The organism is Microbulbifer mixtoriginis (SeqCode) (assembly GCF_052466715.1).
Window position 1 is genome coordinate 290,858 of record NZ_CP174288.1, and the last position, 230,686, is coordinate 521,543.

Here is a 230,686-nt window from a genome sequence, read left to right on the forward strand (position 1 = left end):
AATGCTTCAGGTATAAACTTAATGCCGGTATTTTTAAGAGCTACTACTGTAGGGTCTACACACTTTCTAAACTCCTTTGGCTCTAACTCATAAAGATCATTAATTAAGATACATAAAATATATACAAAAGCAGCTTCTCGGATAAAGGACTCGTTGACTCCCAAGGAAAGACCCGGTGGATTGATAACTTCTACATTGAGCCAATCCCAACAAGTACCATCGTTAAACAACCAATATGCCGTTTGTCCACTAGTAAAACTTCCTTCATCCAGCAGTTGATAATAAAAGAAGGAAGCATGCATCATTGCGTTCAGTCCTCTTTCATAGTTAGAGCTATCAATTATCATATTTTTCCCTAATAGTATGTCGTATGGCAAGAGACGGTCGAGGCATGCTGTAGTCTTTCTGTCAAGTTGTGTATTTTCCCCACCTTAGTGAACTTGGCCGTATCGTTAGAAGAGCTATATCATATAGCCTAAGCCAATAATAATTTCACCTTCACGATAAATATGAGGAGAAACTTCCATATTTAATAGAGTTGGAGCGCCCATAAATACCCTGCCAGCAGTATCAAATTTACTACTGGCTGAGCTAAGAAGTGAATCGATAGTTTTACTTACATTGGTTTTTATGTATCACTCACTTTCTCGGCAGTTTCGACTTCCTCAAATTCACTAATAGTTTTATTATAAATCCCAATTAGGAAAACTTCTTGGCTTACTAGTTCTTCAAATTGATTTTTTACCAAGAAAAGTGCCTTTCTAGAATTTGGCTCATTAAATATTTTCTGTGAATTAAGGTTTGTGGATATATGTTTTAATGTTGTATTTACTCCCAATTTCTGTATTTTATATAATTTTGATAAAGCAAAGATTTTATTTATATCCAAGTTTGAGGAAACGCTTGACTGCTTTATAGTCTCCCAAGCAGAATCATCCAATACTTTCTGAGTTATTCCATTAGGCATTAGTTGATTTATCAGTGACCGTTGTTCATTATAGGACATAATAACGTCACCACCTTCAAGGGCTGTCTCATAATTTTTTAATACAGTTTTATGGTAGAAATGCAATTCATTTAATGTTTTTAGATTGTTTTTAAGTTCGATTTGTACCATTTGAAGTGCGCGCTCCTTCTCTTTTTCCTCTTTACTTGTTTCACGGTATTCATTGAGGAACAAGGCGAGTAGGACGCTAAATACAATTAAAAAAGAATCAAAAAATAACTTGCCAATTTTCGGCGATTTCAAAACCAAACTCCTTTTCTCTAAAAAAATATAGTGATTACAGCTAAAAAGAAACGTAGATCCAACACTGAAAGCTGGATCGGCTATAGGTGTCTTAACTTATGCAGCATGAGAATGTTAATATAAAATAAATTTTTGTCGATATAGAGTAAATTGGTGTTAATGTCAATTATGCCGCATAAAAACCAGTTTATCTCTATGTTATAGCTAATCCTGCTATTTAAGATCCGGCCAAATATGCATAGCGCACACCTAGTGATCAATAAGTGCCGGTTAGCTATAGCCCAATAAAAACTGAAAAATAGTAACAAGTAAATATACAATAAATCCACAGATTGTTGCGAGATTAGGTCTATCTATTATTTTTTCATATTCATGGTAAGTGGACTCTTTGAGAACTCTCCGCCAAAGCGTATCGAAGTGTAGACTAAGCTGCCTTTAGGAGGGGTTAGGTTCCGAGCCGGTTGACTGGTTTTGTTATGTTGCTTCACGTTCTTGACCTAACAACTGTTTTGTACGTTGCCGATAACCCTCTTCAAAGGCTACCAAGGCAGCCAACAATGCAGACAGAACCAGGCCCGCAGCGGGAATGCTAACAAGCCTAAGGAAGTCAATTGCTGAGTAGCCGAGAAATGGCCCGATGATGACCCCGACTATAATCCCAATAAAGCAAAGCACGGATAGTAGGAATATGGCTTGGGCACATGAAAGAACCGCAGAGAGATGTACACTTTCAATATTCTTGAATGGTATCAGATGTTTCATCAATTAAATCCTTTTACGGTTAGAAAACATAACGCGCGCCGTACAGGAGTGAGTCCATCCAGCGAAGGCGGCGATGTGTCGGTGATTATTATACACTTAATAAAGCAGTGACATCGCCCAACTCAAACCTAAGTTCATGAGTGAGAAAATACATTGTGCCGACGGTTAGCATGGAAAATAGAAGTCCTAGTAAGAAATAATGTCAATAACGTCGTCTGTATATTTTTCCCTTTTCGGTTAAATATTTTGGAAATACATTTTCCAGGCCAAAAAAAGTCAAATCAGCTGCTTATATGAGTTTGGCACTGATGTAATATTTGCGATAGTAGTCATCGTGATTACTGTCCCAATAATTCCTTAATACTCCAACATGAAGATTTGAAAAATTTATCTTCGATCTCGCTAGATCAAGATATAATAACCATAGTGAGATAAATCTCTAGGTCAATTTGGCCACATGCGTGAAAATATCCTGATTCAATCATGTGTTACATCAATGATTACTATAAAGCAGAATGGGGTGGCTTTGAAAAAGAGAGAATTGAAAACTTTGAGGACTGGCTATAAGTGATAGATTAGAAACCTATAGTGCTTGAGATTGTAACAAAATTTGTGGAAATAGGGCTGTAATTGCTTTGGATATCACAGGCTGATTTCAACCAGCTTATGTAATTTGATTTAAGTGCTGGGCTTCAAGCCCTACATTCTTACGAATTCATTTTAACCTAGTGGCTGTCACTAAAATTTAATTCTGTTGTTTTTTTGAACAACCCAATGCTTCTCATGTCACTAAGTTCAAATCCCTGCAGATAAAACTACTACGCCCCCCTGAAGGGGGATGTGTGCGTTAGTACCATTTCTTTACTCTGCAATAGGTCACACCCCAGAGAGAGTGGGCACTTGTGTCAGAGTTGCTAGGTTAGAAGCACTCTTTGAGTTAGGTATAACAACAATAACTAGGTTGATCTATTTCCTTGCCTGTCATTCTCTGGCAGTCATTTGCTCACACGGATACCAGCTTTTCGCTTGGATGTATCTGGCTGCTGAGCCTAGCCGTGATGCCTGGCAATTTGAACCTCATATTGACTGTTGTGCCCTTGGCTTCTTTTACCTTTGTTGGAAGAACCTTTCTCAGGTTAAGAGCTTGCTATTTCTCAACCGGTGACTTTGGTATTCAAATCCAGGAAATCTAGTCTCCTTGATTCGCTCATTTTGTGATTGAGGGCTCAGATACCTGGCTTTTAAAAAATAACAGCGAAAAGATGACTAAGAGAAAGCAATAATGAACAGTTCATTTCCCCTAAAAAGGCTACTGGCCAGTACAGGCCTTGTAGTTGGTACACTATCAAGTGCCCACGTTAATGCCGGTACCGCTTTTGTGCATTTATTCGAGTGGAGCTGGAATGATATTGCCAGTGAGTGCGAGAACTTTCTCGGGCCTAAGGGTTTTGATGCGGTGCAAATATCTCCACCCAATGAGCATATCAGCTTGTCCACTTGGTGGGCGCGCTACCAGCCAGTGACTTATACCAACTTAACCAGTCGCAGCGGTACTGAGCAGGAACTGCAAAGCATGATCAACCGTTGTCATGCAGCAGGTGTGAAAGTCTACGCCGATGCGGTAATTAACCATACGGCGGCCTGGAACGGCGGTGGCACGGGTTGGGGAGGCACTCAGTGGACCTTGCTGGACCATCCGGAGTTTTCTGATAACGACTATCACTCCGATTGCACCATTAATAACTACAATGATGCCAATCATGTGTGGAGCTGTCGGTTGAGTGGTTTGCCAGATTTGGATACTGGCTCCAGTTATGTGCAGGGAAAACTCGCTGGTTACCTGAGTAAATTAAAAGGCATGGGAGTTGATGGCTTCCGTATTGATGCCGTCAAGCACATGTCCCCCGGTGATTTACAGGCAATTGTGAATCAAGCTGGCAACCCCTGGGTCTTTTCAGAGGTTATTGGTGCTGCCGGTGAGGCCTCAGAAATCCAGCCTTACAATTATACCTTTCTAGGCCGGGTTACTGAATTTAAGTATGGCACCGATGTAGCCAGCAACTTTAACGGTCAGATTAAAAATCTTGCCACTATTGGTGAAAGCTGGGGACTGCTCTCCTCCAGTGATGCCGTTCATTTTATTGATAATCACGATCGCGAGCGGGGCCATGGTGGCGGTGGGAATCTGACTTATCACGATGGAGCCAAATACAATCTGGCCAATGTCTTTATGCTCGCTCACCCCTATGGCTACCCCAAGGTAATGTCCGGGTATAACTTTACTGATACCGACATTGGCCCTCCCAGCAGTGGCCCGAATAACTGTCAAAATGGTGCCTGGGTCTGCCAGCATCGCTGGGGCAATATCGCCAATATGGTAGGTTTCCGTAACTATACCAATGGCACCGCCATGAATAATTGGTGGGACAATGACAACAACCAGATTGCCTTTGGCCGTGGCGACAAAGGGTTTGTGGTGATCAATAATGAGGGAGGCTCTCTGAACCAGACGCTATACACCGGCATGCCTGCAGGGGATTATTGCAATGTGTTGGCGGGCGATAACGAGTGTAGTGGCGATGTGATTACTGTAGATAGTAGCGGCTATGCCACCTTTAATGTCGCTGCTAACTCTGCCGCGGCAATTCATGGTGGGCAATTGGCGACGCCTTGTGACGATTGTGCTGAACCTGGTTTCCCCAGCCTTTACTTTCGCGGTACCGCCAACAACTGGGGTAGTACGGCATTCGAACAAGTGAGTGATAATACCTGGCAATTAGTTGTGAACTTTGATGGTCAGGCGGACCAGCGTTTTAAGCTGGATATTTATGGTGATTGGACAGAGAACTACGGCGATGATGGTGCCGATGGTACTTTGGATAAGACCGGTGCAGATATTTATACCTCTGTGAGCGGTAATTACCGAATCGAAGTTAACGACCAGAGCCTGAGCTATAGCCTAACTGAAGTTTCCTCACAGCAGGCACCGGTTGCGGTTGTCACTCCCTCAGCAGTAACCGTTGCGGTGCATGAAAGTATCACGTTGGATGCCAGCGCTTCTAACGATACCGATGGCAGTGTGGTGTCTTATAGTTGGAGTAGTGGTGGCAGCAACGCTAGTACTTCCCTGAGTTTTGCCAACGCTGGAACCTATGTAGAAACCGTAACGGTAACGGATAACGATGGCCTGACTGACAGTGCCACTGCCGCCATTACTGTGACTGACCCCAACGGAGGTTATGCACAGAACTTCACGGCACTGCATTTTCGGGGAACGCCCAATAGCTGGGGCACCCAGGCCATGACTCTGATAGCAGATAATATCTGGCGTACTACAGTGGCATTTGATGGCAGTAGCAACCAGCGTTTTAAATTTGATGTAAGCACTAACTGGGATGAAAATTACGGGGACAACAATGCCGATGGTTCTCTGGAACAGGGTGGCGATGATATTTATACCAATGTTGCTGGTACTTATCTTGTTGAAGTGAATGATAAAACACTTAGTTATACCCTGACTTGTGTGGATTGCGGCAGCCATGCCTCTAATTTTGCCTCTCTACACTTTCGTGGAACGCCAAATAACTGGGGAGCTGAGGCTATGCAGTTAGTGGCGGACAACCTTTGGGAAATTTCAGTTAACTTCGATGGTCAATCCCAGCAGCGTTTTAAGTTTGATGTGAGTGGCGATTGGAGTGAAAACTATGGTGATAGTGACTCTGATGGAACTTTGGAGCAGGGTGGTTCTGATATTTACACCTCTGTTACAGGGAACTATAAGGTGCAGATGAATGATCAGACCTTGATTTATAGTCTGGTAGCCCAGTGAATATTATCTAGTATTGATACAGAAAACCCGGCTTTGAGCCGGGTTTTCTGTAATAAAAGTTTGTATTTGCTAGTCAATTGTCAAGCTTGAAGATATGGCCTTCAAAGGGGGGAAGATTAAGTGTTATTCGCCCCTGGCCATTTTGGATAACCAGCTGTTGCTTCGCATTGCTGATCTGCCCTTCTAATGCATAGCTGCCGTCTTTCAGTTTCCACTGTTTAAGTAGCTCATTGGGGATCAGCAGTTCGAATTTGCTGGCCTCTCGATCAAAATTTGCAACGATCAAGAGTTTTTCCGTTTTATTCCAACGCGCAAAAGAAAATTGTTTTTCCCCATAGCCTGAGTTTTGCTTGCGGTTGTAGCTGTGCAAGTCCAGGTAATCGCCAAGTAAGGTCGGGCTCTGTTTGGAGAAATTAAGCAGGCGCTGGTAGAAGCTGCGCAGCTCTTTTTCTTCTTTTGTCAGCAGTGCAGTGTCAAAAGCGCCCTCATTGTTCCAGCGGCGCACACTGGGTACTGACCAGTAGTCGAAAATGGTGGTGCGGCTGGCTTTGCCGAAGCCGGTATCTTTGTTGGCGGGTTCTCCTAACTCCTGGCCAAAGTAAACCAAGGTAGGGGCTGGAGAGAGCGTGGCAGACACCAGCATTGCAGGTTTGCCTGCCTCTGGGTTGCCAGAAAATTGTGGGCTGGCAATACGCTGCTCGTCGTGGTTCTCCATAAAGCGCAACATATGAGAGGAAATATCTACCAGGCTTGCCTGCACCTCTGCGATTTTATCTGTGCTGCCCTTGTTCTCCATGACCGCACGAATAGCATCGTAAGTGCCGACTTTATCGTAGAGGTAATCCATTTTGCCCAGATGCAGATAGTCCCGGTAGCGCTCTGGAGTATAGATTTCGGCAAGTAACAGTGCGTTGGGGTCGCGCATTTTGATGGAGGAATTCAGGTAGCTCCAGAATTCTACCGGCACCATACCGGCCATATCATAGCGGAATCCGTCCACGCCAAAGTCCAGCCAGTAGTGGGCGATATCGCGGAATTTTTCCCAGGTGTCTGGGACTTTCTTGTCTGCCCAAAACTGGGCGTGGGCCCGGTAGTCGCGCTCGGCATACTCCTGGGGTAGCTCAGAAAAGTTCTTGCTGTTATCGGGGCGAACGCCAAAATTAATTTTGACGGTTTCATACCAGTCGTGCATGGCAGGTTGTGCACTGCGCGCGCCATTACCGGTCCATTTAGCTGGACTCTCTACAAACTGCCCATCGACAAGATCATTGGCTTCGCCATTGAGTGGCTGATAACTGTCTTCTGCAACGGGCACGCGGAAGTCTTCGCCCACCACATAGTAGAAATTGTTGTTGCGGGCGTAGGTGACCTGGGTGTTGTCGCCAGCTCCAAAATCCTGCACGCCTTGGGGTTTATCGAGAGAATGATAGGCGCGGGCTACATGGTTGGGCACTATATCGATAATTACTTTCAGGCCGGCCGCGTGGCTGCGTTCCACCAGTGCGCGGAATTCCTGTAATCGCTCTGCTGGGTTATTGGCTAGGTCTGGGTTTACGCTGTAGTAATCCTTGATGGCATAGGGAGAGCCGGCGCGGCCTTTGACCACATCTGGATCATCGTTACTGATACCGTATTCCGTATAGTCGCCAACGAGCGCGTGGTGCAGGGCGCCGGTGTACCAGATATGGGTGGCGCCCAGCGCGTGGATTTCATTCAGTGCTTTTGGGGTAAAGTCGGAGAACTTGCCCACACCATTCTCTTCGAGTGTGCCCCAGGGTTTGTTGGTACTGTTAGTGTTGCCAAATAAGCGCGGTAGCACTTGGTAGATAACGGCTTTTTTCTCCGCAACTTTTTCAGCGGGCTGTATTTCTTCCGGGCTGCTCTCCTGGCTGCAGCCGGCAGTGCCGAATAGAGCAGCGCCCAGTAGGGAAGCCGAAAGGAGTTTGGCAATAAACAGGGAATGTAACTTCTTCATTGTTTCCTGATGACTTTAAATTTTTTTGTCAGTGAACAGCGGTTTGCTGAATTATTGATTTTTGAGCACTAAATCCAGCGGTTCTTTGTGCCAGTCAAATTTAACCAGCAGTTGCTGCTTGCGCTTGTTGTACCAGGCCCCACGGGGTGCCTGAGCAAAGTCTTTTTCACTGTCGAAAATAGGCAGGGATTCGCCGCTAATATCAAGCTGTGCAGGCACTTGTTGCCAGTTGTGGATCTTTAAATTGACCTTGCGGGATTCCGGCATACCGGTATAACCGTCTCCTTCACGCTTAAAGGCGAAGGTTAAACCCTGCTGTTTGTTTTCAGCTGAGAAATGCAGTTTCTCGTATTTGCCTTTTTCAAAAGCCTGAGCGGTAGCGCCATCATCTTCATAAACATAGCGCTCGGACTTTGCTGCTGATGGGTGCGCGTAGTAGTCCAGGGTCAGGTTTTTACTGGAGTAATCGCGGCTGCTGTGAATATCGTCAATGGTGGGAATAATGGCGCCGGCCCGCACCAGTACAGGAATAGTTTTCAGGTCCACTTCTACCTGGGCCTGATCGCCAGAATATTGTTCATCAGTCCAGTAATCGAACCAGGTGCCGCCGGGCAGCTTTACCGCGACCTCATCCACATCTTCTTCCACGACCGGGGCAACGAGGAAGTCCTGCCCCCACAGGTAGGCATCCTTGTAGTCCAGGAGAGATAGGTCACTTTCGTTTTCGAAAAACAGCGGGCGCATCAGTGGCATGCCGGTCTGGTTGTTTTCGAAGGCGAGGGTGTAGTTGTAGGGCAGCAGGCGATAGCGCAGTTTTACATATTCGCGCAGGATATCGCGGGTGCGGCGGTCGTGGAAAACCGGCTCGGAAGCAATATGCTCCTGGGCGTGCGGGCGGTAAACCGGTTGAAATACGCCGTACTGTAACCAGCGGATGTAGAGTTCGCGGTCAAATTTCTCACCGCCGGCAAAGCCGCCCAGGTCTGAATGGGTGTAGCCAAAGCCCTGCAAGCCCATACTCAGAGCCAATTCCACCTGGGGCTGTAAGCCACCCCATTCCCGAGCGACGTCGCCGGTCCAGGGGATCATTCCGTAGCGCTGGGAGCCGGCAAAACCGGAGCGCATCATAATAAAGGGGCGACGCTCAGGGTGCTTTGCCGTTTGGCGTTCGTGCAGTAATTGCGCCCAGGCGTGGCCGAAGGCGTTGTGGATTTCATCGGCCATACCGATTGCGTGAACGGTATCGGAGGGGTGAACTTCCGGTTCACCCAAGTCGCCCCACCAACCGGCTACGCCCTGTTCCAATAACCCGTCGTAAATATTCCAGAACCAGTCGCGGCCATCTTCGGAGAAGATATCGATCAGGCCGGTATTGCCGAAATAGAAATTAAAACGCTTGGGCTCTCCGGCCAGGTTTTTGGCCAGGGCATTATTCGCCACGGCTTCCTGCCAGCGCTCGGAGGTGGAGAGGACAAAAGGTTCGGTCACCAGGATGGTATTGATGCCGCGTTTTTTAAGGTCGGTCATCATCTTTTCTGGTTCGGGAAAGGCTTCCTTGTCCCAAGCCAGGTTGCCCATATGGCCTTTGATATCCGGGCCAAACCAGTAGAGGTCCAACACCAGGGCGTCCAGGGGGAAATCTTCTTCGGCAAACTTATCCACGGTTGCGCGGACTTCAGCTTCGCTGTGATAGCCAAAGCGCGAGGCGAAGTTACCCAGGGCCCAACGGGGTGGCAGGGGCTGTTTGCCGGTGGTGGATACATAATTTTCCAGCAACTGTGGATAAGTATCACCGGCTACCACGATGTAAGCGGTGCGCCCGGCTACAGCTTCAAATTGCAGGATATCTTCTTCGTTTGCGCCCAGATCCAGGGTGCCGGTGGCAGAGTTGTCGAACAGCAGAATGTATTTGTTGCTGGACAGTACTGCTGGCAGGGAAAAATACATCTGGTTGGATTCGGTGGTGTATCCGTAATGGGCACGGTTATACAGAGGCAGGCGTTGACCGCGACGGTCCATCCCCATAACCCGCTCTCCGCCACCCAGCAGTTTTTCCTCTGGCGACAGTGCGAAACGGAATCCGCGCATCGTCTCGGTGGCAAAGAAACCACTCTCTTCACTCAGGATTTGTTCGCTACCGCGCAAGTACTCGATTCGGAAGGGAGACTTGTGGATGACTGCAGTAAGCGAGCCAGTGCGGTAAACGAGCTTGTCCCCTTTTTGCTTCAGCGTAGCCTCGGGTCGGCCGGCAGAATCGCTGGCCAACGCAAATGAGGGCAACTGCTTCAGGCCTTCGCGGCGATAGTGCACCGATAGCGCTGACGGACCAACCGGGGTGAGGGTGACCTCGCCCTCACTCGTCTGTACAGTTAGTGAGTCTTCGCTCATGGTGTGATCGCGGTAGTTGCGCTGTTCAGCGGCCAGGGATTGAGCGCTCAGGCAGAGTGTAGCTGCGAGACACACCAGGCGCAGGAGTGGGAGTTTTAGGATCATCGCGCGGGACTTCAGTTGCTTGATTAGGATTCACAGTTTCGTGTTGGCCCGGCGTATACGCATGGGCCTGAGTTTATCCTAAAGCGAAGGATCTGGCCCGCATCCTCCCCTATGGGGGAGGATGGATGCTCCGGGAGTGCGTGTGAGAATGGCAGAATAAGCATAACTAGTGATGCGGTGACCTCTATGACCCAATCAGCAAGCAGCGCCGTTGCGCCGCAAGCCCAGCAACCGCGCTTGCCCTTTTGGCAGGTGTGGAATGTCAGTCTCGGTTTTCTCGGGGTGCAATTTGGCTTTTCTCTGCAAAATGCCAATGCCAGTAGAATCTTGTCTGATCTGGGGGCGGACCTTCACTCCCTGTCTCTATTCTGGATAGTGGCGCCGCTAATGGGACTGATCGTACAGCCGATCGTGGGTTCGGCCTCGGATCGAACCTGGAGTCGCTTCGGTCGCCGCAACCCCTTTATCCTTTTTGGTGCCATCGCCGCAGCCCTGGGGATGGCGTTTATGCCCAATGCCGGGATTGTGGTGGCGATAGTGGCCCCCATTATCTTTGGCGGCGTTATGTTGGCCCTGATGGACGCGGCCTTTAACGTGACCATGCAGCCTTTCCGCGCCCTGGTATCCGACATGGTGCCATCAGAGCAGCGCACCCTGGGTTACTCGATACAGTCTTTGCTGATTAACATTGGCGCCATCTTCGGCTCCATGTTGCCATTCATCCTGACTAATGTGATTGGTCTGGAAAATACTGCCCGTGCGGGAGAGGTGGCGCCCTCCGTTATATGGGCTTTCTATATCGGCGCCACAGTGCTGCTGGGCAGTGTGTTGTGGACTGTGCTGCGTACCAAGGAGTATCCGCCAGAGCAGTACAATGCCTATAAAGGTCTCGACTCCGCGCAACTTGAGCGGGAGAGACAGCAAAAAGCCCCACTGGCAAAGCGCTTGATCGGTTTTTTCCAGCTGCTAATTAAAATGCCGCGCACCATGCGCCAGCTGGCCCTGGTGCAATTCTTCTCCTGGTTTGCCCTGTTTATTATGTGGGTTTACACCACGCCTGCGATCACTCAGCATGTTTGGGGAGTGGAAGCCAAATGGTTTGATCCCGCCTATCTGGAAAGCGTCAAAGAAATTCCCGCACATATCGCTGCCGCTAAGGGTGCTGCCGGTGACTGGGTAGGAATTATTTTTGCTGCTTACTCCCTGTTTGCAGCGATCTTCTCTATTGTCCTGGCCCGTTTGTCTCAGGTGCTGGGGCGTAAGCTCACTTATTCCCTATCGCTGGCACTGGGCGGTTTGGGATACATCAGCTTCCTGTTCTTCCAGGGGGGCGATCCCACACAGGTGAATCTGCTGATTACAGAAGTTTCCGTACCCAGTGGCGCCCTGGGATTACTGTTACCGATGGTGGGTGTGGGCATTGCCTGGGCCGCTATTCTGGCGATGCCCTATGCGATCCTCTCCGACTCGCTGCCGGCGGATAAGACCGGTGTTTATATGGGGATTTTTAATTTCACTATCGCCGCACCACAAATTGTTTCTGCCCTGGTAGCTGGCTTGATATTGAAAACAGTTTTCGAAAACCAGGCAATTTACATCATTGTTTTGGCGGGGGTGTGTATGTTGCTTGGCGCTATATCGGTGGCGCTGGTGAGGGAGAGTTCAGAACCCGAGCCCGCATTAAAGGCAACTACTACAGCTTGATAAAAAGTTGTAAAAGATCGTTAGAAAAGCCCCTGTTTGGGGCTTTTTTATTGCTGGGATTCCAGGTTTCCCCAAATTTTTCGCATTTATGGGGCTGCAGAGTTTTATGGCGGCATTTTGACAGTCTGGTGTGAGCGTACCTAGACTGGGCGGATCTCACCGGAAATGAATTAAGTTATGTCGATATTCCCTGCTATTGATCAGGCATTAGAGGCTTTTGCCAGTTTTGTCTGGGGTCCCCCCTTATTGGTGCTACTCGTTGGTGGCGGCCTCGCGCTATTAATCTATTCTCGTGGCCGTCCCTACCGCCATCTTGGGCACAGTATTGGGCTTTTAAGTGGCCGATATGATGATCCCAATGACCCTGGCCAAGTGAATCACAGTCAAGCGCTATCCACAGCGCTTTCGGGAACCCTGGGACTTGGCAATATTTCTGGGGTTGCCATCGCAATTACGATTGGTGGGCCTGGGGCGATTTTCTGGATGTGGGTAACCGCCCTGGTGGGGGTGGCTACCAAGTTTTATACAGCGACGCTGGCGGTGATGTTTCGCGGTCGCGATGCCTCCGGGGAACTGCAAGGTGGCCCCATGTATGTTATTCGCGAGGGGTTGGGCCGACGCTGGATGCCGCTCGCGGTACTGTTTGCCGTGGCGGGACTCTGCGGTATGTTGCCAGTGTTTCAGTCCAATCAAACCACGCAGCTATTGCGAGAGTCTTTTGCTGAACCCTTGGGTTGGGTTGCGCCCGGAGGCTCACTCACTTTTGATTTTGTTATTGGCTTATTAATTGCTGTTGCATCGGCTTACGTTATAGCCGGTCGTATCCAGCGTATCGGTAAATTCTCTGCAAGAGTAGTGCCGGGCATGGTGCTATTTTATCTGGGCATGACCCTTGTGGTAATTGCCAGCTTCTGGGAGCAGGTACCGGCAGCATTTGCGTTAATTTTCTCCGATGCTTTCAGCGGTCAAGCTATTGCTGGAGGTACTCTGGGTTCGGTAATCACAGTAGGGGTAAGCCGGGGCGCATTTTCTAATGAGGCGGGTATAGGCACAGAGTCTTTGGCCCATGGTGCAGCGAAAACCCGTGAGCCCGTTCGAGAAGGCGTGGTTGCCATGCTGGGCCCCATTGTAGATACACTGGTTATCTGCACTTGCACTGCCCTGGTGATACTACTGACTGGCGCTTGGCAGCAGGAAGGGGATATTGCCGGCGTTACCCTGACTGCACAGGCATTTTCTCAGGTGTTTGGGCAGTTCGGCCCAATTTTGCTACTGCTAATGGTCCTTCCGCTGGCTTTCAGCACTATCGTTACCTGCTGGTATTACGGCATGAAATGCTATGTTTTTCTTTTCGGTGGCCGCTGGCAGGGTCTTTATACCGGGCTCTATATGATACTGATTGTATTGGGTGCGGTGGCTTCTCTGAGCGCGGTCAACAGCATTATTATTGGCATGTACGCCGTAATGGCTGTGCCCACTATGGTTTCCACATTACTGCTGGCACGGCATGTAAACCGTGCAGCGCATGCGTATTTCACCCGTATGGAAGTCGCAAAGCGGGAGGGGGCAGAGGCCTCTCAATAGCAGACGTTTTTCCAGGCAAAGAAAAAGGCGGACTTAATAGTCCGCCTTTTTTATGGTGCCTTTTCACAAGTGTCTAGATTTTACCTAAGGCACAACAGATACCTTTGTGCCGACTCTGGCGTGGCGGTAGAAAATCTTCGCCATATGCCAGGGGATGCGGATACAGCCATGGGAGGCCGGGTAACCGGGTACATAACCGGCATGCATGGTGACTGGGCCATTAATCCGCATCATGTAATCCATTGAGGCTCCTCGGAAGCGAGACCCGGCAGGCTTGCGATGGCGGCGTACATCCACATTACTGCGCAGTACTTGGCCACGAGAGCTTATATAGTGACCGTACAGGTTGGAGCGGTGGCTGTATTTCTTCTGTGAAATACGAAAGTTACCAGTAGGAGTTCGGTGGCCTGGTTTACCGGTAGAGACCGGGGACATACCGGCGAGACGTCCTCCCTTATAGAAGTAGGCCATCTGGTCACTTAAGTCGATCACAATACGCGGTGTACCTTGTACATGGCCTTTAAACCACATATGCCGACTATTTTGTGGTTGAGTTTGTTGGTATCTGCCGTATCGAGAATATGCCCTTTGGTTCCTGCTGTATCGAGAGTAGCCCCTTTGATTCCTATTGTATCGGGAGTGTCCCCTATACTCTCTCCGGTACCTGTAATCCCTGCTATATCTGGAGTGCCGGTCATAATGCCCTCCATGCCCCTGATGAGCGACATACCTTGAGCCCTGGCGGGAATAAGGATTGGAATAATCCGCAGCATAGGCCAGGGGGGCCAATATTGCCGATCCAACAACCATCAGCGCAGCGGCGAACGAAGCGTTTTTGCGTAGAGCTCCTTGTACCTTTTGTAGGGATGTTTTCTGTCGTGTAGGTATAATTTGATGGTTTTGCAGCGAAGGTCGGTTATGCATTACACACCTCTCTATTGCCAGTGGGCCGTGTAAACAACCATGGATTTAGAGCCTAACCATTGCCTGCCAGGGTGCGGTATCCTTAGCACCCAATCAGAAGCACGGCGCAGGTCAGAGATTTCCCCAAAGCAGCTCCCCGTATACTCGGCCTCAGCTGCGGGATGGGTTAGCACAGGTTTTCACCAATGCAGGTCCAAGGGATGGTAAGGTCCGTGCCTTGGGCCAGTCACATCAAAAAGGAATAAGTGAATTGCTGGTTATTAATCTCACAGACATTTGCAAGAATGGTTTGCGAAGGGATTGATAGGCGTTAGAGCTCCAATCTGAGGAATTATCTTAAAGAGATTTCTTTAGCTGGGTCTTTAGCCGATAAAGTATCAGCGGATTTGCGACATTAGTGAACTTTCATTAGCGGTATCAGGGGTTAATTTATGGAGCGTTTATTTTCCTACGGCACTCTTCAGCAAGAGAATGTACAACTGGAGACTTTTGTCCGTAAGTTACAAGGATCTGAGGATACTTTAATTGGTTACCAGCTTTCTGAAATAAGAATTATAGATCCACAGGTTGTGCAAACTAGCGGCAAGGAGTTTCACCCCATACTGAAGTACACAGGGCATTCCTCTGATACGGTTGAGGGTATGGTCTTTGAAATCTCTGCCGAAGAGCTTGCTCAGTCTGATGCCTATGAAGTGGATGCCTATCGGCGGGTTGCCGCCAAATTGAAATCTGGTATAGAAGCCTGGATTTATGCTGAGGCAAACTAAAGACGTCATTTCCTAAGGTAGTTAAGCTTTTATTAGAGGGCATAGGGAGGTGTTTCACAAGGGGGGATGGCCGAGGGGATGCGGATACTGCAGATTAGGCCAAATTTTTCTCTGCTTCTCTGTGAATCAATAGATATGAAACAATATTTCGATAAAGGCAAGAAGGGCCTGGTTGGCCTTTCCCGTAAAGTGCCAGCTGAAATCACCGGCAGTTTAAAAGTTTTTCAAGAAGTAGTCGCCGGACTGCCAATATTTTCTTCTGCGGAGCGCAGTGAAAATTTTGTGCAGAGATACGATGAAAAACATTACTTTGTGATTCCCTATAAGCTCTCACAAACTGGCTTTACTCTGCACACAATGCGTTGTTTACCTGATGATGCCCCAGAGGTAAATGATCTACCCAAACGCCGAATATTTCACTTTCCCAACTCCCATTATGAGGGGAGTTTACGTAAATTTATGGTGGAGAGCGCCGTAGAGTTATCCCTGGAAAGGGGAAATTCTGGAAAGAGTTCTCTCGAAAGACTGGCGGATGATATCGACAAACTCGATAGAAAATTGACGGTTGGTATGCTGTTAGTTGGGGGTGTTGCCGCAGTGTTTAATCCCTTGATCGGTGCCGGGCTGGCAGCCAAGGCGGTGCTGCCCGGTATGAGTGGCCTGGTCAATAAATTCGGCTTGCGCCCAGCCGGAGAAAAGCTATCGGAATTACAGAGCAAAAAAATGCTTCGTCAGGCAGAGGAAGATGTTGCCAAGCAGTTTTCCGAATCGAATACCCTCAAGGTGATCAATCCTATTCTGCAAGAATTGGAATTAGCGCTGAGAACCACTGAAGCCCAGCACAACCCATTGACCGATCCCAATTTAGCTGATGGCTCAATCCCTGAGCTAAATAGCGAACACTGGCGCGAGTTGACCGAGCGAGCGGTTTATCATGTATATAAGGATGTGTATCGAGATAAGAGACTGGCCAAAAAGGCTCAGCTGGGGCCGGAGGACTTGCGTTGGTTTGAGGTATTGTTTTCTGGGATAAAGTAGCTTTAGAATTTTTAAGAGAGAAATTCAGCAGCCGATTCGGCTGCTGAAAAAAGAAAGGGCAGTCTTTAGAAATTGTAAGTCAGTCCCAGGGAGGAGAGGCTGGGTTTCTGCTCGTCCATTTCGAAAATAGTGTGTTCCAGGCTTAGGCTCCAGTTGTTGTGGTTCCAGCCAATGAAAACTCCGTAGTAAAGATCACTACCATCATTCTCACCTTTATCTGAATCACTGATATTATCGGAAAAAGAGCTTACTACTCTTCCTTCAAAGTCGACGCGCTCATAATTCCAGATATAGTTTTCCTTTTCTTCATATTCAGTTTCCCACAAATGAGAGCCTACACGAACTCCTGTATAGAATCTTTTTGTAATATCGGATGTTAGGGATATGCCAAGCATCTTTGTCTTAGCGCCAATATTAATTTTGTAGTTGTAATCATAGTTGCCTGATGCGTACTCACTGTAAGTGATAGAATCACTTTCTCTAATTTTTCCCTCTGCATCACCAAAGTCGGCATACCCCCCCCTCAATAGCAAGAAAATTATTGAGGCGGTATCCTAAAGTTACTGTCCAACCTCTTGGGTTGGACAGATTTGTTTCAAAATACTCTTCACTTTCTTGAGTAGAGATATCTGTATCTACCTTTCCATAAGATGACTTAAGGTAGAAGCTGTTTTCCATTGCCATAGTATTGGATGCGGAAAGAGCGATAACGGAGCTGAGAATAAATCTTTTCAAAGGATATCCTTACATCAATATAAAAGACCACCTACCTGGATAAGTAGGCAGCGGTGAGTATTTTGTGGTGATGAATTGGCAGAGAGGTGAAGTATCAAATTCTGAAATGCATTCTTCAAAGTTTGGTAAATGCGTACCAGTTTTCAATTTTGGCGCATAGTGCAGCATTAGGTGCGCCTAGTCAATAATCATCCATTACGATCGATTACAGTCTCTTGAAAAGTCAATTTCTCTGTAAACCAAGGAGGCAATGGTTGCGTTAAACAATTGTATTCATAACAAACTGTGAGACCCCCAATGAGTAAATATATTAGGTTGGCTGTTTTTCCATCAGTATTCTTACTGTTTTTAACAGGTATTGTCCCTAAGATTTTTGCGCAGGAAGATGATGCTGTTCAATTAGTACTCAGCGCTCACCCAGAGAACCATCTAATGGTGAATGCCAGCGTGATTACTGCGGAAGCGGCGAGAGTGGCAATAAGGTTTAAATCTGCAGATACCAGCCGACGACGTACAGCTTATAGTGAGTCAGGCACAAACCACGAAGTAACTGTCGTCGGCCTGCGCGCTGATACTACCTATCGATTTACTGCGGTTGCACTTTTAGATAGTGGTGAGGTTGTTCACAGTGAAATCGTAGAGTTTAAAACAGGGTCGGTGCCTGAGGGGGTCCCCGCTGTTGAGCTTTTGAATAAAACGGTTAAGTCCGAGGGGGGCATCACTATCTTCGCGCCATCAGCGGAGAGGGATAGTACTTTCTGGGGATTTGATGAAGAGGGAGAGGTTGTTTGGTATCTGCACGGTGATGTTCCATTAACTGGTGCCCCAGTAGCGAGAAACCTACAGGATGGGCGTTTACTTTTATTACTCAGTGGGGAGGCCCGAGTAATCTCCTTCTCCGGAGAGGTGTTGTCCTCTTTCGAATTGCCGAGTTATCACCACGATGTCCATTTGCTGGAGAATGGCAATCTGTTGGTGTTAACCAACGAAACTGGCCAGTTTGGTGAGCATTTTTTACAAGGAGATGCCATTTTGGAAATCGATACTGAAGGGAACACAGTTTGGCGATGGTCAGCATTTGATCACTTGGATACCAGCCGTTTCCCCGGTGCTTTGGCCAGTAGGGTTTTGGATAACGGAGCCCTTGATTGGAGCCACTCTAATGCACTGCATTATGTTCCTCAGGATAATTCCATTTTACTTTCTAGCCGCTCTCAGAGCTGGGTGGTCAGTATTGATCATCAGTCTGGTGCGGTAAATTGGATAATGGGGAGGGATTCAGATATTGAGAGCGATTTGAAGGATAAATTCTTTACACTACATACTGGTTCCTGGATGGCTTCGCAGCATGCGCCAATGTTGACAAGCAATCATGAAATTCTGATTTACGACAACAGAAATGAAGCTGAGTTGATTGGCAATATCTACAATAGCCGCGCAGTAAAGTTTCTGCTCAATACATCGACAATGAGTGCTGAGCAAACCTGGGAATACATAGCGCCCAAGTATACTCAATCATTGGGTGATGTTGATGAGCTTGCCGGTGGAAATATATTACTATGTGCCGGTGGCCCATCGGATATCAGTACGGGGAGTGATCGCAATGCTTACTTGATAGAGGTAACATCGACTAGCCCAGCGGAAACTGCGTGGGAATTAAAAGTGTACGATAGCACGATTTACCGAGCAGAGCGTGTTAGTTGGTCGGAAATGTTGACCACCAATTCTGTTTTTAATTTTCCTGAGTAATGACACAAGCGTTTAGAGGGAGTGGTCCTTATAGTTTTTTAATTCAGGGTGAATAGATTTTTTTCACTGCTGATGAAGCTTATAAATGTACTGCCCTTTAATAATTCAGGTGTCTCTTGTTACTTTCTGAATATTCTCCTTGGCCCACACTAATTTTGTTGTGGGCCTATGATCATTTGCTCTGCTGGATAAGGTCGTTTGCTTTTAATCGGAAGTATGCTGATATTTTTCGATTCTTGGTTCTTTAGCTAAAATTGGTTCTAACTCTTTTAATGATTCTTTTAAGTGGGGCTCATCCCAGTGTTTTCTTTCACTTTCTTTTGAATCCCATACCTCTAACGTCATAAAGGTATCTGTTTCCTCACTCGAATATAAAATCTGATAACTCAAACATCCGCTCTCCTTTTCAGAGTTCGCTGCCAGTCTTGTCAGAATGTTCTTAGCTTTCTGTGTTTCTCCAAGTTTAGACTTCACTTTTGCCATTACATATAGATTGGGCATTGTCTGATCTCCAGATATATTTATGAATTGCGTTTTACCACTAGTAAGATGCCTGTAATCATTAGAATAAATCCAATGATTCGTTTGGGGTCCAGGCTGGTTTGTTGTGCGCCAAAGAGGCCAAAATGGTCGATGGTGGCCATAGCAAAGAGCTGGCCGAGTAACACAAAGGATATAGTATTGCCAACACCGTATTTTGGTGAAACCCAGGTGACGCTGAGTACGTAAAAAGCAACTAATATCCCGCCGAGATAAAGGTGCCAGGAGATATCTTTGTGAAAACCGGCTACTTGGAAACCTTCAGTTTTAAATAAGTAAATAATAGAGATGGTCAGTCCGACAAAAAACAAAATCGTCGTAGCGAGAGCCGAGCTGCCAAGCTTCACACCTAGACCGCTATTTAACGTGGCCATCACCGGGATGCCGATTCCGGCAATTAACATTAGCGACGGATAAAGAATTGAGCTAGGCACTGCTGGAACCTCACTGAAGGGGTTTTAGGGCTATAACTGCTCATGTAGATGAGTTGTGTTGGCCCACAATGGAAGCTGAAGGGTTATGGAAAGCTGGCGCAGGGACATCAGTTTGCGCCAGCATTATTGATGCGTTATTAACGGCTAGTTTATTAACTGTTTAACGATCGCTTTACCAACAGCATGTGCACTGGCTGGGTTTTGTCCAGTAATCACACGGCCATCCTCGATGACAAATTCCTGCCAGGGTTGCACTTTGTTAAATCGAGCAGATTTTCTGCTGATAGCTTCTTCAAGCAGAAAGGGGATATCTTCAATGGTGCCAAAATCGATTTCTTCTTCTCGGGTAAATGCAGTCACAGACTTAGTTGCCAGTAAGCTTTCACCATTGCTCAAAGTGATAGGCAGCAGGCCAGCTGGTCCGTGGCACACGGCAGCAAGTACGCCGCCATTTTCATAATGCTCTGCAGATAACTTGGCAAAGTCCTCATTGCTTGCTAAGTCGGAAAGTAGACCAAACCCACCTGGGTAGAACACCGCATCGTAACTAGCAGTATTCAACTGGTTTACTGGAATAGTGTTGTTGACACGGTTCTGGAAGTCTTCATCGGCCAATACCTGGCTGTTGACCTCATCTCCTTCAATATCTGTACCGTAGAGTGGTGCTTTGCCACCTTTAATAGAGGCAATATCGTAATCAATGCCATTTTCTTTAAGTACATGCACGACGTGAGTCAGCTCAGGGGAGTAGGTGCCATTAGCTTGGTCGGTTTCCCCAAGGGTTGCATGGTTGGTTACGGGAATAAGTACTTTCTTCATGAATCTGTCCTCTGTGTTAAGCATTCAGTGGGGAGCATTCTAGGTTGTCCCTGATAAGATGATAATATGAGATTTCTGTGAAATACTTTTGCTAAATAGCAATAATGGTGGGGTATGGATACATTTGACGGTGTAGTCGAATTTGTTGCTGTAGCTGAGTGCCAGGGTTTCTCTGCGGCCGCCAAGCAGCTGGGGTGCAGTACCAGCCATGTGAGCCGGCAGGTGGCTCGCTTGGAGGAGCGTCTGGGGAGTGCGCTTCTGGCTAGAACAACGCGCTTGGTCAGCCTGACTCAGGCTGGGGCTGTTTATTACCAGCGCTGTAAAGAGCTGGTTGTGGGTCTGCAACAGGCCAATGAACAGCTAAGCCTGCAGCAGTATGAGCTGAGTGGCACGTTGCGCGTGAGCTGCGCTGGTTTATTTGCTGAACAGTATGTGGCTCCAGCACTGATGAATTTCGCCTTACAACACCCTGACTTAAAGATCGACATCGATTTCAACAGCCGAATGGCCAATTTTGTAGAGGATGGTATCGACTTTGCGATCCGTTATGGCCGCCTTGAGGACTCTGGGCTGGTGGCTCGCAAGCTGGCTGGACGCCAGATGATGGCAGTTGCCAGCACTGAATATCTTGATCAATTCGGCAGGCCAATCCACCCACAGGATTTAAAGTCGCACAGTTGTATTGTTGCGAATAATGAGAACTGGATATTTGATATAGAAGGCACCGAGGAGTCTATTCGCGTTAATGGACGCTGGAGAAGTAATAATGCCCATACAGTGGTTAACGCATGTGAAAAAGGCCTAGGTATTGCCTATATGCCAAAAAGCAGTTTTAACCGCTCTATAGAGTCACAGCTATTAGAGCCCGTACTGGAGCCTTTTTGGGGGCGCGGAGCCAGCAGCTGGATTGTGTATCAGAATCGCCGCTTTTTACCAATACGAGCGAGAATGGCCATTGATTATCTAATGGATCACTTTTCTAGTTGGCAGGAGTAAATATGATAAATATTCTAGAAAACCTTCCGAAAAACACTGAGGTTGAGCACTTCCAGGACATCGTAAAAAGTGATGCTATACGAATTGAAAGAATTGTTTCATACGGCCAGTCTTCACCGGAGGAAGGTTGGTATGATCAGAGTGAACACGAATGGGTGCTTTTACTGAGTGGTTATGGTGTGGTGGAGTTTGACTGCGGGGAGATATGCCAGCTGAAGTCTGGTGATTGCTTATTGATAAAGGCTGGGAGAAAGCACCGGGTGATTGAGACATCCTCTGATGAGGCGACGGTATGGTTGGCAATATTTTATCGCGAATAAACTTAAAATGAAGTTCAAAAATAATTGAATTTTGCAGTTTAAATATATCTTCTGTTAACCAAATTTTTTGTAATTTGTAAGTTTAAATTCTTTAATTAACTTCTCTGCACCTAAGCTATGGGTTATTTCCCTTCGATACACCAAGCAGATTTCATCTTTGAAGCCTGGTTGGTCTTTACTAACCCATTGAAGCTGATTTCTTCCAATTGTTTGAGCAACTCGACCAGGAATAATACCGACCCCGACTCCCTCAAGTGTCATATTTGTGATCAGTTCGTGGCTAGAGGAAGTAATATATTGTTTATATTTGTTATTTTTTTCCATGTTTTTTAGTAGCCAGTCTGTTTGCATCAGCGCTGGGTCATAAATTAATACGTCCCTAGACTGTATTTTTTCAGGGTTATGCCAAAAACTCACCATATCATGACAGAGGTGCTTTATTATCAAATCAGGATGGGATACGGGATTTACCACAATGCCGATATCAATTTTCCAGCTGATCACTGATTCGACAATTTCCCGAGAAAGCGCGTGTTGGAAGCTTAATTCGATACCTGGATTTTGAGCAATGAATCCGGCTAGCCTTTCAGGTAGCATATGTAGTGAGATAGAGCTGTGACACCCGATAGTGAAGTGACCAACAGCTTCTTTGTTTTCGCGCAGCGCTGAGTACTTTACCTCATCCCAGTCATCAAGTAACTGTTGAGCACTTTTTAATAGTCTTAACCCTGCACGAGACAATTGCACACCAGTTTTTTCTCGTATGATTACTTCTGTACCAAGCTGTCTTTCCAGCCTCTTGATAGCCGCGCTTAAACTCGGCTGCCGAATCCCTAATCTCTCTGCAGCTCTTGAGATATTTTTTGTTTTAGCAACTTCAATAAAATAATTGAGTTCATCAGCGTGTGGAAACATAGGTATAACTTATTTAGCCACTTAAAAAGCCAGTGTGTTTAAGCTGAGTCTACATCGACATTTATTTTGTTGCCATAGATATTGCCTATGGCAACCAGCGACGACATCTATTTTTCAAGCTTCAACTCCCATGCTAATTTCTTCGCCTTCCTAGTATTCAAATTATTTCTGGAGTCAGGGTGTCTACATCATCTCTAAGCTATCCGGCGGTAGCGAATGGTAGTGCGGTAACTTATGAAACTAATTTCAATTCAGTTTTAACTTTTCCTCTACATGCTTGGTATGAGTGGGGATACTTACATAATCTAATTACTGCGAGTGACATAGACCTTTCTAGAGTTAAACACTCCTATGCATTACTACAGGAGCAGCTTGGAGATGATGGAAACCCTATCTACGGTTTGCACACAAGTTATGGAGAGAATGAACGCAATCGCTTAGATCCAAGTCAGTGGAAAGAGACACAAGTCAATCTTCTGGAGTACTTAAGAGTTGGTGTTGGTGCGCCATTACCGAAATCGGTAGTCAGGCGTGCATTAAAGTTACAGGCTCTAAAAACAGCGCACGGCTTATCTGGTATCCATCCTTCCACTTATCAAGCGCTTCTTAAGCTGGCCAACAGTGAAACGCTTCCGAGAGTACCTCGAAAAGGGAGCCTTGGAGCCAGTGGTGATTTGATTTCCATGGCCCATGCTATTTCACCACTGTTTGAACACGGGCCAAGAGGCCCCCGTGATGTCATTGGGCTTGTAAATACCAATGCTATGATGGCTTCCTGGGCTATTGAACATGATTATCAGCTAAGAAAGCTATTAAGAGATTGTTTCAAATCTGTGGCATTAACCTCCATGGCCATAGGGGCAGGAGATGAACACTTCTCCGAAGGGTTGAGCTACGGAGAGGTGCACGGTAGTTATGCTCGTGCTGGCCAATTACTTACCCATTTACGACGTGATTACCTGCGGTCCTCAAGAGTTATCGAGGGTGAAAAAAGCTTATTACAAGCCCGATATTCTGTTCGCTGTGCTCCCCAGATATTAGGCCACTGCCTTGATCTATTGGATTATTCAGAGGCAAAAATTCGTTCCGAAGCCACTGCTGTTGCAGATAACCCTCTAATTCTTGAATCAGGCCCATGGCATGGTGGATTGTTTTATGCGATTGGATTGGCAGCTTCTGCCGAATTTATGCAGGAAATTATCCATCGCTTAGCCGAAATGCTTGATCGACAAATATTGATTTTGATGGATCATCGCTTGAATGGAGGACTGCCGGATAATTTAAATGCTGAATCGTTTAACCACTGTAAAGGGATTCATCAGTTATCGTCGGCTCTGTTCCAGGAAATAAAAGCCAGATCGACACCTGTGCGTCAGATGAGTTTCTCGTGTGAAGGAAATAATCAGGACTTGGTTCCCTGCGGAATGACAGCTCTCAATAATGTCAGCGACCAACTTGATAGTTTAAGGGAAATCATTCGAGCAGCGACTTTTTGCTCAGCTAGGGCAGCAATAATGCGTTCAAGCGGCGATTTGCCAGAAGCATTAAAATTAGTGAATTGGCCGCAATATACAACATCTCAATTAGAGAGCATTCTATGAATTTTAACTATTTAACAGGAAATTTTGGTATTGAGATTTCCGCTAAAGAAATTTCTGAATTAGATCTGGACGCTGAGCAAGCTTTAAAAAATTTATGGCATGAACATGAGCTTTTAGTTATCCGAGATATGGACCTGGATACTCAGGCATTTGTTAAGTTCTGCAGCTTGTTTGGGGAGCTTCAGCAGAACTATTTCTTCTTTCAAGGTCATTCAGAGGGTTATCCACAAGTTGCTAAAATTATTAAAGAGCCTGGTGAAAAGAAAAATACAGGAGGAATATGGCATCACGATCAGGGCTATTACTCCAACCCGGTAAAAGGTATCGCATTGTACGGTATTGATATTCCTCCTAGGGGTGGTGATACCCTCTTTACAAGTTCAACGCTTGCTTATGAGAGTCTGTCAACTGTAATGCAACAGTTAGTCGGTTCACTCAATGTGATACACACGACAGAGTTGATGCTTAAAAAACAGCCGCTGAAGAAATCAGTAGAAGGTAAAGATGGAGATGATTCAAGTATAGAACGAGCACTAAAATTGATGCCACTAGAATCTGCTATACATCCAGCAGTCTGTAAAAATTCTGTAACCGGTAAGCCTTTTCTCTACCTAAACCGAACTACTACTTCGCAATTTGAGGGAATGACATGCGATGAGAGTATGGGGCTTTTGAGTTATTTATTTAATCATATAGAAAAACCAGAGTTCAATTGTCGAGTGCAATGGCGTCCTGGGACCTTGGTTATTTGGAATAATCACCAAGTCTTACACTATGCCGTCAATGATTACAATCAACGACGAGAATTACATCGTGTACATTTTTCTGCTGAAAAACCGATTAAGTACTATAAGTGATTAATTGGTGGATTTTATGAATTATTATGAGCTGCGAGCTGAATTTTTACATGTCAATAGTCAGCCTGAAATTGAAAGGCAGAGTTTAAAAGATGAACAGGTGAGGCAATTATTGCGAGAATCCTTTGAAAAATCTGATTATTATCGCAAGCTAATTATAAATAATAACATTGATATAGAGGAAATAAGAAGTTGTGAAGATTTATATAAGCTACCGATTATAAGTTCTGAAGTATTCTCAACTTCTATGTCAGAAGTTAGTATGAATTATGACAATATTGTTCGCTATTGTCATACTTCAGGCAGTACCGGTGCACCGAAGCGCGTGCCTTATACACGTAAAGATATTGAGCTGGCAATAATCTCTCAGGCTCGAAGCTATTTGCTTGCAGGTGTTGAACCATTCGATAAATGTTTATGTGCAATGACTTATGGTCCTTGGCCTAGTGGGATGATCTGTCATGCTGCCAGTGAAATTTTTGGTCTCACTATTCCTGCAGATTCTTTTCTAGGAATTGATCATCAGCTACAGAGCCTACAAAAAGATAAGCTGAATTATATGGTTTGCTTACCTTCATTGTTACCTAGGCTAGAGCGTTACTGTCTGGAAAAAAACGTATTGCCCGCGTCTTTGAGTATCAGGAAAATATTCGTAGTGGGTGAATTATTTTCAGAGACTTTTCGGAGTTACTATGAGGGGGTATTCAACGCCAAGTTAATTAACATGTATGCAAATACGGAATTTGGACTAATAGCGAGTGAATGCCAATATCATAACTTACATGTCTGGGAAGATTTTTTTCATGTAGAGGTTATTGATCCAGATACGGGTAAGTTATGTGAAGATGGCGTCACTGGGGAATTAGTAATAACAGCGCTGAAACGTGAAGCTCTTCCTTTGATTCGTTATAACACACACGATTTGGCTGAAATGTATAAGGAGCCATGTGAGTGTGGCCAAACTGGAGCCTATTTGGGCCCCATTAGTGGGCGTCGCGATAATATGTTCACAATCAATGGGGGAAATATATATCCAATTGTGTTGGAAAATATTGTTACAGCCATTCCTGGACTTAGCTCCTTTTACCATTGCATTATTGATAAGATTGATGGACACGATCAATTATTATTTAAAATTGAAGCTAAAGATAATGTTGATGATCAGGAGAAAGAGTATTTGGCGGGTGAGTTTTATAGAGAGTTGACTAGTTTGGATCTAACGCTTCGTATGATATTCCTTGGGCTTGAGTCTGCTTCAAGACTAAATATAGATATCCTTCAGCCTGGTATAATTAGTCAGAAATCAGGGAAGATTAAAAAAATTATAGATAGAAGATGATTTCTGCATCATCAATATCTTTTCAGTTTGTTGTTTTTGTGGTTAAGTGTTCCCCCGTATAGATGTAGTATATCGAGTAAGGTTGAGGCTGGCTTAAAGTTAAACATTGTTGGTTTGATAGGTGTGTATTTGGGTAAGCCTTACTTTTTTTTTAATAAGAATAAAGTTTCATATGGGGTGAGCTCATGTTCAGATGTTGGATTTTTGCGTATTTATTTTTGATGTCCTCTTTTTCTTTGGGGGTAGAGGTTGACAAGTCACCATTGGTAGTTGGCGATTCGATAAGCTTTTCATCCGCAATCTTAGATGAAAAGCGCATGTTGAATGTTTACCTACCAGCGAGTTATCAACGCGACACTAAAAGAAGTTACCCGGTAATCTATCTTTTAGATGGTTCTATGAATGAAGATTTTGTTCATATAGCTGGTTTATTGCAATTTGGATCCTTTTCCTGGATTAATATGCTACCGGAGTCGATTCTTGTTGGAGTCGTAAATGTAGACAGGAAACGGGATTTTACATTCCCCTCAGCTAAGAAGCTGGATAGGCAAGAGTTTCCAACCTCTGGTGGTTCGGATAATTTTATAGGTTTTCTTGATAGAGAAGTTCAGCCTCTAATTGAAAATAATTATCGTGTAAATGGAGATTCTACTTTGATTGGCCAGTCCCTTGGGGGGCTTTTGGCTACAGAAATTCTATTTAAACATGCAGATCTCTTCGATAATTACATCATTATTAGTCCAAGCTTGTGGTGGAGCGGAGAGTCTCTTTTGAAACAAGTTCCTAAAGATTGCTGTGATGATAAGTCGGTCTATGTAGGTGTGGGGAAAGAAGGGGAGGTCATGGAGCGGCTGGCAAGAACTTTATTCAATAAGTTAGATAGTAATAAAAATAATATACACTTCGGTTATTTTGAACAGCTGGATCATGGTGATACGCTGCATCTTGCTGTATATGATGCATTTGATAAAATTTTTAATGCTAAATATTTAGGTGATAAAAAGGATTAATTGTGTGCAAGTAGGCAGTAGTATTATGTCCTGATTTGTTGATCAAGTGGTTCTATATTTTAAGATCATTTGTTTTTTGAAGGGAGGGTATTTATTAGCCCTTCCTGTAGCTCTTTTTTGTCCAGCTGGTGATATTTCCTCTTGATTTCATTGATATCCACGCTGGGCTTGGGAAAAGTCATTTTTAAGGACTCCATTGCATCTGCCACTATGGAGGCAATCGCAAGATTCCTAAACCATTTGTGGTTTGCGGGAATAACAAACCATGGAGCATGAGAGTGGCTGCATTTTTTTAGGATATCCTCAAAAGCCTGGGTGTAGGCATCCCAGTAGCTTGCCTCCGTATAATCGCTCTCGCTGATTTTCCAGTGTTTGCTTGGGTCATCAATACGCTGTTTAAAGCGTTTCAGTTGTTCATCTGCATCAATATGCAGGAAAAATTTTAATACCAGGGTGTTGTGGTCGGCTAATAATTGTTCGAAGTGGTTGATATGATCGTAGCGCTTGGACCAGATGCTCTCTGGTACCATATTATGCACCCGTTGAATTAATACATCTTCATAGTGGGATCGGTTAAAAATCGCCACATGTCCCTGTGCGGGGGTGACTTTGTGACATCGCCATAGGAAATCATGGGCGGCTTCTTCTTTAGAAGGCTGCTTGAAGCTGGTCACTGTACAGCCTTGGGGATTCATTGCTCCAAGCACATGATTAATCGTGCCATCTTTCCCGGAGGCATCCCGACCCTGCAGGCAGATCAATAGAGAGCGCTTGTGCTCAGCATACATAAGATACTGCTGTGCGCGAATTCTTTCATCCAATTTATCAATGACCGGCTGAGCCTCTTCGCGATTGTTATAGCAATCTTTAAAACTGGCATCGATCTTATCTAACTGTATCTTGCTGCCAGGTTTCACCTGGAATGCTTCGAGGCAATTCATAGTTTTATTTCTTCATGATAAGTTAAATGATTTATCCATACAGAATGGATTAAATATCCTGCAGACGTTGGTAGAGTAGCTTCTTCACCAGATCCAGGATAAACATCCACAAAATCATATAGAGCCAAACGAGCCCGATAATACGCCAGGGAATAGCAGGTACCAGCCAACCAAATCCACACATTAAAACCGTGAGCGCCTGAGTGCCGACAATAGCGATAAATAACTTCATTGCGGGCAGTGGCTTTGCGAAGAAGGCAGAGCGGGAGCGCACGACAAAAAGTAGTAAGTGACCGCCGGCAACAATTTGTAAAAAAATAATCGTTTGGATCTGAGACTTATCCAGGGGTATCCAGGATTGCCACTGGCTATTTTGAAGCCATTCCATACCAATCAAGAGGAGCCCCATGGTTTGTGCGATAGAAAAAATGCCGATAATGGTCGAACCCAGTAATAAATCACGCATTTCCCAGTGCACTGGCTCTTTAGGCAGCAGGGTGTTGTCGTAGGCAATAGTCATAATGGGGATATCGTCGAGCAGTGCCACTAATACGATCATGACTGGGGTGAGGGGAGAAAAACCGAAGAGGATAGTGGCAAACACCACCACCACCATAATATCCAGGGTCATGGATACCCTAAAGAGCACATAATTAATAATGCGCTCAAAGATCTTGCGTGCTTCGTCGATAGCATCCACTACAGTGGAGAGGCCCGGAGCAGTGAGAATAATCGCCGCTGCGGCACGGGCCGCATCGGTGGCGCCACTAACAGCAATTCCGCAATCAGCTTGTTTTAGGGCAGGCGCATCGTTGACACCGTCGCCGGTCATTGCCACCTGGTGCCCTCTCTCTTGTAAGGCTTTTACGATTGCGTACTTATGCTCGGGGAAAACACGGCCAAAGCCATCGGCGCGTTCAACACAATCGACCACCTGCTTGGTTAAGTGGTCCATATTCTCCGAGTCGGTAAAAACATCGGCGGCGGCGTAAATATTCTGCCCAATCCCCACCTGAGCAGCGATTTCTTTGCCGATAGCGACGTCGTCGCCAGTAATCATTTTTACCTGCAGCCCGTGCTCCCTGGCCCGGCTGATGGTTTGTTTGGAATCATCCCGAGGCGGATCTTCCAAAGAGAGGATGCCAAGAAAGTTCCAGCTTTTCCCATCATTGGAACTCGCCACACCCAGGGAGCGTAAACCCCGTGCGGCGAGTTCCTGCACACAGTCTGAGGCTTTCTTTTCATTATCACCACTGAGCTTGCACAATTGCATCACCGCTTGGGGCGCACCTTTGCAATAAAACAAAGAATTTCCACTGTCATCGACTACTTGGGCCTGGGCACGCTTGATTACTGGGTCGAAAGGAGTGAACTCTTTAAGCTGGTAATTATTAAGTGCTTTCTTATCTTTGAGGCCGGCAAAAATTGCCTGATCGATCGGATCACTAGAACCTTTTTCCGAGGCGAGTGCCGAGGCGAGAATTAACTGTTCCGGGCTCTTGGCGACAAATAATTTGGGGTCGTGCAGGCTTAGTTGGTTCTTGGTGAGCGTTCCGGTTTTATCGGAGCAGAGAATATCGACCCCGGCAAGCTCCTCTATAGACTCCAGTCGCGAGACTATGGCTTTTTTTCGGGATAGCGCCAGGGCACCGAGTGCGTTAGTGACAGTGATTACGGAGGGCATTGCCACGGGAATCGAGGCAATTAATAGCACCAGGACTGTGCGTAAAATATTAATAATGTCCGACCAGTGCCAGCTGGGGGCCACTACGATATCCCGATAGAGCTGGGTACCTACCAGTAACAAAGCCAGCACCAGGCACAGCACTATCAGGAAATCGCCAATATGAGTAACGGCTCTTTGCGAGTGGGAGGCGCCCTGCCCGGCACCGGCTACCAGCTTTGCGGTACGGCCAAAAAAAGTATTACGCCCGGTGCCAATTGTAACGGCGGTCATTTCGCCGCGCTTGGCGATACTACTGGAATAACCGATGTCTCCTATTTTTTTACTGACCGGTAATGACTCACCCGTAAGAGCTGCCTGATCGATACTGATGGATTTGCCGTCGACAAAGCGCACATCTGCGGGCACCACTTGGCCGAGCTTGATTCGTACAATATCCCCGGGAACCACATCGGCGGCGTCAATGGTATGAAAACTACCATCGCGCAACACCTCTGCCTGCGGCGCCATGCTGGCCTTGAGCGCGGCCAGGGCATTGGAGGCCTTGTGCTCCTGCCAAAATCCCGCTACGGCGTTGTAAAGTAGTAGCGCCATAATAATGGCGAAGTCAGGCCAGTGACCGATAAGTGCCGATAGCAGGGCGGCGGCTTCGATCATCCAGGGAATGGGCCCCCAAAAAAAACGCAGAAACTTGAGTAGTGCGCTTTGTTCTTTCTCCTGGATGCTATTGGGGCCATAGCGTTGCAGACGTGTCTCGGCCTCAGCCTGGCTTAACCCCTGAGGTGAGGTGTTGAGTGCCTGGTAAATGGAGGGTAAATCGGCTTTCTGCAGGTCAACCTGGGAGCCTTTTAAGTCGGCTTTACTGGCGTTTCCGCTTTCGGATTTTGGCCCGGGTATTGGCACGGATCGATTCCGCCTGTTGAAAAAAATTTCCCGTCGAATGGTCCGCCTGTTAACGACAGTTGGGGTTAAATAAGGCTAATCATTATTGAATGATTGGGCGGTATATCCATATTAATTGAACATTATAGGCTGTGATCTGATGGACACCCGTAGCTAATAATTTTCACCTTGATCCGCTTAAAGACACCCTTTTTTAAAGGTGTCCAGGCTGAAGTCCCAAAAGGCTTTAACGCGTGCTGAATTGCGCATTTGAGGATGAGAAAGTAACCAGAAATGGCTTTGGAACTCTTTAAGCTCGAATACTCTCTTTAGTTTGTAAGGTTGCACCATTTTTTGGTCCCCTTCGGGCAAAATGGCAAAACCCAGTTTTGCATTGGCTGCACCTGCCGCCGCCATTACCGAATTACAGTAAATTACTTTGCGGCTATTCTTAAATATTTTTTCACTCCAGCGACCAATCGGCAAACTCAAACCGCGATAACCAATAATATTCTGCTGCTTAATCTCATCCAGTGTCATTGGACCGCTAACCAAGTCTGGATGGGCAAAAATATGCCAGTTGATATCAAAGAGCTTCTTGGCAATGAGGTTATCCGGAGCGCTAGGTGATCCACGAAAGGCAATGTCCGCCTCCCTCTTCTCCAGTGATAGGTGTTCCGCCGAGTCTATGAGTTCAAATTCAACTTTGGGGTGCTGTAAGCGAAAGGCGGCACAGAGTTTTGGGATCACCTCGTAAGAGTAAGAGCCGATTGAGGTAATACGGATAATGCCTTCCATTTCCAGGTTTTTAATGCCGGTATTCAAGGCAATGGCATTGATATTCTCGGCGGCTTTTCTGGCGTGTTCTAAAGCCGCATTCCCTTCGTCTGTGAGGAAATAGCCCTGCCTGTCTGCCACGAAAAGCTGGCAGCCAAGATCTTTTTCCAAGGTCTGTAGACGCCTCCAGGCGGTGGAATGGTTTACCCCCAAGGCTTTGGCTGCACTCTGTAGGGAGCCGTGATCTGCCACGGCTATCAGGTATCGAAGATCGTTCCAGTCCATCATTTTGCATTTATGCAATTGTAAATTGCATAAATTGATAATTTAGTTGCCAATTTGCAGAGATTATAGTCTCCGCATCATTGATGTTCACTAGCTGGAGAGACTATGAGTCACAAAATTCTTGCTGTTTATGCTTCTGCCTTAGGGGACCATTCGACTTCCAGGTCACTGGCTAAGCACTGGCTGTCACGACAGGCTGTCACTGAAGTCACCGAGTTGGATTTAAGTCTTAACCCGGTTCCGCATTTGAGCGGTGAAATGGTAAGTGCTTTCTTCACCCCTGAGGAACAGAAAAGTGCAGCCCACAAAGAGCTAACGGAGTATTCGAACAATCTTATTGAACAGGTCAAAAATGCAGATACGGTACTGATTGCAGCCCCCATGTATAACTTTGGTAGCCCATCTACTCTGAAAGCTTGGTTTGATCACTTAGCGCGGGCCGGAGTGACTTTTACGTACACAGAAAATGGACCAGAGGGTTTGATTAGAGATACCAAAGTGGTCTTGGTCACGACATCTGGGGGTTTCTATAAAGATTCTGTTATTGATTTTCATGTGCCCTACATCAAGCATTTTCTCTCATTTATTGGCATTGACGATGTCACGGTCATTTATGCCGAAGGGCTGAATATGGGGGATGACCACAAAGAGACTGCCTTAACTCAGGCTAAGGTAGCTCTGGAAGCAATCTGATCTATGAGGCGCAGAGCAAAGTAAAAAAAAGCCGGCTTTGGGCCGGCGGAGAAGCAGACGTCGAAAGGATAAATGACGTTGCAGAGAGACAGAAAAACCAACTTATAGCCCTGGGAGAGATACTGCAGTTTTTCTGAAATTGGCAGCCGGTGGTTGTTGCCACCAGCTGGTAAAATTTTTTGACGGGCTGTTAAAGCCTGAAATTAATTATTGTTTCGCAATACACCGGCGCCAGCGGCGGGCAAAACCAGCGTGTTTTCTCTCAGCTCCATTGCAAACAGGCCTGGAGTAATATCCTCGGCCCCAAAAAACTCTTGTGGCAGAGCGTAGCTTTCCTCAGTGGTGCCTAGATTCAGGGCGACCAGGTACACTTCCTTATCTGCGCGGCGCACGAACACCAATAAATCATTGCCGGTATCGAGCACTTCCTGTTGTGCGGTTGCCAGACTTTGGGGCAGTTGCCGGTGCCATTTAATCAATGCACGGAACTGGTTGAGCATAGAGTGCTGGCTGTCTTGCTGCAGATTCACGGCTAAGTTCCGGTGACTCTGGGAAATCGGTAACCAGGGTTTCCCGCTGGTGAAGCCGGCTTGATCAGCGCTATCGGTCCAGGGCATAGGCGTGCGGCAGCCATCGCGACCTTTGAATTCGGGCCAAAGGTTAATACCGTAGGGGTCCACCAGATCCTCAAAGGCGATATCCGCTTCCGCCAGACCCAGTTCTTCCCCCTGATACAGGCATACACTACCGCGCAGTACAAGTTGCATCAGTAGGAACAGCAGCGCGCGCTTTTGCGCTAGCTCCGGACTAAGGCCGCGGTTCCAACGGGTGATAGAGCGCGGAACATCGTGATTGCTAATGGACCAGCAGGGCCATCCTTTTTCAATTACCACGCGGTTCTTTTCCAGGCTTTCGCGCAGGAATTGCGCGCTGCAATCCTCGGTTAATAAATCGAAGGAATAGGCCATATGTAGGCGCTGTTCCGTGGTGTAGTCCGCCATGATCTTATGGGTATTATCGTCACCCACTTCGCCCACGGTAACGGTACCCGGGTATTGATCCATCAGCTTGCGCACACGCTGTAAAAACACCAGGTTTTCTGGCTGGGATTTGTCGTTCTTGTGCCATTGGTAATCGTAGTGATTGACCGGCGGCAGTCCTTTTTGATCCAGCTTAAGCGGGCGGGGAGGATTATCGCTGAGGGCCTGTTGATGGAAGATAAAATTCACCGCATCCAGGCGGAAACCATCCACACCGCGATCCAGCCAGAATTTCATATCCGCCAGTAACTGCGCCTGCACCTCGGGGTTGTGCACATTGAGATCCGGCTGCTCTTTGAGGAAGTTGGCCAGGTAGTATTGACGGCGGCGGGTACACCAACGCCAGGAGCCACCACCGAAAACAGATACCCAGTTATTGGGCGGGTTGCCATCGGCTTTAGGGTCCTGCCACACATACCAGTCGGCTTTGGGATTGTCGCGGCTGCAGCGGCTCTCCTCGAACCAGGGGTGCTGATCTGAGGTGTGACTCAGAATCTGATCGATAATAACTTTCAGGCCGCGGGCATGGGCGGCCTCAATTAAGCGGTCGAAATCCTGCAGATTGCCGAAAATCGGGTCCACATCGCGATAGTCTGCCACGTCATACCCAAAATCCACCATGGGGGATTTAAAGAATGGGGATATCCAAATAGCGTCCACACCAAGGGACTTCACGTAATCCAATTTCTGGGTGATACCTGGCAGGTCGCCGATACCATCGCCATTGGCGTCGCAGAAACTGCGGGGGTAAATCTGGTAAATAACGCTGTTGCGCCACCACTCGGTGCTGTTGCCGCTCATGGATTACTGCCTTGTCTCATTATTCGAAGGGTGGGCGGGCCCACTCAGGAAAGGATAGGGTGAGTATGGCGAAGGGCGGAGCCGCGTTCCTCCTCCCCATAGAGGGGGGGAGGGGCTGACCGGGGGGATTTAGAGCGGGAGTAACAAGTTTCGGGAACTGCTCAAATAGAGATGTGGAGAAATCCTGTAGTGGAGCTTTGCGCACATCCCTGTGCCCCGACTCGCAGTTATTCCTATGGGCGGTCCTGCACCGAGCGCAGCATTTGTTCGGCCAGGGTAATCGCTTCCTGGCGGTCTTTGACATCCAGCTTTTGGTAGAGGCTGCGGATGTGGGTTTTGATGGTACTCGGCGCCACTTTGAAATGCCTGGCGATACGCTCGTTCGAAAGGCCTGAATGAATAGCGTTTAAAACCTGCCACTCCCTTGGAGTGAGTGGTGAGTGACGCAGAAAATCCGGTACCGCGTCGCTGGCGAGAATCTCGCGAATAATAGTGTCGTCCAGCTCAATACGAATGCCACCGTCCAACTCCGGCTGTTGCTGGGCGAGTTTAATCAGTACTTGGGCCTTGTCGGTGGATGCCTCATCCAAGCCCCGTTCCAGCGCAGCCTTGAGAATCACAATCAGGGGTTTGCCAATTTGTAGAAAGCTGGCGCGAAATCCTCTACCTGCGGCCAGCAGTAGTGCCTCGCTAATGGCCTCCACGGCCTCACCGTACTGTTCGCGCAGCCACAACAGGTGGGATTCCAGCACACGGTTGCGCAGGCAATCGGTGATTAAATGACACTCTTCCGCGACCTGTTGTAGGCGGCTGAGCAGGCGATTGGCGTCGGACCAGCGGTGCAGTTCAATCAGTGCGCGCACATGGTTGCGGCCGTGGCACTGTTCAAAGTGATTACTGGGCCTGTCCGCAACTGGCGCAGCTTGCTCCAACCAGCTGGCAATGGCTTGTTGGTTGTCCAGGGCGCGCCAGGTGCGAATACGCGCGGCATCGGCATTGGCAACCCAATCGCGGTGGTAGCGCCCATCTGAGAGTAAGCGGTCGATGCGGGCCAGCCACTCCAGCGATTCCTCTTTTTCTCCGCGCGCCTGGGCGAGCTTCAGCAGCAGCGTGTATTCCGGCAGTAGCCAGTGTTCACCTACCTTGCGGTTGATCTGCATGCCCCGCCGGGCCGAGTGCTCGGCGCTCTCCAAATCCCCCTTTTCCCACTGCAGCTGTCCGAGCAGGCGGCAGACAAACTCGGCGATGGGCAGGGTGGAGAGGTGGTGTTTCTGCACCAGGTTGGACACCTTCTTCTGCAGTGAGGCAGATTTTTGTAGAAGCCCCTGGGCGAACGCGATCTCACTCTGTTGGCAGATAGCCCAGGCGGCGCTGGGAATATCTCCTTCAGCAATAGCCAGGGCCTCCACCTCCAACATATGGGTCGCGGCGGGCTCTAATGCGCCCAGGCAAAAACTGGTCTCACCGGTGACAAGCAGTGCCGAAATACGCTCGCCTAGTTGGTTGGGTTGTAAAAGTCCCAGGGCCTCTTCAGCGTACTCTTTGGCCTGCAGGGTCTGGCCGCGGGCGATGGCCACTTGGGCGCGCATGGTGGCGAAGGCCCCTTCAAACTGACGCCATTGCTGTGGGTCCTGCCGCTGCAGCCAGCTCTCGGCGGCGGCGAGCATTTTCTCGCACTGGCCGTATTCAAAATTCTCCCGCGCCATTTTTGCCGAGAGCAGGGTGAAGCGCGCACTCTGCTGCAACGCCTCACTGCCGAGCCACTCCAGGCAATCACGCAACAGGCGCGACTGCCCGCCGCGCAGCAGTATTTCTCCCTGGCTATCGAGCAACTGACACAGGCGCTCGCGGTCACTGCCAGCGAGGGCATGGCGCAGGGCTTCCACCGGCTGTTCCATTTCCTGCCAGGAATCACAAGCGAGAGCGTGTAGGTGCAACAGCTGCTCTCGATTAGTGAGCTGGCGCTGCAGGAAGCGGGCGAAGACTGGGTGGAAGCGGAACCACTGGCGGCTGGAGTCCTGTGCCTGCAGGAAGAGTCCGCGCCGCGCCGCCTCTTCCAGCAGTTGTTGGCCATCGTTGCGGCCACTCAGACGTTCCGCCAGCTGGGCATTGACACGGGTGAGGATCGAAGTGCGAGCGAGTAACTCGCGCAGCTCTGGCTCCAGCCTTTCCAGCACTTCTTCGGCCAGATAGTCGAGGATATGGCTGTGGCCCTGCTCCAGTTCCGTCAGGTAGCGGTCTACTTCTTGGCGATCGCGCACCGACAGGGCGAACAGTTGTACCGCCGGTGGCCAACCCTCGCTCAGGTGGTGCAGTTGAGCGGCGCGGTCGCCATCGAGATTAAATGGCAAGCGCTGCTTCAGCAGACGTGCGATCTCTTCGGTATTCAGGGCCAGTTGATCGCTGCCCAGCTCTAATAGGCGGCCTTGTACGCGCAGGGTGGCCAGTCCCAGGGGCGGCTGGCTGCGGCTGGTGAGAAGGACCCCGACGCCTGGTGGTGCGTGGCGCAACAGGAAGCGAGTGACGCTGTGCACCGCCTGGTTGTCGATATGGTGGTAGTCGTCGAGCACTATGCGCAGTTCGCTGGGCAAGCTGCGCAGTTCACCCAGCAGATGACTGATGACAGTTGTTGGATCCGGACTTTGTGGCGCCGCCAATAAGCGACAGGTTTGCGGTACGCCTTTGCCGGTAGCGCGATGCACGCTTTCTACCAGATAACGACAAAACTGGCTCGGTTCATTGTCGCTGGCATCAAGGGTATACCAGGCCATTGGATTTTCCTGCGCCGAGGCCCAGGAAGTGACCAGCGTGGTTTTACCGTAGCCCGCCGGTGCCGTCACAAGCAGCAGCTGGTCGCTGTCGCTGTCGTCGAGCAGTGCCAGTAAGCGCGGGCGCACCAGGGTATGCTCGGAGCAGTCCGGCAGGCTGTATTTGGAAGTTAAAAGCATCGCTGCGGGCAGGATTGTTTTAAATGTCTGATTTTTATACAGAGGTATTATGCACTAGCGGAGCGCTTTTGTGACAGATTTGCGCTGAGGATAGGACGACTTGCTGGATTCTCTTTGGCTAATACTAGAAGTGGCTTTGCTTATGGCGGTATATTGATTGGCGGATCCAATCAGTCTTACCGATCCAGCCCAAAGAGACAAAACAATCAGAAAGAGACCCTGCGGCCAGTTTTTGGCTTGCGGTGTCCGGTGTCAGGAACACATCCCTGTGTTCACCGAGACCGGCGTAGAGCTACCCGACAGCGTTATCTGCTTTCCCGGCTGACATTCATTGTCGTAATACACCAACGTTTGTACGCAGTGGGGGATTCTTGGATCACTGGATTATGAAAAAACAGAGTTATTTCCGAAAAAATTTGGTGAATAACTGATGCCGTCAGGGAGGTAGGTGCGGCTTCGACAGCAATAATAAAAAAGAGGGAGTTATGGCCGATATTGTGGTTTTGGCAGCGCCGGCTGTGGATGCCGCACACAGGAACTGTGTAAAGCACTTGTTTTCCATGCTCAGGGAAACCCTGGATGACGACTGGGCGCGCCTTCATTGCGATACTTTTCCTACTGTGGAAGCACTGCCAGGTAATACCCAGCGAGTATTTGAAGATATGCGCAAGTGCGAGGTGGATAGTCTGCGCGCGCGCAAATTCCTGCTCAACACCCTGGCTGAGAACTCGGCGCAATTGGGGGATATCCATAGCCGTAGTGGTCTCTACGAGAGGACCCAGACAGCCATTTATCAAACTCTACAAAAGGCTGCAGCCGCCGCTGGCGATTGCGCTCCGGTGTTGCTTATCAGTCATTCGGCCAGCTGTATTAGCTTGTCCAACTATTTGTGGGATGCCCAGCGGCCCAGCGTTAACCACGGTGTCTGGCGCGATGGCGGGCCAGCCGAGGTGCGCAAGGGCTCCGCGCGGGAGCGCTTTTTGCGCCTGAAAACGCTCAGCCATTGGTATACCCTCGGGGCCGGCACGCCGCTGTGGTTTGGGGCCAAGCAGCGCGATCAGATCCAGGCGGTGGCTACGGCCTCCCGCGGGTATCAATTCCGCTGGAAAAATTTCTATCATCCGAATGACCTGCTCGGCTGGCCTCTTAAGCCTCTCAGCCCCAGTTACAACCAAGCGGTATTTCGGGATTACGCGACAAGGCCACTGTCCGATCCAGATAATGCCCTGGCCGGTCCACAGCTACTGCCACCGGAGGATTACTGGCGCAATGAATTGGTGTGGGAGCAGCTCAGCAAGGACCTGAGCACTCTTCTGCAAAACACCAAGCCGAAGGCAGACGCATCCGCACAGCGATCTCGGCGGGCAGTCGCGGTATAATCGCGGCACTAGCTACTACTCCCGAATAAGGATGGGTTTTACCATGTCGCTGCAATTTCACTCGGTCCCGGTCACTCCTTTTCAGCAGAATTGCACCTTGCTCTGGTGCGAAGATAGCAAGCGTGCCGCAGTGGTGGATCCGGGTGGCGACCTGGACAAAATTCTGGCGGCGGCGCAAGAGCGCGGGCTCAAACTTGAGAAAATCCTACTTACCCACGGTCACCTGGATCACGTGGGTGGCACTGCGGCGCTCTCTAAACAATTGCAGTTGCCGATTGAGGGACCCCACGAGGGCGATGGTTTCTGGATCGAGCAGCTGCCGGTGCAGGCGCAGATGTTCGGTTTTCCCTCAGTGGAGGTGTTCACCCCGGATCGCTGGTTGCAGCAGGGCGATACCGTGACTGTCGGCGACCAGGAGTTGGAGGTGCATCACTGCCCTGGCCATACCCCGGGACATGTGATCTTTTTCCATCGTCCGAGCAAGTTGGCACTGGTGGGCGATGTGCTGTTTGCTGGTTCAATTGGCCGCACCGATTTCCCCCAGGGGGATCACGATACTTTGATTCGTTCGATCACCGAACGCCTGTGGCCACTGGGTGACGATGTACGCTTTGTCCCGGGTCACGGTCCTATGTCCACTTTTGGTCAGGAGCGTCAGACCAATCCGTTCGTCGCCGATAAACGTTTCGGCTGATAGGTGGTATCTGCAAAACAATAATCCATCGGGAGACCCTTCCCATGCCTGTAAAGCTAAGTGTTTTCCTGTTGATTCTGGCCACTGCTATTAGTGGTTGCGCTGTTATTTCCGAGGCGGATTGCCGCAGTGGGCTCTGGTATGAGCGCGGCCTACATGACGGCGCCCGCGGGCGCTCCCAGGCGCTGATGTACGATATCGCCAAGGAATGCCAAAGTTACGAAATCTATGTGGACAGTGAGGCTTGGTTGCGGGGCCACGAAGAGGGCGTGGAACAATTTTGTACCGCTGAAAATGGCTACGCTCAGGGACGTCAGGGGCGAAAATATGAGGGCGTATGCACTGGGCCCACCGCAGATATTTTTTTGCAGAATTACCAGCGTGGCCTGGCCGACTATCGCGTAGCGCAGGAGTATCGCGATTTATTGTGGCGTCGGGATAATTTAGAACGTGAGCTTTACTCCCTACATCGCGCCCTTAGGCACAGTGATAGCGACAACCAGAGGCGTGCGCTTTACTTCCAGCACAGCCGACTCGAATGGGAGTTGCGCATGTTGGATTTAGAACTGCACCGCTATGGCCTTTTCGGCCCAGACTATTTCACGCCGGGTTTTTATCCGCGCGGCTTTTTTTCATCCGGTTTTTTTTACTGGTGAAGTTAGTGGGCTGATATGGCTAGTCAATTCAGTCATTTCCCCCGATCCCAGTTTGGATTTTCAAGAGAGTTATTCCCATGGCTATTTGGCACGTTACTCCCACCCTGGAAGAGATTAACCGGGGCACCGCCCAGTGTATGCCCGGTTATCTGGGCCTGGAGATTACCGCAATCGGTGAGGATTACCTGGAGGGCAAGCTGCCGGTGGATCATCGCACTCGCCAGCCGTTCGGTATTCTGCATGGCGGTGCCAATGTGGTGTTGGCGGAAACCCTGGGATCTATCGGTGCCAATCTGCTGGTGGATACCAGTAAGTTTTACTGCGTTGGCCAGGAGATTAATGCCAATCATCTGCGTCCTGTGCCGGAGGGTGAAGTTACTGGCCGGGCCAAGCCGGTACATATCGGGCGCACCAGCCAGGTGTGGGAAATTCTGATTTACGCCCCCAATGGCAAACTGAGTTGTATCTCCCGAATTACCATGGCAGTTGTGGCTCATGCCGCTGGATAAACTTTACCGGGTTTTATTGAGGCGGTTTTTATGAGTGAAGTGCGGGAATGTTTTTTTGAAGATATTCCCTACCGCCTGGTGCGTTCGGCAAGGCGCAAGCGCCTGGGTCTGGTATTGGCTCAATCCGGCGTGGAAGTTCGTATTCCTCAGCGCTGCGCTGCCCGCCACGGCCATCAGTTTTTGCAGGAAAATATCCAGTGGGTACGCGCCCAATTGCTCGCTGCCAACCAGCGTGCGGCACAGGTGCCACAATATCGGTTTGAGTTTGGTGAGCACTTTCCTTGGCTGGGTAAAATGCGCCCCTTGGAGCGCGCGTCTAATCGAGGTGGTGCGGCAATCACCGAAGAGTCCATTCATCTCTATACCTTATCGCCAACCCCCACTACGCAGCAATTACAGGGGGCCCTACAGCGCCTCTACCAGCGCGAGGCGTTGGCCCTATTAACAGAAAAGTCCCAGCGCTTGGCCGAACAACTGGACTTGCAGTTTTCCACACTGCGAATTCGGCGCACCAAGAGTAAGTGGGGGCACTGCAGTATTCGTGGAGACCTGCAATACAACTGGTTGGTATGCCTGGCACCGGAACCGGTGGTGGATTATCTGGTGGCCCATGAGGTCAGCCATTTGCGTCACCATAATCACGGCCGCGATTTTTGGCTGCTGGTACAGAGTGTTTGCCCTCGCTATAAGGAGCTGCGCCGCTGGTTGCGCGATAATGGCCACCGCCTCACGGTATAGACTTTACCGACAGGTCCCATTGATTTCAGATGTTTTGAATATTCAGTAATTTCCTATGAGCAGAAAACCGCGTTTTATCACTCCGCGTAAGACGGTAAAAAAATCTTTGCCCACCCAGGCAGAAGCCTGCGTGGAAAAATTCAGCCACGATATGCGCGGTCTTGCCCGTGTGGGTAAAAAAACAGTATTTATCGATAATGCCCTGCCTGGTGAAGAAGTGCGTTTTCGTTATAGCACTCATCGGGCTCGCTTCGATGAAGGTGTTACCAGTGAGATAATTCAGGCTTCGCCACTGCGCTGTGAACCGCGCTGCCCCCATGTGTCCCTGTGCGGGGGCTGCTCCCTGCAACACCTGCAGGCCGATGCGCAAATTGTCGAAAAACAAAAAATCTTGTTGGATCAGCTGACCCGTTTTGGTGGTATTAAACCTGAGGAAATTTTGCCTCCACTACTAGCAGAACCTTACGGCTACCGGCGCAAGGCGCGTATCGGTATTCGCCTGGTGAAATCGGCAAAAGGTAAAAAACTCGTTTTTGGTTTTCGCAAAAAGCGCAGCAACGATTTGACCGATATCAATGAGTGCCATGTTTTGCACCCCTCCATCGCTCAACATATTCCCGCGTTGAAGCTACTGGTGGCGGAGAGCGAGGGGCGCGCGCACTTTTCCCAGTTGGAAGTGGCGGTCGGTGATGATGTGGCGGCCTTAGTGTTACGACACCTGCAGCCTTTATCGGAAGGGGATCGACAGCGCTGGCAAGACTTCGCTAAATCATCAGGTATACACATGTATATACAACCTGGTGATGCGGCTTCGATTCAGCCTCTGTGGCCAGAGAATGGCGAGAATTACCTCAGTTATCGTCTGCCAGAATTTGACCTGAGCCTGCACTTCCAGCCGATGGATTTCTTCCAGGTGAATTTCGAGGTCAACCGACAGATGGTGAGTCGTGCTGTGCAGTTATTGGACCCGCAACCCGGCGAGAGGGTGTTGGATCTTTTTTGCGGATTGGGAAATTTCACCCTGCCATTGGCACGCCGCGCCGGGGAGGTCATCGGTATCGAAGGCCTGGGTGCTCTCACTCAAAGGGGCAAGGATAATGCCGAACTTAATGGGCTGAACAATGTGCGCTTTCACACTGCCGACCTGAATGAGGAAATGGTGAAAAAGGCCTGGGCCAGTGACGGCTTCGATAAAATTTTGCTGGACCCACCGCGCGATGGCGCCCTGCAGGCGGTGCGTGGCATTGCCCGTTTCAAGGCGCAGAAAATTGTTTACGTGTCCTGTAACCCGGCGACTCTGGCGCGGGATGCGGGAGAATTGACCCAGCTGGGTTACCGTCTTAAGCAGGCCTGTGTTATGGATATGTTTCCGCAAACAGCCCATGTGGAATCCATGGCGGTATTTGAGCTGGATTCCTAAAGCCATTTATTCAATTTTTTTCCGTCTCTGTGTGTCATTTAAAAAGTCCTGAGGAGCGGAGGTAAAGCAGTTTTACCTGATGCCAGAGCAGTGGCCTGTGCGTTGGTGCGGGGGGCAAACTGGCGTAAACTGCTGGCAAACTTATCAAGCGAAGATGTTATGCAAAGCGAACCCTTAACTGATGATTTTGAAGAAAACTGCGCACGTTTTTTGCCAGAGGCAGCCGAACAGGGCTGCGTCTGGGCGCTGCAGGGGGAAGAGGGCTTTGCGTTGTGCGAATCCGAAAAGCGCCCACAGACTGAAGTGATGCCCTTTTGGTCCCAGCGGGAATTTGCCCAGGCACACTGTGAGGGCGATTGGGCGGAATACCAAGCGGTAGCTATCGACCTGGAAGAATTTATGGATGACTGGCTCACTGGTATGCACGAGGATGTACTGCTGGTGGGGCTGAACTGGAACAATGAGCTGGAAGGTGTGGAGCTGGAACCCATCGACCTGCTGGAGCAATTGGAGCAGGAGCTGCAATAAGCTGCGCCATAGTGCCCCACCCAGCGGATAAAAATTAAACAACGGGGTGTCTTAATGGAGCAGTTTCTCGGCCTGCGTACAGTAATTTACGGTGTAACAGATATTGCAGAGGCCCGTGCCTGGTATGCGCAGCTGCTGCAGAAAGAGCCCTATTTCGATAGCGATTGCTATGTGGGTTTTCATCTCGGCCATTGTGAACTGGGCCTGAATCCGGATGCGCGCAGCGCGATCAGCCGCGCGGATGGGGTGATCGCCTACTGGGCGGTTGCGGATATGGCCGCACAGGTCGAGCGTCTTGGAGCCATGGGTGCGCGACAACACAGCGATGTGGTGGATGTTGGCGAGGGCGTACTGATGGCGAGTTTTCTCGATCCTTACGGCAATATTATTGGCCTGATTGAGCAATCCCAGGCCGTGTCGGAGGATTCGAACCAGTAAACGGAGCAGTCCCCGTGAACAAACCACCAGTTTCCAGTTTTCGAAAATCTCCTGATAGCTTTGCCGCAGAGAGCCTTGCCCAAATTGGCCGGGGCTATGTGGCGCCAGACAGAGTCGCTCTGATTACGGGATGTTCCAGTGGTATTGGTCGCGAGCTGGCCCTGGCCTTGCATCGCCGCGGTACTATTGTTATCGCTACCGCGCGACGCCCGGAAAGCCTGCAGGAACTGGCGGACCTGGGCATCGCTACCGAAGCTTTGGATGTTAATAGCCAGGCAGATATTAACCGGGTGCTACACGCTCTCAAGGCCGCCTACGGTCGCCTGGATATATTGATCAACAACGCCGGTTACGGGCAGATGGGCCCGCTGATGGAGCTGGATACCCGCTCCCTGGAAAATCAATTTCGCACCAATGTATTTGCACCGCTGGCACTGGCGCGCGCTAGTGTGCCGTTGATGCGCTCGTGCAAGAGTGCTGTAATTTGTAATATCGGTTCCGTATCCGGTGTTTTGGCTACCCCTTTCTCTGGGGCCTACTGCGCTTCCAAAGCGGCCCTGCACACACTCTCGGAAGTCTTGCGTCTAGAACTGAAACCTTTTGGCATTCGCGTAATGACAGTGCAACCTGGGGCTATTGCCTCAGAGTTCGGTCGCCACGCGGAAGTATCACTGCGCGGTCTCTTGCCTCCGGATTCAATGTATAAGCGCCAGGAGGAGGTGGTGCGCGCCCGCGCTCAGGAGTCACAACAGAACGCCACTTTGGCTAGTTCCCTGGCGCGCAAGTTGGTACGTGAACTTCTACGCAAACGGCCGCGCACACTGGTGCGTATCGGCAATCGCAGCCGCCTGTTGCCCTGGCTTGCGCGCTGGTTACCGAATAAATTGCGGGACTGGATTTTATTGCGCCGTTTCAAGTTAAACCGTTTGGCGCACAAGGTATAAGTGAGGCTTAGGACTGCCTCCCCGGTGTTTTTCATTTGAGTGATTAATTACTTTTCTGCTCGATGCATTACTGGAAATTATCCACTTAAAATTTTTACGCATTAACTAACAGTCGCGCCTGTGATTCAGCCAGTCCTTCACTTCTGAAAAACTACCGCGAAATAGGATAGGGCTGTCACGCTTTTCCATCAGGTGGTTGTAACCACCATCGTAATATTCTCGCAATAAACACATCACCAGCGGAATATAGGCCTCACTGTTTCCACTCTGTTGTAATTCTCGATTTGCATCCATAAGTTGTGCATCCAATATTTGATGGCGTAATCCACCGAGGCGCTTGCGGATTTTACTCAGGTTGTTGCGCAGTTCTTCTCCCAATGTCGCTGCGGAGGAGTTGTCAGCAGTTTTAAAGCGCGGCAGGGCCTCGCACACATAATCTTGCACAATACGCCGGGCTCGTTGCTCCAGCGGCTCCTCCACCAGGACTCTGGGAGCGCTTTTCATGGCATTTTGTAATGCTGGGGGCAGGGCACAGCGGCCAATAAGCCGGCTTTCATCCTCGATAAAAACTGGTCCGGTAGCTTGCGACAGCTTGAGTAAATCGATACCCACTTGGTTTTCAAAATCGATTTGAGAAGGCTGATCACAACCCGTACGGCCAAAGCTGGAGCCGCGGTGCTTGGCAATCCCCTCCAGATCAAGTGCCCGTTCTGCACCTTGGATTAACTCTGTCTTCCCACTGCCGGTGTGACCGGCAATAACGATCAGCGGCAGCTCTTGACTCAGGCCTTCCAGCTGGCTGAGCAGATAGGTGCGCATAGCCTTGTAGCCACCATCAATCAGTGGATAATCAATTCCCACATCTCGCAATAATTGCTGTGTAGTGCGCGAGCGCAGGCCGCCACGAAAACAGTAAAGGTAACCCTGAGGGTGGCAATGAATAAATGTACTCCAAGCGTTGAGCCTATGCTCTACGATTTTATCCGTGGCTAGTTGCCATCCCAAATCAATAGCGGCCTGTTGCCCCTGCTGTTTGTACTCGGTACCAATTAACTCCCGTTGTTGGTCGTCTAATAACGGGTAGTTTTCTGCATGGGGAAATGCTCCGCGCTGAAACTCCACCGGTGCTCGTACATCCATCAGCGGAATATCGTGTAGGAATAGATCACGGTAATTCGTAGTATTTTTGCGCAAGGAGGGTCTCCAATATTGCTGTGGAGAGCTTCACTCATTAATGAGGGCTGACCACTCTGAGGCTCTTATAGAGTTAATCAAAGAAACTTTGGTCGATTGTAAGGCTTTTGCTTGTTTGTACGCCAATCCACTTTAGCGGTTAACCGAATAAAATGGCTCCAGGGTATATCACCACCAATAATTGAGGAGCTAGTAGAGCATTAGTCGCGAATACTTGTGGCTAATTAGCTGAAGGTGTATGTAACGCTTTGGGTTAATTTAGGACAGGGCCCTTTATGCTCAATTAATAAATAAGAAGAAAAGATATGGTTAGTAATAGGGTGAGAATTTCAATAGGGAGCAGTTATTAATAATTTGGTATCCGTTATGGTTTGGATATCATAATTTTGGGTGAAATTTGACGCCACTAAAATACCTGGGCAGAAAATATCTCCAGATATTCTAATATTTTTATCTAATTTTACACTTTGCCCTATTAGCATAAGTCCAATTAAAATTTCCCTTAATCGTAATAAGAAATATAGATTTCCTATTGGTCCATAAAACTATTGGAAGATTGCTCTCGACTTCCATTGAAACCGAGCCATTGAACTTGGTTGGCGCAAATTATGCCTCTAAACGATCAGTGAAGAGTGGTCTTCCGGCGCCTTTATTCCCGTCAATACCTTATCCTTGTATACCCTGAATGAGTTGCCCCGTGGAATTCTTCACGAGTGCTTCATTCAGGAAATACGTATTTATGACCCTAGATCAGTTGCTTATTCTAATCATTATCGCGATTACGATAGCGCTGTTTATCTGGGGGCCTTGGCGCCACGATATGGTGGCGCTCTCTTCCCTGCTCGCTTGTGTGTTTTTTGGATTAATTCCCCCTGAAAAAGCATTTACTGGATTTGGTCATCCGGCAGTGGTCACTGTGGCCTGCGTGCTGATCCTCAGTCGTGGCCTGCAGAATACCGGAGCTATGGGAGCCCTGGCCCAGCGGGTAGTGCCTCGAAGCGGCAATATCACAGTATCAATGTTACTTCTGACTGGGCTCGGTGCTCTTTTATCAGGGTTTATGAACAATGTGGGGGCTTTGGCGCTGTTGATGCCGGTAGCGGCGGATATGGCGGAAAAACAGGGCCTGGCCCCGGGTAAGGTGCTAATGCCCTTGTCTTTCGCCACGATACTCGGTGGCATGACTACCTTGATTGGCACGCCGCCAAACTTGGTGGTCTCCGGTTTCCGCGACAGCGCCGGGGCCGGCAGTTACGGCATGTTCGATTTCACCCCGGTGGGCTTGGCAGTGACCCTGGTTGGCCTGCTCTTTATCGGTCTGCTTGGCTGGCGTCTGGTGCCAGGTCGCGGCCAAGCGGGTGCGTCCAGTTTCGATACCGGAACCTACCTCACCGAGGCACTGGTTGGGGAAAAGAGCGCGGCAGTGGGTAAGAGTCTGGGTGAAATTGGCAAGGTATTGGGGGCTGAGGATGCACAGGTAGTCGGGTTGGTGCAAAGCGATGCTCGGGTAGCGGCAGTAGCGCCCTGGCAGCGGGTGCAAAGCGGGGACATTCTGGTAATCGAGGCAGAGCCCGCATCCTTAGCAGCGAGTCTTACCAGGCTTGGACTCACCATGGTTGGTGGGGCTGAGACAGAAAAAGACAAGAAAGTGGTTGTACAGCTGGGAGGGGCAAAGCCGCTGCAGGACGAGGATTCTCGGGATAAGAGTAAGGAGAAGAGCGTCCCCGCCGGTGAGGAAATGCAGTTGCGCGAACTGGTTGTAATGCCCAATTCTATTTTGGTGGGGCGCTCGACTCAGTTTTTACACCTTTCGACCAACTATCAGATTAATCTGCTGGCCCTCTCCCGGCGCGGGCGCCGATCGGTGAAGCGCCTGCGTTCTACGCCGTTACAGGCGGGCGATGCCCTGCTGATGATGGGGCCGGATAACCATCTCAATAGGTTTGCCCGGGAACAGGGCTGCGTGCCTCTGGCTCAGCGGGATATCGGCATGCCGAACAAAGAGAAGGCAGTCATTGCCCTGCTTGCTATGGCATTGGGAGTTGCGGGTGCAGCCTTTGGCCTGGTCCCCGCAGCGGTCTCATTTGCTACCTGTGTGCTGGCTTTTATGGCACTCAAGGTTGTGCCGCTGCGAAACATTTACGAGGCCTTGGATGGCTCTGTGATTGTTTTGTTGGGCACATTGATCGCAGTGGCCGAGGTGATGGAAAGTACAGGGGCGGCGGACTTGGTGGCACAGGTGTTGCTGGATAGTTTGGCTCAGGGTAGTTCGGTATTGGCTCTGGTGTTGATATTGATCGTTACCATGACACTGTCGGACTTTATGAACAATGTGGCCACTGCGGCGGTGATGTGTTCAATTGCCATTAGTACCGCTGAACAACTGGCGGTGAATCCGGACAGCTTTCTAATGGCTGTGGCCATCGGCTCATCCTGCGCTTTTCTAACCCCGGTGGGCCACCAGAACAATACCTTGATTCTGGGGCCGGGGGGGTTCGATTTTGGTGATTATTGGCGCATGGGGCTACCCCTGGAGATACTAGTGGTGCTTGTGAGTATCCCCATGTTGCTGTGGGTATGGCCGCTCTAAGCTCAGGCGATGGAGTCGTCCACAGGCTGCGCTAATTCCGCAAGATAGTTGCTACAAAAGCGCAGTATATCGGTCACTGTGACGATACCCACCAGTTCTCCTTCGCGCATGACCAGCACCGAGCCGATACCCGTATCGGCCATAGCCATTAGGATTTTATCCAACGGATCATGGATATCGGCAATAAAGGGCCGGCGTGCGCACAGGTCGTGGACATAGAGTTGTTGCTCTTCCAGTCGGTGTCCAGGGGCGTTGGCCCTTTCGATATCTCCCTTGGAGATGACCGTTTCCAGATCCCCGGCACGGGTTACTGGCAGATGGCGCACCTTGTGCTCTTCCATTAGCGAAAGGGCATCCTCAACGGTGGCATCAATATCGATGTGATAGGGAAACGGCGTCATCAGAGCCGCTAAAGTGGGCATGTGATGAATATTATGGGTATTGGACATAGCGAGCGTCAGGTATCCAATGGTTTTTGGCAATGAGCGCTATAACAAAAGTCAGCGCAATAATTTGCAATTGGCGACTGCGGTTACAATATAGCCAAAATAGGGATGTTTGAATATCCTTTTGTTCAGGCGAATATCCACGCCTTTGTTACATTTTGTTAGCAATAACCGTGAAGATTCCTATTATATTCAAATGATAGAGCGTAAACGGTTGATATTTGTTGGCGAAAGATTATTATTCGCGACCTCAGCCGAGAAATATAATCAGTGTTTCGGGTTCAATACCGGAAAAGGCTGAAGTCGGCTAGCTTTTAATAATGCATTTGCCGAATATATCTAGCGCTGGAGTCGACCGGTGCAAGGGTATCTCGTTTTTCATTCGGCTAATTCGTAATATGCCGAATATAACATCACTTAACCGCCAGTAATCGGCTAGTGGTGCTGTTAACAATTTTGATATTTCGAATAACCGGACTCGACTCTGTGTCGGCCTCCGCCACAGTGTTTTCTCTGTATTTTTAATAACCGTCGTTGAGGTTTATTGAATGTTCCAGGAATACGAACAACTCGAACAGCAAATTGCCGAGCATCAGGCAAGAATCGAAGAACTGCAGGAGCAAATGGCTCAGGCAGAACGCAAAAAAGATGGCGTTATCGCGTTTGATAAGGCACTGGTTAATCTGGCTGCCGAATATCAGATGGAAGAAGAGGAATTCTTCGTTGCACGTGGCCGCCAGGTCGTTGAGTGGCTGGTAGACCAGCTGAATGATGAAGACGCTCCTGACTACGTACAGACTCTTAAGTCTCGCGTTGCCCGTCACCTGAAAAAAGAGGGTGATAGCCCCCGTCGCGGCCGCCGTGCTGCAGCTACTGCGAGCAAGTCTGCAGAGCCCAAGCTGGAAACCGGTCACTACCGCAATCCGTATACCGGTGCCACTGTAGAGAAGAAAAAGCGCAACCCTAAAGCGCTGAGCCAGTGGATCGATGAATACGGTCTGGAAACCGTTAAAGAGTGGAAGATCTAATTCTGCTCAGGTTTCCTATCCAGCATCGGTAATACCGGTGCTGGATAATCTCCACCAGGGTATTCTTTACATTTCTTAAAAATTTAAACGCATTCTCCTGTATTTCATCGAATATGGGTTTACTGCCCCTATATCCTTTGCATAACCTCCAATCATTATTGGATTGAGAGCATCTTCTTGTGTTTACCCGAATTACCAGTCTGCTAATCATTGGCTTTATAAGTTCGCCTTGGGTCAACACTTGGGCGGAAAGCGCGACATCAAATACCAATAGCCAGGTTATTTATTTGGTGCGCCATGGGGAAAAAGAGCTGGGGCCTAATGCTGGCAAAGATCCACAACTAGCAAAAGCTGGCAAGGCCCGTGCCGAGCAGTTGGCGCGGATACTCAAAGGTGTGGAAATTGATGCGGTATACAGCACCGATTTTACTCGCACCAGGGAAACTGCCCGCCCATTGGCTGAACAGCGAGGTTTGCCGATACAAAGCTATGATTACCGTAAATTAAAAGAGTTTGCCGTGGATTTGGACCAGGCCGGCGATCGAATCTTGGTCGTTGGGCATAGTAATACTACGCCGGAAATGGTGGCCCTTCTCGGAGGTGAACAAGGTGCTCCAATTAGAGAATCCGATGAATACGATCGCCTCTATATTGTTATTCGTGACCGAGGCCAGGTAACCACTCTGTTACAACGCTACGGTAAGGACAGCAGACAACATCACGTAGCTGAACTTTCGCAAACTCAGTAGCCGATTAGTTGTGTATACGCTAGTCGAGCAGCTCGCGCACAAAATCTCTAACAATCGCCGAGGCCGGTCCGTAGCGGTGCTCGGTGAAAGCATCACCCACACTGCTGGGTTCTAAATTTAACTCCACACTGTGTGCTCCCGCCAGGTTGGCACACTCTACAAATCCGGCAGCCGGATAGACATTGCCGGAGGTGCCAATACTGATAAACAGGTCGCACTGGCTCAGGGCTTCGTAAATCGCCTCCATCTGCAGCGGCATTTCCCCAAACCACACCACATGGGGGCGCAAGGTACCTGATAGTCCACAACAGTTGCAGTGATCGCTAACCAACAAATCCTCCCGCAGGGAAAACAGCTGGCCGCTGCTGCTGCAGCGGGCTTTGAGCAGTTCGCCATGCATATGGATCAGATGATGGCTGCCGGCGCGCTCATGGAGGTCATCGATATTTTGGGTAACCAACAAAAATTCCCCGGTGAACTCTTTTTCCAGTTCGGCCAAAGCCTGATGAGCTGCGTTGGGTACTACATCTCCAGATATTAGATGTTGACGACGTTCGTTGTAAAAACGCTGTACCAGCTGAGGATTGTGCTCAAAAGCTTCGGGGGTAGCGACATCTTCGATACGTTGGTTTTCCCATAGGCCGTCGGCCCCGCGAAAAGTACGGATACCAGATTCTGCGGAGACACCGGCGCCGGTCAGCACCACGATACGTTGATATTGCATAGGAAATAATTTCGTCAAGCTGCTGTGATTAGGGCATAAAAATATATTGGACAGTTTACGGAGATCAATATTTTATCGAAAGCCTGAAAGCTTTAGTTATGTAGAGCAAGAAAAATATTACGGTTGATAGGCATAAATCAGATGGCCAAGTTAAAGCGGCCAAGATTGACCGCTTAATTTATTGAGGTAACTTTTTTGGTTTCCTCAGTGTAATTTAAGACGAGGGCTCACCGCGCGGTTGGCCTGTCCAATGAGATAAAGCAACATCGCCTTTGGCCAGCCGTGGATTGCCGCCAGGTGCATGCGATAGAGTGAGCGGTAGGCAAAACCTGCAATACGCCCTTCTACGGTGAGACTGCCTTTTACCAGGGTGCCCATCAAATTTCCTACCGCAGTGTATTTACTCAGTGAAACCAGGGAGCCTCGATCCCGATAGTAAAAATGTTCCAGGGGTTTGTTCTCAATCAAAGCGATCAAATTGGAGGCGGTGAGTTTGGCCATCTGTTGTGCTGCTTGAGCGCGCGGCGGTACCCGCTGATCGTCACCATCGACGCAACTGGCACAATCTCCCATGGCAAAAATACTTGGATCAGTTTGAGTTTGCAGTGTGGTTTTCACCTCTATTTGATTGAGGCGATTAGTGGCGAGCCCATCGAGACGGTTGAGAAAATCGGGAGCTTTGACCCCAGCGGCCCAGACGCGAATCGCTGCGGGAATTTCCATGCCGTCACCGGTGGTGAGACCCGTGGGATTGGCACTCGCGATACTGCAACCGGTGAGTACGCGCACTCCCATTTTACTCAGTTCGCGCTCGGCGTTATTGCCCAAGCGCGCCGGCAGGGCCGGCAACAGGTGCGGTCCGGCTTCGACTACGGTGATATCAATAGCGTCCGAGCTGATTCGCCCATAGTTGCCCATCTGCTTGCTTGCATCCACCAGCTCTGCCGACAACTCCACTCCGGTAGCGCCGCCACCAACTATAGCAATCTGCAAGCTGTTGTTAGTGTGGGTTTCCAGGCGCAAAAAATGATTGAGAAGCTGCTGGTGGAATTTCTGTGCCTGCTCACTGCTGTCGAGAAAGACGCAATGATCACGTACGCCGTGAGTGTGGAAATCGTTGCTCTTGCTGCCGATACAGAGAACTAAATAATCGTATTCCAGTTCGCGGGAAGCCACCAACTCATGGCCCTCGTCATCCAGCACCGCCCCCAAAGTGACAACTCGACGCTTTCTGTCGAGAGACTGTAGCGCGCCGAGCTGGAATTCATAGCCGTTAGCGCGGGCGTGTACTTGATAGTTAAGGGCGTCCATATTGGCGTCTAATGCGCCAGCGGCAACTTGATGGAGCAGGGGCTTCCAGATATGGGTACGATTCTTATCGACCAGAGTAATTTGTGCTGTGGGAGAGTTGCGTCTTTTTCCCATGAACGGGGTAAAACTGAAATAGTGCCCGAGCCGCGTGGCTAGATGTAGCCCACTAGCGCCGCCGCCGATGATCACAATTTTTTTCATGGTGGGTGGTCTTCCTGTCGATTACTAATAAGCCGACTCCCCAATCTGTGAAGACCTATCGCCGCAATACATGGTTAGCGGCGCTTGTTTTGCTGCCAGTATCCTCCGCATCGGCAGTGATATCAACAGGCCCGAACAAGTGATGATAAATAGAAATAAAAGTGGAATGATTACACTTGGCTGTGTTCCGCCTCGCTATTGTGAGTGATTAACTGCCGCCAGTGGCCATCCCGACGTAGATGTACCTTTGGCTGGGGGTTGCCACTAGTGTTGATCACTCCGATGATGGCGGCCTGGCTGCAGCCACTCTGTAGTAGGGCGCGAACGCAGGCTTCAGCCTTACTGGCAGGAACAGCGGCGAGCAGGCCACCACAGGTCTGTGGATCAGTGAGTAGCGCCCAGTGTGGTAGGGATTGCCACTCCCGGGGGTTTTCCACAAAGGAATAGGCACTGGCGTTCTGCGGTTGTAGGCTGGATAACCAGCCGCGCTCAATGCACTGACGGGCGCCGGGAATCAGTGGCAGCGGCTCGGCGATTAGAGTGGCACTGAGCCCATCGGGTTTCAGCATTTCCAATAAGTGGCCGAGTAAACCAAAGCCCGTGACATCAGTGAGAGCGTGGGCGCCGTGTTGGGCGAAAACCCCAGAAGCGGCGGCATTGCTGTGCAGCATGGTCTCCAATGCCTTTTGCAGCCAGCGGCCTTTGGCTTCCCCCATCCCTTCGGCGGCGAGAATGGTGCCGATGCCCAAGGGCTTACTCAATATCAGACAGTCTCCTGTGTGAGCCCCACATTTTTCCAGCAGTTGCTCGCGCTCAGCCAGGCCGTTCACAGTGAGGCCCAACTGCATCTCCGCTCCTTCGGCAGTGTGGCCACCGGAGAGTACGCAATGGTGGCGGTTGAGTTCGTAAATCGTACCGGCGAGCAGCTGTTGTAAGTCCCGTTGGGTGATTTCTTCTGCCGCGGTGGGCAAGGTGGCCAATACCTGTGCACTCACTGGGCGGGAATGCATAGCGAACAGGTCAGAGAGTGCGTGCAAAGCGGCAAGTCGCCCGAACAGCCAGGGGTCTGCAACCGGGGCGCGCAGTTGGTCGGAACTCTGCACCAATAATTGCGAGGCGGGCAGGTCCATCACGGCGGCATCATCTCCAAGTCCGCGCAGTAGGTACTCAGATTGCTGTATGGGAAGCTTGGCCAGAGCGCCGCATAGTACTTCAGGGCCTACCTTGGCACCGCAGCCATTGCAGCGCATGCTCGCCAGAGAGATGCCCTGGCGCTGGTTGAGTATCTCGCGAGGTTGGGCGCTCGGCATCTCTTCCATGCTGATGGGTAGATCGCTAAAGCGCTGCATAAAGTTGCGATCAATATGGTCTTTCCAGCGCCACAGGGGGGCTCCCACTGCGGCAAGTCCATTGCGCACCGCAACCGCGCGCTTGCCGCCACAGGCCAACAGGCTCAGAAAGCGCTTTTGCGGTCGGTAATTTTTCAATGGCTGTCCGGTGAGAGTGGCGCGCAGATTGTGAAACAGCACCGGCCCTTGCCGCACTGCGTAGACCCCCGCCTTGGGCAGCGGCCCGGCGGAAAAACTGGCTACGTCACCGGCGGCAAAGATTTCCTGATGTCCCTGGGCACGCAGTTTACGGTCTACTACTACGAAGCCTTTATCGTCCAGAGCTAGCTGGGAATCCGCCAGCCAGGGGGGAGCACAGGCGTTGGTTGAGAGCAGCACCTGATCCAGGTTGAGTAACTCGCCATTGTTGTTGCGTACGCCCTGCTCAGTAATTTCTGATACCGGCCAGTTGTGATGTATCTCTACGCCGAGGCTATCGAGCTCACGGGCCACTAATTTTCGCGCGAGGAAAGGGTAGCCTTGGGGGATTTCATCAGCTCCGTGTATCAGGTGTATTTGTACGCGCCCGGAATAGATCTGCTCCTCCAGGCTATAAGCCATTGCCATTGCTAGTTCGCAACCACCGGCACCGCCGCCGACAATACCCAGGCGCAGAGATGTGCGATTTTTCTGTACATGTCTCTGCAGTTTTTGCCAGAAGTTGTAAAAATGTCCGATAGGCTTGATGGGGATTGCCAACTCTGAGCCGGGCAGCTCACGCACCGGGGTGGCACCGACATCCAGGGACAAGAGGTCGTACTCTAGTGGTGGACGCCCGAGCAGGGATACCGTGTGCGCCTTTACGTCGATATGGTGGGCACAGGCCTGAATAAAACGAGCGCCTGCAGCGCGACACAGGCGCGCCAGATCGATATGGGTGTCATCCAGTGAATAGTGGCCCGCTACCATCCCCGGCAACATACCGGAATAGGCGGTTTGGATTTGTGGAGAAACCAATGTCAGGCGTACACCCGGCAGCGGGTTCATTGCCCACATTTGCAACACTATGGCATGGGTGTGGCCACCGCCGATCAGAACGATATCCTGGTAGTTAGGATGCTCCTGCATTTTTGCTCACTACTGATTTCTGCAACAGTTGCTGGGGTAAAGTCATTGCCCGCCAGCCAAATTCTCCCGCCGCGCAAATTCACTTCTGGATAAATTTTAGACAGCGTGAGTTGAGGTGAGACTGATCACACGACGTCAGCCTTCATTATCGCGAATCGCGACGCCAGGGTAAAAAAAACTGTGGGGCTGGTCTTTACTTTATGGGCTTGGCTGTCGTTGCAGCTTGCGTTCAACTCATTTCGCGGCGCGATTTTTCCAATGCCAACAGAGCCTGCCCGTCATAATGCCCGCTTTCATCACCTGCTGTGGTGGTTGATTGGCGGATTATTATTGCTGGAAGGCTTTTCATTCGTGCTTTCCGGTTTGGTACGCGATAAGGCCAGTACATGGATGGCCGAGCGCGGACTGGATTTTCAGGCGCAACACTTTCGAGTGTCTCTGCTGGATTTAAGCTTGTTGCTTGTGGATGCGCGCGCAATCAACCGCGAGGGGAGAGGGTTTTCCGCCCAGGAAATTCTGCTGGATTACAGTTGGTGGCAGTTGCTGCGTGGTCGCGCCAATCTGCCTCGAGTCTCTATTAGTGGCGCCTATATGGATCTGCAATCTGTGCCGGGAGAATGGCGCAGAGAATGGGAGGTGGGCGGCTGGGATTTGGCACAGGTTGAGCGCAAGGATAGGGATTTTAAGCTGGCAATCGAGCGAGCACGAATTCGTAATAGCGAACTCTGCTATTTACACAAGCCCATCTGGTCTACAGCCTCCTGCGTTTACATTGGCGATATAAGAGCGCGGGATTTCACCCTGGGGCTGTGGCGCAAAGGAAACGTTCCCCTAAAAGTTGATATTGCCGCTGCTGGGATTGAATTACACGAATTATTAGCCAGAGAGAGAAAGTCTGCGCGATATAACACTACTTTGGCGCATCTGCAGATGAAGTCAGGGGATTTTCGTTGGCCTAGTTTGCGCACCGAAGCGGATGCCTTCCACGCCGAATTTTTTTCCAGTTGCCCGCCACAACAGTGGGCCGATGCGATTCACGGATTACAGCGCCTGATCGGTCACTGCGCCGCAGCGCGCCGTTTGAAAGCCGCAGGGGATTTAAAGTTTGATTTTGGTCGTGTCGCTATGGCGCAGTGGCGTCGTGCCAGTGGCGAAGGTGTTTTATTGCGGCGCAGCGATCAGCGTTGGCAGGACTGGCGCGCAGAAACCATTACTATCCGCGATTTTGATTATGTTCGCCCGATTAAACGGTTGCGCTGGCGTCGTGCGGGCGCTACCGCCTTCGATTGGTGTCCACAGCACTTGCGCGATGCCAAACACCACTTTTGTGTGCGAGCCACCACCCTGAATCTCCCCGGTCCTACCAAGTTTGACTGGAATCAACCGCTCAAAATAGTTACCGGTCCCAGTCGCGCCCAACAGGTGCGCTATGTGGATGTCGCCCAGCCTCACAGGCAGCCTCTGACAGCATCCCAAGCTCGGTTGGGTCCACTGGAGTTTGATAAGGCCAGCCGAATTCTCTCAGTGGGCAGTTTATCGGTGGATAGTGCCAGCGGCTGTGTGCCCGGTGAATTGTGGGGTAAACCCGACCACTGCGTGCGCTTAGCTGGTTTACGTGGAGAGGAAAAAGTGGCGCTGCGTTTTGGTTCGCAGTCAAAGTCGATTCCATGGGGAGCTGCTAGTGGGCCAATGTATCTGGGACAGATGCAGCTAGAGGGATTGGCAGAAGAGAGGCTGCGACTGCGTCAATTAAAGTGGGAAGGTATCGACACTTTAGCATCGGATACACCTTACTCAATTCAGGATTTTTCCCTGGAATCCTTGTCTGGCTGCTTATCGCGTGGCTTGCTGCCTGAGGGCTTGGGGCCCTTGTGCGCCCAGCTCAGCAGTCTTAAGGGACGAGGTAATTTTGCCTGGCAGCCAGGTGAGGATGGGTATGCCATTTTTGGCAAATTGGGGGTGCAACGACTCATGTTGGGAGATAGTCCCAGCGGTAATAAAGGGCTTTTACTACAGAAAATGGCCAGCGGTAGCGGATATTTTCGCCGCGAAGCCGTTGAAGATCTCTGGGCTGCCAGCGCCATGGCATCAAGTATCGGCCCGATAGAGGCGGATTATGGTACGGAGAAGGGCAATCTAGAGGAGCAGGGGCCTCAAGCCAGTAACCAAATGGCCAGTGTGAATGCGCCAAACTTCAAACTGGAAAATGCCAGTTTGCAGCGCTTAGATGGTTGCTTACCAGATTCTTGGGCACGGTTAATTTACCGGGATTCCCTGCCGCTTGAGGAAATGCCCACTTGCTTTGACTTTCGTGACTTGCGCCAGCAACAGCCTCTTCGCATTGCTTGGCGCGGAGGCTTTGATATTGCCACTGCAGAATTTTCTCTCGAGCGTGCTCTGGCACACACGACACAAAATCGCTCCCTGCTAAATATTGAAGACCTAAATTTCCCATTAGTTAGAATCCGATATTTACCGTCTGCGGCGCTCAGCACTTATATCGCCTTGCCTGAAAGTGCACTGGAAATACTGGATATTTGCCTACCGGATATCGCGGTACTTTCTGATATTCACATTCGCTGTATAGACCTGCAGAAGTTGCATTTAGGCGAGGCCTTCCACTTGGAGTTTGGTCGACAGCAAGCATCGGCCAATTTGAATGACTCCAGCATTGCTCAGATTCAACTGCTGGAGATGGACGGAATAGCTGCACTGGATATTCAACAGCTTTCTCTGCCAGAATTAGAATTTCTCTGGTCCCGCAATGGTGCTGCCACTTCAGAAATAAAGTTTGACAAGCTGTCTGCAGAGTCCCTATTGGCTTGTCTCCCACAGCGACAGGGCATAATGGGAAAACTCCCCCATTGTATATACAGTCGGGACTTGCACTCTATCAATAGCAGTGGGGTGTCACTGGGAGTGACAGAATTTACCCATGCTGCCTCTGCCGAGCCCATTTGGCAGTTTGCAAAACTTGGCATTCCTCGGATTTATTTTTCCCCCGGCTCCATCGATCTCTACGATTTAACGATCGACAATATCTTAGTTTGTGGTTTACAGCGCCTGTTCCCTAGTGAAATCGATAGGGCAAACCTGGCTGACTGTATTGAAACACCACAGATAAAATTTACGGGTAACCCAATTAGTATCGGCTTTGAAAGTAGCATTGATCGGATTAGTTCTGGCGCTGTTTACACTGGTCCAATCGCTTTTTGGCAAAAAGGCAGAGATTTCCTGCAGGCAGGCCTGCAACAGTTGAGTTTGCGGGGAGTCAACTGGAATGGTGGGAAGGACTTTTCTGTTGCTGACTTAAAGATTCTCAATACCCGGGTGTGCCTGCCAGACTCCGGCAAGATTGTAACGATAGAAAGGCTTGAGCGATCCAGAGCTGGAGATACGCGGAGCTGTTATGGCGTCGATGAGCTGTATATGCCAGGTTTGCAGCGCGTATCCCTAAGTCGGCCTTTTACTCTTGAGGGCTCCTTACATTTAGCTGGTCTCTCTATTCCACGCAAAAATACTGAGCCAATTAAAATACCCAACTTTCAGCTGGATAATATCTCTTTTGAGGGGGAGGCTCTGGCACGGGTGCAGGATGCCAGTGGCTGTTTACCCGCCGGACTTTTGAAAGACAAAAATATTGCTCCTTGTTATCAGTTGAGCCAATTACGCTTGGGAGGTATGGAAAGTCTACAAGGGGCGACTGGAAGGATTTTTCTGCTCAGGGACATCAGTGTGGCGGAAATACAAATGCATGAGAAGGGCTTTACGCAAGCATTGTCTTTCCCGTTGTTGAAGACGCAGAGATTGCAAGTGGAGCAATTGCGTTTGGAGGGACGATCTCTAGGAGTACAGCAACTACGGCTTCTGAGTATCGCCAGCTGTATTCCCGCTGGTTATTTTGATCAAGGGATTCATTGCTTCAAACTCGGAGCCGTTGAGTTGGATGGTAACTTCAATGGCGTACACGGGCTAACTCTTCCACTGTTTAAGGTTGAGAATATTGATCTTTTTTCACCAAGAGGCGAATTATTAGTAGAGGGGGAAAGTATTGAGATTGCCCACTTTTCTATGAATTCAGAAGAATGGTACTTCGCCTGGGGGGAGGCCGTACATTTCCATTTCTTCAACCGGGATCCTGGGGTTCCCGAGTTTGAACGCCACAGTACCGTTGGGGACTTTAGGTTGTTGCATATTAAAGGCTTGAGTTTCCATAAGCGTATGGAGTTATTGACGATTGATTTTATCGATTTCCTGCGCCCACGTTTTATCTTGTTGAGGGATGAGCAGGGTCAGTTTCCGGTAACCTGGGAGATTGCCGAACTGCGAGGGATACCGATTAATCAATATCTGCATAGGAAGAAAAAACACCAGCCTCCACTCTTATACCATATTGGTGATATCCACCTACGCCATGGTACTTTTACCTGGGTGGATCGAAAACATGAGTTTCGCGCACGGCTGCCAGTACGCGATATCAATCTTAATCTCAGTGATATCAGCAATGTGGGGGAGCATCCTCCAGCTGTGATTGTCGCGAATGGCCGCCCCGGTGGATTTGGCGATATTCAATTAGGCGGGACAATAGACTACTTGGGGCAAAAAAAATGGAATGCGGATCTGACCGGTTATCTGGCTAATGTAAATCTGATACCGGCTACGCCTTATATGGCCAAGCTACTTGGTTTCAAGATACTGCAGGGGCAGATGGATGCGGTGGTGAATATCCATGTCTATGAAAATCAATTAAATGCCTTTGCCGATGTGGTCTTGGAAAAAATAAAGGTTCGGCGTGTACGAAAAGATGATCAATTATCAGTTAAGAAGAGGTTTATCCCCCTGAACCTTGCCCTTTGGCTGTTAAAAGACGGTAAGGGGAATGTGAAATTTGGTATGCCTGTAACCGGTAATATCCGCGATCCAAAATTTTCTATGGAGTATGTCTTCAGCGAGTTACTACATAAAGCCATTATGGATGCTTTGTTTAGTTACTTCACCCCCTATGGTATTTATCTTTTGGCTAAATTGGCCTGGGGGCGATTTATGGCGAAGTCCTTTGATTCCATTGATTTTGCTCCCGGCAGTGCGGAGTTAAGTGGTTTGGCGCTGGCACAACTTCAGCAAATTGTCGCAGTGTTACATAAACATCCGGATGCCCGTCCTGGTGTTTGTGGTATTGCCAATGCCAGGGATTGGAATGCAATGTACCCAAATTCAACAATTGGTCTACGCGGTAGTCGCAGATTTTTATCAAATTTCTACCGTAGGCCGCCGATTTTCTTGCGTGAAGAATTTGAGAAGCTAGCCTTAGAACGCAGTCGAAAAGTTGAGCGCTATTTGATTGATGCAGGTATCCCAGCTGCTGAGCTTATTCCTTGCGCACCGGATTACATGGGACGTGACTTTGGTGATCCAAGAGTTGAATTTTCTAATTAATATTAGTGACATATTTCTAAGGAAAGTTGATATTTGGTGGGGTGCCTTATTCTCTATGCTGGATATATATCATCCTCTTGGATGAGTGTTAAGTGGAAGTGTAAGTGGCTATATTTATCAGTGTGGTGATATGTTGTTATTAATAAATGAAATACTTCCTGTATTCTAGCTTGCTTTATTTATCAATAAAATCTGCAAGATATTTCTATGTTTTTTCAGTGAAGTTTGGGTTTTAAACGCCCAAAAGGTAAATTATATTACCATATCTTGAAGTGCCTCTCATTTTTGTGACATAGTTGGGGTGAGTATACCTCTCTTTGGGTAGTGCTATTTACTACTGATATTGCGACTATCTGTCAACTTATTTACTGCTATAAGTATTCAGGGATTGAATATGAGAATAATTATATTTTTCCTACTGCTGTTCTCAAGTTCTTCATTTGCTATTGAGCAGCAGCAACCTCTAAAAACCATGTCTACATGCCTGGTTATGAATAAGTGGAGCTCCTGGGGGATATGGGAATTCCAGGTTTATGCTATGGCCAGAGAAAAAATCTTAATTGGTAATAAAGAAAACCACTTTCTTATTACGGCAGACGAACCAGGTTTTCGTCATATCGTTGCGGGGGAAGTAGTGGCAAATTACCCAGAGGCAATCACCCTGAAAGCGCTTGGTAGCCAGTGTATGGAAAACTGCCCAGAGAATCACACTAAAAGAATTAACTGGTTCAAGCGCCGTTGTAAGTTTTATGAGTCTTAGATTGCCCTGTGGCAACAGTTAGTAAGTGTACGCTTCTATAGCTTTACAGAAGAGAGAGGAAAATATGAGTGATACTAATCCAGTACAGGGAAGCTGCCTGTGTGGTTCTGTGACCATCAAGGCCGAGCTGCCTTCTTCTGACCTTGGAGTCTGTCACTGTAGCATGTGTAAAAAGTGGAGCGGTGGTCCACTGTTGGCAGTGGACTGCCAGACCAGTGTGGAAATCTCTGGTGAGGAGCATATATCTGTATTTAACTCTTCGGACTGGGCTGAACGCGGTTTCTGTTCCAATTGTGGCTCCCATCTCTTCTACCGATTAAAGGAAACCCAGCAGTATTCAGTTCCTGCGGGTATCTTCGAACTTCCTCCAGAAGTGACAATGACTCATCAGATTTTTATTGATGAAAAGCCCACATACTATAGCTTTGCCAATGAGACCAGAAACATAACCGGCCTGGAGCTGGTCACTGAATTTTCCGGAGAGTAAGTGATCACACGCTCCTAATTACTTTTGGGGGGACCATTTGTCCCCCATTAAGGTTACTATTGGTCGCTAGCAGCGCTTTCGGTTTGAAAGCGGCTGTGCCCATAGCAAATTCGTGGGTAATTTGGGCTATCTGGAAGCAGCATTATCAAGTTGTGAAAAGGGCCTGAAAATTTGCAATGATCAAGTAGTAATAGGGAGTGGCAGAGTGCCATGACAGAAACACAGATAGTAGAAATTTTCCTGGCCAATCAGTGGTGGTCCATAATCGCCTTGGTAGTATGTGTCATAGGTGTGACCCTGTGCTGGTTTGGGGGCCTAATGGCTGCATTGACTGCTTTGGGTAATAAGCACTGGGTTTGGGGGATTGTAACTATATTTCTTGGCCCTATTACCGGGATTCCCTATGCGTTGCGTTATAAAGAAGCGGAGTATGCTCGCTCTTTGATGTTGCGGGGTGTTTGGATTCTATTAATCGGCTTAATTATCTCTGCACTTATTCTGTTTTTGGGACGCTGATCCAGTTTAAAAAGTGCTGGGCTATAGTTTCAGCACTTTTAATATGTTCTCTCCAACTCAAACTATTTTCTCTTCCTAAGCTTCATAATTTTACTTTTTAAGTGAATTAGTTGACCTCATCTGCTCAATTTTCATCGATTAATTTTTTATATTTTTACTTGATGGTTTTAAATGCAATGCTGAGATGTTTTTTCATATTTATTGAAGCAATTAATTATACATGGTAGAAAGCGTGCGTGGATTTTCCTGTCAGGATGGTTAGCCTTTCTTTGGGAGTAAGTCCGCCAGGTAGGAAAGGAATATGGTTATTATAAATCTAAGGAATGGTAAGTATGGAATTTGCTAATAAGCTAGCTAAGCCAGCTTTGGTCGCAGGTTTGGCATTTATTACTGGGGTGTCAGTTAATGTCTCGGCTTCAACTCAATTGATAAATGGTACTAATTTAGAAAAAAGTATCCATTTAGCTTCTGAAAAATTAAAAGACCTCAATTTGGTAGAGACTACTCAGTCAATGAATTTGCCAGCTGAGGTTTCTATTTTGGGGGAGGCTATTCGTAAGCAGCTTTATTTTAACGAAGCCGATCCTGTTACACCTGATGAAGAGGTCCCGGCAGAAGACACTTACTCACGTGATAGAGCCGCATTTCGTTATCTCGACTTAATGTATAGTCTTGATGATAATTCTGGCTCTGTAATCAATAAATATATTAGCGGTACATCACCAGCGGATTTTTCCAGCCTTTTTGATACTGCAGAGCGCAATCGAGTCTCGGATGTAGAGGCTCAGCTATATGAGCAGTTAAGACAATATCCTGCAAACGAAAGCCTACAGAATACCCTGCTGGATCTTTACTATGATCGTGCAGTAGCAGAAATCGTTCAGGCCAACATTGCTCTGGATAAAGCCTTGGCCAGCCGCTTAAATGATGAAGTAATAGCTGTAGAAATAGGTTATGTGAATGAAGCCTATGAGCTACTTAGTACTGCTTTTCAACAATATATAGCTCTACTTGAGAGTACTCCAGTCTATCTACAGCAGTGGGCGGGATCCCGTGGAGAGATAAGTCCGCGCTATTATGATCCAAGTACTGGTATGCTAAAGGATGTGGCACCGTCAACAAGCCTCTCTAGTGAGTACAAAGATATCGCTATGCTTTATCAGTTGATGGAGAAGCTGGCTTCAGTCAAGGTGCAACAAGTCCGCTTGGCGATTATGTCCGGAGTAGAGGGTTCCAGTTCATCTGCAGAGCTAATTGAGGAGGTTAATGCTCTTCACAGTAATTTAACATTTAGCGAGTCGGCTCTACGTGCTCTATTCCCAGAAATTGATTTCACCCAGCTTTCGCTGGATACAGGCCTTCCTCAGGCCGTTACTGTATTGCGGGCAAAACTCTTTGAGTTAGAGGTTTCTAAGTCTTGGTTTAAAAACGATAGTAACTTCTTAGGAGTCGCTTGGGGAGCTATACCGCAGGGATTTGGTAGAGATGCTGATACTTTTAATGCGCTAATTGAGAGTGTAGGTGGCGAAAATGGTAAAATTGTTAAAGCGCAGGAAAGTCATTTGTCTGCTAAGGCGGGTTTTGATGGCTATCAACATAGACCCAGCTTTCTTGCTCAGGAGCTTGTAGATCGTAATCAAGAGCTGAGGAAAAAATTAACTAGGACGTTGGGGGTAACTTTTCCAGTAGGATGTTATGAAGTTAGCTGCGGAAAAAGTTACAGTTTATCACGAGCCGATAATAATCTTTTCTCTTGGAGAAGGAATGCCAATAGTGTTCAGACTTCATTAAAGCGAAATTTAGATCGCTTGGGTGAAAATCTACACACCATAGAATCTGAAGTTAAGCTACTAGCACTGAATGCGGGGGTGAATGATGGGCTTACAAAAATCCGTCTTGATTACGGACCTCAACAAACTTCGCTAGCGCAGCGAATAGAAGAAATTCGAGTTGCAAACGAAGGGTTTAACTCTCGTATAGCATTATTTGGGTCCTTGGTCAGTGCTATTGATGATTACTATAAGGGCAGCTGGATTGATGTGGATAGTTTGTTGGTTCAGGTTAAAGAGGTTGAAAAGACTATCGGCTTACTTGGTGATTTCGAACAGCTCTCAATAATGAATGCCACTTTGGCTGCTGAACTTAGGGCGAATATGCTTGATAGTACTGGCAATATGCTAACTGATGGCGATCTGTCTCGTTTACAGAATTTGTGGTTAGAAATAAATTCTATTGCTTTTGAGGTTGCTCAAGCTGAGATGGCTCTGCTTGAAGAGTCTAAACGTTTACCAGTCATCCTGAATAAAGCTAAAGTTGCTATTGCTCAGTTTATAAATGAAAAGCCTGACTTGGCTTTTCGTCATTATCCAAACCTAGTTAATAGTCGTAGGTCGATCGCTGCTTTAATGGAGTATGAGAATGACTATAAAATTGCGCAGCAGTGGCTTTTCCATGCTGTGAGTGCACTGGAGAACAAGTGGCAGCATAAATCGTTTGAAAAAGCGAGTGGTATTAGTAAAGAGGCGGTTTTTCGTTTACGTAGCATTAATGATTTGTGGGCTTTCCATGAAAAAATGCTGAAATTGAAATCGAGAATTGTCATTCCAGAAACATATAAAGACACTTTTTCGATTAGAGAGGATGTTTTTGGTTATAAAGATTTCATTAATGGTGTTCAGCAAACATATTTGCATCCTGACCCCAATAAACAAAATGGTCTTCGTTTGAGTGCTATCGAGGCCTTTCGAGAGAAATTACGTCTTATATCTCAATCCCTTGGTGATGAAAAATATGTGACTATTGAGTTTAGTACAGTCAAGGAGAGGGCATCAGTTAACTTTTTTAATGGTCCAATTATTTCTGGCTGGGGAACTGACTCTGCGTGTATTGCAGTTGGGGGAAGCTATAGTGACAAAATTAAGACTGTCGAACTTAGTATCCCTGTATCTTATGATGTTAGTGGGGAGTTGGAAACCCCTGCCTATTTAACCTATGGCGGTGCTGGAGTATACCGTGAGGATACCCCAGGTACTGATATTGTGAATGATGCTGGGGATTTTGGTGTTGAGGGCGAGCTTAATTCTTATAGTGTGTCGTTTTGGGATATTACTGGAAATTCTTACGTAACACCATTTGGTACTGCTCAAAGTATATGGATGAAGGCGGGGTTAAGTTTATTTGGTAATGATCCAAGTTCTGGCAACACTGTAACCAATGTGTTTAATGGACAAAATGTCGCTGCAACAGGCTGGCGTTTATCTTTCTTGCTAGAGGATATTTATGGGAAAGTTGTAGATATTAATGCGATTAACGATGTGGAGTTAATCTTCGAGCACAATGCAAGATCGAGAAATTACTCAGATTGCACTGAGGATAGCCAAGGTGGGCCTCTTTAATCGCGGTGTCGGTACTTTGTAGTTACTGAAGTCATTGCTAGTTTGACGTTAATGCGGGAGTGGTTGCGGTAATACCGTAGCCACTTTCTATAATTTTTATTATCTATTTATATCGATGATTCTATTTAACAAATTAATGAATTTTTTGCTCTAATCTTGTAGACGGTTTATCTAAAGCTGATTTAATTGCGCTCGGCTAGTAGCCTATCGATACATAAGCGTTCGCGCTTATCAAACAATCGCTTCGTGCACAGTGCAACCGCCACAAAAGTACCAAATCCTGTACCCGTAGCAATCGTAAACATAATCAAAATCTGATATTTAACCGCGACGGTAGGCGCGGTACCGGCTAATATCTGCCCGGTCATCATACCTGGCAGAAAGACAATACCGGCTGCAGCCATCATATTGATCGTTGGCATCAACCCCGCGCGCATCGCATCCCGTTGAAATTCAATACTGGCTTGCCGCCAGGTTTCGCCCAGCATTAGGCGATTTTCAATAATATCTTGTGAGCGCCGCATACTTTCTGTTAGTCGATCCAGGCCCAGGGCAACGCCGGTCATGGTATTGCCCAGAAGCATCCCCAGTAGTGGAATAGAGTATTGCGGTTGGTACCAGGGCTGAGGACCGATTAGTACCACTAGACTCAGTATTGTGACGCTAAATGCGGAAACAAGCATGGATAAAGTGCCAATGACAAAACTCCAGCCTCCGCGCAGGCGATATTTTTGCCGCGAGATGACTTGTTGCCCGGCAAACAGTAACATCGCCAGCCCTAACAGGCTCACCCATAACAGGGTGCCTACGGCGAACAGGGCTTCCAGTATGACTCCGACAAGCGCCAGCTGTATCGCCGTGCGCACCGCCGCAATAATCAGCGGTTTACCGAGCTGTAATCGTGCAATATGGGTGCATATTGCCAGGGCAACTACTAGCGCCGCAGCCAGCGATAACTGCCACCAGGAAAGGTCGATCACACTCATTGTGATATCTCCCTCTCTATTAGGTTGCTCCCTTTAATTTCAATATGTCTGCTGGCCACTCGTTGGATTTGCTCTCTATTATGCGCCACCCAGATGACGGGATATTGGTACTTGCTGATTTCATCCATAAGCCATATTTCTACTTTACGCGTAGTATCGGCATCCAGGTTGGCAGTAGGCTCATCCAGTAAAAGTACCTGTGGAGCGTAGGAGAGGGCGCGAATTAGTGCCAGGCGCTGTTTCTCCCCGGAGGAGAGCCGGCTTACCTGCCACTCTGTTGCCTCCTCGGGAAACCCCAATATTTTTAACGCTTGCCCCATTGGCTGATTAAAGTGCTTGCCTACCGTCTCGTACCACCAGGCACTTTGTGCCGGTACCAACATAATCTGGCGGCGCCACTGGTGACCTGTCATTCCTTTCTGACTTTTGTCATCAAATGATATATCACCGTCATGGGGCTCAATATCTGCAATGGCTCTAAGTAGACGGCTTTTGCCTGAGCCAGAGGGGCCTGAGAGACAAATGATCTCTCCTGCCAATACCTTTAATTGCACTTTTTTTAGCGGGCCGATGCTCAGTGATTCGAGTTTTAGTTCAGGTTTAATCATGGTTACTTATTTCTATTCCCTTCACCTTAATAATTACTGAAGTGTTAAAACTCCGTGGGTATGGCTGGGGAGTCGAATTTTTATAATCAATTTAATTAACCTTAAGGTTCTAGTTGGCAGTCAAGCTGATATGATGCGCGCCTGTTAACGTGGGAGCTGTACACAAAACAGCCGTTAGCAGGTATTAAATTATATTGGGGGTAAGAATGTACAAAAAATTAGCGGCACTTTCTGTAGCTACATCTCTTTTTGCGGGTTGTGCGTCGGTTCCTATGGAGAGTGATGAGTTATCCAATAAAGCTAAAGAGTTCAATTCACCTACTGAGGGGAATGCTGGTCTCTACATCTATAGAGCCTCTGGTCCCGGTACTGCTCTGAAGAAAGATATCTGGGTTAATGATGAATGTGTTGGTCAATCTGCACCTAATGTCTTTTTCTACCAGGAGGTTATAGGGGATAAAGAACATAAGGTCTCAACTGAGTCGGAATTCTCCCCGAATGACCTGCTGGTTGATGTAAAAGCAGGTGAAAATTACTTTATCGAGCAATACATTAAGATGGGTGTATTCGTTGGTGGTGCAGACTTGAAGCTTGTTGCGTCTGAAGAAGGCAAAGCTGATATTACAAAACTAAAGCTTGCTAAAGCTGGCGAGTGCAGCCAGAAATAAAGTTGGCGCTGAGAGAGGCACACTGAGCAGGTGTGCCTCTCGTAATTTTGCCTGGGAGTCTTATTTCCTTAAGATTGCGTTAGGCTAGTTCGATACCCATCGAACTTTATGGATAAGCTATAAAGATTGTATTGAACTTACAATGAGCCTCTCCCCTTTCTTTCATTTGCTTGAAAGATGCTAATGACATTGAAGTTATTGCACTAAATTGATGAAAGTAAAGCGGTAGTAATTTCTATCCATATGTACTCCTTCAATTACCTAAGACAAATGCCCTTCCTTTTTCAGCTTCCCTTTGAACCTCCCGCCCCAGTCCGCCATAATCCGCTCCTTCCGAATCGAATAACGAGTGCTGTATGACCGACACCTCTGTCTATGAGGCCACAGAGCGCCTGCCGTTAAAGGAGTACACCGAAAAGGCGTACCTGGATTACTCCATGTATGTGATTCTGGATCGCGCCCTGCCGAATATTGGTGACGGCCTGAAACCGGTGCAGCGGCGTATTGTCTACGCCATGAGCGAGCTGGGCCTGAAGAATTCTGCCAAGTATAAGAAGTCTGCGCGCACGGTTGGCGATGTGATCGGTAAGTACCATCCCCATGGCGATAGTGCCGTGTATGAAGCGATGGTGTTAATGGCACAGCCGTTCAGCTACCGTTACCCGTTGATTGATGGCCAGGGCAACTGGGGCTCGCCGGATGATCCCAAGTCCTTCGCAGCCATGCGTTATACCGAGTCGCGCATGGGCAAATATTCGGAAGTGCTGCTGTCGGAACTGGGCCAGGGCACGGTGGATTGGCAGCCAAACTTTGATGGCACCATGGATGAGCCCTGTGTGTTGCCGGCGCGGGTGCCGAATATCCTGTTAAACGGTACCACCGGTATTGCCGTGGGTATGGCCACCGATATTCCGCCGCACAATTTGCGCGAAGTGGTCAACGCGACGGTGGCACTGCTGGAGAATCCCAAGGCCACAGTAGAAGAGCTGTGTGAGCATATTCTCGGTCCGGATATGCCCACCGAGGCGGAGATTATTACCCCGCGCGAAGACATTCGTAAGATTTACACCAGTGGTCGCGGCTCTATCAAAATGCGCGCCCTGTGGAGTAAGGAAGACGGCGATATTGTGATTACCGCGCTACCCCACCAGGTGAGTGGCGCCAAGGTGCTGGAGCAGATTGCTCAGCAGATGCAGGCGAAGAAGCTGCCGATGGTGAGCGACCTGCGCGATGAGTCGGATCACGAAAATCCCACCCGCCTGGTGATTGTGCCCAAGTCCAACCGGGTGGAGATGGAGTCGGTGATGAATCACCTGTTCGCTACCACCGACCTGGAGCGCAACTACCGGGTCAATATGAATATGATCGGTATCGATGGCCGCCCGCAGGTGAAGTCCCTCGATAAGATCCTGCGCGAGTGGTTAACCTTCCGCGCCACTACCACGCGCCGCCGCTTGCAGTTCCGCCTGGACAAAGTAGAGAAGCGCCTGCACCTGTTGGCCGGCTTGTTGGTAGCCTTCCTCGATATCGATGAAGTGATCGAGATTATCCGTACCAGCGACGAGCCCAAGCAGGAGCTGATGGATCGCTTCGAGCTGACGGATATCCAGGCGGATTACATCCTCGATACCAAGCTGCGCCAGTTGGCGCGACTGGAAGAGATGAAAATCCGCGGTGAGCAGGCAGAGCTTGAGAAAGAGCGCGATACCCTGACTAAGACCCTGGACAGCGAGCGCCGCCTCAAGACCCTGATCAAGAAAGAATTGCTGGCTGCGGCCAAGGAGTTCGGTGATGAGCGCCGTTCGCCCATTGTAGCCCGCGAGGAAGCCAAGGCATTTAGCGAATCGGAGCTGCTGTCTTCCGACCCCATCACCGTGGTGGTTTCTGAGAAAGGCTGGATTCGTGCCGCCAAGGGCCATGAGATCGATGCGGCGGCACTGAGTTATAAGGCCGGCGACAATCTCGGTTTTGCCGCGCGCGGCAAGAGTAACCAGCCTGCGTTGTTGCTCGACAGCACCGGGCGCAGTTATTCCATCGCCTCCCATACCTTGCCATCAGCGCGGGGCCAGGGCGAGCCATTGAGTGGTCGTATCAACCCGCCTTCCGGTGCCACATTTGAGGGGCTGCTCATGGGGTCGGACGACCAGCGGGTTCTGTTGGCCTCCGATGCGGGCTATGGTTTTATCGCCAAGCTCGCCGACTTGCAGTCGCGCAACAAGTCGGGCAAGGCCATGCTGACCCTGCCTAAAGGTGCCCAGGTTTTGCCGCCGCAGTTATTAGACAGTCCCGAAGAGGCACTGTTGGCGGCGGTAACCTCGGAGGGACGCATGTTGGTGTTCCCCGTTACAGAGCTGCCGGAATTATCGAAAGGCAAGGGCAATAAGATTATCAATATCACTGCCGCGCGGGCTGCCAACCGCGAGGAAGTGGTGGTGGGAATCGCCGTGTTGGAGGGTAAAAACCAGCTGGTCGTGCATGCCGGTAAGCGCCATACCAAGATCAAGATCTCGGAAATGGAGCACTACCGCGGTGAGCGTGGCCGACGGGGCAATAAGCTGCCACGGGGTTTTCAGAAGGTCGATAGCATCGAGGTGCTGGAAAAATAAGCCCTTACTGATGTGGCACGGTAAAAGCGGTCATTACGACCGCTTTTTTATTGCCAGTTTTTAGTATTGATAAGCCGCGCATTGATGAAATAATAAGCAGGCTTATAATGAGCGCCCTCAAAAAAAAGGGGTGAGACTATGTCAGGGATGGACGGGTCCGGAAAAGACAGCGCAACTGAGATGAGCTTTGCGCTGCACAGCGCGGCACGCCTGCTGCGGCGTAACTTTGACCGCCGCGCACGGGATCACGGCCTCAGCGATGCCCGCTGGCAGGTGCTCTGGCATCTCACGCGAGAGCAGGGACTGAAGCAAACTGCACTGGCGGGACGCCTGGAGATGGCACCGATCAGCCTGGCGCGCCTGCTCGACAAGTTGCAGGGCGAAGGGCTGGTGGAGCGACGGCCCGATCCACAGGATAGGCGCTGTTTTAGGATTTATCCGACCGACCGGGCACAGCCGGCTATGGCGCTGCTGGGAGACCTGGCGGAGGAGACCCGCAGTCACGCCTTGGATGGCTTTACTGCGGCGGAAATAGGACAACTGCAGACGCTGCTCGGGCGGCTGCGCAAGAATCTGGTAGGCGAAGAGATTGAATGTGACTGACAAGCTGCACCTGAAGCTAAAGCCGAGTGCGATGCGCAAGCTGGGGGCCGCCCTGGGATTGGCGTTTGTCGCCCTGGCGGCCGGCTGGAGCCTGTATGGCGGCGGCGATATCGTTGAGACGCAAAACGCCTATGTAAAGGCGGATAAAGTTTCCCTGGCACCAGAAGTTCATGGTGTGGTGACCAAGGTGTTGGTCAGTGCCAATGAGCCGGTTTTTAAGGGCCAGTTGTTGATTCAAATTGACCGCACGGCTTATGAGCTGGCGGTGACCGAAGCTGAGGCGCGCCTGGCTCAGGTGCGCAATGATCTGCTGGCGCGCCGCGCCGAATATGCCGAGGCGGATGCCGCCCTGCAGCAGGCGCGCAAAGATGCAGATTTCTACCGGCGCCAACTGGAACGCAATGAAAAACTGGGCAAGGTGGCCTTCTCTGAAGCGGAGTTGGATAGCGCCCGCCAGCAGCTGGAGCGGGCCCGCGCGCAGATCACCATCAATGCGGAAAAGCTCTCCAGTCTGCGTGCCGAGCTGGGCGGCGACCCCAGTGTGGCCCTGGAAGAGCAGGCCGACCTCAAGGTGGCCCAGGCGCAGTTGGACAAGGCCAATTATCAACTGTCGCGTACCCGTATTATTGCACCTATGGATGGCGTGATCGCCAATACCCTGCCACAAGTCGGAGAGATGGCCACCGTCGGCGAGAGCCTTCTGTTTATGGTGGGCACCAGCGGCCTGTGGGTGGAGGCCAACCTTAAAGAAACCGAGCTGGCGAGGGTGCGCACGGGCCAGCAGGCGGAGGTGACCCTCGATGCCTACCCGGACTTTGAATGGCAGGCCCAGGTGGACAGCATGAGTCCGGCCAGTGGTAGTGAGTTTTCACCTACTCCGCCGCAGAATGCCAGCGGCGAATGGCACAAGGTGGTACAGCGGGTACCGGTGCGCTTGCGCCTCTACCCCCTCAAGGATGCGCCGCCGCTCCGTGCGGGTATGAGCGCTAAAGTGCGTATCGATACCAGTGAGGATGCCAAGGTAGTATCCGCACGCGCCTCTACCGATGAGAGTGGCAGGGTGGTTCTCTAGAAGCACTTCAGTGGCTGGGATTTGCGCTGTGCGATGGAGCGGTCGATTTGGCTGTCAGAATCTGACTAACCAGTGGCAGCCGGCCAAAAAAAAAGGCCCGCAATGCGGGCCCTGTAATTTACTCTTCGACTCTGTGCCAGGTCTGGGTGCGGTAGAGAAAACCGAGGTACCCACGCACTTTTAGGGTGTTGTCGTTTTCCAACCAGAACTTGCAGTCGTACACCTTGCCTTTCACCGGGTCCATAATTTCCCCGCCTTCGTATTTCTTGCCTTTCTGCACCATATTGGTGATCACGTCCATTCCTACAAGAGGCTTGCCCTTTAGGTCACCTGGGCAGTTTTCACAAATGGTGTCATTGGGCTTCAGCAATAGCTGGACGATCTTGCCGAAGTACTTACCGTCCTTTTCATAAATTTCCACGATGGATCTGGGCTTGCCGGATTCGTCATCAATAGTGCGCCACTTGCCTACAACATCTGCGGCATTGGCCTGCAGGGCGAACAACAGGCCGAATGTGGCCAGGAGCAGGTTTCTGATCATCTGTAGGTTTTCCTCTATTCAGTGGGTGACCCAGATCTTACAGCAAGTCACTTGCAGCGACACCGCATAAGTCATCATCGGGTAAAAAAATAACCGCATACAGACGACATTTGACCGCAAATACCGGCAATTTGTTCGCAAGTTGTACCAATTTGGCCCTATTAAGAGCTACAGCTCAACGGGATACGCTTGCCGGATTCTGGGGGAGCGCTGGCCCAGACTTCGTGTTGAGGGTGCTCGTCAAATGGGCTCTGCAGTAGCTGGCGCAGGGTATGCAAGGGTTGGTAATCACCGGTTTCGGCGGTCTCAATAACCTTCTGTGCCAAGTAGTTGCGCAATAGGTATTTGGGGTTTGTCGCTAGCATGGCTCGGTTGCGGGCGCAGGAATCACTGTGCTCACGCGCCAGGCGTCGATCGTAGTGCCCCAGCCACTGCTCAAGGGCGCTGTGCTGAGCCTCGGCGAGACATTCCTGAAGTCCTTGGGCGGGACGCTCTCCGCGGTAGCGGGATAGGGCGCGGAAGAAGAGGGTATAGTCTGCCTCCCCCTGTTGTAACAACTGCAATAGATCTGCGCAGAGAGCCTGATCGCCCTCCTCCTCGGTGGTGAGCCCCAATTTGGCGCGCATCCTCGCAGCAAAGGCATCGGTCACCAGGGGTTGGAACTGCTCCAGGCAGTCTCGCAGTGCCTCCACACTGACAAAGCCGGAGAGAGCGTGAGCCAGGGCATTCAGGTTCCAAAGTACTACACCGGGCTGCTGCTCGAAGGCGTAGCGGCCGGTATGGTCTGAATGGTTGCAGATAAAAGTGGGATCGTAGTCATCGAGAAAGGCATAGGGGCCGTAGTCGAAGGTGTCGCCAATAATCGACATATTGTCGGTATTCAATACGCCGTGGGCGAAACCCACTGCCTGCCAGCCCGCTACCAGTTCGGCACTGCGTCTGGTGGTAAAGCGCAGCATGGCCTCGGCCTGTTCACCAATACTGAGTTCTTGGGAGTCGGGGAGAAAACGCCGGCAGATCTCGCCGATAAGCTGTTGTTGGGCCTGCAGCTGCTTGGTGTAAAACAGGTATTCGAAGTGACCGAAGCGTACATGGCTTTCGGCCACGCGGATCAACATAGCGCCCTTTTCAATTTGCTCGCGGGTTACCGGTTCGTCACTACCGACGATACTCAACGCGCGGGTAGAGCGGATGCCCAGGCCACTTAGGGCCTCGCCGGCGAGATATTCGCGAATGGTGGAGCGCAACACTGCGCGGCCGTCGCCAAAGCGGGAATAGGGGGTTTGGCCGGCGCCTTTCAGGTGTAATTCCCAGCTTTTGCCCTGGTGTTCAACTTCCCCGAGCAGCAGGGCGCGGCCGTCGCCCAGATCCGGGTTGTAGACGCCGAATTGATGGCCTGTGTACTTCATGGCAAAGGGTCGGCTGCCGTGAAACAACTTGGCGCCACAACCCAGTTGGGCCCAGTCGGGATTGTTCGCCTCAGCGGCATCGATACCCAGCAGCTGCAGCACAGGGGGATTGGTATCGATAAGCTGTGGATGCTTGAAGGGGGTGGGGTCGATGCGGCGGCCAAAGGCATCGCCCATATCGGCGTAGCGGTGGCTGAGGGTAACTTCGCTGAGTTTCATAGATTTTGGGTTTGGGCTAAAAATAAATGTTGCCAGGCATGTTACCGGCATTAATCGCTATTCGCAGGGACGCTTATACCGCAAGTAGGCGTAGAGGGCGTGTCTGTGATTGCCAGTGCTGCTCCTCCTGGTAAAGCAATTCCTCTATCGCCGGGCTGCTATCCAGCCATTCACGCTCAATTTGCAAGCGATAGGCATCTCCCTGGTCAGCCAAGTTGATTCCCCGCAAAGTGCGCTCTGTGCGGTCGCGGTGAATAATACTGGCAAGGCGCAGACACAGGAGTAAATCTGGGCTTGGGTGAAAACCGTAGTGCTCTTTTGGTGCTTTGATTGGACCGCGCTGGTTGCGCACTAGGTAGGCCAGGTGCTCTTGTTCGCCGTTGGAGAATCCAGCCATATCCGCATGCTTGATCATATAGGCACCGAGCTTGCGAAAGCTGCTGTGGGTGAGTGCCAGCCCCACTTCGTGTAGCTGGATGGCCCAGCGCAGTCGTTGCCTTCCCTCCAGCGGGTATTCGGGGCGCAATTGCTGCAATAGTTTGAGGGCGGTGTCGTTCACTCGGCGCACTTGGTTCTGGTCAATCTGCCAGTGCTGTACCACAGCGTCTACAGTACTGGCACGGCGATCGCCACCGTGCAGCCGCCCCGCCAGGTCATGCACTATGCCCTCGCGAATGGCATAGGGCGAAACCTCCATGCGCTGGATATCCAATTCACAGAAGATGGCGTGCAGGATTGCCAGGCCGGCGGCGAATACCGGGTGCCGCTCCTCGTCGAGATCGGGCAGCTCCAGTTCGGCGATATGCTCCACCTTGGCAACTTCTTTGGCGAGACGATCGATATCCTCGTGCACGATATCCGCCACCTCTCCTCCATTCAGTACCCGTGAAACCGCCTTCACGCTGCCAGAGCAGCCGATAACTTCCGCTTCGGCGGCAATGTGTTGTAACCCTTGCAACTCGGCGCGGGCGGCGCGCTGTGCGCGCTTAAAGTGGTTGACGGTATTTTCACTGATCAGGCCATCGGCAAAAAAGCGCCTACTGTAGGAAACGCAACCCATTTCCAGACTTTGTAACTGTTGGGGGGATTCGCTGCCGCGCACCAGTTCGGTGGAGCCACCGCCGATGTCGATAATGCAGCGAAGCCGTGGTGGGCCGTCGGCGGCGGCCATTACGCCACTGTAAATCAGGCGTGCCTCCTCAATACCGCTAATAATTTCCACGGGCACGCCGAGAATGGATTCGGCCTCTTCGAGAAAACCATCGGCATTAGCCGCGGCGGCGCGCAGGGTATTGGTACCGACGACGCGAATATGATCCACCGGTAGTTTTTGTAGTACAGGTTGAAAGCGAGTGAGAGCGGCCAGGGCGCGCTCCGATACCACGGGGTTTAGGTGGTGGTGGGCGTCCAGCCCCTCTGCCAGTCTCACCATGGCGCGGTCGGTATGCAGGCGTACCATGCGTTGATCGCGAAATTCCGCTAACAACAGGTGGAAGCTGTTGGAGCCGAGGTCGAGCGCAACGTAGCGCTCACTTGGTGATTGCATCGACATCCTTACACCCGTGTTAGTTAAGACGGCAAGCTACTCTACTATTAACTGTATAACCTTGTGCTCATGTTGATTATTTCAATCTGGCGGGGGCTTGCCCTGGTTGTGGCGAAAATGCGCGTAAATCTTCCTTTCGCGAGAATAGCTCGTTATAGGTTGATGCCTGTGCCCCTATAAGCTGTTCGATATGTACTTCCCCTAAATTGGCATCGAATTCTTGGGGCAGGGAAATTCACTCCGGTTGAATATGTTTTACAAACCTTCAATACCTAATGATATCCCTTTATACCCAAAAGAATTGAGCTGGTTATCGTTCAATGAGCGAGTGCTACAGGAAGTTGAAGACGAAACTGTACCCATTATTGATCGGGTGCGTTTCCTGGGAATTTTCTCTAACAATCTCGATGAATTTTTCCGCGTACGTGTAGCAGATGTGCGCCGTCTTGCCGCGTTCGCAGGGGCTGAACAGGAGAAAAGACATTTTGCCAAACTACTCGGGCAAATTAATGAGCGTGTACTGCGCCTGCAGCGACGTTACGCACGGGCTTACGCTAAAGCACTGGCAGATCTCGATAAACACAATATCCATGTAGTTCGGGAAACCACGCTAACTGAGCACCAACGCACCTTTGTCGAAGAATATTTCCATCGGGAAGTATTACCAGAACTGGAGCCTTTTTTTATTGATGACCTTGATACTATGCCGCTGCTTAATGAGGCGAGTATCTATTTTGCCATTTTTCTGCGTCTAAAAGATGGTATCCAGCGTTATGCGGCAATGGAAATTCCCACTAATACTTTATCGCGTTTTGTTGTGATTCCACCCCGTGAGGGAAAGCGTGAAAAAGTATATATCGTTCTCGACAATATTATACGGGCCTGCTTGGTGGAGGTGTTTCGCCAGGTTTTGCCGATTCGCTCAGCCAAAGCGTATATGTTCAAGATTAGTCGTGATGCTGAGCTTGAATTGGGTGAACAGATAACTCAAAACCTCGTGGACCGTATGGAGAAATCTCTCAAGAGGCGTAAGCGCGCCGATCCGGTGCGCCTTGCTTACGATGCAGAAATTCCTGAAGTGCTCCTAAATATGGTGAAGAAAAAATTAAAAATGGGGCGCTATGATACTTATACGCCCGGTGGGCGCTACCACAACTCCAAAGATTTGATGAAGTTCCCCGCAGATTCTGGGAGTTATATCTATAAGCCACTATTACCGCTGCCAACGTTACCTGGTAAGGGGGGCGCCTTTGCACATATTCGCAGTGCCGATCGGCTTTATTATTACCCTTATCATGATTTTCGCGTAATCACCAATTTGCTCGCATCCGCAGCAATTGATCCACAGGTGCGAGAAATTCGGATCAACCTCTACCGGGTTGCAAAGAATTCACGGGTGGTGGCTGCTTTGATCAATGCCGTGCGAAATAATAAAAAAGTCATTGCTGTTGTTGAGTTGCGCGCGCGATTCGATGAGTTGGCAAACATTCACTGGTCGAAGGAGCTTTCCGATGCGGGGGTAGAGGTTATTTATGGTGTTCCAGGATTGAAAGTTCACTGTAAATTAATTTCTATTCTTCGTCGAGAAGAGGGTAAGGATCAGCTTTACAGTCATTTGGGAACAGGAAATTTTAATGAGAGTACTGCGCGAATTTACTGTGATTTTAGTTTGTTAACCAATAATCAGGAGTTGGGCCTGGATGTCTACAATGTTTTTGAATTTATTCGACGTACTCGACGTCGTCCGGTATTTCAGCATATCGCAGTTTCACCTCTGACAAACCGTGCCGCGCTTTTGGGGGCAATAGATCGAGAAATTGAGGCGGCAGAAAGGGGCGATAGAGCTGAGTTGTTTTTTAAGTGTAATAACCTGGTGGACAGCCAGGTAGTGGAGCGGCTTTATAGTGCAAGTGCCGCAGGAGTAAAAGTAAGAATCATTGTACGAAGTATGTGCACCTTAGTGTGTGAGACAGCGGGTCTTTCTGACAATATTCAAGTTGTCAGTTTGGTAGATAAGTTTCTGGAGCATGCGCGTGTTTATATATTTTATAACGGTGGAGAGGAGATAATGTGGCTCTCTTCAGCAGATCTTATGACTCGTAATTTAGATCACCGGGTGGAAGTGACTTTTCCAATTATGAATACTGATCACCGTGAGACGATTCGAAAAATTTTGGAGCTGCAATGGAGTGATAATCAAAAAGCTCGGATTGTGGATGCGAGACAGAGTAATACTAAAATTGCCAACTCTGGCAAAAAAAACTGTCGTTCCCAGGATGCTATATACCGCTATTTGAAGAAGCAGTCTGACGCTTGAACTTAGTTGGTTTCGACAAGAACTGGTTTGCAAGCTTTAAAAGCACTCACAGTAATTTGGCTCACTTAGTCCCGGCTAAACCCCACCAACTTTCCTCGACTGAATGAAAAGCGATAGCGTTGTCCGATTTGCAGCCATTCATAGCAAGTCGACTGGATAATCATACGTGGAAACTGTGGGGTAACTACCCAGGTCTGGAAATCATTGCCAGGTCCTCGCCCGATCAGCCAATAGTAATCCCCTCTTTTGCAAAAGGCGCTGGGTGCGCAGGGTTCGCTACCCCAAACATAGGCCAGTACATCGTATTGCATTGGCACACTGGCCTTTTCCTGAAAAGGCTGGGGTTCACTGCCGGTGAAGGTGTAGAGGTTGTCGAATGGAATTGGGCGAAATCCCTGTGCTGGAGTTGCGCAGCTGACTACTTGGGGTTTTCCAGTGATACGGGCGTGAGGAGGCGGCGCCTTTTCCTTGCCGGGAATGGTCATTTCACTGGGCAGATAACCGCAGCCACTGGCCGTTAATAGAGCCAGGGCCGCTAGAGTTGCGGCCCATGCAAGTATGCGCACTGATCACCTATTCGAATTGTGGGTGCCTCCTACCAATATAGCCATAGATTGAGTGCTTATTTGTTGCGGGCGATGGCCGGAGCACGGCGATGGAAGCGCCACTTACGCCGGTAGGGGAAGGCGCTCTCCACATGCCCGGCGCGGATACGGTCTTGCAGGCGCCTCCAGTATCGATAATCGTAGAGGTCGCTGTGCAACCTCTCAAAAGCTGAGCGCGCGGTGGGATTACCGGAGAAGAACAGGCGGAACTCCTCGGGGAAGACGTCCGCTTCATCCACGGTGTACCAAGGTTTATCTGCCAGTTCCTGCTCGGGTGTTTGCGCTTCGGGAATCTTGCGGAAATTGCACTCCGTCAGCGGGCACAGCTCGTCGTAATCGTAGAAGACCACGCGGCCATGACGGGTCACACCAAAGTTCTTAAGAAGCATATCGCCGGGGAAGATATTGGCTGCCGCCAGTTGCTTGATAGCATTGCCATATTCCTCCATGGCTTCTCGAGTTTCCTCTTCGTTGGAGGTTTGTAAATAGAGGTTGAGGGGTTCCATGCGCCGTTCTACATAGAGGTGCCGGATAATTACCCACTTCTCATTAATGACTAGCTTGGAGGGCGCTACCTCCTGTAGCTCACGCAGTAGTTCCTCACTAAAGCGATTGCGATAGAAGATGAAGTTGGTGTATTCCTGGGTATCGGCCATACGCCCAACACGGTCTGAGCGGGATACAAATTTATATTTCTCCCGCACAATTTCTTCGGTGACGGTTTTGGGGCGATCGAAGCGATCCTTAATGACTTTGAACACCACTGGATAGGAGGGCAGGGTAAATACGCTCATTACCATGCCTTTGATGCCGGGTGCTATCACAAACTGATCGTTGCTCACCTTCATATGCGCAAGGATATGGCGGTAGAACTCGGTCTTGCCGTGCTTGTGGAAGCCGATGGAGTTGTACAGCTCCGACTTTTCCTTGAGCGGCATAATAGTGGAGAGAAAGCGTACGAACCGCGAGGGAATGGGCGCATCCACCATAAAATAGGAGCGGGTGAAGCTGAAGATAATACTAGCGGAATCATTGCTGTGCAGCAGGGTATCCACAAAAATACCACCACGACCGTTATTCAAGCAGGGCAGAATAATAGGTACCACTTCGCCATTAAAAATCATGCGACCCACTAAATAGGCGGCCTTGTTGCGGTAGAACACAGACTCCAGCATATCTACACGTAGCTGTTTTTCATTCTCCAGCTTGGCCAGCGGTGCCTCGCGTAAAAGCGCACAGATATTTTCGATATCCCGCTGCATATTTTCCCAGGGGGCGGAAAAGCTGAAGTCTTTGAGGATGTCCTCGATCATATATTCGAGTCCATCTCGCCCACTATAGCTGATATAAATGCTGTAATCCCGCAGCGGTTTGTCATCTGGTGCGCGAGAGGGTTTGACAAAAATATTTTTGTCGTGAATATCCGCGTGTCGGAATTGGCTGCAAAAGACCGAATTGAAGAAGGTTTCGGCAATCTCGTAGTTGCTGTGATTGGCGATTAGTTGTGCGTAGGTGGCGCGGGCATCCCGCCACAATTCCAGTTGGCTGGTATCTTTACTGGTAACTGAGTGCACTAGTTTGAGCACCTGGTTGACCTTGGTTTTGTACAGGTCGATGCGTTCCTTGTTGGCCTCATGTGCGGCCTGCCAGGAAGCGGTCTCAAAGCGCGCCTTGGCGCCCAGAGTGATGTTCTGATAGTCTGCGAAATACGCATCAAAACCATTCAGGATGGTCTTCGCGATGCGGCGGGCGGTCGGTGAGTGATTGGTCATGCACTAGACTTGGTTTTTGAGTTTCAGGTTAAGCATCTGCCTGGGGAGCATTTGGGGTGGCTGACGGGGTTAACCCGCGCCTTACCAGATTCCACCGCCCCGGCGCTTGCCGATCTCCCCGCGGCAGGGAATAAGCGGATAGTAGCACGGCACGCCGGAGTACCAGTTGAACGATTGGATCAGTAGTTTTGTCTTTTTCTTTGCGGTGATCGATCCGGTGGGCACTCTGCCGGTATTTATTGCGGTCACTTCCCGTCACGCCGAATGGCAAAAACGCAAAATCGCCTGGCTGGCCGTATTGGTAGCCGCTGGCATCTTGCTGTTCTTTTTATTGGTCGGTCAATTCCTGTTGGAAGCAATCGGTGTACCGCTGTCAGCTTTTCAAGTGGCGGGTGGCGTAGTGTTGTTCCTGTTTGCCCTCACCATGATATTTGGCGATAGTAAGCCAGAACAGGAGATGGAGATTGTCCGGGAGGGCCATGAGACCGCGATATTTCCGCTGGCGGTGCCTTCAATAGCCTCGCCGGGCGCCATGCTAGCAGCAGTGGTACTTACCGATAATCATCGCTTTGATATGATGCATCAACTCAACACTGCCACGGCGATGCTGGCGGTATTGGGGATTGTGATTGCACTATTACTAACCGCAAATTGGATCTATCGGTTTATAGGGGATGCTGGCGCCAGTATCGTCAGCCGGGTGATGGGTTTGATACTCGCCTCGGTAGCCACCACCAATGTATTGCTGGGTATACAGCAGTTCTTCTCGATCTAAGCTGCTCAGTCAGAATGAACAGGCACCTCGAATGTCAGTTAGGGTGTCTGTACAAGTTTTTCGTCGACTCGTTTCGATTACTCCGTAATTCGAATACCCCATGAAAGATGCTTTTTACTCAATAATGAGATGCTACTGATTAGTGTATTGTACTGAGGTGAAGCATGCCTCCTCTGTGACTTTATTGTGCCGGTACAGCCAAAATACGTCTGAGTAATATTTTATGGCTTATTATTTTGTTTTCTAAATATCATTAACAAATGGCCAAAAGAAGACTGTAGTCACAGTTACGCCCTTTGTTTGTTAGGCAATAGTCAGATAGTTGTTCACATCGCTAAACCTAACTATGATTAAGTGATGCATAATGATAAGTAATTGTTTTATGAGAAACGAATTGGCTAAGAGATAAGATATTCAAAAGACAATCCTTTATCATTTTCTTGATGTGTTTCCTTGCTCTTTTTTATTGCCGTTTTAGGAGCCTTGGAGGCATGTTGTGTTTCATTATAAGGACCTTTTACGGTAGTGAATCCTCTTTTATTTGTTCATGTTCCAAAAACAGCGGGAACAAGTTTTCGATTCGGCGCATCAGCTTATTTTGGTGATGGCAGTATTTGTCTTGATTATGGACCGGAGTCAATGGAGACCAGCGATGTTGTAAAAAAATGGATGGGGGAAATCCCAGATCCATGGTCCTTTTTCCAGGAGATGAAATACGAAAATAGAAAAATGCTCTCGGGTCATTTTAATGCAATACGTTATGTCCCGGTATTTGGCCTGGAAAATACAGTAACGATATTGAGAGATCCAATACAGAGAGTGGTATCAGAGTATAAACACTTTTCTCGTCACAATAGATATAAAGGTGCCTTCAGGTCCTTTTACAGTAAGCCATCATTTACTAATCGACAGCTAAAAATTTTTAGGGGCTTATCTTGGCCTGCTCTTGGGTTTGTCGGTTTGACAGAGAGATATGATGAGTCCCTACAGTTGCTCAATAAAAAATTTGGTTTGGAAATCCCGTATCTGGCAGAGAATCTAGGGCGTGAAAAGCTTGAGGAAAAATATGATATTCCCCAAGATGAGTTGGAAGAGTTGCGTATTCTGAATGCGGGTGAAATTACTCTGTATAAAAAAGCGGTGTCACAGTTTGAATGGAGGGTTTTACTTTCCCGGCGGGGGGAGAGGTTTGTGGCTGGTTCTATTTTTAGCCAATCCAATAAACGTATTAGAGGTTGCGCTATTCCCGAACAAAATAATGAGGCGGTTGTGCTTCGTGTGAAAGTTGATGGGGCCTATAAGGGCGAGGTTCTAGCGAATGAATATCGTGCTGATCTACGCGCAAATGGTGCAGGCCGTGGTGGTTTCGTCGGTTTTTCTATAGATATCTCTGGCTTTGCAATGGGCGCAACTCTGGAGTGTGAGGTGGCTGAGACGGGACAACCGCTAGTAAATTCTCCCTGGGTAATTCGCGGTGAAGATTAAGTCTATTGGAGCAAGTGACTTTTCTTCGTTATTCCTACCGATCTTTCTATGGTCTATATTGACTGACTCTTCGGGCTATCAATCGCCAGCAAACTTATTGCCTGCCTAGTAGAGGTATTATTGAGCTGCGGATAAGAGCATGATACTAATCCCAGCTTTACTAATCTTTGGGGCCCTCTCCTGGTATATCTGCACTCTCGCTGCCGGTGGTGGGGCCATGCTGATGATACCGCTGGTCGGCCTCTTGATAGGGCCACATTTGGTGGCTCCTACGATTACGATTGGCAGTGTTATTGCCGCACCTTCCCGTGTGTTGTTGTTTTGGCCATATATTAACTGGAGCGTTATTCGCTGGATGCTACCCGGTAGTATTCTGGGGGCGATGGTTGGTGCCTATATTTATAGTCAAATGCACCCAATATGGCTTCAGCTCTTTGTGGGCATCTTCTTGATGTCCACTTTGGTTCAATATCGGCTCGGTAGAAAACAATCTTCTTTTCCAATGCGTTTACCCTACTTTTTCTTACTTGGTGTAGTAGTCGCATTTCTTTCTGGGGTTATTGGTGCTATTGGTCCGGTGCAGAATCCCTTCTTTATCAATTACGGTGTTGATAAGGAAAATTTGATTGCAACCAAGGCGTTGAACACCATGGTCTTACAGGCCACCAAAATAATGACCTATCTTAGCTTTGGTGCTATCACCATGGATTTGGCAAGTTATGGCGTTGCTATTGGTATTGGAGGGATTATTGGAGTTTACCTTGCTAAGCATCGCATCTTGCGTATGAGTACACAGCGCTTTCATTACTATATGCTCGCTCTAATGTTCATTTGTGGAGTGTTTCTCGCATTACGATCTTTGACACAAATTGTTCAGTTAAGACCAGATATTTTTTCTGATATCACCTTACTCAGTTAGGTACTAGTCGCAAAACGAGCCTATACCGATAAGCATTGAGACAGTGGAGTAATCTCTGTGATTAAGGATTAGTAATGAATAGGGGAATTGCTGCAATGTTGTGTCTTTTATGTAAATTCGAACTTTAGTGGTTGCTAGTACCTATGGTGCTCCGATTGAGAGCCAAAAGATACGCAAAACTTCATTGAGGGGGCGGATTGATCACTGTGAAAGCGTTAGCTAGCCAGAATGTCTCGCGTTAAGTGAGAGGCTGTCATTTACTGCTTTGGAGGAAGGCATTATAAGGGGTAAGTGTTATCCCCGTGCGCCAAGACTATGAAAGACAGAATAATAAGACTGCGGTTATTGGATCTGTGGCGTTCTATGTTTAAATGTTGGTACATTCGTCCCTCTTTCTATGTTTTTTTACTTTTAACCTTCTATGTCCTCTTCCTGCCCAAGGTTCCGGTATGGGCGCATACTCCCCTGGACGTGAACACCAATGAGCAGGGGGAAAATTCCACTGGACTCCATGCGATATGGCACGACAAGGGTGGAGAGAGTGATATTTATAGTGCACGACAAGCTCATGAGTTGGGAGAGTTTCGCACTCTAGAAACAGCGGGTTCCACCGGTCTTAGCGCCGGTGTTTTCTGGTCTCACTTTACGTTGCGCAATCGCGACAGCCACCCGCTAACCCTAAATATTGAGTATGTCGATCACCAGCTGGTCGGTTTGCAAGCTTTTAGTCGGAAGGCGGGCAGTGGTGATCTCTTCCGCGAAGTGAGCAACCTTTCTATTTATGAGCCTTTTGCCCATCGGCAGGTGGCGCATAACCGTTTTGTTTTTCCAGTGACCATCGCACCGGGGACCACTCAGGAGCTAATGGTAAGGTTCGATTCTGGCGAATTGGGTGTGGTCTTTCCCAGTCTGCGTATCTGGAGCCCCCAGGCATTGCAACAAAACAGTAAGGGTGAGACGAGCCTGATCGCTTTTCTGTTTGGAGGCTACTTTTTAATGGCGGTCTTTGCCCTGGTGGGAGCGATCGCAATCAAAGAAAAGATTCTCTATATCTATTCTTTCTACTGCGCCAGCAAAATCCTGGTGTGGGCCACGGTGCTGGGATATACCCACCAATACCTGATGACCGGCAGCTTCCACTGGGGATACGGCTCTCTTAGTGGAGCTGTGGCAATTATGGCCGGGCTTGTCTTTGCACGGACATTTCTCAAAACCCGTCAGTTCACGCCAAAGTTGGACTTCCTCTTACAGCTGATGTTGCTCAACGGTGCTTTCCTGATTAGTTGCGTGTTTTTAGAGCTAAAGGCCCTTTCCCAAATATCCATGATCATCGCGTTGCTTTGTTATCCCCTGGTCGTGCCCATCGCGATGATTCGCTGGCGCCAGGGAGAGAATGCTGCAGGAGTGTTTGCCCTGGGGTGGGCCACCCTAGTGCTGGGGCTACTGGTGCAGGCAATGCGTGATCTCGGTTATGTGGTGCACAACCCGGTCAATTACTATTGGCCGCCGGTGGCCTCTTTTGTGGAGATGCTGGCGATTATGGCAGCGATCGGTTTAATGGTGCAGCGCCTGCGGTTGCAGAAGGATCGGGCGGAAAAAAAATACCTGCAACAGCTGGAAGTATCCAAGATTGATCTTGAGGAGTTGGTGCAGTCACGCACTCGGGAGCTGGAGACTGCCAAGGCCAGGGCGGAATTGGAGGCACGTACCGATCCACTTACCGGCATTCACAATCGCCGCAGTTTTTTTGAAGAGGCCAATCTTTTGCTCAAATTGGCTCAACGCAAGCAAATTCCCCTGGGTATATTGATGTTGGATATAGACCGCTTTAAATCAATCAATGATCGCCACGGCCATCTGATCGGTGATCAGGCCTTGTGTGCCACTGCCCGGGTAATAGCCCAGCATGTGCGTGAGGTGGATGTGTTTGGGCGTATAGGCGGTGAGGAATTTGCACTGCTGGTTAGTGCCGATGGCCCAGGAACGCTGGCTGTCGCGGAGCGTATCCATGAAGATATCGCCAAAATTATGATCAAGTCCGCTCTGGGGCCGGTGCAGTTTACCGCTAGCATCGGCGTGGCCCAGCTGCAGGGAGAGAGAGACGTGCTGGAATTATTGCAGCATGCCGACAGTGCTCTCTACCGGGCCAAAAGGACCGGTCGCAATCGTGTATTAGAGTATGCGGTGGCGGAGGGCTGAGCTACTGCACGTAGGTCACTGCGTTGAGCACCCTGATACGCACGTTTTCCGGTAGAGGTACCAGACCGATATTGCCGGCTTCCGATTGGGAATTTTGGCTCAACATAAAGACCAGCATCTGTCTTAGAGCCTGAGCAACATCATCTTTCTGATTGGCGTAGAGCAGCAACCAGGAAAAGCTGGTAATCGGGTAGGCACCTTTCCCTTTGGGGTCCCAGACCCAGGCGATCAAGTTGGGCGCGCCGCTCACAGGCAGTTTGCTATCGGGAAATTCCACCTCTTCTAAAGCAGCTACTCCGCTCTTGGCATTGGCTTCGATAAATTGGCCCGCACGGTTTTCCAGGATTGCTACAGGTAAATTGACGATGTTGGCAAAGCCGTGCTCCACATAACCGATAGCGCCGGGTATTTCTCGTACTTTGGCCGCTACACCCTGGTTACCTGGTGCGATTTTAAAGGTCGACAGCCGGGGCCAGTCGGGTGTGCGGTCCAGGCCAATATTCTCACGGAACTCTTCACTAACGGCGCTGAGGTGGCCGGAAAAAATATAGGAAGTTCCGGAGCTCTCAGAGCGGGTAACCACTGAAATATCTGTGCGTGGTAATTTAATATCTGGATTACTGGCGGCGATGATCGGGTCGTCCCAATGGCGGATCTTGCCCATAAAAATGCCGACATAGGCTTCCCGCGACAGCTTCAATTTATCGATACCCGGTAAATTAAACACTAACACTACTTGTCCAGCAGTGACGGGTAATACAACACCTCCCTCCTTGAGCTTCTTGAGTTCATCGATTTCTATGGCCGCATCTGAGGCGGCAAAATTAACAGTATGGCCGAGAAAATCGCGGATGCCGTCGCCGCTGCTGCTCATTTCGTAAAAAATAAAAATATTGTTTTCGCGGTGGGTAAACTGGCGAAACCACTCCACATAAATCGGATAGGGGAAACTGGCGCCACTGCCGCGCAGATTAACGGGGTTTTCCGGCACCTGGGCTTGCACTTGTAGGCCGAAGAGTGAAATGCCAGCGGTCACCGCCAGTATGGCTGCAAGGCGGCGTAGTACCGCGGTGTACCTCGATAACATGGGCTACCTCAACTAAAGGGTCACCGGTCTCTTATTGGAGACCAGCGACGAGCCGCCAAAAATAGGCTTCGATTAAAAAATTCTAGCAGGACCGGCGGCTTCGTGTGAAAGCGCGCCGTTCTGGGATGACTAGCTGCCCACTTCACCGCCATCGTCCCTATAGATGGCCAATACCGAGGGGCGCGGTGGCAGCTCCGGATTGTTATCCGGCCAGCGGTGCAAGGGGTGGTCGTAAGTAGAGTTGAGCGCGTCGGCAGGGTGTTGCACTGCGATAAACAGAGTTGTGCCATCGGGAGTAAACTCAGGGCCGCACACTTCAGCGCCCTGCGGGCATCCAAAGAAGTGTTTGGGCGCGGCACGCATTGGCCCCTCGGTGGCCATGGCCCAGAGGCCGTCGTGAAAGCCGAAGCGCTCGCAGCCGTCAGTGGCCACCCACATGTTGCCATGGGGATCGAAGGCGACATTGTCCGGGTTGGTAAACCAGCCGTGATTAGAAATATTGTAAGTGGATTGCTGCCCGTAAGCGCCGCGCTCCACAGGGTTCTCCGCATTGGGGTTGCCGCCAAGTAAAAACTGGTGCCAGCGGAATTGGTCGCTGATGTGATCTCGGCCGGTTTTTTTACCAGGCATGGCCGGGGGCACAATTTCCAAAATATGCCCGGCAGTATTTTGGTGACGGGGATTAGCCGCATCCACACCGTCTTCGGCGCGGCTTTTATTCTTGGTTAACATCACATAGGTGCAGTCGTTGTGGGGATTGGTCTCTACATCCTCCGGGCGGTCCATAGGAGTGGCGCCCAGCAGTGCAGCGGCCTGGCGTGCGTCAATCAAGACATCTGCTTGATTGTGAAAACCGTTGTTGCTGTTTAGAGGGCCCTGCCCAAAAACTAGTGGCAACCATTTCCCACTTCCATCCGCATCAAAGCGTGCCGCATAGAGGGTGCCTTCGGTCAGTAAATTGCGATTGTGGGTTGGATCTTTGGGCAGATAAGCCTCTTTGGAGACATAGCGGTAGACGAACTGATGTTCGTCGTCATCGCCGCCATAGGCCACCACCGGTTGGCCCGGCTTACAGACCAGGGTAAAGCCCTCGTGTTCAAAGCGGCCCAGGTTGGTCAGCTTGCGCGGTATAGATTGCGGGTCGTAGGGGTCGTATTCCACCATCCAACCAAAACGATTGGGTTCGTTGGGCTCTTGCTGTATATCGAAGCGCGGGTCGTAATCACCTAAGTTGCGATTGTGGGGCCTTACGCCGAAGTCACGATGATTGCGCGCCTCGCGAGTATCCTCGACTTTGTTGGGATCTCCTTGGAAGGCGCCACCAAATCCCTCCTCGGCCACCAATACCGTGCCCCAGGGAGTCTTGCCACCGGCGCAGTTGCCAATGGTACCGAGCACCTGGGTGCCAGAGGGATCTGCGGTTGTTTGCAAGCGTTTGTCTCCGGCGGCGGGGCCACTAATTTGCATCGGCGTGGTCGCGGTGATGCGGCGATTGTAGGGGCTCTCCAAAACCGGCTGCCAGCCTTTGTCGGTACGTGTAATTTCTATTACCGAGTGGCCACAGGCGGCTAGTTCTATGGCTACATGCTCGGCACTGACTCCCCGCGTGGCACTATACTCATCGTTGTAACCAGAGAACATCAGGTGTGGTTGGGTGTACTCGTGATTTACACATAGTAGGCCGCGATCGCTGTTACCACTCTGGCAGTGGATATCTCCGTGCCCGGCAGGGGTATTCTCCGCCAATGGCATAAAGGCGATAAAGTCGTTGTTATAGCCAAAGCGTTGAGATTGCCCCTTCGCCGTCAATTGTTTCGGCTCAAATTCTTTGAGGTTAGCGACAATGGGGTCGCCCCACCGTAGCAGGATATCGGCGCTGTAACCCTGCGGTAAATGATGTTTGAAGTCCAAGCTGTGGGGAACTTCCTGAAATGAGAGATTCTCCCGATGATGCTCCGATCCGCAGCCAGGCATAAAGCTGGTTGCGGCGCCCGCAGCCGTGGCACCACCAATGGCCTTCAATAGCTTTCTACGGTCAGGGTTTTTAGGAGAATCTTTCATTGCTGCTGCTCCGTTGCGGGGAACCTAATAAAATTAAATTAACCTGACCTAATTAAATCGATGACATATCTTTTACGCAATCGATTAATTAAAAGAGGTTAATAAAAAGCGATAAATAAATAAGAATATTTAATTTATCTGGGAATTTTTCCAGCTATTTCTGAAAGCTTGATGACAGCTTAAAAAAATCGTCATGTAAAGTTCATAGTCGCCTACTAGTCTGCGCCCCAATAAATACGCCGCCGGCACTAATTGGAGTGGGACGTCATGAAAAGCACAACCATCAATTTTCGAACGCTCAACACCCCCGTTACCGCGCTTTCCATAGCAGTTTTTTGTGCTAATAACGGCTTGAGTGCCAATGCTTATGCACAAGAGAGCCAGACCCGCACCATGGAAACGGTGACGGTTACCGCTCAGGCCAACAATGCGCGCAGCGACCTGGATCGCCAGCGTGACTCCAACAAGCTGGTGGCAGTACAAACTTCTGATGCCATTGGTGAGTTGCCGGATGCCAATGTAACAGAGGCCCTGCAGCGGATGGCTGGAGTTTTTATTGCCCGCGACCAGGGTGAGGGACGTTTTGTGGGGGTGCGCGGTATTGATCCCAACTTGAATGCCGCCAGCATCAATGGCGTCAGTCTGCCCGCACCAGAAATTGGCAGTCGCGCTGTGGCTCTGGATGTCATCCCCTCAGACCTACTTGCCAGCTTAGAAGTATTCAAAACCCTTACACCGGATATGAGTGCAGACTCCATCGGCGGGGCCATAGAAATCAAGAGTATTAACGCGCTGGACTACGATGGCAGTCGCTATAAATTCAGTGTTGAAAACAGTTATAGCGAACTGCAAGAGGAGCACAGTCCAAAATATGCAGCCACCATGACCAATGTTTTCGATCTTGATGGCAACAGGCGCTTTGGTGTCGCTCTGGCAGTCAGTCATCAGCAGCGAGATTTCGGTTCTGAAAATATTGAAACCGATGGTAGCTGGGAAGCGCTTGTGGCCGAGGACGGTAGTGCGGGGATTGGGGCAACTGAAATAGAACAGCGGGATTACACCATTACTCGTGAGCGCACCGGTATGGCCGCGAATTTCGACCTGAAATTGAGTAGTGGTGCACGAATCTATCTGCATAATCTCTATTCCGACTTCTCAGATCAGGAGATCCGTCAACGCAATTCCTGGAAACTGGATGCAGAGCGCGATGAGCCAGAGACGATCTCCAGACATAGCGCCATTTGGGAAGAGGCGGCACTGGAAAAATCCTTGAAAGATCGCCTGGAAGAACAGGAGATTATTTCAACAGTATTGGGTGGAGAGCATAATTTCGAACAATGGGGTCTTGCCTACGTGCTGGGTTATTCTTACGCGGAGGAATCTGAGCCACATCGCCGTGATACCGACTTTGTCCTTGAACTACTGCGCCTGGGTTATGTGGAAGCGGGTAAAACTCCGCGTATGGCAGTGGACAGTAGCGACGCTGAAAAAATATTAGATCCCGCCAATTATCAACTGGACGAGTTGGTTATTGAGGATAATTTCTCCGAGGATGAAGAGTTGAGTTTACGTCTGGATTTTACCAGGGAGATAAACTGGGGCACCTATGACTCAACGGTGCAATTTGGCCTGCACGAACGCCAGAGGGAAAAACGTGGTGATCTGAATGCCAGCGTTTATGATGGTTTTGCCGGTGACTATACCTTGGCAGATTTTGTTCGTAACGATATTGATTACCGTCTCGATACCTTCGGACCGGGAGTTAATCCAGGCAATCTCAATCTATTTATTAATCGCAATATTGCCAGTTTTGAGATGGATGAAACTGAAACCGCCCTCTCTTCTGCGCGTGATTACCAGATGCAGGAAGATATCAGTGCGCTTTACGTAATGAATACCATCGAACTTGATCGCGCTCAATGGGTCTTTGGAGTGCGCTATGAACGCACCGATTTCAGTGCCGAAGGAATGCGTGTGATTGAATCCGAAGAGCCAGTACCCGGTGCCGATTTCATTGCCGATGAGGTCTATGCAAGTGCGGTCAATTATCAGCGCGATTACGATCACTTCTTCCCCAGTGTAAACTTCAAGCTTGATTACAGCGATAATATTGTGCTGCGTGCGGCCTACACCGAGTCCCTGTCGCGCCCCTCGTTTGGCCATCTGAATCCCTCGCCGGCGCAAATTGAGTACGACGATGGTGAGCTGGAAGTGGAAGCCGGCAATCCAGCTCTGCAACCTTATGAAACTCGCAACCTGGATTTCTCCGCAGAATATTATGCGGATCATCTGGGTATGCTATCGCTGGGATTGTTTCACAAGTCTATCGATAATTTTATTGTGATGTCCGATGTTTCCAGTAGCGCGGACTTTACTCAGTATATCGGTAACCTGATAGTGGAAGAGGCCGAAATACTTCAGCCTATCAATGGTGACAGGGCACGGATTAACGGTGCGGAACTGGCTTGGACACAGGGCTTCGATAATGGTTTCCTACTGCGTGCTAACGCGACCTTCACAGACTCTGAAGCCAGTCTAGGACTGGGGCCGGATCGTCAACGTAGCGATGGAATATCTATGCCATCCCAAGCAGATCTGGTGGGGAATTTTATTGTCGGTTATGAGCGAGACGTTTTTAGCCTGCGCTTGTCTGCTGCTTTTCGCAGCGAGCGATTGCTGGAGGTAGATATGGAGGATGCATCCCGTGATCGTTATGAAGAGGATCACTTACAATTGGATCTCTCTGTGCGCTACCACTTGAACAACGGTTTACTGCTGACATTCACCGGAGTGAATTTGACCGATGAGCCTTATTATATGCATAACTCTGGTTTCAACGGTCAATATGAAGAGTACGGGCCGACTTATGCCCTGGGCCTGAGTTACAGCACTTTCTAGCGGGACAACATCTAAAGCATTTTTAATAAAATTACGGTGTTTATTCACTGCAAGGAGCCTCACGCAGGTGGGGTTCTTTCTCTGGAATTGAATGGCTCTCCATGAAACAACTGCATTTTATTATTGCGATCATGCTCGCCGCTGCGCTACTCGTAAGCTGTGGTCACGATGTGGATTCTGTTTTACGCATTAAAAAGGCCTTGCCGCAACGGGTAATTCCCTTGGGTGCGATAGACGCAGAACAGATTCTGCCGATACGGGTTGGGACTGAGCAATATTTATTGCTTGCCAGCGAGCGTCGCGGTTTGCTTGTAATAAATTCCTACGGAGAAATACTCGCCTCCCAAGAGGGAAGGGTGGAACGCCTAGCCGTGAAAGCTCTGCCTAATGAAAATTTACTGGTTGCCTCCTACGATGAGCGCCTGGCGGAAATAAATTTACATGAAATACGCCACAGTGATGCTTCAAAAAACGTAAATTTTAGGCTACTGGGTAGCCAGAAAATGCCAACTCCACAGAGTGCCCTGTGCTTTTCCCAACAAGAACAGCGCACTCATTTGTTTAGCATTGGTGAAGATGGCATAGGTCGTGAATATTTATTATTCCCAGCCCAACAACAGTGGCAGATGCAAGAAGTACGTCCACTCTATTTTGGTGAGCAAGTTAATGCTTGCGCAGTAAGCCCACGCTCCCAACGCCTGCTAGTATCTCAACCACCCATTGGAATCCTGAGCTTAAATACAAACGCGGAAAAGGATGAGCAGCGTAAATTATTCCTCAGTACTCAATGGCTTGGTGAAGACTTCGGCAATCTATGGTTTGATGCTCGTAGTGAAAGTCTGTGGCTGAGTGCAGGTGATCAGATACATCGCTACCGACTGCCTTTTTCCTCAGAGGAGCCAGAGTGGCACCTTCATATTAACGAGAACCACTCGGCAGTCTCCCCAGTATTCTTAAATGGTCAGCTCTGGGCCCTGGATGTTGGTCGGGATCAGCTGTTGGTTTTTGATGATGTGGAAAGTGATTACTTAGAAACTGATTCTACAGGATTTGATCCCGAGAGCGGTGATTCAATCGTCAGTGTATTTGCTCGCAATCAGACGGACCCGATAGAGTCATTTGGTGATGCTGCCGATGATCCTGCTATCTGGGCCAATAAATCCCAGCCACAAAATAGCCTGATTTTGGCAACGGACAAAAAAAGTGGCCTGAATATTTACAATTTATCGGGAAAGCTGCTCGAACATTTTGCTGTGGGACGTGTGAACAATGTGGATATCCGCAGTATTGAACATCCTCATTATAGTGCATTAGCGGCAGCATCTAACCGCTCGACCCCCGGGGTAAACCTCTTTGCCATCACGGCTGAAGGGCATGTCGAGCACCTGGGGCTACGCGCTATAAATTTGCAAGATCCTTATGGCCTATGTTTGCAGAAAACCAATAATCAGCTTTTTGCTTGGGTATCGGATAAAGATGCTGCCTTGCACCAGTTTGAAATTGATCTTGGCGAGAACCCCACAGAATTTTCGTTAAAAAAGCATACAGAAATAGTCGTAAATAGCCAGGTTGAAGGCTGTGTCGTCGATGATAAGTGGCAGAGGCTCTTTTTTGCCGAGGAGGATCGGGGGATTTGGTCACTGGGCCTTAAAAAGCAACAGAATAGTGAATACCAGGCTAAATTGGTTGCTGAAGTGGATGGTCAGACCCTGGTGGATGATGTAGAAGGGCTCGCCCTCTACCTAACAGAGGATAGTGGTTACCTGATCGCCTCTAGCCAGGGTAATGACAGTTATGCGTTATTCACACGTGATGGTAATGACTTTGTTGGTCATTTTAGGGTAACAATGAATATACGCTCAGGTATCGATGGAAGTTCTGAAACCGATGGTCTGGATGTTACCAGCCTGAACCTGGGACCGGAATATCCAATGGGTTTACTTGTTGTCCAAGATGGCAGGAATCGTCTGCCCAATGCCAAGCAGAATTTCAAATTGATTGATTGGTATACGGTGAGTGAGGCATTGGGTTTGTCGGTCTTTGTTAAAAATTAACCATTTATTTTTTTATGACAAAAACCTGATGAAATTTTCTATAGAGTTACTATGAAAAATATCGAGATTCGTCTTTGTTATAAACCTGATATACATAATAAAAATTGTTTTTGATATTTCCTGCTCCAAGCTATGATCTAGCGTTGTTGGTTATAGTGAATTTGATTAAATTTTCCACCTGAGTCAAAAAAATAAAAATTTGGTGAAAAGTTAAATCTAGGGGGTCTCTGAATAATTCCGCGATTCCTCTGGCCCTCAGAGTAGTTTACAATCAAAATGTTGATTTGAAGGAATGCCTAGAATTTCCAAGAAGTTGCAATACAGAATGTAAATCGCTCTGAAACCCTTGAGGGGCAGGCCATATCTGCCACGTTCCAGTTCTTACAGAGGGTTAGGACTATCTGCGGCTAACCTCTGCAACCCCTAAGACTCGTAGAGGCATTAAGGATTTATTTAGAGACTCCGCAGTATCCCCGATAATGATTTTTGACTCATTAATGGATTAATTGTTGGGGCAGGTTTTGTATAGGTGATATGTTTGCTTATTAACCAGCTCTTTAAAATCCCAGCTACTAACTGCCCCTGCTACTTTAAAGCTTAAATTCAGGAATATATTCAGCTGCAATTTTATCTACAAACTGGATTGGCAATCCGCCAATTAAATTTGTAAGAACAACTATGGATAGTTTATCCTCCGGATAGTGAATCATAGTTGCCGCATTTCCACCGCTCGCACTAACTGCACGGTGATGATCCCGATCGATAACTTGCCATCCAATAGCATAACCATTCTCTACACGATTAAACCCAGCAGTTTGGCCATTCTTTAAAGTGATCGGTGTCCAAAGTGAATGGAGGTTTTTGATCAGCTTTTTAGACTGCAAGGCGATAAGATATTGCGCAATTTCTGTTGCTGTTGAATTCATGCCAGCTGCACTTTGTAAAATGTAAGGGAATTCAACGTAGTTATTTTGTGCTGACCCTTATCGGAATCGTAGAGATATTGCCTTGCATGATTGCTAATAGGACGCGTCATGTGTTCAAAGCCGGCATCAGCTGTTAATTTCATATTGGCGATTTTAAGCTGATTATCGATAATGAATTTTGGGAAGCCACCTTGTACGTATTTATCGATTATTTTACCGATAATAACATAACCCGTCTGATTATAACTAAACTGTGTGTTTACTTCAGATTTTAAAGGTAACTCTTTTACTTTGTTCCATGCAGCATCTGGATTTCCACGAACAACCAAATCAGCAAGGTAACCACTGAAAATATTGGGCAGCCCAGAAGTGTGTGCCATTAAATGTTTTATCTTTATTGACTTCCAGTTGGCAGGTAAATCAGTAAGGTGTTTGCCAATCTCATCATCTAAGGAAAGGTGTCCTTGCTCTGCGAGCTGTACCAATGCAACACCCGTAAACGCCTTAGTCATTGAGTTAATTGGAAATACGGTGTTGGACCTTACCGGCACATTGTCTTGTAAATTAGATAATCCATAATTTCCCAGTTTGATTATTTCACCGTTTTTAACGATGGCCAATTGGAGACCAGGGATTTGGCGCTTATCCATGATGCTTTTGATCAGCTTATCCACAGAGTCTGCATATGCTGGAAAGCTGAAGGATATCATAACAACAGCTAGAATTGTTAAGCGTAGTCTAGTTAGTAATCGAGGCGTATAATTCATAAACAATATATCCTTATTGTTTTCCAATCTTGGGGGAGCTTTATAGCTGAATTGTCTTTTTTATAAAGAATATGATCAACGTTATAGCAAGACGGTTATCTTGCCATAGATTCTTGCAAGAAGGATGTTTTACTATAGAAATGTAATTATTTGTAATTACTATTTTTCATGGGTATTTATGCAGTCAATGTATTTACAGGTTAAATTATGTGCTGCTCAAATATACTCAAGATAAATACACACTTCTTTATGGCGAATATCTAAGGTAGCAAGTATTTATATATTAAATCTCCGTTGATCACTTTAAGTTAAGAGCGGTTAAATTTCCGGTTCCTGTTGGGTTGTACAATGTATACCTCCACCACCGGCTGCTATGCCATCAATATTGATTTGTATAATATCGCGATTAGGAAATGCTCTTTGTAATTTTCGCTTGGCTGAGGCATCTGCATAGTGATCGCCGAACTCAGGTGCTATGACCGCGCCATTGCAAACATAGAAGTTAATATATCCAGCGGCGAAATCCCTGTTGTCAAACCGCTCTCGAACTATTGAAGGTGCCTCTAATACAATAACTTCTAGTTCGCGGCCACTGGCATCCGTTACAGAGCGTAGAATCTCAAGATGCCGCTTTGTTACGGCGTGATCGAAAGAGTTGGGATCGGGATCATAGCCGGCAACAACTACACCTGGGTGTACGAAACGGGCATAAAAATCTGTATGTCCGTCAGTGATATCCATATCTTTAATGCCAGGTAACCAGATAATTTTCTCTAGACCAAGAAGCTGCTTTAATTCCCGTTCGCATTGTTGCTTACTAACACCTGGGTTACGGTTATCGTTGAGCACACAACTCTCAGTTATGATCGCGGTACCATACCCATCAACCTCTATCCCGCCGCCTTCGAGTATCAGGTTAGTTTGGATACTGGGCACACCGGCCGACTGAGCAGTGAATGCAGCAACCTCTGCATCATTATCAAAATCCTGCTTTTCTCCCCAACCATTGAAGTTGAAGTCAATAGCCGCTTTATCACCGTTTTCATTTACAATAAAAACGGGGCCTGTATCACGTATCCACAAGTCATCTAGAGGGCAAACAACTAGTTCGATCTTATCTCCCATTAGTCGCCGGGCAAGTGGGAGATCTGCTTGTCGAACCAGCATTGAAACGGGCTCGTACTCCGCAATCGTCAGCGCAATTGTTGCCAAATTCTGCTGGACTTCCCTAAGGAGTTTCCGTCCCCAAATTTTGCGGCTTGCACCAAAGGCCATCCAAGTACGCAGGTGAGGCTCACCCTCATCTGGCATGTACCAAGTACTTTTACTATTCATTACTGCAAATGACTCTTTGGTGCCACTCAGTAGAGAGGCTGTAGTAAAAGCACCTAGAACCTTAACGAAATTACGACGATTGGTCATAAAGTGACCTTCCTTTCTTGACACAAATGATGCTACTGAAGATGATAAGTTGTTTAAAAGGATATCAGGTTAACTAACCCATAGCAGTAACCCATGTATATTTGCCTCTTTTATGGCTACCAATAATTCACAATAAGTATAAAGTTCACAATCATCATAAAAAAGTGATTCATTGCTTCTTAAAATACGCAATTCAGAGTCATATGTGTTTGAAAGTGTTGGCCAGTAACGTCTTTTACCAAGTAACTCAATATCGTAACTTAATTGTGGGTGTGAACTAACCTTCAGAAATTTTGTGTTAAATATATTTAACTTCAACTATTGATACTTAATATCTAGTGGAATAAATGCCTCTGAATGCTCAATTTTCTTAGTTCTTCTTTTACCTTATATCGGTTTTAATAGATTATATAGTTTTCCTAAGTCATTCCATGAGCAATCATGTGAGCAGAAAAGTTCTTGCTGAGTATCATTAAATATTAGATTTAATCTCTTTTCTAATGTTTTTTTAAAGCTGATGTCAAAAGTATTATTGTAAATTGCCGTTGGAGTTCCTACCCAGAAGCAAAACATTCTATCGTTTTTTCTAAATTTCTTTAATATGCTCAACAATATTTTGCCTTGAGGCTTGAGGTAAAGAACTGTAGCCAATGGGTTGTGCAGGCTATGAAGTCAGTATTAGCAAGGCTTTTGAGGGGGCTAATCCCTACAAATTTTCTCCTGAATCAAACCAAACTATATATTTATCCATCATCCACACCTCTGTGGGCGCTGCCATGAGTTAATAAATAGATTGAGTCTCTTCAATGAAAAGCAGCTCTGTATCAACATTAACAAGCTTCAGTGAACTAATCTTTTTAGTTCCTTTCCTGGCGTTGACTCTACATAATGGACTAGCCAAGAATCATTCTTGCTTATTGTGTCGCACTTCAAAGTTGACACTAAGATTGCAATTCGGATAGATAATAAGTTATTCATTCACATAATCTTTATATGGAGATTAGCTAGATAATGAGTATCCAGTTCACCACTATGAGTTTAATTTAGCGTCAATTTCTCTAAAAAACATTGAATCAATTTTTTATCTAAATGGTTCGATCATGCATGTCAAGAGAGGTGATTATTTAAATCGAGCTCATATAGCGAATAGTTTCAAGATAATTTAAGTTCTTAAAGATGTTCTGCTTTTGAGTATGGCTCGATAAAAAACGATCGGCCTGGCCTGTAGATTCGGTTCTATTTTAGGAGAGTATGTGGGGAGAGTTTAGAGGAGGGCGCTCAGGGTATTCCTAAGCGCCGGACAAAGTAAATTTAAATACCTAATTCAGCCCGAAGGGCTGCCATCTTTTGCGCATTTTCTTCTTTGGAGAGTGGAGTACCGGGGTTTTCTTCCAGTTTTAACTGTTCCGGGGCACCGAGTTTTTCTCCTTCCAGTACGCGCGCACAAAGCTTGCGGTAGTGCTCTGCAAATACCGGGTAGGCGATAGATTCTGGGTTGTTGGAGAGAAAATACCAGTTGGATTCACGCCCAGCATGGTAAACCGCTGGGTGACTCCAATTGTGATTGGTTTTGGGGCTGGGCGCATTGCAGGCTTCGCGGTAGGCGGCGCGGGCTTCTGGTAGGCCGTTTTCGCCGGCGGCGCAGAGCTGCAGCATTTTGTGTACTGTGGGCAGGTATTCGCTCTGCAGTATCGCGCGCTTTGCGCCCTGCATAATATCCTGCGCTTCAAAAGCGGCCAGCGCTTCGAGCCACAGGCGTTTTGCGTGATGCAGGGTTTCGGTATCCGGAAATGCGGCACTGAACTGGTTATGGTAATTCAGTTTAAACAACGCGAATACTTCGTTAATCGCGCGTTTTTTTTCGTTCAGCAGTTCCTGATCTTGCGCATTACCAGTTTGTGTCTGTGAGTATGTCGCCGATTGAGCGGTCGCGGGTGCGCTGGTTTGCGCTGTTGTGGGCGTCTTGTGGATTGCCATAAGAGTTTCCTATTGCCAACTTGTTGCGCTCTGCCCATTGATGGCGAGCGTGACGCACAAATACGGCGTCCCAGCTTTTGCGCGCGGCGTTTTGGCCGCGCCAGTAAATAATAAATTCCGGCACCAGTGATAGGGCGAAGTCACGCTCTATCTCGCACTGGTTCACCAGGTGGCTCAGGCAGTCGCCGCCGGGCTGCCAGTTGCGCGCTATGGGTTTGGCTACCGGGTTTTTCTCAATACCCTGGCAGTAGTAGGCCCATTCCTCGCGAGCGTACTCAATAAACAGCTCGCCCCAGCGAGCGCTGTGGCCACCGCGCTCTGTCCACTTGTAAATAAATTCCGGCAGCAGTTCGGCGGCAAAGCGCGGGTTGATTGCCAGGCGCTGTAGCTGTTCCCAGGTATGTTCACTGGGTTGCCAGTCGCGCGTCATAGCAGTGGGTTTGCGCTTTTCAATAAATGGAGTTTCCTGTTTCTCCCAGTCTTCCATGATCCAGTCATTGAATTCCAGATCCCAAGAAATGGATTGCTTGCCGCTGGAACGGTGGTAGTCGAGGAAGCGCTGTAGGCCGCGGCTGACAAATGTACTGGGTACCCCCTCGTCGGCCAGTTTGCGCAGGGTGTCGTTGTTCGGTTGCCAGTTATCCGGCAGGGCCTGCTTGCGCTGGGCAGTAGCGCGAAAGGCTTCCCATTTGCTCTTTACCTGGCGCAGGAACAGTGAGCCAAAGGAGTGACGTGGCTCGGCCCGTTCGCGCCAGTAGGTGACAAACTCCGGTAACTGCTCCCGCACAAAGTGTTCCGGGATACCGAGCTGGCTGATGCGCGCCATAGTTTCGGTATCCGGCTGCCAGCTGGGGGCAATGGTGTTGGCACTGCGATTGGCTGGTGCCGGGGTGCGGCTCGGTTCCGGGGTTTGAGCCAGGGCTGTAGGGCGGCGGTGTTCACTGGGCAGGGTGAACTTGAGGACTTCACTGCTACCGAAAGGAGCTGCGCCCAGCATCAGGGCGCCCTGATTGCGCAGGCTGGTGGCTACCCGCTGGATATCTGCTGCCTGCCAGAACGGCAGAAGCAGATAAAGTTGCTCGCCGGTGGCGGTAAACCAGTCCCGCCCAGCGTAGGGCTCCGCGGGCAGGAAAGGTATCAGGTCGCCCAGGGCGGTGAGCAATACCGCTTCCTCCAGGCCAACAGTTGAGGCCAGAGTCGGGGAGATACTCAGGGGTCTTTCGGGGAGCAGGGGGTGTTTCATGGCGCGATAATAACACTCCGGCGTGGGGCTTGCGCGGCCTTTACAGTGGCTCTTTATGGCCTGCTTTTGCCAGAGCAAGGCGCGCCAGTCCAGCCGCTAAGCTGAATAATGGCGACCCGGAAATAGGGCAGGGAAAATTATGGCTGTAACCCGTTGCCTTACCCTTGGGGTAAGGTTGTAACTTTGTCGCCAGAAACGGTATTGCGGGAGAGCATTATGGCGAGAGAACAGCAAGCAGCGCAGACACTATTCCGCCTCAGTGGCGTGAGCTGTGCCGGCTGTGTGAATAAGATTGAAAGCGCCGTGCAGGGTGTTGCGGGGGTGCAGGATGCCCGCATAAACCTGGCCGATAAAACCCTTAAGGTGCAGGGCGCGGCGACGCCGCAAAGTTGCATCGAGGCGGTGCGCCAGGCGGGTTATGACGCCGAGGTGGCCAAGAGTAGCGAGCGCCAGCGGCGCGAAGAGCAGCGTGCCCAGGAAGAGCGCCACTATCACCAGTTGCTGTGGCGCTCCGCTATTGCCCTGGGTGTGGGCCTGCCGTTGATGGCCTGGGGCCTGATCACCGATAAGATGTCCGTTAACAGCTTCGCAGATCAGCTGGCTTGGGGCGCCATGGGGCTTATTACCCTGGCAATTCTGGTGTTCTGTGGTGGTCAATTTTTCAGTGGGGCCTGGAAAGCGCTACGCCACCACAGCGCTACTATGGATACCCTGGTGGCCCTGGGTACCGGTACGGCCTGGCTTTTTTCCATGTTGGTGGTGCTGGTGCCCCACCTGCTGCCGGAAGCGGCGCGCCATGTGTACTTTGAGGCCAGCGCTATGATTATCGGCCTGATCAGCCTGGGCCAGGCACTGGAAGTGCGCGCTCGCGGGCGCACCAGTGCGGCGGTGGAGAAACTGTTGGAGCTGCAGGACACCTCGGCGCGGGTTCTGCGCGACGGTAAAGAAGTGGATCTGCCGATTGAGCAGGTTCAGGCCGGTGACCAGTTGCGCGTGCGCCCCGGAGAAAAGATCCCGGTGGATGGCGTGGTGCTGGAGGGTGGTAGCCTGGTGGATGAATCCATGCTCACCGGCGAGCCGGTGCCGGTGAAGAAGGGTGAGGGGGACAATCTGGCTGCCGGCACCCTGAACAAGAACGGCAGCTTGCTGTTCCGGGCGGAAAAAGTGGGGGCGGACACCCGCCTGGCACAAATTATTGAGATGGTCAAAAACGCCCAGGGCTCACGGGTGCCCATTGCGCGCCTGGCAGACAAAATCTCGGCCGTTTTTGTGCCGGTGGTGATGATCATCGCTGTGGTGGCGGCACTGGTCTGGTTCAACCTGGGACCAGATCCGCGCGCCGCCCATATGCTGGTGGTGCTTACCTCGGTGCTGATTATTGCCTGCCCCTGCGCCCTGGGGCTGGCTACGCCCATGTCGGTGATGGTGGGCGTGGGTAAGGGTGCGGAGTACGGTGTGCTGGTGCGCAACGGCAAGGCGTTGCAGCAGTCCTGCAATCTGGATGTGCTGGTTGTGGATAAGACCGGCACGCTCACCGAGGGCTCACCACGCCTCACCGATATCGAGAGCGAAGGCGATAGCGATGAGTTACTGCGTTTGCTGGCGAGCCTGGAACAGGGCTCGGAGCATCCGCTGGCTGAGGCGGTTGTGACTGCGGCCCATGAGAAAAAGCTTGATCTACAAAAGCCTAGTGATTTCGAAGCCATTACCGCACATGGGGTGATGGGGGTTATTTCCGGTAAAAAGATACTGCTCGGTAACAGTAAGTTAATGCAGCGGGAAAATATTCCCCTGGGTGACTGGAAGGCCCGCGCCAATAATCTGGCGGAGGCAGGGCGTACGGTGATGTATGCGGCAGTGGATGGTGTACTGCAGGGAATTATCGCTGTGGCTGATCCAATTCGGGATGATGCCGCAGCGGCCATAGCCCGTTTGCGTAAGTTGGGCCTGCGCCTGGAGATGCTGACTGGTGATAACCAAGCCAGCGCCGAGGCCGTTGCCCGTCATCTTAAAATCGATAAAGTGCACGCTGAGTTATTGCCGGAAGACAAAGAGCACATAGTGGCGCAACTGCAGAAAGACGGTGCGCGTGTGGGCATGGTGGGAGATGGTATCAATGATGCCCCAGCACTGGCTCGCGCCGATGTGGGCTTTGCTATCGGCGCCGGTACCGATGTCGCTATCGAAAGTGCCGATGTCACCCTGATGCGTTCCTCCCTACATGGAGTCGCCAATGCGGTGGAATTATCGCGGGCGACTCTCGGCAATATCAAACAGAACCTTTTTGGAGCCTTTATTTATAACACCCTAGGTATACCCATCGCCGCAGGGGTGCTATTTCCGCTCACTGGCATGTTGCTGAGCCCGATCGTGGCCGGTGCCGCTATGGCACTCTCCTCGCTTACCGTGGTGAGCAATGCCAATCGTCTACGCTTCTTTAAGCCCTCGGAGGTGCACTAATGATTGCGACCCTGGTAAATACCATCGGAGTACTGCTAATTATTGCCATCATCTGGTGGTTCTGGCTGGGCCCAAGGCGCGGTGCGGCAAAGACAGTGGCGGTCAGTGAACAACTGCAAATAGTGGTCAAAGATGGCGTATATGAGCCGGATCATATTCGCCTGCCTTCGGGTCATGCCGCCACCCTGCATTTTTTACGGGAAGATCCCAGCCCCTGCTCCGAGTGGGTGATTTTCCCGGATCTCGAAATCAGTGCTGAGCTAGCGCTCAATAAAGAAACAGCGGTAGAAATCCCTGCGGCCAAACCGGGAAAATATCCCTTTAGCTGCCAGATGCAGATGTATCGTGGGACGCTTACCTTGGAATAAAGTGAACTCAACCGGAAGAGGTCAGTTTATTTTCTGCGAACAAGTCAATTAAGGTGTAATTTTTTCCAATCAGGACCGACAACATTAATAGGCCTTCAGGCACTTCCTTAACAGCTAACCCGACTTAGAACACTTAATGGGTCAAAGAAGCATAGGGAAGTGCCCGGAGGTGACAGAGGGGAGGCCACTAGGTTTTCCAGAAGTGCTATTTACGATTTGGTCCCTAAATAATGAACACCTTTTTGCAAAAAACTTCTAGGGCCCTGCTGGGCCTTTCATTTACATTGATTGCTGCTGCCTTGTTTCTTGGCCAGAATGGGGGCCTGGCCTCCATTTTCGGATTATATGGCGTTAATAGTGAGGCGGGCTTGCACATCGTAAGAATAGCCGTAGCACTACTCTTTGCGGTAGCTGCGGTTTTAGCCCTGCTATCACTGTTAAAACCACAATATATTCGCCCCCTGGCACTCCTGATTATATGTATATCCTTGGTCCCTTTGTTAAGTCTCTTCGGAAGTGTGCATTGGATCGATAGCCTCGGTGGGTTTCCCGCTATTGGCTCCGGGCAGGGCGTGATCAAGTACCTTGCCCTCACCGCGATTGGTCTGACACTTTTGAGCTGCAGTGCTTGTCAGTCAATGCGCTATATCTGGCTGAACTATTTACCAGTGGGGTTGGTTCTGTTGTGGATTGGCGGAATGAAGTTCACTGCAATAGAAGCCCAGGGTATTGAGGGCTTGGTGAGTAGTTCACCCTTGATGGCATGGCTCTATAGTTTCTTCAATGTACAACAGGCCTCCAATCTGATTGGCATCTATGACTTGATCGCTCTGATCATTTTGGCTTTGGGGTTAGTTATCCGGTCCCTGTTTTGGCCGGGAATACTGCTCTGTGGTGCGGTGTTTGTGACAACTCAGACTTTTCTGTTCAGCTATCCCGGAAGCTGGCAAAGCCCTGGAGTTTTGGCCTCTAGTGGCATATTTATTATTAAAGATCTTTGGTTTATCGCCAATCTGCTAATAATGATCGATATCCGTAAACATCTAAGTCACTCAGTTACCGGTAAGTAACAGGGTTGCGTCTAATCTTAGATATTGAGGCGTAAAGAATAGTATTTTTTATTTTGGAGCATAAATGACTACTTTGGCTGTTGGGCCTTGAGGGTTTCATTTCCTTCTGCCCCTGCCTCTCAGTAGACCTTTTATGGCGGCATAACATATGGATGATTTAATCTATTTGCCCTTTAGCCAGTTTTTAGAAGACTCGTCTACTGAGTGAATATGTCTAGGTAACACAGGGATGTGTAGCTTTATGACTACTAAATAAAAATGAGGTGTTTATTGGTCTTCTAGTCTTGATTATTTTTTTAAGAACAATTCCTAATTTTTAGTCATATATTCAGAGAGATTTTCTTGCTGTCTAGGTAGTTGCTTCCCGTTGCCTATATGTCTAGATCTTTCTAAATATTTATACGTGGTTTTATTTTTCTTTTGTCAAGACAGTAAGCTTAAATAGAAATTCCCTTGCATGAATAATTTATTCCTTTCTTAAAATGGCAGTATGGCTTTTGGTGACAATTTTTCACTATGTTTGCATAATTGCGAAATTATTTGGAACCGTATCTAAAGGTCAAAGTCCATTAACCTGACAATAACGCCTCACAAGTATTTTTTAAATAAAGCGATGTTTACTTGGTCGGGCAAAAATAAGGAAGTAAATAAACCCAGGAAGGAAATCGCACATGCATAAATAATGGCTGTTGATATGACTTTACGAATGAAAAAAGCGGTTTCGTCACTGAAGAAACCTGCATTAAACAAAACTCTATTGGCGATGATTCTGGTGGGGGTCAGCTCTAATACAATTGGCCATGGCTACGTGGAAGAATATGATGGAGGTGCGGCATCTGCGCGGGGTACTTTATGTAAATACCCTCTAGCCTCTACAGGTCAAAAAAACATAAATTGTGGAGCCGTTCAATGGGAGCCGCAAAGTGTTGAAGGGCCCGAAGGGTTTCCAGAGAGTGGCCCGGCTGATGGCATGATCGCTAGTGCCGGTAGTAATGTATGGTCACCATTAAATGAACAAACTGCTGACCGCTGGCTGAAAACTCCCATAACTGCTGGTAAACAAACTTTTAAGTGGCACTTTACCGCGAATCACGTAGCTCGTGACTGGAAATATTATATTACCAAACCGGATTGGAACCCCAATCAACCATTATCCCGAGCTTCATTTGATTTAAATCCATTCTGTACTATTGATGGAAATAATCAAAAGCCACCCATTGATATGTATCACGAATGCGTGGTTCCTGAGCGAAATGGGTACCAAGTTATCCTTGCTGTGTGGGATGTGGCTGATACAGCCGCGGCCTTTTACAATGTTATCGACGTAGAATTTGATGGCGATGGAGTGCCCGAATCAGAATGGAATCAAGGTGGAACAATTAATCCAACACAAAACTTAAAAGTTGGCGATAAAGTTTCCACACGTGTTTATAGTAGCAGTAATGAAGAGCCAGCTTATGCAACAGTGCTGGAAATTGCTACTGATGAGCAGGGTATGGCTAATAACTGGGTACATGATCTTGCAACCAAAATCAATCAAGAACAGACCAGTATTCGCGCAGGCCAGTTTAATGGCGAAGATCAATTTAGCCCTGTCTTTGGCTCAAATCCAATATATTTACAGGATGGCAGCGGTTTAGAGCGTGTTGAAATTAATTATGAAATCAACAGCCCAACACCAGATTATGATTTAAATGTGTCAGGACTTGAGGATATGTACACAATATCTGACGATCCACTCTCACTACAGCTTGCTCTCACCGCAAAAGGAAATATCAGGGCTGAGCTGAAAGTCTTGAACCATGCTCGTGAAACACTGGCTAATTATGAAGTCAATATGAGTGACGGTCAGAGATTAGATAGGACTTTGACACTTTCAAAGTCTGAACCTGGCCATCATATGCTCGTTATTGTGACAAAAGATATTGATGGAAATTTGATTGATCAAACTACACAAGATTTCCACTTGATGGAAGACGAAACTTCTCCACCGCCAGCAGGTGACTACGACTTTGTTTTCCCCGAAGGTCTAAAATCCTATACGGCCGGAACTAAAGTAATGGGCAGTGATGGGAATATTTATCAATGTAAGCCCTTCCCTAATTCTGGCTACTGTGTCCAGTGGAGCAGAAGTGCAAACCAGTATGAACCTGGCAGAGGTAGCTACTGGCAGATGGCCTGGGAAAAATTATAAATCCAACTAATCAAACAAGGCCCCACTAGGGGCCTTTTTGTATTTTACGATGTGCTTTACTTACGTTGAGCTACTCCAATAGGGCATTGGCTCTATTTAGTATGTGATTTGCAGTTTTCTATGGGTTTCATGAATTTCTTTAAAGCTGGGAATTCTAGGAGGTTTGGATAAGTAATTGTAGGCTGCTCGCATATGGCCAGCACAACGCCTAGCCGGTAAATTCCCAATGCCAGTGCCCAAGCCTGGGCAAACTATGGAGTTTATCTTCTTCATGGGGCCTGACTTATTGAATAGTTTTACTGAGTTTAAAATGGCCCTGAAAGCATAGTAGGCATTCATGGTATTTGATATGTCCTCAGGAATACGCATAGTGGGGGCAGAAATCATGTAAGGCCAATTGGCATTCGAGGTTGAAATCACTATTGCTGATCCAATGGGCAGCTCACCATGAAAATCAGATTTAATTCGCTTTTGTAACTGATCTTCCACCTCAAACCCTAATTCATTTCTAATCGGCAGGTCGAGGCCTCCATCCATAATTCCAAAACTGTTTGCTGGGCTTACCGATTGCATCGGCAGGTTTTGAGAAATAATCACCCTCAATAATTTCAAAAATCTCAATATCACTAAAAACCTGGTGCCATGCTTGAGTCAGCTCTTTTGATTTGTCGATTAAATATATCTTGTCAGGGAGCATTGTCTTTTACTTATATTTTGGGGGTAGGCACTTTATATCTTTGTGCTCATCAAGCACTCAATATGTCCCGTATGATTATCTACTTGCTCTTTTTGTGAGTGAAAGCCTTGAGATAGGTAAAACTGATAGCTATTAACATTCTCTTTGTAAACCGTTAGGTTTAACGGGTTTCTCTGTGATTTAGCATGTGCTATAAGCCGTTTCCCAATGCCCTGGCCTTGGAATTCTGGATCCACAAAAAGCGCGGCTAAAGTATTGTCAGCTAGAGAGTAAAAGCCATATATCTTTGAGTGTATATCATAGATATAGGTTTCTGAGTTTGGTATATAGATATCGCGCATATTATCTATTTGAGACTCCCAGAAGTCAGCTGCGATAAAATTATGTGCCCTAATGGAGGCTTTTAGCCAAATATTTAAGATGGGCTCTATGTCGTTTGGGTTGTAGCTTCTAATCATTTTTTTGATGTGCTTATTTATTGGATTTATATCAAAGTGGGTAGTCAGTCGTCATGGACCTATCAGTATATTTTGGCCGTCCCTGCTGATTTTCAGTTTTGGTGTAATAGTATATCTGGCTGAAAAAATTTGTGATTGGTACTTAGGGTAAATTCACAATGAGAAAGTAGATATTTTTCCAATAACAATTGATTACATTTGGGGTTGTTGCTATTGATTTTATATTAAAATTCTGAGCTCGTCAGGGCTGTGTGTTCCCGTACTGTGTTTGATAAGCTAACCTTCATGCTTAATATTGAGAGATGAATATGGATAACAAAGATATATGGATCGTTTCGACAAAGTCACGTCGAATGGATGGGTGCCAGTTAGATGATGATGGGTCTGATTTTTATTTTGTCGAGTGCCTAATTCCCTCAAATAGCTTTGAAGAGGCAAATGGTTCAATTGAACAATTATTGCGAGATAAACAGTTGGAATTGTGTGAGGTATTGAGGTGTGAAATTTATAATGCCGAGTCGTGGGTAGATACAGAGCATTTTAGCCAGATTGAGAGTGCGGCTGAAGCTGCCAGACAAAAAGGTGAGCCTAAGTTTTCTTTATTTATTTCTTCTGAATCTATGAGCTTTAATGAAAGTGAAGAAAGCGATAACGATGAAGTGGAGTGGGACTGACTTTAGCTAGTTAGTAGCAAATTTAATAAGGATGTTGTTGCAATGAATATAGATTCTTTTGCGATGTCTATGGCTGAGGGCAGTCCAAGCTTTAAAATGGATGTCTCTTTGGTATTTGGAAGCCCTAAAAATAGAGAGAAAATCTTACGTACCTGCTTTGATTCGATTGATATATGGTCATTAAAGTATTTTGGATCTATAAATAAATCTCCTTTTGAAAGGAGGTTTGACTCTATAACAAAAAATGCTGCCATTATCGATAATGAGGTGTGGGTATATGGTATAGATTCTACAGTGAGTAGCGATATTGTGGCTGCAGTAAAAATTGCAGCGGAATGGTATCAAACTACTCCTCAAGCATTTATAAGAAATATATATGTTAAAAATCTGAATGCTGAGGGTGAAAGAATCATGTCACCAAATGACTTGGTTCAGGAGAATAAAAAGCTGTATACAGGTGTGAGTAAAGCAATACGTGAGGCCGCACGAATACTTGACTATAGTGGAGGAATAGACTTTTGGGTTATGAGTAACAATGTAAACCCCAAAATACCTAAAAAGGAATTACACTAAGCCCTTAGAGATGGAGGCGCTAAAGCTACAGCAGTTGCAAAACGAAAATTCAAATATATAAGTGGGTCAAATGATGGAGAAGATGCTCAAATGTTAATAACTAATTTGCATTTGGGTAAGTTGCAAGTTTAATCACGGCGTAGGTATGGTTCAAAGGTGATTATATTAGTGGTTTTTATTTTTAGTTAAAAGTTAATAAATAACCCTCAGAAATCTTCTTAGAACAGTAGATTTCTTGCATACAATAATGTGTTGGTAGTTATCAGGACTATCTACCAACACATATAGATATTAAACCTGATAATGACTCAAAAACATCTCCGCAGTACGCTCCGCTAGTGCGGTTTGTTCGGTTGAGCTAGGCGGGCCGGAGAGTTGTAACATCTGTGGCCAAAAACAGCTTCCCTTAATTAAGTTGTGTATCTGCCCGCTGGCGATTTCTGGGTCCAGTGGCTTCAGTCGGCCATCGGCTGCGGCGGCTTTAATCCAGCGTTGTACGCCGGTTTCATGGGCTTTGTATTTTTCCATTTCCTGACGCAGGGCTTCCGGCTGGTGGAAGAAGTAGTCGAAGGCCATACGGTTTAGTTCAATATACTGCGGGTTACAGATAGTTTTAATTTCCAGCGCCAAAAGCGTGTGCAGTTGAGTATAAAGATCGCAATCCGGATTGTAGTCACAGCCTGGGGACTGGGTTGCCTGCTGCCAGAGCTCGCCAATCAAAAACATCACCAACGCTTCCTTGCTGGCAAAGTGGTTATATACCGTGCGCTTGGACACCTGGGCGCGGGCTGCCAGCTCATCCATACTGGTTCCCTGAACGCCCAGTTCCTGAAAGGCCTGTTTAGCGGCATCAATAATGGCCTGGCGCTTAATTTCGCTTCTGGTCGGCTTCTTTTCACTCATGTGACTCTCGGTATCTCTGCTTGCGTCAGGAAAGCTACCTGGCGGGGGAATTAATCTAAGTGATTAATTTTACACTAACTGGTTTACTTTTTCTTCTATCGACAATAAACTGCACTGTATAGTTTACTTGGTGGCATCTATGAAGAAGCGCTGGTGGTTATTACTAGGAGTGATAGGTATGTCCGTTGGTCTATTTAATAGCTGTGCTACACAGCCGCAAAAGTTTCAAAACACGGAGACCGTTTATAAAGCGGGGCTGGGTAAGATGGTGGACATCATTGCAGCCTATGCCCGTGCTGACAGGGTGGCACCGGTACCTAGAGTACCTCTTCCCCTACAGATGATCACAAAGGAAGTACTCACAACTAATGAGGGTCAGCCAACGATCTATCGCCTGGGGCACTCATCCGTTTTGATCCATCTTGATGGGGAGTTTGTGCTTACTGACCCGGTATTCAGCGAGAGGGCTTCACCAGTACAGTGGATGGGGCCGAAACGTTTCCATCCGCTACCTTTGTCTCTACAAGATCTGCCGGCGTTAAAAGCCGTAATAATCAGTCATGATCATTACGATCACCTGGATAAAACCAGCGTGCGCACCCTGGATAAGAAAGTTGAACGCTTTATTGTTCCTACAGGGGTAGGCGATTATTTACGGGGATGGGGAGTCGCTTCAGGCAAGATTATCGAACTGGCCTGGTGGCAGTCCTTTTCAATAGGGAGTCTGCAATTTACGGCCACTCCGGCGCAACATTTTTCCGGGCGCGGCCTAACTGATAGGGATAAAACTTTGTGGGCCAGCTGGGTAATTGCAGGGCGCGAGGCACGAATCTTCTTTAGCGGTGATAGTGGTTATTTCGGTGGCTTTCGGGAAATCGGGGAGCGCTTCGGGCCCTTTGATCTAACCCTGATAGAAACCGGTGCTTACAACGATCTGTGGAGTGAAGTCCATATGCTACCGGAGGAGAGTGTGCAGGCTCATTTGGATTTGCGTGGCCGTGCCATGGTTCCTATCCACAACAGTACCTTTGATCTTGCCCTGCACGATTGGTTTGAACCCCTAGAGCGCGCGTCAATGGCCGCAGAAGCTCATGGGGCAACAGTTCTTACGCCTGTTATCGGTGCTCCGGTGAATGTGCTTACGCCCGCCCCTACACAGGCCTGGTGGAGGAAGTTTATAGCTGAAGTGCAGATCGATCTGGCTACTCAACCATAAATACGGTCATGCCAATTCAGTTGAGTTTCTTTCAAGAGGGAAGTGCAGATGGACAAACAATTTGTATTGATAACCGGAGCTTCGTGGGTTATGGGCAAGGGCTCTGCCTGAGCACTGGCTATAAAGGATTTTGTCTGCACACCTGCCCGATGTCGGGATCGAATGGGCGACCTAAATAAATAGGATTTGAGTTGTATTGGGATAGTAGTAAATGAAATCAAAGACTGTATTAGTTACGGGAGCTTCTTCGGGAATCGGCGAAGCATTTGCGTATGAATGTGCTAAAAGGGGTACAAACCTAATTTTGGTTGCTCGATCTGAAGACTCCTTATCGAATATCGCAACAAAAATTAATGAATTATACCCAGTAGATACAAGCTTTATTCCTATGGATTTAAGCGTGGAAGGATCTGCGCAAAAGCTCTTTGATAAAACTAAAGAGATGGGTATTGAAGTTGACATTCTCATTAATAACGCAGGTTTTGGCAAGTGGGGAAGCTTTGAAAGCTTCACTCTTGAAACCTATAGGGATATGTTACAGCTCAATATTAACACCCTAACAGAGCTTTGTTACTTATATCTACCAGAGATGAGGCTTAAAAAAACAGGCGGTATCATTAATGTTGCCTCTGGAGCAGCCCTGATGCCGGTACCTTATGCTGGCGTCTACTCTGCATCCAAAAGTTACGTACTGAATTTTTCGGAAGCTCTGCACAATGAACTACAAGGAACCGGTGTAACAGTAACCTGCCTTTGCCCCGGTGGAACCAAGACAAACTTTGCTGAGGTGGCGAATAATCAAGTCAAGGTGGATGAGAGTATTTACGAAACTGCTGAGTACGTCGCTCAAATAGGGCTAAAAGCATTCTTCTCCAAAAAAAGTTATGTACTGTCAGGTAAGCAAAAATGGGCACTTGTTTTACTTTCTCGACTATTGAGCCGAGCGCAGCTGCTGCGTCTATCTGGGAAAGTATTTAAGCGTATTGTAAGTAATGAAAAGACATAAAATTTCACTGTTTTACTAGAGCTGGATTATCCACTTGGCCTTGCTGTGGGCCTTATTGATAATCTGGAAGGGTTGTATTCCTGCTGACTCTGGAGAGTCAGAATACTGGGTTGCCGCTGAGTGGTATTTTTACGCTTCAGTTAGTAAAGGTTGCCTAAATTTCCGGGGTTAAAATGGTGATTCAATATTTTCTTGTAGCTAGTAACCGTAGTTTTGGGTATTGGATTTAGGCTATTTGAGAATCGGGTGTGTCGCCATATTCAACGCGTAGGGTAAAGATTAGAGTGGATCCTGGGTAAGTTGTCTCAAAAGATACAATGATGTCTTATTTTACAAAGTTGTAGGATGTTGTGTTGGTTTATCTTTACTTGAAGCTATGAAAGGCTACACTCCGCGAATTTTTTGTTTTTAAATAAATGTGAGTTTTATGCCTATCTATTTACATGGCTATTAATTTTTGTGTCTAAGTTGACATTATGGTTTGCTCTGAATTAAAAACTGGGGTGTCGCTGATTGCATTGGTGATAGTAATTTCATTCAGCTAGGGAAAGTTTATGCGAATATTATTGTCAACGGTTGTTTTTATACTTGTCGTTTCTGTGGGGGCGGTGTCTGCAGGAACTGCCGAGCCAGTCTCTTTTACTCGTGGCGAAATATTGTCTTTTTATTACCAGTCAGACCTCTTGGCGCGTCAGTATCAAATTGATGTTCTATTGCCAAAAGAATACGATCCGGAGAACGATACCGTTAAATATCCAGTTGTTTATATGGTGGATGGTTATCTCGATTTTCCAATGATGGCTCCAAATTTCTTCAAGCAGAGTGTAACAGGAAAGATTCCGGCTTTTATTTTTGTAGGTATTGATTATGTTGATGATAGTTTGGGGAAGTTACGGCGTCTCGATTTGACACCAACTGCTGTAGAGATGGATGGGGAGATTCAGGGGGGTGGTGCGAATCAGTTTCTTGAGTTTATTAACGAAGAGTTAAAGCCCTTTATTAGCAATGCTTTCCCTGCTGATCAACAGGACCAGACCTTTATGGGACATTCTCTGGGGGGATTATTTGCTCTTCATGCTTTGTTTACTCAGCCAGATAGTTTTCACCGTTATATTGTAGCAAGCCCTAGTATCTGGTGGGATGATAAAGTGATTTTTGCCGAGGAACGAATTTATGCAGAAAATAATATAGATATGGAGAAGCATATGTTCATGTTTGTCGGTAAGGAAGAAGGATTTATGGTGAAGGATATGAAGCAATTTGTGCGCAGGTTAGAGTCGCGCAATTATCCTAGCCTTAAATTGTCGAAAAAGGTATTTAAGGGGGAGAATCACCTAACGGTTCCAGTGGTGGGTTACAATATCGGAATTAGGGAAATATTTAAATAAGATTAACGCTTTAGTTGCACGGTTGATCTTTTTTGGCGCCTCTGTGAGTTGTTCTTATTATCCTGTTTGATGTTGGGCAATTAAAGATTTAAGGTTCATAGGATGAAGAGGATAGCTTTTCAGAGGTGCCGCTATTATTAATAGTACCAATGTTAGCTAAGGGGGAATTAGCTTTGGCTTATAACCAAGCTCGAAATCCCAGAACCCACACTGTGTCGTATACTTTTTCTCCCTCTTCGCGTTCAAAATCTGCAGTTCTTCCGATATTGCGATATTGATGTATGCCAATATATGGGGAGAATTTTGGATGAAATTCATAACGTAAACGTATGCCAATTTCTATTTCAGATAGACCAGACCCTCCGTCTGCACTTTTGTCATTTTGCCCAAAAAAATCAAATTCTGCACGGGGTGCTAAACTGAACTTTTCTGAGAGTTTAAATGTATAAACCCCTTCTATGCGAAGGGCCGTGCTGCCGCTTCTACCAAGGAAAAATACAGCGTCCATTTCAAATGAGTAGGGGGTCTCGCCAATAATACCAATTGCAAACCAATTGCGGCTGGTATTCTCCAGGTAAAAATCATGACGAATTCCTGCGAGAATATTCCAATTAGCAGAAACTGCGTGGCTGTAAATGCCCCATAGCTCATTCTCCTCCGTCTCCCCGTTGGAGCGCTCGTAGTCTACTTCTGCGGATAGCTTGCTTTGGTCTGTACCATAGCTGATGTCCCCCTCAATGGTGGCTCCGTTATTACCTTGTAATTCAAATTGATCAAGGCTGAGCTTGGCGATGGGTTTGTCTTCTCCTAGGGTTGCATCATTGTTACTTTCAGATGCGGAGTGATACTGAAGGCCATGATGTAAATCCTCTTGGGATTGTCCTTCGATAGCCAGCATCCCCATTAGTAAGGAAATAGTAATCGCTGGAGTTATTGATACTTTACGTAGAAGAATTTCACTTGCGTATCGCCTGGACTCCCGTTTACCCCATATAGGCTTGGTGCGACCTATGAGGTTCAATGAGGAGAAATCTTGCTGCAGATATGGTGAGTGAATAAAGTGTAGAGCTGAAGTGTTTATGTACGACACTTTTTGCCCTTTCTATACCATTTCTTCTTGATGTAATAATTTCATACATTTAATAGAAGTTGTTTCTGTATTCTGCCGTTTTGCAAAGTTTTGAGTTTGCTTGTTGTAAGGAATATTTGCCAGTATAAGCATATTGCCTTTCTAATTTTTCAAATTTGATAAAATCTCTCTATTAATGAATCCTAAGAAAAAGTGTGAATTACGACTGTAAGCCAAGAAAAATTCTGGTTTCCTGCTGCATTTACTTGGCGGATAGTTTGTTGTGAACAGAATTTTTTATAGAACCGGGAGCTAAAACCAGGCGCGAAAACCAACAACCCACACGGTGCTATACACCTTTTCCCCTTCTTCACGGGCAAAATCTGCGGCATTGCCCACAACTCGTTCATGGTGAACGCCGACATAGGGGGAAAATTTAGGGTGAATTTCGTAGAGTAGGCGCAAGCCTATTTCTATTTGAGACAATCCACTGCCACTGCCAGCGATTTCATCATTTTGGCCAAAGAAATTCAGCTCCAGGCGCGGGATAAGGCTCACTTTTTCTGCGAGCTTTGCATCATATTCCCCTTCCAGGCGAAAAGCTGTACTGCCGTTCCTTCCCAGAAATAGCACTGCATCCATTTCTAATGAGTAAGGGGTTTCTCCAACCAGCCCAATCGCCAGCCAATTGCGGCTGGTAGTTTCCCGCTGTAGGTCGTGTCGGAAGCCGGCGAGGAAATTCCAATCTTTGGAAATGGACCGGCTGTAGACCAGCCATCGCTCATTTTTTTCCGTTTCTCCTCCTCCCCGCTCAAAGTCTACTTCCAGCACTACTTTATTGACGTCATCTCCATAACTGAAATCGCCTTCGATTGCCGCGCCGTTCATACCGCGCCGTTCGAATTGGTCAAGGCTGAGTTTGGCTACCGGCTTGTCCCCCTCCCCGGCCATACCATTGTCCTCTCCAGCGACTGATTCTTCTGAGGGGGCTTGGAAGCTGTGGTGCTGGTCTTCCCGATTTTGCGCTTTAGCTGCTTGAAAACTTAGTTGCAAGCACAGGGTAACAATTATTATCACTGTCGCTTTGGTACAGAGAGTGCGCCTCATACCACGCGCACCTCTCGGAAAATACCGTATGTGCGATAAAGCATTTGGCAGTGTAATGCCCAGCGCCCCCGGGTATCGGCATTTACCAGGTAACTGATCTTGGCACCGGGCTGCACCATCACCGTGTGCTTGCGAGGTAGATACTCTCCGTCACCAGTTTCCAACTCACTCCATAAACCGTGCAGGTGCATGGGCTGGGTGAGTAGGGTGTCGTTCACCAGAGTGATACGTAGACGCTCGCGATAAGCCAATAATATTGGTGTGGCGTTTTTATATTTAACACCGTCAATGGACCATAGGTAACGAGCTGGATTACCGGTGAGATGTAGTTGTAGTTCTCGCTGCGGTTGGCGTTGGTCTAATGAAGGTGTGAGACTGCGAAGATCCCCGTAGGTTAGGATGCGGCGGTTGTAGCGTTGCTGGTGTTCACGGAGTCCAACACCGGGATCATCCATTCCATTTTGGGGAGCTAGCGCGCGCAGGGCTACGCCATGGCCTTTTTCTGTTGGCTGGTGGATGATGGGGCTATGGCTTCCCAGGCCAGCGGGGGCCAGTTTGGCATTGCCTTCTTCTGCAGTGGACTGTCTATCAGCAGCTCTAGCACCACTGGCACGGATGAATCCCATATCGCGCTTATCGAGAATAGGGATTGGATCCATGGGGGGAACTTCGGCAGAAAGACTCTGAGCGGGCGTTAAGGTACCGCGAGCGTAACCGCCGCGATCGATCGCCTGGGCAAAAAGGGTGTAGGCTCTGTCGCCACTGGGCCTAACTACCACATCGTAGGTTTCCCCAGTACCTAGGCGGAATTCATCCACTCTCACCGGCTGAATATTCTGGCCATCAGCAGTCACCACGGTCATATCCAGATCTGGAATGCGTAGGTCGAAGATTGTCATGGCAGAGGCGTTGATAAAACGCAGCCGTACTATCTCACCGGGGGCAAATAGGGCAGTCCAATTGTCTTCCGGAGTTTGTCCATTGATCAGGTAGCTGTAGGTGTAGCCTGTGACATCAGACACATCTCGATCAGACATGCCTGCGAAGTTCCATGGGTGTCGTTCACGCCAGGTTTGCTCTATGCCTTTCGCGCGTACATCTCGCCAGAGATCTGTGGTGGTGCGGTGGCGGCGCCGGTTGTAATAGTGGCCATCTTTCTTCAGGTTTGAATAAATCCGCTGGGGAGATTCATCGCTCCAATCGGAGAGCAACACTACATAATCCCGGTCATAGGTCACCGGGTCTCCCCCAGCTGGATCGATGACGATAGCTCCGTAGAGTCCCTGCTGCCTCTGGAAGCCGGAGTGACTGTGATACCAGTAAGTTCCGCTTTGTGTGACTTTAAAGCGGTATCGAAAATTTTCCCCGGGCCTAATACCGGAGAAATTGAGCCCTGGTACACCATTCATAGGATTGGGCACCCTGATGCCATACCAGTGAATCGAAGTGTTTTTATCTAATTGGTTGAGGACATTGAGAGTGACAGTTTGCCCCTCGTGCCAGTGCAGGATTGGGCCGGGAATAGAACCGTTAACTGAAATTGCGTTGCGGGGTTGTCCGGTCAGGTTGACTGTCCTTTGGTCTACCTGCAGGGAGAAATTCTCGCCAGTTAAAGTCGTGGGAGGGGGGACTCGCGCCCTGGCGGGGGTAGGGGAGCCGGGCAGGCCCAGCAGGGCCATGCCGGCGCTGATTCCGGTTACAAAGGTGCGGCGCGAAACCGAGCCGCACCGCGGAGGTTTTGTCATCGACAGTCCTCAGAACTGTTCTCCGGCCGCGTTGATTTCTGCATAAACCACGCTGCTGCCGTCCTTGTTTAACTGCATTACCTGGTAGGGGGTGAAGCGATCGCCCATCTCCATGCCAGGGCTTCCGAGAGGCATACCGGGCACAGCCAGCCCCAGCGCACCTTTAGGCGGACTTTGCAAAAATTGCTGAATCAGCTTGGCTGGCACATGCCCTTCGAAAACATAGCCTTCCTTGGACACACTGGTGTGGCAAGACTGGTAGCGGGGTTCGATTCCGTGCTGGTTTTTGACGCCGTTGAGGTCATCGACATCCTTTGCCACCACTTCGAAGCCGCTGTTGCGAGCGTGGTCCACCCAAACTTTGCAGCAGCCACAGGTAGCGGATTTATAGGTAGTTAGGTTCTGCGCTTGAGATTCTTTGGGCTCGGTGGGTTCGGCACAAGCACTGAGAGCTAATGTAGTAACAAGCGCGGCAATTGCGGCTAAAAAAGATCGGTACATGGAATTACTCCTGTCATTCATATCAACTGACCCACCACATCGTCAGTGCAGCATAGGTGCAGCTAGTGGCGGGCAAAAAAGATTTATTGGCGAAGTTTATTGCTGGAGCCGAGGCTCAGGTGGCAATAGGAGGCCGCAGGGCGCTTTCCGGGTCGGGGGAAGGTTTAAATACTGTGTAAGCTGTTGCCAGGGAAATTGGCCGCAAAAAATTCGGGATATTGGCGGAGATTACGGCGAGGCTATTACTCAATCCCGGGCAGCAGCCGCATTCGATACCACAGTCACCGCGGTGCTCACTGTGGCAATCATCGGCTTTATCCGCTTCGCAGTGGCCCTGTTCGCTGTTTTCCATGCTCAGCATATCTGCAGGTTCCGCACAGGGCACGGCCGATGCTAGGCCGGCGAAGGCCAACAGCAGTATCAGCAACAAGGTGCGAAGGTAGGCAATATACATAAAGCAGCCTAGGAGAAGTATGCCGGTCAGTGTATGTGTGGGCAGCAGGGGGCGCAAGCACAGCGAGAGATTGGAGGAGGTTAAGGGAAAGCGTCTCGCTCTCCCTTGGTTTTTCATGCCTGTATTGATTCGGAGCCTACAGGGTTATCGCTTGTAAAGACTGTCCTCTAGACAGATCTTTAGGGTTTCCTCAGAGGCAAGCGATAGTCCTGATGTCGCAGCAGATCGGGTCCACATTCCAACCGCTCCAACCAGCTCAGGAAGCCTTCCTTAACTTCTTCAGATGCAAAATAACCGCCGTGTTGAGGCACAATCATGGCTGGGTTCAGTTCTCGCACCATTTTCACCCACAGACGACAGGCCCAGTTGCCTCCCATATAGCGCTGGTGGAAACCTTCCATGGATGGAGTATGCGCATCAAAATCGATGACTTCGCCCTCCTCTCCACCGAGGGAAGCGCCCACGTCACCGGAAAACAGGATGCGGCTAACCGGGTCGTAGAAACTGAAGTTGCCGCAGGAGTGCATAAAGTGTGCGGGCAGGGCCCAGATTTCGCTGTCGGCAAAAGGCAGCACCTCGCCCGTGTCACTGATGGGAATGATACGGTCCTGCCAACGTTCACTACCGGCACGCGAGGCGACAAAGCCGGATACTAGGTGGGGCAGGAAGCGCGACCACAGTTTGGATACCGCTACCTTGCAGCGCGAGTGCAACATCCAGCGTGGCAGTGAGGCAATGATGTCCGGATCCTGGTGCGAGGCCAGGATATATTCCAGGTCACTCAGGTTCAGGTGGCGGCTGAGTTCGATGGTTAGGGGTGTGTAGGTGAGATCACCGCCGGGATCAATCAGCGCACCTTGGGTGCCGCGGCGAATCACAAACTGGTTGGCCTGCACTCCATCGCTGCCATTCTGTTCTTTAACCAGATCGCAGAAACGCGCAACCAGGTGAGGGCCTTGCTCAAATAAAATGTCCACGCCGCGGCCTCTCTTATTTAATTAGGTCAAGGTACTGGCTGAGGCGCTCCTTGTTGACGGCGATACGTTCACTCATTCCTTGAGCGTGTTTCTTGGCATCTTCCAGGTTGCCGGCCTGGCCTACCTGAATTACACCGACCATGCCCAAGGGCAGGTGCGGATCGCACTGGTACAGGTAAACGCCTTCCTTATTCAAGGTCACACTGACTTTCTCGCCCATGCCGCCATTCCAACTGTCGCCATCGGCTGGGGAGAGTACGGAACGGCTGTTGTGTGCCATATCGGTGGGCAGGAAGGTGACAGTATCGCCCACTGCAACGTTTAGGAACGCGGGTTCGAAAGTCATCATGCCGTCCTTGCCCTGGTTCAGCATCTTAACTTCGTGATCTGCTGCCAGGGCGGACGTCGAGGCCATGACGAGTGCGAGAAGCGCACTGCGAAGAGTAATAGACGACATATTTACTTCCTGTTTTGAGTAGTCGGTGATGTTGTAATGACTCTGCCTATAGGAGGAGGCGAGACGCGCCGGATATTAGCCCGGTGAAAATACGAAGAATTGATCTAGATCAATCGCGCAGATCCCAGAGAAAGTGGGAAAAAGTGCCAATACACCACTTGGGTAAAGGAGAGTCATATCTGTCTGTTAAGCGCTGCCCTCTGAAGGGAGATAAGGGGTAAACTGTGCGCCAATTTGACTGGGTGACGCTTTGGGGGAATAACCTTGGCTGCTAAACGCAAAACTGCCTATGTGTGCAATGAATGTGGCGCTGACTATACAAAGTGGGCGGGGCAGTGCAGTGCTTGCGGTGCCTGGAACAGTCTTTCTGAAGTGCGTTTGGGGCCAGAGCACAAAGACAGCCGCGCGGCCAATTTCACCGATGCCCAGAGTGGCTATGCCGGAGCCGCCGGTGCTGGCAAGGTGCAGAAGCTCTCGGAAATCGACCTGAGTGAGCTGCCGCGTATTCCCACTTCCGCCTCGGAACTCGACCGGGTGCTGGGGGGCGGCCTAGTGCCGGGCTCGGTGGTGCTGATCGGCGGTCATCCTGGGGCCGGTAAATCCACGGTATTGCTACAGACTCTGTGCCACCTCGCTACTTCAATGCCGGCGCTGTATATCACCGGTGAAGAATCTCTTCAGCAGGTGGCTATGCGCGCCAAACGCCTGGGCCTGCCCACTGATTCCCTGCAGCTCCTCAGTGAAACTGATGTGGAGCGCATCTGCCTGGCGGCAAAAGAAGTCAATCCACGCGTGATGGTGGTGGACTCCATCCAGGTGATGCATATGAGCGATGTGCAGTCCGCTCCGGGCTCGGTGGCCCAGGTGCGTGAGAGTGCTGCTTACCTGACCCGCTTCGCCAAGCAGACTGGTACTGCGCTGATTTTAGTGGGCCATGTCACCAAAGACGGCAGTTTGGCTGGCCCCAAGGTGCTGGAACATATTATTGACTGCTCCATATTGCTCGAAGGTACTCACGACTCCCGCTTCCGCACCCTGCGTGCCCATAAGAACCGCTTTGGAGCGGTGAATGAGCTGGGGGTGTTTGCCATGACCGAGCAGGGCCTTAAAGAAGTTTCTAATCCCTCCGCTATTTTCCTGCAGCGCGCCGAGGAGATCGCCGCGGGATCGGTGGTGACTTCCGTGTGGGAGGGCACCCGTCCGCTGCTGGTGGAACTGCAGGCACTGGTGGATGACAGCAGCCTCGGTAATCCGCGCCGGGTAGCGGTGGGCCTCGACCAGAACCGCCTGAATATGCTGCTGGCGGTGCTGCACCGCCATGGCGGCGTCTTGGTCGGCGATCAGGATGTGTTTATCAATGTGGTAGGCGGCGTCAAGGTAATGGAAACCAGTGCCGACCTGACTCTTTTGCTGGCAGTTGTTTCCAGCTTTCGCAATCGTGTGTTGCCGCGGGATCTGGTGGTCTTCGGTGAGGTGGGACTTTCCGGTGAGATCCGCCCCGTGCCCTCGGGCCAGGAGCGCCTGCGCGAAGCCGCTAAGCACGGTTTTCGCAAAGCGATAGTGCCCGCCGCCAATCGCCTGAAAAACGATATCGAGGGTATGGAAATGCATTCGGTAAAAACCCTGGCGGAAGCCCTTGCCGTGATCGACATGAGCTGAGTCGGATGAGTACCCGCACGTCCAGGCGTCATCTTCTCTGCTGGCAACTATTACTCGGTGCAGTGTTCATTCTGGCCGCCAAAGCTCAGGCCTATGAGCGCATTGCTTCGTTGAACCTGTGTCTGGACCAAGTACTGCTGAACTGGGCACAACCTGCGGATATTGCCTCTCTGACCTGGCTGTCCGCCGCCGAACAGTATCGCTCCCTGCCGATTCCCGAACACGTTCAGCTCAATCGCGCCCGCGCCGAGGAGCTGCTGCCATTAAAGCCAGATCTGGTGCTCGCCGGGCAGTACGGTGCCCAGCGTGCGGCTGAGCGGCTGCAGGCACTGGGTATGAATGTGGTGACCATCCCCGATGCCTACAGTCTGGAGCAGTTGCAACAACAACTCGGTGCTTTGCAAGCCGTACTGGGCCCGCTTCCTCCGCTGCAAGAGCAGAAACGCGCGTTGGCACAACTACTCGATCAGCCCGCTTCTAAACAGCGCGCCAGTGCGGTGATTCTCTCTGCCAATAACATCACTTACGGCAGCGGCATGCTAGAGCACCAGTTGCTGCAGCGCGCCGGTTTTGACAATCTCGCCACTACTCAGGGACTGGCACGGATCAGCCTGGAAGAGGTGATTGCCCTGCAACCGGATTTGTTGGTGTTCTATGGCAGCGAGCAGCATTTCGCACTGGCTTACCTGGCCGCGCGCCACCCGGTACTTCAGCGCTATATCGATAGCGGCCGCACCTATACCCTGCCGAAGCAGCTGAGCCTGTGCCCGGTACTGGCAGTGGTGGATACACTGCAACAGCTGATGGATAAGAGGGAAGCGCTTGTACAATAAAAACGCGGTTTTGTTATTACTGGCGGCCCTGCCGCTGGCCCTGCTCGGGGCACTGGGCAGTGGCCCGGTTTCGGTGGACCTTTCCAATGCGCTGGCTGAGGGCTGGAGTGGCCAGAGCAGCGATGCGGTGATTCTGTGGCAATTGCGACTGCCCCGTGCCCTGTTGGCAATACTGGTGGGCGCTGCCTTGGGGATGGGCGGCGCCGCCATGCAGGGGATGTTGCGTAACCCTCTGGCGGAGCCGGCGCTGCTCGGTGTTTCCAGCGGTGCGGCTTTGGCGGCGGTACTGTTTCTCTATTACGGCGCTGCCTGGAAATCCGGTTGGTTGTTGCAGGCTCTAGCTATTGGTGGTGCCTTTAGCGCGGCGGCGGCGGTGTGGCTGTTGGCGGGGCGCGGCGCCAGTGCCGGACGGCTGGTGTTGGCGGGGGTGGCCATTAACGCTTTCCTATCGGCACTGATTGCACTGGCGCTTAACTATGCGCCGAGCATGTTCGCTATGCAGGAGGTGGTGTTCTGGTTGATGGGCTCGCTGGCCAATCGCGGCTGGGACCAACTGTTTTTGGCATTGCCCTTTTTGGCCGTGGGGGTGCTGTGCCTGTTTTTCACACGCAATTATTTGCGCGCGCTGGCCTTGGGTGAAGACAGTGCGGCTTCCTTGGGTTTCCAGAGCCGCGCCTATCCCTTTCTTATTTTGCTGGGCATCGCCAGTGCCGTGGGTGGTGCCGTGGCAGTAGCTGGCACCATCGGTTTTGTCGGATTGGTGGTGCCGCACCTGGTGCGCCCTCTGGTGCGCCAGGACCCCGCCCGTTTACTGTGGATCAGCGCTTTAGCTGGAGCGCTGCTGTTGCTGCTGGCAGACATTCTGGTGATTAATTTTGTCGGCGCGCAGGAGCTGCGCATTGGCGCGGTCACCGCTTTTATCGGTGCACCTTTTTTCTTCTGGCTGATTTTGACGGCGCGCAGGGGGCAGTGGTTGTGAATATGGCTAGTGAGAAAACTATTGAGGCCGCCTGCGTTGCGCTGGAATTACAGCGAGGGCGCAAGAGTGTCCTGCGGGGAATCCATTGTGCTTTTAAGCCCTTCGAGTTGACCGCCGTGGTGGGCCCCAACGGCGCCGGCAAAAGCAGCCTGTTGCAGTGTTTATCGGGCGTCTTGTCCCCCGATGCGGGTCATGTTGAGCTGAATGGTCTCGATGCGGGGCAATTGCCGGCATCCCAGCGCGCGAGGCTGGGGGCTTTCCTACCGCAGTCGGAAACTCCGGCCTGGTCTCTCAGTGCGGCGGATATGGTGGCCTTGGGTTTACTGCCCTGGGGGCGCCTGCCAGATCGCGAGCAGAGAATTCAACAGGCGTTGTTATTGGTCGATGCGCAGGAATTTGCCCAGCGCCCGGTCACTCAATTATCCGGTGGCGAGCTGCGCCGCGTGCAATTGGCCCGCCTGTTAGTGGGGCGGGCACCGCTACTGATCGCCGATGAGCCCACTGCGGCGTTGGATATCCGTCACCAACTTCAGCTGATGCAGAACTTCCGCAGCCTGGCCGACAGTGGCAAAACCGTGGTGTTGGCACTGCACGACCTCAGCCTGGCGGCGCGCTTTTGCGATCGGATTCTCTTGATGCTGGATGGAGAATTGTTAGCGCAGGGAACACCGCAACAGGTACTGACTCCGACTTTGATTGGCGAAGCCTACGGGGTGAGTTGTGAATTCCGTTGGCGCGACGGTATCGCAGACTTTGTACCACTGGATTTGCTGCGAAAATCCAGTGGCTAGAAATTCCTGTCTCAGCCAAATCGCCTGCGCGGGGGCTGTGGCCGCCCCATTGCGGGTCCGCGACGGAAGTCCTCGGAGGGTGTTCCTTTGTAGCAGCGCGGAATTATTGGCCACTCCTCAGTAAGGAAATAGGCATAAATACCCTGAGGAAAATCAGGGGTGCGCACAAAGCGGCCATTGCACTCATCGAGGGAGCCCGCCCCTTCAACATATTCGTAGTCCGCCACAAAGGTGCCGTCGTAATAGCCGCCAGGTTGCTTGTTGCTTGTTGGCCGATGTCCAGATTTCACCCGATAGCTGGAGTGCATTTTTACTACATCAGTCTCCTCATTCATGTCATCGCCATAACCATATAGTGCGTAAATGGGAAAACCATCTGCGGCCCAACCAATCAGTGGTGAATGCTGCTGCGGGGTAACTTGTAGTCTTGCCAATAGTCCGGTGGGCAGACCGTGATAATGGTAGGCCCCGTTGGGCTGGACATGGGCGTAGTTGTCGTCAACGCCGAGGGGAACTGCACCGGAGAGCGCCTCATAGCGCCAGAGGCCGCGATTACCCAGGTACCACTCTGCGGCGCTGGGATCAAAGGGCACGCCGTTAATGCCAATACCAAAATTTTGCAGGCTTACTGGTGTGGATTTTTTTGCCAACTTGGGGGCTGCGGGTACTCGGTATTTGTAGCGTTGGGTTTCGATTTTGTGGGGATTGCCGGAGTTTGGGAAGGCACCGGTTTTATGCGTGGAGATACCGTTGGCTTCAATCACCCGCCAGGACCCCTCGATTGTGACTTTAACGCGGCTGGTGGTGATTGGGCTGTGGTCGGCGGGAACCCTGTATTGTAATCCCTCCGACTGCACCACCCGATGCCTGCGCGCCGGTGGTCTGCCGTTAGCGCGCTCTTGAGAAGGGATTCTGGCAATAGCCAATGTGCCCGTCACACAGACCGGAGCCTGATCTTCAGATAAGCGCAAGCATTGGCCGCTACTGTGACCGATGCTACAACTTGAGCCGGAGGTTAACCCTTGGCAGGCTTCCACGGTTGTTTCCGGCAGGTGTCCCAGAGCTGCCGGGGTGACACAGGTGAGGCCCACTAATAGCCACTTTTTCATACTGCATTCTCGAACTGCGAGGCCCGCAAGGGCCCCAATGATTTACTCGTTATTTTCTTTTCGATCTTTGCCCGGTCTGCGGCCTTCCATTTTTGTGGGAACACACACCAGTTGCTCTTCTCTAGGGGGCATGCGGCAAGTGCCTTCCAGGGTACCGTGCGGCGTTTCCACTTTGCAGGCATCACCCTTCGACATGGCCTTGCAGGCATCAAAGGCTTCCTGAGGAGGTTTGCGTGGCTGTGCGTTTGCAGAGGAAATCATGGCCATTAGGGCGACAGATAATAAAACCTTGTACATGGTGCTCTCCATTGAAGGCAGCTGGACAGCGCCTGCACTGAAGAGCAGGCGCGGGCGATTAGCGGCGGCCAGTATCCCCCCTTCCTGGGAGGTGTTTTTTAACCAGCCGCTGATAGCCAACATAGTTCAGGAATGCGCAAGGAATGTGGATTTTTGGTAAAGAAGTGTGCAAGCGAGTAAGGGCTGAGTGGTGTTTGAAAAACAGATTTTTATTGAAAATTACCCCGTGGATTTAACGTCTCACTTTCGCTGGGGAAGCGCCAGCCACGCTGTTATACTTGCCGCCGCTTTGGGTGCCCAGCAGTGTATTTACACTTGGTTGGGGTAAACGGGAAGTCCGGTGATGTGTACACAGAGTCCGGCGCTGCCCCCGCAACGGTAAATCATTTTTCTTTGAAAAATGACAAGCCCGATACCGGCCCTCGGCACTAAGCCGGAGTTTTTATATCCGGCCTCGAGGATAAAGCGGAGGGCTTTGTCTGGTCAGTGTGCCCGCCTGGGTTGCACACCGATTGTACTCACCCTCCCTCAATCCGTTTTTCTGTTCGAGATTGGGGAACCACAATGAAAAAAACTTTAATAGCCGCTGCCGTCTTTGCCGCGGTGCAACCGCTATTGTCTGCGGCTGCGGACCTGGAAGAAATCACCGTGACTGCCAGCCGTCTGGATCTGCCCAAGAGCCAGCTGGGTGTCTCTGTTTCAATTCTTAATGCTGCCGATATTGAGCGACTGGGTTATACCAGCCTGCTGGATGTGATGCGCACTTTGCCAGGTGTCGCTGTCAGCAATAGCGGCGGAGCGGGTAAGGTCAGTTCCTTGTTTATCCGTGGGGAAAGTAATTTCCGCACCCTGGTGTTACTGGATGGGGTGAATATTGCCGATCCCACCACACCGCAGGTGGGTGCCCAGTTACAACACCTGCAGGCTGCGGATATTGAGCGTATTGAAATGCTGCGCGGCCCTCAGGGTATGCTCTATGGTGCAGGTGCCGGTGGCGTGATCAATATTATCACCAAGAAGTCTACCGGAGAGGTGCGCGCAACGGCTGGGGTAGAGGCTGGCCGCTACGGCACCGAGCGTACAAGTGCCAGTCTCGGTGGCAGTGCTGGCTCCTGGCATTACGATCTGAATGTCTCCGATTTTTCCAGCGATGGTTTTAATGCGAGAGAAATGGATACATCGGGAGAAGAGGATGGCTATGAAAACTTTACAGCAAGTGCGCGCCTCGGCTATGAGGTGAATGACACCCTTTCCCTGGAGGGACAATATCGAAAAACCGATGCCGAAACAGAGTTTGATGGCTGCTATTCATTGGCACCCAACGATTGCCTGAGCCGCTATGATCAGGAGCTGTTTAGTCTCAGTGGTAATTATCAAATAGATTCTTGGAATCACCAGCTGAGTCTGTCGCAGCAGGAGATTGATCGGGTTGAGGGCATCAGTCCCGGCGCAATGGTGTTCACTACGAAAGGTGAAATTCGAGAAGCCAATTATATCGGTAGTAAAGTACTCGCTTCAGGCAAGTTACTCTGGGGTGGGGAATACGAACAAACGGACTTCTTCACTCGATTCGGCAGTTTTACCCCTTCCAAAGAAGTATTAGAAAGCACTGGTGTTTTTACCGAGTGGCACAGTGATTTTGCCGAAACAGTTTTCTACACCCTGGGTTACCGTCGTGATAGTCTGGAAACTGAGGACCACAACAGCTGGCGAGCATCCGCAGCTATCCCAATTGCTATTGGCGAAGAGCAGCAAGTGAAGTATCGCGCAAGCTTGGGAACTGGCTATCGCGCGCCCAGCCCCAATGAAATCAGTTTAAATAATTCTACCGGTGTGGCATTAGTGGGTCCGGAGACCAGTCGTGGTTATGAGTTGGGATTGGAATATCAGTGGGCGCAGCTATTACAGGCGGAGCTGACCTATTTCGATCAGGAAATCACTGATGCGATCATTTATGACGACTCTCTAGGCTTTATGGGCGCCTACAGGCAGGATGATGGCGAGAGCCAGTCGGAAGGCATTGAACTATCCCTGAATGGCAGCTTGAATAACGGTTTAGATTGGCATGCTAGCGGTACTTGGCTCGACACAGAGAATAGCACTGGTGCTGTGCGTGAGGGCGTTCCCCAGCGGGTTTATAACTTTGGCCTCAGCCAGCAATGGTTGGAGGATAAGCTGACGTTAAGCGCTAATTGGCAACGGGTAGAAGATCGTATTAATCGCATAAAGGAGAGCAATGGCTCCATTAGGGAAATTGCGTTGGAAAATTACTCCAAATTAGACCTGAATGCAGTGTATCGTCTCACGCCTAATATGCGGGTCAATCTACGCGGTGAAAATGTGTTGGACCGGAACTATCGCGAAGTTGCGGGTTATTACACAGCAGGCGCAGCAGTTTATGCCGGTATAGAATTTAGCCTATAAAAATGTTTGAAGAGATAGCCCCTTGGGCTATCTCTCTGTTCATTCTCTTCTAACGATTCAATCCCGGTGTTTCTCCTCCCGGCGGCTACTATTGCAGCGTCTGGTTTTTTCCGGGAGCTATTTTGTGGCGGTATTTAGTAATGATGGCGTGGAATTGCATTTTGAAGTTCGCGGAAGGGGCCCGCGCTTGGTGTTTCACCCTGGTACCCTCAGTGATCTCAGGGTAGCCCCGACTATTTTCGACTCCCCGTTGGCGAATCGGTTTGAAATCTTAACCTTTGACCCCCGTGGCATCGGTCAGTCTAATTCATCCATCGATTCTCCCAATATGGCCGATTACGCCCTAGACCTTAAACGACTGATGGATCATCTCGATTGGCGGGATGCGTATCTACTGGGAGAATCATTTGGTGGCATGGTCGCTCAGGAATTTGCATTGCAATATCCCCAGTTGGTGCGAAAACTGGTTTTATTGGTAACCAGCTCCGGAGGCCGCGGAGGCGCTTCATTCCCGTTTCATCAGTACGATATTGAGGCCATGAGCCTCGAGGAAAAAGTGAATCTATGGGTGACCGCGGGCGATAGCCGCCTGCAAAGTGCCGATGGTATACATTCAGAATCAGCACTCTGTGCTTTTTTAAGTAAATATTATCGCCAGGTCTGCGAACTGGCGGCAAGCAAGCCTGACGGAGCCCAGTGCCGTATGCGACAGCTTCAGGCGAGAAAAGGCCACGATACTTTTGCTCGCCTACCGACTCTAGAGGTAGAAACACTGATCTGTGCCGGGCGCTACGATAGTGTCGCCCCTTTTGAAAATCAGCGGGCTTTATTTCGGCAGATTCCCAATTCGCGCTTGGGCATTTTTTCCGGTGGCCACAATGTTCTCTGGCAGGATGATCTGATTTGGGATTTTATTTCTGCATTTTTAGCAATGACAGAGTGAGAAGCCTCTGAATAACTACGCACACTAGAGTGCAATCTGCACGCTCCCTTTACTTTAAATGTTTGATGGTATTTATGAGTTCAGAATCACAGGATAAAAAGAGTCGACATAAGTCACGTATGCAGAACCGTAAAAAAATTGTGGATGAGGCGGTTTCTAAAGCGCTGGAGGAACGCGGCATAGTGATTCTCTATACCGGCGATGGCAAGGGTAAAACCACTGCGGCGATGGGCACAGTCACCCGTGCCCTGGGCTTCGGTTACCCCACCGTGGTGACTCAATTTATTAAAGGCACCTGGGAGTGTGGAGAAAAGAATCTTCTAATGGGCGCCGCCCACCCGCTACAGTGGCATCAAATGGGCACTGATTTCACCTGGGAAACCCAGGATTTTGAGGCCGATAAAGCTGCGGCAATGGCACTTTGGGAGAAGGCGCGGGAGGCGTTGCGGGATGAGCGAGTTTATCTGGTGGTTTTGGATGAGATCACCTACGCACTGAATTACCGCTGGTTGGACAAAGAAGAAGTCGTACAGGCGATACAGCAGCGGCCGCGGGAGCAGACGGTTGTCATAACCGGGCGTGGGGCCAAGCAGTACCTCAAGGATGTAGCCGATACTGTGAGCGAAATGTGTGCGGAAAAACACGCATTTAATGCCGGTATTGCCGCTCGCAGAGGCATAGAGTGGTGATTGTGAAGTCGTGCAATGAGTAGAAGCTTTGAATAGAGGAGCTAAATAGAGACTTTAGCTGAAGCAGGGTTTACGCAGCCAAAGCCTCTTGTCAGCAGTGCTTATTCGACTTCAGCCAACTCTTGTGCGGCTTCGCGGGCTACTATCTGTGCCATCAGCTGGCGTCTGACTCGCATTGGGGTGGTGGCAAACCAGCGATAACAGGCGCGGTTGAAAGAGCTCTGTTCGCGATAGCCCAGCATATCCGAAATCTGCGACATGGGGGGTTGTTTACCGCTTAAATAATACTCGGCACGCTCCCGGCGAATGCGATCCAAAAGATCCTCAAATACCAATTCCCGGTCCCTCAGCCTGCGCTGTAGGGTACGCTTGTGCATACCCAGCTGATTGGCTACTTCTTGTAGGCTGCACCTTTTTAAGGGCATCAGGCAATAAATCAGCTGCTGCACCTGTTCCACCAAACTGGCTTCCCCCTTTTGCAGAAGCTCTTCGATATAGGTTTTCAATAGTGGACGCAGGCTGGGATTGCATTTCTCTGTAGGTTGCAGCAGGGAGCTGCTATTCAGGATAAGTGCATCAGTTTCCTTGCCGAAGTGTACGGGAACCCCAAAGAAGTTTTCGTAATGGTCATGTACGGGGCGCTCGGTTTTTAGGTGAACACTTTCCAGCTGAAAATTACTCCCACAAAGGTGTTGTAGAGCTACCAATGAAACACCGAGTAGAAACTCGCGGGATTGTTGCTGGGGGAGAGGAGCGTCCCCGGCAAGCTGAGCTTCCAGGTCATCGATACACAGAAAACTTAGATGCGTGTGTTTCCCCTTTTTTGTCAGTTCAACTCGCAGATTATAGGGAGAATTGCCTAGCTGTTTTATCGCTGTGTTAAGGAATTCACCCAAAGTAAGGGACTGTAGTACAGCAGCCCCAAGAGAACCCAGTGCGGCAGCCCCCTGACTGTAGGCAAGATGCAGTCCAAAGTCGGCGCAGTTCAACTGGCTAGCGGTCTTGTTCAGCAGCTCAGCCACTTGATCTAGTGCCAGATACCCATCAAGGCTCTCAACCTGGTGGGGGTTAATACGGGAACTGATCAGCAGAGCTTCAGGGCTACCTTTTAATTGGCTCACCAACTCGTAAAAGCCTGTTAACAGGGTCGTTCTTATTTGTTGAGTCAATTTTTATAAATCCTGTGAATCCCCTGGAAAAAATTACTTTTATACATTTCCCAGGTGGAGAAGGGTTAATCCAGCGGAATAGATCGGATCTGGGCGGACGCCAAAGATAAAAAAGAGCCATATGGCTCAAACTGTTTATCTAGTGAAGGCTTCTTTACGACTGGTTTAAAGGACAGTCTCTCTGGCCAGGGCCTGCTCTGTGTCGACGTCCTGTAATGTCGGTAATGGAGGGCAATAGCAATCTTTACCCTTCAAAAGGGCAAGGTAGGGCACAACCACGGTGCTCGTCCTGAGCGGAAAAATGAATGATAGTTAGATCAGGGCAGGTCTATGCTGGCGATAATCCGCGTATCGATCTCCGCAAAACGTTATTACTGCGTAATGTTACTCGTTTTATTTAGGTGTTTTAAAGGCCAAAGATAACTTGGGGGTACTTCCCGGAAGTGGCCGCATGGGAAATAAATCTTTTTATTGTTGTTTTTTAGGTATTTTATCCCTAAATTTTTAATTTAAGTATTTTTTGTTTTATGACGACTGCGTCACTGGGAATATAAATTTTTTAGTCTGGACGGAGAAAAAATTTAATATTGGCTCAATGGTACCAATTATATCAGGGGTCGTGGAGGATTAGATGAGACGCTCGAGATCTTTCAATTACAGAATTGAGCTTAAATGTGCATATTTCTTTCACAATTGAAAAGGCCCGCTAAAAAGCGGGCCTTTTCAATAAGTGGGTTTTAGCCACCATAATAAGTTGCTGCACCGGGACCAACAGGGAGGCCCAGGGCAAATACCCAGATATAGAACAATGCAGTCCAGCCAACAAAGAAGAAGATGGAGTAGGGGATCATTGTGGCGATCAGTGTTCCCATACCCAGATCTTTTTTATAGCGGGCGGCGAAGGTGATGATCAGACCGAAGTAGCTCATCATCGGGGTAATGACATTGGTAACCGAGTCGCCAATTCGATAAGCAGCCTGTATCACCTCAGGCGCATAGCCCAGCAGCATCAACATCGGCACAAAGATTGGAGCGGTAACGGCCCACTGTGCTGAGGCACTACCCAGCATCAGATTCACAAATCCGCACATCATGATAAAGAACAGGAATAGCAGCGGGCCTGTCAGGCCGATGCTCTGCAGGGCATCGGCGCCTAGTACGGCGAAGATAGTCCCCAGGTTGGTCACCTTGAAGAAGGCGACGAACTGCGCGGCGAAAAATACCAGCACGATATACATACCCATGCTGTTCATACTTTTGGCCATGGCATCAATGACATCACGGTCATTCTTCATGGTGCCCACCACCTTGCCATAGACAAAGCCGGGGATAGCGAAGAACACCAGGATAAGAGACACAATACCTTTCAGGAACGGCGAGCCGGCTACCAGGCCAGTTTCCGGGTTACGCAACACTCCCCACTCAGGCACAACCGTCAGGGCAAATACCGCGGAGACAGCCAGAACCGCAAGGCCAGCGTACTTAAGGCCGCGTTTTTCATCGTCGGTAAGCGTACCAAGTTTGTCCTGACTGAGATCAACGGAGGCCTCATTGGGATCGTACTTACCCAGCTTGGGTTCAACGATGGCCATTGTGACCCAGCTGCCAACAATGGTGATCAGGAAGGTACTGACGATCATAAAGAACCAGTTCACTTCCGGGCCAACGCTATAAGTTGGGTCAATCATATGGGCTGCAGATTCGGTGATTCCCGATAGGAGTGGGTCCACCGTGCCCAGTAGCAGGTTAGCACTGTAGCCTCCAGATACGCCGGCAAAGGCTGCCGCTAAACCGGCGAGTGGGTGGCGGCCAAGAGAGTGGAAGATCATGGCGGCGAGAGGAATAAGTACCACATAGCCGAGTTCAGAGGCTGTGTTGGAGATGATGCCGGCGAATACCACGATCACGGTGACTGTGCGCTTGGAGGCTTGCAGCACCAAGCCGCGAACGGCGGCACTCAACAACCCGGAGTGCTCGGCGATACCTACTCCAAGAAGGGCTACGAGAACGGTACCCAGTGGCGCGAAGCCAGTAAAGTTATTCACTAGACCGGTGACGATCATCCGGAGGCCGTCGCCACTTAATAGGTTGAAGACCTCAATTACCCCATCGGGATCGCGTCCCGCAGCACCCACCGGGCGTGGGTCTGCCACAGAAAGGCCAAAATAGGAGGCTATGCCGCTTAGAATCACCACACCCACAGCAAAGAGCGCAAAGAGCGTAATGGGATGGGGGAGCAGGTTGCCGAGCCATTCCACCACATCCAGGAAGCGGGTAAAGGCCGTTTTGCGTCCGGGCGGGCTATCCTGCTGGTCGCTGGGGGAGGTCGTTGTGGTCATTGTGTGTCCTCAATTTAGTTGGCGAGTAGCCCTAATTGCCTCTGGGATACCCGTTAGCCCAATAATTGGCTGAAAAATGTGCTAAGTGCGCGATCATACACAAAAGTCCTTTAGGTAAGAATGCCCGCACCGGAATGTTCTTGGTTAGCGGGTCGGCAAAGTCGGAAAGTAAAAAGCCCTACGTGGAAGAGGGCTATATTGGCAGGCGGCGGGAAATGAAAAGCGCCTATGCGTAGCGAATAGAAGCTTGCGAGCTGGTATTTAACGTTTTAGATGACTTGTTCAAGTGACAGACTAGCCGCCTTTGCATTCCTGAATATGCCATAATCCGAAAACTCAGCAGTCAACCCAGCGGTGAAATAATGAAGATTGGAGTTTTAAAAACCGACGATGTGCGCAAGGAGCTGGTGGGCGAATACGGTGAATATCCGGAGATGTTCGCAGATCTATTGCGCAGCCAGGACCCCACATTGGAGTTCTCCACCTATGAAGTGCAGCACGGCCAGTACCCGGCCCAGGTCGATGAGGTGGATGCCTACCTGATTACCGGCAGTAAAACCGGTGTCTATGATGACAAGGAATGGATTCCTCCACTGATGGACTTTGTGCGCAAGCTGCATGACCAAAAAAAACCAACTATTGGAATCTGCTTTGGTCATCAGCTGATTGCTCAGGCACTGGGTGGAAGGGCTCGCAAATCTGATAAAGGTTGGGGTTTGGGAGTGCATTCCTATGAAATGCAGGAAACCCCCTCCTGGATGTCGGAGCCTACGAATAGCTTCAACCTGTTGGTTACTCACCAGGACCAAGTAGATACCCTTCCTCCCGGCGGTCGAGTGCTGGCTTCCAGCGAGTTCTGCCCAATGGCGATGCTCCAAGTTGATGATCACATGCTCACCTTCCAGGCCCACCCGGAGTTTACCAAACCTTATTCCAATAGCTTGATGGAGTTACGTCGAGAAGCTTTTGGTACTGATGTGGTGGAAAAGGGCCAGGCCTCCCTGCAAAACGATATTCACGAGAATATGGTTGCAAAATGGATGCTGGAGTTTTTGCGCAAGTAGCTTTATCCAAGGGGTAGATAATACTGCCCCTTGAATTCGTCATCTAGTTTTCAATATTCTTCCTTCTTCCTTCTTCCTTCTTCCTTCTTCCTTCTTCCTTCTTATTCCTAAATTGACAAAATGAATTGATGATCATCTTTCTGATGATTTAATAAAATCTTCTCGTTTATTAATCTAGATCTGAAGCTGGCTATCGCCGCTTTCCTTTCTGTTTTTATTTTTCTCTCTTAATGATTTTGAAGTCTTGTTTATGTGTTTATTTGCGTCGCATTTTAATGCTTCCTAAATATTTTATTGATTTTTTTATTGGGATAGATAAAGGATCGATTTTTTGGCGTTAATAATATTTTTCATTTTGAATAAGTTTTTATTCCTGTTGTGTTAATTCTTTGAAGAGGAATAATATGGCGGTTTTAGGTGATTGGATCACTACTTTATTTGAGTTGATAATGAGGTCGCTGGGGGACGATCATCGGTTTAAGTAAAGCTTGTAAATAATAAATTATAAATTTATCGATAATCAAAAGGATGGCTTTATGAAGAACTTCAAGCGGGTGCTGTTGGCTGCATCTATTAGCTTGCCGGTTATTGGGGGGCAAGCGTTGGCAGCAGGCAACGTGAATGGGTCTATTGATGGGACAGTTATTAGTAGCAGTGGTAACGACCTGAGTGGCGCTACAATTATCATAGAAAATGATAAAAATGGCTTTAGAAGGACTATGTCCACGGGTGAGAACAGTGACTTCCGGGTGAATTTGCCCACAGGCATCTATAAGGTGACTGTTCAGAAAGATGGCTACCAGCCCGCGGTGGTTGAAGCCGTTGCCGTTTCAATAGGTAGCTCCACCAAGTTGGATATACCGTTGATATCGGGAGATCTGGAGGAGGTGGTTGTAGTGGGGGAGGCGGTTCCCCAGATCCGCACTGGCACGGCAGAATCTGCACTGAATATTGGTTTGTCAGATATAGAGATGTTACCAGTTGCTCGTAATATTGAATCGGTTGCTTTATTGGCTCCTGGTACTGTTTTAGGTGATTCTGGGTTTGGTGAGGATAAGGATCTGATATCGTTCGGGGGGGCATCCGTAGGAGAAAACGCTTATTACATTGATGGTCTCAATGTCACTAATTTCCGTAACGGGTTGGGTGGATCATCGGTACCTTTTGAATTTTATGATCAGTTCCAAATAAAAACCGGGGGATATAGCGCTGAATTTGGTCGCTCTCTGGGAGGAGTGTTCAATGCTGTTACCAAGAAAGGCTCCAACGAATTTGAATATGGTGTTGTTGCCTATTATGAGCCGGCAGCCTTGCGTTCAGAAGCACCGGACTCTCTCTCTGCAGATGGGACTCTCTATGACTTAAATTCGGAAAATGAGGAGTCCAAGTACACAACAGATTATTATGTTAGTGGCCCTATCATTCCGGATAAATTATTTTTCTATGCACTTTACGAACAGCAGGAAACGGTTGAAGAATTCACCACAAGAGGAAGTCCAAGCAGATACAACGATAGAAGTATTGATGATGATTTCTGGGGAGTCAATTTAACCTGGAATGTAACTGATAATCATATCCTCTCTTATATGCAGTTTTCAGACAAACGCACCAGGGAAAATGATCAATTCAATTACGACTATTTTAATAGAGATAAAAAAGAGTATACGGGCACTAAGTGGGATAAGCGTGGCGGAGATAACTGGCTGGTTCGTTATGATGGTCAGATAACAGATAATTTCAGTGTTTCTATGCTCCATGGCCAGAATGAATACTCACTCACTACAATTAGTACAACAGATTTGGAGTGCCCTTACGTAAGGGACTTTAGTGCTGGAGCCTTACCTGGGAATACGGATGAAAGACCGGGGTGTCAAGCTAGTTCTAGGGTTCAAACTGGGGGTGATGAAAGAGTAGCTGATCGCATTGACTTTGAATGGGTGATTGATGATCACACGATACGCTTTGGCTACGATCAGGAAACTAACTCATCCTCCTCCAAAGAAACCTATTCGGGTACAGGATTAAGAGCTGGTGGGGGTGTTTACTATAGATACTATACGTACTTGCCGGATGTAGAGCTTCCAAATGGTGGGATAGTGCCACCTACTAACGGCGCTGAGACTCCAGTGCATATAGTCTCTTATCGGGTTGGCGATGTAGAAGGGGACTTTGAGGTTGAATCAAAAGCTTTTTATATCGAAGATACCTGGGATATTACGGATACACTTACTTTAAGTGCAGGAATTCGTAATGAAACTTTCTCCAACCTTAATGGAGAGGGCGATACTTTTATTGAAATTGATGATCAGTGGGCGCCACGGTTAAGCTTCTCTTGGGATCCCGGTGGTGATGGCGAGTCCAGAGTATATGGCAATTGGGGCCGTTACTTTATGCCTATCGCTTCCAATACCAATGTGCGCTTATCTGGCGGTGAATTGGGATTTGAAAGGTATTTCATTTTTGATGGCGAATACGATCCGAAGACATACGCTCCTACAAATGTAGGTGCCGATGGTGTTCCTACATCTGAAGAAGTTGGCTCTGCAAGGGTAACTTCAGATGGTAATGTGCCGGATAGTGCTCAGCTCTCGGATAAAGACCTCAAGCCTATGTATCAGGATGAGTTTATTCTTGGTTATGAGAGGCTTTTTGCTGATGACTGGACATTGGGAATTAAAGCTACCTATCGTGATTTAAAATCACATATTGATGATGTGAGTATTGACCATGCGGTAGATGCTTTGGGATATGAGCACACTGGTGATGGTCATGGTTATGTGCTTGCAAACCCGGGAAGTGATATCACAATACCTTACGATCGTTATGGAACGGGCGAGTTGGAAATGACAACATTTTCGGCTGAACTGCTTAACTATCCTGAGGCCAAAAGGACTTATAAGGAGTTAGAATTTTCCGCGAAGCGCGCCTTTGATGGTATTTGGGGTTTAAGTGCGAGTTACACCTGGTCTCAGAGTAAGGGGAATAGTGAGGGGTACGTTAAGTCGGACAACGCCCAGGATGATGCTGGGATTACCCAAGATTTTGATTTCCCCGAGTTGATGGATGGAGCCAACGGATATTTGCCAAATGATCGTACTCATAAAATAAAAATTTATGGGAACTATCAGGTGATGGAGAATCTTTTGTTGGGGGCTAATTTCCTTTTGCAATCAGGACGTCCAATTAACTCCTTTGGTGCTGGTCATCCCAATGGAACCCCGGCTTATGGAGATACTTATTATGTGACTGACTCAAATGGAAATCTTATTAAGACAAGTCGAGGCAGTAGAGGGCGAACTAGTTGGGTCAATCAGATAGATTTATCCCTTGTCTATAGTACTCGCATTGGTTTGGCTGATGTGGAGCTTAGAGCTGAGGTCTTTAACCTGCTTGATGCGGATGCTGAAACAGAGGTTTATGAGTTTGCTGAGTCAAGTCCCGGTGTGTTAGATCCAAGCTGGGGGGTAAATCAAGAATATCAAGCCCCTCGGTATTTTCGCTTTGGGGCAAGTGCTAGGTTCTAGCTAAAACTTATTGTAAGTTGATATTTTTTGCTGGAGGTCTTCTATAAAAAGAAGGCCTCCTTTATCGAGAGTGTTCATATTTACTCTCAAGGCCTAGTTTATGCTGGATAAAAAATCATCATCCACCATTTGAATTCTAACTCCGATAGGTTCGTCAATCTGAAATATACTTCTAGCCGTATTGTCAAGCTCAATGGCCATGCTTTGTATCACCTCATGAGTGCGATGAGGTGTTCTATTACAGAGAATTTCGATATAACAACCGGCCGGCTCAACCTGCTTGGATTCGATCACGACAACTGGAATCTTTTCTCCCTCTGTTTCCAGGCGCTTGGTCACTATCTCATTAAAGATATTGGCTGCAGAGTCAGGAATTATCTTCGAGACTTCTACAAATATTTTACAGCTGGACATATGCGGGATTCCTAGTATCTCTATTGAAGAGGCTCTCGCTTCTTCGTGCAGCTAATATACAGTTAGTGTAGCTGTTAAAAAATAAGCTGCTAATTTTACAAATCTATTAGGGTATCACTGGCAATATCAGGGTCATTAATGGGGGCGCTGTGCACTGTTGTTGTATATTTAATTTTCTAGTTATTTTGGTTTTTGCCCAGTGTCTGCTTGAATGAAAAAGAGGTGTGTAGAGTTTTACTGTACGCGATGTAAGTGCAGTCTAACCCTGATCCAACAAGCTTCGATATATTTACAGAGTCTAGATAAGTTCTAACTGGATAGGGCAAGGTGGCTCTCTACCTAAGCTATATCATTCGGATTTGTTATATCAAAACTAGAGGCTGAGGTAGGCATAAAACATTGGCTTCCCCGAACTAATAGGCTATTAGCGAATCTCTGGGCCCTGTTTTCATGGCAGCTATTCATACAAGCAATGGCTCACCTGAGCGATAGCAACATTGTGGTAAATCAAGTGCTGAATACGGTCTCTTAATTTATCAGCTAAAGCGGAGGCTGTGATCCCGCCAAGGCCGTGCCCCACTACCGGTATTTCTTGTAAATCCTCTCATGCTATCAGGTTGACTATATCGTCAAAGAAAGTACTGATACCCACCTTAGTGGAAAGGAGGTGTTGGCACTCACCTAGGCCTGTTTGGGTTAGACTAAAGACCCAGCGCGAGCCTTTGATTGACTTTAGATCAGTACCAACCACTATGAAACAGACCGTGTATCAGTACTAGGCTTTTTGTAATTGGCTGTAATTTTATCGTCTATCTACTCGGTATAGAGCGTAGAAGTCCTCAGATGGCCCCAGAGGTATTGCTTGATGTCCTAATTTCACATTTCAAATATCTAAAGAGGGGTGAGTTATCAGCCCTTGCCTTTTTCGATATTTCCAGGCCTGCTTGAGCTGTTATCACAGGTTTGATCGGGATGTGAAACTTCTCCAGTAAGTAAAATTTCTTCGAATTTGACTATCAGATAATAGAGAATTAGATTTGGCGCCGCGGCTCACAGATCACACTGGTTTCGCATAAATACAATGAATATCTTACTCGCCTTAACTGGTACAAACAGGGTGAATCGTATTGCCAGCACCGTTTATTCAAACTTCCCGCGCGATCAACTCCGACTCAATCTACTCTCTAGCGCTGATAAGCACATTAGGGGTATTTCTATTGCTGGGCTGGGGGATATGGTTTTTTTTTAAAGAAATCTCGGTTTATAGCGTTAGTGACCAGGCGAGACTTGAACAAGAGCAGAATACCGTACATGTCAGCACCCAGAGTACAGGAAGAGTAGTTGCTATTACTGCCTCGCTAGGAGATACCTTGAGAGAAGGAGACTTGCTAATAGAGCTGGATACCAGGGCATTTGATTTGGATCTAGATGGTGATCTTCGAGTATCTCAGAGCCTCTCGGATCAATTACTGGGAATAGAGCGAGAGGAGCGTTTACGGGATAAAAAATTTACTGAAGACGACAAGGCTTTAAGTGATCAGCTGAAGCTGCTCCAAGAGCAACACAAGCTTCAGATGAACAACCAGCAGATTCAGGCAGATGTGGCGGAGCGCTATGAACTCTTGCTGAAGAAACAGCAAAGCTCTGAAATTGATTACCTTGCAGCTAAACGTACCTATCAGCAAATGGCCATGGCCACCATCGCATCGGAAGCGGCAATAAGAGCAACCCATGATCGCCGGGAGCAATTGGCTAGCGAGTACCAGTTATCCATGAGTGAATTGGAACAGCGTCGAGCAGATCTACAAAGACAGCTGGCGGAGGTGGATACTCGCATTCAGCAGAGCACCTTGGCGGTAGATGAACAGCGTCTGCGTGCGCCTATCTCCGGTAAGCTTGCTTCACTGGCGGATATTCAGGAAGGGGAGGTATTAGTCGCAGGGCAACAGATTGCCACACTACAGGCTGAGGGTAATATCACCGTACAGGCGTTTTTCTCTCCTGCCCTTGCTTTGGGACATATTCGTTCAGGGCAGAGTGCGCGAGTAAAATTAGATGGATTTTCCTGGGCGCGTTATGGTCAGTTACAGGCCCGTGTAGAGCGGGTCGCTAGTGCTGTGCAAAAAGGAAAGATTCTCGTTGAGTTATCTCTCCGTGGAGAGATTCCCCCACAGTTGCCGCTATTGCATGACCTACCAGCAAGGGTAGAGATTGCCACTGGAGTAAAGACACCATATCAGTTGCTATTGCAAAGTGCTGGCGACTTCTTATCAGGCCAAGCAGAAAGTAGCGTAAATTCGTTGGAGACCCTGTAGTGAAGGGACAAGTTCGCTGGTTGGTTCCCGAAGTTGTGCAAACTTCCAATATGGATTGTGGCCCTGCATCCCTTAAGAGCTTGCTTGAAGGCTTTGGTGTAAATGTACACTACGGCCACCTGCGTGATGCCTGTCAAACTGATGTAGACGGCACTTCTATTAATACCCTAGAGAAAATTGCGGTTGAGCTGGGGTTGGATGCGGCACAGATGGTCGTGCCCAAAGATCACTTGCTGTTAGGTTCAGCTGGCTACTTGCCGGGGCTGGTGGTGGTGCGCTTGCCCAATGGTAATACTCACTTTGTTGTGGCTTGGCGTAATCACCGGGGAATTATACAGGTTATGGACCCAGCCTCGGGAAGACGTTGGCCCAGTGCGCGACACTTTCTCGATGAGTTGCATATCCACACTATGCGTGTTCCGCCGCAAGGGTGGAGAAGTTGGGCTGGAGGAAAAGATTTTATCGATCCCCTGCAAGAGCGTATGGAGCAGCTGAGAATTTCTAAATCCATCAGCGAAGTAATGTGTGAGCAAGCCTTGAAGAAAGGGGATTGGCTCTCACTGGCTTTTCTCGATGCCAGTGTAAGAATGTTGGCAGCGCTCGTTGGCTCTGGTGCGGTGCGACGAGGGGCAGAAACAAGTGCATTGTTGCAAAGGTTGATAAGTGACTTTTCAGAAGACACGATTAACGCTTATCAACTAGTGCCACAGAGCTATTGGTGTGTACGCCCTTCCAGTTCTCCCTGCACTGAAGAAGTTGACACAGTTGAGCTTGAACCAGAGCTGTTGGAGTTTAGCGGCGCCGTAATAGTCAGCGTAAAGGGAGTACGAGAGAGGAAAGAAATCAAACCTAAATCGGAGGCTCTAAGCAAAGCTTTACAAGTACAGTCAATAAGTCCACTCCGTCAGTTATGGGAGTTTTTGCGAGAGGATGGTTTGCTTGCCCCGAGTATCGTGATGCTAGCGATGTTTGCTGCGGTGCTTGGTGTGATGGTTGAGGCACTGCTATTTCGAGGTTTGATCGATATCCACTCAGAACTAGCTACGGAGATGCAGCGAATCGGCGCTGTCATTTTATTACTGGGATTTATGTTAACACTCATACTTGTGCAGTGGCCGATGACCAAGCTGAAGCTAATTATTGGTAAGCACGTGGAAAATCGTTTTCGCATGCGCTTTCTTTCCGCCTTGCCGAAAATACCAGACCATTTCTTTCAAAGCCGCCCAACCTCAGATACCGCAGAGAGAGCTCATCGTATAGCAGCTCTGAGAGAGTTGCCTTTACTGGGGGGAGGGATACTGTTCAAAGGGTTGTCACTGCTCGCAACAGCTATTGGTATCGTTTGGATAGCGCCCACTATCGCGCCTTTGGTGTTATTAATGACGGGGTTACAGGTAGTTATCCCTCTGCTATTTCAGCCAGTGCTTAGTGATCATAATATGCGTGTCCAGACCCATACTGGCGCTCTGGCTAGATTTTATATGGATGCCTTGCTGGGAATAATACCAATTCGTACACACGGTGCAGGAGAGTCTGTTCGCCGTGAACATGAAAGTTTGCTCACCGAGTGGATTAAAGCAGGCTATTCCTCTTTGCGTTTCCAGCTTAATAGCCAAGCGGTGCAGCTGATTGTGAATGGGGTTATCACTTGTGTGCTGGTGATTTACTGTGTTCAGATCCTGGGGGCAAGTCCCTACTTACTTCTGCTTATTTATTGGGTATTGGCACTGCCGCCACTGGGGGAAGATATCGCACAGTTAATGCGGAGCTACCCTCGTCATAGGAATACCTTGTTGAGAGCTTTAGAGCCCCTGCAAGCGGTTACAGTCGGCGCTAGTGAAGAGCCTTTTAATGATAAAGCGGTTCAACTTTTAAAAGCGCCTGTATCATTTTGTTTTGATAATGTCAGTGTAAAAGCCAGTGGTAGAAGTATTCTTAAGAATATTAATCTGAATGTTGCCTCCGGGGAGCATGTCGCCATTGTTGGTTCATCTGGTGCTGGCAAGTCGAGCTTGGCCGGTTTATTGTTGGGTTGGCATAACCCTGAGAGTGGAATCCTATTGCTAAATGGCGAGAAGTTACAGGGTGAATTACTGTGTCGTTTTCGTCTAAGTTGTGCTTGGGTCGACCCTGCAATACAACTTTGGAATAGCAGTTTGCTGGATAACCTACACTACGGTAATGACTCCTCTTCCTCCTTGTTCCCAACACTGCAACAGGCTGATCTATTAAACCTAGTTGCCTCTTTGCCTGATGGTTTACAGAGCACCTTGGGGGAAAGTGGTGCGCTTGTCAGCGGAGGGGAGGGGCAGCGCGTGCGATTAGGTCGTGCCCTAGGCCGAGAGTCTCCAGCTTGTGTCATTTTAGATGAGCCGTTTCGCGGGCTAGACCGCGGGCAACGCCAGCGCTTACTTGCTCGTGTGAGGCGAGTATGGAAAGACACCACCTTAATTTGTATCACTCATGATATTTCAGAAACCAAAGATTTTCCTCGCGTATTGGTGGTAGAAGATGGGCAAATTATTGAGGATGACGCACCCACAAATCTGGAAGCGCAAACTGAATCTCGTTATGCCCAACTTCTCACAGCGGAAAAGAGACTCTGGCAAGAGTGTTGGCAAAGTACCGACTGGCGTCATCTGCGTATGGAACATGGGCGAATTACTGAGCTTCAATCTGCAATAAAAAAACGGGCTCAAGATAGAGATACTGTGCAGTCTCAAGAGGTGCATAGTGAAACCTGAAGCTTCCATAAGCAAGCTGCGCCATTACTGTTGGCCTGCAGTCCAGTTAGATGGTGCAGTGAAAGCCCTGGCTCTTCATAGCGGGCTTGAGCCTGCAGTTCCTGACCCAGAAAGCAATACCCAAGTGTATGGGGATACAGATGCTCGTCTACAGTTACAGGCAGAAGCTTTCGATTTAAATATTGAGCGAGTTAACTGCAAATATGGGGAGTTGGAGCAGATGCTGGTCCGGGCCGCACCAGCCATATTGCGTTTGCGCTTTGCGGAGGAGGAATATTTCATCGCTTTGTGTGGCGGTAATCGTCGTTTTTTATATCTTCTTTCGCCATCACAACAAGTCGTAAAGCTGCGCCCAAGTCAAGTGTTGAGAGCACTAACAAGCGCACAAGAAATACCTCAGCGTCAACGTATTGCACGCCTACTGGACAGTGCTGAAATAGTTGGGCGACGACGTGAAAAAGCCACCGAGGCATTATTGCGAGAAAATCTAGTAGGGCTAGAAATCGATGACTGCTGGTTGTTGCGTCAGCCTTCCCACCGCTCTTTTTGGCAGCAGCTGCGCCAGCATCGCCAGCATTTACGCTTTCTAAGTATGATCACCTGCCACACGCTACAAATACTCTTGTTTATATCCAGCTGGTGGTTGATAGGCCGTGCTGTTCTTGATGGCCATGTAGATAGTGGCTGGTTGGTTGCATGGGTATTATTACTGATAACACAGATCCCCCTTTCACTCTTAACTGCTCGGTTACAAGGCTCCATATCGCTAGAAACAGGTGCCTTGTTGAAGCAGCGCTTACTCGCCAGCGCTTTGCGAATAGATCCAGGCAAGGTGCGCCATATGGGGTCGGGACAGATACTTGGGCGTGTTTATGATGCAGAAAATATTGAAGCCAGTGCGCTACAGGCGAGCTTTATGCTACTACTCGGTGGCGTAGAGCTGGTATTGGCTTTCATGGTGCTACAGCTAAGTCTTGGAACTCCAATATCGTTGGGGATTTTGACCATATTTTTACTTATAGCCATCGCTCTAGGGCGTGCTCAGTATTTGGCTCGTCAATACTGGACCAGTCAACGTTTGAGTATGACCCACCGTCTAATTGAAAAAATGCTTGGCCACCGGACCCGATTGGCACAGCAGAAACCTTCGGATTGGCACCGAGGAGAAGATCAGGAACTGGAAGAGTATTTGCGAAGCTCTACGGCAATGGATGGCAACATGACTCGCCTCGTCGCATTTTTGCCACGTATCTGGTTGCTATTGGGTATAACTGGCTTGGTGCCTGTTTTTGTCAATAGCAATACTGAGAGTGGGCAAATTGCTGCGGCTTTGGGGGGGGTGCTGCTTGGATATCGCGCAGTACTAAAAGGCATGACAGGGTTTTCCAGTGGACTCAGCGCTCTGGTAACTTGGGAAAAAGTACGTGAACTCTTTTCCTTGGAGGCTGCTTTAAAGCGGGGAGCTACTTCTATCTCAGAGGCCAAAAAAGTTCATTCAGACATACAAGGGTCCAAGCAGCCATTGTGCTATATCCGTGACTTAAGTTTTAATTACCCTAATCAAGACAAGATGGTCTTAAAAAACTGTAAGCTGAGTATTTATCCTGGTGATCGAGTAATTTTACAGGGGGCTTCTGGTTCGGGTAAATCTACTTTTGCAAATGTGATTGCCGGTATCCAAAAGCAAAGAGAGGGTATATTACTTATTAATGGGTACGATAGAACCAGTATTGGTGCTGAGTATTGGCGCAGGCTGGTTGCATCAGTACCACAATTTCATGAAAACCATGTACTTGGCGATTCTTTCTTATTTAATTTATTAATGGGTGATGAATGGCCACCAAAGGCGGAGAGTGTTCGTAGAGCCTATAAAATTTGTGATGAATTAGGTTTGACCCCATTGATTAAAAAAATGCCTGCAGGGATGTTACAGACGGTGGGAGAAATGGGGTGGAGATTATCTCATGGTGAGATGAGCCGCTTGTTTATTGCACGGGCACTTTTGCAGAATTCTGAGTTGTTGGTACTGGATGAGAGTTTTGCAGCTTTGGATCCAGATAATTTAAGACGATCGTTTCGTTGTGTGCAAAATTATTCGAATAGCTTAATTGTGATCGCTCACCCATAATTTTTGGTTAATTGTGGTGTGATTGAAGAAGGCGGGTTAAGCTATGACTATCTAGCATGTGTATATCTGCTAGATAACTTTTTAGAATTAATGATAAAAGGAGCAGGCGTATGTATACTGAAAGCGATATTCAGGTAGGTCCTATAGGTGGTATCGATCCTCCCGAAGAGATTTCTTTCTTCGCTGTATAATTTGCAGTGTGGCCAGAGATAGATAATTTCTCTTCTTTGTTAATTGGAGGAGTTTTTTCTCTGGCCTTATCTTATACGCTATAATATATAGTTTGTAGTTTTTCAGCGGTGATTTTTCGATTGAGATTTGCATGAAATGCAAATCTCAATATTATTTTTCACTACTGGTTCGCCTGATTTCTATACTGTCATTGTGATGACGCTTGACTGCCTTATCTTCTTGGGCAATAAAGGTTTCAATATCTCCATCTCATGGATCTTTTTTGTCAGTCCATAAGAAAATAAAACGTCTGCGAAAAATATTTATTTCGGTGTGGTTACTTACGATTGATTGGTGATTTTCAAGTACGTAGCTGATGTTGAGCTTTCGCAATTACTTGATGGATTTAGCATCCGTTTGATCGATGCTTTTATTAAGTCCATAGTTTACAAGTACATTTGCATAGTCACTTAGCAGAGGCTCTTTCTGTGAGCTTTAGTATCTTCCCTGTATTACTTGAGTTCAGCGTCTTTATCAGTCTTTAGGGGACACTTATCAATATTAACGCGACTATGATTTAGTTTTCTTAGATTATAAAAAAACCCGCATTACGCGGGCTTTATTAGTTTAGGTCTTCAACTTCTTATAATGCATCCGATGCGGTGTAGCATCTTCGCCTTTACGCTGCACAAAGTCCTCGTGGTACTCAGTGTAGTTACCTTCAAAGAAGACCGCTTCACTCTCACCCTCATAGGCGAGGATATGGGTGGCAACGCGGTCCAGGAACCAGCGATCGTGCGAGATTACCAGGGCGCAGCCGGGGAAGTTGAGCAGGGCTTCTTCCAGGGCGCGCAGGGTTTCGATATCCAGATCGTTGGAGGGTTCGTCCAACAGCAGCACGTTGGCGCCCTGCTTGAGGGTGTAGGCCAGGTGCAGGCGTCCGCGTTCACCGCCGGAGAGTTCGCCTACGCGCTTCTGCTGGTCACTGCCCTTGAAGTTAAAGCGGCCAACATAGTTGCGTGAGCCCACTTCGTAGTTGTTGATCTTGAGCATATCGCGGCCGTCTGAGATGGCTTCCCATACGGTCTTGCTGTCATCCAGATTCTCACGGCCCTGCTCAACGTAGGCGACCTTAACGGTTTCACCGGTCTTGATCTCGCCGGAGTCCGGCTGCTCGGTGCCGCTGATCATACGGAACAGGGTGGACTTACCGGCACCGTTACCGCCGACGATACCCACAATTGCGCCCTTGGGCACGCGGAAAGACAGGTTGTCGATCAGCAGGCGCTCGCCGAAGCCTTTGCTCACACCTTTAAACTCAATCACATTGTCGCCGAGACGCTCGCCGGGCGGAATGTAGATTTCGTTGGTCTCGTTGCGGGCCTGGAAGTCCTGGGACTGCATTTCTTCCAGGCGGGACAAACGGGCTTTGTTCTTGGACTGGCGGCCCTTGGGATTTTGGCGGGCCCACTCGAGTTCCTTTTGCATGGCTTTGGCGCGGGCCTGTTCGCCGCGCTGCTCTTGCTCCAGGCGCTTTTCTTTCTGTTCCAGCCAAGTGGTGTAGTTGCCTTCCCAGGGGATGCCGTGGCCGCGGTCCAGTTCCAAAATCCAGCCGGCAACATTGTCGAGGAAGTAGCGATCGTGGGTGATGGCTACCACAGTGCCGGTGAAATCGTGCAGGAAGCGCTCCAGCCAGAATACGGATTCCGCATCCAGGTGGTTGGTGGGTTCGTCGAGAAGCAGCATATCCGGGCGGGACAGCAGCAGGCGGCACAGGGCCACACGGCGTTTTTCACCGCCGGACAGGTTGTTGACGTCCGCATCCCAGGGCGGCAGGCGCAGGGCGTCTGCGGCGACTTCCAGGCGGTGCTCCAGGTTGTGGGCGTCCCAGGCCTGGATAATGTCTTCGAACTGTTGCTGTTTCTTGGCCAAGGCATCGAAGTCCGCGTCGGGCTCGGCATAATCGGCGTAGACCTGTTCCAGGCCGGCGAGGGCGTCAATGGCTTCGCGTACACCATCCTCTACGTTGCCGCGCACGGTCTTACTGGCATCGAGTTGCGGTTCCTGGGGCAGGTAGCCGACCTTGATGCCGGGCATTGCGCGGGCTTCGCCGTTAAAGTCCTGATCGACCCCAGCCATAATGCGCAGCAGGGTGGATTTACCTGCGCCGTTGAGACCGAGTACGCCGATTTTGGCGCCGGGGAAGAAGGAAAGGGAAATGTCCTTCAGAATTTCGCGTTTGGGGGGCACTACTTTGCCCACCCGGTTCATAGTGTATACGTATTCAGCCATTTGGGGTTCCGTAACTGGGTGTTGCAATCGCTCAGATTTTGCGCGCAACTTATCAGTTTGCGTAAAAAGTGCAACCGCGCCGCAGAGCATGTCGCCGTTGTACTCGCGTGTGGCTGACGTTGAATCTGATCTGTGCTTAACTGCGACGCTAATTAGTACAAGAGCAATAAGACAGATAGCAATGGATCAGGACTCCCCGGTGTTGTTCTCCCGGCGCGGTGCATTGGCGATCGCGACCCTCAACCTGCCCAAGGCACTTAATGCGCTCAACCTGCAGATGATTGATCTGCTTTCAGCGCAACTAGGTCAATGGGCGCATGACGATGACGTGGCCGCTGTGTGGATAGAAGGCAGTGGAGATAAAGCCCTCTGTGCTGGGGGCGATGTAGTGGCGCTGTATGAGCAATCGGCCGCCTACGGTGAGACGCCGGAATATAGTTACACGACTGAATTCTTCTCTCGTGAATATCGTCTCGATTATCAAATACACACTTATCCGAAGCCGATTGTGGTCTGGGGTGGCGGTATTGTGATGGGCGGTGGTATCGGCATTATGGCAGGTGCCAGCCACCGTATTGTGACTGAAACCACACGTATGGCGATGCCGGAAATCACTATCGGCTTATTTCCCGATGTGGGTGGAAGCTGGTTCCTGAACCGTATGCCGGGTCGCCTGGGGCTTTTCCTGGGGCTGACAGGGGCCCAGTTTAATGGGGCCGATGCCCTGTTTGCCGGTATGGCCGACCGTATTATTGCCCAGGATCAGCGCGAGCCCGTGTTGGCGGCGCTGGCGGCGCTGGATTATTCGGCCAGTTGTGCGTTTAACCACCGCCTTGTAAGCGATTGCCTTAAAAGTTGCGAACTCTCCCCATTGCAGCGGCCGGAATCACAGCTGCGTGAACACTACGATCAGATCCAGCAGCTTACCGACTTTGCCAGCCTGCCTGAGGTTTGCGCGGCAATCAGCGCCTATCAAGGAGTGGATAAATGGCTGCAGCGCGCCGCCACTACTCTGGCCGGTGGTTCGCCATTGACCCCCTGGGTGGTGTGGGAGCAGTTGCGACGTACGCGCCAGTTGTCTCTGGCCGATGTGTTTAGGATGGAGCTGATTCTCGCGGTAAACCTCTGTGCCAGTGGTCATTTCAAGGAGGGGGTGCGGGCTCTATTGATTGACAAGGATCGCACGCCAAAGTGGCGGCCCCTTAGCCTGGAGGAAATTAGTCCACAACAGCTGGAGAGCTGTTTTACTGCTCCCTGGAGCAGGGCGCATCCGCTTGCGGATTTATAAAGCGACCCGGGCCGCTTTACGCACGGGATACCAACAACAAAATATGGAGTGGCTTTTATGGAAAAAATAGCCTTTTTTGGTCTGGGGAATATGGGCGGCCCTATGGCGGCCAATCTGGTGAAAGCCGGTTTTAGTGTGGCGGCTTTCGATCTCAATCCCACGGCTCTGGCGCAGGCGCAAGAAGATGGCTGTAGGCCCTGCGACTCCGCAATGCAGGCGGCTGAGGGTGCTTCCATTGTGGTCTCGATGTTGCCCAGTGGTGCGGCGGTGAAAGGGCTTTATCTGGGAGAAGAGGGGCTGCTGAACCGCCTGGCTGAGAATACTCTGATTATCGATTGCTCAACCATCTCTGCGGAAGATGCCCGCCTGGTGAATGAGGCCGCATCTGAGCGGGGCCTACTCGCCATTGACGCGCCAGTTTCAGGGGGTACCGCGGCAGCTCAGGCTGGCAGCTTGTGCTTTATGTGTGGAGGTGAAGAAGGGGCAGTAGATGCTGCGCGGGCGCCGTTACAAGCGATGGGCGCCAAGATTTTTCACGCCGGCTCGGCTGGGGCAGGGCAGGTGGCAAAAATTTGTAACAACCTGCTTCTGGCGATCCATATGACCGGTACCGCCGAAGCCCTGCAGTTGGGGGTCGACAAAGGCTTGGATCCAAAGGTCCTGAGCGAGATCATGATGCAGAGCTCCGGCAACAATTGGTCTCTGGCCAATTACAACCCCTACCCAGGTGCGATGGAGAATGTACCTGCGGCAAATGGTTACTCTGGTGGTTTCACTGTGGCACTAATGCTGAAAGACCTGGGGCTCGCCATGGATGCTGCAGCTACCAGTGCCTCTTCCACGCCTATGGGGGCTCTGGCAAAAAACCTTTATCAGCTACATGGAGCCAGTGACGAAAACCAGAAGTTGGATTTCTCCAGTATCCAGAATATGTTCCGCCGCCCGGCAGGTGGTCTGACCTGGTAGATTTCTAGCTTCCGCGGGCTCCCTCCTCAGTTGATTGTTTCTGGCCAGTACCGGAGAGGGAGCTTTGCTTCAGTGTCGCCTAACGTTAAAAATTTGGACCAGTTCGCAAAATTGGCAATAGGTACCAATTACTAGCCCCCTAGCCGTTCCTTCATTACCCCCCTATCGCTATCTTCGCTGCCCCGCTCGGAAGGCCATCTGATGATTGGCCAGACAAGCGTTATGGGCAATACGCTGCTTTTAATTCCGCGAAATTCTACAGCTTGATTTGGATCAAGCTCACGATTGCGGCCAGCGGTTAACCTGCCTGCGACTTGTGATTGTGCCTGGAGGGGGCCTTCCAAAGTCGGGAAAAATGCTAAATCGCTATATGGAGAAGTTAATGAATCGTATAACTGCTTGTGCGACAGCCGCCCTGACCGCCGTACTTTCTGCACCGGTACTGGCCTACGAAGAGGGCAGCTTTATTTTGCGCGGTGGTATGGCCACAGTAGCGCCCGACACCAGTTCCAGCGCACTGTCTGCGAATGGGAGCAAGATTGGTAATACTGGGGTTGATGTGGACAACGGCTCTGCCCTGGGCTTGACCGGTGTGTATATGTTCCGCGATCACTGGGGCGTGGAGCTGGTTGCAGCAACGCCTTTTAGTCACGATATCGAAGTTGTTGGCGAAGGCCTTGGCAACTTTGATCTGGGTGAAACCAAGCATCTGCCACCCACTTTGTTAGTGCAGTGGTACCCAATGGATACTCAATCCACAATCCAGCCCTATGTAGGACTGGGGGTGAACTACACCGCTTTCTTTGATGAGGAAGTTAGCAGCACCGGTAATGCCACCCTTAAAGGCATTGGCGCAACTGGAGATTCAAAACTCTCCTTGGATAATTCCTTCGGTCTGGCGGCTGAAGCGGGTATCGACTTCGCCTTCGGCGCAGATCAGCGCTGGTTGTTTAATATGTCCGTGTTCTGGATGGATATTGATACCGACGCCACCGTAAAGGTACCAGGTGTGGGTAATGTCACCGCTAAAGTAGATATCGATCCGCTGGTTTATATGGCGGGTCTCGGCTACCGCTTCTAAGGTGGCAGCACTCTAGTTTGGGGTGTGGCAGTCGTTGCGCTTTTCCCCGTGGGAGCTCGGCGACTGCCTTTTAGTTTGTGCGGGAGGCTGTCGCAAACAATTGATTGAGGTTGTAGAAATATGATGCAAGAGACTAAAAGCACTATAGGTGGCCTATCAGAACAACTGTTATCCCGATACAGTGGCCCCTGCCCGCGCTACACCTCTTATCCAACAGCCGATAGATTTAAACCTCTGGATGGCAGCATCAAACCTTGGGATGCGCTAAAAAATATTCGCAGCTTATCCCTGTATGTGCATATCCCCTTTTGCCGTTCTCTCTGTTATTTCTGTGCTTGCAACAAGGTAATTACTTCCCAATACGGTCTCGCCTCCAGCTACCTGGATAATCTTTTGCAGGAAGCTCGCTGGTATCGGGACAAGGTGGCCCAGGTACCGGTCACCCAGTTGCACTTGGGAGGTGGTACACCCACATTCCTCAGCGATGGAGATATGCGCCGTTTGATGGAAGGGCTGGGTGAGATTTTTGATTTACGCCCAGGCGATGGAGTGGAGTACAGCATTGAAGCCGATCCACGCACCTTGGAGCTGGAGACCTTGGATACCCTAAGAGAGCTCGGATTTAATCGCTTGAGCCTGGGCGTGCAGGATTTTGATATCGAGGTGCAGAGATCCATCAACCGAATTTGCAGTGCCGACCAGGTGACTGAATTAACGGTTGCGGCGCGTGAGCGGGGATTCGAATCTATCTCCTATGATCTGATTTATGGTTTGCCCAAACAAAACCTCAGCAGTTTGCACAGCACCCTGGATAAGGTGCTAGATTTACAGCCGGATCGTATTGCCCTCTATCACTATGCGCATTTACCCCATCGTTTTAAAGCTCAGCGTCTTATCGATACGGAACTTATTCCCTCCGCCTCAGAAAAAGTAGCAATGCAGCTGGCTGCGGTAGAGCACTTGGGCCAGGCCGGTTATGAATTCCTGGGTATGGACCATTTTGCCCGGCCGGGAGATGAGCTGGCCAAGGCCGCTCATGCGGGGATGTTACAGAGGAATTTCCAAGGCTACACATTAATGCCCGCCGATGCGTTAGTTGGACTGGGGGCTTCCGCAATCAGCTACAGCCGTAATGGTTTCTGGCAGAACCTGCACCGTCTGAAAGAATATACCCAGGCCGTCGCTGAGCGGGGTAATGCTTCGTGTCGCGGCTGGTTAATGAGTGATGAAGATAAGTTGCGTCAGTGGGTTATTACTGAACTGATGTGCCGGTTAAGCCTGGATAAAACTGAGGCTGAGCGTCGCACTGGCGTACCTTTTAATCAATACTTTTTCCAGGAACTCAAAAGGCTGGAACCCATGTTTGAGGATGGTCTTATTTATCAGGATGAAAAAAAGATCACCGTCACGGAGCAGGGGCGCTGGTTTGTACGCAATGTTGCCTCGGCTTTTGATATTTACTTACACAGTCAGCTAACTGATGCGCAATATTCTCGTGTTCTTTAATGTTCTACAGGAGACGATTGTCTTCACAGCGGGTACAATAGCCGAAAATTAGTTTACCGACTGGTTTAGTATGATGGATTCCTCAGTAGCGGTTAGTTGCAGCAACTGCTCGGTTAGACGTTTATGCCTGCCTGCGGGGTTATCTCAAGCAGATATCGATCGACTAGAGCAGGTTACGCGCCGTAAGAAAATTGTAAAAGCCGGTGAGACCTTGTATCGCTCCGGTGATCCTTTTGCAAACCTTTACGCTATTCGTTCAGGCAGTTTTAAAACTGTGGTTATCGCAGCGGATGGCGATACGCAGGTCACTCACTTTGCCCTGCCAGGTGAGCTGTTGGGGCTGGATGCCTATAGTAGCCGCGTACACCCCAGTTACGCTGAGGCGCTGGAAGACAGTAGTGTCTGCCTGTTGCCCTTTACCCAGCTGGAATTACTGGCTAATCAGGTCACCGCGTTGCAGCAACAGATTTATAGTATTTTTTCTGAGGAGCTGCGTCAGGAAAATGATATTTTAATGCTGCTGGGCAAGCGATCGGCTGATACCCGCTTAGCGGCTTTGCTGATTAATATTTCCAGCCGCTATGCTCGCCGCGGTTATTCGCACAGTGAATTTGTGTTGTCTATGCCGCGCACAGATATTGCCAACTATCTTGGATTAACTGCAGAAACCGTAAGTCGATTATTTTCACGTTTTCAAAAAGAAAAGCTGATTAAGGTAAGTGGTCGGGCGGTGGAAATACTGGATATGATCAGTCTCAGTGAACTGGCCGGAACCCATTACGGTTACGATGAAGACTGATTAAGCACTCTATCAGAGTTTGATAGGCTTAGTTGATTAAAAGGGCCCAGGCTAAATAATTAGCAGGCCCTATAAAATTTTTCAAATTTTTTACGTTAGAGTTGCCTTAATTAAATAGCGGCGATGACCTCGGCCCATTTTCGTTGTTGTTCTTGCGAAATATAGCTGGCCTTAAAGCTGTTGATAGCCAGCTGTTTTGCCTGTTTTTGGGTCATGCCAAGACTTTCACTCAGTGCTTGGTAATTGCGGTTTACGTAACCGCCGAAATAGGCGGGATCATCGGCATTTACCGTGACACAGAGCCCGCGCTCCAATAACTGTAATATGGGATGCTGGCTCATATCGTCGTAAACACACAGTGCGGTGTTGGATAGAGGGCATACAGTGAGGGGAATTCCCTGATCGATAAGTCGCTCAATCAGAGCCTCGTCTTCCACACAGCGCACGCCGTGATCTATGCGGCTTACATCGAGTAAATCCAGGGCCTCTTTAATATATTCAGCTGGCCCTTCCTCCCCCGCATGAGCGACCCTCTCCAGGCCTAATTCTTTAGCCATGGCAAAGACTTGCTGGAATTTGCTGGGGGGGTGTCCCAGTTCTGAGGAGTCCAGGCCAACACCCTTAATAAATTCCAGGTAAGGTTTGGCGGATTCCAGAGTAGTGATGGCCTCTTCCTCACTCAGGTGGCGCAGGAAGCAGAGAATCAGGTGGCTACTAATTCCCCACTCAGATTCGGCATCTTTTAGAGCGCTGTGGATGCCCCGAATAACCACACCGATATCAATACCCCTTTCTGTATGGGTTTGGGGGTCGAAGAAAATTTCAGTGTGCACAACATTATCTTCACGACAGCGCTGCAAGTAGGCCATGGTTAGATCGTAAAAGTCCTGTTCATGGATAAGGACCGAGGCTCCCTGGTAGTAAATATCCAGGAAGGACTGCAGGTTGTGAAACTTATAGGCAGCCTTAATTTCCTCAACACTGGAAAAGGGGATTTCAATTTTATTGCGCCGGCTAAGCTCGAACATTAGTTCTGGCTCCAGCGAGCCTTCAATGTGCAAATGCAGCTCTGCCTTGGGGAGAGTCTTAATAAAATCCAGATCGGCGATGCTCATAGTAATAACTGTATTGGAGATAAGTGTGGGAGCTGTTGCCCGGGCCGGAGGCATCGATTCAACAGCCGGAAAAATTGGCGGTAATGGTAACAGCTTCTTCCTTATGGCTGAAAAGCCATTCACTAACCTGCCAGCCCGGGCATGGCTGGTGAAGCCGCAAGACTATAATAATGTAAACTAGGCGGTTTACTTTGTGGGTTAAAGGTGTAACATACACCAGGCAGTGTACTTTTTCTGAGTGTTGGAGTGGGTCTATGGGCAAAGTAGTACTGATTACGGGAACATCGACAGGTTTGGGACAGAGTTTGGCCACCAAAATGGCGAAGCGGGGGTATGTTGTCTACGCCACCATGAGGGATTTGGACAAAGCGGGCCCACTGCTGAAAGATGCCGGGCTTGGGCACAAGCTCAACGTTTTAGCGCTAGACGTGCAGGATGCAGGAAGTATTCAACATGCTGTGAATACCATTATTGAGGAGCAGGGGCGTATCGATATTTTGGTTCACAATGCCGGTGCCGGCTTTGTGAAAACCACCGAAATGGCCTCAGAAGCAGAGACACAGTGGGTTATGGATGTGAACTTCCACGGGGTAGTGCGTTGCACCAAGGCAGTACTCCCCCATATGCGAAAGGAACGCAGCGGTCGGATTATCAACATTTCCTCTGTGGGTGGGTTAGTGGGGCAGCCGTTTAATGAACTTTATTGTGCTGCCAAGTTTGCTGTAGAGGGGTACACAGAGGCTATGGCTAGCTATATCCAGCCCAGCTTTAACATTCAGTTCACTGCGGTTGAACCTGGTGGCATTTACTCTGAATTTGCCAACAGTGTTTTATCTCAACTGCAAGTGGATGGTGGTGTGCCAGAAGGGGATTACCAGGGCTTATTCGCACAATATCTGAGAGGTATCCAGAGGCGCACACCAGAACAAACGGCCTGTCTTTACCAGAGTGCCGGGCATGTGGCGCAGGTAGTTTTAGATGTTGTTGAAAGTGAAGATCCACCGGTTCGGGTCCGTACTTCTCCTTGGGCCAATGAATTTTGTGCTTATAAAACGGATGCAGATCCAAGTGGTAAAGCTCAGCAGAAAATGGTGATAGATACCCTGTTATCTGCCAATCAATGATTTACCGAAAAGTTCATTGATTTCGCAGGCCTTTGTTTATTTAGATAAGCCCAGAAGTACCCGCTAGTCATTATTTTTATGTAGAAGAGTAATGTCTGAAATTGTGTAAACGTAGCATATATTGGTCCGTTGTTTTAGAAAGATGGTTGGCCTCGATACTAATTTTTTAATATTTAGTGTTTTATTTCTGGGTGGCGACGCTTTTCAATAATGCCGTTACAATTTTCCTATATTGTCAAACGGCGATTTGGGTATGGCTGATTCACCAGTGCCAGTAAGTTGCAGTAATTGCTCTGTCAGGCGTCTCTGTTTGCCTGCGGGCCTGTCTCTGGCAGAGATTGATCGCCTCGAGCAGGTTACTGGAAAAAAGAAGGTCATTAAGGCCGGAGAATCTCTCTACCGGGCTGGCGATTCATTTCAAAATCTCTACGCGATTCGCTCTGGCAATTTTAAAAATGTAGTAATTGCCGCAGATGGTGATACCCAGATAACACATTTTGCCCTGCCGGGAGAATTACTTGGCCTCGATGCTTATAGTACCCGTGTCCACTCTAGCTATGCCGAGGCGTTAGAAGACAGCAGTGTCTGTCTCCTGCCTTTTGCTCAACTGGAAGTACTGGCGCAACAGGTTCCGGCCCTGCAGCAACAGATTTACAGCATTTTTTCCGAAGAGTTGCGCAAGGAGAATGAAATTTTAATGCTGCTTGGCAAGCGTTCTGCAGATACTCGCCTTGCCGCATTGCTTATGAATATTTCCAGTCGCTATGCCTGTCGCGGTTATTCCCCCAATGAATTTATCCTTTCAATGTCGCGTACAGATATTGCCAATTACCTAGGATTAACTGCAGAAACGGTGAGTCGTCTGTTTACTCGCTTTCAAAAGCAGGGGGTTATCCAAGTAAATGGCAGGGTAGTGCAGATTCAAAATTTACTGGGGCTTAGTGAAATAGCGGGAACCCACTGTGGTTATGAGGGCGAGGTTTAGAAGTCTTTGAAGTGCCGAAAATTTTCTGGAAAGGATAAGGGTTTGAGCATTAAAAAATAAAAAAGGGGGCGAAAACGCCCCCGGAATCCACTACTTATCAGGAGTGTGTGGAGAAAGCTAATTCCTTTTCTGCACCTTTTTTCTCTACTTCTTCCGGTGCTTGTGACAGCCAGTCCATGGCCTCGTGCTGCTTCTCAAAGTAACGCACTTCGCCACTTACAAACCATCCTCCAACTTTGGTGGCCAGCTGTTGCCAGCCTTCATCCCCAAGTACAGCAATGCGGCAGAATTCATTGCCATGTTTAAGGGTTAGCTTGAATTCATCCCAAATCGCGTGCAGACCCCAGCCCTCAAAATCCCGCAAGTCAATCAGCATTTGTACCTGTGGTTTTTTAACGCCCTCAAGAGCATACTCTAGCAAAGGCGTTATATATTCGTAGTCCTCATGGGTCAACTGCCCAACAGCTTTGATATACAGGAAGAAATCATCATCAATTCTCTCCATGCCAATGGAGATTCCGTGACGCTTGATTTTCATGTCTCCTCCTTTTTATAGTTTGTGGAATGACCCGGTCATCTTAAGCAAATACTTGTGAGGGTGTTTCTGGTTGAGTCAGATATTCGCGTAAAGATTCATATACATTTCTGGTATTTTTATCGAAAAAAGGATCTTTTAACTGCTTGACCTGTCTGTATATTTGTTTCCAGTCTTCTACCTGTAAATATTGCTCTATTTGAGGAAAAATCGCAGAATTTTCCAGCTCAATATGATTCCGCTGTAACTGCAAATAGCTATTACTAGCTCCTTGTAACACTCTCCTCTCAACCATGGCGTCATTGGCTACGGCATAGAAAAGTGCACACATATGCTTGGTGGTTGCAGCAATTTTTTCGTGCTGCATCTGCGCTTCATAAATAGCACTTCGGTCATGCACAGGTTTGGTCAACAAGCGAGCAAGAATCAAGTCTTCTACCGGATGATGATATTTATCTGGGTAAACAGAAAAATAATCCAGTGCGTCAAGAATCAGAGAGAGGGTGTTAGGGTCTCGCTCATGAGTTCCAAAAAGGTCCTGTAGCAAGCGCTCAAAGGCATTGAGCATTTGCTGCATATTTTTATGGTCTAAACAGAGTTGTCGGTAGATGTTGTTCATCCCAGACCTCCGCGATCAGTTTCGAAGCGTATTGTTGCCAGCAGACTCAAGAGAGGAATTGATGTGGATCAAGTAGCGAAAAAAAAAGTGGTACAACCTGAGGATTTTGGCGCAGTAAAGAAATTAAAGGGCACCATTTTTAAAAATTATCTAAAACCAGTTATCGAGTTAGAGTCATACAAAGGCTGTGAGATAACGAAATTGGGCTCAAGCCATGTTAATTGCCGCACAGGGTTTGAGTATTAATTCCTCATTTTTATTTTGGAGGCTGAGTGCTGTGGTGCACTCTAATTACGGGGGGCAACGGTTAAATCAATAGGAGAATAGGCCATACATTATTATTGGTGTCCTACCGGTCCACACAAGCTGGTGACGGTGGGTATAAGTCACTGGTGTGAGAATGAGGCAGTGACTGGTGATCCTAGTATGGTTTTGATGTTGGCTTAGCGTAAGGGCCAGCAGTGACAAGGTATTTGAGTAAAACAAGCTTTTAAAGAGGTGGCTTATGAGTCCGGCCCCTGAATTGCTCTTTTCTAAGGCAATCAATAGTCCAAAACACGGCTAACTGGCCGGGTTTTGGTTTTCGCGCAATCCCTGTGACCTTGGTGTACAATGCGCGCCTTTCTAAAATGCTCAGGATTCTTTGAGTAGTCAGTGGGGCCTGTTGGCGCCTGAGGCCAAGTTGCAAGGCCTGAGCACAGTGGTACCGAGTTACACCAGTCTCTACTCAGCCCGCATTACCGAGGGAACACCATGTTTGATTCATCTGTCACGCTCGCTTCTTACGATCCCGAAATCTGGGAAGCTATCCGCGAAGAGGATTCTCGCCAGGAAGACCACATTGAGCTGATCGCCTCCGAGAACTACACCAGCCCACAAGTCATGGAAGCCCAGGGCAGCAGCCTCACGAATAAGTACGCAGAAGGTTATCCGGGCAAACGCTACTACGGTGGCTGTGAGTATGTGGATAAAGTGGAAACCCTGGCGATTGAGCGCGCCAAGGCGCTGTTTGGTGCGGATTACGCCAATGTACAACCGCACTCTGGCTCCCAGGCCAACTCAGCGGTATATCAAGCCCTGTGCGCCCCCGGCGACACCGTGCTGGGTATGAGCCTGGCTCACGGCGGCCACCTGACCCACGGTGCCCGCGTCAACTTCTCTGGCAAAATCTACAATGCGGTGCAGTACGGTTTGAACCCGGAAACCGGTGAGGTGGATTACGAGGAAGTGGAGCGTCTAGCTCTGGAGCACAAGCCCAAGATGATCGTGGCCGGTTTTTCCGCCTACAGCCGCGTCATGGATTGGGCGCGTTTCCGCGAAATCGCCGACAAAGTGGGTGCCTATCTGTTTGTAGATATGGCCCACGTAGCCGGTCTGGTTGCCGCTGGTGAATACCCATCGCCGATTCCCCACGCCGATGTGGTGACCTCCACCACTCACAAGACCCTGCGCGGACCGCGCGGTGGCATTATCCTGGCCCGTGCCAACGAAGAGATCGAGAAAAAACTGAACTCCGCGGTATTCCCTGGTGGTCAGGGTGGCCCGCTGATGCATGTTATCGCGGCCAAGGCGGTTTCCTTTAAGGAGGCCATGAGCCCAGAATACAAGGCTTATCAGAAGAAGGTGGTAGAGAATGCCCGCGCTATGGCGGAGACTTTCCTCGACCGCGGTATCAATATCGTTTCTGGCGGCACCGATGATCACCTGATGCTGGTGGATCTGATCGGTAAGGAATACACCGGTAAAGATGCCGATGAGGCCCTGGGCAATGCCAATATCACGGTGAATAAAAATGCGGTGCCTAATGATCCGCGTTCTCCCTTCATCACCAGTGGCCTGCGTGTCGGTACTCCGGCGATTACCACGCGCGGTTTCGGCGTGAAGGAAACCCAGCAGCTGACCCATTGGATCTGCGATATCCTGGACGCACTGGAAGGCGGCGATGTTGAAGCCACCATTGCCGATGTGAAGCAAAAAGTTCTGGAGATCTGTGCACAGTTTCCAGTGTACAAGAAAGCCTAATTTAGCCTTGCTGGAAAAAGCGGCTCGGTGAGCCGCTTTTTTTATGGCTGTATCACAGTGTGCTGCACCGCAGCGGTGCGTGGTGCAGTCACAGGGGGCAACGGCTGTGATAAACTGCGGCCCATTTTCCATTCCCCTGGGGACGATCCCACATGCACTGTCCTTTCTGCAGCGCAGAAGAAACCAAAGTAGTCGATTCCCGCCTGGTGGCGGAGGGCGATCAGGTGCGCCGCCGGCGCGAGTGCCTCGAATGCCATGAACGTTTCACCACCTTTGAAAGCGCAGAGCTGCTGTTGCCCAGGGTGATCAAACAAAATGGCCAGCGCGAGCCCTTCAATGAAGACAAATTGCGCGCGGGCATCCAGCGTGCGGTAGAGAAGCGCCCGGTCAGTATCGAGCGGGTGGAATCCGCAGTCTCCCAAATCAAGCATGCGCTGCGCGCAACGGGTGAGCGCGAGCTGCCCGCAAGGGCCATCGGTGAGCTGGTCATGGAGCAGTTGCGCGAGCTGGATGAGGTCGCTTATGTACGCTTTGCCTCGGTGTATCGACGCTTTGAAGATGTCAGCGACTTCAGTGAAGAAATTGAGCGCCTGACCAGTAAGGAAAACCAAACGCAATGAGTCAAATGGCTGTAGAGAGTGCCCAGGCACTGATGGGCCGCGCTATTCAGCTGGCGGAGCGCGGTCTCTATACCACTATGCCGAATCCCCGGGTCGGCTGTGTGATCACCGATGCTAATGGCCAAGTAATTGCCGAGGGCTGGCATAAGCGTGCTGGCGAACCCCACGCTGAAATAGAAGCCCTGCGCGATGCGGGCGAGCGGGCCCGCGGCGCCAACGTCTATGTGACCCTTGAACCTTGTAGCCACAGTGGCCGCACAGGTCCCTGTGCCGAGGCACTGGTACAGGCCGGTGTCGCCCGCGTGGTTTACGGTATGGAAGACCCGAATCCCAGGGTTGCAGGAAGCGGTTTGCAGAAACTGCGCGATGCGGGCATTGAGGTAGAGGGGCCAGTGCTGGAAGAGCGCTGCCGTGCGCTCAACCCGGGTTTTATCAAGCGTATGACCTTGGGGTTACCCCTGGTGCGCAGCAAATCTGCGATGAGTTTAGATGGTCGCACCGCCATGGCCAGCGGTGAATCCAAATGGGTTTCGGGCCCGGCTGCGCGCGCCGATGTGCAGCGCCTGCGTGCGCGCAGCTGTGCAGTGGTAACTGGCGTAGAGACTGTGCGATTCGACAACCCGAATCTCAATGTGCGCGCCGATGAGATGGCGCTGGAGCTGCTCGAAGCGGAACAGGCTGCAGAAGTTCAGCCCCTGCGCGTTATTGTCGACAGCCAGCTGCGCACGCCGGCAAAGGCCTTTATTTTGCAGGGGGACGCCCCCACACTGGTGTGCACTACTGAGCGCGCCGATCCAGAGCGTCGTCAGCGACTGGAAAACGCCGGTGCCGAAGTTGTCGTTTTACCTCAGGACAAGGACGGTCGGGTAGACCTGCTTGCCCTGCTCAAAGAGTTGGCCCGACGCGAATGCAATGAAGTACTGATAGAAAGCGGTGCGATCCTTTCCGGTGAGTTTCTCTACCGGGGGCACGTAGACGAATTGATTGTCTATCTGGCGCCCAAGCTGCTCGGCAGCACTGCGCGGCCGCTGTTTGAATTGCCCATCGAGCGTATGGGCTCGGTGCTGCCGATCACGATTACCGATATGCGCGCGGTCGGCCACGACTGGCGTATCACCGCAACCACGGATATCGAGCGCTGATGTTTACTGGAATTATTGAGGCGGTCGGCGAGATTGCCGATCTGCAGCCGCGTGGTGGGGATCTGCGCGTGCGTGTTAGGAGCGGCAAACTGGATCTCGCCGATGTGCAGCTTGGTGATAGTATCGCCACCAACGGCGTCTGTCTGACCGTAGTGGAGCTGCCCGGTGATGGCTACTGGGCGGATGTTTCCGCGGAGACGCTGGATGTCACCAGTGTCAGCAGCTGGAAGCGCGGGGATAGGGTCAACCTGGAGAAGGCATTGACCCCACAAACCCGCCTTGGCGGCCATATTGTCAGCGGCCATGTGGACGGTATCGGCGAGGTGGTGTGGCGTAAATCTGAGGCCCGTGCCGAGCGTTTTCGCCTACGCGCACCGGATAATCTGGCTCGTTATATTGCCCACAAGGGCTCGATTACTGTCGACGGTACCAGTCTTACCGTGAACGCGGTGGACGGCGCTGAGTTTGAACTCACCATTGTGCCGCATACCCTGCAGGAAACGATTATGCAGGGCTACGCGGCTGGCACCCGGGTCAATCTTGAGGTGGACTTGATCGCACGCTACCTGGAGCGCCTGCTTCTTGGCGAGGAGGCGGCCAAATCCAGCGACGGTGGTATGACACTCGAATTTCTCGCCCAGAACGGGTTTTACAAGCGCTAGCTGGCTTTATCCCGGCATGCCGCGCCAGTGAGGGCGGGTGAGTGTAACTGCAGGGAAAGCCGCTCAATTTGCAATTGATTAATTTATCCAGAGTTAGCAATGGAATTAAATACGGTTGAAGAACTGATCGACGATATCCGCCAGGGCAAAATGGTGATCCTGATGGACGATGAGGATCGCGAAAACGAGGGTGACCTGGTGATGGCAGCGGAGCAGGTGCGCGCCGAAGATATTAACTTTATGGCTACCCATGCCCGCGGCCTGATTTGTATGCCCATGTCCAAGGAGCGCTGTGAGCAGCTGGACCTGCCGCTGATGTCGCGGGATAACGGTGCCCAGTTCAGCACCAACTTCACCGTCTCTATCGAAGCTGCCGAAGGGGTGACCACCGGTATTTCCGCTGCGGACCGTGCGCGTACCGTGCGCGCCGCCGTAAATAGAAATGCCAAACCCAGCGATATCGTTCAGCCCGGACATATTTTCCCGATTATGGCCCAGCCCGGTGGCGTACTGAGCCGTGCCGGCCACACTGAAGCAGGCTGTGATCTTTCCCGCTTGGCGGGTTTCGAGGCGGCCGCGGTAATCGTTGAAATCATGAATGACGATGGCACCATGGCACGCCGCCCGGACCTGGAAAAGTTCGCGAAAGAGCACAACCTGAAGATCGGCACTATTGCCGACTTGATAACTTACCGCGCGCTCAACGAAAAAACCGTGGAGTGCGTCAACGAACGCAAAGTGCGTACCGAGTTTGGCGAGTTTAAACTGCGCACCTATCTCGACAAGGCCCGCCGCGAGCGCCACTTCGCCTTTATCAAAGGCGAGCCTACGCCAGAGGAGCCAACCCTGGTGCGCGTACATGTGGGCAACACCCTGCGCGATGTGCTCACGATTCAGCGCGGTGATGAAAAATTTGTCCCCTGGACTTTCCGTCGCGCCATGCAGCGTATCGAGAAAGAGGGCAAAGGTGTGGTGGTATTGATCTGCCACAACGAGACCACCGAGGAAATCGAGGAGAGCATCGATTGGCTGATCAGCGGTAAACAGCAGCGCCCCAGCCAGGATCTGGTGTACAAGCAGGTGGGTACCGGTTCGCAGATACTGCGCGATCTCAAGGTGCGCAAGATGCGCCTGATGAGTGCGCCGTTTAAGTTCAGCGCTATTTCCGGTTTTGAACTGGAAGTGGAAGAGTACTTGAACGTCGAAGAGTAATAACAGAATGTTTCCCGGCGCATTTGAAATGGCACGGGTATGGAAAGAAATACGGATTGGACATTATGAGCAACATTCAAGTGATTGAAGGGGATTTTGTCGGCAGTACAGGTAAGTACGCGCTGCTGGTGAGCCGTTGGAACAGCTTTGTGGTTGAGAGCCTCAAAGACGGCGCCCTCGATACCCTGCGCCGCAAGGGCATCAAGGATGAGGATATCACCATCTACTACGCCCCCGGTGCCTTTGAATTCCCGCTGGCCGCGCAAAAGCTGGCGGAAACCAAAAAATTTGATGCGATTATTGCACTGGGCGCGGTGATTCGTGGCGGCACTCCGCACTTCGAATATGTCGCTGGTGAGTGCACCAAAGGTCTGGCTCAGGTATCCCTGAATACCGGTATTCCGGTGACCTTTGGTGTGTTGACTGTGGACTCCATTGAGCAAGCTATCGAGCGCTCCGGCACCAAGGCTGGCAACAAAGGTTGTGAAGCTGCCGAAACCGCCCTGGAAATGGTTTCCCTACTCGGCAAAATCTAATTGCCACAGCGCCGGCCAGTTGCGCCGGCGCTGCCCATTCTGAGAATTATCTACCGGAAAAGACAATGACCGTAACTGCATCTGCCCGCCGCAAGGCGCGCCACTACGCCATGCAGGCGCTCTACCAATGGCAAATGGCCGGCGCCAGCCTCAATGCGATTGAAGCCGAGTTCCATACTGACAACGATATGAGCAAAGCCGACGTGGAATATTTCCGCGATATCTTCCACGGGGTTGCCAAAAACCTCGACGAAGTAGAAGGCGCTTACTCCTCCCATCTGGATCGCAAAGTGGAAGATCTGGACCCGGTGTCCCGCGCCCTGCTGCGCATGGCCACTTATGAACTGAAAAACCGCATCGATGTGCCCTACAAAGTAGTGATTAACGAAGCAGTGGCACTGGCGAAAAAATTTGGCCCCACCGACGCTTTCAAGTTCATCAACGGCATCCTGGATAAGACTGCTGCAGACCTGCGCGCTGCGGAAGTGGCTGCAGACAAGAAGTCCTGAAGTCACGCTGATGGGAACTGCGCCGGGCGAATTTGAAATTATCCGCGATTTTTTCGCCAGTGCTCCTGTGGGCGAAGGGGTTGCTTTGGGTATAGGTGATGACTGCGCTCTATTGCAGGCACCCGCCTCGGGGCAGCTGGCCACCTCTATGGATACCCTGGTGGCAGGCCGCCACTTTCCGGCTGATGCGGACCCCGCTGCTATTGCCGCGCGTGCACTCAGGGTTAATCTCAGTGACCTGGCGGCAATGAATGCGCGCCCGCTCTGGTTTACCCTGGCCCTGACCCTGCCTGACAGTGATGCAGTTTGGTTGCGCAAATTTGCCGATGGCCTGCTGCAGACCGCGGCACAGTTTGGTGTTTCTCTGGTCGGGGGCGATACCACTGCGGGCCCTTTGTCGATCACCATTCAGGTGATTGGACACACGGAATCGCCACTGCGCCGAGACCGTGCCGGTCCCGGTGATCACGTTTATGTCAGCGGTCCTCTAGGTGCTGCTGCCGCCGCTCTGCCGGTGGTGCTGGGAGAGCAGCGGGTGAATGCCGATGTGCAGTTGCAGTGTGAACGCGCCTTCTATTATCCCGAACCCCAATTCCCTGTGGCTGCGGCGATTGCCGAGTTGGCCAGTGCGGCTCTGGATATTTCCGATGGTCTGCTCGCGGACCTGGGACATATTTGTGAGTCCAGCCGTGTCAGCGCTGATATTCATCTGGAGCGATTGGCCGTTTCTCCCTTGGCGCAAACTCTTGCCACAGAGAAAGCAATGGCTCTGGCTACAGGCGGTGGCGATGATTACCAACTCTGTTTTACCGTTCCCCAGCAGCGGGTTGCAGATTTGGACCAACTGGGCCTGAAAGTAACTGCTATCGGCACCCTCATTGAGGGCAGTACCGGGGTGCGCTGCTGGCATAATGGCAACCCTTGGTCGCCAGCGGTCACTGGCTATCAGCATTTTTAAATGGTATTGGCCCGGAAGTGCCGGTGGTGGCTTTGGAAATAAGACAATGAGAATACATAACCCCAGTTTTTCCGAGCTTTTGCGCGATCCTACTCTGTTGCTGGCTTTTGGTTTTGGTTCGGGGCTGGCACCCAAGGCACCGGGTACTTTTGGCACTCTGGTTGCCATACCTTTTTGGTGGCTGATGAAAGATCTCCCCCCATCTTGGTACCTGGGAATCCTAGTGGTGACGGGTTTAGTGGGGTGTTATTTATGTGGCGCTGCGGCAAAGAAGCTCGGTGTGCATGACCATGGGGGCATCGTTTGGGATGAGATGGTGGGCTACTGGCTCACTATGTTTATGGCCCCGGCTGGCTGGATTTGGGCACTTTACGGTTTCGTACTTTTTCGCCTGTTCGATATCGCCAAGCCACCGCCCATCGGTTGGGCAGATCGGCGGGTACAGGGTGGCGTCGGAATTATGCTCGACGATATACTGGCCGCCGTTTATGCGGCTTTAATATTGCAAATAACCGTGTTTTTTGTAGGGGCTTAGCGGATAGGGATTATCGATGCACAAGGCATTTTGGCTTCTGCTGGGGTTACTGGTTTCCAGTACAGCCTGGGCACAACAGGTACAGCTGAAGGGTTTGTTTGGCGATAGCGCCATGCTGGAAATCGATGGCCGCCAACGCATTCTTAAGGCAGGCCAACAATCACCGGAAGGGGTTGGCCTGATTGAATCGACGACCAGTTACGCGCGTGTTCGCGTGAATGGACGCGAACAGAAGCTCACCCTGGATGCGCCCATCGCCGCAAGCTATGCCCAGGCTGAGCGCGCCGAGGTGCGCTTGATGGGAGATAGTCGTGGCCATTTCAATACCGATGCCTGGATTAATGGGATGCGGGTTCCGGTGATGGTGGATACCGGAGCGACTACTCTGGCAATCAATTACCCCACCGCCCAGCGTCTGCGCTTAAATCTTAATGGTGCCAAGCGCATACCGGTGTCGACCGCCAGTGGCATCACCAGTGCTTATTTGATCAATCTCAGCAGTGTCACTATCGGTGGCATTAAATTACACAATGTAGAAGCTACCGTGCACACTGATAACTTTCCCCAAGTGGTGCTTCTGGGAAACAGTTTTCTCGGCCGGTTAGATATGGAACAGCAGAGGGGTGTGCTGATACTGCGCGCCCGCAACTGACGTGAAGAGGTATTAAGTTGACCATTCGTTATGTGGAATCCTCAAAGCTGCCCACTTCCTGGGGTATGTTTGAAATGCACGGCTTCGAGGAAGTGGAGACCGGCAAGGAGCATGTGGTGCTCACCATGGGGGACTTCGATACCAGCGAGCCCCTACTGGCCCGCATTCACTCGGAATGCCTGACCGGTGATGCCCTGTTTTCCCTGCGTTGCGATTGTGGTGCCCAGTTGCAACATGCCATGCACCGCATTGCCATGGAAGGACGTGGAGCTATTTTCTACCTGCGCCAGGAGGGCCGTGGCATAGGCCTGTTAAACAAGATCCGTGCTTACCATTTGCAGGATTGCGGTGCGGATACCGTGGAGGCCAATGAGCAGCTCGGCTTTGGAGCCGATATGCGGGATTATTCAATTCTGAAAGCGATGATCGACCACCTGGGTATTCATGCCATTCGCTTGATGACCAATAACCCGCGCAAAGTAAAAGCGTTGGAGGACTTGGGTATTAATGTGACTGAGCGCCTGCCGCACCAGTCCGGGCGCAATCCCCACAATGCCAAGTATTTGTCCACCAAGAAAGGCAAGCTTGGCCATTTGATTGAAAATGAGGATGAGGAAGGGAAAGAAGAAAAATAACTTTTAACCTCCTTCAGGCACCCCCACAAAAAAAGGCCGGATAATCCCGGCCTTTTTTTGTGGAAATTAATTAAAGCCGAGCTCGAGTATTTGAAGTTCGGCTTTGAATAATTCAGAAGCTCCAAAAATATTGGGCTTCTAATCTTTAAAGACCTTGCCACCTTTCATCACAAAGTCCACGTCTAAGAGTTCCTCAATATTATCCAGTGGCGAGCCATTGGTGGCGATAATATCGGCGTACTTACCGGACTCAATGGTGCCCAGTGAATCGCTCATATCGATCAGGTCGGCGGCGTTAACGGTAGCGGACTGCAGGATGGCCATATTGTCCATACCGGCTTCACTCATCAGTACCGCCTCGCGTGCATTGATGCCGTGCTTGGATACACCTGAGTCGGTACCGAAGGCAATTTTTACTCCGGCATCGACCGCTTTACGGAAATTGCCGCGCATGTCTGTGCCAACACGAATGGCTTTTTCCTTCTGAGCTTCAGATAAGACATCGGTATTTTTTGCCAGCTGTACCACGGTATCGCCGGCGAGAAGTGTCGGAACCAGGTAAGCGCCGGTTTCTTTAAATAGCTTATGGGCGCGGGGACCTGCGTAGGTGCCGTGCTCAATACTGTCTACACCGGCCTCCAGTGCGGCGATAATGCCTTCTTCCTGGTGCGCATGACTGGCTACTTTGCGACCCATGCGCTGGGCTGCCAGGACCACCTCTTTTAGCTCATCGATTTCCATCTGCTGGCCGGTACCTGTAGCGCGATCGGTAAGTACGCCACCGGTAGAGGTGATCTTGATAAAGTCAGCGCCGTATTTGATCGTATGACGGGTCGCGCGGCGGCAATCATAGGGGCCGTCGCATACCGTTCTGGTTTTATCGTCATGCAGTGCCATTAACTCGGGGCTGACTCCACTGATATCTGCGTGCCCTCCGGTAATACCCACTCCGCCGGCTGCGATAATACGTGGGCCATCTACCCAGCCATTATTGATAGCATCGCGCATCGCATACATTTCTTCACCGCTATTACCCGCATCGCGTACAGTGGTAAAACCTGATTTCAGAATACGCATGCCAAACATTTGCGAGCGCATTTGGGTCAATGGCATGGACATCTTTAGGGCTTCGGAATCGTTTTTGGGGCCCAACTCAGTTTGCAGGTGAACGTGCATATCCATTAAGCCCGGCATTACGAAGCTGTCCTTAAGATCAATGACTTCGGCATCATCTCTGTTCACATAACCAGGGCGGATGGAAGTAATCCTGCCATCCTCGATTATTACGCTTTGCTCTTTTAAAGGTTTTTTACCGGGAACAGCGAGCAGTGTGCCTGCGTGGATAATGGTTTCTGCCAGTACTGAGGAAGAGAAAAGAGTCGCTGCGATACTGCTGAGAAGGAAACGCTTCATGATTTGTACACCTATTTATTATTTAGGCACACGCTAAATCAATCTGCGGAATATGACAATTGCGAGCTGATTACTTGGTGAGAGCCGGGAAATAGTTTCTAAAAAATGAAAAAAAGGCCGGAAAATCCGGCCTTTTAAAATTTATAAAGAATTAATATCTACGGCGTGGTTGCACAAATACTGCAGTAGTTCGGCCGGGTAGAGTAAAGGTGCCGCTGTTCCTATCAAATTTTACTTTGTGCAGGCGTGAGTCTACTGATCGGCGCTGACGTGGGTGCTTGAACAGGTACTCACCAATAAGGTTTTCGCTGGTGAATTCCAATGATTCGTCATCGCCATTAAACAGCACCACAATACGTTCAAAGCGGCGATCGATGCTGCCACTGGAATCTGATAACTCCATCACAATCAGCCCAGGAATCTGGTCGGGTCCGGTGTTGAGGAAATTGAGGTGTGCCTCTACGGACTCGGCATCAGACAAGCGGAACAGGGGAGAGCTGTTGCGAATCGCCAGCTGCTCGTGGAATAGAGCGGAGCTCCACAAGCGGTGCCGGCGCAGGGGAGCCAATTCCGGGTTTGCCAGTAAAGGTTGCATCAGGGACCAGTTATCTTCGTTTTTATCTGCGATAGGTAAACCCGCACCCCAATTATCGGTGGCGAGGCTGAAGTCCAGTGCATTAAACCAGTCACCAGAGTTGTAACTGTCCCGATCCATCGACTTTGAGCGCAGGAAATCCTGGCCTGCGTGGATAAACGGCACTCCCTGGGCGAATAGAACCAGGGAATTACTGAATGCCTGGATGCGCACTCGTTCAGCCAAGTCGGCGCTGTCACTGGCTTTGATCTGTACTCCGTCAAACAGCGTCTCGTTGTCGTGGGCGGCAATATAATTAATGGATTCCTGCGGGTCGGCGGTATAGCCGGTGGGCTGGCCGTTATAGATTAGCTCGCTGCCGGTAATGATATTGCCGTTGGCATCTTCAAAAGGATAATCCGCCAGGTTGCCGGCGAGGGAAACGCGGACTTTATCTGCCAGGGTTAGCAGTGTGGCACGCTCATCTTCTCCCTCAAACTTACCGTTACTGTCGGTGAACAGACCGGTACCAAAGCCCTGCTCCTCAAAGCCTCCGAAGGGGTTGCCGCCACGAACGGAATCGCGCAGGCGATCGTTAAAGGTGCCGACACCGCTGCCGGCCATATTGCCCTGGCGGGCCTGTACAAAGCGAGCATCGTCAGCCACCTCGCCAAAATTCCAGCCCTCGCCGTACAAATAGATAGCGTTGCCATCGACACCATCGGCTGCCGGGGTCAGTGATTGCAGTGCCGCTTGCGCCTTGAGGATATTGTCGAGGCTGTGGTGTCCCATCAGATCGAAACGGAAGCTGTCCACCTTATAGGCCCGGGCCCAGGTGACCAGGGAATCGATCATCAGCTTTTCCATCATGGCGTGCTCACTGGCGGTGTTGGCGCAGCAGCTGCTCATTTCCACACCGCCCTCCAGATTGCGGCGGTGATAATAGCCGGGGACGATTTTATCGAGTACGGAGTTGTCGTATTGGCCATAGGAGCTGGTGTGGTTGTAAACCACGTCCATCACCAGCCGCAGGCCGGAGTGGGATAACCCTTGCACCATTTGACGGAATTCGCGAATGCGCGCAGGTCCATCGGGAGCGCTGCTATAGCTGCCTTCGGGGACCGTGTAGTGCAATGGATCGTAGCCCCAGTTAAAGCCATCGGTATCGCGAACAGAATCTACCTGGGCCTGCTGCTCGCTGCTGTCCGATGCGTAGTCTGAGAGGTCCGGGGTTTGCTGCTGCTGCGTGCGATCCTCATTGACTGTGGCAAAGTCAAAGGCCGGCAGCAGGTGGATATGGGTGAGGCCGGCGCGGGCCAGTTTATTGAGGTGGCGCATGCCGTCGCTGTGCTTGCGGGTGAAAGCCTTGAAGGTGCCGCGCTCTGCTTCGGGGACAGTTTGATCCGCAATACTGAAATCGCGTACGTGCAGCTCGTAGACACTGATATCTTCCGGCTGGGTTAACCTGGGCTTGCGCAGGCGATCCCAACCGCGCGGCTTCAGGTCCCGGTCATTCAGGTTGACGATCTGGCTTTTGCCGCTATTGATGGAGAGGCTCAGGGAGTAGGGGTCGGTGACCAGGTTGGTTTCAATCTGGCGGCTGAAGTAGGAATACACCTCGACCTCGTAGAGGTAAAAGCTGCGGTCCCACTGCTTATCGATATCGGCACTCCAAACCCCGGTAGATTCATCGCGCAGCATGGATACCACCTGATCGGCGCTATCGCTGCTGGAGTCTGTAAACAGGTGCAGCTTTACTGCCCGTGCAGTGGGCGCCCAAAGATCGAGCTGGATACTCTCCTCGCCGACACGGGCACCGAGTTCACCGTCGTAGTAGAAGTGGTCATCGAGGGCACCGGCCATCTGCACACCAGTCGCATCCAGTAACGTGCCCTCCGCATCGTAAGCGGCGAGTGCGAGTTGCTGGGTGACCAGATCACTAGTGGAAGCCTGCCCCGGCAATTGCCAGGCACTGAAACTGGCCAGGTGCGGGAATTTTTGTTGGGCGCTGTCGGGCAGGGTGGCGAGAGGGATGAGATCGATGGTGCCATCGGAACGGATATCACCGTCCTCCAGTTTTAGCTCGGCGCTGTTGCTGTAGTGCAATTTAACCTTGGTGCCTTCCTGCACCTGGATATCCCAGGCAAAGCTGCTGCTATCCACCCAGTGCGCTTTATCGCTGCTCAGGTCACCCTTGGCGAAGCCATCACTGCTGACGGTGACTTCTTTACTATTCGAGTCAAAAGCAAAGTAGATTTCATCGTAATCGGCAGCCACGGTAAAGCTGACGTTGGCTCCATTGTTGCCGTAGCTCTCCTCCCAGCCTTCGTGCAGGGCTACCTTGAATTCATAGGAACCGGCAGGCAGCGCTGAGGTGATAAAGGTGTAGGCGCCATCTCCATCGGCATCCTGCATCCAGCTGCGCAGGCAACTGGGTTGCCAGTCTCCCGGGCACCCGAGTAGGGATTGGAAGTTGCCGGCTACAGTGGCGACCACGCTATTGTGGTTGTCGGTGATCCAGTGACTCTCGTGGTCGTAGATAAATTTAACTTCGCGGGCCTCATCCAGGCTAAGGGAAATATTACCGCCGTCCCGCTGGCCGCCCCAGCCATAATTTTCATCCCAGCTATTGTTGAGAGCGGCTTTGTACTGCCAGTTGCCGGCGGGTATCCAAAAGCTGCCTTGCCATTTGTCGTCTTCGCTGTCATAGCGGAGCAGGGTGGCGACACAACCTGGTTGCCAGTCGCCATCACAGCCCAGTTGGCTTTGTAGGTTGCCGGGAATATTGACCTCTGTGGGATCTGGTGTGTCAGATGCCCAAACCGGTATTTGGATGGAGCAGAAGACTGCCCCCAGAATCAGCCCGGCCCTTGTGCCGGGTCCTGTAAATTTTGTTGTTGGCATAGCGCTTCCCATTTTTTGTTGTACTTGTTGCGGTTCTCTCAGTTGGTATTGAATCGCAGTCACGCATTGACGGCCTCCCACCCCGAGGAGGTGGAGGTCTGGGGGAGGTGGTTGGGAGTGTCATAAAACCTTTATAAATTCGTCACTTGGTGGAAACACCCGCAGGAGAAGATGTTTCCCGAGTAAACGCGATGGCGAAAGAAAAAGCCGGATCTATACTCAACTGATCGGGTTATGGTGAGTCGAGAAAGGTGATGCACTCGCTGTAATCGGATTCGAAGGCCGGCTTTTGCCGGCTTTGCTTTTTGTGGCGGGGCAATTACTAAGAGGCTTCCCAGGATTACCGACTTGCTCCTGTTCCCTGGTAGTGCTAATTTGCCCATAACCCGCCAAGTACAATGGCGGAGTCCAAAACTCAATAACTGCGGAGGATGATTGATGATTGTTGCAACCCTCCGTCGGGTCCAGTAGCAGCCTCCAGCTGCCCACGCCCGGCGATAGATTCCTAGACGTCGGGCTTTCCCTGAGAAAGCTCTGTTGGCCGCGTATCTGCGGTCGCTTGGTGCTTTGTTGCGCCCAGAGGGTTTCAATCTTGAGTAAATCTCACTTTACCCGCCGGTCTGTTAATAGATTCGGCACTAAATCCCCATCTATCAAAATTGAGCGGGAAGCTTCTCCGCTACAAAAACTTGGTTGGAAGTCTTTTTTCCAACAGCAGCTGACGCTCGAAGAACTCGAACAGTATTTGCCGCTGCGGGTTATGGCTGTACACCGCAGTCGCCTGGAATTGGCCGGCGAGCAGGGGGCTGTGTCCCTTCCCCTAACCGGGAGTCTTGTGGCTAATTTGCCCGCGGTGGGGGATTGGCTGTTGTTAGAGAAGAGCAGTGGATATTTCGTGCGTTTGTTGAGCCGCAGCAGCCAGTTTGAGCGCATGGCACCTGGGGGGCATCAGGTGCAGATGATCGCCGCCAATGTCGATAGTGTTTTTATTGTTTCCTCCCTGAATGATGACTTTAACCTGTCACGTATTGAGCGCTATTTGGCTCTGGCTCGGGAGTCCGGTTGCAGCCCACACCTGATACTGACTAAGGCCGATCTGTGTGAAGATACTGCCCCTTTTCTTCAGGCTTTGCGCCCATTCGGTGAATTACCTGTTGCAATGGTAAATAGCCTGGATCGAGAAAGCGTGGCACAGCTGCGCCAGTGGTGCTTATCTGGGGAAACTATCGCGCTGTTAGGTTCTTCTGGAGTGGGTAAATCCACTTTGCTAAATGCGCTGTCTGGCGAATCCCTGGCTGAGACTGGGACCATTCGCGAAGCCGATAGTAAAGGGCGCCATACTACACGGAAGCGCTCTCTTCACACCCTTAGCTGGGGAGCGCTGTTACTCGATAGCCCTGGAATGCGGGAGCTGGGGTTGGTGCACGTTGAAGATGGCGTGGCGGAGACTTTTTCCGATATTGAGGCCTTGGCTAGGGAGTGTCGCTTCTCTGACTGCCAGCACCAGTCAGAACCAGGCTGTGTGGTACAAGAGGCGATAACGGGCGGTTCGCTGGATGATCGGCGCTTGCGCAATTGGCAAAAACTGCAACAGGAACTAAGCCGTAACGGTCAAACTCTCGCGCAGAAACGGGCAGGGGAGAGAGCGCTATCCCAGATGTATCGATCTGTGCAAAACCAGGCGCGTAAACGTAAGTATCACGGAGAGGATTGAAAAAATGACTGCCTCTTTTTTTACACCTCTATTTTTTTTAAGCGCTATTTAACCAGGCTTTGAAGGGCAGCATTCGCTGCCCTTCAAAGCCTTTATACAAGCTAGCGGGCCAATTTTAATGTGACTACCCCGACGATAATTAACAGTACTCCGAGATATCGTCCGAGACTGGCTGTCTCACCAAAGAAAATGACTCCCATCAGAAAGGCACCGGCCGCACCGATACTGGTCCAGACAGCATAGGAGATGCCAATGGGAATCTCTCGCTGGGCCAACCACAATAAAAACCCACTGAGGCCAATAAATACGACCGCCATTACAACACCCAGCAGGCGAGTCGATGTCTCTTGGGATATTTTTAGCCCCAGCACCCAGCCTATTTCACAAAGACCGGCCATTAACAGGTAGAACCAGGCCATGCTTTTCCTCTTTAAAGGGTAATTTTTAAAAAATCTTATTTCGACCTCCTCTTGGAGGTTAGGTCGGAGAATAGCTATCTGCCACTTTGCCTAGAAGTTAGGGGAAATAGATTGACTAATTTGCAGATGACGCCTTTTTATAGCGTGTTTTTACTTCGGTATAGCTTTTGACAGGGAGCTTGATAGCTTAATGCGGAAGGAGACTTTGAGAGAAGTAGGGGGAGAGTGGGAAAACCCTGCCCAGGTCCTGTATGGTTGACTGATATCGAAGGAAAAATAAGCTGGAAGCATGTTAATAAAAACCAAGAGCCTGGTGCTAATACTTTTGTCGGTCAGTCAGGTGGCTTTGTCGGATTCGGCGAAAATAGAGTCGGTCGTTGTCACAGCCAGTCGTGTTGAGAAGCAGTTTCAGGATTATCCAGAAAGTTTCTCCATGGTTGATCGTTTCGAGTTAAAGCTGATTCAGCACAATCATATCCAGCAAAGTTTAGTGAGGGTTCCTGGGGCCAATGTGGCAAGGGGTAACGGCCAGGAATATTTACCCGCATTGCGTTCGCCAGTACTGTCTGGGGCTGGAGCCTGTGGCAGTGTGCTGACAATGGAGGATGGCATCCCTCTGCGGGCACATGGATTCTGCAATATAAATGAGTTGTTTGAATCCCATAGTGAAATGGCTCAGAGAATTGAAGTTATTCGCGGCTCGGCCAGCACCCTGTATGGTTCCAATGCTATGCATGGTGTCGTGAATATTCTGAGTCCGGAAATTGAAGAAAATACCAAGGCCTTCTCTGGCATTTTAGGCTTTGAAGGTGGTCCTCACGATTACTATCGAGCCAGTATTTCGGCAGAATCTAACCTTTCTAACAAAGGCCGAGTGCGAGCAGATCTTTCCCTGGCATCTGATGGTGGTTATCGGGACCACTCTGGTTACGATCAACAAAAGCTCAGCCTTTTGCACTCTGTCACTACAGGGAAGACACAAATCCGTTCTCGTCTGGCAGTCACGAATTTAAATCAGGAAACAGCGGGTTATATCGAAGGATACAATGCCTATCGGGATGATCAGCGGGACAGGGAAAACCCGAATCCAGAAGCATTCCGCGATGCCTCCGCGGTACGGCTTTACTCCATTCTCGATATTGATTTGGGCTCGGGAAAAAAGCTATCACTGGCCCCTTATCTTAGAAAAACAGATATGCGTTTTCTGCAGCATTATTTGCCGGGGCAGGCGTTGGAAGAAAGTGGCCAGGAGAGTATCGGCTTGCGGAGTAGCTATCTTTTTAGCTGGGAAGGCAACTTGGAAGTAGTAATGGGGCTAGATACAGAATTTACTCAAGGCTACTTACGAGAACTCCAAAAAGATCCAACTGAGGGATCAGATTTTTTGCGGGAGACTATCCCTGTAGGTAAGCACTATGACTATCAAGTAAATGCTTACAGCGTAGCTCCTTTTACTTTGGCTACCTGGAATGTTACCGATACTTTAAAGCTTTACAGCGGTGTACGTTTTGAGTCGGTACAGTATGACTACAACAATAAAATGCTTTCTGGCCGTACGGCCGAGGATGGTCTCCCTTGTGGCTTTGGTGGCTGTAGGTTTAGCCGGCCAGAAGACCGCAAAGATAGTTTCCAGAACTGGTCACCCAAACTAGGAGCTACTTACGATTTCACATCAGGCCTGCAATTATTTGTCAATATGGCTCAAGGATATCGGGTTCCCCAGGCAACAGAACTTTATCGTTTACAGCGAGAACAAACTGTTGCTGAATTGGAGTCCGAGCAAATCAGCAGTATTGAATTGGGGGTACGAGCTATTAAGGAAAACCTTTCTTATGAGCTCGTCGCTTATGGAATGCGCAAGCGCAATGTGATTTTTCGGGATACGGAGTACTTTAACCAATCGAATGGGAAAACCTCACATCGCGGTGTAGAGATGGCTCTTGGCTATAAATTTGCCCAGGACTGGCGACTGGAGACTTCTTCCAGTTATGCGGAGCACCGTTATCGAGATGAGCGAGAGCTGAGGGGAGTACTACTGGATGGCAATCTTGTGGATTCAGCTCCCAGGGCTTTCGGTAGCTATCGCCTGCAGTGGCAACCTCGGCAAGGTATAAACGCTGAACTGGAGTGGTTGTATCAGGGGCGCTATTACACCGACCCCCAAAATCAGCATGAATATTCTGGGCATAACTTATTGAACCTGCGAGCCCGGTGGGAATTTGATCGTTGGGCTCTCTCAGCAAGGATGTTAAATCTAACCAATAGGGCTTACGCAGAGCGAGCGGACTATAGCAGCTTTGCTGGGGACAGGTATTTTCCTGGGGAGCCACGCGCAATCTATTTATCTGTATCTTCCGAGTGGTGATTTGATTAGAGGGTTTTTAGCGGATACTTCAGCCATAAAAAAGGGCAGGAAATACCTGCCCTTTCGTTTATCTAGCCCGCAGAGATTTGTGATGTTACAGGGGGAGTAACCTGGGCCGATGCAGAGCCCTGGCTTTCAATCCAGCTGTTCATTCGTGTTTCGAGAATATTTAAGGGCAGGGCACCGGCGCCAAGGAGGGCATCGTGGAAGCTGCGGATATCAAAATTATTGTCGAGTTCCTCTTCTGCTTTTGCACGTAGCTCCTTAATTTTTAATTGCCCTAATTTATAGGCCAGTGCCTGTCCAGGCCAAACCAGGTAGCGATCAATTTCCACCGTGACATCGTGCAGAGGCTTGGCACTATTTTCCATAAAATAGTCAATTGCCTGCTCACGGCTCCAGCCCAGCTGATGCATGCCGGTGTCTACAACCAGACGCACGGCGCGCCACATATCGTAGGTCAGCGCCCCAAACTCGCTGTAGGGATCTTTGTACAAGCCCAGGTCATAACCGAGGCTTTCGGAGTAAAGGCCCCAGCCTTCCACAAAAGCGGTATAGAGAGCCATGCGTCGCAATGGGTGAATATCAGCTTGCTCCTGGGCCAGTGCAATCTGTAAGTGGTGGCCAGGCATTGCCTCATGTACCGTCAGCGCTTCCATTTCCCACTTCGGCCTGCTGGGCAGATTATAGGTATTGGCAAAGAAGATACCCGCGCGGCCGGCTTCGTTGGAGCCAGGCTGGTAATAGGCCGTGGTCTGTGACTGCTCCGAGTAGCCGGGAATGGGTTTAACTCCATAGGGCAGCCTGGGCAAGGTACCAAACAGGGCGGGCAGCTCGCCATCGATGCGCTTGGCAATATCCCGGTAGTCTCGTAACAGGGCCTCACGGCTGGTGTGGTAAAAGCGTGGATCAGTGCGCAGGAATTCGGTAAAAGCCTTGAAGTCTCCCTGGAAGCCAGTCTTCTGTATGACAGCTTGCATCTCTGCACGGATACGCTTCACTTCGGCCAAGCCTATACGGTGGATTTCTTCCGGGCTAAGGTGAGTGGTGGTGCTCTCTTCTACTTTGTAGGCATACCAGCGCAGGCCGTCTGGGCGACTGCTGAGGGCGATGCCTTTCTGTGCACCAGGAATGTATTCCCTTTCGATAAATTCCGCTATGTCTCGCCATGCCGGTAATAACTGGCTTTCGTAGATGGCGAGGGCGCGCTGGCGCAGATTTTTTTGTTTCGCTTTGGGGATAGCGCTGGGCATTTCTGCGAAAGCACTGAGCAGAGGGCTCTGCTCGGGAGTTGTGGGGATCAGTGCGCGGATCTGTCGGGGGAGATCACGCAGAGTGATTTGCGGCGGAGTAACCCCTTTTCTTAATCCTTGCTGCATCAGGGTCTGTGTCTGTGTTACCAAAGTTGGTAGTTTTGATAGGCGTGCCAGAATATCTTCGTAATCAGCAACCGTACTCTGCGGCATACTGTTAAGTACACTTGGAACATAGCGCTGAATACCGCTCATATGGGTAATGGGTTGTAGATGTTCGGGGAACTGAAAGCCCTTCACCTCACCGAGCAAATCCTGGTAAAGCAGCTGGTAGTCCAGTTGTTGCTGCTCGGGTAACTCGCTGATATCGAGGTTGCGGGTAGCACCTAAAAGTCGACGAGTCTGTTCTTGTCGAGCTTCAATGCCTCTCTTTGAGTTGTCTACCCAGCGATCATTTTGCCCTGGATAGCCCTCATAAGTGGCTTGGCTGGGAAAGCTTTCCATAATCCAGCGATAGCGCAGATCTTGTAGGGCCACTAGTCGTTCAGAGGGATTCTCTTTCGGTAGCGCCCGATAGGCCTTCTTAAAGTTTTCCTGTTCCATTGCGGTTGCACTGAGGCTGGCGAACAGACCGATGGATGCGACAAGAGTTTTCTTGAGTAGTGACATCTTTCCCCCAAGGCGTGCGGAAATTGATTGATAGAAGGGCGCTAGGTCACGCGGTATCGTCAAATCAATAGTAAGCGGCTGAGTTGTGGTTCAGGAGCCCGATATCCCAGATGGTTATCGGGCCCTTATGGTTAGTTTGCGGCTGCGGCGCGGTCGTTAAAATTGTGCCGGTTAAGCAGCTGCAGGCGCTGGCGGATTTGTTCCTCAATGCCGCCGGCATCGAGGCCTATCTCTGCGAGCAGGTCTTTGTGTTTGCCGTGCTCAATAATGCGGTCCGGCAGGCCCAGTTGCAGTACGGGCAGGGTTCGCGCAGAGCTGTTGAGATACTCCATAACGGCGCTGCCAGCACCTCCGGCGACGGTATTTTCTTCGATGGTGACCAGCAACTGATGGCTGTCGGCCAGTTCATCAATCAGCGCTTCATCTAAAGGCTTGACCCAGCGCATATCGGCGAGAGTGGCGCCCAGGCGCTCAGCCGCTGCCGTAGCGGGGGCGAGTAGAGTGCCGAAATTCAAAATGGCGACGCCGCTGCCTTTACGCAGTAGGCGGCCCTTACCCATAGGTAACTCGCGCATCTCTTCTTCTATTGCGGTGCCCATACCGGTACCGCGGGGATAGCGCACAGCGGCGGGCCCCTCGTACTTGTATGCGGTATAGAGTAATTGGCGGCATTCGTTCTCGTCGCTGGGTGCAGCGATGGCGAGGTAGGGCAAGCAACGCATAAAGGTTAGATCGAAGCTGCCTGCATGGGTTGGACCGTCTTCACCTACAAGGCCGGCGCGGTCGATGGCGAAGGTGACATCCAGGTTTTGGATAGCAACATCATGCACCATTTGGTCATAGCCGCGCTGTAGGAAAGTAGAGTAAATGGCCACAACCGGCTTTTGGCCCTCGCAGGCGAGGCCGGCAGCGAGAGTAACGGCGTGCTGCTCGGCAATAGCTACGTCTTGGAAGCGTTTTGGAAAACGCTTGGAAAACTCTACCATGCCAGAGCCCTCACTCATGGCGGGGGTAATTCCGATTAGGCGCTCGTCCTTTTCGGCAGTGTCACACAGCCACTGGCCGAAAATATCCTGATACTTGGGCAGCTTCTTCCTGCCCGGCACAGCCACCTGGACTTTGCTCTCTGGCTCCAGCTTGTTCAATGCGTGGTAACCCACCGGATCGGCTTCAGCCGGACCAAAGCCTTTGCCTTTGGTGGTGGCGATATGCAGTAGCTGGGGACCGGGCTGGCTGCGCAGGTTGCGCAGGGTGTGCACCAGATCGTGCATGTTGTGCCCATCCAGTGGCCCCACGTAGTTGAAGCCCAGTTCCTCAAACAGAGTGCCGGGTGTGATCATGCCTTTAACATGCTCTTCGGTGCGGCGCGCCAACTGCCAGGCCTTGGGAATAGCCGATAAAATCTTGCGGCTGCCCTCGCGCATATTGAGATAGGCCTTGCTGGCAAGAATCTTGGCGAAGTAGGTAGCTAGGCCTCCGACATTTTTAGAGATCGACATGCTGTTGTCATTGAGCACAACCAACATATCCCGGCCTGTGTGAGACGCGTGATTGAGCGCTTCGAAGGCCATGCCAGCGGTCATAGCGCCGTCACCAATCACCGCCACGACTTTGCGCTCGTCGGGGGAGCCCAGGGCCATTCCCAGGGCGGCACCGATAGAGGTACTGGAATGCCCCACGCCGAAGGTGTCGTAGGGGCTCTCACTGCGCTTGGGGAAGCCTGACAAGCCGCCTTGCTGGCGCATGGTGAGCATCTGCTCGCGGCGGCCGGTGAGTATCTTGTGAGGGTAGGTTTGGTGGCCCACATCCCAGACCAAGCGGTCCTCTGGCGTGTTGTAGATATAGTGCAGGGCGATGGTCAGCTCCACCACACCGAGACCGGCGCCGAAGTGTCCGCCGGTTTGGCCGACACAATACAACAGGTACTCGCGCAGCTGGCTAGCGAGTTCGGGCAGTTGGCGTTCATCGAGTGCGCGCAGCTGTGCCGGCTCGTCAATGACGTCAAGCAGCGGCGTATGCGGGCGTGTGCGTGGAATTTCTTCGAGCATCAAACGGTTCAATTGCTACAGATGGTATTAGTGAAGGGGATTGTATGCCTGTGAAGGGCATATTGCATCCCAATGACGGGGTAGAGATCCCGACTTAGTGGCCGCGTTGGACGATATAATCGGCCAGCTGCTTCAGTAGTAGTGTATCGCCGGGCAGTGTTGAAAGGGCACTTAAAGCCTCCCCGCGCAAGCCCTGGAGCTTCTCTTTTGCGCCTTTGAGCCCCAATAGGGAGACATAAGTCGGTTTGTTGAGAAGGGCGTCTGCGCCCTGAGTTTTACCCAGAATGGCAGTATCTACTGTGACATCAAGGATATCGTCCTGTACCTGAAAAGCCAGGCCAATGGCTTCTGCGTAGAGGGTTAGCGCTTCCAGTTGGTCGCTGGTGGCACCACCGTGCAGCGCGCCCATGCGCGCACTAGCGCGAATAAGGGCGCCAGTTTTCAGGCGATGCATCGCTTCTAGTTGTGCCAGGGTGAGGGTTTTATCCACAGAATCCAGGTCGATGGCCTGACCAGCAACCATCCCCCGGCTGCCAGATGCCTTTGAGAGCTCTGCAATAAGTAGTAGCTTCAATGCGGGTTCGGTGTTATCGGCCAACAGCAGTTCGAATGCCTGGGTTTGTAGTGCATCACCGGCGAGAATAGCGGTGGCCTCGTTGTAGGCGATATGGCAAGTGGGGCGACCCCGGCGCAGGTCGTCATCATCCATCGCTGGCAGGTCATCGTGCACCAGTGAATAGGCGTGGACGCACTCAAGGGCAGCGGCACTGGCGTCGCATCTGGCAGGATCAAAATCCACCCCATGGAAGACCTGGGCACAGGCGTACACGAGTGCTGGGCGCAGGCGTTTGCCAGGGCCCAGTGCGGCATAGCGCATGGCCTCAAAGAGCTTATTGGCACCGGGAATAGATTCTGCCAGCGTGTTGCGGATACGGCTTTCGACACGCTGAGAGGAATCCTTGAGGAATGCACTCAGCTCGGCGGGCAGGGTAGGGGAGCTCACTTAGGAATCGCCTGAGGAGTTATTGGCTTCGAACGGCAACTCGCGAATACTACCGTTCTCCTCCATCAGCATTTTGACCTTTTGCTCGGCGCTGGCGAGTTTTTTCTGGCACTCACGGGTGAGTTTGACCCCTTGCTCAAAGTCGGCCAGGGCCTCCTCCAGGGGCAGGTCTCCTGCCTCCAGGCGTTCTACTAATTCTTCAAGAGCCTCCAGGCTCTGTTCAAAACTTGCCGATTTTTTCTTTGCCGCCATAGCATCGCCTCGTAATTGCGGGGCAACCTTAGCCGCTGGCGCGGCAGGGGTCAATTGGCACGGAGTAAGGGGTAAGAGGGAGTTATTGCAAAGCCTCCCTTGAAAGCAGGTAGTGGGCCAATGCTTTTTTCTGCTCCTCGGTGAAATCATATCTGGGCATCGGGGGGGTTGGCGTATCAAAATAGTCCGCCAGGCTTTGCACGGTGTACTTTTTGTTGAGCCCTGCTAATGGTACCTGTTGCTGGTGGCACTGCGCACAATTGTGGCTCAGGTATAGCGCTCTTCCCTCGCGCGCGGCGGTGGCATCGGTTGGTGGTGGTTTTTTGGGCACCCTAGGTGTGGTAGGTGTTCTCTCCGCGGATAACTTTACTTTTTGTGGGGTAGCGGTGGGTGAGAGACGATAGATGGCCCCCGCGTAATCGTCTGATATATAAATATTGCCCTTGCCATCTTCGGCAATTGCCACTGGCCTGCCAGAAACCTCCTTGCGGTTGTTGCTGAGGAAGCCCCAGAGGAAATCCCGCTGGGTGATTTTCCCGCCTTCATCCCAGTGTAGAGATACCACTTTGTAACCATCTTTCACGCTTCTGTTCCAGGAACCGTGCAGTGCTACTAAGGCAGCGCCGCGATAACCTGTCGGTTGTTCCGGACTTCGCAGGAAGCGGATGCCTAGAGGGGCATTATGTGCGGCGAACTCGTGTACAGGGGGGAGGGAAGCGGCAATCATTTCTTTGATGGTGGGGTCTTCATCGTCGATAAAGTCCGGGTCCGGTACCCGGTCACCATAGGCGTAGGGCCAGCCGTAGAATTTGTCGGCTTGGATAAGGTTGAGTTCATCGGGTGGCAGGTTGTCACCCAGCCAGTCGCGACCATTATCTGTGGCATAGAGGCCGCCATCTTTGGGTGACCAGTCAAACCCCACACTATTGCGCAGGCCGGTGGCGAATATTTTGAGGTCACTGCCATCGGGACGCAGGCGCATAATACTGGCGCGTCGACGATCTTTTTCTACACAGACGTTACAGCTGGAACCACTACTGAGGTATAGCCAGCCATCCGGTCCCTTTTCAAGGGTTTTGGTCCAATGGCCGCTGTCTGCCAAGCCTTCGACGATTCTCTGGTAACGCCCTGCCAGGCGGGCATCGGAGTGATCAAAGGGCACTCTGCCTACAGCATCGCTTTCCGCTATATATAGCCAGTTCTCATGCAGTAGAAGCCCGTGTGGGCGGTTTAAGTCTCCAATTAATATGCGCTGGCTGTCGGCGCGTCCATCACCGTTACGATCGGGGGTTAACAGGGAAACCTGTCCCTTCTTGGGTTGGGATACGAGGATATCCCCCGAACGGGTTATTGCCAGCCAGCGAGCATTGGGCACATTATCTGTAAATAGTTGTAGTTGATAGCCAGTGGCGGCTGTTAAATTTTGAGTGACCTCCTGCTCGCTGGTTTTCGCGCCTCCAATGATTTGGCGCCAGGGAACGCTAATACCCGAAGAGACTGCTGTGAAGGCGCTTGAAACAACGGCGCTGAAGATAAGCAAAAAAATTAGCGTATATTTCAACGTCTTTTTCCCTGTTTCGATTGAACTTGAAATAAAGGTGTTTATAGTGGCCGCGCTCATGCACTGAGCTCCGTTTTAGCACAGTGTACTCATCGAGTCTCCCTCTCATTTATTAAAGAAATATTTCACCTTGTGAGATATGTCTTACATAAAATTCAGCAGATTACCCCTACTCTTTTTTCGCCTGATGTCCATAATTAACTGGCAGGGACGCAAAAGGGACTGCAACTCTGCGGCAAAGGATAAAAGGAATGCGCCGCTCGCCCTAAGGATATGGGCACCATCCTGTGAGACGCACCGCCCGGGCCGGATTGCCTGGGCGGTGTTTTACATGCTCGAAGACTTTATATTTGTTCAAATAACTTTTAATAGTAATTCTTTACTTAATCTTCATCCTCTCTAATCGTTAATTATTCACGGTCGGTACTTTTTGTAAGCCAGGTCTGCTTCTATCTGGAATTTGTAATATTTATCCGCTTTAATGATGAGAGGTCGGCCATTATTGCTCGGGCCGGTGGAGGATGGCGCATTCAGCAATCAATCATTAGCAGTGCCCGTTTACGCTCTGGCATTCTCTCACTGCCGGGCTCTTGTCCTCTCGCCATTGAAATCATCAGCGGGTTATCGCCCTTATCACTTTAACGCCTTATCCAAACTGGACTCTCAAGTTCAGGCTTATTTGTCTATCTCTTTCTTCCAGGCAGCATGTCAAATCAGATACTTGAGTGCCGGAAAAGCATCCGCTTGGTTAACTGTAGTAGTAGGCCGGGTTCTTCTGTCTAACTGCGGGGAGGCGAAGTCATGCAAGCACGCATTTTGCGCCTGAATTTGGCGGGACAGCCATTGGACTGGCTCACTTGGCAGGAGGCTTCCTGTTTATACGTCCGGGATCTGGTTACCTGGTCTTTGGGGGGCATAGTACAGAGGGTAAGGGGCGGGTTTAATCGAAATGGAGAGCGTTCGGCCCTGGATCTGGCATCAATTATCGCCTGTGGCGGTGCTCGAATGGCGCGGCCACGCAACCGTCCGCCGCTTACAAACCGCGCACTTTTTTTTCGTGATGTGCACACCTGCCTCTACTGCGGGAGTATTTTTAAGTCAGCTGAGCTAACTCGAGATCATGTTATCCCAGTGTCGAAGGGAGGGATGGACTCTTGGGAAAATGTGGTCACAGCCTGTCGCCGCTGTAATCAGCATAAGGGCAATTTTTTACTTGAAGATATTGATATGGAATTACTGGCTCTGCCCTTTTGTCCCAATGCTGCAGAATACCTGGCTTTGATTAATAGTGAACGGATCCGCGGAGATCAGATGGAATTTCTGCGCAGTCAATTTTCCCGTAGACGACAACAGGACTGGTTGTTGCACTAGTTGTGTTTTGTTTACTGACATTAAAAAAAGGGGCTATAGCCCCTTTTTTTAATGTCACTTTTTTGAGTGGAGTTCAAGGTAGTATTTATTTAACCGATTGTTTTACCGCGGAACGAATTTGACCCGTCAGATATTCAGTAAAATCATGGCCATGGTTTTGCATCATTTTGGGGAACATAGAGTTGGGGGTCATTCCGGGGAAAGTATTGACTTCATTTAGGTAGAGCTCCCCTTCGTCTGTTAGGAAAAAATCGATGCGAGAGAGATCTTTGAGCTTTAGGGCCTTAAAAGTACGTATCGAGACTTCCTGAATCCAAGCCAATTGCTCTTCGCTCAGACCTTCGGCTTTAATAAACGTCTCGGCGCGACTGCCTGCGGCATATTTTTCCTTGTAGGTATAAAAAGTATCCGCTGGCGCGCGGACCTCACCGGGATGAGTGGCTATGAGCTCTTCGCCATAAGTGTAAACTGCCACCTCGAGTTCGCGGGCATTGAGGGCTTTTTCTACCAATACATAGGATGAGAGGGTAAAAGCTTCTGCGATTGCATCTTCCAAATCTTCCTTGTGGCTGATTTTAAAGCAGCCCACCGAGGAACCCTGGTTTGAAGCTTTGATAAAGACCGCTTCCCACTCTTCCAGTGCGGCGTGGGCCTTGCCCAACTCTTCAGCCTCCAGGCTGTGTAGAAACAGATAGGGGGTGTTATCGATCCCTAGCGCGCTCAGCCACATTTTCGTTTTAATCTTGTTAAAACAAATTTTGCTCGCCTCCGGTGCTGAACCGAAATAGGGGATGCCGAACATCTCGAGCTGGGATTGAAGGTCACCAGTTTCTCCTGGGTAACCGTGAATTGCTGGGATGACGTAATCGACATCCCAGGCATTGCCGGCTTCATCGCGAATCTTGCCATCGTAAAAGATATGATAGACGCGACCTTCTTTATCAGTCAGGCAGCCGCTAGCATCCATCTCAACTCGCATCAGGGCGATATCTTCAGATTCGGCCAATTGTCCTTCAATAAAATCTGCGGTGCGCAAGGACACTTCGTGCTCGCTGCTGCCACCGCCGCAGATAAGCAAGGTGTTGATCATAAAGTTATTCCATCGTGGTGCCAGCTGGAGGTGCCAGTAAAACCTGCTGGCACTGCTGCGGCATCGTCTTGGGTTTGGGTTTTGTCGGCTGGGCCTTAGTGCCGTTCAGTATTGCGTAGAATTCTTCGCTGAACCACCAGTCCAGGTCATTCCCGCAGGGTGTGGTGCGCACTGGAGCCTGAGGCTTGCAGTCACTGCTGCCGGCCGGGCAGGCAAGCCGCACATGAAAGTGGTAATTGTGTCCCCACCAGGGGCGTACTTTGCGCAGCCATTCATTGTCGGTGCCCGAAATTTCACATAAGTGACGCTTGATGGTGGGATGGACAAAAACCCGCTCTACCCGCTGATCCTCTGCGGCCATACGCAGGATCTTGGGGACTCGTTCGTCCCAATTTTCTTTGACCAAGCGATGTTCGCGGGTATCCGCCAGAGGGATAGCGGAGATATTATCGCGCTCCCACTCTGTCAGTGCCCGCTCTACGGCGCGCTTGTCTTGTGAAAACCAAATATCGACATCAAGGCCGGTCTGATGGCTACTGTGCCCTCCACTGCCAAAGGGACCACCTCGCGCCATGGACATATCGCCGATCTGAATTCTGCCGAGATTATTCCGTGCAACACTCCGGGAAAAGTCCTTGAGGAAGGCGATGGTGTCCGGATGGGCGAAGTGGCGATCGCGGCCGGTGCGCACCAGTTGATAGCCCTCGCCACGTAGAGGCAGGGTTTCTCCTCCCGCGAGACAGCCATTGGTATAGGTGCCTATGCTGGCTGGGTTCTGTGCGCTGGGGCTCTCACTCTCCTCCCAGGGGTTGGCCTGGGCCTGATGATAGCTCAGGGTGGCAGCGGCTAGAGCCAGAGAGCAGGTGAAGAGCTTGGTATTGGCGAACAGTTTGGGGCGATTAAATAAGAGAGACATAAATCCCTAGTTACCGATAAGTCTGGTGGTCGGGTTGCGCTGGGCGCGGACCCGACGAGTATAGACTGACAGTTTACTAGCTCTGTGACGCAAGTATCTCTTTACAGTTCCCTATCAGTTGGTCCATTTCCTGATCTGTGCCAATAGAGATACGCAGGTATTCACTGATGCGGGGCTTATTGAAGTATCTCACCAGAATCCCCAGTTCGCGCAGTGCCAGGTAGAGGGCCTCGGCACCAGGGGCAGGGGGCTTCGCCAGGATGAAATTCGCTTTGGAAGGTATAACTTCAAACCCCAGTTCAAGCAGTGCCTCTTCTGTGCGAGAGCGTGTGGCGACAACCTTGCTGCAGTTGTTTTCATGCCAGGCCCTATCGCGGATGGCTGCAGTAGCCACTTCCTGTGCGATGGCATCGATAGGATAAGAATTGAAAGAGTTCTTGGCGCGCAGCAGCCCCTCAATCAGGTGTTCCTGCCCCATAGCAAAGCCGAGGCGCAGACCTGCCAGAGCATAAGACTTAGAGAGGGTGTGAATGACCAGCAGATTGGGGTATTGCTCGATCAATTGGGTGGCGCTTTCCCCCCCAAAATCGATGTAGGCTTCATCAATGATCACCACTCGCTCTGGTTGTAGCTGCAGTAGTGCTTCAATTCTATCGAGTGATAAGTAGCGTCCTGTCGGGGCGTTGGGATTGGGGATAATAATTCCAGCGGCAGTACCCGAGAAATCCTCCACATTGAGACTAAAGTCTTCTGAGAGGAGAATACTGCGGGACTCTATGTCGAAAAGCTGGCAGTACACCGGGTAGAAGCTGTAGGTGATATCGGGAAACAGTAAGGGTTCGTTGCGGCGGAAAAAGCTATAAAAACTCAGCGCCAGGACCTCATCAGAACCATTACCGACGAAAACCTGCCTGTCATTCAGTCCATATCGCGTGGCAATGGCTGCGCGCAACTCACAGGACTCTGGGTCGGGATAGCGACGCAGGGCGTCGGCAAAATCTTTCTGTGCCAATAGTGCCAGTGCTCGGGGCGAAGCGGGGTAGGGGTTCTCGTTGGTGTTCAGTTTAATCAGAGTTGTACCGCTGGGCTGCTCACCGGGAGTGTAAGGTTCCAACTGTTCCAGGCCGGGGCTCCAAAACGCTGTATTCACTGCTCTACCTCTACGTTCTCGTTTTCTGCGGGAGAGTTCTCCTTGCTCTCATTTTCCGGCTCTTCTTTTTTGATAGGAATATCAAATAGTGCGGCCGAACCGGTGATAAATTCCTGCATGGGCACCGGTTTACGGAACAGCATATTATCGTATTTGAGCTCAGTGGAGAGCGCCGGTGTTTCTCGGAAGTCATCGATCGAGCTGATCGTTTCTACCAGACTGAGACCTAAAAAGCCGAGCGGCAATACTAGTGCTACAGCCCAGCGCCAGGCGCGCCCTAGGTTGGTGGCCAGATAACAAGCGCACCAGAGCATAGTGGGCAAAATGACAGCGAGTACCAGGAAGTCCAGAACCTCCATGGTATCCCCTATGGCGAAGTTGTAATTCAGTATACTGCCGAACCACTCCCAGACGGCGTAAGTGAGTACGCCCATAGCGGCGATGGAAAGGTGGGCAAAAAAGTGTGTTTCGTGGCGGACCACCCTGCCTACAAAAGCCCAGGCACCCGCATAAATCACCAAGCCGATCACCGCACTCACTAAGATGTTGACGGCGATGGTCCACTGATAAGTGCGCGCGTAGCCTAGGTAGCTAAGTAGTACCGTGGACAGAGCTACGGCGAGTACCAGGAGGGTAGCGTACAGAGGGTTGGATAGGCTGGCAAATAGGTTTTCCAGCGAATGCAGAGGGGTAGCCTCGGCAACATCGTCATCGCAATTAAATATTCGTAAGCGTGACTTACCACATTGTATTAGATCCCCAGAGGTAATCTGATGGGAGGAGATCTCCCCCGGCTTAACCGATCGGTCTTTCAGATTTCCCAGTAGCTGGCTACCATTCACCGTATTCAAATCGTGCAGAATATAACTGCCATCTTCTTCCCGGCGAATTTCTGCATGGCGCCCATCTGTGTGGATGTCTTCCAAGATTGCATCGTTGCTATAGGCGCGGCCCAGGGTGAACTTTTCACCTTCCATTCGGTAACGCACCTGCACCCGGTGAGCGCGGTTGAGTTCTTCAATTATCAGTGCCATTGGATTTCGCTCGTGAACTTCTCGGCAAAGGCGTCGGCAGACTCCCGGGTAAAGCCGGATAGAGTAAAGTGGCTGACCAGCGCGCGATTCTTTTGGTCCACGCTGAGGCTCAAGAAAAAGATATCGTACAGATCGGGGAAGTTTTTATAGCGTCTTACACAGTAACTGGTGCGGCTAATTAGCGGTTTTTTACTGCGCTCTGGTTTGGATACGGGGCCATTGCCATTGCGCGGCTGGGAGGTAAAGTTCTGGCGGCAGCGGAAGTTGGTAACATCCTCTTCACTGGCACTGTTGCCAGGATAAAAAGTGCTCATCTGATGCTCGTATTCCGCATAAAAGCGTGCCGGTAGAAGACCTTCAGATTCGAGCCAGAAAAACTCGTACTCCACTCGACCGGTGTTAAAGTCGTCGGAGAGAAAAATCACATCCTGCCCAGTACAACCTTTATCGATGCGTTTAATAGGATTGTCGCTATCTTCCTCACTATTGCCCCAGCACTTGATGGCGGGCACTATTTCCCCAACAACCTTGGCCTCGCCGAGGGAGCGGCGCTGCCAGTCCGCCTCCAGTATGGAGTCGATAATACGCTGTTGATTGTCGAGCAGCTGCTGGTAGGTGACCTTTTGTAGGTCCAGTGCCACATTGCGTTGATGGAAGTGCTTTAACAAGTTGATCAGTTTATCCACCGGAACCAGGAAGCTCACCTGGTTACCGGCAGTTGCCACATTGATCCCCACTACTTGGCCGCGAGTATTAATAGCCGGGCCACCACTCATGCCGGGATTAATAGAACCGGCAAAATGAATACGATCGTAAAAACTGCCTCCGGCGATACCGTTGTAAGTGCCAGGGATCAGGGTCATCCCTAGATCCAGAGGATTACCGAGGGAGACTATGGTTTCGCCTTGCTTTGGGGTTTCGGTGGCGAGTTGCAAGTATTCTTTGCCTGGCTTGTCTTGGCGCAGTAGCGCCAAGTCGTTGACGACATCGATATCCAAGAGCTCCAGGGTGCCCTTGGTGCCATCGGTTGAAAGATATTCCAGTATATATTTATCTGGATCGCTAACTGCTTGCGCGACAACGTGGTAATTGGTGGCGAGTAGACCATCGGCGGAAATCTGGAATCCTGAACCGAGCCCGGCTTTCGAATTAGAAGATTTTTCAATTAAGCGTATTTGATAGAGGCTACCGCGATAGTCGCTGTAAAGCTGCTCATATCCCTGTGCCAGCGCCAGAGTTGAGAGACAGAAGAGCACCCAGGCCAGAAAGTGGGCAGAAAAATTCGGCATTTTGTTTGATTAAATTATGGACAGAAGCGGTGATACTACGGGATATAGGGTAGTGCAACAAGCGGGCCACGGCAGGGGATAATTGCTACGCGCCCGCTTTTCAGGTTTTTACAGGTAGTCGGTGATTTTCGGTTGTGCTTCTACAACTTTTTTATGTGATTCCAGATAGAAGCGGGTGAAGGTAGCATCCGCTTCCTGCGCTGAGATAAAGCCTTCACTAAACCCAGGGCTGACCGGGTCAAGATGTAAGCGCGCACAGCTGATCACATGAGCCGCTAGCTGGGCCATATTTTCATCTCCCACCGATATTCGGATTGTGGTTGCGAATATACCCGCCGCCTCCATGGCCTGAGGAGAAAGTTCGGAGTGAGAAGTGAGCGCGGGGCAAAGTACCATGGTATTGGTCTGCCCCAGGCTTACCATCTGTCCAAATGCGGGCTCCAGCGCATCGAAGAAACTCTTGAAAGCCTCAGTGGGAATCTGTGCCGCTTCCATATCAATACTAAATAATGGGGTTGGCAGCTTATAGCGCATCAAGGCTTTGCGTAGCTTCGCGTTCGGATGGCTTTCCACCGCATGGCTGTTCACACGAATTTTGCTGTGACTGGCGAAGAAATGGCTGAGGCACTGGGTATTGATACACTTGGTCAACATACGCATTTCCAGAGTGCGCATACCACAGTGCACCTCCCAAGCTTTATCTGCATCTAGGAAAGCGCCTTTGATGTAATACACATCCCAGAACATGCACTGATCCCAGTTCAGCCCCTTGGCACTGTCGCCCTTGGGGATAAACATACGGTGGTTTTCCCCAATCACCACGCCAGCGGTTGCGGCACCGGTGCCGCCAATGTCTTTGGTGTAGGAATGTACAACAAAGTCCGGACGCTCCTCGCGATCTTTGCGTCGCAGTGGTTGGTAGAGGAAGGGGGTGGCCAGGGTGGCATCCAGGCTGATCAGAATATTTTCCCGGTGCGCAGCCTTACAGATAGCGGGTACGTCCAACATGATACCGTGGGGGTTGCAGGGTGATTCGATATAGACGTGTAGCTTGGAGCCTTGCTGAAGGGCATCGGCGTAATCGCGCTGTGTGTCGGCCAGTAGTTTTTCGAAGTCTTTACCGCTAGTGCCGTCAAACCAGACCAGCTGGATCGCCAGTTTGTCTGGGCGAGCGTAAAAATCCTGTAAGAGTTGGTGCACGCCGCCATAGATATTGCGCGAGACGATCAAAATATCGTCGCGACGCAGTTGATTGGAGAGTAGTGCGTCAATGGCGGCCATACCGGAATTGAAGTTCCAGGCCATATACTCATTGGCTGCCGGTCCGCACTCCAAATCCACAATGGCGTTGGCCAGGGAGATAGAAGTGGGGTTGAGTAGGCGCGAATAGATATCGTGGCTGGGTTCACGGCCGCGGAAGGCGTCATCTACCCACTCGGTACAGGCATAGATATAAGTGGCGGTGCGTGCAATCACCGGGGTAGCGGAAAAAATTGCCGGGATATTGTCGAACAGTGGGTAGCCGCCGCGGGTGGTGATATTGAAGTCATCCCCCTGCAGGCTCTGGAAGCTGGCGCGCAACGGATTTTGAAGGGTGTCCAATAATTTTGCCAGCTGGAAACTCATAAAGCGTTTGGCATTGAAGTAGGCAATTTTGTCGGACCGATCCAATCGGTTCAGGGTTTCGCTTATCTGGCCCCACAGCTGATTTAAGTTGCCCTGTGCCTGATATAACAGCGCCGCAGTTTGCTCCAGTAAACGCCCGTGCTCCGACTCCCGATCAATACAAAAATGCTGGAGTTGCTCCCGAGCAAGCTCCGCAATATTAGTGGCCTCAGTGCTGTTGCGTCGGGGAGAGAGAATTTTTACATCTTCGAGATTCGCTTCCATCGTATCCTCATCAGGTGATGCTTTTTGTTATTAGATGACTCTAACAGCCTAAGAGAAAGGATAAAATACTTGGCGTGTAATTCCTTGTAATTGGCCGTGATAGACCTGTAATTCCCGAGTTCGTAAAGTAGCTACCAGTTGAGGGGGTACGGGAGATTGTGAAAGCGGTTCCCTGCCACGGATGGGCAGCCCCCACAACATTTCGGATGGATTTAGTATTCTCGCACTGTCGGAGGTGCGAGAAGTGGGAAGAATCAGCGCAAGCTGAGCGGACAAGCTGGAACCGACGGGTGCAGAGTCTTAGTCGGACCTTGTGGATGAGCTTGCCCGAGGCACGGATGCCAAATTTTGCTCTTGATAGTGTTGTTGTAACCGTCGATGGTTGGGACCATCATTCCGGGCCGGCAGTGGCTATACTGCCGGCTTTTTTTCAGAGCGGAACTGGTTATCATGACGCAGTCACGGACGTATTTTACACGAATAAAAACGTCTTAGGATGACACCAAATAACAAATACTTACAAGGGGATGAACGATGAGCACTTGTGCCGATTTACCCGTGCTGGAGTGTGAGGTACCTAAAGAAGGCTTGAAGCTGGATTTAGTTTTACGGCCTAGAGAGCAAAAAGGTGGTGAGCCGCAGTACTGGCCTCTGTTTAATGCCGATAACCCAGAAGAGCATTTTGGCAACATGCGCTTTAAGATTCATAAGGGTGGCGTGGTTGTCCTGAAAATTACTCTGGATTTATCAGAGGTGGCTGGGCGCGAGTTAGAATTTGTGCGTTACCAGCAGAACCAAAAGCTGGATGGTATTATTGCGCTGAGCCCGGATTTCCGGCATCAGTTCCGCGCTCGTGCCAAGCAGGTGGATGGGGATTACACCAAATTAATTATTAGAATTAAGGATAAAGAGCAGATTCCGGATCGCTTTAACTTCCTGTGGATGTGTGTTGATCCAGAAACGGGGATGCACTTTGTTTCCGGTGACCCCGAAGCTGGTGTTGACCCCGTTCCTGGAACTGGTGGAGATGAGGAAAACTAGAGGCAGATAGCCATTAGTGTTTTCTCTGGTCCATTGGATTGGGTGCAAAGTTGCTTAAGTGATGGAAGGTTAAACCACTTCGCATCCATTCCCTGGGTGAGCAGTTGCTCAATATGATAATTTGCGGATTGCCACTCTCCGGCGAGGGCATACACCTGGGCCGCGTAGTACTTTATATAAGTGCTATCAGGCGACTCTCTGAGGAGTTCTTTGATTAACCCAATAGAGCTGGCAGTTTCGCCTAAATAGCCAAGTGCCAGAGAGCGGAACTTTTTTGTTCCGAGGTCTGTAGCCTCTGAAGTGAGTTCCAGTACTTTTAAGAAGTGCTCTCTAGCACTTTCTTCGTTTGAGAGCATCAGGTGGGTTTCTGCAATTTGCAAATGCATTTGTACGTTTTTGGGGGAGTCTTCCAGAATCTCTAGATAAACCTCTAATGCCCGTTGATACCTTGATTGGAAAAAAGCAATAGTGCCTAAGTTGCCTTTTGTTCTCCAGCTTCGCTTCTCCTGGGGAATGGTTAGTATGGCCTTTTCGGCGAGATTGAAGTTTCCTTTTTCAAGCTCGATAACCCCTAATAGCGCGTAGGCGGGCCAGTATCTTGATTTTGAAGAGCCTCGGGTCGATCCAGCTAGAACCTCTTCAGCTGCCTTATAATTGCCGGTCGCCATTTGGTTGATAGCAACTAAATGTAGATTATGTGGAGAGGGGTTTAGCCCCGCGGATTGTTGAGCGTACTCTAATCCTTTTACATAATCACCTTGCATATACTGGAAGCGGGAAAACTGCGCGAGTAGATGTGCGGAAGGGTGTCCTTTGTTCTGCAATTTTTTCAGGATGGATTCAAACCCCTCTTTATCTGCTGTAACAGACATCAGGGCCAGCTTCGCCTCAAGAATGGTAGCTTCATAGGGCTTTGACACCTCTGCATTTGCAAGAATTCTGAGGGCTCTGGTAAGAAACTCTCTATTGTTAGTATCGTTATAGTTTGTAAGCGCCATTCGCGCGTATAAGGAATAGAGGTTTATATTTTTGGGGTATTTAATAATTAAATCTTCTACACCCGTCAAATCAAGACCTTTAGCAGAAGCACTAATGCCATACATGGCAAGTGTAGTCAGGTAGAGGTTGTAATCTGCCGGCTCCATCTTGCTGTCAGTTATCGCTCCCTCATGATAAGCATTAGGGAAAAGCTCCTGCAGGCTATTGCCAATCGTATATTGAGCTTCCTGCTGCTTGGAGCTGAGGAATACAAAGCCGGTTTGTTGCTTGACTTGTGAGTCTATGGGGTTGATTCGCTGCAGCTCGATATTGCAGCGAGATTGCATACAATCCAGGCGGGCGCGAAGAGCATCAGTAACCCCTCTGTCCTTCAGTTTTTGTAACTGCTGTTCAAGGCTTGAGCTTTGGGAAGGGTTAAAACTGAACAGTGCGCTGGATTTAAGTTGGGCGGGGGTGTTCATTAATGCTTGACGAACCATTGCCTTGAGCAGGGTTTCCTGGTCTTCACCACCACGCACTTCGCCATTAAACTCTACTGGAAGGATTGCGATATACTGTGGCGGTAGCTGCATAAAAGTGCGCCAACCCCAAAATATGCTCACCCCGAGCAGGGCTATGCCGGTTAATGCGGCGGTAATACGCCCCCGCCTTCTACGTGGCTTAATTAATAGCTGGGTGACAGTTTCCGAATACTGTTGAGTATTTGCATCAATTCCATGCTTTCGCACCAGCTCCAGGGCCTCAAAAACCCTTTCCGCGGACTCAGGTCTCTGTTCTGGGCGCTTGCCCAAAAGTCGGTCTAATAATGCAGCAAGTGGTTTGGGTATCTCTGGCCAGGCCTGTTGCGGTGGAATATGGGGCTTACTGGTAATTTGCTGAGCAAAAGCAAGTGCGCTCTTATCACCGCGCTCAAAGGGTTTGCTTCCGCAAAGTAATTCATAGGCGATACTGCCCAGGCTGAATAAATCACTGCGGGCATCCAGAGTTGTACCCTGTAACTGCTCGGGAGACATGGCCTGTACACTGCCGGCGATATGGTCTTCTCTGGTGAGCTGCTGGTCGCAATCTAGGGCCTTGGCGATGCCAAAGTCGGTGATTTTGGCTACACCATCATTGGTGACCAGGATATTCTCGGGTTTTAAATCCCGGTGGATAATTCCCAGGCAGTGGGCTTTACCCAGCCCTTGGCAGATCTGCATCAGCAAATCGAGTTTCTCAGCTAGCGTGGCGGTACGTTCGCGTATCCACTCTTTGAGAGTAACTCCTTCAACCAGCTCCATAACCAGAGCGATATTGTGGTCTTCCTCCAGAACATCGTACAGACGTACAATGTTGGGGTGGTTTAGCCTGGCTAATAATTGTGCTTCGCTACGGAATCGTGCCTCGGCGGAGTTGCCGGTCATATCAGAGCGCAGTTGTTTGATGGCAACCTTGCGCCCCAGCTTTACATCTTCAGCCAGATAGACAACACCCATACCGCCGGCGCCAAGGGTGCGCTCTACCCTATAGCGACCTTGATATACCTCAGTTTTCTCCAGCGCAACTACGTCCATTGTATTTAGTTCTTTTCGGATGGATAGGGGATTCTACCCGATAGTACATTTTCGTGAAGCTATCTGTCTCCATTTCAGAGGAAATGGTTCACGTTATTCCATTTCTTTTGGATTGCTATCGGTTGCAAAAAGAAACTGCCTAAGGTTTACAAAGTCTTTATTTTAAGAGGAAAAGCGCGGGAGTTTCAGCACGCGAATCTCTAAGGTGGGCTCGCTCTAATGGAAAGTCATATCTGGCAGAAAAGGCTTTACTGTTTATAATAGCAAACAAAGGGGGGCATAGGCTCCGTACCTATAAAGTGATTGTTATAGGCACGGATCGATTCTTTTGAACTACAAATAGCGGTAAGAGCTGAGCCCCAAATTATGCTTCCTGCAGTTCAGTCTTCGCTTCAAGTTGAGTGCCCTTATAGATTTCAAACTGGTTGCAGCCCAGGCGGATCTCCCAGGAACGCCGCTCTACTAAGTTTGAGGTGTCTACGGCATCTGGCAAGGATTCAGAGATCTGCTTGCGTGCGCGGAAAATCTGGGTGTTCAGGTGGTTGACGGTTATGCCCAGTTCGTGAGTGGCTACCTGGATGGAAACCCAGCCTTGGGAGTCTGTATCCATGTCATTTTGCATATCACGGAAGCGTGCTCGAGCCAGGTACAGCAGCAGGTAGTTGTGAATTCGTGCGGGCAGGGACTGCTTCATACCCTCTCGCTGCAGCTGCAGCTGTACATGCTCCTCGTGGGAGCTGACAGAGAAGCGCAGGCCGAAATCTGTAATGGATAACTGCTGTAAAGAGAGTTCTTTGGTTGCGCCTTGGTTGTCGGCGAGAAACAGTTGCCAGCTCTGTAGGCCGCAATCAATACGGTCCCCGTGATTGACCATGCTCCTACTGCCCCCTTCACCGGTACTACCGGTAAACTCGTATTGCCATTGGGCGGTAACGGGGCTGAAATGCAAGCTGGCGAGGGGCTCGCTTTCGTCCGGTAGCAAGTGGTATTGCTCCAGTAACTGGGCTTCACCAGTCTTCAAGTCAATCAACAAGTTTTCTGGGGCATCGAGATTCTCGACAATCCAAGCGGGGTTGTTGACTTGTCCGAAATATATCTTGTCGCCGGTTTGCAGTGGGTAGCTCTTGGCCGGAACCAATTGCTGGCCATTTAGCCAGGTTCCATTGCGGCTAAGATCTCGAATATTCCAATGCGTGCCGGTCCACTGAATGGCCGCGTGAATACCAGAGATTTCGGCACTGGTGATACGGGTATCCACGGCTCCTTGACGGCGGCCGATGGTGTGGTGTGCCATCAGGTATACGGGTTGGTCCCTATCTGGATGTTGTAAGCAAGCCATTATCTTGTCCTTTTTCTCCGGGTTGCGTCGGGCGCTGAGCTAGAGCTGCTTGCCAGAATTGTTGGCAGTTCAATGCTGCAGATGGGATTGCTCACTCGGCAGCAATAAAAAGTAACCTACAAGTGCTATTGTCCAGATTCTTTGAGATTCGCTCTACAAGGCCAAGAGAGTTTGGCTATTTCCCCCTCTAAGGGAGAAGTGGGCGCTCACTAGGGGTCTGGCTGTAAATAAGTTTGAGGTTCTTTATACCTACTGTGGAATGATTGTAATCACTGCTACTACTAATGGTTGCTATTTTCACTGAAAAACTTTGCTGTCGTCAAAAGTAGCGTAATAGTTTGTGCTTACTAATTGTGAACTGGTTAAAATTTTAAGTGCTCGCAGTTTCTTTACTGCCATCTGGGCTAGCTGTCAGATGTCTTTTCTCCAGTATTTAGCTAGAGCTGAGAGATTCTTTAAGTATTATTTTTAGCGAGCTGTAGGTCATTTGGCACTAATCTAATGGATCTGCTAGCGCTTAAAAATGCCATTTTTGCGGCAGTTTCTGCCAAGTGGTGTTAAATGGGTACTTGAGGGATAGGAGCCCGATTTGTTGTAAATCGGGCTGTCAAAGGAATAAGGGTTTCTAAATAGGTTTAGATACGGATGCCTTCAATATCCAGAATCATTTCAACCTTCTGGGAGGCTGGGCCCAGATTGTAGTCGATACCGAAATCCTTCAGATCAAACTCTGCAGTGCCACTGAAGCCCTGACGGTATCCACCCCAGGGGTCCTTACCGCCCCCAATATTGGTAACGTCGATAGTTAGCGGCTTGGTTACCCCACGTAGGGTTAACTCACCTTTCAGCAGTGCCTTTCCGTCTTCTGTTGGTTCAAAGCTGGTGCTTTTGAAGGTTGCTGTGGGGAATTTTTCCGTGTGGAGGAAGTCGGAACCGCGCAGGTGCTTGTCGCGCTCGGCGTGATTACTGTTAAGGCTGGTTACGTCGATATTGACGTTTACAGTAGATTTTTCCGGTGCCTTGTCATCATAAAAGAATGAACCGTTGAAATCGTCAAAGCGTCCATAGAGCCAGCTATATCCCAGGTGTTTAATGCGAAACTGGACGAAGGCATGAGCGCCTTTGGTATCGATTTTATATTCCGCCGCTTGGGCTGTGGTGCCGAGCAGGGCAGCGAAAAGAAGGGCCGTGAGCTTCTTCATAGGGAGATTTCCTTTTTTGTGGTTGTAACTGTGTTTTGCTTATTCAAACGGGTGGGTATGCCTGATAGCCCAAGCATCCTGCGAAGTGTTACGTCCCTGTCGAAAAAATGATGCTTCAATGCCGCCAGGGCGTGAAGGCTGACCAAGATGATCAAGGTCCAAGCCAGAATTTCGTGAAGGCTCCCGGCAATGTCTTCCTGATTGGGAATGCCCTGGATAGTAGCCGCTACGCTAAACCAACCGAATACATCAATGGGGCGTCCATCGGCGGTCGATATCAGGTAACCCGATAGCATAATGGCCAATAGAAGCAGGTAGATGAGGTTGTGTATGCCACTGGCAGTGAGTGCTTGCCATCGAGGCGTTCCTGGGGCAGCCCTGGGGGTGATATTCACTGAACGCCACAGTAAACGAAGCACCAGAGCAATCAAGAGCAAAATTCCTATGCCTTTATGGATGCTGGGGGCCTGCTGATACCAGGGGTCATAATAGGACAGCTGGCGCATCCACCAGCCGAGGACAAAGAGGCCTATGATCGCTGGGGCCATTAGCCAATGCAGCATAATCGCGACCCAGCCGTAGTTATTTTGGTTGTTACGAGCTTGCAAGCTCTTTCTCCAAGTGTGTTTATTGATCGGGTAAATTGATGAGGCTTTAGTATGCTGATTTGATTAGCCTCGAATCCCGCCAGGGTTTTTCTTTCTGCTTGAAGAAAGTCTGGAGAGGCTACATTCGCACTCACCCCGTTAGCGGATTATAACTTGGCGCTAGGGTATCGTTTTTGTTGTCTATGACCAATGGCTGAAGGGAATCTTTGCGAGAGAGATCAATTAGGCTCAGGTGACGAATAAAAGAGACAGAAAGCGCAAAATTTGTGCTGTTAGTGGTGGCGGCTCCGGTTACCCTCACGTTCTGCGGCAAGAAGAATCCGCTCGCAGGCCCCTCTGTCCAGCGCTGTAGATCGCTGTGCCAGCTGCTCAGCCAGCCAGCTGGTGGAGTGATGTTCGCGGTCCAGGGCTAATTGTTCGAGTTGCCAGATCACGTCGAGCATTAACTGCCGCTCCAGCTTGTCTTCAGTTTCCTGGCTGGAGAACAACCGTGGCTCTAGCCTCTCCAAGTCGCTGCGCTTCAATACCAGCTCTGCCAGGCTAGGGTACCAGCGGCCACTGAAGGGCTCAGGGCGTTGATGATAGTCAAACGTGATTCGCAGGCGATTGCCCTCGGCGTCCTCGAGTAGAGGGGTGTCTTGCTCATAAGCGGGTAGGGCGGGGCTGTGTCGCAAGATACCGACAAGGGCCCGCCAGTCACTGCGGTTCTCTGAGCACAGGCGCAGTGGCTCAATCAATTCCCTCTGCCCCTCGCGATTGAGAAAGGTCAGTTTCTGCCCCGGACGATACCAGTAGAGATCGAGGAGCTTTTCCTCGGCTAAATCTGCAAGATGGATGCTGGTTAGGGGTTCCTCCGCTAGGGCGCTCAAGTGGCTGACGGCCTGCTGGACACTCAGCCATTGCTTGCGATGGAAATGTTTGCCATTGGACGTGGTCATGCGCTGCTCCAGCCTCGCGTTAAGCTCCCCAAAATTTTAGCAACCCTGAAAAACCACTAACCACTATAAGTGGCTTATAGGCTTGGCAAGTGATAAGTGAAGTCACATTTGCTGGCTATGATCCAATCGAGCCGTGAATTATCGCCAGATTTATTCAATTGTAGGAATATTAAAGTAGTGCCGATTGAGGAGGTCTGGAACACCTATTACATTGCCAGGGTATTAGTTTAGCAGTGGAGCACTGGTATAAGTTCGGCTCAGGAAACTGTGACTGGAGATTATTAACACAGAGACTGGGATGAATTGGTGGGTCATGCCATTGGCTGGAGATGTACAATGGCACTTTTATTTACCTGGGGTGCTTATGAAGTTACGAAATGCTCTTTTACCGCTGTTTCTCTCTGCAACCCTGTCAGCACCTGTTGTCGCTGGTGTGTCTTCTCAGGCACAGGAGACTTCTGACTATGCAGTTGAAAAATATGAAGAAGCCATGACTGAGACCTTAGCGAGCTTGGTACGCTTTGAAACGGTAGCTCGCGAAGACCTGCCTTTGGAGCGCAACCCTGAGTTTAAAGGCTTCAAGGACACTCTACAGGATAAGGCTCGGGAGCTGGGGCTGGAGTATCAGGATTTCGGCCATGTTGTGGTAATTGCCCTGGGTGAGGGGGCAGAGAAAGTGGGTATTGTTACCCATGGGGATGTCCAGCCAGCCAACCCGGCCAAGTGGCAGAAAAGCCCGTTTATGTTGGATGCGGAAAGTGAGCCAGGCAAGCTGATTGCCCGTGGCAGTGAGGATGATAAAGGTCCGATCGCTACGGCCCTTTATGCTATGAAAGCGATTAAGGATCAGGCGGTGCCCATGAAGCGCAGGGTTGAACTTCTGATCTATTTGGCGGAAGAGTCTGACTGGGAGCCCCTCAAGGAATTCCTGAAAACTTATCCAATCCCTGCCTACAACATCACCATCGACGCTAATTATCCGGTAGTGACTGCCGAGAAGGGCTGGAGTGAGGTGCAAGTCACCACTGCTGGTGTACTGGCAGCGAACTTCGATAAGCCTTATATAAAAAGTTTCTCAGGTGGTTATTTTCGTAGCCAGGTGCCGGATGAGGCGCGTGCTTTGCTGGGAAATGTTAATGCTGAGTTAGTTTCGGCTATCCGCGCTCGCGCCGTTCAGAATAAGCATGTCTCATATGAGTTTAAAAGCGGTAATGGCAGTTTAGAGGTAGTGGCCCGCGGTGTGGCTACCCACAGCTCAGAGCCTGAACATGGGGTAAACGCGATCGCCTATCTTGCGGATGCGCTCAGTGTGTACGATTGGCCCGCCAATGACGCTGGTGCGACGGTGCGCTATCTGAATGACTTGGTGGGCACAGGGGTCCTGGCTGAGAAGTTTGGCAGTATCGCTTATCGCGATGCATTTATGGGTCCAATGACGGCGGCAGTCACAATGGTGAAAGAGACTGAATCTGGACTGATCAGCCACCTCAACCTGCGTCGCCCCACAGGTAAAACAGCCCCGCAGCTAGAAAAGGAGATTGACTCTACCTTGGCCGAGTGGCAGGAACTTTCGGGTATCACATTGGCAGATACAAAAGTGATTTTGGGGAATCCCTACCGAGTCGACGATGCTCCTCATGTGAAACCTTTGCTAGAAGTTTTTCGTCATTTCACCGGTATGGAAAAGGCTGAGCCGGTCGCGATTGGTGGTTCCACCAATGCCAAGCTATTACCTAATGCTGTGAGCTTTGGGCCCTCTATGCCTGGAGTTGCTTATTCCGGGCATTCGGAACATGAATTTATTACCGTTGAACAGTTTCGGCTGAACCTAAAAATGTATACGGCGATGATGATTGAGGTGGCTAACCTCTAGACTGGTGAATCTGCGAGTTGTTGAATAAGAATAAGAATGTGGGCGCCAGAGTTTACTATGTAAAAACGGTTTTCTCTGGCGTCCGTTAGGAATCTCTTTTACCACTATTTTAGAAGCATAAGATGTTAAATTTTCTTCCCTCGGCAGTGTTGTTGATATTGGCTTCGGTATTGCTGGTCATCAGCACAATCCTTTGCTTTATTCCCATTTTGTTTTTTGTAGTAGTGCGATTGATTTTTCCATTTTCAGCGCTGCGCAAAATCTACACATCCATTTTTATGTCGATTGCTGAAGCCTGGATTACCATGAATAAAGGCTGGATGAAACTTACGCAAAAGACAGAGTGGGATGTGAAAATTGGAGGAGAGCTGAAAAAAGATGGCTGGTATCTGGTAACCTCCAATCACCAGAGTTGGGTGGACATCTTTGTACTACAGTCAATTTTTAACCGAAAAATCCCTTTCCTGAAATTTTTTATCAAGCAGGAGCTTATCAAGGTTCCTGTAATGGGGATCTGTTGGTGGGCTCTGGATTTTCCATTTATGAAGCGTTATAGCAAGGCATATTTGGAGAAGCATCCGGAAATGCGCGGCAAAGATCTGGAATCAACCAAAAAGGCTTGTGAGCGCTTTAAATTAATTCCCACCAGTATTATGAATTTCCTTGAAGGTACGCGTTTTACTCAGGAAAAGCATGATAGGCAGGGTTCCCCTTTTAACTATTTGCTCAAGCCCAAGTCTGGTGGTATTGCTTTTGCCATGCAAAGTATGGGGGAGCAACTTAACCGCCTGTTAAATGTAACCATTGTCTACCCAGATGGTATCCCATCATTTGCGGATTTCCTTGGGGGAAAAGTGAAGCGCGTAGTCGTTCGGGTGGAGCAGATTCGTATACCAGATAAATTTTTCACGGCTGATTATATGAATGACCAGGTATTTCGTGCTGAATTTAATCATTGGGTGTATAAACTTTGGCAGGATAAGGATCAGTTGATTGGAAATTTATTGAGAGATACTAAAGGGACTTAACGGGCGCAGGCTATTTTTATGGCGAATGCTGCTTAAGAAGGCTTGAGGGGCTGTTTTTTCAGCCCCGCCTTCCCAACAGATTTCCTCAATGAGGAATCAATCAAAGCCAGATGGGTAGCTGAGCACGAATTTCATCTGGCTGGCTGTCGACCAGATTTTTACCGGTCTCTCCGGCAACGGTGGCACGAGTAGGCGTTTTCAATGCATCGCGCAAGCTCCCCACCATATAGGGTTCAGCCACAATATATAACTTTTCAAAGCGGCCTTCTTGGCGCCCACGCTCCAGTGTATGGGCAATTTTTCTGGCAAAATCTTCACCACTGCGGCGGTGTAGATTTGCAAAATTTCCCATCGCATGGCGGCCCTGGCCGTAGCTGTCGAAGCTGCGTCCAGGTGCATCGCTATCTATTTCGCGTCCTGATAGTCGGGATTCTGGATGGAGTAGGGCTTGAATTTCATGGAGGTTGCCGGCGCGTTTTTGTGCTTCAAATATTCTGGCTTGCGATTGGTTGGCCACAAGAACCCATGCTAAAGCCATGAGCGTATCCTCATTCTTTTACTCTCTCTTATCCTAGTTAATTTCAGCGCCATCCACTATCTGTCTGGATTTAATTGGGTAACTATCTGATTTTTTTCACTTTCCAGAATATTGGAGAGTTAATTGTAGATAGAGGAGTGGGATTTGCCTGCGATGCTTTTCGGTTCATTTCTTAGCGCTTTATAGTTTTTCTAAATAGATGAAATCTAAATATTCACAGTTGTCTTTATGCCTTTTGTGATGGTTATTGCAGGCACATATTCCTACCGAATGGCGTGAGATTACCTAGAATGAAACCAAGATGTGAGAGGCGCAAGCCGGATCCATGGGTCTAGCTTGCGCCTCTTGCGACATAGCGGTAGATGGAGGTTGTAAGTATGAGTCTGATACCCAGAGGTTCTCTGCTGGATCTGGATAATATGTTTGAGCAGATGTTGTCACCTGGCCGCGCTATCGGCAGTGAAAGGGAGGGATTTTTCTCGCCACGTATCGACGTGAGTGAACGGAAAAACAAATATGAAATCAGTGCCGAACTGCCAGGTGTTGGTAAGAATGATATCAATATCACTTTGGAGAATGGAGTTTTAACCCTAGAGGCGGAAGTACATCGCGAGATCAAGGAAGAAAAAGATGGCCGGATTCTGCGACAAGAGCGCCGTTATGGCAAATTCCTGCGTAGTTTTAATCTGGGGGAGGATGTTCGAGAAGATGAAATTGATGCGAATTTCAAAGATGGCATTCTGACTCTGACTGTCCCCAAACACGAGGGACATCCGCCACAGAGAAAGCGTATCGAAGTGCACTGATTTTTTCATGCGACGGGCTTCCGTCGCTTTAAAAGTATGTTTTCAGTATTAGTTGAGGTAAAGAAATGAAAGTGAAACAGGCAATGCACCAGGGTGTGACCTGGTGTACACCAGATACCTCTCTACAGGAATTGGCAAAAATCCTGCGGGACGAGGATATCGGAGCGGTTCCCATCGGTGAAAACGATCGATTAGTGGGTATGGTAACCGACCGAGATATCGTATGTCGCGGTGTTGTGCAGGGAGGCAATCTTTCTTCCCTAACTGCCCGTGATGTAATGACTGAGGGCATTGAATGGTGCTGGGAAGAGGATGACCTTCTCTCCGCGGTACACAAAATGGAACAGCAGCTGCTACGGCGAATGCCAGTTCTAAATAGTGAGAAGCGCATGGTCGGCATTCTCAGTCTCGGCGATATCACTTCAGCCATTGCCAGTAAGCAGGGTGGTCACTTCGCCTCTGCGGTTTCGGCTCACCACTAGTTTCCGTAGCCCCATTATGGGGCTTAACTTATTTTTCTGGGCCCTGTGAGGAGAATTCTCCGATGGGGCCCAGTCTTATTTTACTTTCTTATTGATTCATAGGTTCTGGTAGGGTTGCACGAATTAGCGAGTGAGGGCGTATACTCCGCACTTTTTGAGGTAATCCATGGCGGTCAGTCAGGAACAGCTGCTTCAGCGCAGTGGTGGTCAGTGCGAACTCTGCAAAGCTCAGGATAATTTGGAAGCTTATGAACTGCCGGAGTCCCCTGTCGGGACGGAGGGCCATTTACTCCTGTGCCAGACCTGCCGCGATCAGCTGAACAATCCAGCCGAACTCGACAGCGCTCATTGGCAGTGTTTATCTGACAGCATGTGGAGCCAAGAGCCGGCGGTGCAAGTTTTGGCCTGGCGGCTTCTCAAGCGCCTGTCTACGGAAACCTGGGCGCAGGATTTACTAGACATGCTTTACCTGGATGACGATCTTCTTAACTGGGCTCAAGCCGGTGCACTACCTCAAGCGGGCGACATTCTTGTTCACCGCGACAGCAACGGCGTGCAGCTACAGGCAGGTGATAGTGTGACCATTATCAAGGACTTGGATGTAAAAGGGGCCAGTTTGGTGGCCAAGCGCGGTACTGCAGTTCGTGGTATCAGTTTAACGGATAACCCAGAACACATTGAAGGGCGTGTCGAGGGGCAGCGTATCGTTATCCTGACTAAGTTCGTCAAGAAAATTGGTTGAAACTCTATTGATTGCCAGCTTTAGATACAGGACTAGTTTGCGAAGGGAAGGGTGGTTTCCTATCACATTTCAGTCTTGTGAAGATTACTGGAATAAATTTGCCCTGTTATCATCCCTGGGATACTTCCCTAGGACTTTAACCGCCTGGCATTGGCCGTAGATCCCAATGCTAGCTGGTGCGCCTGGCTATGACTGTGGTTGTAGCTATGACAGGCAGTGGAGATGGATTGATGAGCCCCACCTATGAAATTCGCAGCGGCACCCTCGCGGGTTTCAACACTCTGGTTCCCCAGTTGGGCGGAATACCTTCGGATTTGCTCGCTGAGGTTGGCCTACCCGCGGATTGTATGCGTCGCCCGGATATCTTGATTCCAATCTCTACTCTGATCGACTTGTTAAACCTGTGTGTGCGTGAGCTGCAATGCAATGACTTTGGCTTGCGGCTGGCGGAGCAGCAGGGCCTGCGTATGCTTGGAGTGTTGGGTAAGTTGGTGCTCAAAGAGAAAGACCTGGATGCCGCGTTGAGTGCCAGCCACCGCTACATGGTATTACACAACCAGGCTGATCACTGGCGAATAATTGAGCGCGATAGCAGACTCTACGCTTATCGTATTAGCCATTATGAAGGGCTTGGAGTTGCTGAGCAGTACAGCGAGCTGGCCTTGGGCGCCGCCTGCAGGCTATTTAGGGAGTTGGCTGGGGCGGATATTCGCCCGCGCCAAGTGCATTTTTGCCATATACCGGTTTCTCCACACCAGCGTTACCGTGAGTACTTTGAAGCTGAAATATTTTTTGCCCAGGAATATGATTGTCTCGTGTTTGATGCTGAAGTGTTAGAAAGGCCTTTGAATGCGGCTAGTGAGGGATTGGTGCAATATTTTGAAGAATTTACCCAGTTGCTCATTCAGGGGCAAAGGGGGGATATAGCGAGTCAAGTGCGGACGCTGATCTTGCAGACACTGGGGGCCCAACAGCATAATCTGGCACAGGTTGCCCAGCTGGTGAATACTCCTGTTCGCACTTTGCAGCGCCATTTACGTGCTGCCGGCACCTCTTTCAAGCAGCTTTTACAAGAAGCGCGCATGGAAACGGCGCGATGGCATTTACGGTCCTCAAATATTGATATTGCTCTACTGTCGGCGAGCCTTGGTTATACCGATACCAGTGCCTTCTCCAAAGCTTTTCGCATTGTGCATGGGAATTCCCCCTTACAGTGGCGCAAGCTACAACATTGATTTTTACTTCTAGGTTTTTCAAAGGGTATTTACCCGGCAGTGTCCCGCCTCATTTCAGTATCCTATTTTGTCCTTCCCTTTTTTGCCTCATAAATACTGGCAGGCTATGCTGGGCACCTGTTGATTGAAACAACGACTAGTAAGGAATAACACCATGGGTGCAGAGACGATTCGCTGTAAAGCTGCTGTGGCCTGGAAAGCGGGCGAGCCGCTTTCTATCGAGGAAGTTGAGGTGATGCCGCCGCAAAAAGGCGAGGTACGTATCAAGGTGACGGCTACCGGGGTCTGCCATACCGATGCTTTTACACTTTCGGGGGAGGATCCTGAGGGTGTCTTCCCTGCGATCCTTGGCCATGAGGGAGCGGGTGTTGTGGAGTCGGTGGGTGAAGGAGTTACCGGCTTAACGGTTGGGGATCATGTTATCCCGCTCTATACCCCCGAGTGTGGCGAATGTAAGTTTTGTTTGTCTGGCAAAACGAACCTCTGCCAAAAAATTCGAGCAACCCAAGGTAAGGGGTTGATGCCGGATGGCACTACGCGTTTTTCGATCAATGGAAAGCCCATCTATCACTATATGGGCACCTCCACTTTTTCTGAGTATACGGTATTACCGGAAATCTCCCTGGCGAAGATTAATCCCGAGGCGCCGCTTGAGGAAGTTTGTCTTCTTGGTTGTGGTGTCACTACGGGGATGGGAGCGGTGATGAATACCGCTAAGGTAGAAGCGGGTTCAACCGTGGCAATCTTTGGCTTGGGTGGAATTGGCCTATCGGCAATTATCGGGGCCAAGATGGCGGGTGCTGAGCGTATTATTGGCATTGATATCAATGAAGATAAATTTGCCCTGGCAAAAAAACTTGGTGCGACAGAGTGTATTAACCCCAAAAATTATGAACAACCCATCCAAGAGGTCATTGTCGACCTTACCGATGGTGGAGTGGATTACTCCTTCGAATGTATTGGTAATGTAAATACTATGCGGTCTGCGCTGGAGTGCTGCCACAAAGGTTGGGGCGAGTCTGTAATTATTGGCGTTGCCGGTGCGGGTCAGGAAATCAGCACGCGCCCCTTCCAGTTGGTTACTGGTAGGGTGTGGCGCGGCACTGCATTTGGAGGAGTGAAAGGTCGCTCTGAACTTCCGGATTATGTCGAGCGCTATCTGGCCGGGGAATTTAAGTTGGATGACTTTATTACCCACACGATGCCCTTGGATAATATTAATGAGGCCTTTGATTTGATGCACAAAGGCAAGAGTATTCGCAGCGTCATTCATTACGAAAACGTTTGAGTGGGATAACCTATGTCAATTGAGCTTGTCAGTAGCACCAGATCGTTTGATGGGTTACAACAAGAATACCGGCACCGCTCCGCTGTGTTGAATTGCACTATGCAGTTTTCTATTTTTTTGCCTCAGGGTACAGACAGCGAAGAAGGGCATCGCTACCCGGTGCTTTATTGGTTATCGGGCCTGACTTGCACCGATGCTAATTTTAGCCAGAAAGCGGGCGCCCAGCGTATGGCTGCAGAGCTGGGTATTGTGCTGGTCATACCAGATACCAGCCCTCGTGGAGAGGATGTTGCCGATGACCCCTCCTACGACCTTGGCCAGGGAGCAGGGTTCTATGTGAATGCCACTCAAGAACCCTGGAAGCAGCACTACCGTATGTATGACTACATAGCGGCTGAATTACCGGCGCTAATTGAAGGGCATTTTCCGGTAAGTAAGAAGCGCGCCATCAGTGGTCATTCCATGGGAGGTCATGGCGCCCTGGTTATTGGCTTGCGTAACCCTGAGCGATATACCTCAGTTTCAGCATTTAGTCCGATCTGTAATCCGATCGCTTGCCCCTGGGGAGAGAAAGCGTTTGGTGCATATCTGGGCGCGGATACAACCTGCTGGGAAGGTTACGATGCTAGTGTTTTAGTAGGGCGAGCGACAACGCACCTCCCGATACTGGTCTCCCAGGGCGATGAAGATCAATTCCTTGAGCAGCAGTTACGACCCGAGGCCCTGCAAATGGCCGCCGAAGCTTGTAGCTATCCTCTGCGACTGGAGCACCATGCTGGATATGATCATAGCTACTTCTTTATCGCCTCATTTATTGAGGAACACCTGCGTTTCCATGCGGATTACCTCTTGAGTAACGATAAAATTCCTGCCTAAAGCTGCTGTCATATCGTTTAGAGCTGCGCTGCAACCGGGCACTTTATAATTGCCCGGTTGTAATACATGAGCTTTTTATCGAGCTTACCTGGGTGTCTTTCACCTATCTGATTGAGTGGCAACTGCACGACATTCACCGTGAATCTCTGCCCGGCCTTTCTCGAAAGTCTGTTCAATCAGGAACCAGCCGTTAGAACAGAATCCATTTTCATTTATGAGGAGTTCCACCCTCGCCATTGCCACTTTCTTAATATCGCCTGAGTTTGATTGACTGTGGCCAGGTTTACCAGAGCTGGGCTTGCCCCTTGCTGGTTTACCCTTACCGCCCATTCCGGGGCCACCGTTATGTTTACTGCTGTGGCTTCCATCGTCATGGGGCGCTGCCCCCAGGCTTGCCTTATATACAAAGCGTTTGTGTCCTAGTTCAGTGATGTTAGCAACAAAAGATTCGTTAGTGGGAACCTTAGGCGTGGAGCTACAGCCGAAGATGAGCAGGGAAGCTCCCATAGTAGAGAAGAGGTTAGCCTTCACTGTTGTTATCCTGTGAGTCATTCGTTTCCAGTATGACCTTTGCCCTGTACTAACGTCGGTTAAGCAGAGTAAACAATTGTTAAGGTCAATCAATTCAACAAGGTGTTTCTTTCTTAGGGGCCTTTACCGGATATTTTCTTCTTACCTAAATAAGTTACTCTTGAAATCTGTGTTTTTATATATGCGCAGAGGTCTACCCAGATTATTTTTACTATAATCTATGGCTTGATAATGGGATAAGGGCCTAAAAAATAAAGTGATTTTATAGCTCTATGGCGATTTATAGAGGAGAAATAGAGAGCAGATTTTCGGGTTTTATTTTAGGGTGCACAGTGTCTCCTCGGCAGCTGGAGAGACCTATTTTTCTGACGCGCTAGGAAGTTGTCCTCAGTCTCAAAGACCTGTAGAAAAGTCATAATCTGATAACAAAATGTTGTTACAGGCTTTTAAAAATACTTGTTTTCCACGTACTCGCCCTGGTTTTGGCCGGCGACGGTACGTCCTTGTATTGTCTCACTTATCTGCTGTGATTTACGGTGAGGAACTATAGTTTCCTAGGCGCAATAAAGTTTTATCAGGCTCGTCGCCTCTGAAAAGAAAGCAATCCGACAGCAGTCAGCGTTTTTAATACTGAGGTCCAAGCACTCATATTTGGTTTCGTTGGCTTTCCTTTGCCAATAAGGGCCAGCTGTTGTTCGTACCAAGTGACATCCAGCATAGCCATAAAATCCAGTCTGGGAATACCTGTGGTGAGCTTTTTCAATGTTATCTTATGGTTGCCATCCGATAACAGTTTGTGCGATAGCCGTGGGTCAACCGCTAATGGGCGGGCTAGGCCGATCATGTCCACGGCATTTGATACAAGGGCGGCCTCCATGGCAGCTGCGGAACGGAAGCCACCGGTGACTACGACAGGAATTTGCAACTGTGCACGGGCTTTTTCTGCATAATCGAGAAAATAGGCCTCTCGCTTGATAGTGCTTTCTTTCACATTGGCACCAACCATACTTGGGTTTTCATAGTTGCCGCCGGAGATTTCAATTAAGTTAATACCTTCATCCTGTAAGGCTTTCAGAACCTGCATGGATTCTTCTTCACTGAATCCACCTTTTTGAAAATCTGCTGAATTGAGTTTTACGCCTACCGGAAAATCTTCACCAACCGCTTCGCGAATAGCGCTATACACCTCGCGTAAAAATCGTAAGCGATTTTCTAAGGTACCTCCCCACTGATCATTTCGCCGATTGTGGTGAGGGGATAGAAACTGATTGATCAGATAACCATGAGCAGCATGTATCTGAATCCCAGTAAATCCAAATTCCTTCGCCTGTGCTGCGGCCCAGGCAAATTTTTTAATGATAATTACTATTTCATTTTCAGTGAGTTCTCTCGGGCGGTTGAACGTCTTCTCTAAGCCATTAGCCAATGGAATTGCAGAAGGTGCGACGGGTTCGGTACTTAAAAAGTTGGGTGTTTGCTTGCCTGGATGATTTAATTGCATCCAGATTTGTGTACCGTTTTGGCGCCCGGCTTGGGCCCATTTCCGGAATAGGGAAAGGTCCGACTTCTCGTCTAATACCACATTCCGCGGCTCACCCAGAGCTGTTCGATCAACCATGACGTTGCCGGTGACCAGTAAACCTGTGCCTCCTTCTGACCATGTGCGATATAAGTGAATCAGCTCCTCGGTGGGGGCATGATTGGGATCCGCTAATTGCTCACTCATAGCAGATTTAAACAAGCGGTTTTTCACACTGGTTCCCGGCAGAATACTCAGTGGACGAACGAGAGGTGTAGCTCGATCGGTGTTTTTTAAGGCGTTGATACTATTTTTCAAAATGAATGTCCTGCCTGTAAGTTTTAGTGCTGGCCAGTGTTTGTGCTCCTTGTTGCGTCACCAAGGTGCTAAAAAAAGTCCGTAGTTGTCTGAGTAAATCATTGGGATTACCGGATACCTGGTATTGCAGAATACTGCCCTGCCAAACGCTATAACACAGTGTCGCAAGGTTATTGGCGGGGACATCACTGCGTAGATCTCCTTGATCTTGGGCCAAATGTAATATCGACTGAAGATTTTCCAGCCACCTGTTCTCTACAGATTCAATGGCTCCACGGCAAAGAGGGCTGGCCTGGGCTACCTCGGCCGACATTGCTCCGAGCAGACAGGCACAAGACTGACCAACTTTTACTTTGTTTTGAACACGGTTATGAAAGCAGCACCAGAGCTGGATCAAGCCGGGTGCCTGATTGAGGTTTATTATCGTTTGCGCTAGTTCCGCATCAATCTGCTGGCCGTAGCGGTGAATAATGCTGGCTACGAAGGCCTCTTTACTGGGGAAATAGTTGTAGAACGAACCTTTGGGTACACCTACTGCATCCAAGACCTGCTTGATACCAGTGCCGTGATATCCCTGGCTGGTCAGCATCGCGGTGCCTGCTTCTAGCAGTGCTTCTTTGGTGTTTTCGCTTTTACGTGGTCGAGCCATGAATATTAGACCGGTCGTCTATTAACTGGTGGTCAATATATGACCGATCGTCTTGGAATGCAAGAGGGAGTGTTTTGTTTTGGTATTTTCTAGGCTAGGGATCAGGAAAAGGTTACTTATATGGGGAGATTGGCCCCGAGGACCTATTAATCATTGGCCGCACACAGTAGTTTACTGAAATCGAAAATACTCTTTCAAAATAAAATTTATTCAGGAATTTTGAATCAATGTAAGGCTTTTTGTGCTCTTTAATTGGTTTTTTTTGGTTTAAATTACCTGATTTACTAGGGAGGCTACTCTTTTCATCGCCGCATATTGAGATGGTTCCTCTATCAACTTGCCTGCTCCGACTATAGAGTCTCCCTCAGAATTAGATAAGTAAATGGATCGATTGTGATTGAGTTCGCGGTGGAAACTGGGAAGAGCTGCGACCTGGATATCTTTGGCGGCAAATTGTTATGGAAGGAGGTGAGAACTGTTTTAATAGAAGAAGTAAGTTGGTTCTTCTTATTGATTTTGTTTCGCCAAAAGCCAGCCCCAAGATTGTCTTCAGGCACTGCGAATATCGATGATGCAGAGTAAATGACGGTAAAGTAAGATAATTTCAGAAGGTTTGATTGTCACTCTGTTAAATTCAGAAAGAGAGCTTGATACCCTCCGTTATCTGAAGATTACATTGTAGAATTCAAGGACTTTGTTGCTTGCAGAGAAAGTGGTTTAACGCCTTTCTTAACGCAGATTTGCGCCTAGCATAAAACACTAAAACAAAGAGCCCTTCTATGAAAAGAAAACTGCTTGCCCTACTTAGCTGTACAACCTTTGCGGGACTCTGTTCCGCGGATACGTTGACTATTGAGCGAATATTCTCCGATCCGGCCCTTGGAGGCACAGCGCCCCGTGCCCTTGAGTACTCTCCCGATGGTAGTCGGGTAACTTTTCTGAAGGGGCGCGATGAAGACTATAACCGTTACGATTTGTGGGAATATAACATTGCCGATAAAGAGTCCCGTATCCTGGTGAATTCCGATAGCCTGCACAGTGGTCATGAGGAATTGTCCGATGAAGAAAAAGCCCGACGCGAGCGCCAGCGAATTTATGGCAGTGGCATTATGGAATACAGCTGGTCGGAAGATGGTAAGTCCCTGTTATTTCCGTTAGCTGGAGATGTTTATTACTACGGCCTGGATAGTAAATCCGCGCGGCGCTTAACTGAAACTGAAACTTTCGAAACCGATGTGCGGGTTTCCCCTAAAGGGCGTTATGTTTCTTTTATTCGCGACCAGGATATTTTGGTTGTTGACCTAAAGAATGGTAAAGAGCGTGCATTAACCAGTGATGGCCACGGGCCTATTAAAAATGGTATGGCCGAATTTGTTGCTCAGGAAGAGATGGGGCGCATGAGCGGATACTGGTGGTCACCAGATGACCGTCATATCGCCTTTCTGCAGGTGGATGAGTCTCCGGTGGATAAGGTGACTCGCAGTGAAATCTATGCTGATCGCATTGACCTGATTCAGCAACGCTATCCCGCCGCAGGGAGAGCGAATGTAAAAATTCAGCTGGGCATTCTGAATGTAGAAACCGGTAAATCCCGCTGGGTAAACCTTGGTAATGAGCAGGATATTTATATTCCTCGCGTGCAGTGGGCGCGCGATAATCTACTGACTTATCAATGGCAGTCCCGCAATCAACAGAAGTTGCAGTTGCGTGCTTTTGATCTGAAGACGAACACTGGTAATACCCTGTTGATTGAGTCCAGTGATACCTGGATAAATTTGAATGATGATCTTCACTTCTTGGAGAATAAAGATCAATTTATCTGGTCTTCAGAGAGAGATGGTTTTAAACATCTCTATCTCTATGATCTAAGTGGTAAATTGTTGAACCAGATCACTCAGGGTGACTGGGTAGTGGATGAAGTTGAAGCGATTGATGAGAATCATGGCTTGGTGTATTTCACCGGGCGTAAAGATACTGTGATAGAGCGACATTTGTATCGAGCGCCATTCAATGGGGATGGAAAGATACAACGTATCTCCAGCAAGAAGGGAATGCATGATATCGAGTTTTCCCAAGATGCCTCGGGTTATATCGATAAATTTTCCAGTGTAAATACCCCGCCTCAAGTAAGCTTGCATAATGCCAGTGGCGAACTAACGACCTGGCTGGAAGAAAATGTGGTTATTAATGGGCACCCTTTACACCCTTACAAAGCTGATTGGATTACTCCTGAGTTCGGTACCATTGAATCCCCTCTGGGGCATCAGCTTAATTATCGACTTTATAAGCCAGCTAATTTTGATGCATCAAAGCGTTACCCGGTTATGGTTTATGTCTATGGTGGACCCCATGTTCAGGTAGTTACCAATAGCTGGGATAAAGCTTTTAACCAGTTTATGGCCCAGCAAGGGTATGTCGTTTTTTCTCTGGATAATCGAGGTTCTGCTAACCGCGGAACGACTTTTGAGAACCCCATTTTTAAAAATATGGGTAGCCCTGAAATTGAAGATCAGGTTACTGGGGTGAAATTTTTGCGCACACTACCTTTTGTCGATAGTGAGAATATTGGTATCTTTGGGCACAGTTATGGGGGCTATATGGCTCTTATGAGTATGTTTAAAGCGGGTGACTATTTTAAGGCAGGTGTATCCGGTGCTCCTGTTACCGATTGGTCCCTTTATGATACCCATTATACTGAGCGTTATATGGGGAACCCCGATACCGATGCGGATGCCTATCAGGCTTCATCAGTTTTTCCGTACACTGAGGGACTTAAGGGCTCCCTGTTGATTTATCACGGTATGGCGGATGATAATGTCTTGTTTACTAACACCACCCGACTGATCAAACAGCTGCAGGATAATGGCCAGCAGTTTGAATTGATGACCTACCCTGGCAAGAAGCATAGTTTGCGCGGTAAACAAACTCGGATTCACCAGTACACAATGATCAGAGATTTCTTTGATCGACATTTACGCAAAGATAGCTAATTTTAGTTATATTATTTTCTGTATATCAGGTCCCCAGGTAAATAAAGCTTGGGGTTTGATCAGTGAAGTACTGATACCATCCTTATTCCTTCTACATTTTTTGTACCAAGTCTCCAATCATCCCAAGAACATCTCTATTTGTCTCATATTGTGTTCAATCATTTTTGGTGATTGATATTTTTTGTTTACTTTCTTTCTCATGGATTATGTTGTTTGAGGAAATTGGGAGTGCAAATAATCTACTAAGTGATTTTTGGTGGATCTGTTCAGGAATATATTGGGTTAGGGTGAATTATGTGGAATAGAATTGGTGGTAGATTTATTGTATTAGCTGCATTGATAAGTTTTTTTGGATGTGCTGGTGTTGGAACTGAAAAAGAGATGCCGTCACAGGAAGTAAGTCGCGAAATGGTGGGAGTTGAAGCAGAACTACTATCTGCTTATATGCAGGACCAATCCCTATTGACTCTAGTTGATGCGCGAACAGTGGGGGAGTTTGAGGCTGGACATGTAAACGGTGCAATTAATGTCCCTCTAGGTGATTTCGATGAAATGAGAGAGCATTTAACAATAGGTCTTGACGAGATGGTATTAGTTTACTGCAAAAGTGGCACACGGGCAAAAAGATTGGCAAATAAATTATTTGCAGTCGGCTATAAGGATGTCAGAGTTATATCATCGCACCAGTTGAAATTTATTGAAGGAGAAATAATTTTTGCAAACTTGGATTAAAGTTTGATGTGGGTAAAAGAGGCAAGGTAAACCGGCTGATATGCTGGTTTACCTTGAAGTAATTATCGTAAGAACTATTTACTGATTAGCAGTGTCAAAACGATCCAGATTCATTACCTTAGTCCAGGCTTTAGAAAAATCCTGCACGAATTTCTGCTGAGAGTTATTGAAGGCATAGACCTCAGCGACTGCTCTGAGCTCAGAGTTGGAGCCAAAGATTAGATCCACAGGGGTTGCCGTCCACTTTACCTTACCGGTTTTGCGGTCGCTACCCTCATAAACCCCCTCTGCTTTATCGGATTTTTTCCATACTGTGGACATGTCTAGTAAGTTGACAAAAAAGTCGTTAGTGAGTGTTCCTGGTTTATCGGTAAAGACGCCGTTTTTCGATCCATCAGTATTGGCGTTCAGCGCGCGCATACCGCCAATCAAAACCGTCATTTCTGGTACAGTGAGGGTCAACAGACTGGCGCGGTCCACCAGCATCTCGGTGGGTGTACGGCTATTATTACTGCTGAAATAATTGCGAAAGCCGTCGGCTGTGGGCTCAAGCATGGCGATGGAATTAACATCAGTCTGTTGCTGGCTTGCATCGGTACGACCGGGCTTGAAAGAAACGCTGATCTTTTGCCCCCCATCCGCAGCTGCTTTCTCAACAGCAGCAGTGCCACCGAGAACAATAAGGTCGGCGAGAGAGACTTTCTTACCCCCAGATTGGGCACTGTTAAACTCTTGCTGAATTTTTTCTAGCTGTGCTAGAACCTTGGCAAGTTCCTCTGGGTCATTGACTGGCCATTGTTTCTGGGGATTCAGCCGTATACGTGCGCCATTTGCTCCTCCACGCATATCTGAGCCGCGAAAAGTCGAAGCAGAGCCCCAGGCCGTTCTTACCAGCTCAGGCACGGTAAGGCCTGAGGAGAGGATTTTCGTTTTAAGTTGGCCGACATCATTGTCATCTATTAGAGGGTGATCAACTTTTGGTACTGGGTCTTGCCAGATCAGATCCTCTTTGGGAACTTCCACACCCAGATAACGCGCTTGAGGGCCCATATCGCGGTGAGTCAGCTTGAACCATGCCTTGGCGAAAGCGTGTTTAAATTCCTCAGGATTTTCCTGAAAGCGCTTGGCAATTTCCCGGTAACTGGGATCAAACTTTAAAGATAAATCGGTGGTAAACATTATTGGTGCATGCCGCTTGTTTTTATCAAAGGCGTCTGGCACCAAGTTGGCCGCAGCTTGATCATCGGGGATCCACTGTACTGCACCAGCGGGGCTCTTGGTTTTTACCCAGTTAAACTTAAATAAATTATCCAGGTATTGTTGGCTCCAGTTAATAGGAAGGGCCGACCAAGCCCCTTCAAGCCCAGAGGTCATTGTGTCATCGGCATTACCCTTACCACACTTGTTTTTCCAGCCCAGTCCCTGTTGCTCAATTGGGGCTGCTGCCGGTTCTGGGCCTAAGCAATCAGCTTTTACCGCGCCATGAGCCTTGCCAAAAGTATGGCCACCAGCGATCAGAGCAACCGTTTCTTCATCGTTCATGGCCATACGGGCAAAGGTTTCACGAATGTCGATAGCCGCAGCCTTGGGATCAGGATTACCGTTAGGACCCTCTGGGTTTACATAAATCAATCCCATCTGAACGGCCGCCAGTGGTCTTTCTAACTGGCGATTACCGGTGTAGCGCTCATCGGCCAGCATCTTTGTTTCCGGGCCCCAATAAACCAGATCTGGCTCCCAGTCGTCTATACGGCCACCGGCAAAGCCGTAGGTCTCAAATCCCATGGATTCAAGAGCAACGTTGCCAGTGAGCACCATTAGGTCAGCCCATGATAGATTGGCGCCGTATTTCTGCTTGATAGGCCACAGCAGACGCCGTGCTTTATCTAGATTGGCATTATCTGGCCAACTATTCAGAGGGTCGAATCGCTGCTGCCCCCCCCCTGCGCCTCCGCGTCCGTCGTTAACCCGGTATGTACCTGCGCTGTGCCAGGCCATTCGGATCATAAAGGGGCCATAATGCCCATAATCCGCAGGCCACCACTCCTGGGAAGTTTTTAACAGCGTTTCAATGTCACTCTTTACTGCTTTGAGATCCAGTGTTTTAAACGCCTCGGCATAATTAAAGTTTCCTCCCATGGGGTTAGACTTTGGGGAGTGTTGCCGCAAGGGGCGCAGATCCAGCTGGTTGGGCCACCAGAATTGGTTTGATTTAGGTTGGAAGTCCTTAGGGCCCTGGCGGGTGACGGGATCGGTCACTACCTCCTCCTCAGCAGAATACGTATTTGACGCCAATAATGACAGTGTGATGAAAAGAGCGGTACCGAGTGAAGCTCTATAGAATCGCATTGCAATCATCTCCATAGGATAAGGAATGCAGATTACAGCTTTTTAATTTGGTCTTTCTTACGAATTTAAAGAGGTATATAGCCTATATTGGCGACGTAATTTTTGCGAGCTTTGTCGGATCAAGCAGCTGAGAAAATGTTTATTTTCAGTGAGTGAAAAATAAATAATATTGGCTAGCGCGGTTTTTTGGGGGCGATATTGGACGTTATTCGTATTTATCTATCGTGATTTTATAAGTATTAATCAGCTGTGTCTTTGGTTAATAATTTCTCAAGATTGAATGTAATTTATTCGGCTGTTTAGCTTCTTTAAAGAGTTAATTGTTGAAAATGGCGAAATAAATGTGGGTGTCTAACACTATTTTTTAATATTAGTGGCTTTTATGATATGTGAGCGGTAGCTTCTTTGGGAAGTTAAAACAAGACCACCTCAATACGCAGAGATAAGTTGTTGCGTTCAGGTGTGCTAGCCCATGATTCTATTTTCTTATTCTAGGGCTAAGCCTATGGCAATGATTTATAAGGAGATTCTGTATGCGTATTTTTTTTATTTTTGGGGTGCTTTGTCTTTTATTGATGGCTTGTGGTGAATATTCACAAAAAGCGAACAAACATTCTGAGGAACTGAATGCCAAAGTTAAGCCGGCGAGCAAAGTCACCAAAGCGCATAACTTGTCTGTAGAGAAGCAACTGCCTTTCTCCAATGACTTGGATTTCCAGCTAGCCAAACGTGGGTTTATTGCCACGATTCCGGGAGCACAGGTTACAAACGCTATGGGAAGGGAGGTCTATGGACTGGCTCAGATGCAATTTCTAGATGGGACGCCAAAGGATACAGTTAATCCGAGTCTTTGGCGGCAGGCTCAACTTAATGCTTTGAACAATGGGTTGTTTGAAGTTGTTGAAGGGATTTACCAGGTTCGCTCACTAGACCTAGCCAATATGACCTTGATCAAAGGGGAAACGGGATGGATTGTTATCGATCCCCTAACCTCTATGGAGACAGCTGCTGCTGGCTTGGCTCTGGCTAATAGGACGTTAGGCAATAGGCCTGTTAGCGCTGTAATTTTTACCCACAGCCATGCGGATCATTTTGCCGGTGTGGCGGGAGTTCTCACCATGCAACAGCTAGCCGAAGGGAGTGTGGAAATTATCGCGCCTGACGGATTTTCCGAGGAGGCAATCAGCGAGAATGTACGCTCGGGCAATGTGATGCAGCGGCGGGCGCTCTACCAATTTGGGGACCTGTTACCATCCAGCCCAGATGGATTTGTGTCCTCGGGTCTTGGCAATCGCGTGTCTGATGGAGAGCATGGTATTGCAACGCCTACACAGTTGATTCCCGAAGAAGGGGCAGAGATGAAAATAGATGGTGTAGATATCATCTTTATGAGCACCCCTGGAGCCGAAGCTCCCACTGAGATGGTCTTCTTCTTTCCCCAGTTTAATGCCCTATGTATGAGTGAGATTGCTAATCACACTTTACATAATATCTATACGCTTCGCGGTGCTAAAACTCGGGATGCGCTGGCGTGGAGTCGTTACATAGAGAGAGCCATGGAAAAATTTGGTGGAGATACCCAGGTGGTTTTCAGTAGCCATCACTGGCCCACCTGGGGAAATAATGAGGCGCTGGATTACCTAGCAAAGCAGCGAGATCTCTACAAATATATTCACGATCAGACTCTACGCCTGGCTAACCATGGCCACGACATGATCGAAATCGCCGAACAAATACAATTGCCAGAGGCGCTCTCCCACACCTGGGCTAACCGGGGTTATTACGGTACGGTCAATGTGGGCGCAAAAGCGGTGTACAACCGTTATCTAGGATATTTTGATGGGAACCCTTCCAATCTACACCCACTCCCTCAGGAAGAAGCCGCGCTTCACTATGTAGAGTATATGGGGGGGGGAGAAGAAATAATGAAGCAGGCACGGCAGGATTTTTCCCAGGGAAATTACCGTTGGGTGGCGATGGTGTTAAAGCACTTGGTTTTTGCTGAACCAAAAAATCAGGAGGCACGTTACTTATTGGCGGATGCTTTCGAACAGCTGGGGTATCAGGCGGAGTCTGGAATTTGGCGCAATTTTTATTTAAGCGGTGCCAGGGAGTTACGCCACGGAGTTGAGTTCCGTGAGGAGATGCAGCCGCCGGAAGAAATTGTTGCGCGGGTGCCTCTACAACTTCTATTCGATGCCATGGCGGTGCGCCTCAATGGGGAGAAGGCGGCGGATGCGGATATCCGCTTAAATATTGAGATGACGGACAACAAAAATAAATACTTAGTGGTCGTTAAAAATGGAGTTTTACACGGTTATCCAGGTCGACACAGTGAAGATCCTTCAGCGAGTCTGGCACTAAGTAGCACCGACCTGCGACTGATGTTCAGTGGTTTGGTCGGTGCTCCCACCATGATCAAGGAGGGGCGCTTAAAGGTGCGCGGCAATCCTTTGGCTTTGATCCAGTTTGGCAGACTCTTCGATAAGTTTGATAGGAACTTCAACCTGGTGACCCCTTAATTGGGAGATGCCGGGCAAGGTGGGCAACAGTTTGTCGGGCCTCATATCACCCGTTACTCGTTGCGGTATGAGTCCCTGATAAGTGGAAGCGGCCGGCTTCGCTTTTAGAGCAAAATTGTTACAAGTAGCCTCAACTTTGAGTGCCGGTGACATGCCGCTTTCCTTGGAAGTGAAGTCTACACCGTTAATACCATTGCGCGCGGCAATAACAAGCCCGGTATTTATACCGCTAAGCCAACTATTGAGAAGCCCGGAAGACAGAAGATCGATACTTTCTAAACCCTTATAAAAAGGCACAAAGCTCTCTGCCAGATTGCCACGTACCGATGAGCCCCCCACAGAGTTCCAGGTGGCGTTTTCCTCACTCCAGTTATTGGCGGCCTGGTAGATACCGAAAGTGCTACCCGATCGATTCGTGACATTCAGCTGCAGAGTGGCAGAGCTGATAGAGGAGCAGCCGGAAAGACTGCCTAGATCAAATTTAATCAGTGTGTAGAGTGTCCCATAGGTGTGGTCACTCCCATCGGCCAGTAGTCCTTCGGAGTCATGGTTAAAATTACTTGATGCGTAACGGGAGGAGATAAACACATCATCGCTTATTGGTAGGGAAAAGCTGCCGTTACTATCTGAGCTCTCTTGAATCACGCTGCGGCCAGCGTTATTAGCGATCAAATTCATGGATTCCCCCAGGCGGTTGGCGCTCCACCAATTCACATTATCTGGCAGGATGAGTGGATCGGCGGCACGTGCCTCCCGAGTCAGAGTTTCTGCAGTGTTATCGAACTGTGCGGTGCGCACTACCAGTCCACTTTCACTCACCTGGATGACCTTAAACTGCTGGATACTGGCCATGTCGATGGTCCAGGTTTTGGCATTGTTAGCGGAACGGGCTGGAGCACCCCAACTCCCTTCCCCCACGTAAACGGTACCGCCGTTGTTGGTGGTAGAAAAGTTATTGCCACTGGGTATCACGGCCTCAGTCATTTTGGTGAGATGAGTATCGGATTCCACCACCAGATTCATCGCATAGTCGTAAAATGACTGCGCCCACCAGTTAAATAAAGTGGGATTGTCAGACTTGCCGCTGTAATGGGGGAACATAGGTTTGTGATATTGGGCGAGACGCCAGCTGGCAGTGCTGCCATAGCTGGATAAATCGCTCGACAACCAATTATTCATTGCGCTGGCGTAAGAGGACCATCCACTGTTCTGAAACTGGCTATTTAAGGTGTAAATACGCAGTAATGGTGACACCTGCACGGCACCATAAGTGTCGCTGGGCGAACAGTTTCCATCGCCATTATAATCCACGCCGAAGACTTCGCAGATGGTCGAGTAATTATCATCTTCGTGATTGCCGTGAGTGGGGATCAATGGGTAGATTCGCTTGTAGCTATAACCATCAATCGTATCGCTGGAGTAAGTCAACTCCCAGTCGTCGAGGAATTCACGCATTTCTGAGGCGCTATTGGCATTGGTGAAGTCGCCGCCATGCATCACTGCGAGAGGGCGTATTTTAGCTAGCAGAGTATTTCCCTGGCGACGAGTGGTATGTCCTGTGCGGGTATCACCACCGGCAATTATTACAAAAGGCGCGTTTTCTGCTGGAGCTGTCCTAAACCAAAATCGCTCACCACAGCCATTTTGGTCACATACACGAAAATAAACAGGAGAGTCCGCATTCAAATTTTGCAGGCGTACAAAATGGCTGGTGATACCGCTATCGAATGTTTCGCTATTGCTGACAAATGCGCTGTTCCAGCTGCTTTCATTGGTGGAGTAACCGTAGCTGACATAGGGATTACTGCTGTTGCCATCTGGAGAAAAACCGATGACAGCACTGCTGGAAGCATCGCCATCCCAGGCAAGGCGGTAGTGTTTGGTGGCGGCACTGACGTTGACTGCCAGCAACAATGTCGAAATAGTGAGAGCGGGGCCTATATATCGTCTCATTGCGGAAATTCCTCTGCAAAGTTGGGACTTTTTGTGAGAGGCCACCGCCTGGAGCGGGCAGGTTGGTGGCGCGCAGGAATTATTGGGGAACGATGTGACAGATGCTTGAACGATTGGTTACCAAGCGTGTGAAAGCTGCATTGTGATAGGGAATTGTGACGGTTTGCCCATTTATAAAATTGACCGCTGCGCCACCGACTTTTAGATAGGAGTAGATGCCTTCGAGGGGGAGGTCGCCATCACTGGTCCAGTAATCACCGCGCTGGGTTTTGGGGAAGTATCCAGTTTCGATACTGGGGCTTCCCGGCTGTACGTCTGGAGCCACCAGTGAACGCAGTTCGCTGGCGGAGGGCAGGCGCCAATGTTTTGCATCACAGAGTTGTTCCCGGTTAGTGTGCCGGATTAAATCCTCTGTGTCACAGCGCTCTGCTTCGAAATAACAATCTCCATTATTGGCAACGCCCTGATTGTTTAATAGTCGCGAATAAGTCCAACGTCCATCGTGAATGTCCTCACTATCTGTCTTGACCTCCCACAGCAGACCGCTGCGGCTATCGCAGACACAGGACCAGGGGCCCTCCCAGGTATCCATTACTTTTCCCTCAGCGCTCACTTTTAGAAGGTGGTATTGCTGCGGTTTTGGAGCCTGTGGTGTGTGGATAACGGCAGCACCAATCAGACAGGCGGGGAGAATAAAAATCAAAAAGAGTCGCGTGATCATAGCGCTTTACTCAGATTCAGTTGGATGGCTCTGGTATGACGGGTGTGGGCAACTTGTGCGCGATCAAATGCGGAAACCCACAGGCAGGTGCCATCTTCGATAGGAATGTCCAGGGGAGAGGCTGTATTTAATTTGCGTACAAGCTCTAGCGACCAGTATCCATCACGCCAAATACCTTTGGCTCTAACATCCGCACGATCACCCTCGAAGCGATTGGAGGTATAAAGTACCGAAGGCATTAGAGTACCTGGTGCTATCAGGTCGCTTTCTGCTGAGTAAGGTTGGTAATCAAACCAGGAGATGGTCCAATCAAGCTCCTGGCCTTCTTTAACATTTTGAAAGGGAGCCAATACATTAGCATCACTAGGCAAGCGTTTAGGAGTGATGCCAGTGGGGGAATACCATTTCCAGTTCAGTAAATAAGCACCGGATTCCTTTGCATCCTGTTGGTAACCTGCCGTGTAGCGGCGTTTACCTGCACGCACTTTATCTGGCGCGCCGATAAAATTGTCATCCGCCAGATACATTTTATTAGTGCGTACTGCTTTCCAGTGCCAAAGATCGTGAAGTTGCCCCGATTGGCTGTAGTGATACCCCTTGCCATGCCAGTTTGATGGCTTGTTTGCCAGTGGTGAACGTCCGAGATGGGCGGTGCCAGCACCTCCGAAGTCACAGTGACTGGAAAGTAACAAGGCAAATTTGTCTTCGTAGAAATTCTTTTCATCAAAATTCTCAAAGCCTTGCTGCTTGATCTTCCAACCTTGATCCGTTTTTATCAGGGGTAAATGAGTCAGGCTTTCTGTGGGATCCTGCCAGGAAATATGAAAATAAATCTCCTCACCATTTTGCAGAGCTTTGAGATGCACATCAGTACGACCCTGATAAAAATTTGCGCCGCCATCGGTACTGATTTTTAGTGGCTGAGCTTTTGCCCATTGGGGTTCATCGGCATGGCCATCAATATCAATGATCGTATGGATAGGAATTGAGGTTACCGGCAGTTGATAATAAGAAAATTTGGTCAGAAGCAGCCAACCGCCGAGCAGAAAGATGGGCAGCAAACTACATAGCAATGCCAGTTGAACTCTTCTGTTTGTGGCTGGCTTGAGGATATAGAGAAGAGCACTTTGCCCGAACTGCAGTAGATAAACGCCTGTGTGTAGAAAAATATAGACGCTGAGTCCAAGCGCGGCGAAAAAATGTAATGTTCGAACCAGTGATAACTGGCCTATCCCAGTAAAGAGCAGCCAGCCACTGGCCAACGAGATGCCAATGAGGCTAATGCCCCCCCAGGTGACTACTCGGTGGTAATTCCATTGTTTATGAGCGCATGATTGTTCAATTCGATAAAGTCGAATAGCATTCGAGTATAAATAAGAAAGGGCAACCAGCGAAAGCAGGAGTGCAGAGAAGAAATGTACACTGTGTACCTCTCCCTGGGGCAGCAGTTCTTCAATTGAGGCAATGGCGGGTTTAGTGAGTGTGGCAATACGCAACCCACTGAAAAGACTGCAGATCACTGCTATTGCTAATGCAGCATGCAGCAGTATCCAAATGGGGCTTTTTGATCTGTCAGACATAATTAGGCCCTAAAAAAGCCCACAGGCTATCGGCGGGATATGACAGTTTAGAGAAACTTATGTGGCTCTGAGAAATGGTTAAAACTCATTACTCCGCCAAAATGCAGTCTTTGCTAGAAAAGTGATGTAGGGAGATACGTTGAAAATATTTAAGTCATGCTTAATTAAGTTGAAATTGCAGGCAGTCTTGGCGACGCTAAGTTTTACTTACAGATTTAAGAGCTAAGTTAGTCGCGTAATGGCGTTATTTTGAAGCTTTCTCGTACTTCGAGGATTTCTGACAGGGCGCTTAGTTGTGGCCTATCTTTGCGCCAGTTGAAGTCTTCGTGCCGAAAATCTAGATATGAAAGTGCTGAGCCGAGCGCAATTTGTAGAAGACAAAATGTCTGGGGAAATTGAAGGACTCTGGCTTCAAAAAAATCCAGGGTACGATTGATTGCACTGTTGTAGCGCTGCCACCAAAATTCTGATTGAAGCCCTTCACGCCCGCGAATTTTCTCTACCTGTCTGTGAACCAAGATCTCCATTAGACCTGAGGACACACTATAGAGTGTTTTTAAATACCAGTCATTGTCTATCGCAGAGCTGAGGTGGCCATCTCCAAGTTGTTTATCTAGGAACTCACAGATCACTTCGCTATCCATAATAACGTTGCCGTTATCTAAGGTCAGGCAGGGAACTTTACCTAAAGGATTATTGGATATTAAATCATTTGTATTGTGAAAAGGGTGAGAAAAAACCTCACTAACGCGGGAGTGTAACTTGAGTTCTTCTATAACAATTCGGGTTTTTCGGGCAAAGGGGGAGGAGTAAGTCAGAAAGAGTTGCATAGCGGCGCTTAATCACTCAGCCACTCTATATGGCCGGCATTGGTGATGAGGCGCCGCTAATTTTGCAAAATAACTACTAATGGTGGGGAATGACATCAGTAATACGGTTATAGAGGTGTTGTTTGAGATAGGCACGTTGTTTTTTTAGTCTTGAATAGTGATCGTCATCAGTGCCGATGCCACTATCCTGTAGTCCTCTAATTTGTTTATCCAGTTTTCGATACTGGTCGTTATCTAGCTTGAATTCTACGTCATTCCTGATCAGGTGCTTGATAGTATCGGCGTACTCGGGAAAATCCAACTCCAGCTCATGCGCGGCTATGGACATAAAAAACCTCCCCTCCATTCAGTTAAAACATCAAGGTTAATATTAGTTTGTGAATTTAAAGTCACAAAAATCACCACCAAGAAGCAGACTGGGCTGCTAATTATTGGACGATGATTTACCCCCGTTGTTTCAAGCTGATAACGTATTAGGCGGCTAATTTTTAGGTGTGAAAAGGTTGTTCAATTATAGGATTTCTTGAAGGCGGTATTCTTTATGAAGAAAAATTCTAACAAAAGAAAATTTTAGAATGCCATTTTTTAGAGAGTATGCTTGTGATTGATCAGAAGTTTACTCTGAGTGTGTCGTTTATGACATTGTAAGGCGAAAGCGATGGTGAAATGTTAATGGCTTTCGGTATTGCCGCATTCGTAATTTTTATATTGATAAAAAATGAAATTTAACTAATTGGAAGTTTTGTTGGTAGGATACACAAAAAAGCCTGGCAAATATTATTGCCAGGCCCTAGGTGTGTCGATGTTATCTAAATTTTAATTAATAAAATTTAGGCTTTATGCGGAGGCTTCTAATGGAGCAAAGCGCAACTGACGTCTTTGCAACAGCTCTCCGAGATACAACTTTAAGTAAGCTGCAGCGGCACGCTTGCCCTCTGCGGCGGCTTCCTCGGTAATTCTTCCGAAACGCGAGTACGCCTGGGAACAAAACGAATCATTGATATTGATGGCGCACATAAAGCGGTCGCGCCAGTCCTGTGATGGAGGCAACTCAAATTCGCGAGACAGATTCTTAATCAACGTATCTGCCAAGCGCCAGTTGTTTTCCATCTGTAATTGACGTAGAGCCCAGCTGGACTGTGGCCCGTAGTGTACTTTGAGTGCGGAGATATTATCTTCGTAATAGCTACGCACTAAGTCGCACAGGTGGTAGAGCATATCTTGCCAGCTATCCGCTGGTGAGAAATCAGAGTGCCCCAGTACCACATCGCCAAATGACTTGTAGTGACGTTCCGCCAGAGCGGTAAGGCTGGCATCTACGCTTGGGAAAAAGTGGTACACGGATGCAGCTGGGACCCCAGCTACCTGGCTCAGATTGGCTAGACTTATGTCCGTGGAATCCTGCTCGGCAATGAGGGTTTCCAGCGCGTCGAGAAGCTTTTCATACTTCTCACGGCCGTTTTTACGTTGTGGTTTGCGCGGACTAGCAGTGTCGCGCCGGCTAATAGCACGTCGATCGATTTGGTTCAAATTCACCTCCCCTTAGACAAGCGCAGTTGGCAAGCGCCAGAAGTGCGCTTTACTTCCTTGTAAAAAATTGTCTTCTGGAATTGATGATTATTATCGTACCAATTTCGGGGAGCAAGGGGATTTTGTTCGAATTGTGGGATAGTTCCGCGCTGGCGGATTAATTTTGATCAAGTGTTACTATCCCACACAATTCGAAAAAGGTTGTGCTAATGGTAGTGAAGTTCGGAAGCTTTACCGCGAAACACATAGTACGAGAATGCCGTATAGATCAGTATGATCGGCACTACAATCAGGGCGCCCACTAAAATGAATTTCAGTGAAGCGGTGGCACTGGCTGCCTGCCAGATATTCAGCTGCCCAGGCACTATGTCGGGAAAGAAGCTAAAAGCCAGGCCGATAAAGCACATCAGAAAAATAGTCACTACCAATGTGAAGGGCAGCGCACTGTGCCTATCGTTGGCTTTGGGTAACCTGGCCAGCAGGAGGTCATTAAAAATAAAAGCCAGAAAACACAGGGTGGGTATCAGGAGTACGAACATCACCAGTGGATAGCTGAACCAACGATCAAAAACGGCTGGATTGACCAGTGGATTGATCGTGGAGACTGAGACTACGCCAAGGAGAGTCGCCCGCCCAGCCCGACGCGCCCAGCGTACTGCCCGTTCCTGCAACAGTGACTCGGTTTTCAATACCAGCCAGGCCGAGCCCATATAGCTGTAGGCGGCAGTTACCCCCAGGGCACTGACTGCAGAGAAAAGCTGTGCCTGCCAGCCAGGCTGGAACCCCATCACATATTGCCCCAGCATATAACCTTGGGCCAGGCTGGTGATTATGGATCCTGCTTTAAACGTCCTGTCCCAGGCGAGCTTGTGTCCCACGGCCGCTTTGGCGCGGAAGTCAAAAGCCACACCGCGCAAAATCAGCCCCACCAGCATTATCGCTGCTGGAATATAGAGATGCATCAGCACTAGGTTGTGGGCGATGGGAAAGGCGATAAGCAACAGGCCGATGGCGAGCACCAGCCAGGTTTCATTGGCATCCCAGAAAGGACCAATCGAGGCAATCATGGTGTCCCGCTGGGGCTCGTCTTCCTTACCCAGGGGGAGGAGAATACCCACCCCAAGGTCGTAACCATCCAAAATGGCGTAAACCAGTACTGCTAGACCCATTAGGCCGATAAAGACAACGGGTAGCCAATAGGCTGCGGATGATGCGGCCTCATTCATGGGATTCCCCCTTGGATTGCTCTTGGGTGGATTTCGGTAGGTTGGTCAGGCTGCCACCGGCGAGAGGTTCTTTGGTTTCAAACTCCTCCACTTTAACCGATTTCAAAGCCATTACTTTTAGGGTGTGAATATAGGCATAGAGCAGGATGACATAGACAAGCAGATATAGGGTGAGAGAGAAGCCCACATGGGAAGGTGGAATCTGGGTTACGGCATCTGCGGTTTTGAGAACCCCGGTCACAAGCCATGGTTGCCGACCAATTTCAGTGACATACCAGCCTGCTAAGGTGGCTACCCAACCTGCGAACGTCATTCCTACCAGGGTTTTGAGCGCCCAGTTGGGTAGCTCTTTGCGCCGCCAGAGGAGGTAGCAACCTCCCCAGGCGACAGCCAGCATTAATATCCCCATACCCACCATAATTCTGAAGGCGAAGAAAACGGGTGCAACCGGCGGATGATCATTGGGGAATTCTTCGATACCTTTTATTTCTCCATTTAAATCATGGGTCAGAATAAAGCTGGCCATTTTGGGGATAGCTATCTCGAAATGATTGGTCTTCTTCTCATCATCGGGTATTGCAAATAGTAATAGTGGCGCGCCCCTTTCGGTCTCCCATACTCCCTCCATTGCCGCCACTTTCTGCGGCTGGTACTTAAAAGTGTTAAGACCGTGTAGGTCGCCGACAAAAATCTGGATTGGAATAAAAACAGCTGCCAATACCAACCCGGTTTTTAGTGCTAGCCTCGGTGCACGCTTTGGGTCACCTTTAAGTATCCGGTAAGCAGAGATACCTGCGACAAAGAAGGCTGCAGTGAGACCCGAGGCCAGTAGCATATGAGTGAGGCGATAGGGAAAAGAGGCATTAAAAATAATAGCCAGCCAGCTCTCTGGGTAGGCGACACCATCTCGTAGTTCAAAGCCGGATGGGGTCTGCATCCAGGAATTGAGTGCAATGATCCAGAAGGCGGAAAGTGTGGTGCCAATAGCCACTACAAAGGCTGAGAAGGTGTGAACTTTGCTGGGGACACGATTTATTCCAAACAACATGATACCTAGAAAAGTGGCTTCCAGAAAAAAAGCGGTAAGCACTTCATAACCCAAGAGAGGCCCGGCGATATTGCCAACCCGTGCCATAAATCCTGGCCAGTTGGTACCAAATTGGAAAGACATAGTGATGCCACTAACGACACCGAGTGCGAAGGTTAGGGCAAAGACCTTTACCCAAAAACGATAGGCTCTCATCCAAACAGGATTATCAGTTTGGTCGTAGCGAAGCTTGAAGAAAACAATAATCCAGGCGAGGGCTATTGTGATGGTGGGAAAGAGAATATGAAAACTGATATTGGCCGCAAACTGTATTCGGGAGAGGATCAGAGTATCTAGCATGGGAGCCTCTGCTGGTCGGACTAATTTATTAACCAGATAACCGGGCGACTCTTCCTGATAGGCCCGGGGGTGCCCGTTAAACACCATTGCAGGAGTATGGACCCACGGTGTTTATTGAGCGGCTGCCGACGTTGTGTCGGCGGCGGTTTATCCTTTTACCGCTTGTCTTAGTTGCCCAGCGGGCAATTCAGGTATAGGTTTATTCTGGAGCCTTTCCTCCTGTCATTTTACTTTTCAGCTCCAGTAGCTTGACGATGCCGGAGCCCAGTTTCATTAGCTTGAGTAAATCGTCGTGTTCCAGCTTGCTCAGGGTGTTGGCAAACTCTTCAAGTAATTCCAGCAGACTGTAGACTTCTTGAATTTTCTCCTGAGCCTGTGCTTCTTGTTCATCCTGAGGCTCATTGAGCAAGAGCTGGCGCAGTAGGCTCAGGGTGGGGTCCAGTTCGCGTTTACGTCGCTCTTCAAATACAGTTCGAGCAAGCTCCCAGATGGAGCCTGCAGCGGTGAAATAGTCTTTTCGGTCACCTGGCTGGTGCTGTAGCTCAACAAGGCGCCAGGCCTGCAGTTCTTTGAGGCCCATACTCACATTGCCACGACTGATCTTCAGTGCCTGAGCCAGCTGCTCGGCA

The 230,686-nt window shown here is 49.5% G+C and carries 186 protein-coding genes and 1 riboswitch (2 of these 187 cut by a window edge); of the genes, 97 read left to right on the forward strand and 89 right to left on the reverse strand.

Features of this window, described 5'->3' with window-relative positions:
- From ACJJH9_RS01520 to ACJJH9_RS01530, 3 genes are all read right to left on the reverse strand, one after another.
- Window positions 1-347, reverse strand: partial view of a hypothetical protein gene (locus tag ACJJH9_RS01520; protein ID WP_444924058.1) — the 5' portion only. 163 nt of this gene lie to the left of the window's left edge; 347 of the gene's 510 nt are visible here — the first part of the coding sequence; it begins with the start codon at window positions 345-347; its stop codon lies off the left edge, out of view.
- Window positions 348-628: 281 nt separating this feature from the next.
- Window positions 629-1,249, reverse strand: coding sequence for a hypothetical protein (locus tag ACJJH9_RS01525; protein WP_444924059.1), 621 nt, complete (start codon window positions 1,247-1,249; stop codon window positions 629-631).
- 474 nt (window positions 1,250-1,723) lie between these two features.
- Window positions 1,724-2,011: a hypothetical protein gene (locus ACJJH9_RS01530; RefSeq protein ID WP_444924060.1), complete on the reverse strand. Its 288-nt coding sequence runs from the start codon at window positions 2,009-2,011 to the stop codon at window positions 1,724-1,726.
- Between the two features lie 1,282 nt (window positions 2,012-3,293).
- Here ACJJH9_RS01530 and ACJJH9_RS01535 point away from each other — a divergent pair.
- Window positions 3,294-5,840, forward strand: coding sequence for an alpha amylase C-terminal domain-containing protein (locus tag ACJJH9_RS01535; RefSeq protein ID WP_444924061.1), 2,547 nt, complete (start codon window positions 3,294-3,296; stop codon window positions 5,838-5,840).
- A gap of 73 nt (window positions 5,841-5,913) precedes the next feature.
- On the opposite strand, the gene ACJJH9_RS01540 is transcribed toward ACJJH9_RS01535, so the two are convergent.
- A complete protein-coding gene (locus tag ACJJH9_RS01540) occupies window positions 5,914-7,815 on the reverse strand; it encodes an alpha-amylase family protein (protein ID WP_444924062.1) in 1,902 nt (633 codons plus the stop codon).
- Between the two features lie 51 nt (window positions 7,816-7,866).
- Complete coding sequence (locus tag ACJJH9_RS01545; protein ID WP_444924063.1) at window positions 7,867-10,308, reverse strand: glycoside hydrolase family 31 protein; 2,442 nt, start codon at window positions 10,306-10,308, stop codon at window positions 7,867-7,869.
- Between the two features lie 186 nt (window positions 10,309-10,494).
- Here ACJJH9_RS01545 and ACJJH9_RS01550 point away from each other — a divergent pair, with 186 nt between their 5' ends.
- Both ACJJH9_RS01550 and ACJJH9_RS01555 read left to right on the forward strand, forming a co-directional pair.
- Window positions 10,495-12,012, forward strand: a complete 1,518-nt coding sequence (locus tag ACJJH9_RS01550; RefSeq protein ID WP_108734680.1) for an MFS transporter — start codon at window positions 10,495-10,497, stop codon at window positions 12,010-12,012.
- A 177-nt stretch (window positions 12,013-12,189) separates the two neighbouring features.
- The gene (locus ACJJH9_RS01555) at window positions 12,190-13,596 is read left to right on the forward strand and encodes an alanine/glycine:cation symporter family protein (RefSeq protein WP_444924064.1); all 1,407 of its coding nucleotides are present in this window, start codon (window positions 12,190-12,192) and stop codon (window positions 13,594-13,596) included.
- A gap of 84 nt (window positions 13,597-13,680) precedes the next feature.
- Here the strand turns inward: ACJJH9_RS01555 and ACJJH9_RS01560 are convergent, their stop codons facing one another.
- Both ACJJH9_RS01560 and ACJJH9_RS01565 read right to left on the reverse strand, forming a co-directional pair.
- Window positions 13,681-14,088: a L,D-transpeptidase family protein gene (locus ACJJH9_RS01560; protein WP_252083479.1), complete on the reverse strand. Its 408-nt coding sequence runs from the start codon at window positions 14,086-14,088 to the stop codon at window positions 13,681-13,683.
- Window positions 14,085-14,324, reverse strand: coding sequence for a hypothetical protein (locus ACJJH9_RS01565; protein ID WP_444924065.1), 240 nt, complete (start codon window positions 14,322-14,324; stop codon window positions 14,085-14,087). The genes ACJJH9_RS01560 and ACJJH9_RS01565 overlap by 4 nt, the downstream gene beginning before the upstream one ends.
- 627 nt (window positions 14,325-14,951) lie before the next feature.
- Between ACJJH9_RS01565 and ACJJH9_RS01570 the strand changes: the two genes are divergently transcribed.
- Window positions 14,952-15,287, forward strand: coding sequence for a gamma-glutamylcyclotransferase family protein (locus ACJJH9_RS01570; RefSeq protein ID WP_444924066.1), 336 nt, complete (start codon window positions 14,952-14,954; stop codon window positions 15,285-15,287).
- Between the two features lie 135 nt (window positions 15,288-15,422).
- Window positions 15,423-16,325, forward strand: a complete 903-nt coding sequence (locus ACJJH9_RS01575; protein WP_444924067.1) for a hypothetical protein — start codon at window positions 15,423-15,425, stop codon at window positions 16,323-16,325.
- Between the two features lie 65 nt (window positions 16,326-16,390).
- Here ACJJH9_RS01575 and ACJJH9_RS01580 read toward each other — a convergent pair whose 3' ends face one another.
- Together ACJJH9_RS01580 and ACJJH9_RS01585 are read right to left on the reverse strand one after the other, a co-directional pair.
- Window positions 16,391-16,651 carry a hypothetical protein gene (locus ACJJH9_RS01580; RefSeq protein WP_444924068.1) on the reverse strand — a complete coding sequence of 87 codons (261 nt, stop codon included), beginning with the start codon at window positions 16,649-16,651 and terminating at the stop codon, window positions 16,391-16,393.
- 172 nt (window positions 16,652-16,823) lie between these two features.
- Window positions 16,824-17,060 carry a hypothetical protein gene (locus ACJJH9_RS01585; protein WP_444924069.1) on the reverse strand — a complete coding sequence of 79 codons (237 nt, stop codon included), beginning with the start codon at window positions 17,058-17,060 and terminating at the stop codon, window positions 16,824-16,826.
- A 297-nt stretch (window positions 17,061-17,357) separates the two neighbouring features.
- Between ACJJH9_RS01585 and ACJJH9_RS01590 the strand changes: the two genes are divergently transcribed.
- Entirely contained in the window at window positions 17,358-18,809 is a 1,452-nt protein-coding gene (locus ACJJH9_RS01590; protein ID WP_444924070.1) for an aryl-sulfate sulfotransferase, read from the forward strand.
- A 204-nt stretch (window positions 18,810-19,013) separates the two neighbouring features.
- Here ACJJH9_RS01590 and ACJJH9_RS01595 read toward each other — a convergent pair whose 3' ends face one another.
- The 3 genes from ACJJH9_RS01595 to ACJJH9_RS01605 form a co-directional block, all read right to left on the reverse strand.
- Window positions 19,014-19,310 carry a putative quinol monooxygenase gene (locus ACJJH9_RS01595; protein WP_444887319.1) on the reverse strand — a complete coding sequence of 99 codons (297 nt, stop codon included), beginning with the start codon at window positions 19,308-19,310 and terminating at the stop codon, window positions 19,014-19,016.
- A 20-nt stretch (window positions 19,311-19,330) separates the two neighbouring features.
- Entirely contained in the window at window positions 19,331-19,783 is a 453-nt protein-coding gene (locus ACJJH9_RS01600) for a DMT family transporter (RefSeq protein WP_252083467.1), read from the reverse strand.
- A gap of 144 nt (window positions 19,784-19,927) precedes the next feature.
- Window positions 19,928-20,602: a type 1 glutamine amidotransferase domain-containing protein gene (locus ACJJH9_RS01605; RefSeq protein ID WP_252083466.1), complete on the reverse strand. Its 675-nt coding sequence runs from the start codon at window positions 20,600-20,602 to the stop codon at window positions 19,928-19,930.
- Between the two features lie 114 nt (window positions 20,603-20,716).
- On the opposite strand from ACJJH9_RS01605, the gene ACJJH9_RS01610 reads away from it, so the two are divergent.
- Together ACJJH9_RS01610 and ACJJH9_RS01615 are read left to right on the forward strand one after the other, a co-directional pair.
- Window positions 20,717-21,598 (forward strand): LysR family transcriptional regulator, encoded by an 882-nt coding sequence (locus tag ACJJH9_RS01610; protein ID WP_252083465.1) that lies wholly within the window; start codon window positions 20,717-20,719, stop codon window positions 21,596-21,598.
- Window positions 21,599-21,600: 2 nt separating this feature from the next.
- Window positions 21,601-21,918 carry a cupin domain-containing protein gene (locus ACJJH9_RS01615; protein ID WP_444924071.1) on the forward strand — a complete coding sequence of 106 codons (318 nt, stop codon included), beginning with the start codon at window positions 21,601-21,603 and terminating at the stop codon, window positions 21,916-21,918.
- 54 nt (window positions 21,919-21,972) lie between these two features.
- Here the strand turns inward: ACJJH9_RS01615 and ACJJH9_RS01620 are convergent, their stop codons facing one another.
- Window positions 21,973-22,833 carry a LysR family transcriptional regulator gene (locus tag ACJJH9_RS01620; RefSeq protein WP_444887317.1) on the reverse strand — a complete coding sequence of 287 codons (861 nt, stop codon included), beginning with the start codon at window positions 22,831-22,833 and terminating at the stop codon, window positions 21,973-21,975.
- A 179-nt stretch (window positions 22,834-23,012) separates the two neighbouring features.
- Between ACJJH9_RS01620 and ACJJH9_RS01625 the strand changes: the two genes are divergently transcribed.
- The 4 genes from ACJJH9_RS01625 to ACJJH9_RS01640 all read left to right on the forward strand — a co-directional run bounded on the left by ACJJH9_RS01625 (window position 23,013) and on the right by ACJJH9_RS01640 (window position 27,640).
- Window positions 23,013-24,434 (forward strand): aromatic amino acid ammonia-lyase, encoded by a 1,422-nt coding sequence (locus ACJJH9_RS01625; RefSeq protein WP_444924072.1) that lies wholly within the window; start codon window positions 23,013-23,015, stop codon window positions 24,432-24,434.
- Window positions 24,431-25,291: a TauD/TfdA dioxygenase family protein gene (locus ACJJH9_RS01630; protein WP_444924073.1), complete on the forward strand. Its 861-nt coding sequence runs from the start codon at window positions 24,431-24,433 to the stop codon at window positions 25,289-25,291. Before ACJJH9_RS01625 ends, ACJJH9_RS01630 begins: the two co-directional genes overlap by 4 nt.
- Before the next feature lie 16 nt (window positions 25,292-25,307).
- Window positions 25,308-26,630: a phenylacetate--CoA ligase family protein gene (locus tag ACJJH9_RS01635; RefSeq protein ID WP_444924074.1), complete on the forward strand. Its 1,323-nt coding sequence runs from the start codon at window positions 25,308-25,310 to the stop codon at window positions 26,628-26,630.
- 185 nt (window positions 26,631-26,815) lie between these two features.
- The gene (locus ACJJH9_RS01640) at window positions 26,816-27,640 is read left to right on the forward strand and encodes an alpha/beta hydrolase (RefSeq protein ID WP_444924075.1); all 825 of its coding nucleotides are present in this window, start codon (window positions 26,816-26,818) and stop codon (window positions 27,638-27,640) included.
- Between the two features lie 65 nt (window positions 27,641-27,705).
- Here the strand turns inward: ACJJH9_RS01640 and ACJJH9_RS01645 are convergent, their stop codons facing one another.
- The 3 genes from ACJJH9_RS01645 to ACJJH9_RS01655 all read right to left on the reverse strand — a co-directional run bounded on the left by ACJJH9_RS01645 (window position 27,706) and on the right by ACJJH9_RS01655 (window position 32,212).
- Complete coding sequence (locus ACJJH9_RS01645; protein WP_444924076.1) at window positions 27,706-28,581, reverse strand: polyphosphate kinase 2 family protein; 876 nt, start codon at window positions 28,579-28,581, stop codon at window positions 27,706-27,708.
- A 49-nt stretch (window positions 28,582-28,630) separates the two neighbouring features.
- The gene (locus tag ACJJH9_RS01650) at window positions 28,631-31,168 is read right to left on the reverse strand and encodes a plasma-membrane proton-efflux P-type ATPase (protein ID WP_444924077.1); all 2,538 of its coding nucleotides are present in this window, start codon (window positions 31,166-31,168) and stop codon (window positions 28,631-28,633) included.
- Window positions 31,169-31,345: 177 nt separating this feature from the next.
- Window positions 31,346-32,212 carry a LysR family transcriptional regulator gene (locus ACJJH9_RS01655; protein ID WP_444924078.1) on the reverse strand — a complete coding sequence of 289 codons (867 nt, stop codon included), beginning with the start codon at window positions 32,210-32,212 and terminating at the stop codon, window positions 31,346-31,348.
- Window positions 32,213-32,314: 102 nt separating this feature from the next.
- Here ACJJH9_RS01655 and ACJJH9_RS01660 point away from each other — a divergent pair, with 102 nt between their 5' ends.
- Window positions 32,315-32,902: an FMN-dependent NADH-azoreductase gene (locus tag ACJJH9_RS01660; protein ID WP_444924079.1), complete on the forward strand. Its 588-nt coding sequence runs from the start codon at window positions 32,315-32,317 to the stop codon at window positions 32,900-32,902.
- Between the two features lie 203 nt (window positions 32,903-33,105).
- Here the strand turns inward: ACJJH9_RS01660 and ACJJH9_RS01665 are convergent, their stop codons facing one another.
- Both ACJJH9_RS01665 and malT read right to left on the reverse strand, forming a co-directional pair.
- On the reverse strand, window positions 33,106-34,743 hold the full coding sequence (locus ACJJH9_RS01665) for an alpha-amylase family glycosyl hydrolase (RefSeq protein WP_444924080.1): 1,638 nt from the start codon (window positions 34,741-34,743) through the stop codon (window positions 33,106-33,108).
- 233 nt (window positions 34,744-34,976) lie between these two features.
- Window positions 34,977-37,691 (reverse strand): HTH-type transcriptional regulator MalT, encoded by a 2,715-nt coding sequence (gene malT, locus ACJJH9_RS01670; protein ID WP_444924081.1) that lies wholly within the window; start codon window positions 37,689-37,691, stop codon window positions 34,977-34,979.
- A 485-nt stretch (window positions 37,692-38,176) separates the two neighbouring features.
- On the opposite strand from malT, the gene ACJJH9_RS01675 reads away from it, so the two are divergent.
- The 9 genes from ACJJH9_RS01675 (at window position 38,177) to ACJJH9_RS01715 (ending at window position 44,997) form a co-directional block, all read left to right on the forward strand.
- Window positions 38,177-39,070, forward strand: a complete 894-nt coding sequence (locus ACJJH9_RS01675; protein ID WP_252083453.1) for a hypothetical protein — start codon at window positions 38,177-38,179, stop codon at window positions 39,068-39,070.
- A gap of 43 nt (window positions 39,071-39,113) precedes the next feature.
- Window positions 39,114-39,764 carry an MBL fold metallo-hydrolase gene (locus ACJJH9_RS01680; protein ID WP_444924082.1) on the forward strand — a complete coding sequence of 217 codons (651 nt, stop codon included), beginning with the start codon at window positions 39,114-39,116 and terminating at the stop codon, window positions 39,762-39,764.
- Between the two features lie 44 nt (window positions 39,765-39,808).
- The gene (locus ACJJH9_RS01685) at window positions 39,809-40,420 is read left to right on the forward strand and encodes a DUF2799 domain-containing protein (RefSeq protein WP_444924083.1); all 612 of its coding nucleotides are present in this window, start codon (window positions 39,809-39,811) and stop codon (window positions 40,418-40,420) included.
- Between the two features lie 77 nt (window positions 40,421-40,497).
- The gene (locus tag ACJJH9_RS01690) at window positions 40,498-40,929 is read left to right on the forward strand and encodes a hotdog fold thioesterase (RefSeq protein ID WP_152455066.1); all 432 of its coding nucleotides are present in this window, start codon (window positions 40,498-40,500) and stop codon (window positions 40,927-40,929) included.
- A 30-nt stretch (window positions 40,930-40,959) separates the two neighbouring features.
- On the forward strand, window positions 40,960-41,667 hold the full coding sequence (locus tag ACJJH9_RS01695; RefSeq protein ID WP_444924084.1) for a M48 family metallopeptidase: 708 nt from the start codon (window positions 40,960-40,962) through the stop codon (window positions 41,665-41,667).
- Window positions 41,668-41,722: 55 nt separating this feature from the next.
- A complete protein-coding gene (rlmD, locus tag ACJJH9_RS01700) occupies window positions 41,723-43,087 on the forward strand; it encodes a 23S rRNA (uracil(1939)-C(5))-methyltransferase RlmD (protein WP_444924085.1) in 1,365 nt (454 codons plus the stop codon).
- Window positions 43,088-43,246: 159 nt separating this feature from the next.
- Entirely contained in the window at window positions 43,247-43,615 is a 369-nt protein-coding gene (locus tag ACJJH9_RS01705; protein WP_252086029.1) for a DUF2750 domain-containing protein, read from the forward strand.
- Window positions 43,616-43,669: 54 nt separating this feature from the next.
- The gene (locus ACJJH9_RS01710; RefSeq protein ID WP_444887301.1) at window positions 43,670-44,053 is read left to right on the forward strand and encodes a VOC family protein; all 384 of its coding nucleotides are present in this window, start codon (window positions 43,670-43,672) and stop codon (window positions 44,051-44,053) included.
- A gap of 14 nt (window positions 44,054-44,067) precedes the next feature.
- Complete coding sequence (locus tag ACJJH9_RS01715; protein ID WP_444924086.1) at window positions 44,068-44,997, forward strand: SDR family oxidoreductase; 930 nt, start codon at window positions 44,068-44,070, stop codon at window positions 44,995-44,997.
- Window positions 44,998-45,102: 105 nt separating this feature from the next.
- Here the strand turns inward: ACJJH9_RS01715 and mnmH are convergent, their stop codons facing one another.
- Window positions 45,103-46,191 (reverse strand): tRNA 2-selenouridine(34) synthase MnmH, encoded by a 1,089-nt coding sequence (gene mnmH / locus ACJJH9_RS01720; protein ID WP_444924087.1) that lies wholly within the window; start codon window positions 46,189-46,191, stop codon window positions 45,103-45,105.
- 739 nt (window positions 46,192-46,930) lie between these two features.
- Here mnmH and ACJJH9_RS01725 point away from each other — a divergent pair.
- On the forward strand, window positions 46,931-48,781 hold the full coding sequence (locus ACJJH9_RS01725) for an SLC13 family permease (RefSeq protein ID WP_444924088.1): 1,851 nt from the start codon (window positions 46,931-46,933) through the stop codon (window positions 48,779-48,781).
- 2 nt (window positions 48,782-48,783) lie between these two features.
- On the opposite strand, the gene ACJJH9_RS01730 is transcribed toward ACJJH9_RS01725, so the two are convergent.
- Entirely contained in the window at window positions 48,784-49,230 is a 447-nt protein-coding gene (locus tag ACJJH9_RS01730) for a CBS domain-containing protein (RefSeq protein WP_444889292.1), read from the reverse strand.
- A gap of 545 nt (window positions 49,231-49,775) precedes the next feature.
- Here ACJJH9_RS01730 and ACJJH9_RS01735 point away from each other — a divergent pair.
- Window positions 49,776-50,255 carry a DNA binding protein gene (locus tag ACJJH9_RS01735; RefSeq protein WP_252083443.1) on the forward strand — a complete coding sequence of 160 codons (480 nt, stop codon included), beginning with the start codon at window positions 49,776-49,778 and terminating at the stop codon, window positions 50,253-50,255.
- 179 nt (window positions 50,256-50,434) lie between these two features.
- A complete protein-coding gene (locus ACJJH9_RS01740) occupies window positions 50,435-51,004 on the forward strand; it encodes a SixA phosphatase family protein (protein WP_444924089.1) in 570 nt (189 codons plus the stop codon).
- 19 nt (window positions 51,005-51,023) lie between these two features.
- On the opposite strand, the gene cobB is transcribed toward ACJJH9_RS01740, so the two are convergent.
- The 3 genes from cobB to ACJJH9_RS01755 form a co-directional block, all read right to left on the reverse strand.
- Window positions 51,024-51,728 (reverse strand): Sir2 family NAD+-dependent deacetylase, encoded by a 705-nt coding sequence (gene cobB, locus ACJJH9_RS01745; protein ID WP_444924090.1) that lies wholly within the window; start codon window positions 51,726-51,728, stop codon window positions 51,024-51,026.
- 204 nt (window positions 51,729-51,932) lie between these two features.
- Window positions 51,933-53,240 (reverse strand): NAD(P)/FAD-dependent oxidoreductase, encoded by a 1,308-nt coding sequence (locus ACJJH9_RS01750; RefSeq protein WP_444899727.1) that lies wholly within the window; start codon window positions 53,238-53,240, stop codon window positions 51,933-51,935.
- A 170-nt stretch (window positions 53,241-53,410) separates the two neighbouring features.
- Entirely contained in the window at window positions 53,411-55,696 is a 2,286-nt protein-coding gene (locus tag ACJJH9_RS01755; RefSeq protein WP_444924091.1) for a slr1591 family oxidoreductase, read from the reverse strand.
- Window positions 55,697-55,954: 258 nt separating this feature from the next.
- Between ACJJH9_RS01755 and ACJJH9_RS01760 the strand changes: the two genes are divergently transcribed.
- From ACJJH9_RS01760 to ACJJH9_RS01780, 5 genes are all read left to right on the forward strand, one after another.
- The gene (locus ACJJH9_RS01760) at window positions 55,955-61,132 is read left to right on the forward strand and encodes a DUF748 domain-containing protein (RefSeq protein ID WP_444924092.1); all 5,178 of its coding nucleotides are present in this window, start codon (window positions 55,955-55,957) and stop codon (window positions 61,130-61,132) included.
- A 394-nt stretch (window positions 61,133-61,526) separates the two neighbouring features.
- Complete coding sequence (locus ACJJH9_RS01765; RefSeq protein WP_444924093.1) at window positions 61,527-61,892, forward strand: hypothetical protein; 366 nt, start codon at window positions 61,527-61,529, stop codon at window positions 61,890-61,892.
- A gap of 64 nt (window positions 61,893-61,956) precedes the next feature.
- On the forward strand, window positions 61,957-62,379 hold the full coding sequence (locus tag ACJJH9_RS01770; RefSeq protein WP_444924094.1) for a GFA family protein: 423 nt from the start codon (window positions 61,957-61,959) through the stop codon (window positions 62,377-62,379).
- A gap of 210 nt (window positions 62,380-62,589) precedes the next feature.
- Window positions 62,590-62,895, forward strand: coding sequence for a hypothetical protein (locus tag ACJJH9_RS01775; protein ID WP_444924095.1), 306 nt, complete (start codon window positions 62,590-62,592; stop codon window positions 62,893-62,895).
- A 332-nt stretch (window positions 62,896-63,227) separates the two neighbouring features.
- The gene (locus tag ACJJH9_RS01780) at window positions 63,228-66,290 is read left to right on the forward strand and encodes a hypothetical protein (RefSeq protein ID WP_444924096.1); all 3,063 of its coding nucleotides are present in this window, start codon (window positions 63,228-63,230) and stop codon (window positions 66,288-66,290) included.
- Between the two features lie 182 nt (window positions 66,291-66,472).
- Here ACJJH9_RS01780 and ACJJH9_RS01785 read toward each other — a convergent pair whose 3' ends face one another.
- Together ACJJH9_RS01785 and ACJJH9_RS01790 are read right to left on the reverse strand one after the other, a co-directional pair.
- Entirely contained in the window at window positions 66,473-67,276 is an 804-nt protein-coding gene (locus ACJJH9_RS01785) for an ABC transporter permease (RefSeq protein ID WP_444924097.1), read from the reverse strand.
- Entirely contained in the window at window positions 67,273-67,884 is a 612-nt protein-coding gene (locus ACJJH9_RS01790; protein WP_444924098.1) for an ABC transporter ATP-binding protein, read from the reverse strand. Before ACJJH9_RS01790 ends, ACJJH9_RS01785 begins: the two co-directional genes overlap by 4 nt.
- A gap of 206 nt (window positions 67,885-68,090) precedes the next feature.
- On the opposite strand from ACJJH9_RS01790, the gene ACJJH9_RS01795 reads away from it, so the two are divergent.
- The 4 genes from ACJJH9_RS01795 to ACJJH9_RS01810 all read left to right on the forward strand — a co-directional run bounded on the left by ACJJH9_RS01795 (window position 68,091) and on the right by ACJJH9_RS01810 (window position 72,833).
- Window positions 68,091-68,552 carry a DUF2846 domain-containing protein gene (locus ACJJH9_RS01795; RefSeq protein WP_444887281.1) on the forward strand — a complete coding sequence of 154 codons (462 nt, stop codon included), beginning with the start codon at window positions 68,091-68,093 and terminating at the stop codon, window positions 68,550-68,552.
- Between the two features lie 356 nt (window positions 68,553-68,908).
- Entirely contained in the window at window positions 68,909-71,158 is a 2,250-nt protein-coding gene (gene parC, locus ACJJH9_RS01800; protein ID WP_444924099.1) for a DNA topoisomerase IV subunit A, read from the forward strand.
- A 138-nt stretch (window positions 71,159-71,296) separates the two neighbouring features.
- Window positions 71,297-71,761 (forward strand): MarR family winged helix-turn-helix transcriptional regulator, encoded by a 465-nt coding sequence (locus tag ACJJH9_RS01805; RefSeq protein ID WP_444882861.1) that lies wholly within the window; start codon window positions 71,297-71,299, stop codon window positions 71,759-71,761.
- Entirely contained in the window at window positions 71,754-72,833 is a 1,080-nt protein-coding gene (locus ACJJH9_RS01810; RefSeq protein ID WP_252083418.1) for an HlyD family secretion protein, read from the forward strand. The genes ACJJH9_RS01805 and ACJJH9_RS01810 overlap by 8 nt, the downstream gene beginning before the upstream one ends.
- 118 nt (window positions 72,834-72,951) lie before the next feature.
- Here ACJJH9_RS01810 and ACJJH9_RS01815 read toward each other — a convergent pair whose 3' ends face one another.
- From ACJJH9_RS01815 to ACJJH9_RS01825, 3 genes are all read right to left on the reverse strand, one after another.
- Window positions 72,952-73,374, reverse strand: coding sequence for a DUF2147 domain-containing protein (locus ACJJH9_RS01815; RefSeq protein WP_252083417.1), 423 nt, complete (start codon window positions 73,372-73,374; stop codon window positions 72,952-72,954).
- Window positions 73,375-73,535: 161 nt separating this feature from the next.
- On the reverse strand, window positions 73,536-75,002 hold the full coding sequence (locus ACJJH9_RS01820; protein WP_444924100.1) for a protein adenylyltransferase SelO: 1,467 nt from the start codon (window positions 75,000-75,002) through the stop codon (window positions 73,536-73,538).
- A gap of 73 nt (window positions 75,003-75,075) precedes the next feature.
- On the reverse strand, window positions 75,076-76,554 hold the full coding sequence (locus ACJJH9_RS01825) for a Ppx/GppA phosphatase family protein (RefSeq protein WP_444924101.1): 1,479 nt from the start codon (window positions 76,552-76,554) through the stop codon (window positions 75,076-75,078).
- A gap of 244 nt (window positions 76,555-76,798) precedes the next feature.
- Between ACJJH9_RS01825 and ppk1 the strand changes: the two genes are divergently transcribed.
- Complete coding sequence (ppk1, locus tag ACJJH9_RS01830) at window positions 76,799-78,865, forward strand: polyphosphate kinase 1 (protein ID WP_444925198.1); 2,067 nt, start codon at window positions 76,799-76,801, stop codon at window positions 78,863-78,865.
- A 65-nt stretch (window positions 78,866-78,930) separates the two neighbouring features.
- On the opposite strand, the gene ACJJH9_RS01835 is transcribed toward ppk1, so the two are convergent.
- Entirely contained in the window at window positions 78,931-79,431 is a 501-nt protein-coding gene (locus ACJJH9_RS01835) for a hypothetical protein (RefSeq protein WP_252083413.1), read from the reverse strand.
- A 56-nt stretch (window positions 79,432-79,487) separates the two neighbouring features.
- Window positions 79,488-81,242: a bifunctional isocitrate dehydrogenase kinase/phosphatase gene (gene aceK, locus ACJJH9_RS01840; RefSeq protein ID WP_252083412.1), complete on the reverse strand. Its 1,755-nt coding sequence runs from the start codon at window positions 81,240-81,242 to the stop codon at window positions 79,488-79,490.
- Between the two features lie 166 nt (window positions 81,243-81,408).
- On the opposite strand from aceK, the gene ACJJH9_RS01845 reads away from it, so the two are divergent.
- The 4 genes from ACJJH9_RS01845 (at window position 81,409) to ACJJH9_RS01860 (ending at window position 86,620) form a co-directional block, all read left to right on the forward strand.
- Complete coding sequence (locus ACJJH9_RS01845) at window positions 81,409-82,017, forward strand: MarC family protein (RefSeq protein WP_252083411.1); 609 nt, start codon at window positions 81,409-81,411, stop codon at window positions 82,015-82,017.
- Between the two features lie 525 nt (window positions 82,018-82,542).
- Window positions 82,543-83,502, forward strand: coding sequence for a sulfotransferase family 2 domain-containing protein (locus ACJJH9_RS01850; RefSeq protein ID WP_444924102.1), 960 nt, complete (start codon window positions 82,543-82,545; stop codon window positions 83,500-83,502).
- 139 nt (window positions 83,503-83,641) lie between these two features.
- Window positions 83,642-84,421 carry a sulfite exporter TauE/SafE family protein gene (locus ACJJH9_RS01855; RefSeq protein ID WP_444924103.1) on the forward strand — a complete coding sequence of 260 codons (780 nt, stop codon included), beginning with the start codon at window positions 83,642-83,644 and terminating at the stop codon, window positions 84,419-84,421.
- Between the two features lie 363 nt (window positions 84,422-84,784).
- Window positions 84,785-86,620, forward strand: coding sequence for a diguanylate cyclase (locus ACJJH9_RS01860; RefSeq protein WP_444924104.1), 1,836 nt, complete (start codon window positions 84,785-84,787; stop codon window positions 86,618-86,620).
- Window position 86,621: 1 nt separating this feature from the next.
- On the opposite strand, the gene pstS is transcribed toward ACJJH9_RS01860, so the two are convergent.
- Together pstS and ACJJH9_RS01870 are read right to left on the reverse strand one after the other, a co-directional pair.
- Complete coding sequence (pstS, locus tag ACJJH9_RS01865) at window positions 86,622-87,707, reverse strand: phosphate ABC transporter substrate-binding protein PstS (protein ID WP_444924105.1); 1,086 nt, start codon at window positions 87,705-87,707, stop codon at window positions 86,622-86,624.
- Between the two features lie 129 nt (window positions 87,708-87,836).
- Window positions 87,837-89,768 (reverse strand): PhoX family protein, encoded by a 1,932-nt coding sequence (locus ACJJH9_RS01870; RefSeq protein WP_444882852.1) that lies wholly within the window; start codon window positions 89,766-89,768, stop codon window positions 87,837-87,839.
- Window positions 89,769-90,035: 267 nt separating this feature from the next.
- Here ACJJH9_RS01870 and ACJJH9_RS01875 point away from each other — a divergent pair, with 267 nt between their 5' ends.
- Window positions 90,036-92,666: a TonB-dependent receptor gene (locus ACJJH9_RS01875; protein ID WP_444924106.1), complete on the forward strand. Its 2,631-nt coding sequence runs from the start codon at window positions 90,036-90,038 to the stop codon at window positions 92,664-92,666.
- A gap of 101 nt (window positions 92,667-92,767) precedes the next feature.
- Window positions 92,768-94,720, forward strand: coding sequence for a phytase (locus ACJJH9_RS01880; RefSeq protein ID WP_444924107.1), 1,953 nt, complete (start codon window positions 92,768-92,770; stop codon window positions 94,718-94,720).
- Window positions 94,721-95,310: 590 nt separating this feature from the next.
- Here the strand turns inward: ACJJH9_RS01880 and ACJJH9_RS01885 are convergent.
- The 5 genes from ACJJH9_RS01885 to ACJJH9_RS01905 form a co-directional block, all read right to left on the reverse strand.
- Window positions 95,311-95,646 carry a serine hydrolase gene (locus ACJJH9_RS01885; RefSeq protein WP_444924108.1) on the reverse strand — a complete coding sequence of 112 codons (336 nt, stop codon included), beginning with the start codon at window positions 95,644-95,646 and terminating at the stop codon, window positions 95,311-95,313.
- On the reverse strand, window positions 95,643-96,320 hold the full coding sequence (locus ACJJH9_RS01890) for a serine hydrolase domain-containing protein (RefSeq protein WP_444924109.1): 678 nt from the start codon (window positions 96,318-96,320) through the stop codon (window positions 95,643-95,645). Before ACJJH9_RS01890 ends, ACJJH9_RS01885 begins: the two co-directional genes overlap by 4 nt.
- A gap of 411 nt (window positions 96,321-96,731) precedes the next feature.
- A complete protein-coding gene (locus ACJJH9_RS01895) occupies window positions 96,732-97,835 on the reverse strand; it encodes an agmatine deiminase family protein (protein ID WP_444924110.1) in 1,104 nt (367 codons plus the stop codon).
- Window positions 97,836-99,146: 1,311 nt separating this feature from the next.
- Window positions 99,147-99,812: a replication protein P gene (locus tag ACJJH9_RS01900; protein ID WP_444924111.1), complete on the reverse strand. Its 666-nt coding sequence runs from the start codon at window positions 99,810-99,812 to the stop codon at window positions 99,147-99,149.
- Window positions 99,724-101,055: a DnaT-like ssDNA-binding domain-containing protein gene (locus tag ACJJH9_RS01905; RefSeq protein WP_444924112.1), complete on the reverse strand. Its 1,332-nt coding sequence runs from the start codon at window positions 101,053-101,055 to the stop codon at window positions 99,724-99,726. The genes ACJJH9_RS01900 and ACJJH9_RS01905 overlap by 89 nt, the downstream gene beginning before the upstream one ends.
- Before the next feature lie 216 nt (window positions 101,056-101,271).
- On the opposite strand from ACJJH9_RS01905, the gene ACJJH9_RS01910 reads away from it, so the two are divergent.
- The 4 genes from ACJJH9_RS01910 to gbpA all read left to right on the forward strand — a co-directional run bounded on the left by ACJJH9_RS01910 (window position 101,272) and on the right by gbpA (window position 107,147).
- Entirely contained in the window at window positions 101,272-103,515 is a 2,244-nt protein-coding gene (locus ACJJH9_RS01910; RefSeq protein WP_444924113.1) for a heavy metal translocating P-type ATPase, read from the forward strand.
- Entirely contained in the window at window positions 103,515-103,883 is a 369-nt protein-coding gene (locus ACJJH9_RS01915) for a cupredoxin domain-containing protein (RefSeq protein ID WP_444882840.1), read from the forward strand. The genes ACJJH9_RS01910 and ACJJH9_RS01915 overlap by 1 nt, the downstream gene beginning before the upstream one ends.
- 230 nt (window positions 103,884-104,113) lie before the next feature.
- Window positions 104,114-104,953 carry a DUF417 family protein gene (locus ACJJH9_RS01920; RefSeq protein WP_444924114.1) on the forward strand — a complete coding sequence of 280 codons (840 nt, stop codon included), beginning with the start codon at window positions 104,114-104,116 and terminating at the stop codon, window positions 104,951-104,953.
- Between the two features lie 682 nt (window positions 104,954-105,635).
- Window positions 105,636-107,147 (forward strand): N-acetylglucosamine-binding protein GbpA, encoded by a 1,512-nt coding sequence (gene gbpA / locus ACJJH9_RS01925; RefSeq protein WP_444924115.1) that lies wholly within the window; start codon window positions 105,636-105,638, stop codon window positions 107,145-107,147.
- A gap of 96 nt (window positions 107,148-107,243) precedes the next feature.
- On the opposite strand, the gene ACJJH9_RS01930 is transcribed toward gbpA, so the two are convergent.
- Together ACJJH9_RS01930 and ACJJH9_RS01935 are read right to left on the reverse strand one after the other, a co-directional pair.
- Window positions 107,244-107,768 carry a macro domain-containing protein gene (locus tag ACJJH9_RS01930; protein WP_444924116.1) on the reverse strand — a complete coding sequence of 175 codons (525 nt, stop codon included), beginning with the start codon at window positions 107,766-107,768 and terminating at the stop codon, window positions 107,244-107,246.
- A 108-nt stretch (window positions 107,769-107,876) separates the two neighbouring features.
- The gene (locus ACJJH9_RS01935) at window positions 107,877-108,302 is read right to left on the reverse strand and encodes an N-acetyltransferase (protein WP_252083395.1); all 426 of its coding nucleotides are present in this window, start codon (window positions 108,300-108,302) and stop codon (window positions 107,877-107,879) included.
- 308 nt (window positions 108,303-108,610) lie between these two features.
- Here ACJJH9_RS01935 and ACJJH9_RS01940 point away from each other — a divergent pair, with 308 nt between their 5' ends.
- Complete coding sequence (locus ACJJH9_RS01940) at window positions 108,611-108,976, forward strand: hypothetical protein (RefSeq protein ID WP_444924117.1); 366 nt, start codon at window positions 108,611-108,613, stop codon at window positions 108,974-108,976.
- 42 nt (window positions 108,977-109,018) lie between these two features.
- Complete coding sequence (locus tag ACJJH9_RS01945; RefSeq protein ID WP_444924118.1) at window positions 109,019-109,549, forward strand: hypothetical protein; 531 nt, start codon at window positions 109,019-109,021, stop codon at window positions 109,547-109,549.
- Between the two features lie 291 nt (window positions 109,550-109,840).
- On the opposite strand, the gene ACJJH9_RS01950 is transcribed toward ACJJH9_RS01945, so the two are convergent.
- Window positions 109,841-110,452: a TetR/AcrR family transcriptional regulator gene (locus tag ACJJH9_RS01950; RefSeq protein WP_444924119.1), complete on the reverse strand. Its 612-nt coding sequence runs from the start codon at window positions 110,450-110,452 to the stop codon at window positions 109,841-109,843.
- 139 nt (window positions 110,453-110,591) lie between these two features.
- On the opposite strand from ACJJH9_RS01950, the gene ACJJH9_RS01955 reads away from it, so the two are divergent.
- The 3 genes from ACJJH9_RS01955 to ACJJH9_RS01965 all read left to right on the forward strand — a co-directional run bounded on the left by ACJJH9_RS01955 (window position 110,592) and on the right by ACJJH9_RS01965 (window position 114,062).
- A complete protein-coding gene (locus ACJJH9_RS01955) occupies window positions 110,592-111,668 on the forward strand; it encodes an MBL fold metallo-hydrolase (RefSeq protein ID WP_444924120.1) in 1,077 nt (358 codons plus the stop codon).
- A 211-nt stretch (window positions 111,669-111,879) separates the two neighbouring features.
- Window positions 111,880-112,674: an SDR family NAD(P)-dependent oxidoreductase gene (locus ACJJH9_RS01960; RefSeq protein ID WP_444924121.1), complete on the forward strand. Its 795-nt coding sequence runs from the start codon at window positions 111,880-111,882 to the stop codon at window positions 112,672-112,674.
- Between the two features lie 554 nt (window positions 112,675-113,228).
- On the forward strand, window positions 113,229-114,062 hold the full coding sequence (locus ACJJH9_RS01965; protein WP_444924122.1) for an alpha/beta hydrolase: 834 nt from the start codon (window positions 113,229-113,231) through the stop codon (window positions 114,060-114,062).
- A gap of 178 nt (window positions 114,063-114,240) precedes the next feature.
- On the opposite strand, the gene ACJJH9_RS01970 is transcribed toward ACJJH9_RS01965, so the two are convergent.
- From ACJJH9_RS01970 to ACJJH9_RS02000, 7 genes are all read right to left on the reverse strand, one after another.
- Complete coding sequence (locus ACJJH9_RS01970; protein ID WP_444924123.1) at window positions 114,241-115,152, reverse strand: copper resistance protein B; 912 nt, start codon at window positions 115,150-115,152, stop codon at window positions 114,241-114,243.
- 291 nt (window positions 115,153-115,443) lie between these two features.
- Complete coding sequence (locus ACJJH9_RS01975; protein ID WP_444899769.1) at window positions 115,444-116,238, reverse strand: copper resistance protein B; 795 nt, start codon at window positions 116,236-116,238, stop codon at window positions 115,444-115,446.
- Window positions 116,235-117,983: a copper resistance system multicopper oxidase gene (locus tag ACJJH9_RS01980; protein WP_444924124.1), complete on the reverse strand. Its 1,749-nt coding sequence runs from the start codon at window positions 117,981-117,983 to the stop codon at window positions 116,235-116,237. Before ACJJH9_RS01980 ends, ACJJH9_RS01975 begins: the two co-directional genes overlap by 4 nt.
- A 9-nt stretch (window positions 117,984-117,992) precedes the next feature.
- The gene (locus tag ACJJH9_RS01985) at window positions 117,993-118,484 is read right to left on the reverse strand and encodes a DUF411 domain-containing protein (protein WP_444899771.1); all 492 of its coding nucleotides are present in this window, start codon (window positions 118,482-118,484) and stop codon (window positions 117,993-117,995) included.
- A 115-nt stretch (window positions 118,485-118,599) separates the two neighbouring features.
- Window positions 118,600-118,938, reverse strand: a complete 339-nt coding sequence (locus ACJJH9_RS01990) for a hypothetical protein (protein ID WP_444924125.1) — start codon at window positions 118,936-118,938, stop codon at window positions 118,600-118,602.
- A 179-nt stretch (window positions 118,939-119,117) separates the two neighbouring features.
- Window positions 119,118-119,915, reverse strand: coding sequence for an oxygen-binding di-iron domain-containing protein (locus ACJJH9_RS01995; RefSeq protein WP_444887244.1), 798 nt, complete (start codon window positions 119,913-119,915; stop codon window positions 119,118-119,120).
- 13 nt (window positions 119,916-119,928) lie between these two features.
- Window positions 119,929-120,330 carry a pseudoazurin gene (locus tag ACJJH9_RS02000; protein ID WP_444910560.1) on the reverse strand — a complete coding sequence of 134 codons (402 nt, stop codon included), beginning with the start codon at window positions 120,328-120,330 and terminating at the stop codon, window positions 119,929-119,931.
- A 306-nt stretch (window positions 120,331-120,636) separates the two neighbouring features.
- Between ACJJH9_RS02000 and radA the strand changes: the two genes are divergently transcribed.
- The 4 genes from radA to ACJJH9_RS02020 are packed head-to-tail and all read left to right on the forward strand — an operon-like array spanning window position 120,637 to window position 124,634.
- Window positions 120,637-122,031 (forward strand): DNA repair protein RadA, encoded by a 1,395-nt coding sequence (gene radA, locus ACJJH9_RS02005; protein ID WP_444882823.1) that lies wholly within the window; start codon window positions 120,637-120,639, stop codon window positions 122,029-122,031.
- A 5-nt stretch (window positions 122,032-122,036) separates the two neighbouring features.
- A complete protein-coding gene (locus tag ACJJH9_RS02010; RefSeq protein ID WP_444924126.1) occupies window positions 122,037-122,864 on the forward strand; it encodes an ABC transporter substrate-binding protein in 828 nt (275 codons plus the stop codon).
- Entirely contained in the window at window positions 122,854-123,843 is a 990-nt protein-coding gene (locus ACJJH9_RS02015; RefSeq protein ID WP_252083381.1) for a FecCD family ABC transporter permease, read from the forward strand. Before ACJJH9_RS02010 ends, ACJJH9_RS02015 begins: the two co-directional genes overlap by 11 nt.
- A gap of 2 nt (window positions 123,844-123,845) precedes the next feature.
- Window positions 123,846-124,634: an ABC transporter ATP-binding protein gene (locus ACJJH9_RS02020; RefSeq protein ID WP_444925199.1), complete on the forward strand. Its 789-nt coding sequence runs from the start codon at window positions 123,846-123,848 to the stop codon at window positions 124,632-124,634.
- Between the two features lie 11 nt (window positions 124,635-124,645).
- Here the strand turns inward: ACJJH9_RS02020 and ACJJH9_RS02025 are convergent, their stop codons facing one another.
- Entirely contained in the window at window positions 124,646-125,743 is a 1,098-nt protein-coding gene (locus ACJJH9_RS02025) for a YHYH protein (protein ID WP_444924127.1), read from the reverse strand.
- 42 nt (window positions 125,744-125,785) lie between these two features.
- On the reverse strand, window positions 125,786-126,163 hold the full coding sequence (locus tag ACJJH9_RS02030; protein WP_444889353.1) for a hypothetical protein: 378 nt from the start codon (window positions 126,161-126,163) through the stop codon (window positions 125,786-125,788).
- A 151-nt stretch (window positions 126,164-126,314) separates the two neighbouring features.
- Window positions 126,315-126,478, forward strand: a riboswitch (cobalamin riboswitch).
- Window positions 126,479-126,604: 126 nt separating this feature from the next.
- On the opposite strand from ACJJH9_RS02030, the gene ACJJH9_RS02035 reads away from it, so the two are divergent.
- The 3 genes from ACJJH9_RS02035 (at window position 126,605) to cobO (ending at window position 130,096) form a co-directional block, all read left to right on the forward strand.
- On the forward strand, window positions 126,605-128,464 hold the full coding sequence (locus ACJJH9_RS02035) for a TonB-dependent receptor plug domain-containing protein (protein ID WP_444924128.1): 1,860 nt from the start codon (window positions 126,605-126,607) through the stop codon (window positions 128,462-128,464).
- Between the two features lie 124 nt (window positions 128,465-128,588).
- Window positions 128,589-129,407: an alpha/beta fold hydrolase gene (locus ACJJH9_RS02040; protein ID WP_444924129.1), complete on the forward strand. Its 819-nt coding sequence runs from the start codon at window positions 128,589-128,591 to the stop codon at window positions 129,405-129,407.
- Between the two features lie 74 nt (window positions 129,408-129,481).
- Window positions 129,482-130,096, forward strand: a complete 615-nt coding sequence (gene cobO / locus ACJJH9_RS02045) for a cob(I)yrinic acid a,c-diamide adenosyltransferase (protein WP_444924130.1) — start codon at window positions 129,482-129,484, stop codon at window positions 130,094-130,096.
- 101 nt (window positions 130,097-130,197) lie between these two features.
- On the opposite strand, the gene ACJJH9_RS02050 is transcribed toward cobO, so the two are convergent.
- Together ACJJH9_RS02050 and ACJJH9_RS02055 are read right to left on the reverse strand one after the other, a co-directional pair.
- The gene (locus ACJJH9_RS02050; RefSeq protein ID WP_444924131.1) at window positions 130,198-131,265 is read right to left on the reverse strand and encodes an AraC family transcriptional regulator; all 1,068 of its coding nucleotides are present in this window, start codon (window positions 131,263-131,265) and stop codon (window positions 130,198-130,200) included.
- Between the two features lie 737 nt (window positions 131,266-132,002).
- Window positions 132,003-133,604 (reverse strand): AbgT family transporter, encoded by a 1,602-nt coding sequence (locus ACJJH9_RS02055; RefSeq protein WP_252083373.1) that lies wholly within the window; start codon window positions 133,602-133,604, stop codon window positions 132,003-132,005.
- A gap of 362 nt (window positions 133,605-133,966) precedes the next feature.
- On the opposite strand from ACJJH9_RS02055, the gene ACJJH9_RS02060 reads away from it, so the two are divergent.
- Window positions 133,967-134,668 carry a glutamine amidotransferase-related protein gene (locus tag ACJJH9_RS02060; protein ID WP_252083372.1) on the forward strand — a complete coding sequence of 234 codons (702 nt, stop codon included), beginning with the start codon at window positions 133,967-133,969 and terminating at the stop codon, window positions 134,666-134,668.
- A gap of 536 nt (window positions 134,669-135,204) precedes the next feature.
- Window positions 135,205-138,192, forward strand: coding sequence for a TonB-dependent receptor (locus ACJJH9_RS02065; RefSeq protein WP_444924132.1), 2,988 nt, complete (start codon window positions 135,205-135,207; stop codon window positions 138,190-138,192).
- A gap of 93 nt (window positions 138,193-138,285) precedes the next feature.
- Here ACJJH9_RS02065 and ACJJH9_RS02070 read toward each other — a convergent pair whose 3' ends face one another.
- Entirely contained in the window at window positions 138,286-138,606 is a 321-nt protein-coding gene (locus tag ACJJH9_RS02070; protein WP_444899784.1) for a hypothetical protein, read from the reverse strand.
- Between the two features lie 1,127 nt (window positions 138,607-139,733).
- On the opposite strand from ACJJH9_RS02070, the gene ACJJH9_RS02075 reads away from it, so the two are divergent.
- The 3 genes from ACJJH9_RS02075 to ACJJH9_RS02085 are packed head-to-tail and all read left to right on the forward strand — an operon-like array spanning window position 139,734 to window position 145,793.
- Entirely contained in the window at window positions 139,734-140,921 is a 1,188-nt protein-coding gene (locus tag ACJJH9_RS02075; protein ID WP_444924133.1) for an HlyD family secretion protein, read from the forward strand.
- Entirely contained in the window at window positions 140,921-143,665 is a 2,745-nt protein-coding gene (locus tag ACJJH9_RS02080; protein WP_444924134.1) for an ATP-binding cassette domain-containing protein, read from the forward strand. The genes ACJJH9_RS02075 and ACJJH9_RS02080 overlap by 1 nt, the downstream gene beginning before the upstream one ends.
- Window positions 143,655-145,793 carry an ATP-binding cassette domain-containing protein gene (locus ACJJH9_RS02085; RefSeq protein ID WP_444924135.1) on the forward strand — a complete coding sequence of 713 codons (2,139 nt, stop codon included), beginning with the start codon at window positions 143,655-143,657 and terminating at the stop codon, window positions 145,791-145,793. The genes ACJJH9_RS02080 and ACJJH9_RS02085 overlap by 11 nt, the downstream gene beginning before the upstream one ends.
- Window positions 145,794-146,591: 798 nt before the next feature.
- On the opposite strand, the gene ettA is transcribed toward ACJJH9_RS02085, so the two are convergent.
- Window positions 146,592-148,256: an energy-dependent translational throttle protein EttA gene (gene ettA / locus ACJJH9_RS02090; protein WP_444924136.1), complete on the reverse strand. Its 1,665-nt coding sequence runs from the start codon at window positions 148,254-148,256 to the stop codon at window positions 146,592-146,594.
- A 181-nt stretch (window positions 148,257-148,437) separates the two neighbouring features.
- On the opposite strand from ettA, the gene ACJJH9_RS02095 reads away from it, so the two are divergent.
- From ACJJH9_RS02095 to fnr (ACJJH9_RS02115), 5 genes are all read left to right on the forward strand, one after another.
- Complete coding sequence (locus ACJJH9_RS02095; RefSeq protein WP_444924137.1) at window positions 148,438-149,544, forward strand: enoyl-CoA hydratase/isomerase family protein; 1,107 nt, start codon at window positions 148,438-148,440, stop codon at window positions 149,542-149,544.
- Window positions 149,545-149,601: 57 nt separating this feature from the next.
- Entirely contained in the window at window positions 149,602-150,510 is a 909-nt protein-coding gene (gene mmsB, locus ACJJH9_RS02100; protein WP_444924138.1) for a 3-hydroxyisobutyrate dehydrogenase, read from the forward strand.
- A gap of 382 nt (window positions 150,511-150,892) precedes the next feature.
- On the forward strand, window positions 150,893-151,591 hold the full coding sequence (locus tag ACJJH9_RS02105) for an OmpW/AlkL family protein (protein ID WP_444882803.1): 699 nt from the start codon (window positions 150,893-150,895) through the stop codon (window positions 151,589-151,591).
- Window positions 151,592-151,714: 123 nt separating this feature from the next.
- Complete coding sequence (hemN, locus tag ACJJH9_RS02110; RefSeq protein WP_444924139.1) at window positions 151,715-153,097, forward strand: oxygen-independent coproporphyrinogen III oxidase; 1,383 nt, start codon at window positions 151,715-151,717, stop codon at window positions 153,095-153,097.
- 70 nt (window positions 153,098-153,167) lie between these two features.
- Window positions 153,168-153,896: a fumarate/nitrate reduction transcriptional regulator Fnr gene (fnr, locus tag ACJJH9_RS02115; protein WP_444887226.1), complete on the forward strand. Its 729-nt coding sequence runs from the start codon at window positions 153,168-153,170 to the stop codon at window positions 153,894-153,896.
- A 110-nt stretch (window positions 153,897-154,006) separates the two neighbouring features.
- Here fnr (ACJJH9_RS02115) and ACJJH9_RS02120 read toward each other — a convergent pair whose 3' ends face one another.
- The gene (locus tag ACJJH9_RS02120) at window positions 154,007-155,011 is read right to left on the reverse strand and encodes an adenosine deaminase (protein WP_444924140.1); all 1,005 of its coding nucleotides are present in this window, start codon (window positions 155,009-155,011) and stop codon (window positions 154,007-154,009) included.
- Between the two features lie 254 nt (window positions 155,012-155,265).
- On the opposite strand from ACJJH9_RS02120, the gene ACJJH9_RS02125 reads away from it, so the two are divergent.
- Both ACJJH9_RS02125 and fnr (ACJJH9_RS02130) read left to right on the forward strand, forming a co-directional pair.
- Window positions 155,266-156,135, forward strand: coding sequence for an SDR family oxidoreductase (locus ACJJH9_RS02125; protein WP_444924141.1), 870 nt, complete (start codon window positions 155,266-155,268; stop codon window positions 156,133-156,135).
- A 253-nt stretch (window positions 156,136-156,388) separates the two neighbouring features.
- A complete protein-coding gene (gene fnr / locus ACJJH9_RS02130) occupies window positions 156,389-157,120 on the forward strand; it encodes a fumarate/nitrate reduction transcriptional regulator Fnr (RefSeq protein WP_444924142.1) in 732 nt (243 codons plus the stop codon).
- A gap of 97 nt (window positions 157,121-157,217) precedes the next feature.
- Here the strand turns inward: fnr (ACJJH9_RS02130) and ACJJH9_RS02135 are convergent, their stop codons facing one another.
- Together ACJJH9_RS02135 and ACJJH9_RS02140 are read right to left on the reverse strand one after the other, a co-directional pair.
- Window positions 157,218-157,658, reverse strand: coding sequence for a SpoIIAA family protein (locus ACJJH9_RS02135; protein WP_444882796.1), 441 nt, complete (start codon window positions 157,656-157,658; stop codon window positions 157,218-157,220).
- Window positions 157,659-157,698: 40 nt separating this feature from the next.
- Window positions 157,699-158,274: a hemerythrin domain-containing protein gene (locus ACJJH9_RS02140; RefSeq protein WP_444882795.1), complete on the reverse strand. Its 576-nt coding sequence runs from the start codon at window positions 158,272-158,274 to the stop codon at window positions 157,699-157,701.
- Window positions 158,275-158,337: 63 nt separating this feature from the next.
- On the opposite strand from ACJJH9_RS02140, the gene ACJJH9_RS02145 reads away from it, so the two are divergent.
- The 12 genes from ACJJH9_RS02145 (at window position 158,338) to ribA (ending at window position 167,757) form a co-directional block, all read left to right on the forward strand.
- Window positions 158,338-158,520 carry a hypothetical protein gene (locus tag ACJJH9_RS02145; protein WP_444924143.1) on the forward strand — a complete coding sequence of 61 codons (183 nt, stop codon included), beginning with the start codon at window positions 158,338-158,340 and terminating at the stop codon, window positions 158,518-158,520.
- A gap of 507 nt (window positions 158,521-159,027) precedes the next feature.
- Window positions 159,028-160,296, forward strand: coding sequence for a serine hydroxymethyltransferase (gene glyA / locus ACJJH9_RS02150; RefSeq protein WP_252083354.1), 1,269 nt, complete (start codon window positions 159,028-159,030; stop codon window positions 160,294-160,296).
- Between the two features lie 152 nt (window positions 160,297-160,448).
- A complete protein-coding gene (gene nrdR, locus ACJJH9_RS02155; protein WP_252083353.1) occupies window positions 160,449-160,916 on the forward strand; it encodes a transcriptional regulator NrdR in 468 nt (155 codons plus the stop codon).
- Window positions 160,913-162,058 (forward strand): bifunctional diaminohydroxyphosphoribosylaminopyrimidine deaminase/5-amino-6-(5-phosphoribosylamino)uracil reductase RibD, encoded by a 1,146-nt coding sequence (gene ribD, locus ACJJH9_RS02160; protein WP_444882794.1) that lies wholly within the window; start codon window positions 160,913-160,915, stop codon window positions 162,056-162,058. The genes nrdR and ribD overlap by 4 nt, the downstream gene beginning before the upstream one ends.
- The gene (locus ACJJH9_RS02165; protein WP_252083352.1) at window positions 162,058-162,720 is read left to right on the forward strand and encodes a riboflavin synthase; all 663 of its coding nucleotides are present in this window, start codon (window positions 162,058-162,060) and stop codon (window positions 162,718-162,720) included. Before ribD ends, ACJJH9_RS02165 begins: the two co-directional genes overlap by 1 nt.
- Before the next feature lie 99 nt (window positions 162,721-162,819).
- Window positions 162,820-163,932, forward strand: coding sequence for a bifunctional 3,4-dihydroxy-2-butanone-4-phosphate synthase/GTP cyclohydrolase II (ribBA, locus tag ACJJH9_RS02170; protein WP_252083351.1), 1,113 nt, complete (start codon window positions 162,820-162,822; stop codon window positions 163,930-163,932).
- 65 nt (window positions 163,933-163,997) lie between these two features.
- Entirely contained in the window at window positions 163,998-164,468 is a 471-nt protein-coding gene (gene ribH / locus ACJJH9_RS02175; protein WP_152454910.1) for a 6,7-dimethyl-8-ribityllumazine synthase, read from the forward strand.
- Between the two features lie 65 nt (window positions 164,469-164,533).
- On the forward strand, window positions 164,534-164,977 hold the full coding sequence (gene nusB / locus ACJJH9_RS02180) for a transcription antitermination factor NusB (protein WP_152454909.1): 444 nt from the start codon (window positions 164,534-164,536) through the stop codon (window positions 164,975-164,977).
- Window positions 164,978-164,987: 10 nt separating this feature from the next.
- Complete coding sequence (gene thiL / locus ACJJH9_RS02185) at window positions 164,988-165,935, forward strand: thiamine-phosphate kinase (RefSeq protein ID WP_444924144.1); 948 nt, start codon at window positions 164,988-164,990, stop codon at window positions 165,933-165,935.
- A 46-nt stretch (window positions 165,936-165,981) separates the two neighbouring features.
- Window positions 165,982-166,470, forward strand: coding sequence for a phosphatidylglycerophosphatase A family protein (locus ACJJH9_RS02190; RefSeq protein WP_444882791.1), 489 nt, complete (start codon window positions 165,982-165,984; stop codon window positions 166,468-166,470).
- A gap of 16 nt (window positions 166,471-166,486) precedes the next feature.
- The gene (locus ACJJH9_RS02195; RefSeq protein WP_444887219.1) at window positions 166,487-167,122 is read left to right on the forward strand and encodes a retropepsin-like aspartic protease family protein; all 636 of its coding nucleotides are present in this window, start codon (window positions 166,487-166,489) and stop codon (window positions 167,120-167,122) included.
- Between the two features lie 17 nt (window positions 167,123-167,139).
- Window positions 167,140-167,757, forward strand: coding sequence for a GTP cyclohydrolase II (ribA, locus tag ACJJH9_RS02200; protein WP_444910537.1), 618 nt, complete (start codon window positions 167,140-167,142; stop codon window positions 167,755-167,757).
- Between the two features lie 138 nt (window positions 167,758-167,895).
- Here the strand turns inward: ribA and ACJJH9_RS02205 are convergent, their stop codons facing one another.
- Complete coding sequence (locus ACJJH9_RS02205) at window positions 167,896-169,170, reverse strand: metal-dependent hydrolase family protein (protein WP_444924145.1); 1,275 nt, start codon at window positions 169,168-169,170, stop codon at window positions 167,896-167,898.
- A 151-nt stretch (window positions 169,171-169,321) separates the two neighbouring features.
- Complete coding sequence (gene pulA / locus ACJJH9_RS02210) at window positions 169,322-172,648, reverse strand: pullulanase-type alpha-1,6-glucosidase (protein WP_444924146.1); 3,327 nt, start codon at window positions 172,646-172,648, stop codon at window positions 169,322-169,324.
- A 592-nt stretch (window positions 172,649-173,240) separates the two neighbouring features.
- Between pulA and rsgA the strand changes: the two genes are divergently transcribed.
- Window positions 173,241-174,362, forward strand: coding sequence for a ribosome small subunit-dependent GTPase A (gene rsgA / locus ACJJH9_RS02215; protein ID WP_444924147.1), 1,122 nt, complete (start codon window positions 173,241-173,243; stop codon window positions 174,360-174,362).
- A 101-nt stretch (window positions 174,363-174,463) separates the two neighbouring features.
- Here rsgA and ACJJH9_RS02220 read toward each other — a convergent pair whose 3' ends face one another.
- Window positions 174,464-174,781 carry a DMT family transporter gene (locus ACJJH9_RS02220; RefSeq protein WP_252083343.1) on the reverse strand — a complete coding sequence of 106 codons (318 nt, stop codon included), beginning with the start codon at window positions 174,779-174,781 and terminating at the stop codon, window positions 174,464-174,466.
- Between the two features lie 289 nt (window positions 174,782-175,070).
- Here ACJJH9_RS02220 and ACJJH9_RS02225 point away from each other — a divergent pair, with 289 nt between their 5' ends.
- A complete protein-coding gene (locus tag ACJJH9_RS02225; RefSeq protein WP_444924148.1) occupies window positions 175,071-177,146 on the forward strand; it encodes a TonB-dependent receptor in 2,076 nt (691 codons plus the stop codon).
- A gap of 71 nt (window positions 177,147-177,217) precedes the next feature.
- Here the strand turns inward: ACJJH9_RS02225 and ACJJH9_RS02230 are convergent, their stop codons facing one another.
- The 5 genes from ACJJH9_RS02230 to ACJJH9_RS02250 all read right to left on the reverse strand — a co-directional run bounded on the left by ACJJH9_RS02230 (window position 177,218) and on the right by ACJJH9_RS02250 (window position 183,932).
- Window positions 177,218-179,068 (reverse strand): DUF885 domain-containing protein, encoded by a 1,851-nt coding sequence (locus ACJJH9_RS02230; protein ID WP_444924149.1) that lies wholly within the window; start codon window positions 179,066-179,068, stop codon window positions 177,218-177,220.
- 131 nt (window positions 179,069-179,199) lie between these two features.
- Window positions 179,200-181,116, reverse strand: coding sequence for a 1-deoxy-D-xylulose-5-phosphate synthase (dxs, locus tag ACJJH9_RS02235; protein ID WP_444924150.1), 1,917 nt, complete (start codon window positions 181,114-181,116; stop codon window positions 179,200-179,202).
- A gap of 94 nt (window positions 181,117-181,210) precedes the next feature.
- Complete coding sequence (locus ACJJH9_RS02240) at window positions 181,211-182,119, reverse strand: polyprenyl synthetase family protein (protein WP_444924151.1); 909 nt, start codon at window positions 182,117-182,119, stop codon at window positions 181,211-181,213.
- A complete protein-coding gene (locus ACJJH9_RS02245; RefSeq protein ID WP_444924152.1) occupies window positions 182,120-182,371 on the reverse strand; it encodes an exodeoxyribonuclease VII small subunit in 252 nt (83 codons plus the stop codon).
- 82 nt (window positions 182,372-182,453) lie between these two features.
- A complete protein-coding gene (locus ACJJH9_RS02250) occupies window positions 182,454-183,932 on the reverse strand; it encodes a DUF7133 domain-containing protein (protein ID WP_444882780.1) in 1,479 nt (492 codons plus the stop codon).
- An 801-nt stretch (window positions 183,933-184,733) separates the two neighbouring features.
- Between ACJJH9_RS02250 and ACJJH9_RS02255 the strand changes: the two genes are divergently transcribed.
- Entirely contained in the window at window positions 184,734-185,303 is a 570-nt protein-coding gene (locus ACJJH9_RS02255) for an HNH endonuclease (protein ID WP_444882779.1), read from the forward strand.
- Window positions 185,304-185,388: 85 nt separating this feature from the next.
- On the opposite strand, the gene ACJJH9_RS02260 is transcribed toward ACJJH9_RS02255, so the two are convergent.
- The 6 genes from ACJJH9_RS02260 to ACJJH9_RS02285 all read right to left on the reverse strand — a co-directional run bounded on the left by ACJJH9_RS02260 (window position 185,389) and on the right by ACJJH9_RS02285 (window position 192,672).
- A complete protein-coding gene (locus ACJJH9_RS02260; protein WP_444924153.1) occupies window positions 185,389-186,393 on the reverse strand; it encodes a D-alanine--D-alanine ligase in 1,005 nt (334 codons plus the stop codon).
- Between the two features lie 4 nt (window positions 186,394-186,397).
- Window positions 186,398-187,309 carry a penicillin-insensitive murein endopeptidase gene (gene mepA, locus ACJJH9_RS02265; RefSeq protein ID WP_444924154.1) on the reverse strand — a complete coding sequence of 304 codons (912 nt, stop codon included), beginning with the start codon at window positions 187,307-187,309 and terminating at the stop codon, window positions 186,398-186,400.
- Between the two features lie 76 nt (window positions 187,310-187,385).
- A complete protein-coding gene (gene hisC / locus ACJJH9_RS02270; RefSeq protein WP_444924155.1) occupies window positions 187,386-188,459 on the reverse strand; it encodes a histidinol-phosphate transaminase in 1,074 nt (357 codons plus the stop codon).
- Window positions 188,456-189,493 carry an FHA domain-containing protein gene (locus ACJJH9_RS02275; protein WP_444924156.1) on the reverse strand — a complete coding sequence of 346 codons (1,038 nt, stop codon included), beginning with the start codon at window positions 189,491-189,493 and terminating at the stop codon, window positions 188,456-188,458. Before ACJJH9_RS02275 ends, hisC begins: the two co-directional genes overlap by 4 nt.
- Window positions 189,484-190,782: a S1C family serine protease gene (locus tag ACJJH9_RS02280; RefSeq protein ID WP_444924157.1), complete on the reverse strand. Its 1,299-nt coding sequence runs from the start codon at window positions 190,780-190,782 to the stop codon at window positions 189,484-189,486. The genes ACJJH9_RS02275 and ACJJH9_RS02280 overlap by 10 nt, the downstream gene beginning before the upstream one ends.
- A 108-nt stretch (window positions 190,783-190,890) precedes the next feature.
- On the reverse strand, window positions 190,891-192,672 hold the full coding sequence (locus ACJJH9_RS02285) for a trans-sulfuration enzyme family protein (protein ID WP_444924158.1): 1,782 nt from the start codon (window positions 192,670-192,672) through the stop codon (window positions 190,891-190,893).
- A gap of 534 nt (window positions 192,673-193,206) precedes the next feature.
- On the opposite strand from ACJJH9_RS02285, the gene ACJJH9_RS02290 reads away from it, so the two are divergent.
- Window positions 193,207-193,713, forward strand: a complete 507-nt coding sequence (locus ACJJH9_RS02290) for a hypothetical protein (RefSeq protein WP_444924159.1) — start codon at window positions 193,207-193,209, stop codon at window positions 193,711-193,713.
- On the opposite strand, the gene ACJJH9_RS02295 is transcribed toward ACJJH9_RS02290, so the two are convergent.
- From ACJJH9_RS02295 to ACJJH9_RS02315, 5 genes are all read right to left on the reverse strand, one after another.
- On the reverse strand, window positions 193,710-196,265 hold the full coding sequence (locus ACJJH9_RS02295) for a protein kinase domain-containing protein (RefSeq protein WP_444924160.1): 2,556 nt from the start codon (window positions 196,263-196,265) through the stop codon (window positions 193,710-193,712). The two genes, ACJJH9_RS02290 and ACJJH9_RS02295, sit on opposite strands and share 4 nt — an antisense overlap.
- Before the next feature lie 364 nt (window positions 196,266-196,629).
- Entirely contained in the window at window positions 196,630-197,604 is a 975-nt protein-coding gene (locus ACJJH9_RS02300; protein WP_444924161.1) for an FHA domain-containing protein, read from the reverse strand.
- Window positions 197,605-198,239: 635 nt separating this feature from the next.
- The gene (locus ACJJH9_RS02305; protein WP_252083326.1) at window positions 198,240-198,806 is read right to left on the reverse strand and encodes a YceI family protein; all 567 of its coding nucleotides are present in this window, start codon (window positions 198,804-198,806) and stop codon (window positions 198,240-198,242) included.
- Window positions 198,803-199,414: a cytochrome b gene (locus ACJJH9_RS02310; protein WP_444882769.1), complete on the reverse strand. Its 612-nt coding sequence runs from the start codon at window positions 199,412-199,414 to the stop codon at window positions 198,803-198,805. The genes ACJJH9_RS02305 and ACJJH9_RS02310 overlap by 4 nt, the downstream gene beginning before the upstream one ends.
- 272 nt (window positions 199,415-199,686) lie before the next feature.
- Complete coding sequence (locus ACJJH9_RS02315; RefSeq protein ID WP_252083324.1) at window positions 199,687-200,352, reverse strand: hypothetical protein; 666 nt, start codon at window positions 200,350-200,352, stop codon at window positions 199,687-199,689.
- Window positions 200,353-200,716: 364 nt separating this feature from the next.
- Between ACJJH9_RS02315 and ACJJH9_RS02320 the strand changes: the two genes are divergently transcribed.
- Window positions 200,717-202,225: a dipeptidase gene (locus tag ACJJH9_RS02320; protein ID WP_444924162.1), complete on the forward strand. Its 1,509-nt coding sequence runs from the start codon at window positions 200,717-200,719 to the stop codon at window positions 202,223-202,225.
- A 122-nt stretch (window positions 202,226-202,347) separates the two neighbouring features.
- The gene (gene yihG / locus ACJJH9_RS02325; protein ID WP_444924163.1) at window positions 202,348-203,253 is read left to right on the forward strand and encodes a 1-acylglycerol-3-phosphate O-acyltransferase, YihG family; all 906 of its coding nucleotides are present in this window, start codon (window positions 202,348-202,350) and stop codon (window positions 203,251-203,253) included.
- A gap of 100 nt (window positions 203,254-203,353) precedes the next feature.
- Here yihG and ACJJH9_RS02330 read toward each other — a convergent pair whose 3' ends face one another.
- Complete coding sequence (locus tag ACJJH9_RS02330; protein WP_252083321.1) at window positions 203,354-203,791, reverse strand: host attachment protein; 438 nt, start codon at window positions 203,789-203,791, stop codon at window positions 203,354-203,356.
- 377 nt (window positions 203,792-204,168) lie between these two features.
- Here ACJJH9_RS02330 and ACJJH9_RS02335 point away from each other — a divergent pair, with 377 nt between their 5' ends.
- The 6 genes from ACJJH9_RS02335 to fghA all read left to right on the forward strand — a co-directional run bounded on the left by ACJJH9_RS02335 (window position 204,169) and on the right by fghA (window position 209,220).
- A complete protein-coding gene (locus ACJJH9_RS02335) occupies window positions 204,169-204,597 on the forward strand; it encodes an Hsp20/alpha crystallin family protein (protein WP_444924164.1) in 429 nt (142 codons plus the stop codon).
- 65 nt (window positions 204,598-204,662) lie between these two features.
- Window positions 204,663-205,079, forward strand: a complete 417-nt coding sequence (locus ACJJH9_RS02340) for a CBS domain-containing protein (RefSeq protein WP_252083319.1) — start codon at window positions 204,663-204,665, stop codon at window positions 205,077-205,079.
- Window positions 205,080-205,245: 166 nt separating this feature from the next.
- A complete protein-coding gene (locus ACJJH9_RS02345; protein WP_444882765.1) occupies window positions 205,246-205,821 on the forward strand; it encodes a PhnA domain-containing protein in 576 nt (191 codons plus the stop codon).
- 188 nt (window positions 205,822-206,009) lie between these two features.
- Window positions 206,010-207,056: an AraC family transcriptional regulator gene (locus ACJJH9_RS02350; RefSeq protein ID WP_444924165.1), complete on the forward strand. Its 1,047-nt coding sequence runs from the start codon at window positions 206,010-206,012 to the stop codon at window positions 207,054-207,056.
- A gap of 154 nt (window positions 207,057-207,210) precedes the next feature.
- A complete protein-coding gene (locus ACJJH9_RS02355; RefSeq protein ID WP_444924166.1) occupies window positions 207,211-208,344 on the forward strand; it encodes an S-(hydroxymethyl)glutathione dehydrogenase/class III alcohol dehydrogenase in 1,134 nt (377 codons plus the stop codon).
- A 12-nt stretch (window positions 208,345-208,356) separates the two neighbouring features.
- Window positions 208,357-209,220: an S-formylglutathione hydrolase gene (gene fghA / locus ACJJH9_RS02360; protein ID WP_444887199.1), complete on the forward strand. Its 864-nt coding sequence runs from the start codon at window positions 208,357-208,359 to the stop codon at window positions 209,218-209,220.
- Window positions 209,221-209,319: 99 nt separating this feature from the next.
- Here fghA and ACJJH9_RS02365 read toward each other — a convergent pair whose 3' ends face one another.
- From ACJJH9_RS02365 to ACJJH9_RS02375, 3 genes are all read right to left on the reverse strand, one after another.
- Window positions 209,320-209,751 carry a hypothetical protein gene (locus ACJJH9_RS02365; RefSeq protein WP_444924167.1) on the reverse strand — a complete coding sequence of 144 codons (432 nt, stop codon included), beginning with the start codon at window positions 209,749-209,751 and terminating at the stop codon, window positions 209,320-209,322.
- Window positions 209,752-210,325: 574 nt separating this feature from the next.
- Window positions 210,326-211,588 (reverse strand): NADH:flavin oxidoreductase/NADH oxidase family protein, encoded by a 1,263-nt coding sequence (locus ACJJH9_RS02370; protein WP_444924168.1) that lies wholly within the window; start codon window positions 211,586-211,588, stop codon window positions 210,326-210,328.
- Entirely contained in the window at window positions 211,578-212,237 is a 660-nt protein-coding gene (locus ACJJH9_RS02375) for a TetR/AcrR family transcriptional regulator (protein WP_444924169.1), read from the reverse strand. The genes ACJJH9_RS02370 and ACJJH9_RS02375 overlap by 11 nt, the downstream gene beginning before the upstream one ends.
- A 393-nt stretch (window positions 212,238-212,630) precedes the next feature.
- On the opposite strand from ACJJH9_RS02375, the gene ACJJH9_RS02380 reads away from it, so the two are divergent.
- From ACJJH9_RS02380 to ACJJH9_RS02390, 3 genes are all read left to right on the forward strand, one after another.
- Complete coding sequence (locus ACJJH9_RS02380; protein WP_444887196.1) at window positions 212,631-212,819, forward strand: hypothetical protein; 189 nt, start codon at window positions 212,631-212,633, stop codon at window positions 212,817-212,819.
- A gap of 197 nt (window positions 212,820-213,016) precedes the next feature.
- The gene (locus tag ACJJH9_RS02385) at window positions 213,017-215,227 is read left to right on the forward strand and encodes a S9 family peptidase (protein WP_444924170.1); all 2,211 of its coding nucleotides are present in this window, start codon (window positions 213,017-213,019) and stop codon (window positions 215,225-215,227) included.
- Window positions 215,228-215,521: 294 nt separating this feature from the next.
- Window positions 215,522-215,959: a rhodanese-like domain-containing protein gene (locus ACJJH9_RS02390; protein WP_444887194.1), complete on the forward strand. Its 438-nt coding sequence runs from the start codon at window positions 215,522-215,524 to the stop codon at window positions 215,957-215,959.
- Window positions 215,960-216,037: 78 nt separating this feature from the next.
- Here the strand turns inward: ACJJH9_RS02390 and katG are convergent, their stop codons facing one another.
- A complete protein-coding gene (gene katG / locus ACJJH9_RS02395; protein ID WP_444924171.1) occupies window positions 216,038-218,308 on the reverse strand; it encodes a catalase/peroxidase HPI in 2,271 nt (756 codons plus the stop codon).
- Window positions 218,309-218,841: 533 nt separating this feature from the next.
- Here katG and ACJJH9_RS02400 point away from each other — a divergent pair.
- Window positions 218,842-220,830: an alkyl/aryl-sulfatase gene (locus ACJJH9_RS02400; RefSeq protein ID WP_444924172.1), complete on the forward strand. Its 1,989-nt coding sequence runs from the start codon at window positions 218,842-218,844 to the stop codon at window positions 220,828-220,830.
- Here ACJJH9_RS02400 and ACJJH9_RS02405 read toward each other — a convergent pair.
- The 9 genes from ACJJH9_RS02405 to ACJJH9_RS02445 all read right to left on the reverse strand — a co-directional run.
- Window positions 220,741-222,783, reverse strand: a complete 2,043-nt coding sequence (locus ACJJH9_RS02405; RefSeq protein ID WP_444924173.1) for a DNRLRE domain-containing protein — start codon at window positions 222,781-222,783, stop codon at window positions 220,741-220,743. The two genes, ACJJH9_RS02400 and ACJJH9_RS02405, sit on opposite strands and share 90 nt — an antisense overlap.
- Before the next feature lie 79 nt (window positions 222,784-222,862).
- Window positions 222,863-223,504 carry an Lcl C-terminal domain-containing protein gene (locus tag ACJJH9_RS02410; protein WP_444924174.1) on the reverse strand — a complete coding sequence of 214 codons (642 nt, stop codon included), beginning with the start codon at window positions 223,502-223,504 and terminating at the stop codon, window positions 222,863-222,865.
- Window positions 223,501-225,084, reverse strand: coding sequence for an ethylbenzene dehydrogenase-related protein (locus ACJJH9_RS02415; RefSeq protein WP_444924175.1), 1,584 nt, complete (start codon window positions 225,082-225,084; stop codon window positions 223,501-223,503). Before ACJJH9_RS02415 ends, ACJJH9_RS02410 begins: the two co-directional genes overlap by 4 nt.
- Before the next feature lie 227 nt (window positions 225,085-225,311).
- Complete coding sequence (locus tag ACJJH9_RS02420) at window positions 225,312-225,914, reverse strand: glutathione S-transferase N-terminal domain-containing protein (protein WP_444924176.1); 603 nt, start codon at window positions 225,912-225,914, stop codon at window positions 225,312-225,314.
- A gap of 76 nt (window positions 225,915-225,990) precedes the next feature.
- The gene (locus ACJJH9_RS02425; RefSeq protein WP_252083304.1) at window positions 225,991-226,242 is read right to left on the reverse strand and encodes an HP1242/YdcH family protein; all 252 of its coding nucleotides are present in this window, start codon (window positions 226,240-226,242) and stop codon (window positions 225,991-225,993) included.
- A gap of 509 nt (window positions 226,243-226,751) precedes the next feature.
- The gene (locus ACJJH9_RS02430) at window positions 226,752-227,444 is read right to left on the reverse strand and encodes a TetR/AcrR family transcriptional regulator (RefSeq protein WP_252083303.1); all 693 of its coding nucleotides are present in this window, start codon (window positions 227,442-227,444) and stop codon (window positions 226,752-226,754) included.
- 206 nt (window positions 227,445-227,650) lie between these two features.
- Window positions 227,651-228,670: a cytochrome d ubiquinol oxidase subunit II gene (locus ACJJH9_RS02435; protein WP_252083302.1), complete on the reverse strand. Its 1,020-nt coding sequence runs from the start codon at window positions 228,668-228,670 to the stop codon at window positions 227,651-227,653.
- Window positions 228,663-230,057: a cytochrome ubiquinol oxidase subunit I gene (locus tag ACJJH9_RS02440; RefSeq protein ID WP_444924177.1), complete on the reverse strand. Its 1,395-nt coding sequence runs from the start codon at window positions 230,055-230,057 to the stop codon at window positions 228,663-228,665. The genes ACJJH9_RS02435 and ACJJH9_RS02440 overlap by 8 nt, the downstream gene beginning before the upstream one ends.
- A 199-nt stretch (window positions 230,058-230,256) precedes the next feature.
- Window positions 230,257-230,686 carry the 3' portion of a GbsR/MarR family transcriptional regulator gene (locus ACJJH9_RS02445; protein ID WP_444887187.1) on the reverse strand. The gene runs 125 nt beyond the window's last position, so 430 of the gene's 555 nt are visible here — the last part of the coding sequence; its start codon lies off the right edge, out of view; its stop codon occupies window positions 230,257-230,259.

Excerpts from the sequence above, each read along its gene's own strand:
- ettA (WP_444924136.1), bottom strand. The coding sequence starts at position 148,256 with ATGGCTGAATACGTATACACTATGAACCGGGTGGGCAAAGTAGTGCCC.
- malT (WP_444924081.1), bottom strand. The coding sequence starts at position 37,691 with ATGCTTTTAACTTCCAAATACAGCCTGCCGGACTGCTCCGAGCATACC.
- ribD (WP_444882794.1), top strand. The coding sequence starts at position 160,913 with ATGAGTCAAATGGCTGTAGAGAGTGCCCAGGCACTGATGGGCCGCGCT.
- ACJJH9_RS02125 (WP_444924141.1), top strand. The coding sequence starts at position 155,266 with ATGGGCAAAGTAGTACTGATTACGGGAACATCGACAGGTTTGGGACAG.
- ACJJH9_RS02025 (WP_444924127.1), bottom strand. The coding sequence starts at position 125,743 with ATGAAAAAGTGGCTATTAGTGGGCCTCACCTGTGTCACCCCGGCAGCT.
- ACJJH9_RS01550 (WP_108734680.1), top strand. The coding sequence starts at position 10,495 with ATGACCCAATCAGCAAGCAGCGCCGTTGCGCCGCAAGCCCAGCAACCG.
- ACJJH9_RS01610 (WP_252083465.1), top strand. The coding sequence starts at position 20,717 with ATGGATACATTTGACGGTGTAGTCGAATTTGTTGCTGTAGCTGAGTGC.
- ACJJH9_RS02275 (WP_444924156.1), bottom strand. The coding sequence starts at position 189,493 with ATGGCACTGATAATTGAAGAACTCAACCGCGCTCACCGGGTGCAGGTG.
- pulA (WP_444924146.1), bottom strand. The coding sequence starts at position 172,648 with ATGCCAACAACAAAATTTACAGGACCCGGCACAAGGGCCGGGCTGATT.
- ACJJH9_RS01855 (WP_444924103.1), top strand. The coding sequence starts at position 83,642 with ATGATACTAATCCCAGCTTTACTAATCTTTGGGGCCCTCTCCTGGTAT.
- ACJJH9_RS01880 (WP_444924107.1), top strand. The coding sequence starts at position 92,768 with ATGAAACAACTGCATTTTATTATTGCGATCATGCTCGCCGCTGCGCTA.
- ACJJH9_RS02140 (WP_444882795.1), bottom strand. The coding sequence starts at position 158,274 with ATGAACAACATCTACCGACAACTCTGTTTAGACCATAAAAATATGCAG.
- ACJJH9_RS01640 (WP_444924075.1), top strand. The coding sequence starts at position 26,816 with ATGTTCAGATGTTGGATTTTTGCGTATTTATTTTTGATGTCCTCTTTT.
- ACJJH9_RS01645 (WP_444924076.1), bottom strand. The coding sequence starts at position 28,581 with ATGAATTGCCTCGAAGCATTCCAGGTGAAACCTGGCAGCAAGATACAG.
- ACJJH9_RS01815 (WP_252083417.1), bottom strand. The coding sequence starts at position 73,374 with ATGATCAGAAACCTGCTCCTGGCCACATTCGGCCTGTTGTTCGCCCTG.
- hemN (WP_444924139.1), top strand. The coding sequence starts at position 151,715 with ATGCAAGAGACTAAAAGCACTATAGGTGGCCTATCAGAACAACTGTTA.
- dxs (WP_444924150.1), bottom strand. The coding sequence starts at position 181,116 with ATGCTCGAAGAAATTCCACGCACACGCCCGCATACGCCGCTGCTTGAC.
- ACJJH9_RS01860 (WP_444924104.1), top strand. The coding sequence starts at position 84,785 with ATGTTTAAATGTTGGTACATTCGTCCCTCTTTCTATGTTTTTTTACTT.
- ACJJH9_RS02385 (WP_444924170.1), top strand. The coding sequence starts at position 213,017 with ATGAAAAGAAAACTGCTTGCCCTACTTAGCTGTACAACCTTTGCGGGA.
- ACJJH9_RS02165 (WP_252083352.1), top strand. The coding sequence starts at position 162,058 with ATGTTTACTGGAATTATTGAGGCGGTCGGCGAGATTGCCGATCTGCAG.
- nrdR (WP_252083353.1), top strand. The coding sequence starts at position 160,449 with ATGCACTGTCCTTTCTGCAGCGCAGAAGAAACCAAAGTAGTCGATTCC.
- ACJJH9_RS01950 (WP_444924119.1), bottom strand. The coding sequence starts at position 110,452 with ATGAGTGAAAAGAAGCCGACCAGAAGCGAAATTAAGCGCCAGGCCATT.
- ACJJH9_RS01775 (WP_444924095.1), top strand. The coding sequence starts at position 62,590 with ATGACAGAAACACAGATAGTAGAAATTTTCCTGGCCAATCAGTGGTGG.
- ACJJH9_RS02295 (WP_444924160.1), bottom strand. The coding sequence starts at position 196,265 with ATGGACGTAGTTGCGCTGGAGAAAACTGAGGTATATCAAGGTCGCTAT.
- yihG (WP_444924163.1), top strand. The coding sequence starts at position 202,348 with ATGTTAAATTTTCTTCCCTCGGCAGTGTTGTTGATATTGGCTTCGGTA.
- ACJJH9_RS01980 (WP_444924124.1), bottom strand. The coding sequence starts at position 117,983 with ATGACAAAACCTCCGCGGTGCGGCTCGGTTTCGCGCCGCACCTTTGTA.
- ACJJH9_RS01900 (WP_444924111.1), bottom strand. The coding sequence starts at position 99,812 with ATGGCAATCCACAAGACGCCCACAACAGCGCAAACCAGCGCACCCGCG.
- ACJJH9_RS02330 (WP_252083321.1), bottom strand. The coding sequence starts at position 203,791 with ATGGCTTTAGCATGGGTTCTTGTGGCCAACCAATCGCAAGCCAGAATA.
- ACJJH9_RS01820 (WP_444924100.1), bottom strand. The coding sequence starts at position 75,002 with ATGAAACTCAGCGAAGTTACCCTCAGCCACCGCTACGCCGATATGGGC.
- ACJJH9_RS01590 (WP_444924070.1), top strand. The coding sequence starts at position 17,358 with ATGAGTAAATATATTAGGTTGGCTGTTTTTCCATCAGTATTCTTACTG.
- ACJJH9_RS02390 (WP_444887194.1), top strand. The coding sequence starts at position 215,522 with ATGTGGAATAGAATTGGTGGTAGATTTATTGTATTAGCTGCATTGATA.
- ACJJH9_RS02285 (WP_444924158.1), bottom strand. The coding sequence starts at position 192,672 with ATGGAAGCGAATCTCGAAGATGTAAAAATTCTCTCTCCCCGACGCAAC.
- ACJJH9_RS01985 (WP_444899771.1), bottom strand. The coding sequence starts at position 118,484 with ATGTACCGATCTTTTTTAGCCGCAATTGCCGCGCTTGTTACTACATTA.
- ACJJH9_RS02340 (WP_252083319.1), top strand. The coding sequence starts at position 204,663 with ATGAAAGTGAAACAGGCAATGCACCAGGGTGTGACCTGGTGTACACCA.
- ACJJH9_RS01575 (WP_444924067.1), top strand. The coding sequence starts at position 15,423 with ATGAAACAATATTTCGATAAAGGCAAGAAGGGCCTGGTTGGCCTTTCC.
- ACJJH9_RS01805 (WP_444882861.1), top strand. The coding sequence starts at position 71,297 with ATGTCAGGGATGGACGGGTCCGGAAAAGACAGCGCAACTGAGATGAGC.
- ACJJH9_RS01535 (WP_444924061.1), top strand. The coding sequence starts at position 3,294 with ATGAACAGTTCATTTCCCCTAAAAAGGCTACTGGCCAGTACAGGCCTT.
- ACJJH9_RS02010 (WP_444924126.1), top strand. The coding sequence starts at position 122,037 with ATGAGTACCCGCACGTCCAGGCGTCATCTTCTCTGCTGGCAACTATTA.
- ACJJH9_RS01910 (WP_444924113.1), top strand. The coding sequence starts at position 101,272 with ATGGCGAGAGAACAGCAAGCAGCGCAGACACTATTCCGCCTCAGTGGC.
- ACJJH9_RS01545 (WP_444924063.1), bottom strand. The coding sequence starts at position 10,308 with ATGATCCTAAAACTCCCACTCCTGCGCCTGGTGTGTCTCGCAGCTACA.
- ACJJH9_RS01920 (WP_444924114.1), top strand. The coding sequence starts at position 104,114 with ATGAACACCTTTTTGCAAAAAACTTCTAGGGCCCTGCTGGGCCTTTCA.
- ACJJH9_RS01895 (WP_444924110.1), bottom strand. The coding sequence starts at position 97,835 with ATGACCAATCGTCGTAATTTCGTTAAGGTTCTAGGTGCTTTTACTACA.
- ACJJH9_RS01530 (WP_444924060.1), bottom strand. The coding sequence starts at position 2,011 with ATGAAACATCTGATACCATTCAAGAATATTGAAAGTGTACATCTCTCT.
- ACJJH9_RS02375 (WP_444924169.1), bottom strand. The coding sequence starts at position 212,237 with ATGGCTCGACCACGTAAAAGCGAAAACACCAAAGAAGCACTGCTAGAA.
- ACJJH9_RS01975 (WP_444899769.1), bottom strand. The coding sequence starts at position 116,238 with ATGAGGCGCACTCTCTGTACCAAAGCGACAGTGATAATAATTGTTACC.
- ACJJH9_RS02420 (WP_444924176.1), bottom strand. The coding sequence starts at position 225,914 with ATGCAACTCTTTCTGACTTACTCCTCCCCCTTTGCCCGAAAAACCCGA.
- ACJJH9_RS02440 (WP_444924177.1), bottom strand. The coding sequence starts at position 230,057 with ATGCTAGATACTCTGATCCTCTCCCGAATACAGTTTGCGGCCAATATC.
- ACJJH9_RS02070 (WP_444899784.1), bottom strand. The coding sequence starts at position 138,606 with ATGTCCAGCTGTAAAATATTTGTAGAAGTCTCGAAGATAATTCCTGAC.
- ACJJH9_RS02350 (WP_444924165.1), top strand. The coding sequence starts at position 206,010 with ATGACTGTGGTTGTAGCTATGACAGGCAGTGGAGATGGATTGATGAGC.
- fnr (WP_444924142.1), top strand. The coding sequence starts at position 156,389 with ATGGCTGATTCACCAGTGCCAGTAAGTTGCAGTAATTGCTCTGTCAGG.
- ACJJH9_RS02120 (WP_444924140.1), bottom strand. The coding sequence starts at position 155,011 with ATGAGCATCGCCGATCTGGATTTTATTAAGACTCTCCCCAAGGCAGAG.
- katG (WP_444924171.1), bottom strand. The coding sequence starts at position 218,308 with ATGCGATTCTATAGAGCTTCACTCGGTACCGCTCTTTTCATCACACTG.
- ACJJH9_RS02315 (WP_252083324.1), bottom strand. The coding sequence starts at position 200,352 with ATGACCACGTCCAATGGCAAACATTTCCATCGCAAGCAATGGCTGAGT.
- ACJJH9_RS02400 (WP_444924172.1), top strand. The coding sequence starts at position 218,842 with ATGCGTATTTTTTTTATTTTTGGGGTGCTTTGTCTTTTATTGATGGCT.
- ACJJH9_RS01565 (WP_444924065.1), bottom strand. The coding sequence starts at position 14,324 with ATGTCGCTCATCAGGGGCATGGAGGGCATTATGACCGGCACTCCAGAT.
- ACJJH9_RS01935 (WP_252083395.1), bottom strand. The coding sequence starts at position 108,302 with ATGATTAGAAGCTACAACCCAAACGACATAGAGCCCATCTTAAATATT.
- ACJJH9_RS02320 (WP_444924162.1), top strand. The coding sequence starts at position 200,717 with ATGAAGTTACGAAATGCTCTTTTACCGCTGTTTCTCTCTGCAACCCTG.
- ACJJH9_RS02135 (WP_444882796.1), bottom strand. The coding sequence starts at position 157,658 with ATGAAAATCAAGCGTCACGGAATCTCCATTGGCATGGAGAGAATTGAT.
- ACJJH9_RS01915 (WP_444882840.1), top strand. The coding sequence starts at position 103,515 with ATGATTGCGACCCTGGTAAATACCATCGGAGTACTGCTAATTATTGCC.
- ACJJH9_RS02335 (WP_444924164.1), top strand. The coding sequence starts at position 204,169 with ATGAGTCTGATACCCAGAGGTTCTCTGCTGGATCTGGATAATATGTTT.
- ACJJH9_RS02105 (WP_444882803.1), top strand. The coding sequence starts at position 150,893 with ATGAATCGTATAACTGCTTGTGCGACAGCCGCCCTGACCGCCGTACTT.
- ACJJH9_RS01990 (WP_444924125.1), bottom strand. The coding sequence starts at position 118,938 with ATGTATATTGCCTACCTTCGCACCTTGTTGCTGATACTGCTGTTGGCC.
- ACJJH9_RS01690 (WP_152455066.1), top strand. The coding sequence starts at position 40,498 with ATGGCTATTTGGCACGTTACTCCCACCCTGGAAGAGATTAACCGGGGC.
- mmsB (WP_444924138.1), top strand. The coding sequence starts at position 149,602 with ATGGAAAAAATAGCCTTTTTTGGTCTGGGGAATATGGGCGGCCCTATG.
- ACJJH9_RS02290 (WP_444924159.1), top strand. The coding sequence starts at position 193,207 with ATGAGCACTTGTGCCGATTTACCCGTGCTGGAGTGTGAGGTACCTAAA.
- ACJJH9_RS01875 (WP_444924106.1), top strand. The coding sequence starts at position 90,036 with ATGAAAAGCACAACCATCAATTTTCGAACGCTCAACACCCCCGTTACC.
- ribH (WP_152454910.1), top strand. The coding sequence starts at position 163,998 with ATGAGCAACATTCAAGTGATTGAAGGGGATTTTGTCGGCAGTACAGGT.
- ACJJH9_RS01785 (WP_444924097.1), bottom strand. The coding sequence starts at position 67,276 with ATGAGTGTGATCGACCTTTCCTGGTGGCAGTTATCGCTGGCTGCGGCG.
- ACJJH9_RS02060 (WP_252083372.1), top strand. The coding sequence starts at position 133,967 with ATGAAGATTGGAGTTTTAAAAACCGACGATGTGCGCAAGGAGCTGGTG.
- ACJJH9_RS01940 (WP_444924117.1), top strand. The coding sequence starts at position 108,611 with ATGGATAACAAAGATATATGGATCGTTTCGACAAAGTCACGTCGAATG.
- ACJJH9_RS01710 (WP_444887301.1), top strand. The coding sequence starts at position 43,670 with ATGGAGCAGTTTCTCGGCCTGCGTACAGTAATTTACGGTGTAACAGAT.
- ACJJH9_RS01655 (WP_444924078.1), bottom strand. The coding sequence starts at position 32,212 with ATGATGGACTGGAACGATCTTCGATACCTGATAGCCGTGGCAGATCAC.
- ACJJH9_RS02435 (WP_252083302.1), bottom strand. The coding sequence starts at position 228,670 with ATGAATGAGGCCGCATCATCCGCAGCCTATTGGCTACCCGTTGTCTTT.
- ACJJH9_RS02220 (WP_252083343.1), bottom strand. The coding sequence starts at position 174,781 with ATGGCCTGGTTCTACCTGTTAATGGCCGGTCTTTGTGAAATAGGCTGG.
- parC (WP_444924099.1), top strand. The coding sequence starts at position 68,909 with ATGACCGACACCTCTGTCTATGAGGCCACAGAGCGCCTGCCGTTAAAG.
- ACJJH9_RS02205 (WP_444924145.1), bottom strand. The coding sequence starts at position 169,170 with ATGAAGCGTTTCCTTCTCAGCAGTATCGCAGCGACTCTTTTCTCTTCC.
- thiL (WP_444924144.1), top strand. The coding sequence starts at position 164,988 with ATGGGAACTGCGCCGGGCGAATTTGAAATTATCCGCGATTTTTTCGCC.
- ACJJH9_RS02260 (WP_444924153.1), bottom strand. The coding sequence starts at position 186,393 with ATGATCAACACCTTGCTTATCTGCGGCGGTGGCAGCAGCGAGCACGAA.
- ACJJH9_RS01795 (WP_444887281.1), top strand. The coding sequence starts at position 68,091 with ATGTACAAAAAATTAGCGGCACTTTCTGTAGCTACATCTCTTTTTGCG.
- ACJJH9_RS01570 (WP_444924066.1), top strand. The coding sequence starts at position 14,952 with ATGGAGCGTTTATTTTCCTACGGCACTCTTCAGCAAGAGAATGTACAA.
- mepA (WP_444924154.1), bottom strand. The coding sequence starts at position 187,309 with ATGTCTCTCTTATTTAATCGCCCCAAACTGTTCGCCAATACCAAGCTC.
- ACJJH9_RS01595 (WP_444887319.1), bottom strand. The coding sequence starts at position 19,310 with ATGCCCAATCTATATGTAATGGCAAAAGTGAAGTCTAAACTTGGAGAA.
- ACJJH9_RS01960 (WP_444924121.1), top strand. The coding sequence starts at position 111,880 with ATGAAATCAAAGACTGTATTAGTTACGGGAGCTTCTTCGGGAATCGGC.
- ACJJH9_RS01665 (WP_444924080.1), bottom strand. The coding sequence starts at position 34,743 with ATGAGCGGCAACAGCACCGAGTGGTGGCGCAACAGCGTTATTTACCAG.
- ACJJH9_RS01790 (WP_444924098.1), bottom strand. The coding sequence starts at position 67,884 with ATGATTAAACCTGAACTAAAACTCGAATCACTGAGCATCGGCCCGCTA.
- ACJJH9_RS02425 (WP_252083304.1), bottom strand. The coding sequence starts at position 226,242 with ATGTCCATAGCCGCGCATGAGCTGGAGTTGGATTTTCCCGAGTACGCC.
- ACJJH9_RS01695 (WP_444924084.1), top strand. The coding sequence starts at position 40,960 with ATGAGTGAAGTGCGGGAATGTTTTTTTGAAGATATTCCCTACCGCCTG.
- ACJJH9_RS02410 (WP_444924174.1), bottom strand. The coding sequence starts at position 223,504 with ATGATCACGCGACTCTTTTTGATTTTTATTCTCCCCGCCTGTCTGATT.
- ACJJH9_RS01945 (WP_444924118.1), top strand. The coding sequence starts at position 109,019 with ATGAATATAGATTCTTTTGCGATGTCTATGGCTGAGGGCAGTCCAAGC.
- ACJJH9_RS02030 (WP_444889353.1), bottom strand. The coding sequence starts at position 126,163 with ATGTTGGCTATCAGCGGCTGGTTAAAAAACACCTCCCAGGAAGGGGGG.
- ACJJH9_RS01540 (WP_444924062.1), bottom strand. The coding sequence starts at position 7,815 with ATGAAGAAGTTACATTCCCTGTTTATTGCCAAACTCCTTTCGGCTTCC.
- cobB (WP_444924090.1), bottom strand. The coding sequence starts at position 51,728 with ATGCAATATCAACGTATCGTGGTGCTGACCGGCGCCGGTGTCTCCGCA.
- ACJJH9_RS01675 (WP_252083453.1), top strand. The coding sequence starts at position 38,177 with ATGGCCGATATTGTGGTTTTGGCAGCGCCGGCTGTGGATGCCGCACAC.
- cobO (WP_444924130.1), top strand. The coding sequence starts at position 129,482 with ATGAGTTCAGAATCACAGGATAAAAAGAGTCGACATAAGTCACGTATG.
- ACJJH9_RS02020 (WP_444925199.1), top strand. The coding sequence starts at position 123,846 with ATGGCTAGTGAGAAAACTATTGAGGCCGCCTGCGTTGCGCTGGAATTA.
- ACJJH9_RS01705 (WP_252086029.1), top strand. The coding sequence starts at position 43,247 with ATGCAAAGCGAACCCTTAACTGATGATTTTGAAGAAAACTGCGCACGT.
- ribBA (WP_252083351.1), top strand. The coding sequence starts at position 162,820 with ATGGAATTAAATACGGTTGAAGAACTGATCGACGATATCCGCCAGGGC.
- ACJJH9_RS01825 (WP_444924101.1), bottom strand. The coding sequence starts at position 76,554 with ATGTCGATGCAATCACCAAGTGAGCGCTACGTTGCGCTCGACCTCGGC.
- pstS (WP_444924105.1), bottom strand. The coding sequence starts at position 87,707 with ATGTTATCGAGGTACACCGCGGTACTACGCCGCCTTGCAGCCATACTG.
- ACJJH9_RS01660 (WP_444924079.1), top strand. The coding sequence starts at position 32,315 with ATGAGTCACAAAATTCTTGCTGTTTATGCTTCTGCCTTAGGGGACCAT.
- ACJJH9_RS01780 (WP_444924096.1), top strand. The coding sequence starts at position 63,228 with ATGGAATTTGCTAATAAGCTAGCTAAGCCAGCTTTGGTCGCAGGTTTG.
- fnr (WP_444887226.1), top strand. The coding sequence starts at position 153,168 with ATGATGGATTCCTCAGTAGCGGTTAGTTGCAGCAACTGCTCGGTTAGA.
- ACJJH9_RS01680 (WP_444924082.1), top strand. The coding sequence starts at position 39,114 with ATGTCGCTGCAATTTCACTCGGTCCCGGTCACTCCTTTTCAGCAGAAT.
- ACJJH9_RS01730 (WP_444889292.1), bottom strand. The coding sequence starts at position 49,230 with ATGTCCAATACCCATAATATTCATCACATGCCCACTTTAGCGGCTCTG.
- ACJJH9_RS02190 (WP_444882791.1), top strand. The coding sequence starts at position 165,982 with ATGAGAATACATAACCCCAGTTTTTCCGAGCTTTTGCGCGATCCTACT.
- ACJJH9_RS01685 (WP_444924083.1), top strand. The coding sequence starts at position 39,809 with ATGCCTGTAAAGCTAAGTGTTTTCCTGTTGATTCTGGCCACTGCTATT.
- rlmD (WP_444924085.1), top strand. The coding sequence starts at position 41,723 with ATGAGCAGAAAACCGCGTTTTATCACTCCGCGTAAGACGGTAAAAAAA.
- ACJJH9_RS02000 (WP_444910560.1), bottom strand. The coding sequence starts at position 120,330 with ATGGCCTCGACGTCCGCCCTGGCAGCAGATCACGAAGTTAAGATGCTG.
- gbpA (WP_444924115.1), top strand. The coding sequence starts at position 105,636 with ATGGCTGTTGATATGACTTTACGAATGAAAAAAGCGGTTTCGTCACTG.
- ACJJH9_RS01615 (WP_444924071.1), top strand. The coding sequence starts at position 21,601 with ATGATAAATATTCTAGAAAACCTTCCGAAAAACACTGAGGTTGAGCAC.
- ACJJH9_RS02035 (WP_444924128.1), top strand. The coding sequence starts at position 126,605 with ATGAAAAAAACTTTAATAGCCGCTGCCGTCTTTGCCGCGGTGCAACCG.
- nusB (WP_152454909.1), top strand. The coding sequence starts at position 164,534 with ATGACCGTAACTGCATCTGCCCGCCGCAAGGCGCGCCACTACGCCATG.
- ACJJH9_RS01635 (WP_444924074.1), top strand. The coding sequence starts at position 25,308 with ATGAATTATTATGAGCTGCGAGCTGAATTTTTACATGTCAATAGTCAG.
- ACJJH9_RS02195 (WP_444887219.1), top strand. The coding sequence starts at position 166,487 with ATGCACAAGGCATTTTGGCTTCTGCTGGGGTTACTGGTTTCCAGTACA.
- ACJJH9_RS01965 (WP_444924122.1), top strand. The coding sequence starts at position 113,229 with ATGCGAATATTATTGTCAACGGTTGTTTTTATACTTGTCGTTTCTGTG.
- ACJJH9_RS01750 (WP_444899727.1), bottom strand. The coding sequence starts at position 53,240 with ATGAAAAAAATTGTGATCATCGGCGGCGGCGCTAGTGGGCTACATCTA.
- ACJJH9_RS02300 (WP_444924161.1), bottom strand. The coding sequence starts at position 197,604 with ATGGCTTGCTTACAACATCCAGATAGGGACCAACCCGTATACCTGATG.
- aceK (WP_252083412.1), bottom strand. The coding sequence starts at position 81,242 with ATGACCAATCACTCACCGACCGCCCGCCGCATCGCGAAGACCATCCTG.
- ACJJH9_RS02255 (WP_444882779.1), top strand. The coding sequence starts at position 184,734 with ATGCAAGCACGCATTTTGCGCCTGAATTTGGCGGGACAGCCATTGGAC.
- ACJJH9_RS02230 (WP_444924149.1), bottom strand. The coding sequence starts at position 179,068 with ATGTCACTACTCAAGAAAACTCTTGTCGCATCCATCGGTCTGTTCGCC.
- ACJJH9_RS02280 (WP_444924157.1), bottom strand. The coding sequence starts at position 190,782 with ATGCCGAATTTTTCTGCCCACTTTCTGGCCTGGGTGCTCTTCTGTCTC.
- glyA (WP_252083354.1), top strand. The coding sequence starts at position 159,028 with ATGTTTGATTCATCTGTCACGCTCGCTTCTTACGATCCCGAAATCTGG.
- ACJJH9_RS01760 (WP_444924092.1), top strand. The coding sequence starts at position 55,955 with ATGCCAACAGAGCCTGCCCGTCATAATGCCCGCTTTCATCACCTGCTG.
- ACJJH9_RS01885 (WP_444924108.1), bottom strand. The coding sequence starts at position 95,646 with ATGAATTCAACAGCAACAGAAATTGCGCAATATCTTATCGCCTTGCAG.
- ACJJH9_RS01755 (WP_444924091.1), bottom strand. The coding sequence starts at position 55,696 with ATGCAGGAGCATCCTAACTACCAGGATATCGTTCTGATCGGCGGTGGC.
- ACJJH9_RS01905 (WP_444924112.1), bottom strand. The coding sequence starts at position 101,055 with ATGAAACACCCCCTGCTCCCCGAAAGACCCCTGAGTATCTCCCCGACT.
- fghA (WP_444887199.1), top strand. The coding sequence starts at position 208,357 with ATGTCAATTGAGCTTGTCAGTAGCACCAGATCGTTTGATGGGTTACAA.
- ACJJH9_RS01725 (WP_444924088.1), top strand. The coding sequence starts at position 46,931 with ATGACCCTAGATCAGTTGCTTATTCTAATCATTATCGCGATTACGATA.
- ACJJH9_RS01955 (WP_444924120.1), top strand. The coding sequence starts at position 110,592 with ATGAAGAAGCGCTGGTGGTTATTACTAGGAGTGATAGGTATGTCCGTT.
- ACJJH9_RS01605 (WP_252083466.1), bottom strand. The coding sequence starts at position 20,602 with ATGAAGAAAGTACTTATTCCCGTAACCAACCATGCAACCCTTGGGGAA.
- ACJJH9_RS02065 (WP_444924132.1), top strand. The coding sequence starts at position 135,205 with ATGAAGAACTTCAAGCGGGTGCTGTTGGCTGCATCTATTAGCTTGCCG.
- ACJJH9_RS02055 (WP_252083373.1), bottom strand. The coding sequence starts at position 133,604 with ATGACCACAACGACCTCCCCCAGCGACCAGCAGGATAGCCCGCCCGGA.
- ACJJH9_RS02245 (WP_444924152.1), bottom strand. The coding sequence starts at position 182,371 with ATGGCGGCAAAGAAAAAATCGGCAAGTTTTGAACAGAGCCTGGAGGCT.
- ACJJH9_RS01735 (WP_252083443.1), top strand. The coding sequence starts at position 49,776 with ATGTTCCAGGAATACGAACAACTCGAACAGCAAATTGCCGAGCATCAG.
- ACJJH9_RS01870 (WP_444882852.1), bottom strand. The coding sequence starts at position 89,768 with ATGAAAGATTCTCCTAAAAACCCTGACCGTAGAAAGCTATTGAAGGCC.
- ACJJH9_RS02095 (WP_444924137.1), top strand. The coding sequence starts at position 148,438 with ATGGATCAGGACTCCCCGGTGTTGTTCTCCCGGCGCGGTGCATTGGCG.
- ACJJH9_RS02225 (WP_444924148.1), top strand. The coding sequence starts at position 175,071 with ATGTTAATAAAAACCAAGAGCCTGGTGCTAATACTTTTGTCGGTCAGT.
- ACJJH9_RS02405 (WP_444924173.1), bottom strand. The coding sequence starts at position 222,783 with ATGAGACGATATATAGGCCCCGCTCTCACTATTTCGACATTGTTGCTG.
- ACJJH9_RS01620 (WP_444887317.1), bottom strand. The coding sequence starts at position 22,833 with ATGTTTCCACACGCTGATGAACTCAATTATTTTATTGAAGTTGCTAAA.
- ACJJH9_RS01765 (WP_444924093.1), top strand. The coding sequence starts at position 61,527 with ATGAGAATAATTATATTTTTCCTACTGCTGTTCTCAAGTTCTTCATTT.
- ppk1 (WP_444925198.1), top strand. The coding sequence starts at position 76,799 with ATGTTTTACAAACCTTCAATACCTAATGATATCCCTTTATACCCAAAA.
- ACJJH9_RS02345 (WP_444882765.1), top strand. The coding sequence starts at position 205,246 with ATGGCGGTCAGTCAGGAACAGCTGCTTCAGCGCAGTGGTGGTCAGTGC.
- ACJJH9_RS02355 (WP_444924166.1), top strand. The coding sequence starts at position 207,211 with ATGGGTGCAGAGACGATTCGCTGTAAAGCTGCTGTGGCCTGGAAAGCG.
- ACJJH9_RS02305 (WP_252083326.1), bottom strand. The coding sequence starts at position 198,806 with ATGAAGAAGCTCACGGCCCTTCTTTTCGCTGCCCTGCTCGGCACCACA.
- ACJJH9_RS01770 (WP_444924094.1), top strand. The coding sequence starts at position 61,957 with ATGAGTGATACTAATCCAGTACAGGGAAGCTGCCTGTGTGGTTCTGTG.
- ACJJH9_RS01555 (WP_444924064.1), top strand. The coding sequence starts at position 12,190 with ATGTCGATATTCCCTGCTATTGATCAGGCATTAGAGGCTTTTGCCAGT.
- ACJJH9_RS02415 (WP_444924175.1), bottom strand. The coding sequence starts at position 225,084 with ATGTCTGACAGATCAAAAAGCCCCATTTGGATACTGCTGCATGCTGCA.
- ACJJH9_RS01630 (WP_444924073.1), top strand. The coding sequence starts at position 24,431 with ATGAATTTTAACTATTTAACAGGAAATTTTGGTATTGAGATTTCCGCT.